The organism is Pseudomonas umsongensis (assembly GCF_002236105.1).
GTDB lineage: Bacteria > Pseudomonadota > Gammaproteobacteria > Pseudomonadales > Pseudomonadaceae > Aquipseudomonas > Aquipseudomonas umsongensis.
Window position 1 is genome coordinate 230,686 of sequence record NZ_NIWU01000004.1, and the last position, 230,686, is coordinate 461,371.

Sequence of the window (230,686 nt, forward strand, 5' to 3'; positions counted from 1 at the left end):
ACTGGGACAGCGAGATCAAGCGCGCCCAGGTTGAAGGCCTGGAAGGCTATCCGGTCTACACCCGCAAGGTGTACACCGACGTGTCCTACATCGCTTGCGCACGCAAACTGCTGTCGGTGCCGGAAGTCATCTACCCGCAGTTCGCCACGCACAACGCCCACACCCTGTCGGCCATTTATCACATTGCCGGTCAGAACTATTACCCGGGCCAGTACGAGTTCCAGTGCCTGCATGGCATGGGCGAACCGCTGTACGAACAAGTTGTAGGAAAGGTTTCCGAAGGCAAGCTGAACCGTCCGTGCCGTGTGTACGCACCGGTCGGCACCCACGAAACCCTCCTGGCTTACCTGGTACGTCGCCTGCTGGAAAACGGCGCCAACACCTCGTTCGTCAACCGTATTGCCGACCAGTCGATTTCCATCCAGGAATTGGTGGCCGACCCGGTAGCAAGCATCGAGCAGATGGCGACCGTGGAAGGTGGCTTCGGCCTGCCGCATCCTCGCATTCCGCTGCCGCGCGATTTGTACGGCTCCGAGCGCGCCAACTCCAGCGGCATCGACATGGCCAACGAACATCGCCTGGCGTCCTTGTCCTGCGCTCTGCTGGCTACTGCGCACAACAACTGGAAGGCCGCGCCGATGCTCGGTTGCGCTTCCAGCAGCGAAACCCCTGCACCCGTCTTGAACCCGTCCGATCTGCGTGACGTGGTTGGCCACGTACAGGAAGCGACTGTCGAAGACGTCGACAATGCGATCCAGTGCGCACTGAACGCCGCGCCGATCTGGCAGGCTACCCCGCCGGCCGAACGCGCCGCGATCCTCGAACGCGCCGCAGACCTGATGGAAGCCGAGATCCAGCCGCTGATGGGCCTGCTGGCTCGCGAAGCCGGCAAGACTTTTGCCAACGCCATCGCCGAAGTGCGCGAGGCCGTGGACTTCCTGCGTTATTACGCGGTGCAGGCTCGCAACGATTTCACCAATGATGCCCACCGCCCGCTGGGTCCGGTGGTGTGCATCAGCCCGTGGAACTTCCCGCTGGCAATCTTCAGTGGCCAAGTGGCTGCGGCGCTGGCTGCCGGTAACCCGGTATTGGCCAAGCCTGCGGAACAGACGCCGCTGGTCGCCGCTCAAGCCGTGCGCCTGCTGCTCGAGGCCGGGATTCCACAAGGTGTCCTGCAACTGTTGCCGGGCCGTGGCGAAACCGTCGGCGCCGGACTGGTGGGCGACGATCGCGTCAAAGGCGTGATGTTCACCGGCTCCACCGAAGTTGCGCGCCTGCTGCAACGCAACATTGCCGGTCGCCTGGACAGCCAGGGTCGTCCGATTCCGCTGATCGCCGAAACCGGTGGCCAGAACGCGATGATCGTCGACTCTTCGGCACTGACCGAACAGGTGGTGATCGACGTGGTTTCGTCGGCCTTCGATAGCGCCGGCCAGCGTTGCTCGGCCCTGCGCGTGCTGTGCCTGCAGGAAGATTCTGCCGACCGCGTGATCGAAATGCTCAAGGGTGCCATGGCTGAAAGCCGCCTCGGCAACCCTGAGCGCCTGTCCGTGGACATCGGCCCGGTGATCGACGCCGAAGCCAAGGCTGGCATCGAGAAGCACATCCAGGCCATGCGCGACAAAGGTCGCAACGTGTACCAGGTGGCCATCGCCGACGCCGAAGAAGTTAAACGCGGCACCTTCGTGATGCCGACGCTGATCGAACTGGAAAGCTTCGACGAACTGCAACGGGAGATCTTCGGCCCGGTGCTGCACGTGGTGCGCTACAAGCGCAAGGACATCGATCAACTGATTGCCCAAATCAACGCTTCCGGCTACGGCCTGACGCTGGGCGTGCACACCCGTATCGACGAGACCATCGCCAAGGTGATCGACAACGTCAATGCCGGTAACGTCTACGTCAACCGCAACATCGTGGGTGCCGTGGTCGGCGTGCAGCCATTCGGCGGCGAAGGCCTGTCGGGTACTGGCCCGAAAGCCGGTGGTCCGCTGTACCTGTACCGCCTGCTGTCGACCCGCCCTGCCGATGCGATCGAACAATCCTTCGCTCGCGGCGACGCTGCCGTAGCACCGGACGTTCGCCTTCGCGATGCCATGAGCAAACCGCTGACCGCCTTGAAAGCCTGGGCCGACAGCAACAAGTTCGCCGACCTGAGCACCCTGTGCGCGCAGTTCGCCGCACAATCGCAAAGCGGTATCACCCGCGTCCTGGCCGGCCCGACCGGCGAACGTAACAGCTATGCGATCCTGCCGCGCGAGCACGTGCTGTGCCTGGCGGAAGTCGAAGGCGACCTGCTGACGCAACTGGCTGCGGTATTGGCTGTCGGCGGTTCGGCGGTATGGCCGGAAGCTGAACTGACCAAGGCCTTGCTCGCCCGTCTGCCGAAAGACATCCAGGCACGCATCAAGCTGGTTTCCGACTGGAACAAGGACGACGTGGTGATTGATGCGGTTCTGCATCACGGCCATTCCGACCAGTTGCGCGCGGTTTGCCAGCAAGTGGCAAAGCGTGCCGGTGCCATTGTCGGCGTCCAGGGTCTGTCGCAGGGTGAAACCAACATTGCGTTGGAGCGCCTGGTGATCGAGCGTGCGTTGAGCGTTAACACCGCTGCTGCGGGTGGTAATGCCAGCCTGATGACCATCGGCTAAAACCGGTAAACCGGGCTGCCGCAATAGCCGCCCGGCACGCAATACCCTGTGGGAGCGGGCTTGCCTGCGATAGCGATGTATCAGTCACTGATGATGTTGACTGGTCTGACGCCATCGCGGGCAAGCCCGCTCCCACAGTTACTTATGGCGTCTGCTAAGTCACCATCACGCAGATCAATCATCCTGTTCAGCCTCTATTCCCCCGCCTAGACTCGCCCTACTCCAACAAAAGGTAGGCCGCCATGTCCGAGACGTTGCTCAGTTCCCGCAATCTGGCTTTCGAGCTGTATGAAGTCCTCGATGCCGAGGGCCTGACCCAGCGTGAGCGTTTCGCCGAACATAATCGCGAAACCTTCGATGCCGCCTTGGGCACCGCCCGCAACATCGCCGAGAAGTTCTTCGCCCCGCACAATCGCAAGGGTGACGAGAACGAGCCGCGCTATGAGGACGGTCAGGCAATCCTGATTCCGGAAGTGAAACCGGCAGTCGACGCGTTCCTCGAAGCCGGCTTCCTCAATGCAGCGCGCAGTTTCGACGCTGGTGGCATGCAACTTCCTACCCTGTTGTCGCAAGCCTGCTTCGCGCATTTCCAGTCCGCCAACGCGGCGTCGACCTCCTACCCGTTCCTGACCATGGGCGCGGCCAACCTGATCGAAAGTTTCGGCACCGAGGAGCAGAAACGCCGCTTCCTGCAACCAATGATCGACGGCCGCTTCTTCGGCACCATGGCCCTGACCGAACCCCACGCAGGTTCGTCGCTGTCGGATATTCGTACACGAGCCGAGCCTGCGTCCGACGGCACCTATCGACTCAAGGGCAACAAAATCTTCATCTCCGGCGGCGATCATCCGCTGTCGGAAAACATCGTGCACATGGTCCTGGCCAAGCTGCCGGATGCCCCTGCTGGTGTGAAGGGCATTTCGCTGTTCATCGTGCCGAAATTCCTGGTCAACGATGACGGCAGCCTCGGCAAACGCAACGACGTGCTGCTGGCGGGGCTTTTCCACAAGATGGGCTGGCGCGGCACCACCTCAACCGCGCTGAACTTCGGCGATAATGGCGAGTGCGTAGGCTATCTGGTGGGCAAGCCGCATCATGGCTTGAGCTACATGTTCCAGATGATGAACGAGGCGCGAATCGGCGTCGGCATGGGTGCGGTGATGCTCGGCTACGCCGGCTACCTGTATTCGCTGGAATACGCCCGCGAGCGCCCTCAGGGTCGCGTGCCGGACAGCAAGGACCCGAACACCGCTCCGGTGGCGATCATCCAGCACGCCGACGTCAAGCGCATGCTGCTGACGCAAAAAGCCTACGTCGAAGGATCGTTCGACCTGGGGCTGTACGCGGCGCGGCTGTTTGATGACACCACGACACTGGAGACCGAGGCCGAACGCAAACAGGCCCATGAACTGCTGGACTTGCTGACCCCCATCGTCAAATCCTGGCCGTCGGAGTTTTGCCTGAAGGCCAACGAACTGGCGATCCAGATCCTTGGCGGCCACGGCTACACCCGCGAATACCCGGTGGAACAATACTACCGCGACAACCGTCTGAACCCGATTCACGAAGGCACCCACGGCATTCAGTCGCTGGACCTGCTGGGGCGCAAACTGGCACAGAACGGCGGTGCGGGCCTCAAACAACTGGTCCGCCTGATCGCCAACACCGCCGAGCGCGCGCACGCCCATGACTCGCTGACCGCGCTGCGTGAACCACTGGAGAAACTGGTGGCGCGCCTGCAGGCCGTGACCATTGGCTTGCTGACCGACCTGGCCCAGGGCAAGGTCAACAGCAGCTTGGCTAACTCGGCGTTGTACCTGAAAGTTTTTGGTCACACGGTAATTGGCTGGCGCTGGCTGGAACAGGCGATTCGCGCCGAGGAAGGGCTGGCCAAAGGCAATGCGGTCGATGTGAACTTCTATAAAGGCAAGCTCCAGGCGGCGCGGTACTTCCTGACCTGGGAAATCCCGGCTTGCCACCATGAGTTGACGATTCTTGAGGCGCGGGATGATGTTTGCCTGGGCATGCAGGATGAGTGGTTCTGATCCAAGTCTGAGGTGCTGCCGAAATCCATTCGCGAGCAGGCTCGCTCCCACAGTTGAACGCGTGACACTGTGGGAGCGAGCCTGCTCGCGAAGAGGACATCACCGACAACAGATCAGCTCAGACGAAACCCACCCATCTGCCGCGCCAGATCATCCGCCAACCGCTGCAACGTCAGGCAATCCTCCCGACAAGCCTTGACCTCCCCGGCAGTCGCCCGCGCCAGATCGGAAATCCCCTGCACGTTGCGGTTGATCTCTTCCGTTACCGCCGACTGCTCTTCCGTCGCCGTCGCCACCTGGTGGTTCATGTCGCTGATGCGCTCGACCTGCCCGGTAATCGCCGTCAACGAAGCCCCGGTGCGCTGGCTCGACTCGACACCCGTGCCCGTCGCGGCCTGGCCGGAATGCATCGACGACACCGCGTTCTCCGCGCCCTGCTTGAGGCTGCCGATCATCTGCTGAATCTCGTCGGTGGATGTTTGCGTGCGTCGCGCCAGGGTGCGCACTTCATCGGCCACCACCGCGAATCCGCGTCCCATGTCGCCGGCCCGCGCCGCTTCGATAGCGGCGTTCAGCGCCAGCAAATTGGTCTGCTCGGAAATTCCGCGAATCACCGCGAGCACCTGATCAATCGATGCCACCTGGTCTGCCAATTCGCCCACGGCTCTGGCGGCGACGCCGATTTCATCGGACATGCTTTCAATATGGCGGATCGAACCCCCGACCACTTCCCGCGCCTGCATTGCTTCATCACGGGCGTTTTGCGAAGCGACTGCCGCATTGCCGGCGTTTTGCGCAATTTCCTGCACAGTCAGGCCCATTTCGTGGACCGCGGTGGCGACCATGTCGGTCATCTCCTGCTGGCGCCCGGAACGCTCTGCGGTGTTATCCACCACCCGTGCCACCTGCCCGACCGCTGCGCGCAAGCGTTCGCTGGTGGTCAGCACTTCGCCGATCATCCCGCGCTGGCTTTCCAGGAAGCGATTGAACCCGCGCGCCAGGTCGCCCAGTTCATCGGCGCGGCTGGAATCTAACCGATGGGTCAAATCTCCACCACCGCTACCGATGGCCACCAGTGCCGCTGTTACCTGACGAATCGGTCGTACCAGGCCACGGGCCAGCAACACCACCAGCAACAAGCACACCAAGGCCACCGCCAGGCCGATACCACCGCTGATCCACATGGCGCGACGGGCCTCGGCGTAGATTTGCGATTGCGGCACTTCGGCCACCAGGGTCCAGCCCAAATCCCTTAACGGCAGGCTCAGCGCCAGATAATCCTCACCCTCACGGGAAAAACCGCTGCTGGCGGCAACTTTTTGACCCATGACTGCTTGTGCCGCCGAGCTGCCGATTTGTTCGGCCAGAGTACGCTTGCCGCTGAATTGAGCCTCGGGATGCACCTGGATCAAACCGTCGGAGCGCACGAGATAGACCTTGCCACGCTCACCAAAGCTGAAGTTGTGAATCAGCTCCGACAGCTCTTTCATGCTCAGGCCCAGTCCGGCGACGCCCACGACCTTCCCGGCCTTCTCGACTTTAAGGTCGATGAAAAGCGCCAATTCTCCGGTGGCCGCGTCGTTATCGATATTGAGGGTGCGCGGCTGGTCGCTGTCGAGGAACGCATAGAACCAGGCGTCTTTTGGATTGGAACGACTGAGGGTCCGGTCCAGGCCTTTTTCGTTGAAGTAATGGTGGCTAGCCGTGCCGACCATCAACGCGGTAAAGGCTTTGTGTTCGGCGCGCACGCCTTCGAGGTAAGTGGTAAACGTGCCGGTCTGGGCACTGTCTTCACCCGCGGCCAGCCAGTCGCGAACCATGCTGTTGCTGGCGATGTCCTTGGCGGCGGTGAGAGGCTGGACAAGGATGCGTTCGATGTCGTTGCGCATCGCCTCAATACTCGACGGCAAGGCTTGCTCGACCAGATAGCTTTGAGCAAGGCGGTTGACCACCAGGGTATAAATGCCAACCACGATCAGAATGCTGACCAACAGGGCGGTGCCCATGCTCAGGATCAACTGCCACTGAATACTGCGTCGCCAGAACTGCATGGAGCACCCCCAAAGAATAAGAGGCTGAAACACTGCAACAGCCGTGCCGATTGTATACAACTAAACCGACAATTTATTCTTTGGTTGTGCGCAAAGCCGATCAGGCCTGATTGATCGTCTTGGAGATCACTTCAACCGTGGCGCTGACTTGCTCTTGGTAACGGTCGAGTTCCTGCTTGTGGCGCTTTTGCATTTCGATCTGTTGGGAACACAGATTCATAGCGGCCAGCACCAGCAGTCGGTCACCGATCAGGGTCGGGTACTTCTTCTTGGTCTCGGCCAGGGCAGCCTTCAACATCAATGCGGCGTCCAGCAGGGTCTGCTCTTCCCCGGCCGGCGCCTTGATCGAATAGTCTTCCCCCAGGATCGAGACGACTTTCACACCTGGGCCATAACTCATGCGTTGACAGGGCCAGCGCTGACGCGCTCAACCAGGGCCTGGATGCGTGCCACGGTGGCGCCTTGTTTCTCTTCCTGTTCCATCAGGCTCAGTTGCAGGCTTTCGTTTTCATCCTTGGCCTGGGCCAGTTCGGCGCTCAGGGTCTGGTTAGTGCTGACCAAGGCCTGGTTCTGTTGCACCAGATCGCTGACCAGTTGTTCCAATTGGCTTAGGGATGCTTCCAACATTTTGATTTTCCGGGCATTTTCAAAGGGCGCGTACGATAAAGAAAAGTCACGGTGGATGCCAGGGTTAAACAGGCGCAAGGCCTTGATTTTCCTGACCAGTGACCCTTCTCGCGAACTGTAGAGACTGTCATTGTCCAATCTGGTTCCTGCAGTTCGTCGCCATGAAGCGCAAAAGATCGCAGCCTTCGCCAGCCCTGCAAGAGATTCGCGTTTTCCTGTAGGAGCTGCCGCAGGCTGCGATCATTTGATTGGCAAAAGCTTTTTGACAGCATCACATTTCAACAGGTTAGAATCGCTGGCACGCAGACTGCATGGTCAGTTTGTGCCCGCTTTTCAGCCTTCCGGAGTACTGCCTTTGAATGCGACGACCATCAACAGCCTGTTCTTGATCGGCGCGTTGCTGGTAGGTGCGAGCATCCTGGTAAGTTCACTTTCGTCGCGCCTCGGCATCCCGATCCTGGTGATCATCCTGGCCGTGGGCATGGCTGCCGGCGTCGATGGCGGCGGCATAATCTTCGACAACTACCCCACCGCTTATCTGGTCGGCAACCTGGCATTGGCGGTAATCCTGCTGGACGGTGGCTTGCGTACTCGCGTATCGAGTTTTCGCGTGGCCTTGTGGCCGGCGCTGTCGCTGGCCACTGTAGGCGTGCTGATTACCACTGGGCTGACCGGCATGGCCGCGGCCTGGCTGTTCGACCTGAACCTGATGCAGGGCCTGCTGATCGGCGCCATCGTCGGCTCTACTGACGCCGCCGCAGTGTTTTCCCTGCTCGGCGGCAAAGGCCTGAACGAACGGGTGACCGCCAGCCTGGAAATCGAATCCGGCAGCAACGACCCGATGGCGGTGTTCCTCACCGTGACCCTCATCGACATGCTCGCCAGCGGCCAGACCGGCCTGCACTGGAGCCTGTTGACGCACCTGCTGCGCGAGTTCGGCATCGGCGGCATCATCGGCCTGGGGGGCGGTTGGCTGATGCTGCAACTGGTCAACCGTATCCACCTGGCCACCGGCCTCTATCCAATCCTGGTCATTGCCGGCGGCCTGGTGGTGTTCGCCTTGACCAACGCCCTGCACGGCAGTGGGTTCCTGGCCGTGTACCTGTGCGGCCTGGTTATCGGCAACCGCCCGGTGCGTAGCCGTCACGGCATTTTGCACATGCTCGATGGCATGGCCTGGCTAGCGCAGATCGGCATGTTCCTGGTGCTGGGGCTGCTGGTCACGCCCCACGATCTGTTGCCGATTGCCCTGCCGGCACTTGCGCTGGCGCTATGGATGATCCTGTTTGCCAGGCCGTTGTCGGTGATGGTCGGCCTGCTACCGTTCAAGGCGTTTCACGGGCGCGAAAAGGCGTTCATTTCCTGGGTTGGACTGCGCGGTGCGGTTCCGATCATTCTGGCGGTGTTCCCGCTGATGGCGGGCCTGCCCAACGCCCAGCTGTACTTCAACCTCGCCTTCTTTATCGTGCTGGTATCGCTGCTGGTGCAAGGCACAAGCTTGCCGTGGATCGCCAAACTGCTGAAGGTGACGGTGCCACCCGAGCCTGCGCCAATCTCCCGCTCGGCCCTGGAAGTGCACGTCACCAGCGAGTGGGAACTGTTCGTTTATCGCCTCGGCGCCGAGAAATGGTGCATCGGTTCGCATCTTCGCGAGCTGAAAATGCCCGAAGGCACCCGTATCGCAGCCCTGTTTCGTGGCGAACAACTGCTCCATCCGTCGGGTAGTACGGTACTGGAAGTCGATGATTTGCTGTGTGTTATCGGCCATGAACACAACCTGCCGGCCCTCGGAAAACTGTTCAGCCAGGCGCCGCAGCGGGGCCTCGATTTGCGTTTCTTCGGCGACTTCGTCCTTGAAGGAGACGCCCAGCTGGCCGCTGTTGCCGCCCTGTACGGGTTGAAGGTCGAAGGCATCGATCCGGACATGTCCCTGGGGCACTTCATTGCCCAGAAAGTTGGGGGTGCGCCCGTGGTCGGTGACCAGGTTGAATGGAACAACACCATCTGGACCGTTGCGGTCATGGAAGGGAACAAGATCGGCAAAGTGGGCGTCAGATTCCCCGAAGGAAGTCGCCCCGGCCCGGGACTCTTCCTCTAAACTCCATTCTTCGTCTCGTTTTCGATCGGTCACTATGTCAAGCCTGCGCACGTTTTTCGTCATGGTCCTGTTGGGCCTGAGCCTCTCTGTCGGTACCGTACAAGCCGCCGAACCGCCCACCCGTGAATCCGTGCAGGCAAGCCTGGACAAGATCGCCGACCGCAAACTGCCGGAAGCCGATCAAAAGGCCCTGCAATCCGTCCTGCAGAGCACGCTGACACAGCTCAACAATCAGCGTGATTACGAGCAGAAGCTGGTCGAGCTCAAGCAACAACTGGCCAGCGCGCCCAAACTGACCATTGAGAACCAACGCGAACTGGCCCGCCTGAAGGCCAGCAGCGTGGTACCGGTGGCGCAACGTTTTGCCAAAGAGTCGATTCAGCAACTTGAGCAACTGCTCACCGAACGTTCGACCCAGCAAAGCGATCTGCAAAAAGCCCTGGGCGACGCCAACAGCCTGATCATTACCGCCCAGACTCGCCCCGAACGCGCCCAAGGGGAAATTTCCGCCAGCCAGACGCGCATCCAGCAGATCAACAACATCCTCAAGGCCGGCAAAGACGCCGGCAAAACCCTGAGTGCCGAGCAGCGCGACCAGCTCAATGCCGAGCTCATGGCACTGAACGCCCTGATCCCGCTGCGCCGCCAGGAACTGGCGAGCAACACTCAGCTGCAAGACTTGGGCAACAGCCAGCATGACCTGTTGACGGAAAAATCCGATCGCCTGGATCAGGAAATCCAAGAGCTGCAAAACCTGATCAACCAGAAGCGCCTTGCACAATCCCAGGAAACGGTCACCCAGCAATCGATCGAAGCGCAGAAGGCCGGCGGCAGCAGCCTGCTGGCCGTCGAAAGCACGGCGAACCTGAAACTCTCGGACTATCTGCTCAAAAGCACCGACCGCCTCAACGAAGTCACGCAGAAAAACCTGCAAACCAAGCAACAACTGGACAGCCTGACCCAGAGCGATTCAGCCCTGGACGAGCAGATCAACGTGCTCAAGGGCAGCCTGCTGCTGTCCAAGATTCTCTACAAGCAGAAACAGGCCTTGCCACGCCTGCGGGTCGACCGTGACCTGGCGGATCAGATCGCCGACATTCGCCTGTATCAATTCGAAGTCAGCCAGCAACGGGAGCTGCTGAGCAACCCGGCGAGCTACGTCGACAACCTGCTGTCGACCCAACCGCCCGAGCAGGTCACCCCGCAATTGCGCAAGAGCCTGCTGGAGCTGGCCACCACCCGTGCCGACCTGCTGGAGCGGCTGAACCGCGAACTGAGCGCGGTACTCAACGAATCCATCACCCTGCAACTGAATCAGAAACAACTGCTGAGTACCGCGCAAAGCTTGCGGGCGACACTCGACGAGCAGATGTTCTGGATTCCCAGTAACAAACCGCTGGATGTGGAGTGGTTCAGTACTGTGCCGGAGCGCCTGAGTCGTCAGGTCGATACCCTGCCCTGGGCTTCGAGCCTGAGTGAACTGGTCGACGGCCTGACCCAGCGTCCACTGCTGTTCCTGCCGCTGGCATTGCTGATTGGTGCACTGCTATGGCGACGCAAGCAGCTGTATGCCCGCCTGAACAAGGTTCACCAGGACATCGGGCATTTCAAGCGTGATAGCCAGTGGCACACACCCCAAGCCATTTTGATCAACATCCTGCTGGCGATGCCAGTGTCACTGGCCCTCGCCTTGTGCGGCCTGGCCCTGCAAATCGACGCCCGCGGGCAGAACGCGAGCATGGGCGCGGCCTTGCTGCAAATGGCCGGGGCGTGGCTGGTGTTCTACACCGCCTACCGAATCCTCGCGCCGGGTGGGGTGGCAGAACTGCATTTCCGCTGGGAAAAACCCCAGGTCGAATTCCTCCGGGGCTGGGTCCGCCGCCTTGGCATGGTGGTGATGGCACTGGTCACCGTGGTGGCGGTGGCGGAATTGCAACCGGCGGCGCTGGCCGATGACGTGCTCGGCATGCCGGTGGTGCTGATCTGCTACGCCTTGATGACCTGGCTGCTCAGTCGATTGCTGATCAGCAGCCCGACCCACGAAAACGCCTCGTTGTTCCGCAAGGTCCTGGGCATTCTGTTTACCGCGCTGCCCATCGCGCTGTTCGTGGCCGTGTGCTTCGGCTACTACTACACCGCACTCAAACTCAGCGACCGACTGATCAACACCCTTTACTTGCTGATGTTCTGGCTGGTGATCGAAGCGACCTTCGTGCGCGGCCTGAGCGTGGCGGCACGGCGCCTGGCTTACCAGCGCGCCCTGGCCAAACGCCAGGCGGCAAAAGAGGCCGGCGACGGCGAAGCGATCATCGAAGAACCGACGCTGGACATCGAGAAGGTCAACGAACAATCCCTGCGCCTGATTCGCCTGGCCCTGCTGGGTGGCTTCATCGCTGCGCTGTATTGGGTCTGGGCCGACTTGATCACGGTGTTCTCGTACCTGGACAACGTCACCCTTTACGAATACACCAGCGGCACCGGTGCCAACATGAGCATGGTGCCGATCAGCATCGGCGACATGCTCGGTGCACTGATCATCATCGGTATTACCTTTGCCCTGGCGCGTAACTTGCCCGGCCTGCTGGAAGTGTTCGTGCTCTCGAAGCTGAACCTGGCCCAAGGCAGCGCCTATGCCACCACCACGCTGCTGTCCTACCTGATCGCCGGTATCGGTTTCGTCTCTACCCTGTCGACCCTCGGCGTGAGCTGGGACAAATTGCAATGGCTGGTCGCGGCGCTCTCGGTCGGCCTCGGCTTCGGTATGCAGGAAATCTTTGCCAACTTCATCTCCGGCATCATGATCCTGTTCGAACGCCCGGTGCGCATCGGTGACACCATCACCATCGGGAACCTGTCGGGTACTGTGAGCAAGATTCGCATCCGTGCCACCACCATCACCGACTTCGACCGCAAGGACATCATTGTCCCGAACAAGACGTTCATTACCGGGCAGCTGATCAACTGGTCGCTGACCGATACCATCACCCGGGTCACGCTCAAGCTCGGGGTTGATTACGGCTCGGACCTGGACCTGGTCAAGGAATTGCTCCTGAAGGCTGCACGGGAAAACCCGCGGGTGCTCAAGGAACCCGAGCCGAACGTGTACTTCCTCAACTTCGGCGAAAGCACTCTTGACCACGAGCTGCGCATGCACGTGCGCGACCTCGGCGACCGCAACCCGGTGCTCGATGAGGTCAACCGCTTCATCAACCGCGAGTTCAAGAAGCAGCACATCAACATCTCGTTCCGCCAGCTAGAGGTCTACCTCAAGAATCTCCACGGGCAGGAATACAAGATGGTGCCGATCGAGCCGGAAGCGAAAACCATCGTGCCACTGGTCGATGGCAAGCCGGTGCAAGAGCCACCTTCCGCCAAACTCGACTAACCGAGCATTCCCCAGCAGAATGCTCGGACATTCTGCTGGAGCCGGCCCTTGAAAGCCCTCGACGAACTGACCTTCGACAATCGCTTCGACCGCCTGGGCGATGCGTTTTCTGCCCACGTGCTGCCCGAGCCAATCGATAACCCACGTCTCGTGGTCGCAAGCCCCGCCGCCATGGCGCTGCTCGACCTGGACCCCGCCGTGGCCGAAACCCAAGAGTTCGCTGAGCTGTTCAGTGGCCACAAACTCTGGGCTGACGCGACTCCCAGGGCGATGGTCTATTCCGGTCACCAGTTCGGTTCCTACAACCCGCAACTGGGCGATGGCCGCGGCCTGTTGCTGGGCGAGGTGTACAACGAGGCCGGCGAGCACTGGGACCTTCACCTCAAGGGCGCCGGTCAGACGCCGTTTTCGCGCATGGGCGATGGGCGCGCAGTGCTGCGTTCCTCGATCCGCGAGTTTCTCGCCTCCGAAGCCCTGCAGGCCCTGAACATCCCGACCACTCGGGCGCTGTGCGTGATTGGCTCCGACACCCCGGTCTGGCGCGAAAAACAAGAGCGCGCGGCCATGGTCCTGCGCCTGGCACCGAGCCATGTACGCTTTGGGCATTTCGAATACTTCTACTACACCAAACGTCCCGAGCAGCAGAAAATCCTGGGCGACCATGTGCTGGCCATGCACTTCCCGCAGTGCCTGGAACAACCGGAACCGTACCTGGCGATGTTCCGCGAAGTGGTCGAGCGCAATGCCGAACTGATCGCCAAGTGGCAAGCCTACGGTTTCTGCCATGGCGTAATGAACACTGACAACATGTCGATCCTTGGCATTACCTTCGACTTCGGCCCATTCGCCTTCCTCGATGATTTCGACGCCAACTTCATCTGCAACCACTCCGATGACCAGGGCCGCTATTCATTCAGCAACCAGGTGCCCATTGGCCAGTGGAACCTCAGCGCCCTGGCCCAGGCGCTGACACCGTTCATCAGCGTCGAGGCCCTGCGCGAAACCCTCGGCCTGTACTTGCCGCTGTTCCAGGCTCATTACCTGGACCTGATGCGCCGCCGTCTCGGCCTGACCACCGCCGAAGAGGACGACCAGAAGCTGCTGGAGCAATTGCTTCAACTGATGCAGAACAGCGGCGTCGATTACAGCCTGTTCTTCCGGCGCCTGGGCGAAAAAGCCCCCGAAGCGGCCGTTGGCCATTTGCGCGATGACTTCGTCGACCTCAAGGGTTTTGATGCCTGGGGCGAGCGCTACGTCGCCCGAGTGGCCCGGGAAGGCGAGGTGGATCAGGAGCAGCGGCGCGCCCGGATGCATGCGGTCAACCCGCTGTACATCCTGCGCAACTACCTGGCGCAAAAGGCCATCGATGCGGCAGAGAGCGGCGACTACTCGGAAGTCCGCCGGCTGCACGCGGTGCTAAGCAAGCCGTTCGACGAACAACCCGGTATGGAGAGCTACGCCGAGAGGCCGCCGGAATGGGGCAAGCATCTGGAGATCAGTTGTTCGTCGTGAAGTGCCGCGCGATTGAAAATACAAGCGAGTGGCTCCAGATACAGACTACTCGCTCCTCACTGGACATCCGTCATGACCGACCCACTCCTCATCCCCTGCCCCCACTGCAACGGCCTCAACCGCATTCCCGCCGAGCGCCTGGGCGACCATCCAAAATGCGGACGTTGCAAGGCCGAGGTCCTGCTGAACAAGCCCTTCGAACTCAAGCAAGGTGATTACGCCAGTCAGATCAAAGGCGATCTGCCGCTTTTGGTGGATGTGTGGGCAGACTGGTGCGGACCGTGCAAATCGTTTGCGCCGGTGTTCGAGCAGGCGGCAGGGCAATTGGTCGGCAAGTGTCGGCTGGCCAAGCTGGACAGCGAGGCGAACCAGCAATTGTCGGCGCAGCTGGGGATTCGCTCGATACCGAGCCTGATTTTGTTCAAGAACGGTCGGGAAGTCGCCCGCCAGAGCGGGGCGTTCCCGTTAGCGCAACTGATGAGCTGGTTGCGTAGCCAGGGGATCTAAAGGCCACCCGAAAACCAAATGTGGGAGCGAGCCTGCTCGCGAAGGGGGATTCACATCCAACGTCTCTGTTGACTGAACTCCCGCCTTCGCGAGCAGGCTCGCTCCCACAGTGTTTTCGTTTTGCCCTTGGGAATCAGGTGTTTTCCAGCAAGTTATGCAACTCAACGAACTGCTGTGTCAGCTTGTGCCGCGGGTCCAGATGGATCAGCGGCATGTTGGCCTGATGGGATTCGCGCATGCGCACCGAACTGCCCAGGTACACGGGTAGCACCGGCAGACCTTCGGCGATCAACTCGTCGAGGATTTGCTGGGGCAGGCTCGCACGGGCCTGGAACTGGTTAACCACGATGCCTTCGACTTCCAAGCCTTCGTTGTGGTCGTCCTTCAGTTCTTCTATTTCTGCCAGCAAACCGTAAAGTGCTTGGCGGGAGAAGCTGTCGCAATCAAAGGGAATCAACACACGATCGGCGGCAATTAACGCAGAAACCGCATAAAAGTTCAGGGCCGGCGGTGTATCCAGGTAGATCCGGTCGTAATCACCATCAAGCTCTTCGAGCAACTTTCGCAGCTTGTTGATCTTGTGCTTGGCCTCAAGCTTGGGCTGCAAGTCGGCCAGCTCGGCGGTGGCGGTGATGACGTGGAGGTTGTCGAACGGCGTTTCGTAGATATCGACCTGGTTCTTCTTGGCAAAAGGCCCGGAGGACAAGGTTTGCTTGAAGAAATCGGCGATACCCATCGGGATATCGTCACCGGTGAGTCCCGTCAGGTACTGAGTGGCGTTGGCTTGGGCATCGAGATCGACCAACAGGGTGCGATAGCCCTCGCTGGCGCTGACCGCCGCCAGATTGCAGGCAATACTGGATTTGCCCACGCCACCTTTCTGATTGAACACCACGCGCCGCATTGCAAAACCTCCGTGTACCAAAGAATGACCGAGTGTAGTGGTGCAGGGCATGGCTTCGCTAGCTCGCATGCGCATGGACTACATGGTCATCAGTGTTTTCTTACGGAAAAAGCCGCTGGGGGCACTATACGCCGAGACCTGAACCGACAGACGGCCCGATGAAAATGTGAATAATTGCCAAACGTTCAGTTTTTGTGAACTGACCGGTACATCTCATCGAGCAAAACGTAACCAGTGTTTGCTACACGTTCGTCGCACCGGGATAATGCGCACCACTCGGCGCCAAGCGCCACGTAGGGTGTGCCGTGCCGTTGCGCCACTCACCGCGTCAGGAAGCCTGCAAGGGCGGGATTGAATGTCTGTGATTAATTTCAACATCGCCCAGTGGCGCGCTTGGGCCCCGGGGCTCGAAAGCGTGGATGACTGGCAGGCCTGGTGCCGGCAACCATTGATGTTACCGGCCAGCGATGCCGCACCCGATGTCTCGTTCCTGCCGGCCATGCAACGCCGGCGGCTCAGCCGTCTGGCGCGAATGGCATTCAGTGTCGGCTGGCCATTGGCCGAAGGTCGCCAGGACCTGCCACTGGTCTTTGTTTCCCGTCACGGCGAAACCCCGCGCACCTTCGACATTCTGAGCGACCTGGCCGTCGAGCAACCGTTGTCGCCGACCCAGTTCAGCCTATCGGTGCATAACGCGATCATCGGCCTGTGGTCGATCATGCGCGGTGAAACCAGCGAAATGACTGCCTTGGCCGCCGCCGGCGACGGCCTTGAAAACGGCATGCTGGAGGCGGCGGCCCTGCTGGCTGAAGGCTCGCCCGCGGTTTTACTGGTGGTTACCGAAGAGCAACCGCCGCAGGCCTATTCGGCCTGGATCGACGACGTGCCCTTCCCTTATGCCGTCGGCCTGCTGATTACCCCGGGCAATGACTGGCAGCTGTCCCTGAACAGTGCCACGGATGCGTTGTCAAACGCTCGATGGCCGCACGCGTTGAATCTGTTGTGCACGCTGCTGGGTCCGCAAACCACCTGCCAACATGCCTGGAAAAATCGTGTATGGACTTGGCAACGCAAGCTGTGACTGAAAAAAACCGCGATGCCTATTACTGGCGCCTGCTGGCCACCGCCGCGAGCTTTGCCCTGTTCGGGTTGGGCGGGTTGTGCCTGCGCCTGGTGATTTTCCCGCTGCTGGCCTGCCTGCCAGGTGATGCCCATACCCACCGGTTGCGGGCGCGTCAGACTGTCAGCCGCTGTTTCTGGCTGTTCGTGCGCTTCATGGCCCGCGCCGGCGTGCTGACCTACGAAATCGAGGGTGCGGAAAAACTCGGTCGGCCCGGCCAGATGATCGTTGCCAATCACCCATCGCTGATCGACGTGGTATTTCTGATCGGTTTGGTCCCACACGCCAACTGCGTGGTCAAGCAAAGCCTCTGGGATAACCCGTTCACCCGCACGCCCCTGCGTCGCACCGAATACATCAGCAACGATGGCAGCATGGACATGCTCGATGCCGCCGCCGATGCGCTGAAACAAGGCCAGACCCTGATCATTTTTCCCGAAGGTACACGCACCCAGCCAGGCCAGGCGCCCGCCTTTCATCGGGGCGGCGCGGCAATTGCCGTGCGTGGTGCGAAAATCCTCAGCCCCGTGGTGATCCGGGTCAGCCCGACCACACTGACCAAGGCCGAACCCTGGTATCGGATCCCCAAGCGCCGCGTACACTTCAGTTTCCGTGTGGGGGACGATATAGACCCCCAGGCCTTCGCCGCGCTCGGCCCGCCCCCCCTGGCCTCGCGCAAGCTCAACGATTACTTGCATTCTTACTTTATCAAGGAGCTCGCCGAAGATGAGCAATCTTAACCGTGAAATAAAAGATCTGATCATTGAAGCCCTCGGCCTCGAAGACATCAGCGCCGACGACATCGACGATCAGCAGACCCTGTTCGGCGAAGGTTTGGGCCTGGACTCGGTGGACGCCCTGGAACTCGGCCTGGCCATCCAGAAAAAATACGGCATCAAGATCGATGCCGACGCCAAGGACACGCGCAATCACTTCAGTAACGTGGCGAGCCTCGCGGCCTTCGTCACTGCAAAACAGGCAGCTTGAGACCGGACCATGCAAACTCGTGACGACATTTTCAACACCCTGCGCGATGCCTTGGTCGAACTGTTCGAACTGGACCCGGACCGGGTGAGCCTCGAATCCAACCTGTACCAGGATCTGGAAATCGACAGCATCGATGCGGTCGACCTGATCGATCACATCAAGCGCCAGACCGGCAAGAAAATCGCGGCCGAAGAATTCAAGTCGGTGCGTACCGTCAGCGACGTGGTCGAGGCGGTCTACCGTCTGGTTCAACCGGCCGCATGAGTCGATTGATCGGCCTCGGCTTACTGCTGGCTGGCCTGCTATACCCTTTTGCGGTGTATTTCGGCATGGAGCATTTCGCCCCGTGGCAGTTCGGGTTGCTGCTGGGCAGCCTGTGGCTGGCACGCGCGCTGACCGGCAAGCGACGGCCAGGCAGTTCGTGGATGGCGGGCGTGGCCATCCTGTTCTGCCTGTTGCTGGCGTTGTTCGACAGCCCGGCACTGCTGCGCTGGTATCCGGTATTGATCAGCGCCTTCATGCTGGGGCTGTTCGGACTGAGCCTGAAGTACGGCCCACCGATGGTCGAACGCCTGGCCCGCCTGCGCGAAGCACATTTGCCCGCCAAGGCCATTCGCTATACCCGCCAGGTGACTATCGCCTGGTGTGTATTTTTCCTGTGCAACGGGATCTGCGCCGCAGCCCTGACACTGTGGGCGCCGCTGAGCTGGTGGATGCTGTACACCGGCCTGATCTCCTATGGATTGATAGGCCTGATGTTTGCCATTGAATGGCTAATACGCCAACGGGTAAGAGGCCGCGCATGAACTGGATAAAACTTGAGCATCTGTTGCTCAAGGCCGAGCCGGGGCGAGCCGTGACGGCCGACCCGCAGCTTGATCACGCACAATTGCGCGAGCAGGCCCTGCGCCTGGCCGCCGGCTTGCAAACCCGCGGTGTGCGGCGCATTGCCGTGCACCTCGAAGACGCCGCGGACCTGGCGATTGCCTTGTTGGGCGCCTGGCGCGCGGGGGTCAGCGTGTTGCTGCCGGCCGACTTGCAACCGCAAACCCGCCAGCGCTGGTCGGGTGAAGTCGATTTATGGCTCACCGATCAGCCCGACGACACACACCCGGGCGATTATCAGGATGCGCCCCTTGGCGCCGCTGCCCTCGATCTTGACGGCTGCTCGCTGAGCCTGTGCACCTCCGGCTCCAGCGGCGAACCCAAGCGAATCGAAAAAACCCTGCGCCAGCTGGTCAATGAAGTCCAGGCCCTGGAACAGCTGTGGGGCGCCGACCTGGGCCCAGCCTGCATCATTGGCAGCGTCGCCACCCAGCACATCTATGGCTTGCTGTTCCGGGTACTGTGGCCACTGTGCGCGGGACGCCCGTTCGTTCGCAGACAACTGGCCTTCCCCGAAGACCTGCAGCGTGCCAGTCTCGAACACCCGGCCTTCGCCTGGGTGGCCAGCCCGGCGCTGCTCAAGCGCATGGGCGACAACCTCGACTGGCCGGCGCTGAGCGCAGTACGTCGGGTGTTTTCCTCCGGTGGCGCATTGCCCGTCGAGGCCGCGCAGCGTCTGCATGAACGCCTGCACCAATGGCCGACGGAAATATTCGGCAGTTCGGAAACCGGCGGCATCGCCTGGCGGCAGGGTCAGTCACTGTGGCAACCCTTTGCTGGCGTCCAGTTGACCCAGGACAACGAGGGGGCTTTGCTCATCGCCTCGCCCTACTTGCCTGACGGCCATATCGAGCACACCGCCGATGCAGCGCGAATCGCGGCTGACGGCCGCTTCGAGTTGCTTGGACGACTGGACCGGATCGTCAAGCTGGAAGAGAAACGGATCTCGCTGCCGATGCTGGAGCAGGCACTGATGGCCCACGACTGGGTGGCAGAAGCGCGCCTGGGTGTCGTCCAGGAAAACCGCGCCTCGCTGGGCGCCTTGTTGGTCCTGACTGACGCAGGCTTGCATGTGCTGCGCAATCAGGGCAGACGCACACTCACCGAACAACTGCGCCAACACCTGAGCCTGCATTGTGAAACCCTGGCCTTGCCAAGGCGTTGGCGCCTGCTGCAACAAATGCCGCTGAATGCCCAGGGCAAACTACCCCAGGCCGACGTCGAAGCCGTGCTTCTGGCACCGCGCCCCAAGGCGCCTGTGGTGCTGGAACAGGTCGAAGCCAATGGCGAGTGGAGCCTGCAACTGGCCGTGCCGCCGGATCTTGCCTATTTCAGCGGGCACTTTCCCACAGCTCCCGTATTGCCCGGCGTGGTGCAGGTGGAGTGGGCGCTGCTTTTGGGCCAGCAACTGATGAACCTGCCACAGAAATTCGCCGGCATGGAGGTGCTGAAATTCCAGCAATTGGTGCGTCCCGGCGACGAAGTCCAACTGCACCTGCGCTTCGACCCAGCCCGCGGCAAGCTGTATTTCGCCTATCGCAACGAAACCGCCACCTGTTCCAGTGGACGGATTTTGCTGGAGCCGGCACATGCATAACCCCTGCGCCGTCGTCCCGGTCTACAACCACGAGACCGCCATCACCACCGTGGTCGATGCGCTGCTGGCCAACCACCTGCCGTGCATTCTGGTGGACGACGCCAGCAGCCCGCCCTGTGCCAGGGTGCTCGATCAACTGGCGCTGCGCGACAACGTGTATCTGATCCGCCTCGCCACCAACCAGGGCAAGGGCGGTGCGGTGATGACCGGTCTGCGGGAAGCCTCGCGCCTGGGCTTCAGCCACGCCTTGCAGGTGGACGCCGACGGCCAGCACGACCTGCAGGATGTGCGACGTTTTGTCGAACGCTCCCGCGCCCATCCCGACGCCGTGATCTGCGGCTATCCGCTGTATGACGACAGCGTGCCGAAGGGGCGTTTGTACGCCCGCTACCTGACCCACGTGATGGTGTGGATCAACACGCTGTCGCTGCAGATTCGCGACTCCATGTGCGGCTATCGCCTCTATCCCTTGGCCCCGGTCCTGGCGTTGATCGAATCGGCGAAAATCGGCAAGCGCATGGACTTCGACTCGGACATCCTGGTCCGCCTCGCTTGGCGCGGGCAGCCGATGCAATGGCTGCAAACCAGAGTCCATTACCCGCTGGACGGTGTTTCGCATTTCCGCATGTTCCACGACAACGTACTGATTACCAGCATGCACACCCGGTTGTTCTTCGGCATGCTGCTGCGCTCGCCGCTGATCCTCTGGCGTCGGTGGCGCACATGAACGTCGACAAGCAACACTGGGCCGACCGCGAGGAGCGCGGCAGCTTCTGGCTGATGAAATTTACCGCGGTCGCCGCCAAGGTGCTTGGGCGTCGACTGCTGAGCCCGCTGCTGTACGGCATCGTGTTGTACTTTTTCCTGTTCGGCCGCAGTGCCCGTCAAAGCGCCTGGGAGTATCAGCAACGACTCGCCGACTGGAGCGGTCGCGACGAACTGCGCCCGAGTCATTGGCGTGTATTCAGCCAGTTCATGGCCTTCGCCGACTCCCTGCTCGACAAGCTCGACGTGTGGAACGGCAAGCTGGGCATCGAGCACATCGAAATCATCGACCCGGCATTGCTGCGCAACCAGTTACGCGGCACGCGCGGGCAAATGCTGGTGGGCGCCCACCTGGGCAACCTCGAAGTCTGCCGCGCACTGGCGGAAATCGGCGAGAAGGTCACCATGAACGTGCTGGTGCACACCAAGCACGCCGAGCGATTCAACCGCTTGCTGGGCGAAGCCGGGGCGACCAATCTGCGACTGATCCAGGTCAGTGAACTGGACCCAGTGATCATGCTGCAACTGCACGAACGCCTGGAACGCGGCGAATGGCTGGCGATTGCCGGCGATCGCGTGCCGCTGCACGGCGGGCGCAGCGTGACCGTGGACTTCCTCGGCCATCCGGCAAAGTTCCCGCAAGGACCGTGGCTGCTGGCGGGGCTGCTGAAATGCCCGGTCCACCTGCTGCTGTGCCTGAAAAAGGCCGATGGCCATTATCGACTCACCCTCGAACCCTTCGCTGACGCGATCACCTGGAAACGCAGCGACCGCGAACAGGTCATACATCAGTGGGCCACCCGCTATGCCGAGCGCCTGAGTCACTATTGCCTCCAGGCACCTCGACAATGGTTCAACTTTTACCCTTTCTGGAAGACCGATGACGACGCCAACGCTTGAGCCTGTAATCTTCGGCGAACGCCCTTTGCGCATCGACGATGTGCTGGCCCTGGCCAACCGCCAGGCGCCCACGCAGTTGCAGGGCGACCCGCAGTTCCGCCAGCGCATCGCCAAAGGCGCGCAGTTCCTCGACTCCCTGCTCGACAAGGAAGGCGTGATCTACGGCGTGACCACCGGCTACGGCGATTCCTGCGTGGTCGCCGTGCCGTTGCATCACGTCGAGGCGTTGCCGCGTCATCTGTACACCTTCCACGGCTGCGGCCTGGGCAAATTGCTGGACGCGCAAGCCACTCGCGCGGTACTGGCGGCACGCTTGCAGTCGCTCTGCCAGGGTGTCTCCGGGGTGCGCGTGGAGCTGCTGGAACGCCTGCAGGCATTCCTTGAACACGACATCCTGCCACTGATACCAGAAGAAGGATCGGTCGGCGCCAGCGGTGATCTGACGCCGCTGTCGTACGTTGCCGCCACGCTGTCCGGCGAGCGTGAAGTGATCTATCGCGGCGAGCGCCGGCAAGCCGCCGATGTTCACCGCGAACTCGGCTGGCAGCCACTGGTGCTGCGTCCCAAGGAAGCCCTGGCACTGATGAACGGTACCGCCGTGATGACCGGGCTCGCCTGCCTGGCCTACGCCCGCGCCGATTATCTGCTGCAACTGGCCACGCGCATCACCGCGCTGAACGTGGTAGCGCTGCAAGGCAACCCGGAACATTTCGACGAGCGCCTCTTCGCCGCCAAGCCACACCCTGGGCAGATGCAGGTCGCCGCCTGGTTGCGCAAGGACCTGGCCATCGACGCGCCGACCGCACCGCTGCATCGCCTGCAGGACCGCTATTCGCTGCGTTGCGCACCGCATGTCCTCGGTGTGCTGGCCGACAGCCTGAACTGGCTGCGCTCGTTCATTGAAATCGAACTCAACAGCGCCAACGACAACCCGATCATCGATGCCGAGGCCGAACGCGTGCTGCACGGTGGGCACTTCTACGGCGGGCACATCGCGTTCGCCATGGACAGCCTGAAAAACCTCGTGGCCAACGTCGCCGACCTGCTGGATCGACAACTCGCCCTGTTGGTGGATGAGCGCTACAACCACGGTTTGCCCAGCAACCTGTCCGGGGCCACGGCCGACCGCGCCATGCTCAACCACGGCTTCAAGGCCGTGCAGATCGGTGCCAGCGCCTGGACCGCCGAAGCGCTGAAAAACACCATGCCCGCCAGCGTGTTCTCGCGTTCTACGGAGTGCCACAACCAGGACAAGGTGAGCATGGGCACCATCGCCGCCCGTGATGCGATCCGCGTGTTGGAGCTGACCGAACAGGTCGCCGCCGCCACTTTGCTGGCTGCCAACCAAGGCGTCTGGTTGCGCGCCCAGGCCGAGGATGCGCGCCCACTGCCACCGGCTCTGGCGGCCATGCATGAAGCATTGGCCAAGGATTTCCCACCGGTCATCGAAGACCGTGCGCTGGAGGGCGAACTGCGCCTGTGCCTGCTACGTATCGCCGCACAACACTGGAGGCTGCATGCGTAGCAAGGGAGTGCTCTACACCGATACGCAAATCCTCGTGCCGTTCTTCGACGTCGACAGGATGAACGTCGTCTGGCACGGCCATTACGTCAAATACTTGGAAATCGCCCGCTGCGCCTTGCTGGACAAGATCGGCCACAACTACACGGCAATGTCCGAATCGGGCTATGCGTGGCCGGTGATCGACCTGCAATTGCGCTACATACGCGGTGCCCAGTTCGGCCAGACGCTCAACGTGCGCGCCAATCTGGTGGAATGGGAGAACCGGTTGAAGATCAATTACCTGATCAGCGACCTGGAAACCGGCGAACGCCTGACCCGTGGTGTTTCCGTACAGGTCGCCGTCGACATGAGCAATCGCGAAATGCAATTGGCCTCGCCGAAGGTATTTACCGACGCCGTGGCGAGGGCCTTACCATGATTTCCGGCCCTGTAGGAGCGAGCCTGCTCGCGATGGTCGCTAACGATGACGCTGGGCGCCTGTCACCCCGCGGTGCCCTCAGGTTTTTCGCGAGCATGCTCGCTCCTACAGTGTTCTGGCTGTTACTGGGCATTCCTGGGCTGGCCAACGCCTTCGATCTACAGCAGCTCAGCGAGCAACTGGCCAGGCCCGATGTCATCCATGGCAACTTCATTCAGGAAAAACGCCTGCGCGCCCTGCCCCAGCCACTGACCAGCAAGGGCACTTTCGTCCTGGCGAAGAATCACGGGTTGTTGTGGCTGCTGAAAACGCCGTTGCAACAGGACTACCGCATCACCCCCACAGGCATTGCCCGGCGTGATGCCAGCGGCTGGCAGATGTTGCCGGGCAAGAGCGCCGGCGCTGAGCAGAACCGCTTGTTCCTGGCCGTCCTGCAAGGCGACAGCAGCGGACTGCAACGGGATTTCGAGCTGGCGCTCAGTGGCGATGCACAAAACTGGACACTGAAGTTGACGCCACGCTCGATGCTGCTCAAGCAGGTGTTCAACCAGATCAACATCACCGGCGGCGAACTGGTCCACAGCATCGAGCTGCTGGAAACCCAAGGTGACAGCACGCTGTTGCGCATGCAAGACAGCACCAGCGCGCAACCGTTAAGCGACACGGAGCAGCATGACTTTGCCGAGTGAACGCAGGCTACCCTGGCTGTTCCTGATCCTGCTGCTGGCAGTGCTGGCGCTTGCCGGCTGGCAATGGCGCGACGGCGCCCCGCTGTCGGCCAACCTGATGGAGCTGGTGCCCGGCACCGCGCCGGATGCGCTGGAACTGCGTGCCGAACAACGCATGCAGGAACCGCTGAATCGCGAAATGCTGGTGCTGGTTGGCCACACCGATCGCCAGCAAGCCATTGCCATGGCGCAAACACTGGGCGATCAGTGGCAAGCCAGCGGCCTGTTCGACAAGGTCCAATGGAACCTGCAAGCCGACTTGCCGGCCTTGCGCACGCAACTGCTGCAAGGCCGATTGGCCATGCTCGCGGCAGAAGATCGCGAGCAGTTGATCGAACACCCCGATGCTTTTATCCAGCAACGGGTGCAGGCGCTGTTTGACCCCTTCACCGGTTTCAGCCTGGTGCCGAGCCAGGATGACTGGCTGGGCCTGACCGGGCGCATCCAGAACAGCCAGCCACAGCACGGTGCCGTGCAACTGGACATTGGCAGTGGCGCCTTGATTGCCGAGCAAGATGGCAAGCACTGGGTGCTGCTGCGGGCGCGCGCCACCGGCAATGCTTTCGACATGAACCTGCCGCTGCAAGTGGCCGACCTGCTCCAGCACAGCCGTGAAGAGGCCGCCCGGGCCGATGTGCAACTGCTCGCCGCAAGTGGTTTGCTGTACGCGGCCAACGGCCAGCGCCAGGCTTCCCGTGAGATGACCTGGGTGGGGGGCGGTGCCACCGTCGGGATCCTGTTGTTGCTGTTGCTGGCTTTCCGCCGTTGGCGTGTCGTGCTGGCGTTTGTCCCGGTGCTGGTGGGCATGCTGTTCGGCGCGGTGGCCTGCGTGGCATTGTTCGGCCACATGCATGTGATGACGCTGGTGTTGGGTTCGAGCCTGATCGGTGTCGCCGTCGATTACCCGCTGCATTACCTGTCCAAGAGCTGGAGCCTGAAGCCCTGGCACAGTTGGCCGGCGCTACGCCTGACCTTGCCGGGCCTGACCCTGAGCCTGGTCACCAGCGCCATCGGCTACCTGGCCCTGGCCTGGACGCCCTTCCCGGCGCTGACCCAGATTGCCGTGTTCTCGGCGGCGGGACTGCTCGGTGCCTATTTGTCCGCGGTGTGCCTGCTGCCGGCGCTGCTCAAGGGTGCCGAGCTGCGCCCGGCGCAATGGCCGCTGCGCCTTAGCGAATTTTTACTGGGACGCCGCGAAGCGTTGCTCAGGCATTTGAGCACGCCGGTATTGCTGGCACTGCTGATCGCTTTTTGTGCCGGCGGCCTGGTGCAGCTCGAGACCCGCAACGACATCCGCCAATGGGTGGGCGCCCCGCAGCAGTTGACTGACGAAGCGCAGACCATTGCGCGAATCACGGGCTATCAACCCACCAGCCAGTTTTTCCTGGTGCAGGCGGCCGATCAACAGCAACTGCTCGAACGCCAGGGCGCCCTGAGTGAACGCCTGGATCAGTTGGTTGGCCTGCAGAAACTCCAGGGTTACCTGTCGCTCAACCAACTGGTCAGCCCGCCCAGCGAACAGCGCAAGGTGCGTGAGGCGTTGAGCAAATTGCCGGCGTTTTGGCAGCCGTTACTCGATATCGGCGTACCGGCACAGGCGCTGCAAGCAGAGTTGAGCCAATTGCAGGCCCTGCCCATCGAAGACATCGACAGCGCACTGGCCGGCCCCTTAGCCGAGCCTTATCGCCTGTTGTGGCTGGGGCCGACCGCTGACGGCGTGGCGGCGATGGTCAGCCTGCAGGGCCTGAACAATCCTGCCCTGTTGCGGGTACAGGCCGAAGATTTGCCGGGCGTGAAGCTGGTGGATCGACTGGGCGAATTGAACAACGTGTTCGCCGCCACCCAGGTCAGTGCCGCAGAACTGAAACTCGCCTCCTGCGCGCTGATCGTCCTGGTGCTTGCCCTGCCGTTCGGTCTTGGCGGCGCGTTGCGCATTGTGTCCCTGCCATTGCTGGCGGCGTTGTGCAGCCTGGCCAGTCTCGGCTGGCTGGGACAGCCATTGACCCTCTTCAGCCTGTTCGGCCTGCTGCTGGTGACGGCGATCAGCGTCGACTACGCCATCCTCATGCGCGAACAGGTCGGCGGCGCCGCCGTGAGCCTGTTGGGCACTTTGCTGGCGGCACTGACCACCTGGCTGTCCTTCGGCCTGCTGGCAGTGTCGAGCACGCCAGCGGTGAGTAACTTCGGCCTGTCGGTAAGCCTGGGCCTGATCTTCAGCTTCCTGCTCGCGCCCTGGGCCGGTCGCCAGGTGCATGCCGCCAGTATCACGGAACCGACAACATGATGATCGCGCTGTTTTGGGCGATGGCCCTGGTACTGTTCGCCGTAGCGACCCGGGTCGGTCGCCATTTTGGCCTGATTCCAATCGTCAGCCAGTTGCTGCTGGCGACCCTCGGCTTGCCATTGCTGATGTACTTCTGGATCGAACCGCAATGGCAACTGAGCGGCGCGGCGCTGGTGTCACCGTCCTGGCTGAAGAACCTCTACAGCCTGAGTTTCGCGCTGCTGCTGGGCTATATCCTCAGCGATGTGATCGATCTGCAACTGGACCGCCAGAGCCTGAAAATCGCCCTGCCAAGTTTCTGCATTCCGTTTGCCTGCGGCCTCGCGACGGCCATCTGGCTGCTGCCACCGCAACCCTGGATCAGTTCGCTGGCGGTCGGCCTGCTGTTCGCCATTACCGCGATCCCGGTGTTGTACCTGTACCTGCGGCACATCGCTTACCCGCACGCCGCCACCCGGCGACTGGTGCAGACTGCGATCATCATCGACCTGACTTGCTGGACCCTGTTCGCTTTCGCCCAGGGCAGCCTGCACCTGAGCAGCCTGTTGCTACCCTTGGCCGGGGCCTGCCTGCCCGTGCTCCTGCGGCTGCTGGGCCTGCGTCAAACCTGGCTGTACAGCCTGGGCTTTTTCGCGTTACTGGTGGTCGCCGAGCACTACAAGCTCAATGCCCTCATTTTCGGCATCGTTTATGTACTGATCATGGCAGCACTCAAGGCACCGCTTGTCCTGCCGTTGCCGGCAATCTGGATGAGTCGCTTGCAGACGTACATCGCCATTCCACTGATACTCACCTTCGGTATCGTCCAGATCAACGTGCACAGCGCAATGGACAGCCTCGGCTGGGTGCAGCTGGCGGCCCTGCTGCTGTTGCCGATTGCCAGCAAGCTGCTGGGCAACTGGCTTGGCCTTGGCTGGGCCGGTGCCTCGTTCCAGGGCGCCAGCCGCTGGCGTGAAAGCATATTGCTGAATATTCGCGGCTTGAGCGAGATCGTCTTTCTCAACCTGCTGCTGCAACAACAGCTCATCAGCCCGGCGCTGTACTTTGCGTTGATGCTGATGGGCCTGGTCGCGACCCTGCTGCCGGCACTGGCCGGCATGCACCGTATCCCATTGATAGCTGCCGCCCCGGCAAGGAGCCCCCATGCCAATCGTTGAAATGCAACGTCGCCAGATCGTGGTCATCGGTGCAGGTCCGTCCGGCGCCATCGTCGCCGCGCTGCTCAAGCGCAAGGGACATGATGTACTGGTGATCGAGCGCCAGCATTTCCCGCGCTTTTCCATCGGCGAAAGCCTGCTGTCCCACTGCCTGGATTTCGTTGAAGAAGCAGGCATGCTCGACGCCGTCAATGCTGCGGGCTTCCAATTGAAAACCGGGGCCGCGTTTGCCTGGGGCGAGCGTTACAGCACGTTCGATTTCGGCGACACTTTCACTCAGGGCAAGCCGACGACTTTTCAGGTGCAGCGCGCGGATTTCGACAAACTGCTGGCCGATCAGGCCGCACTGCAAGGCGTTGAAATCCGCTATGGCGAAACCATCGTCAGCGTCGATATCGACCAGGCCAAACCGCTGCTTGGCGTACGTCGCGAAGACGGCAGCGAGTACCACATCGACGCTGACTTCATGCTCGACGCCAGCGGATACGGTCGCGTCCTCCCGCGCTTGCTCGACCTTGAAGCACCGTCGAATTTCCCGGTGCGCCAGGCGGTGTTCACCCATGTCGAAGACCGCATCGTCCACCCGAACTTCGATCGCACCAAGATCCTCATCACCACCCATCCTGTCCAGCGTGACATCTGGTTCTGGACCATTCCGTTCAGCGGCGGCCGCTGCTCGGTCGGCGTGGTGGCCGCCGCGGAACATTTCGAAGGTCGCAGCGATAACCTCGACGATTGCCTGCGCGGCTTCATTGCCGAGACGCCCAGCCTGGCCGGGGTACTGGACAACGCCGTATGGGACACGCCAGCACGCACCATCGGCGGTTACTCCGCCAACGTGAAAACCCTGCACGGGCCTGGTTTTGCGTTGCTGGGTAATGCGGCGGAATTCCTCGACCCGGTGTTTTCCTCTGGCGTGACCATCGCCATGCGCTCGGCGAGCATGGCCGCGGGGGTGCTGCACCGTCAGCTGCAAGGCGAGTCCGTGGACTGGCAGCGTGAATTCGCCGAACCGCTCAAGCGCGGGGTCGATACGTTCCGCTGCTACGTCGAGAGCTGGTACGCCGGGACTTTCCAGGACGTGATTTACTACCCGGATGGCAATGCGGAAATCCGCCGCATGATCAGCTCGATCCTCGCCGGCTATGCCTGGGACGAGCGCAATCCATTCGTCGCCGAACCGAAACGTCGCCTGCGGATGTTGTCAGAACTCTGTGCAAGGGATGCGACATGAGCGACTTGAGCAACGTGCTGCGCAAGCCCGTTGAAGGGTGTGCCTGATGATTCGAGTTCTGCTGCTCGGCTGCATCCTGCTGCTGAGCGCCTGCGCGAGCCAGGCGCCACTGCCCGCGCAGACCCCAAGCATGGCGTTGCCGCTGCAATTGCACATCCAGCGCCTGCAGGCCGAACAACGCCAGGACTGGGTACTGGTCATCCAGCGTGAAGGCCCTGCCATACGCTGGTCGATGATGGACTTGCTGGGTATTCCGCAGGCCCGCCAGAAACTGGTCGATAGCCATTGGCAAGCCGATGGCCTGTTGCCGCCTAACCCGGAAGCCCGTGAGCTGTTCGCCGCGTTGCTGTTTGCACTGACCCCCAGGGATGAACTGCCTGGCAACTATCCAAAGGCGTGGCAATACGGGGCGCAACGCTCGCTGCCAGCGCGCTGGGACGTCCGTTATTCACAACCATTGAGCTTCGAATTGAATTTGCCCAAAGGCCCGAAATATCTAATCACCCCCCTGAGCGGTGACGCACCATGACGGCTTACCTCAATGCCCTCGGGGTCGTCTGCGCCCTGGGCCGTGACAAACAAGAAGTCGCCCGCCACCTGTTCGCCGGCGATTGCTCAGGCATGCGCAGCGAAGCCGGCTGGGTGCCAGAGCGTTCATTACCGGTAGGCGCGGTGCGTGGCGATCTCGTGCCGATTCCCGCAGAACTGGCCTGCCAACGCAGTCGCAACAATCAATTGCTGATGGAGGCCACGCTGCAAATTCGCGGTGACATCGATCAGGCCATCCAGACCTACGGCCGCGATCGCATCGGCATCGTGCTGGGCACCAGTACGTCGGGCATCGACGAAGCCAGCCAGGGCCTGGCTCGCTACGTGCGCGAACAGCAATTTCCGGCGCAATACGACTATCAGCAACAGGAACTCGGCGCACCGGCAAACTTTCTCGCCGACTGGCTGCAAGTAAGCGGCCCGGCCTATGTGATTTCCACTGCCTGCACCTCCAGCGCACGCGCATTGATGAGTGCCCAGCGCCTGCTCGATCTGGGCATGTGCGATGTGGTGCTGTGCGGTGGAGTCGACACACTGTGCAAGCTGACGCTCAACGGCTTCTCGGCACTCGAAGCCGTGTCCGGGCAGCGCTGCAATCCGTTTTCAGTGAACCGCAACGGCATCAATATCGGCGAAGCAGCCGTGCTGTTCCTGATGAGCAAGCAGCCTGGCGACCAGCCGATTGCCCTGCTTGGCAGTGGCGCCAGTTCCGATGCGCACCACATTTCCGCGCCAGAACCCACCGGCCGCGGCGCCCAACAGGCAATGCGCAAGGCCTTGAGCCGGGCCAGACTGCGGCCTGAGCAAATCGCCTACCTGAACCTGCATGGCACCGCCACCCAACACAACGACGCCATGGAAAGCCACGCAGTGGCGGCGGTGTTCCCGGCCGGCGTGCCCTGTTCTTCGACCAAGCCCATGACCGGCCATACCCTTGGCGCGGCCGGCGCGCTGGAAGCCGCCTTCTGCTGGTTGAGCCTGAGTGACGACAACCGCGAGCACCTCCTGGCCCCGCATGTCTGGGACGGCCGAGCCGATCCCGAGCTGCCCACCCTCAAATGGGTGACTCCCGCCGATCGCCTGGCGTCCACTGGACCTCGCTACCTGATGAGCAACTCCTTCGCCTTCGGTGGCAACAACGTCAGCCTGATTATCGGAGACGCCCCATGATTGATTGGCCGCTCGCCGAACTGCTGCCCCATGCTGGCGACATGATTCTCATCGAGCAGATCCTGGCATTCGATGAAGAGCAGATTCATACACGCCTCAGGGTCAAGCCCGACGGTCTGTTCAATTTGCCCGACGGCAGCCTGCCGGCCTGGGTCGGGATTGAACTCATGGCCCAGAGCGTCGCGGCCTTCGCCGGTTGCCATGCGCGCCAGCGCGGCGATGCAACGCAGCTGGGCTTTTTGCTCGGCTCTCGCAAGTTCGAATGCAACGTCGACCGTTTTCCCGCCGGCACCGAACTGACCCTGCATGGCATCCGCTCCCTGGAAGATGACAACGGCATGGGCGTGTTCGAGTGCCACATCAACGCACCCGGCATTCACGCCAGCGCCCGCCTGAACGTGTATCGCCCGCCTCAGGCGGCTCAATATCTTGATGAATCCGAAGGAGTCCAGTCATGACTGAATTCGTACTGGTCACCGGTTCCAGCCGTGGCATCGGCCGCGCCATCGCCCTGCGCCTGGCCCAGGCCGGGCATGACATCGTGCTGCATTGCCGCAGTGGCCTGGCGGATGCCCAAGCCGTACAAGTCGAAATCGAGACCCTGGGTCGCACTGCGCGCATCCTGCAATTCGATGTGTCCGACCGCGCCGGCTGCAAAGCCATCCTTGAGGCCGACGTCGAAACCCATGGCGCCTACTACGGCGTGGTGCTCAACGCCGGGCTGACACGTGACGGTGCTTTTCCGGCGCTGAGCGAGGATGATTGGGATGTGGTGATGCGCACCAACCTCGACGGTTTCTACAACGTGCTGCACCCGGTGATGATGCCGATGATCCGTCGTCGCGCTGCCGGGCGAATCGTTTGCATCACGTCGGTGTCCGGCTTGATCGGCAATCGCGGCCAGGTCAACTACAGCGCCTCGAAGGCCGGGTTGATCGGCGCGGCGAAGGCGTTGGCGATCGAGTTGGGCAAGCGCAAGATCACCGTCAACTGTGTCGCACCCGGCCTGATCGACACAGCCATGCTCGATGAAAACGTGCCGGTGGAAGAACTGATGAAAATGATCCCCGCACAACGCATGGGCACCCCGGAAGAGGTGGCCGGCGCGGTGAATTTCCTGATGTCGGCGGAAGCCTCGTACATCACCCGGCAGGTGCTGGCCGTCAACGGAGGCCTGTGCTGATGAAACGTGTCGTCGTCACCGGCATGGCCGGCATCACCTCGCTGGGCAGCGATTGGGCAACCATCGCCGACCACTTCGCAGCCAACCGCAGCGGCATTCGCCGCATGGACGAATGGGACCGCTTCACTGAACTCAATACGCGCCTGGCCGGGCCCATCGATGACTTCATCGTGCCGAGCCACTGGACGCGCAAACAACTGCGCAGCATGGGCCGCGTTTCGCGACTGGCCGTCGGCGCAGCGGAGCGGGCGTTGGCCGATGCCGGATTGCTCGGTGACGAATCGATCAAGGACGGGCGCATGGGCGTTGCCTGCGGGTCCTCCACGGGCAGCACCGACGAGATCAAGGCCTTCGGCAACATGTTGCTGAACTCGGTGGCCGAAGGCCTGAACGCCAACTCCTACGTGCGCATGATGCCGCACACCACCGCGGCCAACATCAGCATCTTCTTCGGCCTCACCGGCCGCCTGATCCCCACCTCCAGCGCCTGCACCAGCGGCAGCCAGGGCATCGGCTACGCCTACGAAGCCATCAAGTTCGGCCGCCTGCCGTTGATGCTCGCTGGCGGTGCCGAGGAACTGTGCCCGACCGAAGCCATGGTGTTCGACGCACTCTACGCCACCAGCCTGAAAAACAACGCCCCGCACACTACCCCGCGTCCCTATGACAAAGGGCGCGACGGCCTGGTGATCGGTGAAGGCGGCGGCATGCTGGTGCTCGAAGAACTGGAACACGCGCTGGCGCGAGGTGCCCGTATTCATGCCGAACTCGTTGGTTTCGGCAGCAATGCCGACGGCCAGCACACCACCCGCCCGGAGCAAGTCACCATGCGCCGGGCCATGGAGTTGGCCCTGGAAGATGCGGGCTTGAGCCCTGCCGACATCGGCTACGTCAACGGTCACGGCACGGCCACCGAACAGGGCGACATCGCCGAAACCCTGGCCACCAGCAGCCTGTTTGGCGAACACATGCCGATCAGCTCACAAAAGAGCTTCCTCGGCCACACGCTCGGCGCCTGCGGTGCGCTGGAGTCCTGGTTCAGCATCGAAATGATGAACAGCGACCTGTACGCCCACACCTTGAACCTTGACGAAGTCGACCCGCATTGCGGCAAGCTCGACTACCTGCGCGGCGAGTTCCGGCAGATGAGCAATCAGTACGTGATGAACAATAATTTTGCGTTTGGCGGGGTGAATACGTCGTTGATTTTCAAACGCTGGGCGTAGGCGGCGAGCGCACTTCAATCCCTGTAGGAGCGAGCATGCTCGCGATGGACTAAAGAACGCCGCGTGTCACCAGGAAACAAGCGTCATCGTTGACGACCATCGCGAGCATGCTCGCTCCTACAGGGACGGTGCAGCCTTCATGACTTTAACGGCTCAACCTTCCTCGTCAACAACTCCACGAACGCCCGCGCCATCGGCGACTTCTGGTCCTTGCGCTGCACCAGCCACACCGCCGACACCGCCGCCGGGTCGAGCAACGGCCGATAGACCACCCCGTCGATGCGCATTCGCTGATAAGACGCCGGCAGCACCGACACACCCAATCCTGCGGCTACCAGGCCAATGATAGTCATCGCTTCGCCGGCCTCTTGGGCAAAGTGCGGGCTGAAGCCGGCATCACGGGCCAGGCTGAGTAATTGTGCGTACAGGCCACTGCCATAGCTACGGGGGAAAAATACGAAAGGCTCCAGTGCCAGGGCGGACAGGAACAGGCCTTCTTCACTGCCCTGCGCCAAAGGGTGCTTGGAACTGAGCACGGCCACTAACGGCTCACGCATCAACTCGACGACGCTCAAGCAATCCGGCAGCCCCAGCGGCCGCATGATCCCGACTTCGATCGACTCATCCACCAGCGCATCGGCCACCTGGGTGCTGCTCATTTCCCGCAAATTCAAATGCACTGCCGGAAAACGCTGGCGAAACGAAAAAATCGCCTGGGGAATCGTTGAGTTGAACGGTGCCGACGATGTGAAGCCGATTTTCAGTTCGCCCAACTCGCCCAACTGCGCCCGCCGCGCAACATCCGCCGCCTTGTCGACCTGCGCCAGCACCAGCCGTGCCTCTTCCAGGAACAGTCGACCGGCCTCGCTCAGCTCGACCCGACGATTGGTACGCTCGAACAATCGCGCACCCACTTCCTGCTCCAGGGCCTGGATCTGCTGGCTCAGCGGTGGCTGCGAGATACCAAGCGCCTGCGCAGCGCGGCCGAAGTGCAGTTCTTCGGCGACAGCGATGAAGTAACGCAGATGACGCAATTCCATGAAAACCCCATTAGGTCGTTAAAGCTATCAAACAGGTCGAACAATATATTGGATTGAATCATTAGCCAGCTATATGCTTTTTTCATTGCCTGACGGGCTGCGCTCCTCCGAGGTCCACCGTGAAAACTGCTGTCGCTCCACTTACCCATGAAGTTCCTCCCGCCACACCAGACGATGTGGCTGCCGAGCTGGAAGAGATCTACATCGAAAAAGGCACGCCAGCCTTCATGCGCACGGTGCTGGCGCTGTTCTGCGGCGGCTTCGCGACGTTCGCCCTGCTCTACTGCGTGCAACCGATGATGCCGCTGCTGTCCAACGAATACTCGATCAACGCGGCGCAGAGCAGCCTGATTCTCTCGGTAGCCACGGGCATGCTTGCCATTGGCCTGCTGATCACCGGCCCGATCTCCGATCGCGTCGGGCGCAAAACGGTGATGGTGGCGGCGCTGTTTGCCGCCGCACTGTGCACCATGGCCAGCGCGATGATGCCGAGCTGGCACGGTGTCCTGGCGATGCGCGCGCTGATTGGACTGTCGTTGAGCGGCCTGGCGGCGGTGGCGATGACCTATTTGAGCGAAGAGATTCACCCGCAGCACATCGGCCTCGCCATGGGTTTGTACATCGGCGGTAACGCCATCGGCGGGATGAGCGGGCGTCTTATCACCGGCGTCTTGATCGACTTCGTCAGCTGGCACACGGCAATGCTGGTGATCGGCGGCCTGGCACTGATTGCGGCAGCGGTATTCTGGAAAATCCTCCCCGAATCGCGCAACTTCCGTGCCCGCTCGTTGCACCCGCGCAGCCTGGTCGACGGTTTCACCATGCACTTTCGCGACGCCGGGCTGCCACTGCTGTTCCTCGAAGCCTTTGTGTTGATGGGGGCGTTCGTCACCCTGTTCAACTACATCGGCTACCGCCTGCTGGCCGAGCCTTACCACATGGAACAGGCCTTTGTCGGATTACTCTCGGTGGTGTATCTCTCGGGTATCTACAGTTCGGCGAAAATCGGCTCGCTGGCCGACAAAATCGGCCGCCGCAAAGTGCTCTGGAGCACTATCGCGCTGATGATCGGCGGTCTCGCCCTGACGATGTTTACGCCATTGCCGCTGGTCATCATCGGCATGCTGGTCTTCACCTTCGGTTTCTTCGGCGCCCACTCCGTCGCCAGTAGCTGGATCGGCCGTCGTGCCACCACGGCCAAGGGCCAGGCATCGTCCTTGTACCTGTTCAGCTACTACGCAGGAGGAAGCATTGCTGGCACGGCGGGCGGCGTGTTCTGGCACTTGGCTGGCTGGAATGGAATCGGCTTGTTCATCGGTGGACTGCTGGCCGTGGCATTAATGGTCGCCTTGAAGCTTTCAAAGTTGCCGCCACTGCCAGGCACCGGTGCGACTATCTGAGCACTATCTGCGCCTCCAGTACCGCGTTGCGCTTTTCCAGGGTCAAGGATTGCAGCGCGGTGCCGTCACGTTCGATGCGGTCCAACCATGCCAGTAATGCCTTGGCGTCACCGCTGAGGTTCAGGCGCAACTGATCACCGTCGGTGTTGACCTGATGCAGTTCGAGTCCGGCCTCGGTAGCACTTTCGCTGACGTGCAGTGACAGCGGCTGAGTGACAGGCTCGCGCATGCTGCGCGGACGCGCCAGCTGCAGTTGCGCCGTCAGTGCCAGCTGCTGCTGATACTGACGCTCGGCCGCTGCAAGACGCTGTTGCGTCGGTTGCCAGACCAGGCTGAATGCCGCTACACCAAAGACAAACGCGACCAACACCAGCAACAATCGTTGTTCGCGCAGCGACAGGCGCTGCCAGCGCTGCAGCAGCACCGGCCATGTGACCAACCCGCTCAGCTTCATGCGCCTTGCTCCTGGGTCAGGGTCGCCTGCACCCGATCGCCTTCCTTGCTCGCGCTGTCGAGTCGCACAGGCAAACCTTGCTGGCGGCCACGCTCACGCAGTAATTCCAGTTCGGTAAAACTATTGGCGGTCAGCCGGACTTTCCAACCATCGCTTTCGCGAAATTCAATGCGCTGGACATCGACATTGCTGGCGCCGATGACTTGTTCGACGAGTTTGACCAGCCCGGCGATATGGCCGTCCTGAGGGGCCGCATTTTGGCTTTGCATTACATTGAGTTGTAACGCCAGGTCAACGATGCGGGTCTGCTCCGGGTAAAGCCCTTTGAATTGCTCCACGTTGCGACTGTAGAGCTGGCGGGTCTGGTTTTCGAGAAAGCCGATACGTGCCGCGCTGGCACCCCAGTCGAGCAGCAGCAGCGACAACACGACCAGCCCGCCGAAACGCCAGGGCAGGCGCTTTCGAGGCGCCGCGAAATCGCCGTGCAACAGATTGATTGCCGGTCCATGCACCGGGATCAGCCACTGATCGATATCAGTGGCATCCTTACGCTCGTCACGCCACTGAACGTCCCTGGGCAAGCCTGGCTCGAGCGCCACCAGATCTTCATCCGACAACGTCAGGCGTGCAGGCAAGCCTCCACCGAGCAACCAGCGGCCAAACCACCAGATGCCGAGTGCCTGGTCACGAGGCAACACATCGGCATCGACGAACACAGATCGCACCTTAATACTCACTTCGGCCAGCAGCGCGAGGACAACGGCAAATCGTTCGCGGTCGATCACCATCACCGGATAGCGACCTTGTGGATCGCGCGCACCGGTACTCAGGTGCAGCTTTTCCAGGGCTTGGCTCAACTGCTCTTCGACAGCGTAAGCGATGGCCTGGGCATCAGGTTGGCGCCTGGATGGCCATGGATCGCTGAGCAACCAACTGCACAGTTCCATGGGCAACAGCACATCGACCGCCTGCCCAGCCAGTGACTGTGCCGCTTGATCCAAGGGCAAGCGCTGCCGTTCGCCGGTCGAAGTCCATAGACAACAAGGCCAGGCGAGCGTGGGCAGGCCCAAGCCTTCGGCTGTTAGATAAAGCCAGGTTTTCATTGCTGGATCTCGCTTGCATTCGAGGGGAGAACACGCCGTTGCAGGATCTTCAACTGACGCGTCTTGGGGTCGCGTTCGACATCGGTTGCCAGCCGCAGATGCCCCTGCCCCTGGGTTACTTGAACGGTGATCCGGTACCAGCGGCTATCAACGCCCAGGCCATGGCCGCTCAAGCCCAAACCGGATATCAGCGGGTCCTGGGTAAAGGCCTGAACGCTTGGCCAGCCTGCCGGGGAACGCTGGCGTACCAAGGTTTCGGCCGTGGTGCGCTCGATACCGTCGAGCGTACGCAATACCAGCGCTGGCGCTGTGTTGATGTTCATCGTGGCCTTTGCCGGCAACAGCGCGACCCAGGGCGCCAAACGACGCAACAGCTCAGCATCGACACCAGGAAGCAGTCGCAGCTGGCTGAGCTCGAGCAGCGGCCCTACTTGCTGCAGTTGCAACGACGGCAGTTCGAGCAGCGTCAGCAAACGCATCCAGCGCTTGAGCGTGACTTGATCGATCTGCCCCTGAATCAACAGGGTATTGAGATTGAAACGACCGGCCAGATCCTCGATCTCGACGCGTATCTGCGCATCTTCAATGGCAAAAGCGCTGGAAGGTTCGGCCATCGGCTCGCTGTCTTTTTGCTGAGCCTTGAGCAACACCAGGCCCCAGGTTTCCCCGGCTACACCGAGTTGCCGCAGGTGCATCTGCTGTAACTGCTGCCCGGTGCTTTGCAGCAATGCGCGATGGCTGCGCAGCATGCCGCCGATGATCAATAACGCCAGGCTCATGACCAGCAACACACTGATCAGAGCAACGCCGCGTTGACCGGCCCTCATGGCAGTGCTCCCGGCAATAACAGCACCCGACGGATCGCCTCGAAGCGCCCTGCCGACATTTGCATTTCCACCGCCAAGGGCGCCTTCGGGCTCTGCCCGGACGGCCAATCGCCGCGCCAACCAACCTGGCTGTCGTACAGACGCCAACGCACCTCTCGAACATCGTCGAGCAGTTTTTGCCGCTGCACGCTCTGCGCCCCTTCCGCCCGGCTGTCACGCCAAAGCGCGCCGTTGTCGAGTCGATAAGTCAGCAACTGCCGCTCACTGCGCGGTAAGTCCAGCGGATTACGCCAATTGCCGCGCAGCAGTTGCAACTGCGACGGGTCTTGCACGACAGGCGGCTGCGCGATGTGCATAAGGTCACGTTCGATTACTGCCACGGCGCGTTGCAGGTTCCTGAGTTCACGTTCGTGGCTCAGGGTGCCCCGCTGCACGCGCACCACACTGTCGAACAGCGTCCAGCTGGCCAGCCCCAGCAAGGCAAAAATCGAAATGGCAATAACCAGTTCGAGCAGGGTGAATCCGCCTTGCTCATTCATGACGATTGGCTATCCAACCGGTGGCGCGGAACAGGGTCTGGTCACGTCCGGCAAGGCCGACCTCGACTTCGACCAACAACCCGGGAGGATCGCGCGTCGGGTCGACGTTTTGACGTACAACCCAGTCGCGTTGACCCAGGCTCACCATCCGTTGTGGCTGCGCAAGCACGGGGGACGATTGCAGTCGCAGCTCGCTCAGCTGATTGTCTGCCACCCAGGCCGCGAGAAGACGCTCTTCGGCAGCGCCTGCCTGCCTGACCACGTATTGGCTTGCGGACAGCACCGCCGTCGCCAGGGTCGCGAAAATCGCCAGGGCCACCATGACTTCAAGCAAGGTGAATCCACTCATGCGAACAATGGCCGGTGGCTCACTCATCGATCATGATCTCGCCCATGCCATCACCGGACAGGGTCGCCCAAATCTTGTCTTTGCCAGCGAACGTCAGTGTGAAGTTGCTGGTTTCATCGCTGCTGTACAGCAGAATCTGCGGAGGGCCGACGTCAGCGCCCAGCCTCAGGGCATACCCCTCCTGCTCAAGGCTCAGTTGCAAGCTCTCGGGCCATCGGTTGAAGGCGGCCAGCGGTTCCCAGCCACGCCCATCCAGACGCATCGACCGGTACCCCAGGACGCTCAGCCGCAGACCGTATTCGCGCCCCTCCAGCACTGCCTGTTGCCGCAGCTGGCGGATGACGCCACCCAGGGCGCTCGCTTCCTGCCTCGCTTGCTGTGCCGGGTGGATGCCCGTGGCCAGACTCACCATGCCCAACAGCACGCCGATCAGGACGGTCACGATCATCATTTCCAGCAAGGTAAATCCCCGACTACGGCGCGGCATGGTTCAACTACCCCAATTGCCGATTTCCGCTGCGTGCCCTTCGCCACCCGCTACGCCATCGGACCCGAGGGAATACAAGTCATAGCCGCCATCCGCCGATTTAACACCGGGATTGAGGTACTGATAGGGCGTGCCCCACGGATCAACGGGCAAGGATTTCAGGTAACCCTGAGGGTTCCAGCTCCTCGCCGCCGGCATTCCGGAAGGTCGCTTGCTCAAGGCCTCCAGCCCTTGTTGCGTGGAGGGGTAGTGGAAGTTGTCGAGACGATACATTTCCAGGGCGGTGCCGATGGCCTGGAGATCGACTTTGGCCGCGGTGACTTTGGCCTGATCGGGGCGGCTCATGAACTGCGGCACCACGATTGCCCCCAAAATGCCGATGATGACTACCACCACCATGATCTCGATCAGGGTAAAGCCGTGCTGGGAAGTTCTGTGACGTAAAGCGTGCATGGTCAATTCACCAATTGGTTGAGGCTGAGAATCGGAAGCAGAATGGCCAGGACGATCAGCAACACGACGCCGCCCATCAGCACGAGCATCGCGGGCTCGAACAGACTCACCACCAGGGCAATTCGCGCCGCCAGGCTGCTTTCCTGTTGTTCGGCGGCGCGGGCCAGCATGCGATCGAGTTCGCCCGCCCGCTCGCCACTGGCGATCATGTGCAGCATCATCGGCGGGATATCGCCGCTCAATTCCAGGCCATGGGTCAGGGTTGCGCCTTCGCGGACCGAGCGGGCGACATCGGTCATTCGCGCACGGATGGTCAGGTTGCCGATCACGGCAGCGGCAATTTCCAATGCGTCGACCAAAGGCACGGCGCTTTTGCCGAGGATGGCCAGGGTGCTGGCAAATCGTGCGGCCTCCATTGCGCGCAGCACGTCGCCAAAAACCGGGACGTTCAACGCCAGGCGATGCCAGCGCAGGCGCCAGGCTCTTTGACTCAAGCTCCAGCGCCAGAGGGCGACCAGCAGCGCCAGCGCAGCTATCAACAACAAGCCATGGCTACGCAACCCGTCACTGGTACGTATCAATGCCCGCGTCAGCCACGGCAGCGGTTGGCCGCTGTCGACGAAAATCTTCACTACGTCGGGCACCACGTAACCGAGCAGAAAGCCGACGATGACCACGCTGGCCGACATCAGGATCAACGGATACACCAACGCCATCTGGATCTTTTGCCGTGAGGCCTGGCGAGCCTGGGTATACGCGGCCAATTGCTCCAGCACATGGCCCAGATGGCCGGAACGTTCGCCAGCGGCCACGGTGGCACGGAACAGGTCGGGAAACGCCTTGGGAAACTGCGCCAGCGCATCGGCGAGGGCATGCCCTTCCATGACCCGACTCCTGACCATCGACAGCAAACTGGCAACCCGACGCTTGGCACTCTGTTTCGCCACGGCCTCAAGAGATTCCTCCAAGGGCAATCCGGCCTGAACCAGCGTGGACAATTGCAGTGTCAGCAGTGCCAGGTCGGCGGCACTCAAACGCCCTGCGCTGCCTGGCTTGTTTGTGCCACCAACGACCCGGATTTCCTTCAAGTCCCGCGGCCACAACCCGCGCTCACGCAACAGTTGCCGAGCATGACGGGGGTTGTCTGCCTCCAGCCGTCCCTTGCAACGGCGACCCTGACCGTCATCGGCCCGGTAATCGAATGTCGGCATGACCTAGTCCTCCCGCGTCACGCGCAACAACTCGTCGAGACTGGTCAGCCCGTCCAGCACCCGTTGGCGGCCGTCCTGGAACAGACTGCGCGACATCTGGCGGGCCTCGTTGGCCAAGGCTTGTTCACTGGCCCCCTGGTGAATCAGCGATGCCAGTGACGGTGTCACGCAGATCAACTCATAGATGCCGACGCGCCCGCGATAGCCGTGCTGACACTGCTCACACCCCACGGCCCGGAACAGCTGCAGCGATGCGGTGCCGAGCCCCAGGCGCTGGCAAGCTGTTGCATCGGCGCTGTAGGGCACCTTGCAATGAAGGCACAAGGTGCGCAGCAGTCGCTGGGCTAGAACACCCACCAGCGACGATGCCAACAGGTAGGCATCGACACCCATGTCCGCCAGGCGAGTCACCGCACCGACCGCACTGTTGGTGTGCAGCGTCGAGAGCACCAGGTGACCGGTCAGCGAAGCCTGGACGGCAATTTCAGCAGTCTCGCGGTCACGGATTTCGCCGACCATCACCACATCCGGATCCTGACGCAGGATCGCTCGCAACCCCCGGGCAAAAGTCATGTCCACTTTGGGGTTGACCGGCATCTGCCCCACGCCCGGCAGGTGGTATTCGATGGGATCTTCGACCGTAAGGATATTGCGGGTCTGGTCATTCAGACTGTTGAGCGCGGCGTAGAGGCTGGTGGTCTTGCCTGAGCCGGTGGGCCCGGTCACCAGCAAAATGCCGTGCGGTTTGCCCAGCAGGTGGCGCAGGTTCCGGAGGATGTCCTCCGGCATGCCCAGACGCGACAACTCAAGGCGCCCGGCCTGCTTGTCGAGCAAGCGCAGTACCACCCGTTCGCCGTGTGCCGAGGGTAGGGTCGAGACCCGCACATCGACTTCATGCCCGGCCAGGCGCAAGGCCATTCGACCATCCTGGGGCACACGCTTTTCAGCGATATCCAGGCGCGCCATGACCTTGATGCGCGATACCAGCAGCGTTGCCAATTCACGTCGGGGCCGGAGCATTTCGCGCAACTGCCCGTCGACCCGCATGCGCACCGACAGGTACTGCTCGAACGTTTCCAGATGCACGTCCGAGGCGTGTTCGCGCATGGCCTCGCTGAGTAATGCATTGATCAAACGGATGATCGGCGCATCGCCCTGCTGCTCCAGCAAATCGGCGGTTTGCGGTACCTTGTCCACCAGGCTGAGCAAGTCCAGTTCTTCGTCCAGCCCTTGGGCGACCTGCTCGGCGGCGCTCTGGCCTTCGCGGTAGGCGGCGGCCAGGCGGGTCGCAAAAATATCAGGGGTGAGCACCTGCAGCGACAGCTCGCGAGCGCATGTCCGGCGAGCTTCCGCCAGGGCGGTGAGCGGCGTATCGGCCCGCACCGCAAGGCTCGCCTTGTCGCCTTCGCTCTCCAGCAGCACGCCGAAACGACGGGCAAAACCGAAGGGCAGTGGTGGGCAACCATCGCTCGAATGGGTCATGGCGTCTGCGGTGCCGGCTTGCGCAGGTCGAACACGGGCGCCTTGGAAACCGGTTCGAACAGCTGACGCGAATCTGACGGCAGCAGCAACGAGTTGTTATCCCGCGCCCCCGCCTGGCTCAAGTCGCGCAGTGCGTTGTAACGCTGCTGGCTGATACCGTTCAGGTCTTCCTTGCTGCGTACAATCGTGGGCCGCAAGAACACCATGAGATTGCTTTTACTCTGGGTGTCCCGGTTCCAGCGAAACAGAGCGCCCAGGTAAGGAATATCCCGCAGTAACGGCACCCCGCTTTTTTGTGTTCTTACGCTGTCTCTGATCAGCCCGCCAATGACGATGATTTCGCCATCGTCGGCCAGGATGGTGCTCTTGAGTGCACGCTTGTTGGTGATCAAGTCCGAAGAATCGATGCCCGATACCGACGGCGCGATGTCCGACACTTCCTGCTCAACCTCCAGCCGCAGCGTCGAGCCTTCGTTGATGTAGGGCTTTATCTTCAGGCTGATTCCCACGTCCTCGCGGGTGACTGTGGTAAACGGATTATCCGCCCCATTACTGTTTGTGGCGTAGGAGCCGGTCTTGAACGGGACGGTCTGGCCGACGATGATGTGCGCTTCCTGATTATCCAGCGTCAACAGGCTGGGCGTAGAAAGCAGGTTGCTGTGGGTATTGCTGGCCAGGGCCGAAATCAATGCGCCAAAGCGATCACTGCCCAGGCGTAACAGCGCGCCTTCGGGTGCGGATTTCTTCTCGTCGAAATCCAGGCCGCCGACAATCGGGATATCGGTGCCGGGGAAGTTGATGAAGCCTTTCGCGTCGCCGGTACTGAAGCCCCATTGCACGCCAACCGCTTCAGCGATGTCCCCGGAAATCTCGACGATGGCGGCATGGATCAGCACCTGCGCGCGCGGCTGGTCCAACTGACGCACGATGCTTTCAATGGTCCTGACCTGCTCCGACTCGGCGATCAGCACCAGCGCATTCTGGCTTTCGTCAGCCTTGATCATGAAGGCAGTCCCGGTTGGTGCGTCCTTATTGCTGCCAAGGGTTGGGGCCGTTTTTCGGCCCTGCCCCATGCTTTCCAGAATCTCGGCCAATTGCTTGGCGTCGCTGTGACGCAGGCGGATCACCCGAGCGTTGTCCGGAGCCGCCGTGGCAGGAACATCGAGACCGCGCGCCAGTTCGGCCAAGCGTTGGCGAACGGCTGACGGGCCAATCAGGATCAGCCGATTGGTTCTGCTGTCGGCCAATACCTGGACCGCGTTCTCGGCAGTGCGCTTGCCCAGGGAGGCTTCCATGACGGAGGCCACGTCACTGGCCTGGGCGTGACGTAACTGCACTACGGCGTGCATATTGTTTTGTCCAGAGTCCAGCTGGCGGATGACTTGGACGATGCGTTGCGCATTGGCTGCCGTTTCCGTGACCACCACTGCATTGGCCGACACGGACGGCCCGACATAGCCGTTGACCGAGACCAAAGGCCGGACCAGCCCGGCGATATCGGCGGCACTGCCATTGTTCAGCTCGATCACTCGAGTGACAAATTGCGAGGGCGTAGCGTTCTTTGCAGCGCTGCTGCCAGCGCGAGTCCTGGCTTCTGTCACTGGCGTGATCAGGATGCGGTCACCTTGGTCGATCACCGTGAAGTTGTGGGCGTCGAGCACCCCGTAGAACAAGCGGCGCACGCCTTCGCGATCAAGGGCTTGCCGAGACACAACGGTGATGCGTCCGGAGACCCTGGGATCGAGCACCACGGTGGTCCCCAGAATGCCGGAGATTTCTTCAACGATGTCGCGCAACTCAGCGTTGTTCATCGCCAGCTGCCACTTTTCCTCAGCTGCCTGCAACGCGCCCGGCAAAGCCAGACTCGCCAACACGACAAGGAAACGCATCGAGCGCAAGGCCTGCGCGCCAATGAAACTGTTCATTATGTTGATTACTCTGACGGCCCGGAAACCGGGCGTAGAAAACGCGTGGAAACAGCGGGAGCCTGTGTGTCGCCGGGTGACTCGAGCTTTCGCAGGAACCGCGCAACGGACGGTCGCAGCGTTAGTCGCTCTTCGCGCCCCTTGTTCCACAGCACCACTTGATTGGCCTCGACGCGACGCAGCACGCTGCCACCGGGCAAACGTTCGCCCACCTGATACACACGTGAACCTTGATCATCGGCGAGCAACGCTCTGGACACGCCGCCGCTCAAGACAAAACTGGCCTGCAAGGTCAGCGGTTCGGCACTGGCGAGCAATGAGGCTCCTTGGGTCAGGCCGAGCACCGACGCCACCGCACCAGCATCCAGCGGTACATGGGCGGGACCAGGGATTGGCGCCGCCATGGGTAGCGGCGGCGCGGCAAGGCGCTCCCGAAAGTGCCACTCCTGCCAGATCAGCAGCGCTGCATAACCCAACGGCATGACTACCAGGCCGAAACGGCTCAGCACCCGCCACGAATTCTTCATGAGTAGTTCACTCGAGCCGTTCGATAACCTGAATCCGTCATTTGCAACTCGAAAAAAAGAGAACCTCCAGGCGACCTTCACAGATCACCTGGAGTACTGCGCGATAGACTTAGAGTTTGTCCCAGGCCATGTGCCAATGCGCACCGATGCCAGGTTCAAAACCATTGGCAGTCGGGCTGTATTGCTTGCAATAACCGGACTCAGGGAATGGCTTGCACTCAAAGACTTCGTTGGTCTTCGGCTGCAGTACCTTGGTACCGGCGGTGTACTCGCCAAGGCCTTGCGGGAACACAAAGTCGTAATCGGCGCCCGCGCCTTCGCCGGTCAACTGGGTTACCTGGGTGTCCTGGCGGGTGGTCCGGCCATCCAGGGTGGTGCCGACCAGGGTCAGGGTGTGCTTGCCAGGATTGCTGCGAACATCCATCGCCAACCAGGTCGGGCCGCTGCCCACTTGTGTGGAAGTGGAGCCGACCGGCTTGTTGCTCTCATCGAACAGCGTCGCTTCGACGTTCATCTTGCGATTGGACAGGATGCTGAACTCGATCTTGGCCAAGCCTTTGTCCAATACGTACTCAGCTTGCTGGGAAGCTACCGACAGACGAGCCGCGGCATCTTCCTGCATGTTCAGTTGCACTTCGTAGCGTGTCACGCCGCTGTCTTTTTGCGCGTACACGCTGTTGTTGCCCTTGACCGGCTCGATCTTGCCGTTTTCATCTCGAACGCCCGCACGCACAAGTGTGTGCGCTTCATTGATGGCTTCTGCCAACTTGAACGACCAGTTGTTTGGCGAGCCTTCCTCGGCACTATTGATGGGGATCTCTATGCTGTATTCCGGGCTCTCGCCATTGGCGGAGAATGCACGGGCCCTGACCTTGTCACCGACCAGCAACGAAGTCGATGGGGCGATGCTGCCTACGGAAGACCAACCACCCGGAAGCTCCGGCTCTGCAAGGATGTTTACATCCCCCACGTTATAAAACGCTGCATCGGTATCACCGACCGTCCAGATCGCCAGGATGACATGCTGCCCGGATTTGTCCGCGGGGATGTTGCAGTTGTGTTTGGCTCCCGACTCCGGTTTCTGGTTGCCGCCGTCAATGGTGCAGAACGGCGCACTTTCAAAGGTGGCACGCTTGAGTGCTTCGTTCGGGTTCCAGCCGTTTCGGGTGATGAAATACTCATGTTTTGTGGCTGGATGCACAGCGGTGTAGCGCCACTGGAAATCGATGTTGCGTTCCTTGATTTCCGTCATATGCCAACGGGTGGCTGATTGCGCGTCCAGCGCGGAAAACAGCGAGTGACCGCCACTCGGGATCTTGCCATCCACCGGCCCTTGCAGAGGCGCGCCGCCCACTCCCGCTGGAAAACCCTTGAAGGTTTCACCAACGCTTTGCGGTTCGTATTGGGCGCCACCGCACTGGGTGTTCAAGCCTTTCTGGCAGGCTAATGCGCGCGAGGGTGGCACTTCCAGATAGCCATGCGCGGAAACACTTTGAGAGGCGAACATTGCCGATAACAGGATCATTGAAGAAGTGCAGGCGGCCAGCGCACTTCCCTTGTAGTAAGCATTTTTCATCCAATAAATTCCAGACTGCTTATCGAAATAAGGCGTGCATTGCAGACGCCTTTAATTGCAATTCTGCTCACCACGGGGGAGCACGAACCGTTCAATCTACTTGGATGAAAGAACTTTATATGTAGGGAAAATCTCTACTTCCTGCAGGATTAATCCGCTTAGACGTTATCTGATACAGAATGAGAAAAAACCTTACAGAGAAAATATTTAAACTAGTTACGAAACTAAAAGTATAAAAAAACCCGTCCTGCGCTAGGCCGGACGGGTTTTAAACAACTTAAACGCAGTTATTCGTGATACTGCGCCGACAACTCATGCACGGCGCGCAAGAACGCACCCGCATGTTCCGGATCGACTTCCGGAGTAATGCCATGGCCGAGGTTGAACACGTGGCCGCTGCCTTTGCCGTAGCTGGCCAGGATACGCCCGACCTCAGCGCGAATGGCTTCAGGCTTGGCGTAGAGCACGGTCGGGTCCATGTTGCCTTGCAGGGCAACTTTGCTGCCGACACGCTCACGGGCGCTGCCGAGGTCGCACGTCCAGTCCAGGCCCAGCGCGTCGGCGCCAGCGTCGGCAATGCTTTCCAGCCACAGGCCGCCGTTCTTGGTGAACAGGATGACCGGAACCTTGCGGCCTTCGTGCTCGCGGATCAGGCCGCTGACGATTTTGCGCATATAAGCCAGGGAGAATTCCTGGTACGCCGCCGCCGAGAGGCTGCCGCCCCAGCTGTCGAAGATCTGTACCGCTTGCGCGCCGGCCAGGATCTGGCCGTTGAGGTAGCTGGTGACCGTCTGCGCGAGCTTGTCCAGAAGCAGGTGCAAGGCTTGCGGGTTGTCGTAGAGCATGGTTTTGGTCTTGCGGTAGTCTTTCGACGACCCGCCTTCGACCATGTAGGTAGCCAGTGTCCATGGGCTGCCGGCGAAGCCGATCAGCGGCACGCGGCCGTTCAGTTCACGGCGAATGGTGCTGACCGCGTCCATCACATAACCCAGGTCTTTCTGCGGATCAGGAATCGGCAGGGCTTCGATGTCGGCCAGGGTGCTGACGACTTTCCTGAAGCGCGGGCCTTCGCCCGTTTCGAAATACAGGCCCTGGCCCATGGCATCAGGAATGGTCAGGATGTCGGAGAAGAGGATCGCCGCGTCCAGTTGCGGATAGCGGTCGAGCGGCTGCAGTGTGACTTCGCAAGCGAACGCCGGGTTCATGCACAGGCTCATGAAATCGCCGGCCTTGGCACGGCTGGCGCGGTATTCAGGCAGGTAGCGACCGGCCTGACGCATCATCCACACGGGAGTGACGTCTACGGGTTGCTTGAGCAGGGCGCGCAGGAAACGGTCGTTCTTCAGGGCAGTCATGTCGGCATCCGGAAAAAAAGTGCGGGCATTTTCTCAGAGCCGGACGCAAAAGGCACGAATGCAGGTCAGCCTTTTGTCTATCGGGTCAATTTGTCGCGCTGAAACGCGACATTCGTATCACCACCAAACGACTGTGGGAGCGAGCCTGCTCGCGAAGGGGCCTGTAACATCCAACATTGATGTTGACTGACAGACCGCTTTCGCGAGCAGGCTCGCTCCCACAGGGGTATTGCTTTTGGCTCTAGAGCGGGCTTAGACGCCCAGGTAATCCAGGATCCCTTCGGCTGCATTACGGCCTTCGAAGATCGCCGTCACCACCAGGTCAGAGCCGCGAACCATATCGCCACCGGCGAAGATTTTCGGGTTGCTGGTCTGGTGCTTGTACTGACCCTGTTCCGGAGCTACTACACGGCCCTGGCTATCGGTCTGGATGCTGAACTGCTCGAACCACGGCGCAGGGCTCGGACGGAAACCGAAGGCGATGACCACGGCGTCGGCCGGGATGATCTCCTCGGAGCCCGGGATCGGCTCGGGGCTGCGACGGCCACGGGCGTCCGGCTCGCCGAGACGGGTCTCGACCACCTTCACGCCTTCGACCCTGTCTTCACCGACAATCGCGATCGGCTGGCGGTTGTAGAGGAATTTCACGCCTTCTTCCTTGGCGTTCTTCACCTCTTTGCGCGAGCCCGGCATGTTCGCTTCGTCACGACGATAGGCACAGGTCACCGACTTGGCGCCCTGGCGGATCGAAGTACGGTTGCAGTCCATCGCGGTGTCGCCACCGCCCAGTACCACGACCTTCTTGCCTTTCATGTCGACGAAATCTTCCGGCGACTTTTCGAAGCCCAGGTTGCGGTTGACGTTGGCAATCAGGAAGTCCAGGGCGTCGTACACGCCCGGCAGGTCTTCACCGGCAAAGCCGCCCTTCATGTAGGTGTAGGTGCCCATGCCCATGAATACGGCATCGTATTCTTCGAGCAGTTGCTCCATGGTCACGTCCTTGCCCACCTCGGTGTTGAGGCGGAACTGGATGCCCATGCCGGTGAAGACTTCGCGGCGATTGCTCAGCACGGTCTTTTCCAGCTTGAACTCGGGGATGCCGAAGGTCAGCAGGCCGCCGATTTCCGGGTTCTTGTCGAACACCACCGGCGTCACGCCACCGCGTACCAGCACGTCGGCACAGCCCAGGCCCGCCGGGCCCGCGCCGATGATCGCGACACGCTTGCCAGTCGGCTTGACCTTGGACATATCCGGGCGCCAGCCCATGGCGAACGCGGTGTCGGTGATGTACTTCTCCACCGAACCGATGGTGACCGCGCCGAAACCGTCGTTCAGGGTGCAGGCACCCTCGCACAGACGGTCTTGCGGGCACACGCGGCCGCAGACTTCCGGCAGGGTGTTGGTCTGGTGGGACAGCTCGGCGGCCTGGAGGATGTTGCCCTCGGCCACCAGTTTCAGCCAGTTGGGAATGAAGTTGTGCACCGGGCACTTCCATTCACAATACGGGTTACCGCAACCCAGGCAGCGGTGGGCCTGGTCGGCCGACTGCTGGGGTTTGAACGGTTCGTAGATTTCCACGAACTCTTTCTTGCGTTGACGCAACAGTTTCTTCTTCGGATCCTTGCGCCCGACCTCGATGAACTGGAAGTCATTATTCAGACGTTCAGCCATTTTAAAACCTCATCAAACTCTTCAGGCGCATATCACTGCGGGTTGGCACGGGTGCTGGAAAGCAACGATTTCAGGGAGGCAGCCTTGGGCTTGACCAACCAGAAACGACGCACGTAATCATCGAGGTTCTCGGCGAGTTCACGACCCCACTCGCTGTCGGTTTCCTCAACGTACTCGTTCAGCACGCGTTGCAAATGGCTACGGTAGGCTTCCATCGCCTCGCCGCTGATCCGCTGGATTTCCACCAGTTCGTGGTTGACCCGGTCAACGAAGGTGTTGTCCTGGTCGAGCACGTAGGCGAAACCGCCGGTCATGCCAGAGCCGAAGTTATAACCGGTCTTGCCCAGGACGCAGACGAAACCACCGGTCATGTACTCGCAGCAGTGATCGCCAGTGCCTTCCACGACGGTGTGGGCACCGGAGTTACGCACGGCGAAACGCTCGCCCGCGGTACCGGCGGCGAACAACTTGCCGCCCGTGGCGCCGTACAGGCAGGTGTTGCCGATGATGGCACTGTCCTGGGTCTTGTAGATGCTGCCCTTTGGCGGAACGATCACCAGCTTGCCGCCGGTCATGCCCTTGCCGACGTAGTCGTTGGCGTCACCTTCCAGGTACATGTTCAGGCCGCCGGCGTTCCATACACCGAAGCTCTGGCCGGCCGTGCCCTTGAAGCGGAAGGTGATAGGCGCATTGGCCATGCCCTGGTTGCCGTGCTTACGGGCGATGTCGCCGGAGATCCGCGCGCCGATGGAACGGTCGCAGTTGCAGATATCCAGTTCGAACTCCGCGCCGCTCTTGTCGTTGATCGCCGAGGTGGCCATTTCGACCATTTTCTCGGCCAGCAGGCCTTTGTCGAACGGCGGGTTACGCTCCACACCGCAGAACTGTGGCTTGTCCGCCGGCACGTGGTCGCTGCCCAGCAACGGGGTCAGGTCGAGGTGATGCTGCTTGGCGGTCTGGCCTTCGAGGACTTCCAGCAGATCGGTACGACCGATCAGCTCTTCGAGGGAGCGCACGCCCAGCTTGGCCAGCCACTCACGGGTTTCTTCGGCGACGTAGGTGAAGAAATTCACCACCATGTCGACGGTACCGATGTAGTGATCCTTGCGCAGCTTCTCGTTCTGGGTCGCGACGCCGGTGGCGCAGTTGTTCAGGTGGCAGATGCGCAGGTATTTGCAGCCCAGGGCGATCATTGGTGCGGTGCCGAAGCCGAAACTTTCAGCGCCGAGGATGGCTGCCTTGATCACGTCGAGGCCGGTCTTCAGGCCGCCGTCGGTCTGCACCCGGACTTTGCCGCGCAGGTCGTTGCCGCGCAGGGTCTGGTGAGTTTCGGCCAGGCCGAGTTCCCACGGAGCGCCCGCGTATTTGATCGAGGTCAGTGGCGATGCGCCGGTGCCGCCGTCGTAGCCGGAGATGGTGATCAAGTCCGCGTAGGCCTTGGCCACACCGGCAGCGATGGTGCCGACGCCCGCTTCCGCTACCAGCTTCACCGAGACAAGCGCCTTCGGGTTGACCTGCTTGAGGTCGAAAATCAGCTGCGACAAGTCTTCGATCGAATAGATGTCGTGGTGCGGCGGTGGCGAAATCAGGGTCACGCCCGGCACTGCATAACGCAGCTTGGCGATCAGGCCGTTGACCTTGCCGCCTGGCAGCTGACCACCTTCGCCAGGCTTGGCGCCTTGGGCAACCTTGATCTGCAGCACTTCAGCGTTGACCAGGTACTCCGGGGTCACACCGAAACGGCCGGTCGCAACCTGCTTGATTTTCGAGCTCTTGATGGTGCCGTAGCGCGCCGGGTCTTCACCACCTTCACCGGAGTTGGAACGCGCACCGAGGCGGTTCATGGCTTCGGCCAGGGCTTCGTGAGCCTCAGGCGACAGGGCGCCCAGCGAGATACCGGCGGAGTCGAAGCGCTTGAGCACCGATTCCAGCGGTTCGATTTCGCTCATGTCCAGCGGGGTATCGAGGGTCTTGACCTTGAGCAGGTCACGGATCATCGACACCGGGCGGTTATCCACCAGCGAGGTGTATTCCTTGAACTTGCTGTAGTCGCCCTGCTGCACGGCGGCTTGCAGGGTGTTGACCACGTCCGGGTTGTACGCGTGATATTCGCCACCGTGGACGAACTTCAGCAGGCCGCCTTGCTGGATCGGCTTGCGCGGGCTCCAGGCTTCGGTGGCCAAGGCTTTCTGCTCGGCTTCGATGTCGACGAAACGCGCGCCCTTGATGCGGCTCGGCACGCCCTTGAAGCTCAGGTTGCAGACTTCCTCGGACAGGCCGATGGCTTCGAACAACTGTGCGCCACGGTACGAAGTGATGGTCGAGATGCCCATCTTCGAGAGGATCTTGAGCAGGCCCTTGGTGATGCCTTTACGGTAATTCTTGAACACCTCGTAGAGGTCGCCCAGCACTTCACCGGTACGGATCAGGTCGCCCAGCACTTCGTAGGCCAGGAACGGATAAACGGCAGAGGCACCGAAACCGATCAACACGGCGAAGTGATGCGGATCGCGAGCAGTCGCGGTTTCCACCAGGATGTTGGAGTCGCAACGCAGGCCCTTCTCGGTCAGGCGGTGGTGTACCGCGCCGGTGGCCAGGGAGGCGTGGATCGGCAACTTGCCCGGGGCAATGTGACGGTCACTCAGGACGATCTGCGTACGACCGGCGCGCACGGCTTCTTCAGCCTGATCGGCGACGTTGCGGATGGCTGCTTCGAGGCCGACGCTTTCGTCGTAGTTGAGGTCGATGATCTGGCGTTCGAAGCCTGGACGATCGAGGTTCATCAGCGAGCGCCACTTGGCCGGGGAAATGACCGGCGAGCTGAGGATCACGCGCGACGCGTGTTCCGGCGACTCCTGGAAGATGTTGCGCTCGGCACCGAGGCAGATCTCCAGCGACATGACGATGGCTTCACGCAGCGGGTCGATCGGCGGGTTGGTCACCTGCGCGAACTGCTGGCGGAAATAGTCGTAAGGCGTACGCACGCGCTGGGACAGCACGGCCATCGGCGTATCGTCGCCCATCGAGCCCACGGCTTCGTAGCCTTGCTCGCCAAGCGGGCGCAGCACCTGGTCGCGCTCTTCGAACGTGACCTGGTACATCTTCATGTATTGCTTGAGCTGATCGACGTCGTAGAACGCCGAACCGTGGTCGTTGTCTTCCATGGTCGCCTGGATGCGCAGGGCATTCTTGCGCAGCCATTGCTTGTACGGATGACGTGACTTGAGACGGTTGTCGATGGCATCGGTGTCGAGGATCTGACCGGTCTCGGTGTCCACGGCAAAGATCTGGCCAGGCCCCACGCGGCCCTTGGCGATCACGTCTTCAGGCTGGTAGTTCCAGACACCGATTTCCGAAGCCAGGGTGATGAAACCGTTCTTGGTGGTGACCCAACGCGCCGGACGCAGGCCGTTACGGTCGAGCAGGCACACCGCGTAGCGACCGTCGGTCATAACCACACCGGCCGGGCCATCCCACGGTTCCATGTGCATCGAGTTGTACTCGTAGAACGCACGCAGGTCCGGGTCCATGGTCTCGACGTTCTGCCACGCAGGCGGAATGATCATCCGCACGCCGCGGAACAGATCGATACCACCGGTGACCATCAGCTCGAGCATGTTGTCCATGCTCGATGAGTCGGAACCGACACGGTTGACCAGCGGGCCGAGTTCTTCCAGATCCATCAGATCGTTGGCGAACTTGGTGCGACGGGCCACGGCCCAGTTGCGGTTGCCGGTGATGGTGTTGATCTCGCCGTTGTGCGCCAGGAAGCGGAACGGTTGGGCCAGCGGCCATTTCGGCAGGGTGTTGGTGGAGAAGCGCTGGTGGAACACGCAAATCGAGGTTTGCAGGCGCTCATCGCTCAGGTCTGGATAGAAGGCGGTCAGGTCCGCCGGCATCATCAGGCCTTTATAGATAATGGTCTTGTGCGAAAAGCTGCAGACGTAGTGGTCGGTATCGGCGGCGTTGGCCACCGATGAACGACGACGGGAGGTGAACAGCTTGACGGCCATGTCCTGGTCGCTCAGGCCTTCGCCACCGATGAACACCTGCTCGATCTGTGGCAGGCGCTCAAGGGCCAGGCGGCCGAGGACGCTGGTATCGATCGGCACTTTGCGCCAGCCGACCAACTGCAGGCCGGCAGCCAGGATCTCGCGGTTCATGTTCTCGCGAGCGGCTTCAGCCTTGACCGGGTCCTGGTTGAAGAAAACCATGCCCACAGCGTATTGCTTGGGCAGTTCGACGCCGAAGGTTTCCTGGGCGATCGCTCGCAGGAACACGTCCGGCTTTTGAATCAGCAGACCGCAACCGTCACCGGTCTTGCCGTCAGCATTAATCCCACCGCGGTGGGTCATGCAGGTCAGGGCCTCGATGGCCGTTTGCAAAAGGGTATGACTGGGCTCGCCCTGCATATGGGCAATCAGGCCGAAACCGCAGTTATCCTTGAATTCATCTGGTTGGTACAGACCTGCTTTCATAGACACTTTCTCACCAGGCTGCCCCTTATCGAGGCAAATTTCTTTTCAATTCAACCACTTACCATCCGCACCGAACGTACGCCAGCTTTGCGGGGGCAAAAGGGAGGTCATTGTACACACCGACACTTGGCCTCACAAATTTGGCGACGAAATGTCGCAAATCTATGTCGCATTTGTGAAAGGTTTAAAGCGATCTGCTGTGCTAGTCAAAACTTTTTTTAATTTTGACCGCTACGACTCAAAGACTACTGTGACGCAGACACCACAAGGCACGCAGCCCGAAAGGTTGCGCGCACTTGTAGAAATTTTGAGGTGCTTGGAGAGGCGGCCTGGGTAAGGCCGCCGAATCTTCAGCGAGTTGTTGCCAGTTCCTGTTGGACGCTGGCGACAGTGCGAGGCCAAGGTTTACCAGCCTGGACCTTCGCTGGCAAGGCCTTGATGGCGGAAACGGCTGCATCACGATTGGCGAAGTTGCCGTAGGTGATCACGTAGAGCGGTTTGCCGTTGAGGACTTTCTTGAAATAACGGTACTCGCCGCCTTGCTCCTTGACGAAGTTTTGTGCGGCGGTTTCCGAGCTGGTGCCGAGGATCTGCACCACGTAATTACCCGGTGCCTGACCGGCGTACCAGGTGCCACCGGCAGCCTTGGCGACGGTCGCTGGCTTCTCGGCCGGCTTGGCAGCAGCGGCGGCTGGCTTGGCTGGCGCCGGAGCTGGAGCCGGCTTGGCAACCGGAGCAGGCGCTGGCTTGGCGGTAGCGACCTGGGTCGGTGCAGGCGTCGGCTTGGCGGTTGGCGTTGGCGTTGGCGCAGGACCAGCCGGAACGCCCGCTGGCGGTGCGATCGTAGTCACGGTCGGTGGCGTTGCGCTGGAACCCTCGACCGGCACGCCGTCATCGCCCTCGGTAATGCCACCCGCTGCTTCGGCCAATGGAGCACGCATGACAGGTTGCGAATTGCCGACCAACGGCAATGGCGTAGGCTGCGTGTTGCCGGCGAATTCGACGGCCGGAGCACCGCCCGACGAGCCCTGGCCAAGCGGCAGTTGCGCCTGTTCGTTGGCAGGCGCACCGGTGGTCGGTGTCTTGCTGCGACCAGGCATCAACCAGGCGGCGGCTACCGCGACCACAACGACGGCGGAAATCGCCAATACGTGTTTCTTCGGCATATTGAACCCCATACTTGGACGCTTCACCGCTGAGCGGCTGGCAATCATGGCTTCGATCATCGCATCGTGGGCAGCCTGGTTGATGTTGCCAGGCCAACCCTCGGAGCTTTCGTGAATATCAGAGATCTGATTTACAGTGAAAAGTTCGATACCCCGGCCGGCGCCTTCAAGCCGCTGCTCCAGGTATTCACGCGTTTCCTCTTCGGTGTAAGGCTGCAGCTCGATGACGTGGAAGCGTTCTTCCTCGAGTTGCAAAGCCTCAAGCTGAGCGATCATCGAGGACTCGCCGAACAGGAACACATGCGGACGGCCTTCCGGCGCACCCGCGCCCAAGGCCATCAAGGCTTCAAGCGCGGACTCGTCGAGCTGCTCGGCATCATCGACCAGCAGATAGACTTCCTGCCCAGTCAGAGCAAGCTGCACCACCTGTTTCAGAATTGCCCCGATCTCAGCCTGGGCAACGTCCAGTGCCTGGGCAACCTGGCGCAACACGCCAGCCGAATCACCCGCACCACGGGCGGAAACCACCACGCTTTGCACGGTCTGCTTGTTGGTACTGGCCACCAGGGCCTGGCGCAGCAGGGTCTTGCCACTGCCATGCGGACCTGTGACCACCAACAGCAGCTGGCTGTAACGCGCCAGATGGTGCAACTGCCCCAGCACCGGCTTGCGCTGGGCAGGGAAAAACTTGAAGCCAGGGACCCGTGGAGCAAACGGGTCATGACTCAACTGGTAGTGGCCGAGGAAAGCCTCGTCGGCATGCAAACTAGTCATCGCGTTCTTATTAACCTTTAAGCTGAGCCAGGGCGCGATAATCCGCTCCCAGCGTGGCCTGTAGAACCTCTTTCGGATAATCGTCGGTCACTACCGCTTCGCCCATGTGGCGCAGCAGCACCAGGCGCAAACGACCGTCGATCACTTTCTTGTCAATTGCCATGTGTTCGAGAAAATCGGCTGCCGTCATTTCTTCAGGCGGAATAACCGGCAGGCCGGCGCGCTGGAACAGGCGAATGCCGCGATCGCGATCCTGTTCGCTGATCCAGCCCAGGCGCGCGGACATCTCCAAAGCCATGACAGTGCCAGCAGCCACCGCTTCACCATGTAGCCAGACACCATAGCCCATGTGGGTCTCGATGGCGTGACCGAAGGTGTGCCCCAGGTTGAGCGTTGCCCGTACACCAGTTTCTTTCTCGTCGGCGCCGACCACGGCCGCCTTGGCCGCACAGGAGCGCTCGATGGCATAGGTGAGGGCTTGCTGATCCAGGTTGCGCAGGCGGTCGACGTTGTCTTCGAGCCAGGTCAGGAACGGCTCATCGCAGATCAACCCATACTTGATGACTTCGGCCAGGCCGGCGGACAGCTCGCGGGCCGGCAGCGTATTGAGGGAGGCGGTGTCGATAAGCACGACGTTCGGCTGATAGAAGGCGCCGACCATGTTCTTGCCCAGCGGATGATTGATACCGGTCTTGCCACCCACCGAAGAGTCAACCTGCGACAGCAGCGTGGTCGGAACCTGGATAAAATCGACACCGCGCTGGTAGCAGGCTGCCGCAAAGCCGGCCATGTCGCCAATCACGCCGCCACCCAGGGCGATCACCGTGGTGCGCCGATCGTGCCGCGCGGTCAGCAGACCGTCGAAAATCAGTTGCAGGGTTTCCCAGGTCTTGAAGGCCTCGCCGTCGGGCAACACCACGGAAATCACCGAGAACTGCGCAAGGCTGCGGGTCAGGCGTTCGAGATAGAGAGGCGCAACGGTTTCATTGGAAATGATCGCCACTTGCCGTCCGCGAATGTGCGGGGCCAGCAGCTCAGGCTGGTCCAACAAACCTTCGCCAATATGAATCGGGTAGCTGCGCTCGCCTAGATCGACCTTGAGTGTCTGCATGTGTCCCCACAGTGAAGATGGAATCAGGCAACCTGCCTTGGGTTAACGAATGTCTACGGCCACCGCGGGTGTGACGTCGCTCGATGGCCATTCGCCACAACCTCGAGCGGTCATGGCAGGAGGCCGAGGATAGCGCATTTCGTGCGACGCTTTAACGGGGCGGCAATTGCTGCAAACGCTCCAGGATATCGAGCACGACCATTCGCGGCGGTCGTTCATCCGTTTCCACCACCAGATCGGCGATTTCCCGATAAAGAGGGTCGCGAATGGCCAAAAGGTCCCTGAGGGTCTTGGCCGGATCGGCTGTACGCAACAATGGCCGATTGCGGTCGCGTGAAGTGCGGCCGACCTGCTGCTCGACGGAGGCATGCAGATAGACCACACGTCCGCCAGCGCGCAGCGCCCGACGATTGGCCTCGCGCATGACCGCGCCACCGCCTGTCGCCAGCACCACGCCGTCGTAATCGCACAGCTCGGCAATCATTGCCTGCTCGCGCTCACGAAAGCCCGGTTCGCCTTCCTTGTCGAAGATCCATGGGATATTGGCGCCCGTGCGTAATTCAATTTCCTTATCGGAATCTTTGAATGGCAAGCGCAGCTCTTTGGCCAGCAATCGGCCGATGGTGCTTTTTCCAGCCCCCATCGGTCCTACAAGTATCAAATTTCGCACAGAATCAACGACTCACAGCAATCGCCTGGTTATTCATGATACGCGGTGTGAGAAACACCAACAGCTCGGATTTTTTCTCCGAAACCACGTCACGCCGGAAAAGGCGGCCAAGATACGGCACATCGCCAAGAAATGGCACCTTATCTACAACCTTGCTTTGAGTATTTGAGAAAACACCACCAATGACGATGGTCTCGCCATCGTTGACCAGGACCTTGGCATTGACTTCGTTTTTCTTGATCGGCGGCACATCCTGGACCTTGTTCAGGTAATCCGGCTCATCCTTGGTGACCTTGACCTCCATGATGATCCGGTTGTCCGGCGTGATCTGCGGCGTCACCTCCAGCGATAGCGAAGCCTCTTTGAACGAGACCGAAGTAGCGCCGCTGGAGCTGGCTTCCTGGTAGGGAATCTCGGTGCCCTTGAGGATCTTTGCGGTTTCCTTGTCGGAAGTGACGACCTTGGGTTGCGAGACGATTTCGCCATTGCCGGTCTTTTCCATGGCCGTCAATTCAAGGTCCAGCAAGACGTTGTCGGTGATGAAGGCGATGCCGATGCCCGATGTGTTGTTGGCGACCCCCAGGTCGACGAACGGCGAGCTGGTGCTACCGCCGTCGCTGGTGCCGTTACCGACTCCCGAGGCATTCCAGTTGCCTTTGTTCTGTATTGAGCCTCCCCAACGCACGCCAAGGCTCTTGTCGTAGTCAACGTTGGCTTCAACGATACGCGCCTCGATCATCACCTGACGTACCGGAATATCCAGCTGCGCAACGATGCGCCGCAGTTCGTCGAGCCGGTCCTGGGTCTGGTAGGCAATGATGTTGTTGGTGCGTTCATCGACCGTGATCGATCCCCGTTCGTCGGCTTTCGCCTCGGCGTTGGTCACCGACTGGAACAGTTTGGCGATATCGGCCGCCTTGGCGTAATTGACCTGCAACAGCTCCCGACGCAGTGGTGCCAGGTCGGCAATCTGCTTTTGCGACTCCAGCTCCTGGCGTTCACGGGCGGCAATTTCGTCGGCCGGAGCGACGAGCAACACATTACCCAGCTTGCGCTTGTCCAGGCCCTTGGTTTTCAGTACCAGGTCCAGCGCCTGGTCCCAGGGTACGTTTTGCAGGCGCAGGGTAATTCCCCCCTGGACCGTGTCACTGGCGACGAGATTGAGGTTGGTGAAATCGGCGATCAGTTGCAGTACCGAGCGCACGTCGATGTCCTGGAAATTCAGCGAAAGCTTTTCACCGCTGTAGGCATTGCGATCGGCGTTGCGCTTTTGCAGGTCGTCGACCGTCATCGGACGAATGCTGACGGTCAGCTTGTTGTCGGTCTGGTAGGTCGAATAGTCAAAGGCACCGCTGGGTTCTATGGTGATGGTCGCCTTGTCCCCCGTGGCACTGGCATTGACGAATTGTACCGGTGTGGCGAAATCCTTCACATCCAGGCGCACACGCAACGGCTCGGGCAATCGGGTCTTGTTGAAGCCGAGAACGATCTTGCCTTCGCGCTCCTGGATATCGGGTGCAATGGACGGATCCGACAAGTCGATCACGACATTGCCTTCGCCCTCGGTACCCCGCTGGAAATCCACCGCACGAATCGCTTTGCCTGTCGGTGCAACCGCGCGCGCCGGAACCGGGACCGGTACAGCAGCGGCCGCTCTTGGCGCAGGGCTTTTACCTCCCTGCCCGACGACCACAAACAGGTTATTGCCTTCGACCCGCATGTCGTAGGGGCTCAACTGGGTCAGGTTGATGATCAGCCGCGCACGATCCTTGGCCTCCACCACGGTCGCGCTGCGGGCATTGCCACTGCCCAGGTCGCGAGTTTTGCTCGCCAGCTGACTGACGACACCGGGCAGATCCAGGGCAATCCGGGCAGGAGAGTCCGTCGTATAGCCACGGGGCGTCGGAGGCGGTTGGTCGAACACCAGCTTCAACTCGACGCGGTCTCCCGGCAACGCGGCGACATCCAGCGCCTTGAGGTTGGCCGCTTGTACCATCGGTGACAGCAACGCTATCCATAGCGATACCCCGAGGGTGGAGAAAATCCTGTTCATTGTACGAGTTCCACTATGAGTGCTCTTTCAAAGGAAGGATCCGCGGCCGCTCCAGCCAGGCACCTTCGCCGTCAGGAACGATTTCTACCACTTCGACTTGCGAGCCACTGATGGCGACAATCCGGCCGTCGTTACGCCCCAGGTAATCACCGACTTTCAGCCGATGCACCCCACCAGCGCCGCGCAGCAGTGCAAAGGAGCCTGCCGCATTGGAAATCGTGCCGACCATTTCAAACTGCTCGATATTGAAACCCTCGAGGTACTGCTTGACCCGGCTGGGGTCAGGCTTGACGTTGCGCGCACCTTGTTGGTGTGCCAGATCGACCTTGACCTGCCGTGAAAACGGGCTACGCAAGTTGGCGGCGTTGTAGGTGAACGTCGGGTAAGACCGAAATGTCGGCGTTGGTTCAATTTTGCCCGGCGCCCGAAGGCGCATTTCGTTCATGTAGGCGTCCAGGTCGCTGAAATCATCGCCGCCGTCACAGCCAGCCAATAAGGCGACCAAAACCACTATCGAACAACCACGTAGCGGGCTCATCAATTCAGTCCCTTGTCGTTGTAGCGGTAAGTCCTGGCCAGGATGCTCATGCGCAATTTCGGTCCGTCGTCTGGATTGACCGGCGCGAGGTCGAAATCATGCAGGGTGACGATACGCGGCAACCCGGCCACGCCACTGACAAAAGTGGCCAGGTCGTGATAGGCACCGGTGACCGTGATCTTGATCGGCAGTTCGATGTAGAACGGCTGGGTGACCTCCGGCAACAGCTTGATCTCTTCGAACTCCAGGCCGCTGCCCAGCCCTGTTCGAGTGATATCTTCCAGCAGGCCTGGGACTTCAGTGTCGCTGGGGAGTTGCCGTAGCAGAACACCGAAGGCATTCTCCATCTCCTTCATCTGCTGGGAGTAAAGTTCCAGATTCGCCGCCATTTGGGATTTGCTGGCAAATTGCTCCTTGAGGGTCGACTCCTCCTCTCGCTTGAGCTCAAGCTGGTTTTCAAGCTCGCTCGTGGAAAAGTTGTAGCCGATCGACAGCACCAGGACCGCGACCACAATGCCCATCAGGACTTTAATCGCGGGTGGCCAGGCCCCCATGTTGTGAGTATCCAGATCGTTGATATCGATCCTGCGCAACCCGTCGAGCCATTCGGACGGACTCATTCGCCATCCTCCACGGCCGCGGTCCGGGTTTGACGAACGGTCAACTGAAAAACATTGGCCTGGTCCAGTTGGCCCGAGGTCGTCGCCTTGACTTCAGTCAGGCTGGGCGCATCGAACCAGTCGGACGCCTCCAGGTTTCGCATCAGGTCTGAAACACGGTTGTTCGATTGCGCCGCCCCAGTGATGGACAAGGTCTTGCCCGTCATTTTGACTTCGGTGAAATACACCCCATCGGGCAAGGTCCGCGCCAGTTGATCAAATATTCGCCCGCTGATCGGGCGATTACCTTGCAAGTCCTGGATGATGCTCATGCGCTCGACCAATTGTTGGCGACGAGCCTTGAGATCGCTGATCTGCTTGATCCGCTCGTCGACCATGGCGATCTGTCTGCCGATGTAGTCGTTACGTGCAATCTGCCGCTCGATAGCTCCGCCGATGACCTGGTTGAGCACGAGCAAGGCGCCTGCCGAACCCAGCACTACAGCTGCCAGCACCACGAGGAAGCGCTTGCGCCGCTCTTCCCGTCGCTCTTCGCGCCAGGGTAATAGATTGATCCGCGCCATCAGTCGAAACTCCTGAGGGCCAACCCGCAGGCAATCATCAGCGCCGGCGCATCGCTGGCCAGGGCCACGGCATTGACCTTGCTGCCCAACGTCATGTCGCAAAACGGGTTGGCCACCAGCGTTGGCGTTCCCAATTGCTGCTCGATCAACCGCTCCAGACCGGGGATTGACGCAGTACCGCCGGCCAGCAGAATCTGGTCGACCGCGCTGTACTGGCCCGAAGCGAAGAAGAACTGCAATGAGCGCGATACTTGCTGTACCAGCGCTTCGCGAAACGGCTGCAGCACTTCGCCGACATAATCATCCGGCAAGCCGCCTTGTCTCTTCGCCAAGCCGGCCTGCTCAACGGTCAGGCCATATCGGCGCTGAATTGCCTCGGTGAGCTGACGGCCGCCGAACAATTGCTCTCGGGTATAGATAATCCGCCCCTCAAGCAGCACGCTCAGGGTGGTCATGGTTGCTCCGACATCGACTACTGCCACCAAGCGCCCTTGAGCGCCTCCCTGCTGGATCTTGAGCAAACCGAACGAACGCTCCAGGGCATAGGCCTCCACGTCGACCACGCGCGCAGTCAAGCCCGCCAGGGCCAGTGCGGCCTCACGGACCTCGACATTTTCCTTGCGACAGGCGGCAAGTAACACGTTGACCCGCTCAGGATTGCGCGTGGAAGCGCCCTGGACTTCGAAATCGATGGCGACATCGTCCAGCGGATAAGGGATGTACTGGTCGGCCTCGATCTTCAACTGGTCTTCCATCTCGTCATCGGTAAGGCCGGCATCCATTTCAATGGTCTTGGTGATCACTGCAGAACCGGCCACGGCCACCGCTACGTACTTGAGGTCGGTCCTGGCCTTGACCAGCACGCGCGCCAGCGCCTGGCCCACCCCATCGAGCTCGGCGATATTTTTCTCGATGACCGCCTTGGCGGGCAACGGCTCGACTGCGTAGGCTTCGACCCGATAGCCATTGCCCTGGCGGCTCAGTTCCAGCAACTTCACCGAAGTGGAGCTGATATCGATTCCCAGGAGCGACCTGGCTTTTTTATTGAAGAGTCTTAGCACTACCAATTCCCTATGACTTTCCGTGAGTTACGGACTCCATAACGGGTGTTGCGTTCAATCCACCCGTCTTGACAGCTAGCGCAAATAACGCCTTGGACGGAAAAATGCTTATAATGCCCAGCGTTTTTTTCCGGTTTTTCTCAAGCGCGGGTCGTTCTCCTTTAGCCTGAACCCTGATGCCAAATTCATTTTTTGCCCTGGATGTCCAAAAGCCTTGATTCGTCTGCTGAAATTTTTCGGTTGGTCCATCGTCGCCGTATTCTGCGGACTGCTTCTGGGTCTGAGTGGGGCGTTTCTTTACCTTAGTCCTGGATTGCCCTCCGTTGAGGCACTGAGAAGCATCCAGTTGCAGATTCCCCTGCGGGTCTACAGCAGCGACAACAAGTTGATCGCAGAATTTGGCGAAATGCGCCGTACACCGATCCGTTTCGCCGACATTCCCCCCAACTTCATTAATGCGTTACTAAGTGCTGAAGACGATAACTTCGCCAATCACTACGGCGTCGATCCCAGCAGCCTGATGCGCGCTGCCACTCAACTGGTCAAAAGTGGCCATATCCAGTCCGGCGGCAGCACCATCACCATGCAGGTGGCAAAAAACTTCTTCCTGACCAGCGAACGCAGCTTCTCGCGTAAAACCACCGAAATCCTCTTGGCCCTGCAGATCGAACGGCAGCTGACCAAGGATGAAATCCTTGAGCTGTACGTCAACAAGATCTATCTGGGCAACCGCGCCTACGGCATCGAGGCAGCGGCGCAGGTGTATTACGGCAAGTCGATTCGCGACATCAGCCTGGCGCAGATGGCGATGATCGCCGGCTTGCCCAAAGCGCCTTCGCGATTCAACCCGCTGGCCAACCCGGCCCGTAGCAAGGAGCGTCGCGACTGGATCCTGGGGCGCATGTACAAGCTGGGCAAAATCAGCGAAGCCGACTACACCACTGCCGTCAACGAGCCGCTGAACGCCAGCTATCACGTACCGACTCCAGAAGTGAACGCGCCCTACATCGCCGAGATGGCCCGCGCCGAAATGGTTGGCCGCTATGGCAGCGATGCGTACACCGAAGGTTTCCGCGTCACCACCACGGTGCCGAGCAACCTTCAGGAAATGGCCAACACCGCCCTCCACGAAGGCTTGATGACCTATGACCAGCGTCACGGCTATCGGGGCCCCGAGTCTCGTCTGCCGGGCAAGACGCGCGAGGCGTGGGCGACCGAACTGACCAAGCAACGCACCATCAGCAGCCTTGAACCAGCCATCGTCACCCAGGTCGACAAGAGCGGCCTGCAGGTGCTGACCCGCACCGGCAGCGAACACGTTAGCTGGGACACAATGAAATGGGCTCGCCCATTCCTGAACACCAACAGCATGGGTCCAAACCCCAAGCAGCCTTCGGATGTGGCCCAGGTCGGCGATCTGATTCGCGTGCAACGCCAGGCGGACAATTCGCTGAAATTCAGCCAGATCCCGCAGGCTCAGGGCGCATTGGTCTCCCTTGATCCGCAAAACGGCGCCATCCGCGCGCTGGTCGGCGGTTTCGCCTTTGAGCAAAGTAACTACAACCGCGCCCTTCAAGCCAAGCGCCAGCCGGGTTCGAGCTTCAAGCCTTTCGTCTACAGTGCCGCACTGGATAACGGCTACACCGCGTCCAGCCTGGTGAACGACGCACCGATCGTGTTTGTCGACGAATACCTGGACAAAGTCTGGCGCCCGAAAAACGACACCAATACCTTCCTCGGCCCGATCCGCCTGCGTGAAGCGCTCTACAAGTCACGTAACCTGGTTTCGATTCGCCTGTTGCAAGCGATGGGCGTTGGCAAGACCATCGACTACATCTCCCGCTTTGGCTTTAACAAGCAGGATCTGCCACCCAACCTTTCCCTGGCCCTGGGTACCGCAACCCTGACACCAATGGAAATTGCCACGGGCTGGAGTACCTTTGCCAACGGTGGCTACAAGATCACCCCGTACATCATCGAAAAGATCGAAAGCCGCAATGGCGATACACTGTTCGTTGCGAACCCACCCAGCGTGCCAAAAGGCGCTGTCGCGACCGACGGTATCGCCGCACCCGCCGCCGAAGCCTTTACGGTCAATGCAACACCTGGCCAGGCACCGGGCGAGCAACCAGCACCACAAACACCTGCCGTGGCTGAACGCATTGTCGATGGACGAACCACCTACATCCTCAACAGCATGCTGGAGGACGTGATCAAGCTCGGTACCGGTCGTCGCGCGCTGGCCCTGGGCCGCAGCGACATTGCCGGCAAGACCGGCACCACCAACGAGTCCAAGGACGCCTGGTTCTCCGGCTACAACGCCGATTACGTCACCACCGTCTGGACAGGCTTCGACCAGCCCGAAAGCCTGGGTCGCAAGGAGTTTGGTGGCACCGTCGCCCTACCCATCTGGATGAACTTCATGGGTGCCGCGCTCAAAGACCTGCCGCCTCACACCCAGCCAGAGCCGGAAGGCATCCTGAGCCTGCGGGTAGATCCAATCAGCGGCCGTGCAGCCACTCCAGGCACGCCTGGGGCCTACTTCGAGCTGTTCAAGGTCGAAGATACGCCGCCGACGGGCAATGAGCTGGGCAACGGCAACGCTCCAGGCAGCCCGCTACCGGCGGATGAGGGCGCGCCGATCGATTTGTTCTGATCGCAAGCCACATCAAAGAGCCCTGCCCTCGTGAGAAGTGCAGGGCTTTTTATTGCCTGCCAGATTTGCATTTATTTAACTGCCGCCTTCGCGGGCAAGCCCGCTCCCACAGGAATCGCATAAACCCTGCGGGAGCGGGCTTGCCCGCGAAAAGGCCTGCACAATCGACGCAAAACTCACGGATGTAAAAAAGCCCCGGCTCAAAACGAGCCGGGGCTTTCGGTTGAAGCGCTACAACGGCTTAGCCGTTGAACACGTCATCCACGCTTTTGAGCGGGTAGTTCTTCGGATACGGCAGGGTCGCCACGCCGGTCTCGATCGCAGCCTTGGCCACAGCGTCAGAGATCAGGGTGATCAAGCGAGCATCCATTGGTTTCGGAATGATGTACTCACGACCGAATTCCAGCTTGATGCCACCGTAGGCATCGCACACTTCCTGAGGCACTGGCAGCTTGGCCAGTTCACGCAAGGCGTTGGCCGCAGCCACTTTCATTTCTTCGTTGATGCGCTTGGCGCGAACGTCAAGGGCACCACGGAAGATGAACGGGAAGCCCAGCACGTTGTTGACCTGGTTCGGGTAGTCCGAACGGCCGGTGGCCATGATCACGTCGCTACGGGTAGCGTGTGCCAGCTCCGGGGAGATTTCCGGATCAGGGTTGGAGCACGCGAACACGATCGGGTTAGGCGCCATGGACAGCAGGCCTTCAGCGCTCAGCAGGTTCGGGCCGGACAGGCCGACGAACACGTCTGCACCTTGCAGGGCGTCTGCCAGGGTGCGTTTGTCAGTCGCGTGAGCGAAGACGGCCTTGTACTGGTTCAGGTCGTCACGGCCGGAGTGGATCACACCGGTACGGTCAACCATGTAGATGTTTTCGATGTTGGCACCCATGCTCACCAGCAATTTCATGCAGGAGATGGCGGCAGCACCGGCACCCAGGCACACGATCTTGGCTTGCGGCAGGGTTTTGCCAGCGATTTCCAGGGCGTTGATCATGCCGGCTGCGGTCACGATCGCGGTACCGTGCTGGTCGTCGTGGAATACCGGGATGTCACACTGCTCGATCAGGGCGCGTTCAATTTCAAAGCACTCAGGCGCCTTGATGTCTTCCAGGTTGATGCCACCGAAAGTGATGGAGATCCGCTTGACGGTGTCGATGAAGGCCTGCGGGCTTTCAGAATCGACTTCGATGTCGAAAACGTCGATGCCGGCGAAGCGCTTGAACAGCACGCCTTTACCTTCCATCACTGGTTTGGAGGCCAATGGGCCGAGGTTACCCAGGCCCAGAATCGCGGTGCCATCGGAAATGACTGCAACCAGGTTGCCTTTGCCGGTGTATTTGTAGGCCAGCTCAGGATCGCGGGCGATCTCGCGTACTGGTTCAGCTACGCCGGGGCTGTACGCCAGCGACAGGTCGCGGGCGGTAGCAGTGGCCTTGGTGAGCTCGACACTCAGCTTCCCTGGACGAGGATTGGCGTGATATTCGAGAGCGGCAGTTTTCAGATCAGACATTTTGGCATTCCGCTTTTACTGTTGGACAGACTGGTCAGCGAGGATACGCGCCTGGCAAAATCCCCACAAGACTGACCGGTCACCCCTGTCAAGCGCCCGGCCCTACGACTTTGGGCCAAGAGCCGCGGAACACAAGGGATAGACTGTTCACAATCCAAGTAAAAAATGTCTACAATTATTTGAAAATGGCCATTGCAGCCAAATCACAGACACAAAAAAGGCGTCCCGAGGGACGCCTTTTTCATCAGCATGGGAAAACTGCAGCGTTTTCCCATGATGATCGGCCTTAGGCCTTTTTCGCACCGAAAGCACCGAAACGGTCTGCGAAGCGCTGAACGCGGCCGCCAGTGTCCAGAGTCTTCTGCTTACCGGTGTAGAACGGGTGGCATTCGTTGCAAACGTCGATCGCCAGGGCTTTGCCGAAGGTCGAACGAGTTTCGAACTTGTTGCCGCAGCTGCAGGTAACAGCAACTGCTGGGTATTCTGGATGGATATCAGCTTTCATGGTGTCTTCCTCGGGCTAGCGTGCCGCCACCCAACACTATTGTTGAATACCGCACGTAATTAGGCCGCGGATTCTACCAGACAATGCCAATCACGCAAGCTGTCCCTCAAACCGGTCGTCTGCTAGGCTCCCGGCCCTGAGTCATCCTTTGTACCGTCTATCGAGATCCCCCCGCGTGCCCGACGCCATTTTGCGCCTCGCCCTGCCTTCGCCCCTGCGCCGCCTGTTTGACTACCGGGCGCCGGCTGGCGTTCTGCGTGCGCAGTTGCACCCCGGTATGCGCTTGCGGGTGCCGTTCGGCCGGCGGGAGATGATCGGGATTCTGGTGGAGGTCGCCGACACCAGCGAAGTGCCGGCGGAAAAACTCAAACCCGCCCTCGCACTGCTTGACGCAACTTCGCCCTTGCCGCCCGCGCTGTTCAAGCTTTGCCTGTGGACCTCGCAGTATTACCAGCATAGCCTCGGCGACACCTTGAGCTGGGCACTGCCGGTATTGCTGCGCCAGGGCGAACTGGCTGAGGCGCGCCAGGAGCGCTTCTGGTCCGCTGCGCCGGGCGCCAGCCTCGATGACCCGCGCATCGCCCGCGCCCCGCGCCAGCGCGAAGCCCTGGCAACGCTGGCCCAGCACCCCCACGGCGTTGCCCATCAGCTATTGAGCAAGCTGATGCTGAGCAAGGACAGCCTCGACCTGTTGCTGGCCAAGGAACTGGTCCAGGTCGACATTCGCAGGCACGCCCCCGGAGCCCGGCATGATCACTGGCTGGCCCAACCGGAGCTGCCGCTCAACCCGGAGCAACGCGCCGCCTATGAAGCGATTCGCTCAGGGTTCGACAGTTATCATGCGTTTCTGTTGGCCGGTGTCACCGGCAGCGGCAAGACCGAAGTCTATCTGCAGCTGATTCGCGAAACCCTGGAGGCCGGCAAGCAAGCACTGGTACTGATCCCGGAAATCAACCTCGGCCCGCAGACCCTGGCGCGCTTCGAGCAACGTTTCAACGCGCGTATCGCGCTGATTCACTCGGCGGTCAATGATCGCGAACGTCTCGAGGCCTGGCTCGCCGCCCGCGATGGTGAAGCCGACATCATTATCGGCACCCGCTCGGCGCTGTTCACGCCGATGAAAAACCCGGGGCTGATCATCATCGACGAAGAACACGATGGTTCCTATAAACAGCAGGAAGGCTTGCGCTATCACGCCCGCGACCTGGCGCTGGTCAGGGCACGCCAGGAAAACATTCCGATTGTCCTGGGCTCTGCCACGCCCTCACTGGAAAGCCTGCACAACGCCTACACCGGCCGGTATGGCCTGCTGCGGCTGAACGAGCGTGCCGGCGGCGCCAAACAACCGCGCTTCCTACGCCTGGACGTGAAAAGCCGTCCACTGGACAGCGGCATTTCCGGGCCCATGCAACAAGCCATCGGCCAGACCCTCGCTGCCGGCCAGCAGGTGCTGGTGTTCCTCAACCGCCGCGGCTTTGCCCCAACCCTGCTGTGTCATGACTGCGGCTGGATGTCCGAGTGCCAACGCTGCGATGCGCGCATGACGGTGCACCAGCGCTACGGCGAACTGCGTTGCCATCATTGCGGCTACGTCGAACGCGTACCGCGCCAGTGCCCCAAGTGCAACAAGGTCGACCTGCGCCCCGTGGGGGCCGGCACCGAACGGGCCGAGGAACGCCTGGGAATCCTGTTCCCGGACTATCCGGTCTTGCGGGTCGACCGCGACAGCACGTCGCGCAAGGACGCGATGAACCAGTTGTTCGCCACCATCCACAAAGGGCAGCCGTGCATCCTGGTCGGCACGCAGATGCTTGCCAAGGGCCACCACTTCCCACGGGTCACCCTGGTGTCGATCCTGGATGCGGATGGCGGGCTGTTCTCCGGCGACTTCCGCGCCAGTGAGCGCATGGCGCAACTGATTGTCCAGGTCGCCGGTCGAGCAGGCCGGGCGGAAGAGCCGGGCAAGGTGATCATCCAGACACACCTGGCCGACCACCCGCTGCTGGTGCAGTTGACCGAACAGGGTTACTTCGCCTTTGCCGAGCAGGCCTTGAGTGAACGTCGCGCAGCCGGCTTGCCGCCGTTTGCGCATTTGGCATTGCTGCGCGCCGAGGCCCACAAGCCCGGACAGGCCGAAGGGTTCCTCGATGAGGCCTGCAGCGAGGCCGAGCGCTTGCTCGCCGAACAGAATCTGAGCGCAATCGAACTGCTCGGGCCGGTACCTGCACCGATGGAGCGACGCGCCGGGCGTTATCGTGCCCAGTTGTTGTTACAGGCTACGGCCCGGGCACCGCTGCACCGGTTGCTTGCCAGCTGGCTGTTGGTGCTGGAGCAGATGCCAAGCGGGCGGGCGGTGCGCTGGTCGCTGGATGTCGATCCCGTCGATTTGTATTGATCGCAAGTCGCCTTCGCGAGCAGGCTCGCTCCCACAGGGGTTAAGGTGAATGCAGAGTTTATGCACACCCTTGATCTACTGTGGGAGCGAGCCTGCTCGCGAAGGGGCCCGATTTGTCACCGCATATCCATAACCTGCCAGCTATGGTTGGCAAGGTCGCCTCGGCAACGGATAATGCCCAGTTTTTCCACCAGCGCATTGATGCGCCGCCGCGCCTGCGGTCGAAAGAGAAGACCATGAAAGACACCATTCGCCAGCTGATCCAACAAGCCATCACCCAACTCGTCAACGAAGGTGTGTTGCCTGAAGGCCTGTCGCCGGCGATCCAGGTTGAAAACTCTCGCGACAAGAAAAACGGCGACTTCGCCAGTAACATCGCCATGATGCTGGCCAAGCCTGCGGGCATGAAACCGCGCGACCTGGCGGAAAAAATCATCGCGGCCCTGCCGGCTGACGAGAACGTCTCGAAGGCCGAAATCGCCGGCCCTGGCTTCCTGAACTTCTTCCAGAACACCCAGGCCCTGGCCACTCGCCTGGACGCCGCCCTGGCCGATGAACACATCGGCGTACGCAAGGCTGGCCCGGTACAGCGCACCGTGGTCGACCTGTCGGCACCGAACCTGGCCAAAGAGATGCACGTCGGCCACTTGCGCTCGACCATCATTGGCGACGGCGTAGCCCGCGTATTGGAATTCCTCGGTGACGAAGTGATCCGGCAGAACCATGTCGGCGACTGGGGCACCCAGTTCGGCATGCTGATGGCTTACCTGCAGGAAAACCCGATCACCAGCGACGAACTGTCGGACTTGGAAAACTTCTATCGCGCCGCCAAAGGGCGCTTTGACGAATCCGAAGAGTTCGCCGACCGCGCCCGTGGCCTGGTGGTCAAGCTGCAGGCTGGCGATCCTGATTGCCTGGCACTGTGGACCAAGTTCAAGGACATCTCGCTGTCCCACTGCCAGAAAATCTACGAGCTGCTGAACGTCAAGCTGACCATGGCCGACGTGATGGGCGAAAGCGCCTACAACGACGACCTGATCAATGTGGTCAACGACCTGAAGGCCGCCGGCATGCTGGTCGAGAGCAACGGCGCCCAGTGCGTGTTCCTCGACGAGTTCAAGAACGCCGACGGCGACCCGCTGCCCGTGATCATCGTCAAGGCCGACGGAGGCTACCTGTACGCCACCACCGACCTGGCCGCCGTGCGCTACCGCAGCGGCACGCTCAAGGCCGATCGCGCCCTGTACTTCGTCGACCAGCGTCAAGCCCTGCACTTCCAGCAAGTGTTCGCAGTCGCCCGTAAAGCGGGCTTCGTGACGCACCCGATGGAAATGGAACATATGGGCTTCGGTACCATGAACGGCGCTGACGGTCGCCCGTTCAAGACCCGTGACGGCGGCACCGTGAAGCTGATCGACCTGCTGACAGAAGCCCAGGAGCGCGCCTACACACTGGTGAAGGACAAGAACCCGGAGCTGGCCGAAGCCGAGCTGCGCAACATCGCCAAGGTGGTGGGTATCGGTGCGGTGAAATATGCCGACCTGTCCAAGCACCGCACCAGCGACTACAGCTTCAACTTCGACCTGATGCTGAACTTCGAGGGCAACACCGCCCCGTACCTGCTGTACGCCTACACCCGCGTGGCTGGCGTGTTCCGCAAACTCGGCAAGGACTTCAGCGAAGTCGAAGGCCAGATCGTTCTCGAAGCCCCGCACGAACTTGAACTGGCGGCAAAACTCGCGCAGTTTGGCGAGGTGCTGAACAACGTTTCCGAGAAAGGCACCCCGCACATCCTCTGCACCTACCTGTATGACGTCGCCGGCCTGTTCTCCAGCTTCTACGAGAACTGCCCGATCCTCGCCGCCGATACCCCGGAACAAATGCAGAGCCGTCTGCGCCTCGCCGCGCTGACCGGACGCACTCTCAAACAAGGCCTGGAACTCTTGGGCCTGGAAACTCTGGAGCGTATGTAAGTTGGCTGCCAAGAAAAAACCTGCACCCAAGCGTGGCGCCAGCCGTTACCAAGCTCCAGCGAAGCAACCGATCCCGGGATGGCTGTGGATGGCCATCGGCCTGACGGTCGGTGCTTTCATCGTATTCCTGATGAAGCTGGAGCCTGGCAAGGGCAGCGACACGGTCAAGCGCGAGAAAGTCGAGCAGCAACAGAAAGCCACCAAGATCGCCGAGGCCAACAAGACCCCGCCGAGTCCGACGCAACCGGTGAAGCCGAAATACGACTTCTACACCCTGTTGCCGGAATCGGAAGTGATCGTGCCACCGGATGCCGTGCCGGAAAAAACCCTGCCGACGCCGCAGGTACCGGCCATTCCGACAACGCCGGTTACACCGGCGGAAGCGGCGAAGATCGATACCGCCCGTGCCCAGGCAGCGCTGGCGGGCATTACGCCGCCGCCAGCGCCACCGGTGGCCAAGGCCGCACCGGTGACCAAGTTCTTCCTGCAGGCCGGATCGTTCCGCAAGGAGGCTGACGCGGACAAGGTGCGGGCGCAAATCATCCTGCTTGGCCAGGCGGTGGCGGTTGAATCGGGTACGGTGAAGGACGAGACCTGGTATCGGGTATTAGTGGGTCCGTTCAGTAACCGTGAGCAACTGACCACGGCACAGAAACAACTGGCCGGCGCCGGCTTCAGCAATTTGTTGTTACAACAACGCCAGAATCGCTGATTCCACCAAGGCCGCTGATCGTTCCCATGCTCCGCGTGGGAATGCAGCCCGTGACGCTCCGCGTCACTGGACGCGGAGCGTCCCTTGAGGCGTTCCCACGCGGAGCGTGGGAACGATCACCGCTGCGCAACACCACTCGTCTCCTGCCAACACCCACAGTTGAAATCCACTCCACCACCCCCATATGAATGGGCATACGGCATTTTCGCCCCGCAGCGTGGAGACTCTTCCCTTGACCACCATCGTTTCAGTTCGCCGCCACGGCAAAGTCGTCATGGGCGGCGACGGCCAGGTTTCCCTTGGCAATACCGTGATGAAAGGCAACGCGAAAAAAGTTCGTCGCCTGTACCACGGCCAGGTCATTGCCGGTTTTGCCGGTGCCACCGCTGACGCCTTTACCCTCTTCGAACGCTTCGAAGGCCAACTTGAAAAGCATCAGGGTCACCTGGTACGCGCCGCTGTCGAGCTCGCAAAGGAATGGCGTACCGATCGTTCCCTGAGCCGCCTCGAAGCCATGCTCGCGGTTGCCAACAAAGACGCCTCCCTGATCATCACCGGTAACGGCGACGTGGTCGAACCCGAAGAAGGCCTGATCGCCATGGGTTCCGGCGGCGGTTACGCCCAGGCCGCCGCTAGCGCACTGCTGAAGAAAACCGACCTGTCGGCCCGGGAGATCGTCGAGACCGCTCTCGGCATTGCCGGCGACATCTGTGTATTCACCAACCACACCCAGACCATTGAGGAGCAGGACTGCGCCGAGTAAGCCTGATTTGGCCCCGCGCCACGGCTCATTCTTGCTTGAGGTCCATTAAATATTATGTCCATGACTCCCCGTGAAATCGTCCACGAACTCAATCGCCATATCATCGGCCAGGACGATGCCAAGCGCGCCGTCGCCATTGCCCTGCGCAATCGCTGGCGCCGCATGCAGTTGCCTGAAGAACTGCGAGTTGAAGTCACACCCAAGAATATCCTGATGATCGGCCCGACCGGTGTCGGCAAGACCGAGATCGCACGTCGCCTGGCGAAACTGGCCAACGCGCCTTTCATCAAGGTCGAAGCCACCAAGTTCACCGAAGTCGGCTACGTCGGCCGTGATGTCGAATCGATCATTCGTGACCTGGCCGATGCCGCGATCAAGCTGCTGCGCGAACAGGAAATCGTCAAAGTGCGCCACCGCGCCGAAGACGCTGCCGAAGAGCGCATCCTTGACGCCCTGCTGCCTCCTGCACGCATGGGCTTCAGCAGCGACGACGCCCCGACCCAGGACTCCAATACCCGCCAACTGTTCCGCAAGCGCCTGCGCGAAGGCCAGCTGGACGACAAGGAGATCGAAATCGAAGTCGCCGAAATGGCCGGCGTCGACATCTCCGCGCCACCGGGCATGGAAGAAATGACCAACCAGCTGCAGAGCCTGTTCGCCAACATGGGCAAGGGCAAGAAGAAAGCCCGCAAGCTCAAGGTCAAAGAAGCGCTGAAGATGGTGCGCGACGAAGAAGCCAGCCGCCTGGTCAACGATGACGAGTTGAAAGCCAAGGCCCTGGAAGCAGTCGAACAGCACGGCATCGTGTTCATCGACGAAATCGACAAGGTCGCCAAGCGCGGCAACTCCGGCGGTGTCGATGTATCCCGCGAAGGCGTGCAGCGCGACTTGCTGCCGCTGATCGAAGGCTGCACCGTCAACACCAAGCTGGGCATGGTCAAGACCGACCACATCCTGTTCATCGCCTCCGGCGCCTTCCACCTGAGCAAGCCAAGCGACCTGGTGCCGGAGCTGCAAGGTCGACTGCCGATCCGTGTCGAACTCAAGGCCCTGAGCCCGGAAGATTTCGAACGCATCCTCAGCGAGCCCCACGCCTCGCTCACCGAGCAATATTGCGCGCTACTGAAAACCGAAGGCCTGGGTATCGAATTCCTGCCGAGCGGGATCAAGCGCATTGCCGAGATCGCCTGGCAGGTCAACGAAAAAACCGAAAACATCGGTGCGCGTCGCCTGCACACCTTGCTTGAACGCCTGCTGGAAGAAGTGTCTTTCAGTGCCGGCGACCTGGCCAGCGTCCATGATGACAAGGTAATCCAGATCGACGCCGACTACGTCAACAGCCACCTGGGCGAATTGGCGCAGAACGAAGACCTGTCCCGTTATATCCTGTAGGTCATGTGATTCCTTGTAGGAGCCGGCTTGCTGGCGATGGCGTACCTGAGATCGCCATCGCCAGCAAGCCGGCTCCTACAAGGGTCAGGCCACACATACAAACGGACATCCGGTCATGACCCAACTCCCCACCGACATCAAGCTGCACAAAGCCTCGAAAACCCTGACGCTCAAATACGCGTCCGGCGAGGAATACACCCTGCCCGCCGAGTTCCTGCGCGTGCACTCTCCTTCCGCCGAGGTCCAGGGCCACGGCAAACCCATCCTGCAATTTGGCAAGATCAACGTAGGACTGAGCAAGATAGAACCCGCCGGTCAGTACGCACTGAAACTGACCTTTGACGATGGCCACGACAGCGGCCTGTTCACCTGGGAATACCTCTACGAACTGGGGCGACGTCATGACGCGCTTTGGGACGATTATCTTGCCGAGCTAAAAGCCGCAGGAAAAACCCGCGACCCGAACGAATCTGTCGTCAAGCTGATGCTCTAGCCTGCGCCTCTTGCTCTTTAGAGGGCATTTTCTAATTCCATCTGTTTGAATGCTCGGCTTCAGGGTCGACGCCTGGCCCGCTTGCGAAAAAAATTAAACTCGGGTAACCAATGGACTGGCAAGGTCCCTGCAGTGCTCTCTGAATTAAAAAAGCAGTGATGCAGAATCAAAGGTCACCCGAGCAGTAGTACCTGGCAATTGCTGTGTGACTACACAGCAGGACCAAGGTGCTCGTCTCAGGGCAATGGAGCGTCGTAGATGAGTAACAAGAGTAACGATGAGTTGAAGTATCAAGCCTCTGAAAACACCTTGGGGCTTAATCCTGTCGTTGGGCTGCGTGGAAAGGATCTACTGGCTTCTGCTCGAATGGTGCTTAGGCAGGCCATCAAGCAACCGGTGCACAGCGTCAAACATGTCGCGCACTTTGGTCTTGAACTCAAGAACGTACTGCTGGGTAAATCCGGGCTGCAACCGACCAGCGATGACCGTCGCTTCGCCGATCCGGCCTGGAGCCAGAACCCGCTCTATAAACGTTATTTGCAAACCTACCTGGCGTGGCGCAAGGAACTCCACGACTGGATCGATGAAAGTAACCTCGCCCCCAAGGATGTGGCGCGTGGGCACTTCGTGATCAACCTCATGACCGAAGCCATGGCGCCGACCAACACCGCGGCCAACCCGGCGGCAGTCAAACGCTTTTTCGAAACCGGTGGCAAAAGCCTGCTCGACGGCCTCTCGCACCTGGCCAAGGATCTGGTACACAACGGCGGCATGCCGAGCCAGGTCAACATGGGTGCATTCGAGGTCGGCAAGAGCCTGGGCGTGACCGAAGGCGCGGTGGTGTTTCGCAACGATGTGCTGGAACTGATCCAGTACAAGCCGACCACCGAGCAGGTATACGAACGCCCGCTGCTGGTGGTGCCGCCGCAGATCAACAAGTTCTACGTTTTCGACCTGAGCCCGGACAAGAGCCTGGCGCGGTTCTGCCTGCGCAACAACGTGCAAACGTTCATCGTCAGCTGGCGAAATCCCACCAAGGAACAGCGAGAGTGGGGCCTGTCGACCTACATCGAAGCCCTCAAGGAAGCGGTTGACGTCGTTACCGCGATCACCGGCAGCAAAGACGTGAACATGCTCGGGGCCTGCTCCGGCGGCATCACTTGCACCGCGCTGCTGGGCCATTACGCGGCGATTGGCGAAAACAAGGTCAACGCCCTGACCTTGCTGGTGAGCGTGCTTGATACCACCCTCGACAGCGATGTTGCCCTGTTCGTCAATGAACAGACCCTTGAAGCCGCCAAGCGCCACTCGTACCAGGCCGGCGTACTGGAAGGCCGCGACATGGCGAAGGTCTTCGCCTGGATGCGCCCCAACGATCTGATCTGGAACTACTGGGTCAACAATTACCTGCTAGGCAACGAACCGCCGGTGTTCGACATCCTGTTCTGGAACAACGACACCACACGGTTGCCCGCGGCGTTCCACGGCGACCTGATCGAACTGTTCAAAAATAACCCACTGATTCGCCCGAATGCACTGGAAGTGTGCGGCACCCCCATCGACCTCAAGCAGGTGACGGCCGACATCTTTTCCCTGGCCGGCACCAACGACCACATCACCCCGTGGAAGTCCTGCTACAAGTCGGCGCAACTGTTTGGCGGCAACGTTGAATTCGTGCTGTCGAGCAGCGGGCATATCCAGAGCATCCTGAACCCGCCGGGCAATCCGAAATCGCGCTACATGACCAGCACCGAAGTGGCGGAAAATGCCGATGAATGGCAAGCGAATGCCACCAAGCATACCGATTCCTGGTGGCTGCACTGGCAGGCCTGGCAGGCCCAACGCTCGGGCGAGCTGAAAAAGTCCCCGACAAAACTGGGCAGCAAGGCGTATCCGGCAGGTGAAGCGGCGCCAGGCACGTACGTGCACGAACGGTAACTGACACACCCCGCCTTCACCTGTAGGAGCGAGCCTGCTCGCGAAAAACGTGAGGACAACGCGTTAACTCAGACAGCACGCGTTATCGTTAACGTCCTTCGCGAGCAGGCTCGCTCCTACAGGGGTTCGGGGATGAATTCATAAACAGGGCTAGAAGCATGCCGCAACCGTTCATATTCCGCACCGTCGACCTGGATGGCCAGACCCTCCGCACGGCGGTGCGCCCCGGCAAGCCTCACTTGACGCCCTTGCTGATTTTCAACGGCATCGGCGCCAACCTGGAGCTGGTGTTTCCGTTCGTCGCAGCGCTGGACCCGGACCTCGAAGTCATCGCCTTCGACGTACCCGGTGTTGGCGGTTCATCGACGCCCAATCGTCCATATCGTTTCCCAGGCCTGGCAAAGCTCACGGCACGCATGCTCGACTACCTCGATTACGGGCGAGTCAACGTGATCGGCGTGTCATGGGGTGGCGCCCTTGCGCAACAGTTCGCCTATGACTATCCAGAGCGGTGCAAGAAGCTGGTCCTGGCAGCGACAGCCGCGGGTACGGTGATGGTGCCGGGCAAGCCGAAAGTCTTGTGGATGATGGCCAGCCCACGACGGTACATCCAGCCATCCCACGTGATCCGCATTGCGCCGATGATCTACGGCGGCTCGTTCCGTCGCGACCCGACGCTGGCTGCAAGCCATGCGGCAAAGGTCCGTTCGGCGGGCAAGCTCGGTTACTACTGGCAACTGTTCGCCGGCTTCGGCTGGACCAGCATCCACTGGCTGCACAAGATCAATCAGCCGACCCTGGTCCTGGCCGGCGACGACGACCCCTTGATTCCGTTGGTCAACATGCGCTTGCTGGCCTGGCGGATCCCCAATGCCCAACTGCACATCATCGACGACGGCCATCTGTTCTTGATCACCCGGGCCGAAGCGGTGGCACCGATCATCATGAAGTTCCTTGAAGAGGAGCGCCAGCGTGCGGTGATGCACCCGCATCCGGCGCCACTGGGTGGCTGAGCGGCTCATTTCTTGTATGGCAAAGAGGAGGTGGCAGGACATCGCACCGCGCAACAACCTGCTACAGCGTCTATGGTGTTCTGGTTCGGTGTTTTGTATTTAGCCTGAAGACGAAGGAGTGTTGAGACATGCGCGATAAACCTGCGAGGGAGTCACTACCCACCCCCGCCAAGTTCATCAACGCACAAAGTGCGATTACCGGCCTGCGTGGCCGGGATCTGGTTTCGACTTTGCGCAGTGTCGCCGCCCATGGCCTGCGCCACCCCGTGCACACCGCGCGACACGCCTTGAAACTGGGTGGTCAACTGGGACGCGTGTTGCTGGGCGACACCCTGCATCCCACCAACCCGCAAGACCGTCGCTTCGACGATCCGGCGTGGAGTCTCAATCCCTTTTATCGTCGCAGCCTGCAGGCGTACCTGAGCTGGCAGAAGCAGGTCAAGAGCTGGATCGACGAAAGCAACATGAGCCCGGATGACCGCGCCCGTGCGCACTTCGCGTTCGCCCTGCTCAACGATGCCGTGTCGCCGTCCAACAGCCTGCTCAATCCGCTGGCGATCAAGGAAATCTTCAACTCCGGCGGCAACAGCCTGGTGCGCGGGATCGGCCATCTGGTCGATGACCTCTTGCACAACGATGGCTTGCCCCGGCAAGTCACCAGGCATGCATTCGAGGTTGGCAAGACCGTCGCCACCACCACCGGCGCCGTGGTGTTTCGCAACGAGCTGCTGGAGCTGATCCAATACAAGCCGATGAGCGAAAAGCAGTATTCCAAACCGCTGCTGGTGGTGCCGCCACAGATCAACAAGTACTACATTTTTGACCTCAGCCCCCATAACAGCTTCGTCCAGTTCGCGCTCAAGAACGGCCTGCAAACCTTCGTCATCAGCTGGCGCAATCCGGATGTACGTCACCGCGAATGGGGCCTGTCGACCTACGTCGAAGCGGTGGAAGAAGCCATGAATGTCTGCCGGGCAATCACCGGCGCGCGCGAGGTCAACCTGATGGGCGCCTGCGCTGGCGGGCTGACCATTGCTGCCCTGCAGGGCCACTTGCAAGCCAAGCGACAGCTGCGCCGCATCTCCAGCGCGACGTACCTGGTGAGCCTGCTCGACAGCCAACTGGACAGCCCGGCCACACTCTTCGCCGACGAACAGACCCTGGAGGCGGCCAAGCGCCGCTCCTACCAGAAAGGTGTGCTGGAAGGCCGCGACATGGCCAAGGTTTTCGCCTGGATGCGCCCCAACGATTTGATCTGGAGCTACTTCGTCAACAATTACCTGATGGGCAAGGAGCCGCCGGCGTTCGACATTCTCTACTGGAACAATGACAACACACGCCTGCCGGCCGCCCTGCATGGTGACTTGCTGGACTTCTTCAAGCACAACCCGCTGAGCCATCCGGGTGGCCTGGAAGTGTGCGGCACCCCGATCGACTTGCAAAAGGTCACCGTCGACAGTTTCAGCGTGGCCGGCATCAACGATCACATCACGCCGTGGGACGCGGTGTATCGCTCAACCCTGTTGCTCGGTGGCGAGCGTCGCTTTGTCCTGGCCAACAGCGGTCATGTGCAGAGCATTCTCAACCCGCCGAACAATCCGAAAGCCAACTACCTCGAAGGTGCAAAACTAAGCAGCGACCCCAGGGCCTGGTACTACGACGCCAAGCCCGTCGACGGTAGCTGGTGGACGCAATGGCTGGGCTGGATTCAGGAGCGCTCGGGCGCGCAAAAAGAAACCCACATGGCCCTCGGCAATCAGAATTATCCACCGATGGAGGCGGCGCCCGGGACTTACGTGCGCGTGCGCTGATGTTCAACGACCGCGGCCTTTAACGGCCGTGGCATGACCCGATCATAAGAAGACTGGATGAAAACCCGCGAACGGATACTCGAATGTGCCCTGCAGTTGTTCAATGAGAAGGGCGAACCGAATGTTTCCACCATGGAAGTCGCCAACGAAATGGGCATCAGCCCGGGCAATCTGTATTACCACTTCCACGGCAAGGAGCCGCTGATTCTCGGCCTGTTCGAACGTTTCCAGGCCGAACTGTCCCCGTTGCTCGATCCTCCGGCCGACGTCGAACTGGCTCCTGAGGATTACTGGCTGTTCCTGCACCTGATCGTCGAGCGCCTGTCACACTATCGCTTCCTGTTCCAGGACCTGTCGAATCTGGCCGGGCGCCTGCCGAAACTGGCCAAGGGTATTCGCAACTTGCTCAATGCGCTCAAGCGCACACTGGCGTCGCTGCTGGCTCGACTGAAGGCCTTGGGGCAATTGGTCAGCGACACCCAGGCGCTGGGGCAATTGGTGGAGCAGATCACCCTGACGCTGCTGTTCTCACTGGACTATCAGCGGATTCTGGGCCGTGAAGGCGAAGTTCGGTTGGTGGTCTACCAGATCATGATGCTGGTGGCGCCGCATCTGTTGCCCTCGATCAAGGCGGCGACTGAGCAGATGGCGATGCAGTACCTGGAGGAGCATTAAGATCAAAAGATCGCAGCCTGCGGCAGCTCCTACATTGGATCGCATTGACCTGTAGGAGCTGCCGCAGGCTGCGATCTATTCAAGCCTCAAACAAAAACGCCCGACCTTGGCAGGCCGGGCGTTTTTTTGAGCCCTGAACTATCAGGACTGACTGGTTGGCGTCGATGGAGCTGACGCGGCAGTCTGGGTTACAGCAGGGGTCGGCGCGGAAGCGGAGTTCGAAGTGCTTGCCACAGCTGCCGAAGTCACCGGAGTTGCCGGTTTGGCGGTAGCCTCTGCTGGTTTGGCTGCGGCAGCTTTCGGAGCCGCCGGTTTTTTCACTGCTGGTTTCTTCGCTGCAGCAGGTTTTGCCGCTGGCTTGGCTGCCGGTTTAGCGGCAGCGGTTTTCGCTGCAGGCTTGGCGGCGGTTTTAGCAGCTGCCGGTTTGGCCGCTGATTTTGCAGCTGGCTTGGCGGCGGCTGGCTTGGCGGCAGCAGTTTTTGCAGCCGGTTTGGCCGCCGCTTTGGCCAATGGCTTGGCTGCGGTTTTGGCAGCCGGTTTAGCGGCTGGTTTGGCTGCCGCGGTTTTCGCCGCAACAGGCGCAACCTTGGCACCGGTAAGTTTTTCGATTTGCTTGGTCAGGGTATCGACCTTGCTGTGCAGAGCCTTGACTTCATTGCGGCTCGGCACGCCCAGGCGCGAAATGGCGCTGTTCAGGCGCTTGTCGAAAGCCCCTTCCAGCTCATCCCACTTGCCCAGTGCACGATCTTTTACGCCGCTGATGCGCGACTTGGCCGACGATGCGGAGTCCTTGGCGGCGTCGACAGTCTTGCCAACAGCGCTCTTGGTCAGCTTCTCGGCTTTCTCGCCGTCCTTTACCAGCGAGTCGAAGAGTTTGCTGCCGTCAGTGTCGATCTTCGAGTACACGCCTAAACCAGCCAGCCAGATTTTGCGGGAGTAGTCTTCGACTTTTCCGATCCACGAGCTGCTTTCTTTTTCGGTGTTCTTTTTACCAGCCATCCCGTTCTCCTTAAGATTTACGCGCGACGCGTTCGAGCAGTGCCGTCAGCTCATCGAGCTTGGCAGAGAGTGTCTCAACGTCATGTTTAGACGGAATGCCGATGCGATTCAAGGTACTTGCGACACGCGTGTCGAACGCTCTCTCGACTTTGTCGAGCTGAACTTCGACCTTGCCTTTGAAAGTGCTCACTTCACTCTTGGCTTCGTCGATCTCGGCATTGGCTGCTTCAAGCTTCTGGGCAACTGCTTTTTTGCCTTTGGTTTCAACTGCTTGCCCAGCCTTGATCAGCTCTTGAAAGTACTCGCTACCCTCTTGGCCGACCTTGGTGTAGGCACCCAGGCCTGCCAGCCAGATCCTGCGGGCATACGATTTGACGTCATGCAGAGCGGTCGTCGATGCGTCGATTTTTTTCTTCAAAATAACTTTGGCCATGGTCCACCTCACGCGCAGAAGGTTTGAGGAATTGCCCGCGAAAGTGTCGGGCTCCGGCACAAAGTAGGGAGAAAAATTAGAAACGGCACCCTAACAACTGACATACATGCTTGGACGCACCGCAAATCAAACTGTGGGAGCGAGCCTGCTCGCGAAGGCGTCAGGCCAGTCAATATACATATCGAATGACACATGGCTTTCGCGAGCAGGCTCGCTCCCACAGGGGATCTCATTCCAACCAGAAATCAGACCAACGCTTTATCGAGCGCCTTTTCGATTTCCGCTTTGATCATGCCGCTCATGGCCGACATCATCAGGCCCAACTCCACATCGACCTTGATCGAGTCTTCAGTGACATGCACCGCACCTTTCACACCGGAGCGCTTGAGGTTCAAGGTGTCGCCAGACCACTGCGGTTCCAGGCCATACTGATCGGAAAGTTTCTGCGCCAGCTTGTCGGCCTTCTCGCGGGCCGCTTCCTTACCCAGGCCATGGGCACGTTCAACACTAATATGGGCCATCAAATGACTCCTGCTTTATGGGGGCGATCCTGAGGCATCTTGACCTCTGCTGCGTCAAAACGTCCCGATGGTTGCCCATCTTACCTTCAGCCTTGCCAAGACAAAGCATGCCTTGGGGATTAGAATGTCGCGCATTCTCTTTTGGTGACAGCGATATGACTGATCAGCGCAAAGGCAACGATGCCGAACCCACCACTCACTTCGGCTTCAAAAACGTTCCGGAAAGCCAGAAAGCGGAAAAAGTCGCTGAGGTTTTTCACTCCGTAGCCGCCAAGTACGACCTGATGAACGACCTCCTGTCGGGCGGCATGCACCGTCTGTGGAAGCGTTTCGCAATCGAACTGTCGGGCGTGCGCACAGGTAACCGGGTGCTGGACATCGCCGGCGGCACGGGTGACCTGACCCGCAAGTTCTCGCACCTCGTTGGCCCGACTGGCCAGGTGGTGCTGGCCGACATCAACGAATCCATGCTCAAGGTCGGTCGTGACCGCCTGCTGGACCTGGGTGTGGCCGGCAATGTCGAATTCGTCCAGGCCGATGCGGAAAAACTGCCGTTCCCGGACAACCATTTCGACTGCGTGACCATCGCCTTCGGCCTGCGCAACGTCACGCACAAGGAAGACGCCCTGCGTTCGATGCTGCGCGTGCTCAAGCCTGGCGGTCGCCTGCTGGTGCTGGAGTTCTCCAAGCCGACCAACGCGCTGATGTCCAAGGCCTACGACGCCTACTCTTTCGCCTTCATGCCACTGATGGGCAAGCTGATCACCAACGACTCGGAAAGCTATCGCTACCTGGCCGAATCGATCCGCATGCACCCGAACCAGGAAACCCTGAAATCGATGATGGTCGAGGCCGGCTTCGACCGCGTGACCTATCACAACATGACCGCAGGCATCGTCGCCCTGCACCGTGGCATCAAGCCCTGATGCTGCTCGCCGGCCTGCTCGCCAGCGTTGAGCTCGGCCTGAACCGAGTGCTGCGTCTCGACAGCACGGCACTGCCGCGGCTGGCGCATTTGGCCGGCAAAGTGATTGCCGTGGACTGCCGCAGCCCGGCGCTGCAAGTGTTCATCCTGCCCAGCGATGAAGGCCTGATGCTCGCGTCCCAATGGGAAACCGGCGCCGACTGCACCCTGCGCGCACCGGCCTCGAGCCTGCTGAAACTGGCGATGAGCAAAGACAAGACTTCGGTACTGCATGCACCCGAAGTCGAGCTCGACGGCGACAGCGGTGTATTGCTGGAACTGGCGGCGATCCTCCAGGACCTCGAGCTGGATTGGGAGTACGAACTCTCGCGCTGGCTTGGCCCTGTCGCCACGCAATTGGTCGGCGGTCATCTGCGCAGCCGTGCCCGCTGGTATCAGCAAGGATTCGCCAGCCTCGGCCAGAACCTGGGCGAATACCTGGCTGAAGAATCACGTACCCTCGTCGGTCAGCGCGAAGCCGAAGCCCGATTCAGTGAACTGGACCAGATCAAACTCGATCTGGAACGTCTCGAGGCGCGTTTCGAGCGCCTTTCCCGATCCCTCGACCCAAGCGATAACGCATGAAGCTGCTTGCCGTCCGCCGTTTGTTGCGCATCCAGCGCGTCGTGATCCGCTACCGCCTCGATGACCTGCTGTTCGCCCTGCCGCTGCCCTGGTTTCTCCTGGTGCTGCGTTACGCCTTGCCGTGGCGCTGGTTCCCGCGCAAGACGCTGGACCTGAGTCGTGGCGCACGATTGCGCTTGGCGCTGCAGGACCTGGGGCCGATTTTCATCAAGTTCGGGCAGATCCTGTCCACCCGCCGCGACCTGCTGCCCGAAGACATCGCCGATGAGCTGATGATGCTGCAGGACCGCGTGCCGCCGTTCGACTCGCAAGTGTCGGTCAATCTGATCGAAGAGCAGCTGGGCAAGAAAATCAGCGAAGTGTTCAGCCGCTTCGACGTCGAACCACTGGCCTCGGCATCGGTGGCCCAAGTGCACGCTGCACAGCTGAAAACCGGCGAGGAAGTCGTGGTCAAGGTGATCCGGCCTGGCCTCAAACCAGTGATCGCGCAAGACCTGGCGTGGCTGTTCATCCTCGCCCGCGCCGCCGAAAAACTCTCGGCCGATGCGCGCCTGCTGCACCCGGTGGACGTGGTCCAGGACTACGAAAAAACCATCTACGACGAACTCGACCTGCTGCGCGAAGCGGCCAACGCCAGCCAGCTCAAGCGCAACTTCGAGGGTTCGCCACTGCTGTACGTACCACAAGTCTATTGGGACTGGTGCCGGCCGAAAGTGCTGGTGATGGAGCGTATCTACGGCATCCAGGTGACCGACCTCGCGACCCTGGCGGACCAACGCACCGACATGAAAATGCTCGCCGAACGCGGCGTGGAGATCTTCTTCACCCAAGTGTTTCGCGACAGCTTCTTCCATGCCGACATGCACCCCGGCAACATCTTCGTCAGCACGGTGCAGCCGTGGAGCCCGCAATACATCGCGATCGACTGCGGTATCGTCGGCAGCCTTACCCCCCAGGACCAGGATTACCTGGCGCGCAACCTGTTCGCGTTCTTCAAGCGCGATTACCGGCGAGTGGCACAGCTGCACATCGATTCGGGCTGGGTGCCGGCAGAAACCAAACTCAACGAATTCGAAGCGGCGATCCGGACGGTCTGCGAACCGATCTTCGAAAAACCGTTAAAAGATATTTCCTTCGGCCAAGTGCTGATGCGCCTGTTCCAGACAGCTCGTCGCTTCAACATGGAAGTGCAGCCGCAACTTGTCCTGTTGCAAAAAACCCTGTTGAACATCGAAGGCCTGGGCCGCCAGCTGTACCCGGACCTCGACCTGTGGAACACCGCGCAACCCTTCCTCGAGCGCTGGATGCGTGACCGCGTCAGTCCCAAAGCCTTGTTTGGCAACGTGCAATCCCAGATCGAACAGATCCCGCACTTGGCCAATATGACCCGTGACCTGCTCGAACGCCTGTCCCAGCCCCATGCCAACGATCCGCCGCCACCCTGGCATCGACGCCGCGACGACTGGTTCCTGCGCCTGCTCGGTACGGCCCATCTGGCCGGTGGCGCGATCCTCGCCGCGGGCGGGCCATTGAACGATCTGGCCTATTGGCCAGCGGGCATCATGATGGCGGTCGGCTTGTATCTGGTCGTTCGCCGATAGCCAGTTGTGCTGCGCACTGGCACACTGTTTCAACGTTGAGCCCGACTAATGATGTGTCGGGCTTGCTGTCGGAGTCGAAGATGAAAAACTGGCTGGACGAGATCAAATGGGACGCCGACGGCCTGGTGCCGGCGATTGCCCAGGACCACAAGACCGGGCGCGTCCTGATGATGGCCTGGATGAACCGCGAAGCACTGGAACTGACGGCTGCCGAGAACCGCGCCATCTACTGGTCGCGCTCGCGCGGCAAGCTGTGGCGCAAGGGCGAAGAGTCCGGTCATGTGCAGACCCTGCATGAGATGCGCCTGGACTGCGACGCCGACGTGATCATCCTGATGGTCGAGCAGATTGGCGACATTGCCTGTCATACCGGGCGCCAGAGCTGCTTCTACCGTGTTTTCGAGAACGGCGACTGGACGACTGTCGACCCGGTCCTGAAAGATCCGCACGCCATCTATTGCGCAGGACACAAACATGAGTGACACGTTGATCCGTCTGGCCCAGGTGCTGGAAGAGCGCAAAGGCGCCGCCGCCGACAGCTCGTACGTCGCCAGCCTGTACCACAAGGGCTTGAACAAGATTCTGGAAAAAGTTGGCGAAGAGTCAGTAGAGACCATCATTGCCGCCAAGGACGCCGCCATCAGCGGCGACTGCAGCGATGTGATCTACGAAACCGCCGATTTATGGTTCCACAGCATGGTCATGCTCGCCCAATTGGGGCAGCATCCCCAGGCTGTACTCGATGAACTGGACCGTCGCTTCGGTCTGTCCGGACACGCCGAGAAAGCCTCGCGCCCGTCCGCCTGAATAACTATTAGAGAGGAGCAGCAGCATGGGCATTTTTGACTGGAAACACTGGGTCGTCATTCTGGTTGTCGTGGTACTGGTATTCGGCACCAAGAAACTGAAAAACCTCGGCACCGACGTCGGCGAGTCCATCAAGGGCTTTCGCAAGGCCATGAACGACGACGAAAAACCGGCCGACCCGACCGCGACTCCGGCCCAACCGGTTCCGCCGGTTCAGCCACAGGCCACTGTTAACCAGCCGCACACCATCGACGTGCAGGCGCAAAAAGTCGAAGAGCCGATCCGCAAAGACTCGTGAGCACTGACTAATGTTTGGTATCAGCTTCTCTGAACTGCTGCTCGTTGGCCTCGTCGCCCTGCTGGTGCTGGGCCCCGAGCGCCTGCCGGGCGCTGCGCGTACCGCCGGCCTGTGGGTTGGCCGCCTCAAGCGCAGCTTCAACGCAATCAAACAGGAAGTTGAACGTGAAATCGGTGCCGACGAGATTCGTCGGCAACTGCACAACGAGCACATCCTGTCGCTTGAGCAGGAGGCCCGCAAGATCTTCTCGCCGACCCAGCAGCAACCGACACCTGTCGAGCCTGCAGCGTCGCCGACGATTCATGCGCCTGTCGTTGAATCTGCGCCAGTCGAAGTTGTACCTGTCGCAACGACCCCGGTCGAACACGTTGCACCTGCGGCGGCGCCCGTTGCGCCGGCCCCTCAAGACCCAACATTGCCGCCGCGAGCCCCATGAGCGATCTTCCTGAAAACGACCAGCACATGCCGCTGGTTTCGCACCTCACTGAGTTGCGTACCCGCCTGCTGCGCTGCGTAGCGGCGATCTTCATCATCTTTGCCGGGCTGTTCGCCTTTACCCAGCAAATCTACACCTTCGTCTCGACACCGCTGCGGGCCTACCTGCCAGCCGGTGCGACGATGATTGCCACGGATGTGTCGTCGCCGTTCCTGACGCCACTGAAGCTGACCATGATGGTGTCGTTGTTCCTGGCGATTCCGGTGATCCTGCACCAGATCTGGGGCTTCATCGCACCGGGCCTGTACAAGCATGAGAAACGCATCGCCGTGCCCTTGCTGTGTTCGAGCATCGTGCTGTTCTACGCCGGCATGGCGTTCGCCTATTTCCTGGTGTTCCCGCTGATCTTCAAATTCTTCGCCGCCGCCACCCCGGCCGGCGTGGAAATGATGACCGACATCACCAGCTACCTCGATTTCGTCATGACGCTCTTCTTCGCCTTCGGCGTGGCGTTCGAAATCCCGGTGGCCGTGGTGCTGCTGGTGTGGATCGGCGTGGTCGACGTGAAGTACCTGAAGAAAATCCGTCCGTACGTGATCATCGGCTGCTTCGTCGTCGGCATGATCCTGACCCCGCCGGACATTTTCTCGCAGACCCTGCTGGCCGTACCGATGTGGCTGTTGTTCGAGATCGGCATCCTGTTCGGCAGCCTGATCAGCAAGCGTGGCGAGCATCCGGACGACCAGCCTGCCGACGATAACAACGACCAGCCGCCAGCGACCCAACCGTGAACCTGCTGCTCCTTGAAGAGGCCGACTTTATTGCGGCCGACCGGGTGGTTCTGCGCGATCGGCGGTTGACCCACATGCAGGAAGTCCACCGCTGCGAAGTGGGTGACAGCATGCGTGTCGGCCGCATCGACGGGCTGATGGGCTCGGCGGAGGTTCTGCGCCTGGACGCCAACGAGGCGGAACTGCGCGTCACCCTCGACCAGCCCCCACCCGCCAAGTTGCCGTTGACCCTGGTCCTGGCCCTGCCGCGGCCCAAGATGCTGCGCAGGGTGTTCCAGACCGTCGCGGCCATGGGTGTGCCACGGGTCGTGCTGGTGAACAGCTATCGCGTCGAGAAGAGCTTCTGGCAGACACCGTTCCTGGAGCCCGAGGCCATTCGCGAGCAATTGATCCTGGGCCTCGAACAAGCCAGGGACAGCGTGTTGCCGCAAGTCGTGATCGAGAAACGCTTCAAGCCGTTCGTCGAAGATCGCCTGCCTGCCATTACCGAGGGCACTCTCGGCCTGGTTGGTCATCCAGGCCAATACCCGCCCTGCCCCCGCGCCCTCACCGAGCCCGTGACCCTGGCCATCGGCCCGGAAGGTGGCTGGATCCCCTACGAGATCGACTTGCTGGGCAAGTCCGGCCTGCAACCGGTGCAGCTGGGCGAGCGCATCCTGCGCGTGGAAACTGCCGTTACCGCGCTGCTCGCCCGGCTCTTCTAACCAAACACCGCCCCCCTGTAGGAGCGAGCATGCTCGCGATGGCCAACAGAGCGCCGCAGGGTTTCAGGCAGCCAGCGTCATCGTTAACGACCTTCGCGAGCATGCTCGCTCCTACAGGATTTCCCCCGCCTGCCGATATACCTCCCATGAAACCAATGTTTGCTCCGGGAGAGTTGCAGCATGTACCAATCGCTAGCCGATAAACTGGGGAACGTAAGCGTAAACCGCAAGCTGGGCGTCGGCTTCGGTCTTGTGCTGCTGCTGACGATGCTGATCACCTTCACGGGCTGGACCGGCCTGAGCGACGTCACCCGTCGCGGTGATACGCTGGGGTTCATTTCCGATATCAACGGGATGACCAAAGACCTGCGCATCGCCCGCCTGGATTACGAAATGCGCCGCGGCGAACAAGGCCCTGGCGCCGTCAACGATTTGCTGGGCAAGCTCGACACCAGCCTGCAAGCGGCTCGCCGGATGATCGAGCAACCCGCCGACGTGACCATGGTCGACCAGCAATTGGCCGCCGTCAGCCAGTACAAGCAAGCTTTCGCGTCCATGACCCAGATCAGCGCCAGTCGCGAAGATGCTCGCAGCAAATTGGGCGCCACCGCCGACAATGCCGTGGCCAAAGTCGCCGAAGTCGAACAATCCCTGCTGCAAGGCGACAGCGTGGCGCAGTTCAACAGCGTGATCGACTTGAGCAAATTGATCCAGCAAGCGCGCTTTCAGGTGCGTGGCTACACCTATAGCGGCAAGGCCGAGGCAGAACAGCCAGCGCTGGACGCCATCGACAACGCCCTGAAATATCTGCAAAGCCTGCCGTCGAAGCTGCCAGAACAACACATCGCTAACTTGCAGCAAGCAACAGACTCGCTCAGGGCTTACCGCGCCGCGGTCATCCAATACCACGATTCCCAGACCGCCAGCGCCGATGCATTCAAACATATGGCTGCCCAAGGCGAGATTCTGCTCGACGTCAGCAAGAAGCTCACCGTCTCGCAAACCCTGGTGCGCGATACCGACGTAGCGCACGCCAAGAACATGCTGTTGCTGGCCACCCTCCTGGCCTTGGTCATAGGCCTGTTTGCCGCCTGGGCCATCACCCGGCAGATCGTGATTCCGCTGAACCAGACCCTCAAGGCGGCCGAACGCATCGCCGCCGGCGACCTGACCCACAACCTGGTGTCCCGTCGCCAGGATGAACTTGGCCAACTGCAGCGCGCCATTCAGAGCATGACCCAAGGCCTGCGCGAATTGATCGGCGGCATCAGCGACGGCGTCACGCAGATCGCCAGCGCCGCCGAGGAACTGTCGGCCGTCACCGAACAGACCAGCGCCGGGGTCAACAGCCAGAAGGTCGAGACCGATCAGGTGGCGACCGCCATGAACGAGATGACCGCAACGGTGCAGGAAGTCGCACGCAACGCTGAGGAAGCCTCGGAGGCCGCTGTAGCAGCCGACCAGCAGGCCCGCGAAGGTGACAAGGTAGTCGGCGAAGCCATCGCGCAGATCGAGCGCCTGGCCAAGGAAGTGGGTCACTCCACCGAGGCCATGGGCGAGCTCAAGCGCGAAAGCGACAAGATCGGCAGCGTGCTCGACGTGATCAAGTCGGTGGCCCAACAAACCAACCTGCTGGCGCTCAACGCGGCTATTGAAGCCGCCCGTGCCGGTGAGGCGGGGCGCGGTTTTGCCGTGGTCGCTGATGAAGTGCGCAGCCTGGCCCAGCGTACCCAGAAGTCCACGGAAGAAATCGAAGAGCTGATCGTCGGCCTGCAAAGCGGCACCCAGCACGTGGCCAACATCATGGACAACAGTCGCGCCCTGACCGACAGCAGCGTGGAACTGACCCGTCGCGCCGGCGGCTCACTTGAAAACATCACACGCACGGTGTCGGCGATCCAGGCGATGAACCAACAGATTGCCGCCGCGGCTGAACAACAGAGCGCCGTGGCCGAAGAGATCAACCGAAGCGTGCTGAACGTGCGTGATGTGTCGGACCAGACGTCGGCTGCGAGTGAAGAGACGGCGGCGTCCAGCATCGAGCTGGCGCGATTGGGGACGCATTTGCAGATGCTGGTGGGCAAGTTCAGGGTTTGAGGTGATGCGAGAGCCTCGGTTCGCCTGGGACCGAGGTGATGCCTTCGCGAGCAGGCTCGCCCCACAGGGTTCTGTCGTACACAGATCCACTGTGGGGCGAGCCTGCTCGCGAAGGGATTGAGCAGCCGGTGAAGTTACAGAACTTGACGAAGAAACGCCTGCGCCCGCGGATCCTTCGGCGCATCAAAGAACTCTGCCGGCGAAGCGTCTTCAAGCAGCTTGCCATGGTCAAAGAACAACACCCGGTCCGCCACTTCACGGGCAAAGCCCATTTCATGGGTGACGCAGACCATGGTCATGCCTTCCACGGCCAGTGTCTTCATCACATCCAGCACTTCGCCAACCATTTCCGGGTCGAGCGCCGAGGTCGGCTCATCGAACAGCATCACCTTCGGTTCCATCGCCAGCGCACGGGCAATCGCTACCCGCTGTTGCTGACCGCCGGACAGCCGCGACGGAAATTCGTTGGCTTTCTGCGCAATACCGACCTTTTCGAGCAGCACCATGGCCTTGGCCTCGCGCTCTTTCTTGCCGCGCTTGCGCACGACTTTCTGCGCCAGGCACAGGTTTTCCAGCACTGTCATGTGCGGGAACAGGTTGAAATGCTGGAATACCATGCCAACTTCACGGCGGTAGGCGTTCACGTCGGTTTTCGGATCGGCCAGTTGCAGGCCGTCGATGCTCACCGAGCCAGAGTCAAACTCCTCCAGGCCGTTAAGGCAACGCAAGAAGGTCGACTTGCCGGAACCGGACGGACCGATCACAACCAGCACTTCGCCTTTGGCGACCGTTGTACTGACGTTATCCACGGCGCGTACCACTTGGCCACGGGTATCGAAGACTTTTACCAGATCGCGGACTTCAATCACTTTGCGCGAGCCTCCGCTCAAGCCGGCTGGCGATTTTCGACAGCGGCAGGTTAATCAACAGGTACAGGCCGGCGACGCAGAATAGGATTTCGAACGGCGAGAACGAGGTGGTGATGACTTCGCGACCGCTCTTGAGCAGTTCGGTAATCGCGATCACCGACACCAGCGACGTGTCTTTCACCAGACTGATGAATTGCCCGGCCAGCGGCGGCAGTACGCGCTTGAACGCTTGCGGCAGCACCACGTGGCGCATCGACTGACCCGCGCTCAAGCCGAGGGAGCGGGCCGCTTCGTTCTGGCCACGGGCGATCGACTGCACGCCGGAGCGGATGATCTCTGCGACGTAGGCGCCGGTGAACAGCGACAGCGCGGCGATCCCGGCGAATTCCCGGGACAGGTTCATTACGGTGCCGATGAAGAAGTAGAAAATGAAGATTTGCACCAGCAGCGGAGTACCGCGCACCAGTTCGACGTAGATGGTCGAGAGGTCGCGCAGGGTCGGGTTATTCGACAGCCGACACAGGCCCGTCGCCAAGCCAATCAACAGGCCGAGCACGCCGGACACCACGGACAGCCACAATGTGGTCCAGAGACCCCACAACAGCGGCCCGGCGGCCCAGTGGCGGGTTACGCCAATCACATCGCCTTCGGCCACATCATCGCCCTGGGCGACTTGCAGGCTGTTTTCGTCGACGATCAGGTGTTGTTCGTCGCCTGCGTCATTGCGCAGCGTGACCTCAGCTTTATCGCCCTTGCGCACTAACTCGCTGACGGTGGAGATGTCGGCGGCGCGCTGGGATTCTTCGGCGTGGTAGGCAAAGTACTGCGGTACGCGGTTCCAGCGCCATTCGTAGGACATCAGCGAGGTGGCGTAATACAACGCGCCAGCCAGGCCGATCAGCACCAGCACGGTCAGGACGTGCCAGGGCCATTGGGCTTTTTTCTGTTTCATGAACGCTTCTCTGATTCGCTCGTTCCCACGCTCTGCGTGGGAATGCATCCTTTGACGCTCTGCGTCACGCTTGCGAAGGGACGCGGAGCGTCCCGGGCGGCATTCCCACGCAGAGCGTGGGAACGATCAAGTAGAGGTGTTACTCCATATCCTTCTGCCATGCGGTGTCTTTGAACCATTTGTCATGGATGCGATCGTAGGTGCCGTCTTCTTGGATCTGGTGCAGGAAGTTGTTGATGAAGTTGATGCTGTCGTAGTCACCCTTCTTCAGGCCGAAGGCCAGCGGCTCGTAGGTGAACGGCTTGTCGAGGAACACCAGCTTGCCGTTGCCGACCTTGTTCACGGCGACAACGTTGTAAGGGGCGTCGTAGATGAAGGCGTCGGCCTTGCCATTGACCACGTCGAGCACAGCTTCCTGCTCGTTGTCGTAGCCGTGGTACTTGGCTTTGGCAATGAGCTTTTTGGCGACCATCTCGCCGGTGGTGCCGAGTTTTGAGGTGATGCGGTAGTCAGCGGTGTTCAAGTCTTTGTAGGACTTGATGGTGCCTTCCAGCTCCTTGCGGATCAGCAGGGTCTGGCCGACCACGATGAACGGTTCGCTGAAGTTCAGGCGCAGGTTGCGCTCCTGGGTCAGGGTCATGCCGCTGCCGATCATGTCGAACTTGTCGGTCAGCAGGGCCGGGATGATGCCGTCGTAGCCGGTGGACACCAGCTCCAGCTTGACGCCCATGGCCTTGGACATGGCTTTGAGGATGTCGACTTCGAAACCGATGATTTCGCCGCGCTTGTTGGTCATTTCGAACGGCATGTAGGTCGGGTCCATGCCGACTTTCAACGTGCCGCGCTTGACCGCGTCATCAATGGCACCGGCCTGCGCCGCGCTGACTGCAACCAATGCCGTGACGCCGAGCAGCAGCATCGACAGATACTTCTTCATCTTCAAGTCCCCAAAACCATTGCGTTTGCGGCACGAAATCGACAGTTTTCCTGAGAAAACCGATAGATACGGACGCAAAACGGTCCGGGCGCACCAATTCGGGGACGGATGCTAACGCACCTGTCCAATTGCACAAGTTTTTTGGGCAATTGATCGTTCCCACGCTCTGCGTGGGAATGCAGCCAGGGACGCTCCGCGTCCAAACGATCAATAAAAAACCCGCTTTCGCGGTTTTTTTTCGTTACGCCAACTGAGGCTGTGCGCTCAGCGGCTGAAGCGGCAACAGCGGTGCATGGGGGTCGGCCTGGACCGACTTGCGCCAAGCACCCAGCCACTCAGGGTGACCCTCGCTCCAGACCTGATCATGCAAACGGGCCAATGCAACCGGGTCGCTCAGCAACTGTACCCGCTCATTGTTGGTCAAGCCTTCAGGCCCGACTTTCATCGCGTGCCGGACCCGCTCCACCCGCAGCCATTCGATCGGCTCGGCCTCACGGTGCCGCGAGGTCGCCAGCGCACACGCCAGGGCGTTCTGCTGTGGATCGACCACCGCGCGGATGAAGCCTTCCTTGAGCGCGTGATAACGGTTTTCATGAGTGTACTGGTCAGTCGCCAGCAACGCCTGCGGTGGATTGTATTCCTCTGGAATCAGGAACAGGCTCTCGTCACGGGACTTGAGGCCCAGGCCGACGCGGCTGGAAATCACCGACACCGGGACCGACAACATCAGCGAACCGACGATCGGTACCAACCACCACAGGAAGCTTGGGTTCAGCCAGATCACCAGCAGTGCCCAGAAGAAACCGAGCAAGGTCTGCGGACCGTGGCGCTTGACCGCTTCGCTCCAGGGTGTGGAGTCGTCGTCACGCTGCGGCGAGTTCCAGGTCGCAGCCCAGCCGAGGAATGCGGCGAGCACGAAACGGGTGTGGAAAATCATCCGCACCGGCGCCAGCAGCATGGAGAACAGCATCTCCAGCAGCATCGACAGCGTGACCTTGAACTTGCCACCGAACTCTTTCGCGCCCTTGGCCCAGATCAGGATGATGCTCAACAGCTTCGGCAGGAACAGCAGCACGATGGTGGTCGAAAATAGCGCAATCGCCTTGTCCGGATGCCATTGTGGCCACAGCGGATAAAGCTGGCGCGGTTCAAGGAAGTATTGCGGCTCCATCAACGTATTGACCGCCAGCAGCGCCGTCGACAATACCAGGAAGAAAAACCACAGTGGCGCCGACAGGTAAGACATCACGCCAGTCAGGAACACGGCGCGGTGCACCGGGTGCATGCCCTTGACCAGGAACAGGCGGAAGTTCATCAGGTTACCGTGGCACCAGCGACGGTCACGCTTGAGTTCGTCCAGCAGGTTTGGCGGCAATTCTTCGTAGCTGCCTGGCAAGTCGTAGGCAATCCACACGCCCCAACCGGCACGGCGCATCAGCGCGGCTTCGACGAAGTCGTGGGACAGGATCGCACCGGCAAACGCGCCTTTACCCGGCAACGGCGCCAGGGCGCAGTGCTCGATGAACGGCTTCATGCGGATGATCGCGTTGTGGCCCCAATAGTGGGATTCGCCCAACTGCCAGAAGTGCAGGCCAGCGGTGAACAGCGGACCGTACACACGGGTGGCGAATTGCTGCATACGCGCATAAAGGGTGTCCATGCCCGACGCACGTGGCGCGGTCTGGATGATCCCGGCGTCCGGCGTGGCTTCCATCAGGCGCACCAGGCTGGTCAGGCACTCGCCGCTCATCACGGAGTCAGCATCGAGCACCACCATGTACTTGTAGTCACCCCCCCAGCGACGGCAGAAGTCGTCGAGGTTGCCGCTTTTACGTTTCACACGACGACGGCGGCGACGATAGAAGATCTTGCCGAAGCCACCGGCTTCGCGGCAGACGTCCAGCCAGGCTTGCTGTTCGGCGACGCAGATGTCGGCGTCGTTACTGTCACTGAGCACGAAGAAGTCAAAGCGATCCAGGTCACCTGTGGCGGCGACCGACTCGAACGTTGCACGCAAGCCGGCGAATACACGAGGCACGTCTTCGTTACAGATCGGCATCACCAGTGCGGTGCGCGCATCCTTCGGAATCGGCTCGTTGCCAGCGCTTTTGCCGGAGATACGATATTTATCGTGACCAGTGAGCAACTCGAGAAAGCCCATCAGTGCGGTCCAGAAACCGGCCGAGACCCAGCAGAACAAAATTCCGAACAGGATCAGGATGCTGGTCTGCAACGCGTACGGCAGCACTTGCGTGGCGGTCTGCAACAGCGGTTGGTGCAGGACTTCATCAAGGTCGACGAACGACCAGCCCTGGTACGGCATGATGCCTTTCATGTACCAGCCGGCGACGATGGTTTGGCCGAGCATCAGCACCAACAGAATGTAGCGACGGATCGAACCGACCGTGCGCCAGCGCGCCGCCGGCAGCACGTTCTCGTCTTTCGGTGGTTTCGGCGGGTTGGTGCGACCGGTTAGACGTCGCCAGCCGCGCACCAGGATATTGGTACGCCATGGCTCCGGCACGACCTTGGTCCGACGAATCGGTGGGGTCGCCTTCAGGCAGACGCGACCGCTGGCGTCGAGCGCCAGCATTTCAGCGTCCTGCAACTCTTCAGCGGTGCTCAGGGTCAGGCGCTTGCCAACCGATGCCTGGGCGGCCTCGGTCGGGGCGTCAAATGTCGAAGACGACAAACGCTCGTGCAATTCGCTGAAGGACTTGCAGCCCGCGAGTTCCGCGCGCTGCTGGTCGGTCATCGGCAGATGTGCCAGGTACTCGGACAGAGTCTCTGGCTGTACTTGAGAATTACTCATCGGCAGGCAACTGGTAGCTCCAGGTCTCGGTCAGGACTTCTTCAGTCGATGCCGATTCCGGTGTGGCTGGGACCGCGTCGGCAGCAGCAGGCTGCTTGGCGTCATTGTTGTTCGCCTTGTCCTTGGCATCTGCGACTGGCTTGGCTTCGGCCTGCTTGGCCTCGGCGGCCTTCGCTTCCTTGTCCGCTTTCTCCGCTTGCTTGGCGGCAACTTTGTCGGCCTTGGCAACGGAAGAAGTGGATGCTGGAATCGAAGTCTTGGCCAGATCGGCAGGCACGATGTTCTGCACCAGTGCAGCACGCATCTCGGTGGACTTGCCCGGGTCCTTGATCTTCATCCGCAGAGTCAGGCGCCAGCCCTTGGTTTCAGGGTTGTAGCGCACGCTGTTCTCGACCAGTTCGGCGTTTTCGCCGACGCTGACCTGGCTGCGAACATCCGTATCCGGGGCCAAAGCTGCCAGGGACGGACCTTCGAAGTCCACCAGATAGGCAACGCTGCCGTCCGGCTGACGAATCAGGTTGGACTGCTTGACGTCACCGGTGGATTTGAGGGTCTGACTGACCCAGGCACTGTCCGGTGCGTGCAGCGCCGCTTCGTCCATGGTCCAGTGCATGCGATAAGCGAAGTCCAGCGGCTGGCCTGGCTCCGGCATCTTTTCCGGGCTCCAGAACGCCACGATATTGTCGTTGGTTTCGTCGGCGGTCGGAATCTCGACCAGATCGACGGTGCCCTTGCCCCAATCGCCCTTCGGTTCGATCCAGGCGCTTGGGCGCTTGTCGTAGCGATCGTCGAGGTCTTCGTAGTGGCTGAAATCACGACCGCGTTGCAGCAAGCCGAAGCCACGCGGGTTCTCGACGGAGAAGTTGCTCACCGCCAGGTGTTTCGGGTTGTTCAGCGGACGCCAGATCCACTCGCCGTTGCCGGCATGGATCGCCAGACCGCTGGAATCGTGCAGCTCACGACGGTAGTTCAGCACTTTCGACGGCTGGTTGGCGCCGAACAGGAACATGCTGGTCAGTGGCGCGATGCCCAGTTTGCCAACCTTGTCGCGCAGGAACATCTGCGCCTTGACGTCGACAATGGTGTCGCTGCCCGGACGCAGGGTCAGGCGGTAGGCGCCGGTCGCCCGTGGCGAATCCAGCAGGGCGAAGATCACCAGGTGCTTGTCGCCCGGTTTCGGCTGTTGAATCCAGAACTCGCGAAAACGCGGGAACTCTTCGCCGGACGGCAGTGCGGTATCGATCGCCATGCCGCGAGCGGACAAGCCGTAGACGTGACCCTTGCCGACCACGCGGAAGTAACTCGCGCCCAGCATGGTCATGATTTCGTCTTGCTTGTCAGCCTTGTTGACCGGGTACAGGACGCGGAAACCGGCGTAACCCAGTTGCTCGGTGGCCTTGGGATCGAACTTGACGTCGCCGAAATCGAAACGACTCGGGTCGTACTTGATCTCTTCGACGGTGTTCGCCGTGATTTCGTTGATTTTCACCGGCGTATCGAAATGCATGCCCTGGTGATAGAACGACAGCTTGAATGGGGTCTTCTGATCGGCCCATTCGGCTTTTTCAGTCAGGAAGCGAATTTTCTGATAATCGGCGAATTTCATCTCGCGGAATTCGTTCGGCAGGTTACTGCGCGGAGCTTCGTACTTTTGCCCGGCCAGCTCTTTTGCCTTGACCGATACATCATCCAGACTGAATGCCCAAAGCTGGCCGGCGCTGAGCAGGCACAGCAGTGCCGAGCCCGCTACCAATGCGCTACGAAACCGTTTGGCAGTCAATTTTGGTGCGTTACAGGGACTAACAATCACGAGCAACCCTCGCCGAAAACAGATCAAAAAACCAACGGCCAGTTAAAGGGCCAGCAGGTATCCGGCGCGAAAAAGCCGACCCTGCAGACCACTCTTGCCAAGTTGGCGAGCATTGTTCCGACTCCGCTGGGGCAAAATGATTCCCCAATCGGATCCGGACAAGTCTCTACCTAAGTCAAAATGGACCAACGAACGCTGATCCCCGTAGCGCGCGATTATCTAGTAGGCCGCGTTACAACGCATCAGGGGTAACAAAGTATTTATCGGGATAAACGCCTGTTTTCGACCGAAAAGCGCTTAAAAAGATGTTTCAAGCGCTTTCAGGTCTGTAACAGAAAGGTAACCGGGCCATCATTGACCAGGTGCACCTGCATATCCGCGCCGAATCTACCTGATGCCACAGTGCCATGCACCTGTTTCGCTTTGCTTAATAGATAGCCGAAAAGCTCCTCGCCCAAGGCCGGGGGGGCCGCGGTCGAGAAACTCGGTCGCAGCCCGCTCTTGGTGTCGGCGGCCAGGGTGAACTGCGAGACCAGCAACAACCCGCCACCCACATCCGCCAGGGACAGGTTCATCTTGCCCTCAGCGTCGCTGAACACACGATAGTTAAGCAGCTTATTGAGAAGTTTGTCGGCGCTGGCCCGCGTGTCGTCGGGCTCGACGGCTACCAGCACCAGCAAACCCTGGTCGATTGCGCCGACCACCTGCCCCGCTACCTCGACCCGCGCGCCGCGCACGCGTTGCAGCAAGCCCTTCATGCTTCTTCAGGCGACAGGTCGAGCAAGCGCCGGGCCATTCGGTCGGCAGCGCGTACCAATGCATCGGTAATCCCCGGCTCAGCGGCGGCATGGCCCGCGTCCCGGATTATTTGCAATTCGCTATTGGGCCAGGCCTGGTGCAGCTCCCAGGCGTTATCCAATGGACAGATGACGTCATAGCGACCATGGACGATCACGCCAGGCAAATGGGCGATCTTGCCCATGTCGCGAATCAGCTGATTCGGTTCGAGGAAGGCGTTATTGGTGAAGTAGTGGCACTCGATGCGGGCGATCGACAACGCACGCTGCGGCTCGGAGAAACGATCGACCACCAGCGGGTTCGGACGCAGCGTCGCGGTCCGGCCTTCCCACGTGGACCAGGCTTTGGCCGCGTGCATCTGGGCGATCTGGTCGTTGCCGGTGAGTCGTTTATGGAAAGCATTGAGCAAATCGCCGCGCTCGTCCATCGGGATCGGCGCAACGTAGTCCTGCCAGTAATCGGGGAACAGACGGCTGGCACCCGACTGATAAAACCATTCGATTTCCTGCGGGCGGCAGAGAAAAATCCCGCGCAGAATCAGCCCGTGCACACGTTCCGGATGGGTTTGTGCGTAGGCCAGCGCCAAAGTCGAACCCCAGGAGCCGCCGAACAGCACCCACTTGTCGATGCCCAAGTGCTCGCGGATTCGCTCAAGGTCGGCGACCAGGTCCCAGGTGGTGTTGTTTTCGAGGCTGGCGTGGGGGGTGGAACGACCGCAACCGCGTTGGTCGAAGGTGACGATGCGGTACAGGTTTGGATCGAAGTAGCATCGGCTCGCAGCATCACACCCGGCACCGGGACCGCCGTGAATGAACACCACCGGCAAACCTTGCGGTGAACCGCTTTCGTCGACATACAGCGTGTGGGTTTCATCGACGGCCAGATCGTGCCGGGCGTGGGGTTTGATCTGCGGGTACAAAGTCTGCATTGCGCACTCCGTAAGGGGTCGAGGTCATCCCTGGGGGGACTTCTATTATTCTGCCGTTGGGCATCATAAACCCGATTTACGTCAATGAGCATGCACTTGCTGGATTGTAAATTTGCCGCCGGAAAACCTGTGGGAGCGAGCCTGCTCGCGAAGAGGGCGTGTCAGGCGCTATCCATGTTGACTGACCCACCGCATTCGCGAGCAGGCTCGCTCCCACAAGGTTACGCGTTGTAATGCTTTTCGCCCCAGGCCAGCAGGCCTTGCAGCAATTCTTTCAACACCACCTGCGTCGGCCCGGCCAGGTCCGGCCGATAACGGAACGGTTCGAACTCTTCCATATAGGTGCACTGGCCCAGCTCCAGTTGCACGGCATGAATGCTTTCCGCCGGATTGCCGTAGTGACGGGTGATGTGCCCGCCCTTGAAGCGCCCGTTCAGCACATGGCTGTAGTCAGGGTGGCGGGCGCAGATCGCTTCCAGTTGAGTTGCAAGCTGCGGATCGCAACTGGCGCCGTTGAAGGTGCCGAGGTTGAAATCCGGCAGTTTGCCGTCGAACAGGTGCGGGATGATCGAGCGAATCGAGTGGGCATCAAACAACAGTGCATAGCCGAACTCGGCTTTCAGTCGCGCCAGCTCGTTGTGCAAGGTGCTGTGGTATGGCGTCCAGATCTGCTCCAGATAGGTCGCGCGCTCTTCTTTCGAAGGCTCCATTCCCTCATGGAACAACGCAATACCATCGAACAGCGTTGCCGGGTACAGACCGGTGGTGGCGCCGACATACAAAGGCTTGTCGTCGGATGGCCGGTTCAGGTCGATGACAAACCGCGAGTATTCGGCGGCCAGGGTACTGGCACCCAGTTCGGCGGCGAAATCGTACAGCTGCGGGATGTGCCAATCGGTGTCCGGCAGGCTTTTCGCGGCGGGGATCAACCCAGCTTCGACCGCAGGGGTCAGGCGCACACCGGCGTGGGGCATGCTGATCAGCAGCGGCACGCGGCCTTGTTTGAAGTTCAGAACCTTATCCACAACTGTTCTCCTAAACGCTCGTCTCGACGCCGTGACGCACGACGCGTTTTTCCAGGTCGCCGCCCAGCCAGTAGCACAGGTCGGCCGGACGATCGATTTGCCATGCAACAAAATCGGCTACCTTGCCCGCCTCCAGCGAACCGTGGGTAGCGGCCATGCCCAATGCCGTCGCGGCATGAATCGTCGCGCCAGCCAGGGCCTCTTCCGGGGTCATACGGAAACAGGTGCAGGCCATGTTCAACATCAGGCGCAACGACAGCGCCGGCGAGGTGCCGGGGTTGAGGTCGCTGGCGATGGCGATTTTCACGCCGTGTTTGCGCAAGGCCTCCATCGGTGGCAATTGGGTCTCGCGCAGGAAGTAGAAAGCGCCGGGCAGTAACACGGCCACTGTGCCGGACTTGGCCATGGCGATGGCGTCGTCTTCGGTCATGAATTCCAGGTGGTCGGCCGACAGTGCGTGGTAACGCGCCGCGAGGCTCGATCCGTGCAGGGAAGAAAGCTGCTCGGCGTGCAGCTTCACCGGCAAGCCCAGTTCCCGGGCAGTGACGAATACGCGCTCAACCTGGGCAGGGGAAAACGCCAGGTATTCGCAAAAGGCATCCACCGCGTCCACCAGCCCTTCGGCGGCCAGGGCCGGGAGCATTTCGCTGCAGATGTGATCGATGTAATCGTCGGCGCGATCGGTGTACTCCGGCGGCAAGGCGTGAGCCGCCAGGCAGGTGCTGCGTACGCTGACCGGCAGCTCGGCACCGAGGCGACGGGCGACCCGCAGCATCTTGCGTTCGTTGGCCAGGTCGAGGCCGTACCCGGATTTGATTTCGATGCTGGTGACACCGTCGCGCATCAGGCTTTTCAGGCGCTTGGCGGCGCTGGCGAACAGTTCATCTTCACTGGCTGCGCGAGTGGCACGCACGGTGCTGGCGATACCCCCGCCGCTGGCGGCGATTTGCGCGTAGCTAACGCCTTGCAGACGCTGCTCGAATTCACCGCTGCGGTTACCGCCGAACACCGTGTGGGTATGGCAGTCGATCAGGCCCGGCGTGACCCAGGCCCCGTTCAAGTCATTGACCACCGAGTACTCGCCGGACGGCAGCTCACGGCGCGGGCCGATCCACTCTATATGTGCATCGGACGTCACGATGGCCGCATCCTCGATGATCGAGTAGACGCCCTGGGCCATGGTTGCGACGTGGCAGTGTTGCCAGAGGGTTTTCATTCGGATCCTCCGATGGTTGATCGTTCCCACGCTCTGCGTGGGAACGATCGGTTGGGGGCGGGTTAGAGGCTAGGCAGCAACTTCGCCGAAACCAGCTCGTTCAAGCAACGCGAAGCCAACAACTCGGTCGCCGCATTGATGTCCGGTGCAAAGAAGCGGTCCTTCTCGTAGAACGGCACTTCCTTACGCAGGATGGCCCGAGCCTTTTCCAGCTTCGGCGACGTCTTCAGGCCATTGCGCAGGTCCAGGCCCTGAGCGGCGGCCAGCCATTCCACAGCCAGGATGCCACGGGTGTTCTCGGCCATTTCCCACAGACGCTTGCCTGCGGCCGGAGCCATGGACACGTGATCTTCCTGGTTGGCGGAAGTCGGCAGGCTGTCCACCGAATGCGGATGGGACAGCGCCTTGTTCTCGCTGGCCAGCGCCGCTGCGGTCACTTGGGCGATCATGAAGCCGGAATTGACGCCGCCATTGGCCACCAGGAACGGCGGCAGTTGCGACATGTGCTTGTCCATCATCAACGAAATGCGACGCTCGCTCAGGGAACCGATTTCAGCAATGGCCAAGGCCATGTTGTCAGCGGCCATGGCCACCGGTTCTGCGTGGAAGTTGCCGCCGGAAATCACGTCACCTTCTGCGGCAAATACCAGCGGGTTGTCGGATACTGCGTTGGCTTCGATCGCCAGCACTTCGGCAGCCTGGCGGAACTGGGTCAGGCAGGCGCCCATGACTTGCGGCTGGCAGCGCAGGGAGTACGGGTCCTGGACCTTTTCGCAGTTCTGGTGAGAATCAGAAACTTCACTGCGCTCGCCCAGCAGGTCGCGGTAGGCGGCAGCGGCATCGATCTGGCCTTTCTGGCCACGGGCGGCGTGAATGCGTGCGTCGAATGGCGAGCGCGAACCCAGGACCGCTTCAACGGTCAGGCCACCCAGAGCCAGGGCTCCAGCGAACAGGTCCTCACCTTCGAACAGACCGCGCAAGGCGAAAGCCGTGGATACTTGCGTGCCATTGAGCAATGCCAGGCCTTCTTTCGCAGCCAGGGTCAGCGGAGTCAGGCCAGCGACTTTCAGCGCTTCGCTCGCTTCCATCCACTCGCCTTTGTAGCGCGCCTTGCCTTCACCCAGCAGTACCAGCGACATGTGCGCCAACGGGGCCAGGTCGCCGGACGCTCCGACCGAACCTTTCAGCGGAATGTGCGGATACACCTCGGCGTTGATCAGGGCGATCAGCGCGTCGATGACTACACGACGAATACCGGAGAAACCACGGCTCAGGCTGTTGACCTTGAGCACCATGACCAGGCGCACCAGCGCGTCGCTAATCGGCTCGCCGACACCAGCAGCGTGGGACAGCACCAGCGAGCGCTGCAGGTTTTCCAGGTCTTCGCTGGCAATGCGGGTCGAGGCCAGCAGGCCGAAACCGGTGTTGATACCGTAGGCGGTGCGGTTTTCGGCGAGGATCTGCTCCACGCAGGCGACGCTGGCTTCGATCTGGGCCGCGGCGCTGTGGTCGAGGGTGATTTTGACCGGTTGCTGATAAACATCACGCAATTGGGCAAGGCTCAGTTGGCCAGGAATCAAGTTAAGCGCAGTCATTTCATGCTCCTTTTGAGAGTTTGTTATTAACTACCAGACGCTCCGGATTAATCCGTTGTCCGTCGCTTCCCTCTTTTTGAAAGGGCTGGCGCCTTGGCACGCTGGTTTGGTATGGAAATCAGTTCAGATTCGGTAAAGCCTTTTGCAACAAAGCCGGGTCTTTCAATACGCCGGCAGCGGCGGCGATGTCCGGCGCCAGCCAGCGGTCCTGATCGTAGGCCGGAACGCGTTCGCGCAGCAGGCGCCACGCGGCATCGGTGCCGGCCCCGAAACGCTGTTCTTTCAGGAACTCGAAAGCCTGGGCCGCCAGCAAGTACTCGATGGCGAGAATCTGCGTGCAGTTTTCCAACGCGCGGTGCAGCTTCAATGCGGCGTTGGTGCCCATGCTCAGGTGGTCTTCCTGCAAGCCCGAGGTGACGTAGTTGTCGAGCACCGCCGGTTGCGCCAGTTGGCGATTTTCCGCACACAGCGACGCAGCGACGTACTGCACGATCATCATCCCGGAGTTCACCCCCGGGTTGGCCACCAGGAACGCCGGTAGGCCGCTGACGTGCGGGTTGATCAAACGGTCCAGGCGACGCTCGGCGATGGAGCCGATTTCGGCCATGGCAATCGCCAGCAGGTCTGCCGCCATTGCCACGGACTGGCCGTGGGGATTGGCTTGGGACATGACGCGGAAGTTGTCCGGCGTACCCAGCAACAACGGGTTATCCGTGCAGCCATTGAGTTCGGTTTCGATTTGCTTGATCGCGTGCTCAAGCTGATCGCGAGCGGCGCCGTGCACTTGCGGAATCGAGCGGATACTCAATGCATCCTGCGTACGAATGCCTTTGCTTTGGGCAATCACTTCACTGCCATCGAGCAGCGCCCGCAAGTTGATCCCGACCTGTTGCATGCCCGGATGCGGCTTGAGGGCGATGATCTCGGCATCGAACGCTGCAATCTGGCCACGCTGGGCCTCGAAGCTCATGGCGCTGATCACATCGGCCCATTGCAGCAGGCGCGTGGCGTCGGCAATGGCCAGGCAACTGAGGCCGCTCATGCACGGCGTACCGTTGACCAGGCACAGGCCGTCCTTGGCGCCGAGTTGAACCGGTTGCAGGCCCTCTTCGGCCAACGCTTGTTGCGCCGACACGACTTGCCCGCGATAGCTGACGTTGCCGACACCCAGCAGGGCGATGCTGATGTGGGCCATGTGGGTCAGGTAGCCCACCGAACCCTGAGACGGCACTTGCGGAGTGATGCCGCGATTGAGCAACGCCAGCAAGGCTTCGACCACTCGGCGATGAATGCCGGATTTGCCGTGGGAATAGTTGCGGATCGCCGCGCACATGATCGCGCGAGTCTGCTCGTCGGCCAGTGGGGCACCCACGCCACAGGCGTGACTGAGCAAGGTATTGCGCGACAGTTGGCTGAGTTGTTCGTCTTTGAGCGAGACGTTGCACAAAGCGCCCAGCCCGGTATTCACGCCATAGGCGCGTTCGCCGCTGGTGACGATGCGCTGGACGATCGCCTGGGCATTTTCGATGCGTGCCCAGGCCTGCTCCGACAGCTCAAGCTGTGCGCCATGGCGGGCTACGGCAACCACATCCTGCCAACGCAACGGGGCATCGGCGATAACGATTTTTTCAGCCTGGGACATCTTCAACCTCTTGATCCTGATCGTTCCCACGCTCTGCGTGGGAATTCCGCCTGGGACGCTCCGCGTCCCGAAATCAACGTAAGGCTCGAGCCCTGCGCATGGGTGACGCAGAGCGTCACGGGATGCGTTCCCACGCAGAGCGTGGGAACGATCATCTTTAAACCACCGCCGCCCGTCGCTGCACGAACCGGTCGACATACTCATCCGCTGGCGAATGCAGGATCTCTCGCGGCGTGCCGACCTGGATCAGGCGGCCGTCCTTGAGGATCGCGATGCGGTTGCCGATGCGCACAGCCTCGTCGAGGTCATGGGTGATGAAGACGATGGTCTTGTGCAGGGTCTTCTGCAGTTCCAGCAACTGGTCCTGCATCTCGGCGCGAATCAGCGGGTCGAGGGCACTGAAGGCTTCGTCCATCAGGATGATGTCGGTGTCCGCCGCCAAAGCACGGGCCAAACCCACACGTTGACGCATGCCGCCGGAGAGCTGGTGCGGGTATTTGTTCTCGTAGCCCTTGAGGCCCACGGTGTTGATCCAGTGCAGCGCGCGCTCGGCGCACATCTGCTTGCTTTCGCCACGGATTTTCAAGCCGTAGGCGACGTTGTCCAGCACGCTCTTGTGCGGCAGCAGGCCGAAGCTCTGGAACACCATGCTGATCTTGCGCCGGCGAAATTCGCGCAGGGCTTCCATGTCGTATTGCAGGATGTCCACACCGTCCACCAGGATCGCGCCGCTGGTCGGGTCGATCAGGCGGTTGAAGTGACGTACCAGGGTGGATTTTCCGGAACCCGACAGGCCCATGATCACGAAAATCTCGCCGCTGCCGATGCTCAGGGACAAATCGTTTACCCCGACCACGCAGCCGGTTTCGGCCAGCACCTGATCCTTGGTCTTACCCTGGCCAACCATCGCCAGGGCATCCTTGGCGCGGTTGCCGAAAATCTTGAAGACGTTCTTGACTTCAATCTTGCTCACGGTTGCGTTGTTCATTTGCTCACCTCATGCCGTGCGCGACCGTACGCTTGTGTAATGCGGTCGATCACCACTGCCAGAATCACGATCGCCAGACCGGCTTCCAGGCCGCGTCCAACGTTGAGGGTCTGAATCCCCACCAACACGTCTTCGCCCAAGCCACGGGCACCAATCATCGAGGCGATCACCACCATCGACAGGGCCATCATGGTGGTCTGGTTGATCCCGGCCATGATGCTAGGCAGGGCCAGCGGCAGTTGCACGCCGAACAGTTGCTGCCAACGGTTGGCACCGAAGGCGTTGATCGCTTCCATCACCTCGCCGTCAACCTGGCGAATACCCAGGTCGGTCAAACGGATCAGCGGTGGCGCGGCGTAGATCACGGTCGCGAAAATCGCCGGAACCTTGCCCAGGCCGAACAGCATCAGCACCGGGATCAGGTACACGAAGCTCGGCATGGTCTGCATGATGTCCAGCAACGGCATCAGTACCGAACGCAGGCGATTGCTACGCGCCGAGAGGATGCCCAACGGGATGCCGATCAGCACCGAAATGACCGTGGCCACCATCATTAGCGCCAGGGTCTGCATGAGCTTGTCCCAGAGGCCAACCGCGCCCACCAGGAACAGCAAGCCGACGATCACGGCGGTGGTCACGACTTTGCGGGTGGCATGCCAGGCAACGCCCGCCACGATTGCCAGCATCAGCCACCAGGGCGCCGCACGCAGCAGCCCTTCAAGATTGACGATGGCCCACAACAGAGTGTCGGAGATGCTGCGGAACACATCGCCGTAGTTGGTGACCAGCGAATCGACCCAACCGTTGACCCAGTCGGCGATGGAAAAGGTAAAGCTTTCGGGAAACATAAGAGACTCTCAATCAAGGGGTTGCGATCAAGCATCCGACAGCCGTTACCGACCGCCGGAGAAGCCCAACCTACAAGGCCGCGTCGATTTTCTTGGCTGCGTCTTCACTTACCCAGGCGTGCCAGACTTCAGGATGTTCCTTCAAGAAGATCTTGGCCAGTTTTGGCGACTCGATCCGCTCTTTGGTCATGCGACCCAGATTCTGGTTCAGCAGGTCGATCGGAATGTTGACCTTGTCCAGCACGGCCACCAGTTCCGGTGCTTCGTCGTGGAAAGTCTTGGACAGGCCGACCTTGATGGTCACGGTCTTGTTCACACCGGGTTTCTCTTCGAGCTTCACTACGTCGACCTGGCCCATCAACGGCGTTGGCGACCAGTAGTAGAAAAGGATCGGCTCGCCGCGCTTGTAGCTAGACAGTACGGCGGCATCCAGCGCCGGGCCGGTGCCAGGGCGGAAGTTGGTGTAGGTGCTTTCCAGGCCGTAGCTCTTGAGCATTTCGCTGTTGTCCAGCTCACAGGTCCAGCCGGCCGGGCAGTTGTAGAAACGCCCTTTGGATGGCTCTTCAGCGTCCTTGAACACGGCGGAGTATTTGCCCAGGTCAGCGATGTTTTTCAGGTCCGGGGCCTTGGCTTCCAGCTTGCGCTTGGCATCGCCTTCGATCACGTAGCGCGGCACGTACCAGCCTTCGATCGCGCCGACGACGGGAGCGCCGACACCGACGACCTTGCCGGCCTTCTCTGCCTTGTTCCAGACCTCGCTGCGGCCGACCCACTCTTCGGCGAACACCTGGATATCGTTGCTGCTCAGGGCGTTTTCCATGGTGATGGAGTTGCCCGGCAGGCTGTCGGTCTTGCAGTCGTAGCCTTTTTCCAACACGACTTGCATCACGTCGGTCAGCAACATGGCGCTTTCCCAGTTCAGGCCGGCGAATTTCACCGGTTTGCCCGACTCGCACCAACCCGCCGCCTGAGTGGCGCCGGCACTGGCGAGCAGGCCCATGGAAAGCAATGTGGTCAGCAGGGTCTTGTTCGATTTCATTGTAATGACGCTCCTAATCATGAATTGGCTTACGGCAGTCAAGAGGCATCCAGCCCTGTCCACGTCCAATCAGGCCTGCGCCGCAGCACGACCGGCCCTGCTTGTTATAGGTTTTACAACGCTGTCCTGCTCGACCGGCAGGATCAGGTGATCGGGCACTGAGCCGTGCCATTTTTTCGCACACACGTAGTACAGGGCTGCAGGGATCACCAGACCGATGATCCAGGAGATATCCACCCCTCCGAGGGCATTCACCAGCGGACCGGTATAGAACTTGGTGGCGATGAACGGCAGCTGCACCAGCACACCGAAAACATAGACGCTGATACCAAGGGCGTTCCAACGACCGTAGCGACCGTTCGGATCGGCCAGCGCAGGCACGTCATAACGCTCGCGGGTGATGCAGTAGTAGTCCACCAGGTTGATCGCGCTCCATGGCGTGAAGAACGCCAGCAGGAACAGGATGAAGGACTTGAACGCACCAAGGAACGAGTGCTGGCCGAGCAATGCCATCAGGGTCGCAGCACCGACGATGCCCAGCACGAACACCAGACGCTGCAAGCGCGTTACTTTCAGCTCACCACGGAAACCGCTGATGATGGTCGCGATGCACATGAAGCTGCCGTATGAGTTCAGTGTGGAAATGGTGACCTTGCCGAACGCGATGCTGAAGTACAGCAGCGCAGCAGTGGCACCGGTACCGCCCAGGCCGACGATGTAGGCCACTTCGTGACCGGCGAATTGCCCGTTGGCCGAAGCGGCAGCGAACACGCCGAGGATCATCGCCACCTGTGCACCAATCACCGAACCTGCGCCAGCGGCAAAAAAGGTTTTCACCGAGGAAGTCTTGCTCGGCAGGTAACGTGAATAGTCGGCCACGTAAGGGCCGAAAGCGATTTGCCAGGACGCCGCAAGCGACACCGCGAGCAAGAAACTGCTCCAGCTGAAGTGGCGGATCTGCAACAGTGCGCCAACGTCAACCTGGCTCATCAGACGGCTGAACAGGTAAACAAAGGCAATCACACCAATGACACTGGCAACACGGCCGATCCAATGGATCACCCGATAACCGAGCACCGTGACCAGCACGATGACACTGGCGAAGATGAGGATCCCGACGCTGTCGCTGACGCCAAACAACTGGCCCAGCGCCTGGCCGGAAAGCACGGTCCCTGTTGCGGTGAAACCGAGGTACATCAGGCACACCAGCACGATCGGGATCGCCGCACCATACACGCCGAACTGCACGCGGCTGGAGATCATTTGCGGCAGGCCAAGCTTGGGGCCTTGCGCGGCATGCAACGCCATTACGCCGCCGCCGAGCACTTGCCCGATCAGCAAACCGATCAACGACCAGAACACGTCACCACCCAGCACCACGGCCAGGGCCCCGGTGACAATCGCGGTGATTTGCAGGTTGGCACCCATCCACAGGGTGAACTGGCTAAACAGACGACCGTGTCTTTCCGCTTCCGGGATGTAGTCGATCGAACGTTTCTCGATCAACGGTTTGTTGCCTGCACGCTCGCTGCTGACAGCCATGATTCAACCTCTGTGGATTGTTTGTCGATGTCGTTTTTGTTCTATGTAGGAGCTGCCGCAGGCTGCGATCTTTTGATCTTCGGCGTCACTGATGACGCCAAAAGATCGCAGTCTGCGGCAGCTCCTACAGGTTATGCGTCGGGCCACCCATTACAGGCGGCCCGCATTTTTATTTACCGGTGATCATCGGCAGGTTCAGCCCCTGCTCCTTCGCGCAGTCGATCGCGATCTGGTAACCGGCATCGGCGTGGCGCATGACGCCCGTCGCCGGGTCGTTGTGCAGGACGCGGGCGATACGCTCGGCCGCTTCATCGGTGCCGTCGCAGACAATCACCATGCCCGAGTGCTGGGAGAAGCCCATGCCGACGCCGCCGCCGTGGTGCAGGGAAACCCAGGTCGCGCCGCTTGCGGTGTTGAGCAGGGCGTTGAGCAGTGGCCAGTCGGACACGGCATCGGAACCGTCCTGCATCGATTCGGTTTCGCGGTTCGGGCTGGCAACAGAACCGGAATCCAGGTGGTCGCGACCGATCACGATGGGCGCCGACAGCTCACCGCTACGCACCATTTCGTTGAACGCCAGGCCCAGCTTGGCGCGCAGGCCCAGGCCAACCCAGCAGATACGTGCCGGCAGGCCCTGGAAGCTGATGCGCTCGCGCGCCATGTCCAGCCAGTTGTGCAGGTGGGCGTCGTCCGGAATCAGCTCTTTTACCTTGGCGTCGGTCTTATAGATGTCTTCAGCGTTGCCCGACAGCGCAGCCCAACGGAACGGGCCGATGCCACGGCAGAACAGCGGACGGATGTAGGCCGGTACGAAACCCGGGAAGTCGAATGCGTTTTCCACGCCTTCTTCCTGGGCCATCTGACGGATGTTGTTGCCGTAGTCGAAGGTCGGGATGCCTTGTTTTTGGAAGGCGAGCATCGCCTTGACGTGCACGGCCATCGATTGCTTGGCGGCCTTGATCACCGCAGCCGGTTCGGTCTTGGCGCGGGCGCGATACTCGTCCCAGGTCCAGCCAGCTGGCAGGTAACCGTTGAGCGGGTCGTGGGCGCTGGTCTGGTCGGTGACCATGTCCGGGCGCACGCCGCGCTTGACCAGTTCCGGCAGGATTTCAGCGGCGTTACCCAACAGGGCGATGGAGATCGCCTTGCCTTCCTTGGTGTATTTGGCGATGCGCGCCAGAGCGTCGTCGAGGTCTTTGGCTTGCTCGTCGACGTAACGGCTTTTCAGGCGAAAATCGATGCTGACCTGCTGGCATTCGATGTTCAGCGAGCATGCACCGGCCAAGGTGGCAGCCAGAGGCTGCGCACCACCCATGCCGCCCAGTCCGGCGGTCAGTACCCACTTGCCTTTAAGATCATCGTTGTAGTGTTGGCGACCGGCTTCGACGAAGGTTTCGTAGGTGCCCTGGACGATGCCCTGGCTGCCGATGTAGATCCAGCTGCCGGCGGTCATCTGGCCATACATGGCCAGGCCTTTGGCGTCGAGTTCGTTGAAGTGCTCCCAGCTCGCCCAGTGCGGTACCAGGTTGGAGTTGGCGATCAGGACGCGCGGGGCGTTGGCGTGGGTCTTGAACACGCCGACCGGCTTGCCGGATTGCACCAGCAGGGTCTCGTCGTCATTCAGGTTGGTCAGGCTCTCGACGATCTTGTCGTAGCACTCCCAGTTACGTGCCGCACGACCGATACCACCGTACACCACCAGTTCCTTGGGGTTCTCGGCGACTTCCGGATCGAGGTTGTTCATCAGCATGCGCAGCGGCGCTTCGGTCAGCCAGCTCTTGGCGGTCAGCTTGTTACCGCGGGCAGCGCGGATTTCAACGTCACGAAACTTGGTAGTTTTATTGTCAGTCACGAAAAAGACTCCTCAGCGATCAATCCAAACCAACCCTGGCGGTGGGTAAGCCAGCCTGTGCGCGTCAACGCGCCACAAGCGAATCAGTGGACGTTGCGGGGAGTCTCGACCGACTCATACGCATACGTCTTTACTTGTACATACAAGCATATGCAATCAAGCGGCCAACTTGTTGGATGAGCATTCAAGAAAAATTCTGAAATGGCTGGAGAGCGCCTGGATCAAGGGCTGCGGCGTAGATGAAAATTTTCGAGGGGATTTTTTGAAGAGGGGTGGCGTTGTTACTTGAACGTGGTTTTGCGCCACGCTGGGGCGTTCGGTAACAAAGTGGTGCGCGTTCGGGAACGCTGGAAAGCAAAAGATCGCAGCCTTCGGCAGCTCCTACAGGGTTTACACCATTCAATGTAGGAGCTGCCGAAGGCTGCGATCTTTTAAGGATTTTGAATCAGCGTGCGGTGAGCTCGATCACGCAGCAGGCACCATTACTGGAGACTTCCAGCAGGCCGGTGTTACCGATGAGTTGCAGGCAATCATGACGACCGAGTTGCGAAGCAGCGTTACCGACCTTCACCTCAAGCGCATCGCTGACGCTGAACACCAGCACAATCCCCGCCTCACTGAAAAACCGTTGCTCACCGCTCAGCCATTGCAGCCGTGCGCTGTAACGTTGCGGCGCGTATATCAGGTTGAAATCGCGGATCGGCCCACCCAGCAAGGTGCACGACACCTGGCTCTCGCCGCTGAAGGCAAATGGATCGATCGGTAACAATGGCCGCGTGACCTGACCGTCGACCGACAGGGTCATGCCATCGCCCTGCAACACGGTGATGATTCGCTCATAGCCGGCGAAGGTGGAAAACCCGCCCGACTCGCCAATGTCGGCAATCGACAGGCGCCAGCCGAAACCGTCCAGGCCAGTCCCGGCATCACGGGTGATCTCTTCGGTGCTGCCGCCGCCGTTTTTCCACGGCATGCGCGGGTAATCTTTGGCGCGTAAAACTTTCAAACTGCTCATTTATGAAAGCGTCCTTCCAGACGATGACGGGAACCGGGGTGGATCAAGCGGGCGGCGGTCACCGGCTGACGGCCGGACCAGGTGCGGCGACGGATCAGCAGGCACGGCTCGCCTTTTTCAATCTGCAGCAACTTGCATTCGGACGGCTCGGCCAGAATCGCCTCGACCACGTGTTCGCCTTCGGTCAGCGGCGCGACCTGGTTCAGATAGGCGTACGGCGTTTGCAAGGTGAAGTCCTGCTTGAGGTAGTCAGGCGCCACCAGTGCGTTGACGAAACGGTCTTCGATTTGCACCGGGATATCGTTTTCGAAATGCACGATCAACGAGTGGAACACTTTCTGCCCTTCACGCATGTCCAGCGCCAGGGCACGTTCGGAGCCTGCAGCCTCTTCTTCAAGAGTGATCACCTTGCAGGTGTGGCGATGGCCACGGGAGGCGATTTCGTCGGCAATGTTGTGCACTTCAAACAGCGCGGACTGGCTTTTTGGCTCGGCGACGAACGTGCCGACACCCTGCATGCGCACCAACAGACCGTCGGCGGTCATTTCGCGCAACGCGCGGTTGATGGTCATGCGGCTGAAACCCAGCTGGCTGACCAACTCGCTTTCCGACGGAACGCGGTAATGCGGCGGCCAGTTACCGCTGTCGATTTGCTGGGTGATCATCTGTTTGACGCGGGCGTACAAGGGCGCCGGACTGTCGCCCATGTTCGCGGCCAACGGAGAGACTGGAGGCGGAGTCGGCACGGTTAATCCTTGGTCGTTTGATTGATATCGCTAGCTTGCCGGAGTTTACCGGGCAGGCAAACGTCTGTATATGTATATACAAATAACACACGATGGGGTGCTGAACCATGTCCGCCTTCTTTGCCGAACGCGCGCTGCTGCCTAACGGATGGGCCAACAATGTACGTCTTGAGGTCAGCGCCGATGGCGTCCTGACCCATATCCAGGCCGATTCCCATGCAGATGACGCCGAACGGTTGAGCGGTCCGCTGCTGCCAGGCATGCCGAACCTGCACTCCCACGCCTTCCAGCGGGCCATGGCCGGGCTGGCGGAAGTGGCAGGCAACCCGAATGACAGTTTCTGGACCTGGCGCGACCTGATGTATCGCCTCGTCGGAAAAATCAGCCCGGAACAACTCGGCGTCATTGCCCGCCAGCTGTACATCGAAATGCTCAAGACCGGCTACACCTCGGTGGCCGAATTTCATTACGTGCACCACGACACCCACGGCCAGCCTTACGCGGATCCCGCCGAACTGGCGCTGCGCATCAGCCAGGCCGCCAGCGCCGCCGGTATCGGCCTGACCCTGCTGCCAGTGCTCTACAGCCACTCAGGTTTCGGTGGCCAGACGCCAAACGACGGTCAGCGTCGCTTTATCAACAGCACCGAGAACTACCTCAAGCTGCAATCGCGACTGCAGCCGATACTGGCGCAACAACCCGCACAGTCCCTGGGTTTGTGTTTCCACTCATTGCGTGCGGTCACACCGCAGCAGATAAGCGAAGTGCTGGCGGCCAGCGACAAGCAATGCCCGGTGCACATTCACATTGCCGAACAGCAAAAGGAAGTGGACGACTGCTTGAGCTGGAGCGGTCGTCGTCCACTGCAATGGCTGTATGAAAATACCGAAGTCGATCAACGCTGGTGCCTGGTCCACGCCACCCACGCCAACCCGGAAGAAGTCACGCTGATGGCCAAGAGCCGGGCCATTGCCGGCTTGTGCCTGACCACCGAAGCCAACTTGGGCGACGGGATATTCCCGGCGGTGGATTTTCTTGCCCAGGGCGGGCGCATGGGCATTGGTTCCGATAGCCATGTGTCGTTGAGCGTTGTGGAAGAACTGCGTTGGCTGGAATACGGGCAACGCCTGCGTGATCAACGGCGCAATCGCTTGTATGGCGCGGATCAGCCGATGGTCGGCCGCACGCTATTTGATGCTGCACTGGACGGCGGTGCGCAGGCGTTGGGGCAACCGATAGGTGCATTGGAGGTTGGCAAGCGTGCGGACTGGCTGGTACTGGACGGCAGTGATCCATACCTGGCCACTGCGAGCGGCGATGGAATCCTGAATCGCTGGTTGTTTGCCGGTGGAGATCGTCAGGTGCGTGATGTGCTGGTCAATGGCCAGTGGGTCGTGCGTGACGGGCGTCATGCCGGGGAAGAGGAAAGCAGCCGCGCCTTCACTCAAGTCCTGCGCGAACTCCTGGGCTGACCCCAAAACAACTGTGGGAGCGAGCCTGCTCGCGAAAGCGGCGTCTCAGTCAACAGCTCTGTCAACTGACACGCCCTCTTCGCGAGCAGGCTCGCTCCCACAATGATTATGCGCTAACCGTCAGTTGGAGGTCTTGGCCATCTGCGTATCCGACGCTCGCCAGATCAGCCGCGTGGTGTCGTAACCCTGCTGACGCGCCTTGCTCAGCAACTCTTCACGCACCACACCGTTGACGGTCGGGGTGCGCGCTAACAACCACAGGTAACGGCGGCTAGGATCGCCAACGATGGCAGTCTTGTAGTCATCGCTGACGTACAACACCCAGTATTCGCCCTTCGCCACACCCGGTATCAACCTTGAAAACCAGGTATCGAATTCAACCCACAATTTGTCGGTCTTGCCTGGCACCTGTGGATAAGCCGTGCCCCTGACCTCTTCCCATTCCCACTGCGGGGTCAAGCAGCGATTCAACACCGCGACGTTACCGTCAGGCTTGAGTGTGTAGTGGGCTTCGGACTGCGCACAGTCGCGCTGGAAATACATCGGCAGTCGCGCCAACTCGTACCAGGTACCTTGATAGCGCTTGAGATTGACACTGTTGGCGGTTTTGGGCGCCAACGGGTCCTGGCCAGAACTGGCACAGCCGGCCAACACCAGGCCGGCAAAAAGCATGATCAATAACCGCTTCATTGTTTTTCTCCCGCGGGCACGTGACCCCGGTTTACTTCAGGCCTTGGCCGGAAAACATCAACACTTTGTCACCGGCGAACTGCACGCTGATAAAGCTCTTCTGGTCGCCCCATGTGCAACTGGACATTCCAAGCGCGCCTGAGCAATCGGTAGGTTTGCCCAAGAGGGTCTCGACCTCGGCCTTGGCCATTCCTGACGACAGCTTTGAGTAGTTTTCCTGATTGACCTTGCTGCACGCAGCCAACAACACGCAAAACGATAGCAGGGCGATGGATCGCAGCGACATGTGAAACTCCACGGACGAGGGTATTGGCATGACTGCCAAGCTGAACCTTAGAAGAGAAAAGCCCTATCTGGTTCCCTGCCCGACGGGCTATTTATCAGGCCGCTCGTCTGTCTTTTCACAAAAATTAGGAACTTCGTCCCGCCGTCCGGGTATTTCATCGGTTTTTGCATAAAGCGTCTAATCTTTGGCGCCGTTCTGTCGACATACAAGCAACGCTAAGCCACGCCCGTGGCATTTGCTTCCCCTTTTGTAGACCCGATCTCCTGCGGTAGCTCATCCAATGACCAGAAACATGAAATTCAGCCACAAGATCTTGTTGGCTGCCGCCCTCGTGGTGGCCGTCGCATTCGCTTGTTTCATCCTGTTCAACGACTATCGCCAGCGCCAGACCTTGCGCAGCAGCACCGAAGCCTCGATGCAGGAACTTGGCAGCCTGACCACCAGCAATATCCAGACCTGGCTGGAAAGCCGCATGCAATTGCTGCAATCAATGGCCCAGCAGGTCAGTGCCGACGGTAACGCCCCCGCCAGCCTGAAACGAATCATCGACCTGCCCGCCTACACCGGCAACTTTCAGTTGAGTTACTTCGGTGGCGCCGATGGCGTGATGTTCTCGGTCCCGGCGGGCAATCGCGCGCCGGATTACGACCCGCGCACCCGCGGCTGGTACAAGGCTGCGAACAGCGCGCAACAGACCATCGTCACCGAACCGTACATCGCCGCCTCTTCCGGCAAGCTGGTGATCACGGTGGCAACCCCGGTTCAGCGCCAGGGCCAGATGATTGGCGTTGCCGGCGCCGACATCGACCTGTCGAGCGTCAGTGCGATCATCAACTCGCTGAACTTCGGCGGCCACGGCCATGCCTTCATCGTGGGTGCCGACGGCAAGATCCTGATTCACCCGGACAGCAAATGGGTACTCAAGAACCTCACCGACGCTTACCCTAACGGTGCGCCGACGGTCAGCCCGGGCATGAAAGAAGTCGAGATCGACGGCAAAAGCCAGTTCATCTCCTTCACCCATGTCAACGGGGTGCCGTCTGCAGACTGGTACGTGGCACTGGTGCTGGACCAGGACACCGCGTTCTCGATGCTGAGCGAATTCCGCACCTCGGCGATCATTGCCATGGTGATTGCAGTGGTGATCATCATCACGTTGCTGGGCATGTTGATCAGTTTCCTGATGCAGCCCTTGCTGACCATGGGCCGTGCCATGCACGACATCGCCGAGGGCGAAGGTGACCTGACCAAACGCCTGACCATCCACGGCCATGACGAGTTCGGTGCACTGGGGCTGTCATTCAACCGTTTCGTTGAACGCATCCACACCTCGATCAGCGAAGTGTCCTCGGCCACGGGCCAAGTCAACGAAGTGGCGCTGCGCGTTGTCGCCGCGTCCAATTCGTCGATGTTCAACTCCGACCAGCAAGCCTCCCGCACCAGCAGTGTCGCCGCCGCGATCAATCAGCTCGGCGCCGCCGCCCAGGAAATCGCCCAGAACGCCGCCCTCGCCTCACAGCACTCGAGCGATGCCCGCGCGCTGGCCGAAGAGGGCCAGCAGGTGGTGGATAAGACCATCTCGGCGATGCACCAGCTGTCGGCAAAGATCAGCGACTCGTGCGGCAACATCGAGACGCTAAACAGCAACACCGTCAACATCGGGCAGATTCTGGAGGTGATCACCAGCATCTCCCAGCAGACCAACCTGCTGGCGCTCAACGCGGCGATTGAAGCCGCTCGCGCCGGTGAAGCCGGACGTGGTTTTGCGGTGGTCGCCGACGAAGTGCGCAACCTCGCCCACCGCACACAGGACTCGGCGCAGCAAGTGCAGAAGATGATCGAGGAACTGCAAGTCGGCGCCCGGGAAGCGGTCACCATCATGACCGACAGCCAGCGTCAGAGCGAAAGCAGCGTCGGTATCGCCAACCAGGCCGGCGAGCGCCTGGGCAGCGTGACCCAGCGCATCGGCGAAATCGATGGAATGAACCAATCCGTTGCGACCGCAACGGAAGAACAGACAGCCGTGGTGGAATCGATCAACGTCGACATCACCGAGATCAACACGCTGAACCAGGAAGGCGTGGAGAACCTGCAGTCGACCTTGCGTGCATGTGCTGATCTTGAACAGCAGGCGGCGCGGTTGAAGCAGTTGGTGGGTAGTTTCAGAATCTAAGGCGATCTCACCGGCCTCATCGCGGGCAAGCCCGCTCCCACAGGTATCCTGGTGTCCACACTATTTGTGTTACACCACAAAACACTGTGGGAGCTGGCTTGCCAGCGAAGGCGATATCAGCAACAGCGAAAAACTAGAACCTTGAACCGGGTTTCGACAGAAACTCCAATTCCTCAGCCGTAGACTCGCGCCCCAACACCGAATTGCGATGCGGAAACCGTCCAAACTGCGCAATCACCTTCTGATGCCGCTCGGCAAAATCCAGATAATCGGCAAACAATGCCCGATCACTCTCCGGCTGTTGCGCAACCAGTTCGATATGACGCGAAACGCCTTCGTTCTGCACCGCAAGGTTCTCGCTGTGCTCGAATACCAGCAGGATGAACACTCGCTGAATCGGTGATAACTGCCGGTCAAAATCCGCAGCAATGCCTTGGGCGACCAGTTTCTGGGCCCGTAGATCACCGGAAAAGGCTTTGGGGGTGTCGCGAAAGATCATGCGGGGGAGTTGATCAAGCAACAGCACCAGTGCCAGCCAACCTTCGGGACATTGCATCCACTTGGTCAATCCGCCGGCCAGTGCCTGCTCGACCTGGTCCCCGAAACGCTCTCGCGCCTCGAGGTCCTGGCTGTCACGCTTGCCGAACCACAACTTGCCCTTGTCAGCCGCGATTGCCCTGGCTTCTTCGGCTGTACCGAACCACCAATCGAGCAACGGCTGCCAGGGCGCGTTCATGGTTTATTCCTTGTGGTACGCCGTAACGCGTGCAACTTCTTCTTTCGAACCGAGGAACACCGCTACGCGCTGGTGCAGACCTTCAGGCTGGATGTCGAGAATACGTTGGTGACCATCGGTGGACGCGCCGCCCGCCTGCTCCACCAGGAACGACATCGGGTTGGCTTCGTACATCAGGCGCAATTTGCCTGGCTTGGACGGCTCGCGGTTGTCGCGCGGGTACATGAACAAGCCACCACGGGTCAGGATGCGATGCACGTCGGCGACCATGGCCGCGACCCAACGCATGTTGTAGTTCTTTTTCAACGGGCCTTCATCGCCTGCCAGCAACTCGCCAACGTAGCGCTGTACCGGTGCTTCCCAGTGACGCTGGTTGGACGCGTTGATGGCAAATTCCTGGGTCGCTTCAGGAATGGTGATGTTTTCGTGGGTCAGTACGAAGCTGCCCATTTCACGATCCAGGGTGAAACCTTTCACGCCGTCGCCCAGGGTCAGGATCAACATGGTCTGAGGACCATAGATCGCGTAACCGGCGGCCACTTGCTGGGTGCCTGGCTGCAGGAAAGCCTTTTCATTCAAGGGCTCGTTCTGGCTCAGGTATTCGTTCGGACAACGCAGTACCGAGAAGATAGTGCCGACCGGGGCATTGATGTCGATGTTCGACGAACCGTCCAGCGGGTCGAACACCAACAGGTAGGCGCCTTTCGGGTATTTGCCCGGGATCTGGTAGGCGTTGTCCATTTCTTCGGACGCCATGCCAGCCAGGTGACCGCCCCATTCGTTGGCTTCCAGCAGGATCTCGTTGGAGATCACGTCGAGCTTCTTCTGCACTTCGCCCTGGACGTTTTCAGTGCCCATGCTGCCCAGAACGCCACCCAGGGCGCCCTTGGACACGGCGTGGTTGATCTCCTTGCAGGCACGCGCCACCACTTCGATCAGGAAGCGCAGATCGGCAGGAGTGTTGTTGCTGCGGGTCTGCTCAATCAAATAGCGACTCAAGGTAACGCGGGACATGGAAGGCTCCGGAGGAATGGGGGGACTAAAAACCCGCGCAGTTTAACGCGAGTCGGGGCGCATTTCCTCCTATCAGACGTGATCGGCTGAAGAGAGTTCATGCGCGGGGTTCAGCGTAGTAGGAAATGGTCTGGATGTGAGCAGGAAAGTAGCGGTCAAATCAGCATTTTTATTGACTGATCGACCGCCTTCGCGAGCAGGCTCGCTCCCACATGAAACGCATAACTTGTGGGAGCGAGGCTGCTCGCGAATGGTGCGTAGCGCCAGCCATTCTCAGGGGTTGGCGGGCGGCTTGCGCAGCAGGCTGAATGCCATCGCCGCCAGAAACAAAACCCCAAGCAGCAACACCGCCCACAGGCCAAACTTCTTCCAGTCGGTGCCCACCGCCGCCGGCAGTGTCGAAACAGCCGGCGTCGTCACCACCCCACCATCAACCGACGCCTGACCCAACGTCGCCAGCTTAGCCGGGCTGTAATCCGGAATCAGCGTCGACAATGGCAAGTTCGCCGCCTTAACCGTCGCATTGCCCAGTACCAGCGTATAGGGCTCTGACCCGCGCGCCAGAAACACCAGTTGCGTGGCCCGCACGGCAAACTTCACGGTTGGCGCCTGTGCGCCCAGGCCACCACCGCGCTCGTCCACGGTCAGTTTCAACTGTTGTATGGCTTGCCCCGGCAACTGCAACTCGTTCTGCACCACGTCCTCGCCATTCTGGGTCAGGCGATAGAGCAAGCCACTGCTCAACGGTTGCCACGGCAAGCTGCTGTCGCGCCGTCCAGACAGGATGACCGGCGCCAGGCTGTTAGGTTGACTCAATTCAACCTGCACTCGCTCGACGTTCAGCCCCCTCGGTAATTGCCAGGTGTATTCACCTGCCTTCACGCTATTGCCGTCCAACGCGTGGGACCAGGTCAACGGCAGCGGTAAGCTACGCACGCTTTGCAACTGCGCCGATGTCAGTATCGGCGCCGATTGCGGCGAGTCCCACAGCAAGCGCAGATAGCGTGCAGACTGCCCCGGCAGGCTGACCTCATGCTGCTCGACCCGCTCATCGGCAAACGTCAGCCGCGCCAGTTGCCCCTCGCCCCAAGACTGCCAATGCTGCAAATCGTCGCTGGCCTCGATGCTGAACCGCTGGAAGCCATCACGCTCACTGGTCCAGTCGAGGATCAACTGCTGCAGCGGCGCCTTGATCGCGCTGGCATCCAGTAGCCAGCCACGTAACGCTTCCTCCCCCACCTCCAACTCAGTGGAAGGCTGCACCTGGACCAGGGTGCCATTGGCGCTCGCTTGCACGCGAACGCTCGGGGCATGCCCGGTGGCATCCGCCGAGTCATAAAGCGGGAACCATTTGACGTCAGTCAACGTAGGGTTGTCGTCAGCTTGTGCGTTTGCCCGTGACAGGGCATAGGCTTGCGGTTCGCCAGCGGCGTTGAATACGCGCACATCACTGAGGTCGGTCTGGCGTGCGCTCAGTTGCACAGCCAGGGGCAGCTCAACGCGATACCACGGACCTTCACCGCTCACGGACAACGGCACATGCGTGGCAAAGTCCGCCGGTGATTCCTGGGCCCACGTTTCCTGGAAAGAGACAGAGAGTGCCATGCCCATTGCAAAGATACCCAACCAGGCCCGGTTCAGCTTTTGACTCAAGACGACACTCCTTCGGTTTGCGGCGCCGGCTTTTCGGGGGCCCCGGCAGTTTCGACGCGCCTGGGTGGCAACGGGGCGAAATAGCCCACTACCAGCAGCAGCACGCCCACGCCGATAAACGACACGATCCGCGCCAACCCGCCACGGTTGCTCAATTCGACGAAGAACAGTTTCGCTACCACCACGCCAATCAGGGCCGCACCGATCAACCAGACTTCACGCCGATGACGCAAATGGCCACCAATCATCAAACCCAGCGCCATCAAGGTCCAGACGATGGACAGGCCGGCCTGGACCCGCATCGACTCGAGCAAGGCGGGCAGCTCGAACGGTACGCCGCCCCAATGGTGAGCCGTGCGCATCACCAGGGCAGTGAAGAACGTGAACAGCGAAGCGCCGACGATCGCTTGCACAGCGGCCGCCACAGCAGCGCTGTAGCTCCCGGGAATCACCTGTTGCGCTGCCTCACTGCGGGACCACGCGTAGACACCGAACAACGCAAACAGCAGGCCCAATTCCAGCGGGTTGACCAGCGGTAAATAGGGCAAGGGATCAGCCTTGCCATCACTGACCGTATTGGCCAGCCAGAACCAGCCCAGCATCAACAATGCCAAAGGCGCGGCGGCATACACACGGTATTCGCGAGCGTAGACCGACACCGGCCAGGGCCAGGCACGCGGTGCCGCCATCAGCACCAGGTACAAGCTCGGCAGCAGCGCCCAGCCCAGCCAGCGCCAGGCGTTGTAGTGCTCGGACAACAGCAGCAAGCCATAACGCAGCTCCAGGGCCAGCACACCGATCAGCAACCAACAACCGAGTACGTGAGCGCTGCTCAGGGCAGCGCTCGGCAGGATCGGCGCCAAGCGTCGCAAGGACAGGAAATGCACGATGAACACCACGGCCCACAGCAGCCAGCCGGCGTTGGCGGCCGGATGAAAGCGCGGATGCCAAGCGGCGAGCAACACCAGGCCGGCAGCCGGGATCAGCAAGGTGCAGAGCACGCCCAGCGCGGGCCACGCCAGGCGCAGCGCCAACATGGCCCACAGCGCCACACTGGTTGCCGCGGCTGCCAGCAGCAATGTCGCCTGCAGGGGCAACGGTGCAAACAGCAGCACTTCACTGACCCAGGCCAGCGCCCACCACCCTGCTCCCCACGCCAGCAACACCCGCGACAAACGCTGCAGGTTCACACCATCGATCACCGTGACAGCAAAGCCGACTTGCAAACGCCACGCCCCGATCAATGCGACCAGGCCCAGCAACAGCGGTGACCAGAAGCCAGCATGAGCCAACGGCCGCACGCCTTCGCTGACCAGAGGTTCAGCCACCAGGAACAGCACGGCGCCCAGCAGCTGAACGACAAACGCGCTCAGCAGGAATGTAGCCGAGCGCAGGTGCAGACCGACGAACAAAGTCAGCAGCCCGGCCATTGCCCAACTGATTGACGTGCCATGGGCGAAAAAGAACATCGGCGCCAGCAAGTAGACAAATGCCAGGCCGAGAGCGGCCAGAACCGGCAAGACATGACGCTCCCAGGACGACACCTGCCCAGGCAAGGCCTTGTGCAACTGATGGAAACTGAACAGCAGTGCGCCGCCGAGCAACAACGCTCCCAGCGGCGTGCCATCAAGCAGGCTATTCTCACCGCTGCGCAATTCACTGAGAAACACCAGCGCCGCGCCCGCTTGCAACAACAAGGCAAATGCACGAGCGAGCGAGCGCTGCTGACGCAGGCCCAGCCAGAAAATCCCCGCGCCTTCCACCGCCCAGGCGCCACTCGTCCACCGCGCATCCAGCCCCAAGGGAATCGCCAGGCTGGCGAAAATAACGCCCAGCGCCAGGCAGGTTTCCCCCAACAGCAATGCTCGTCCCATCAGCATCCGAGCCAAGCCCACGTAGATCATGCCGAGCGCCAGGGCGCTGAACGCGGCAGCGAACTCCAGATGCTGAACCACGGCGAACTGCAATCCAAAGCCAACCAGAGGCGGACCGAACAGCAGTGTGCCGTCGACGTAATCACCCTTGCGCGCAGACCAGCGCAACAGCGCCTCACGGTTGTCATCCTCAGGCGAGTCCCCCAAATGCAGCAATTTACGTCGGGCGAACAACAAGCCAATGGCCAGGTACATCACGAAGAAAAGAATCAGGAACGGCTCGGTGCTCCACAGCAACTCTGGCGTATAGGAGCGCAAACCCCAGGCGAACCCGATACCGAAGGTGCCGGTGAAGCCGATCACGTTGAGCAAGCGCCAGGCCTTGAACCAGGCGATAACGAGGATGCCGGCGTTGAGCAAGGCGAAGTAACTGAACAACGCGACGTGACTGCCAGCCCCCGTGGAAGCCAGCAGAGGCGCGGCAAATCCGCCCAGCGCGGCGGCGGCGGCCAGGCCCAGTGCGTCCTGCGTAATGGCCAGGATCGCCGAAAACACCGTCACCGCCACCAACAGGCCAAATGCCGCTGTGGGATCGAGCAACGGATGCAGGCGCATCGCGGCAAACACCGTCAGGTACAGTACGGCAATGGCGGCGCCTTGCAGCATCAAGGCGTAAGCACTGTTACGCGTTCGCAGCCACCAGCCCAGGCCCAGCAGGCCCATTGCTACCGCCGCGACACCGGCATAGCGCAATTCGATCGGCACCACCATGCCCTCGGTGGCGTAGCGCAGCAGGAAAGCCAGACCGAGGAACAACAGCATCACACCGACCCGCAGCACGGTGTTGCCACCCAATAACCACCCACGCGCCGCGTTGATGGCGCGCTCGACGAGGCTTGGTTCGGGGGGATTGGCGCGTTCGCGGTCGGCTGGCGCGGGTTTCCATGCATCGAAGGGCTGTGTATGGCTGGACTGGGTAGCCGCAGCGGTGGCCGTCTCCAGATCGGGCGGCAGTTCCCAGATCAGCTCAGGGGTTTCGACGGGGGCCTGAGTGACCGCGATGTCAGCAACTGGAGCGGCAGCGCTGGCTTCAGGCACCTTGATCCCGGGCCCCTCAAGCAAAGCCAAGCGTTGCTCGACCGCGCGCAGTGCAAGTTGCGCCTGTTCGAGCAGGCGACGCTGCTCAATGGCCTGCGATCCCAGCCTGCCAATGTGAACGGCCTGCCCGATACCCAACCCGAGTAACGCGCCCAGCAACGCATCGCTGAACGACTCGTCGAGTATCCAGCCCAGCACCAGGCCCACAAGCATGAACATCCATTGCATGGTCGATATCCCTAAGCGCAATCCAGGAAGATTAGCGCAGCCAGCTCCAAAAAGATCGCAGCCTCCGGCAGCCCTTACAAGGACATACAAATCCCTGCAGGAGCTGCCGGAGGCTGCGATCTTTTACGGCTGCCAGTATATCGACCCGCTGGAAAAGTTACTCCAACGCCTTCCAGATATCCGTGGCGTACTCGCGAATCGTCCGGTCAGAAGAAAACCAGCCCATGCGCGAGGTGTTCAACACCGCCGATCGCCACCATTCCTGGGAATCGTGCCAAAGGGCTTCGACGCGCATCTGCGCATTCCAGTAGGAGTCGAAATCGGCGCAGACAAGGAAGCGGTCGTAATCCACCAACGAATCGATCAAGCCGGTGTAACGGGACGGATCATCCGGCGAGAACACCCCGCCGCGAATGGCTTGCAATACATCATTGAGTCGATGGGACGCGGCAATGTCCGGCACTGCGCTGAACTCGTGGTTCTGCTTGCGCGCTTCGACCTGCTGGGCACTGAGACCAAAGATGAACATGTTCTCCGCGCCGATGCGCTCGGACATCTCCACGTTGGCACCGTCCAGCGTGCCGATGGTCAATGCACCGTTGAGGCCGAATTTCATGTTGCTGGTCCCCGAGGCTTCAAAGCCGGCAGTGGAGATCTGCTCGGACAGATCCGCCGCCGGAATAATGCTCTCCGCCAGGCTGACGTTGTAGTTGGGCAGGAACACGACCTTGAGCAATCCGCGTACAGTCGGGTCGTTGTTCACCACCCGGGCGATGTCGTTGGTCAGCTTGATGATCAACTTGGCCTGGTGATAACTGGCCGCCGCTTTACCGGCGAAGATCTTCACCCGTGGCACCCAGTCGATTTCAGGTTCCGCACGAATCGCCTGGTACAACGCCACGGTGTGCATCAGGTTGAGCAGTTGGCGCTTGTATTCGTGGATCCGCTTGACCTGCACGTCGAACATCGCCGCCGGGTTGACCGCCACCCCCAAACGTTCGTGAATCAGGTAGGCCAGGGCCTTTTTGCTGTGCAGACGCTGTTCGGCGAAGGCCTTGCGGAACGCAGGCTTGTCGGCGAATGGCTGCAGGTCGAGCAGTCGCTCCTCGGGCTTGTCCAGCAAGTCCGGGCCCAGGGCATCGACCAGCATCGAGGTCAGCTCCGGGTTGGCCTGGTACAGCCAGCGGCGGAACGTGATGCCATTGGTCTTGTTGTTGATCCGTTGCGGATAGAGCTTGTGCAGCTCGGAGAACACCGTCTTGCGCATCAGTTGCGTGTGCAAGCCGGATACGCCATTGACACTGTGGGAGCCGAGGAACGCCAGGTTGCCCATGCGCACACGTCGACCGTTGTCTTCCTCAATCAAGGACACCGCGCGCAACACATCGAAATCATGGATGCCCTTGGCCCGCAGCGAGTCGATGTGCTGGGCATTGATCAGGTAAATGATCTGCATGTGCCGTGGCAACATGCGCTCCATCAGGCCTACCGGCCAGGTTTCCAGCGCCTCGGGCAGCAACGTGTGGTTGGTGTAGGAAAGCGTGTCGACCGTCACCTGCCAGGCCGCGTCCCACGCCACGTCATAGACATCCACCAATTGGCGCATTAACTCGGCCACGGCAATCGAGGGGTGGGTGTCGTTGAGCTGGATCGCTGCGTGATCGCCCAGGGTCAGGACGGAGGTGTGCATGTTGCGATGACGGCGCAGCAAGTCCTGTAGGGAGGCGGCAACGAAGAAGTATTCCTGGCGCAACCGCAGTTCTTGGCCGGCCTCGGTGCTGTCTGCCGGGTACAGTACTCGAGAGATACTTTCAGCCCGGGCCACTTCCGCCACCGCTCCCAGGTGATCGCCGGCATTGAAGCGTTCCAGGTGCAAATCTTCCATAGCCCGCGCGCGCCACAGCCGCAACGTGTTCACGCTTGCCCCGCGCCAACCGACCACGGGTGTGTCATAGGCAATGGCCCGTACGGTTTCCGCCGGGTGCCAGACTTGCTTGGATTTGCCTTCGCTGTCGGTCACGGTCTCGACGCCGCCACCGAAGCCGATCGGGTAAACCACTTCTGGGCGCTCGAACTCCCACGGATTGCCGAAGTCCAGCCAGTGCTCGGTCTGTTCCTGTTGCCAACCGTCGACGATGGCCTGACGAAACAGGCCGTGCTCGTAACGAATGCCGTAGCCATGACCCGCGATGCCCAGGGTCGACATGCTTTCCATGAAACACGCCGCCAGTCGTCCAAGACCACCGTTGCCCAACGCCGCATCAGGCTCCAGCAGGCGGATGCGTTCAAGATCGACGCCGAGTTCGGTCAGGGCTTCGCGTGCCACGTCGAGCAGGCCGAGATTGCTCAGGCTGTCGTAAAGCAGTCGGCCGATCAGAAATTCCAGGGAGAGGTAATAAACCCGTTTCTGTCCTTTGCGGTAAATCTGCCGAGTGTGGTCCATCCAGTGCTCGACCATGTGATCACGCGCTGCCAGGGCAATGGCTTCGAACCAGTCATGATCGAAGGCGTGATCCGGGTCTTTGCCCACCGCGTAGGTGAGTTTGGTCAAGACGGCGTCGCGGAATGCGGCCACCTCTGCTTCGCGAACAAGTGGTTCTTGAGTCATCGATAGGACCTCGAGCGAGCTTGGAGTTGTCTGAGACTAGACGGTCTGACAAACGGTATAGACTCTGGTTCGGCAGTTTTTCCTGTTAATGCGCATCAAGCCGGCAATACATTGTCATGTACCTGATTCAATGCAGGGGCCGTGCCGGATTAGTGGTGCTGCGTGGATGCCCATGAAAAAAAACTGGCGAAAGGTTGTTCAAAAATCCACCAGTCCCGGTATGATCGCGCGCCCTGATGCACACGCTGGTAACAACCGATGATGAAGCCCAACCTGATCGCCGCCGCGGAGATCGACCGACTCGACACCTGGGCCAAGTACTCTGCCCCAATGTGCGGCTCCTGCCTATCGAGCTGCTGCACCCTGCCGGTCGAGGTCAAGATCAAGGACCTGATCCGCATCGGCATCGTCGACGAGTTCGAACGCGGCGACCCGCCAAAGAACATCGCCAAGCGCCTGCAGAAGGAAGGGATCGTCGAGCGCTATAACCAGAAGTCCGAGATCTTCACCCTCCAGCGCATGAGCAACAACGATTGCCTTTATCTGGATCGTAAGAGCCGTCTGTGCACTATTTATGAAAAGCGCCCGGATACGTGCCGCAACCACCCGAAAATCGGCCCGCGGCCGGGGTATTGCGCGTACAAGCCCAAGGAAGTGGTGCGTGAAACCAATTCCCGGAGTATCGAGCGGTTCTGATCTGATCGTTCCCACGCTCCGCGTGGGAATGCAGCCAGGGACGCTCCGCGCCCCAAAAGCGTGACGCAGAGCGTCACAAGAGGCGTTCCCACGCAGAGCGTGGGAACGATCAACCTGGCACCGCACAAATCGCAGACAAACAAAAACGCCCCCGATCTCTCGACCGGGGGCGTTTTCGTTCAGCCGGGGCTAAATCTTATGCCTTGGCTTTCTTGGCAGCGCGGGTACGCTCGCTTTCGTCCAGGATCTTCTTGCGAAGACGGATGGACTTAGGAGTCACTTCACACAGCTCGTCGTCCTGGATGAATTCCAGGGCCTGTTCCAGGGTGAAGCGAACAGGTGGAACCAGGGCGATGGTTTCGTCTTTACCCGAAGCACGCATGTTGTCGAGCTTCTTGCCCTTGGTAGGGTTGACGCCCAGGTCGTTGTCACGGCTGTTCAGACCAACGATCTGACCGTTGTAGATTTCCTGACCGTGTTCAACGAACAGCTTGCCACGCGCCTGCAGGGTTTCCAGGGAGTAGGTCAGTGCCTTGCCGGTTTCAACCGAAACCAGAACGCCGTTCTGACGGCCGGACATGTCGCCGGACTTCATCACGTCGTAACGGTCGAAGATCGAGGTCAGGATGCCAGCACCGTTGGTCAGGGTCAGGAACTGGTTACGGAAACCGATCAGACCACGAGCAGGGATGTTGTATTCCAGACGCACACGGCCCTTGCCATCCGGCACCATGTTGGTCAGGTCACCCTTACGCAGGCCCATCTCTTCCATCACCTTGCCTTGGGATTCTTCCGGCAGGTCGATGGTGACGTTTTCGTACGGTTCGTGCTTCACGCCGTCAACCAGACGGATGATCACTTCCGGACGGCCTACAGCCATTTCGAAACCTTCGCGACGCATGGTTTCGATCAGAACCGAGAGGTGCAGTTCGCCACGGCCCGATACCTTGAACTTGTCAGCCGAGTCGCCTTCTTCAACGCGCAGTGCAACGTTGTACAGCAGCTCTTTGTCCAGACGTTCCTTGATGTTACGGGAAGTCACGAACTTGCCTTCTTTACCGCAGAATGGCGAGTCGTTTACCTGGAAGGTCATGGAAACGGTTGGCTCGTCGACGGTCAACGGCTTCATCGCTTCGACGTTGTCCGGGGTGCACAGGGTGTCGGAGATGAACAGCGATTCCATACCGCTGATGCACACGATGTCGCCTGCAGCAGCTTCTTCAACGTCTACACGGTGCAGACCGTGGTGACCCATCAGCTTCAGGATACGACCGTTACGCTTCTTGCCGTCGGCGCCGATAGCCACAACCGGGGTGTTCGGCTTGACGCGACCACGAGCGATACGGCCAACACCGATAACACCCAGGAAGCTGTTGTAGTCCAGTGCGGAGATCTGCATCTGGAACGGACCGTCACGGTCAACAGCCGGCGCTGGTACGTTGTCGACGATCGACTGGTACAGCGGGGTCATGTCTTCAGCCATTTCGTTGTGGTCCAGACCGGCAATACCGTTCAGGGCCGAGGCGTAGACGACTTTGAAGTCCAGCTGTTCTTCGGTGGCACCCAGGTTGTCGAACAGGTCGAAGATCTGGTCCAGAACCCAATCCGGACGCGCGCCTGGACGGTCAACCTTGTTGATGCACACGATCGGACGCAGGCCGGCTTCGAAAGCCTTCTTGGTCACGAAACGGGTTTGCGGCATAGGGCCGTCTTGAGCGTCAACCAGCAGCAGAACGGAGTCGACCATCGACATTACGCGTTCTACTTCGCCGCCGAAGTCGGCGTGGCCCGGGGTGTCCACGATGTTGATGTGGTAGCCGTTCCAGTTGATGGCGGTGTTTTTCGCCAGAATGGTAATACCGCGCTCTTTCTCCTGGTCGTTGGAGTCCATCACGCGCTCGTCGTTGAGCTCGTTGCGCTCCAGGGTGCCGGATTGACGCAGGAGTTTGTCTACCAGGGTGGTTTTACCATGGTCAACGTGAGCAATGATGGCGATGTTACGTAGATTTTCGATCACTTGTGTATCTCGATCAGAGGATTCGGTGCGCTGACAAGTCTTGGCAGCGATTTACAGTAGAGTCAGGCCTTGCCGTTACAGCTTGACGGCGGCGTCGGGGGGCCGGTGACGCAAGCCACAGGCAAACAGCCCCGGGCACTTAGCTCGGTCGATAAACGCGCACATTGGCATGTCCCTCACTGAGCAAATGGTGGGCATGCAGGCGACTCATCACGCCTTTGTCGCAATAAAGCAGGTACTGGCGAGTAGGGTCCAGTTCCTTGAAACGAGCGTTCAGTGCATAAAACGGCATCGTTTGTACCTCGATGCCAGCAAGGTCCAGCGGGTCGTCTTCAGCGGCATCCGGGTGACGGATGTCGATCACGATCTGACCGGCCAGCGCTTCGCTGACTTCTTCAATTTGCAGGTCCTGGCCCAATTCGTCGATCACGCGATCGATCGGTACCAGTTTGGCGTTCTCGAGCGCACGCTCAAGGACTGCCATGTCGAATTCTTTCTCTTCGTGCTCCACCCGATGGCGCTTGGCAGCAGTCTTGGGGTTCACCGAGATGACCCCGCAGTACTCCGGCATGTGCCTGGCGAAGTCGGCGGTGCCGATTTCGTTGGCCAGGTCGATGATGTCCTGCTTGTGGCTGGCGATCAGCGGACGCAAGACCAGCTTGTCGGTCACGCAATCGATCACGGACAGGTTCGGCAGGGTCTGGCTCGATACCTGGGAGATCGCCTCTCCGGTGACCAACGCGTCGATGTGCAGTCGATCGGCAATTTGGGAGGAAGCGCGCAACATCATACGCTTCAATACTACGCCCATATGACTGTTATCGACTTTGCCGAGAATTTCTCCCAGCACTTCTTCGAACGGCACACTGACAAATAACACGCGTTGCGAGCTGCCGTACTTCTTCCAGATGAAATGCGCGACTTCCATGACGCCCAATTCGTGTGCACGCCCACCCAGGTTGAAGAAGCAGAAATGCGCCATCAGGCCGCGGCGCATGATCTGGTAGGCGGCGACGGTGGAATCGAAGCCGCCGGACATCAGCACCAGCGTCTGCTCCAGCGCACCCAGCGGATATCCGCCAATACCGTTGTGTTGGCTATGGATCACGAACAACCGTTGGTCGCGAACTTCGATGCGCACTTCGATTTCAGGCTTTTTCAGGTCAATCCCGGCGGCACCGCACTGTCGGCGCAACTGGCTGCCGACATATTTCTCGATGTCAATCGAGCTGAACGGGTGCTTGCCGGCACGCTTGCAACGCACCGAAAAAATCTTCCCGGCCAGCGCATCACCGTAGTGCTGCTTGCACTTCTCGACGATGTCATCGAAGTCACCCAGCGGGTACTCGTCGATTTGCAGGAAATGCGCAATGCCCGGCATGCAGCTCAGGCGCTCACCCATCTCCTTCAGGGCCTTGGGCTCGCTGACACGGGTCTCCAGCTCGAGATTGTCCCACACGCCGTTCACCACCACAGCCGGGTCCAGATCGCGGAGCACGGCACGGATGTTCTTGGCCAACTGGCGGATAAAACGCATCCGTACCGGGCGGCTCTTGATGGTGATCTCTGGAAAGACTTTTACGATTAATTTCATGGAAACAGCGCGCGCGAGGCCTGCCGAAAAAGGGGGGCGCGGATTATAGCGGAAATTGCTCAAGGTTTAACCAGTTAATATGCAGAAGGTTTTGCACGCACCAAAACGGGTCATTTATTGAAACGAGCGCCACATTGTAGGGCGGTATTTTCCGCATTAAGGTGCTTTACCGCCTTAAAAGCGTGAATTCGGGGCAAAAATCCCATGGTGGGGCACTGGCATGCAATTTGCTCCCTTGTGAGGCAGGTTGCCTTGGCAGAGTATTCGCGCCGGCATCACAAACATCTAAGGGCATCCACTACCAGCCCTAATCCACCCGGAGGACACTATGTCGAAGTCGGTTCAACTCATCAAAGATCATGACGTCAAGTGGATTGATCTGCGCTTCACAGACACCAAGGGCACTCAGCACCACGTGACCATGCCGGCTCGCGACGGGCTGGATGAAGACTTCTTCGAAGTCGGCAAGATGTTCGACGGCTCCTCCATCGCTGGCTGGAAAGGCATTGAAGCTTCCGACATGATCCTCATGCCGGACGACAGCACTGCCGTACTGGACCCGTTCACCGAAGAGCCGACCCTGATCCTGACCTGCGACATCGTCGATCCTTCGAGCATGCAAGGCTACGATCGCGACCCACGTGCGATCGCCAAGCGCGCTGAAGAACACCTGAAAGCCTCCGGCATTGGCGACACCGTATTCTGCGGTCCGGAGCCAGAGTTCTTCATCTTCGACCAGGTGAAGTTCAAGTCCGACATTTCCGGTTCCATGTTCAAGATCTACTCCGAACAAGGTTCGTGGATGTCTGACCAGGACATCGAAGGCGGTAACAAAGGTCACCGTCCAGGCGTCAAAGGCGGCTACTTCCCGGTTCCACCGTTCGACCACGACCACGAAATCCGTACCTCCATGTGCAACGCACTGGAAGAAATGGGCCTGACCGTCGAAGTTCACCACCACGAAGTGGCAACTGCCGGCCAGAACGAAATCGGCGTCAAGTTCAACACCCTGGTGAAGAAAGCCGACGAAACCCAAACCCTGAAGTACGTCGTGCACAACGTAGCCGATGCCTACGGCCGCACCGCTACCTTCATGCCTAAGCCCCTGTACGGCGACAACGGTTCGGGTATGCACGTTCACATGTCCATCTGGAAAGATGGCAAGAACACCTTCGCAGGCGAAGGTTATGCCGGCCTGTCCGATACCGCCCTGTACTTCATCGGCGGCATCATCAAGCACGGTAAGGCCCTGAACGGCTTCACCAACCCGGCGACCAACTCCTACAAGCGCCTGGTTCCAGGCTTCGAAGCTCCGGTCATGCTGGCCTACTCGGCCCGTAACCGTTCCGCCTCGATCCGTATTCCTTACGTCTCGAGCCCGAAAGCCCGCCGTATCGAAGCGCGTTTCCCGGATCCGGCTGCCAACCCGTACCTGTGCTTCGCCGCACTGATGATGGCTGGCCTGGACGGCATCCAGAACAAGATCCACCCTGGCGACGCAGCTGACAAAAACCTGTACGACCTGCCGCCTGAAGAGGCGAAAGAGATCCCACAAGTTTGCGGCAGCCTGAAAGAAGCCCTGGAAGAGCTGGACAAAGGTCGTGCGTTCCTGACCAAAGGCGGCGTTTTCAGCGACGACTTCATCGACGCCTACATCGCCCTGAAAAGCGAAGAAGAAATCAAGGTTCGTACCTTCGTACACCCACTGGAATACGAGCTGTACTACAGCTGCTGATCCGGTAGCGCCTGCGCAAGCGGTGTGACAAAGAGGCCTCCTTCGGGAGGCCTTTTTTTTTGTAGGCAACTTCTCACGCAGGGGGTCCATGTTTCCCCGGGCATTCACGGCAACGTCCGGCATAAAAAAATATCGGCTAACCGTAGCCTGTACCGTCTTGAACTCAAAGGACGGCAACATGAAACCCTCCATGCTCACCCCCCTATTTACCGCACTCATCGCCCTTGCCCTCCAGGGCTGTAGCAACTCAGCGTCCACGGCAGCGATCGAACGCAAAGTCCTGTTGCAAAGCAGCGCCTCCTGGGACAGCACGCCTTACACCCATTACCCTTACGCCGAACCACAACTCTCGGTGCTTAAACTGAAAATTCCGGCCAACACGCAACTTCCATGGCATCGCCACGCCATGCCAAATGCGGCGTATGTCCTCAGCGGGGAGCTGACGATAGAAAGCAAGGAAAGCGGCCAGGTTCGACGCGTCAAGCAAGGCGAAGCGGTGGCCGAAATGGTCAATATCACCCACCGCGGAGTCACCGGCGAGGAACCGGTAGAACTTATCGTGTTCTATGCTGGCAGCGAGGGTATTCCTTTGTCGGAGTAATTTTTTGCTGCTCACAGGGAGCCTGAATGCGACCATTCTTATTATTTCTTGGGCTTTTATCAGGCTTCCCTGCAACGGCCCAGATCTACAAATACACCGATGCTGCCGGCAACACGGCCTACAGCAATCAACCACCCGATGGAGTAAGCGCTCAGACGGTTGATTTACCCCCGCTTAACAGCGTCGATCGTCAACCGCCCAACGAACCTCCTGCGCCCACCCCCATCCGCAACCGCGAGCAGATAAACAGCACCTACGAGACTCTTGAGCTGACTGGCGTGCCCAACGACGGGGCCTTGCGCGCCAACAACGGCACCTTCACGGTCAACGTGCTGATCAAACCACGCCTGCAAGGCTCGCATCTGTTCAGGTTGTTACTGGACGAGCAACCCTATGGCCAGCCAGGCAACGTTCCGAGCCTTCAACTGGTAAACATCGATCGCGGCCTGCACAGGCTCGCCGTTCAAGTGATCGACGGCGACACGGTCATACAACAAAGTCCCACCGTGACCTTTACCTTGCAGCGGGTGCACAAGCGTTGAAAGCCTGGCCGCGTTTTCGCTTCTTTTAACCTTGCACAGGTTTACGCACTATATTGGTGCGATTAGTTGCACGGCGCTCCAATCACAGCCCATTTTGGTTCGAAACTACCCGCGAAAGCTGGCAGAACGCCACGCAATCGAGCGTCAAACGCCTGTTTCAGGGGTTTAGCGCTTCTTTTCGGAGCCTTGGTTTGGTTTTTGCATTTTCCTCGCATCAGCTCTTTATTCATGCGCCAAAAGAGGTCCTGAATGACCATCAGCGACGCACTACACCGCTTGCTGCTCGACAACCTGACCACCGCCACCATCCTGCTCAACGCCGAGTTGCGCCTTGAGTACATGAACCCCGCGGCGGAGATGCTCCTGGCCATCAGCGGCCAGCGCAGCCATGGGCAGTTCATCAGCGAGCTGTTTACCGAATCCACCGAAGCGCTCAACTCTTTGCGCCAGGCGGTCCAGCAGGCGCACCCGTTCACAAAACGCGAAGCAATGCTCACTGCCCTCACCGGCCAGACCTTGACGGTCGATTACGCGGTAACACCGATCCTGAGCAATGGCGACACGCTGCTTCTGCTCGAAGTCCATCCCCGCGACCGCTTGCTGCGCATCACCAAGGAAGAGGCCCAGCTGTCGAAGCAGGAAACCAGCAAGATGCTGGTGCGGGGCCTGGCCCATGAAATCAAGAATCCGCTGGGCGGTATTCGCGGCGCGGCACAGCTGCTGGCCCGCGAACTGCCGGAAGAAAGCCTGCGTGACTACACCAACGTCATCATTGAAGAGGCCGACCGCCTGCGCAACCTGGTCGATCGCATGCTCGGCTCGAACAAGTTGCCATCACTGGCCATGTGCAACATTCACGAAGTGCTGGAACGCGTCTGCCATCTGGTCGAGGCCGAGAGCCAGGGCTGCATCACGTTGGTGCGCGACTACGATCCGAGCATTCCAGACGTCCTGATCGATCGTGAACAAATGATCCAGGCCGTGCTGAATATCGTGCGCAATGCGATGCAGGCCATCAGCAGCCAGAATGAGCTGCGCCTGGGCCGCATCAGCCTGCGCACCCGCGCCATGCGCCAGTTCACCATTGGCCACGTGCGCCACCGCCTGGTGACCAAGATCGAAATCATCGACAACGGCCCGGGCATTCCTGCGGACCTTCAGGAAACCATCTTTTTCCCCATGGTCAGCGGCCGTCCGGACGGTACCGGGCTGGGCCTGGCCATTACCCAGAACATCATCAGCCAGCACCAGGGCTTGATCGAATGTGACAGCCACCCCGGCCACACCACATTCTCGATCTTTCTGCCACTGGAACAAGGAGCCACATCGACATGAGCCGTAGTGAAACCGTGTGGATCGTCGATGACGACCGTTCTATCCGTTGGGTCCTGGAAAAAGCCTTGCAGCAGGAAGGCATGACCACGCAAAGCTTCGACAGCGCCGATGGCGTGATGAGCCGCCTGGCGCGCCAGCAGCCGGACGTGATCATCTCCGACATCCGCATGCCTGGCGCCAGCGGCCTGGATCTTCTGGCGCGGATTCGCGAGCAACACCCACGGCTGCCAGTGATCATCATGACAGCGCACTCCGATCTGGACAGCGCTGTCGCGTCCTATCAAGGCGGAGCGTTTGAATACCTGCCCAAGCCGTTCGATGTCGACGAAGCGGTTTCCCTGGTCAAGCGTGCCAACCAGCACGCTCAGGAACAACAAGGCCTGGAAGTGCCGGTCACACTGACCCGCACCCCGGAAATCATCGGCGAAGCACCCGCGATGCAGGAAGTGTTTCGCGCCATCGGGCGCTTGAGCCACTCCAACATCACCGTGCTGATCAACGGCGAATCCGGCACCGGTAAAGAACTGGTGGCGCACGCCCTGCACCGCCACAGCCCGCGCGCCGCTTCGCCATTCATTGCACTGAACATGGCAGCGATCCCCAAGGACCTGATGGAATCCGAGTTGTTCGGCCATGAAAAAGGCGCGTTCACCGGTGCCGCCAACCTGCGCCGCGGTCGATTCGAACAGGCGGATGGGGGCACGCTGTTCCTCGATGAAATCGGCGACATGCCGGCCGACACCCAGACTCGCTTGCTGCGGGTCCTGGCCGATGGCGAGTTTTACCGCGTCGGTGGTCATGTCCCCGTCAAAGTCGATGTGCGGATCATTGCCGCCACGCACCAGAACCTGGAAACCCTGGTGAATGCCGGGAAATTCCGTGAAGACTTGTTCCACCGCCTCAACGTGATCCGCATCCACATACCGCGCCTGTCGGACCGTCGCGAAGACATCCCGACCCTGGCCAAGCACTTCCTCAGCCGTGCAGCGCAGGAACTGGCGGTCGAGCCGAAGCTGCTGAAAAACGAAACCGAGGAGTATCTGAAAAACCTGCCATGGCCGGGCAACGTGCGCCAACTGGAGAACACTTGCCGCTGGATCACCGTGATGGCCTCGGGTCGCGAAGTGCATATCGGCGATTTGCCACCGGAGTTGCTGAGCCTTCCGCAGGATTCGGCCCCGGTGACCAACTGGGAACAGGCGCTACGCCAGTGGGCCGACCAGGCACTGGCTCGCGGTCAATCCAGCCTGCTGGATAGCGCCGTACCGACTTTCGAGCGGATCATGATCGAAACTGCCCTCAAGCACACCGCCGGCCGCCGCCGCGATGCCGCCGTGTTGCTGGGCTGGGGGCGAAACACCCTGACTCGCAAGATCAAGGAACTGGGGATGAAGGTTGATGGTGGGGATGATGATGAGGGGGATGAGGGTTAATCAGCCTTAGTTCTTCACTGACCGTCACACCCAATTCGCGAGCAGGCTCGCTCCCACAGTGGATTTGTAGTGTTCTCACTATCGAGTGAACGCTACCGAACCTTGTGGGAGCGAGCCTGCTCGCGAAGCTTTTTGGGCTCACGTGCACCGCCGGAAGGCACCGTGAACCGCAATCGCGCACGGCAACTGCTCCTAAATCCCGCCTCCGTTCGCAATCGAACCCCTATCGAAGAAACACGAAAACCCCGGATTACGGGGCTTTCAGCTTTACTACGCGACTTTCTGTTTCAACTTGTTAAAACCTGGCACGCCCCCTGCAATAGTCTCATCAGTGATGCAGATCACCACCCAGTTTCGGGGACCTTGGTACAGGCAGGCCGGGGATTCCCCTCTTTACACCGGGCTCATACCGCACAAGCGACGAGCCTCCCAGTTTTGGGGTCCTTGGTACAGGCAGGCCGGGGATTCCCTCTTTACACCGGGTTCAAGCGCAATGCGCGAGCCCTCCCGTTTTGGGGACCTTGGTACAGGCAGGCCGGGGATTCCCTCTTTTATTGCTCCCGGAGATGGATCTCCAGCCGCCAGCGGTCATCGACCTCGCTACCGGCCCACTCACCCTGAAGGGGACGGGCCGCCACCAGCGTCAACAACAATCCCCCGTCACTCAAGCGCACCCGCCAGTTCACATCCTTGCCATTGAGCTTGAGCTGGCCTTTTTGCGCCTTGCCTTGAGCTTCGAACAACAACGCAACACTGCCTTCCACGATCTCGCCGTGGGTCTTGGGCTCATTGTTGAACCACACCACCAAGCCGTCGCTGGTCACTTCGATCTGTTGCAATTCGCTGGGGTCTGGGGTGGTCAGACGACCGATCATCAACCCCACCATGACCCCCACAATTGCCAGCGAAGCCATCACACGCGGGAATAGTTTCGAACGAGGGTCGGCTTGCGGCGTAGAATGCCGCTCATCTCTACCTTCGGAGCCGTGCATGTTTCACGTCATCCTTTTCCAACCAGAAATTCCGCCGAACACCGGCAACGTTATCAGGCTGTGCGCCAACAGTGGCTGCCACCTGCATTTGATCGAACCGCTGGGCTTTGAGATGGACGACAAGCGCCTGCGCCGGGCGGGCCTCGACTACCACGAGTATGCCACCTTGCAACGTCACGCGGACCTGGCCAGCTGCCTGGAAAGCCTCGGTCATCCACGTTTGTTCGCCTTCACCACAAAGGGCTCGCGGCCGTTTCACGACGCCAGCTTCACCCCTGGTGACGCCTTCCTGTTCGGTCCGGAAAGCCGCGGCCTGCCAGCCGAGGTGCTCGACGCTTTGCCCGCTGAACAACGCCTGCGCCTGCCGATGCGCGAAGGCTGCCGTAGCCTGAACCTGTCCAATACCGTGGCCGTCGCCGTGTACGAAGCCTGGCGGCAGAACGACTTCAAGTAACACCACGCCCCCCTGTAGGAGCTGCCGAAGGCTGCGATCTTTTGATTTTTAAGATCAAAAGATCGCAGCCTTCGGCAGCTCCTACTCGAAGGTTTCGTTTGCTCCATGAAAAAAGCGCCTCTAGATAGGCGCTTTTTTCATGGAGCAAACGAAGCTTTTATTGGACGGTCGGAGTCTCGCCCGCCGCTTGCATGCGTTGCAGCTCTTGCGCGTACAAGGCATCGAAGTTCACCGGAGCCAGCATCAGGGCCGGGAACGAGCCGCGGGTCACCAGGCTGTCCAGCGCTTCGCGAGCGTACGGGAACAGGATGTTCGGGCAGAACGCGCCCAGCGTGTGACTCATCGAAGCGTCGTCCAGGTTCTTGATCAGGAAGATACCGGCCTGTTGCACTTCGGCGATGAATGCCACTTCTTCACCGTTCTTCACGGTGACCGACAGGGTCAGCACAACTTCATGGAAGTCGCCTTCCAGCGCCTTTTGACGGGTATTGAGATCCAGACCGACACTCGGCTCCCACTGCTGGCGGAAGATCGCCGGGCTTTTCGGGGCTTCGAAGGACAAGTCACGTACGTAGATGCGCTGCAAGGAGAATTGCGGTGCGGTTTCTTCTTCGCTAGCTGCAGTGTTCTGTTGGTCAGTCATCTCAGATCCTTTCTGATCTTGGGCTTTTATAGGGTATGGAATTCAGGCCTTGAGCAGCGCGTCGAGCTTGCCGGCGCGCTCCAGGGCAAACAAATCATCACAACCGCCAACGTGGGTGCTGCCGATCCAGATCTGCGGCACGGACGTACGCCCGGCCTTCTGAGCCATTGCGGCACGCACCTGCGGCTTGCCATCGACCTTGATCTCTTCGAAGGCCACGCCTTTGTTCTCGAGCAGGTATTTGGCTCGGGAGCAATAAGGGCAGTAATCGCTGGAATAGACGACGACGTTGCTCATATCACTTCACCAGCGGCAGATTGTCGGCTTTCCAGCTGGAAACACCACCGGACAGTTTGGCGGCGGTGAAGCCAGCCTTTACCAGTTCGCGAGCGTGAGTCCCGGCCGTCTGGCCCATGGCGTCGACCAGGATGATGGTCTTGGCCTTGTGCTTTTCCAGCTCGACAACACGGGCAGCCAGTTTGTCGTGAGGAATATTCAACGCACCAACAATGTGACCGGCAGCGAAATCCTTGGCAGGACGAATGTCGATTACCACGCCCGCGTCTTTGTTGACCAGGCCAGTCAATTCGCCAGTGCTCAGGCTACGGCCGCCGCCCTGCATCTGATAGGCAATCAGCAACGCCAGCAGTACGACGAAGATACCGACGAGGATGTAGTGGTTAGTGGCAAATTCAATCAGGTGAGCAACCATCGAAGGAGGTTCCAGGGCGTTAAAATGTCGGCCAGTATACACAGCCACTATGGTGGGCCAAACCCCGTCCGGCGGTGACGTGGCCGGAACTTCGCTTTAAACTGCCACTCCCTTTTCCATCGCCCTCTTTTATCTCAGCCACGAGTGGACTCCATGACTACCACGCCTAAACCTTTGGTCCTGATTATTCTCGACGGCTTCGGTCACAGTGAGAGCCCTGAATCCAACGCGATCTTTGCCGCCAAGAAGCCTGTATTGGACCGCCTGTGGGCCACCGTGCCCAACGGCCTGATTTCGGGCAGCGGCATGGACGTCGGCTTGCCGGACGGCCAGATGGGCAACTCCGAAGTCGGCCACATGAACCTCGGTGCCGGTCGCGTGGTGTATCAGGACTTCACCCGTGTGACCAAATCGATCCGCGACGGCGAGTTCTTCGAGAACCCGACCATCTGTGCCGCGGTGGACAAAGCTGTCGCTGCCGGGAAGGCCGTGCACTTCATGGGCTTGCTGTCCGATGGCGGTGTGCACAGCCACCAGGATCACCTGGTCGCCATGGCCGAACTGGCCGCCAAGCGCGGCGCCGAAAAAATCTACCTGCACGCCTTCCTCGACGGCCGCGATACCCCGCCGAAAAGCGCGCAATCGTCGATCGAACTGCTGGACGCTACCTTCAAGGCCCTGGGTAAAGGCCGGATCGCCAGCCTCATCGGTCGTTATTTCGCCATGGATCGCGACAACCGCTGGGACCGTGTCTCCCAGGCCTACAACCTGATCGTCGAAGGCCAGGGCGAATTCAACGCCGCCACCGCTCAGGAAGGTCTGCAAGCGGCTTACGAGCGCGGCGAAAGCGATGAATTCGTCAAGGCCACTTCCATTGGCGAGCCGGTGAAAGTCGAAGACGGCGACGCCGTGGTGTTCATGAACTTCCGCGCCGACCGCGCGCGCGAGCTGACCCGCGTTTTCGTCGAGGACGACTTCAAGGAATTTGAACGTACCCGTCAGCCAAAACTGGCCGGTTTCGTCATGCTGACCCAATACGCCGCCAGCATTCCCGCACCTTCGGCATTTGCCGCCGGCAGCCTGGAAAACGTGCTGGGCGACTACCTGGCGAAAAACGGCAAGACCCAGCTGCGTATCGCCGAAACCGAGAAATACGCCCACGTGACCTTCTTCTTCTCTGGCGGTCGTGAAGAACCGTTCCCGGGCGAAGAACGCATCCTGATCCCGTCGCCTCAAGTCGCTACCTATGACTTGCAGCCGGAAATGAGCGCGCCTGAAGTCACCGACCGCATCGTCGACGCCATCGAAAACCAGCGTTACGACGTAATCGTGGTCAACTACGCCAACGGCGACATGGTCGGCCACAGCGGTGTGTTCGAGGCAGCGGTCAAGGCTGTTGAGTGCCTTGACCAGTGCGTCGGTCGCATCGTCGATGCCCTGGAAAAAGTCGGCGGCGAAGCGCTGATCACCGCGGACCACGGCAACGTCGAGCAGATGTCCGACGAAACCACCGGCCAGGCCCACACCGCGCACACCACCGAACCGGTGCCGTTCATCTATGTGGGCAAGCGTGACCTGAAGGTTCGCGAAGGCGGCGTGCTGGCAGATGTGGCGCCGACCATGCTGAAGCTGCTAGGCCTTGAAAAACCGGCGGAAATGACCGGGACTTCGATTCTGGTGTAACCCGCACGCTCAAACGCCACAAACCACTGTGGGAGCTGGCCTGCCAGCTCCCACAGTGGTTTGTGGTGGTTTTACAGACTAAATCCCCCCCACCTCCCCTTCCAGTCATCACACAGTCAGAAATGGGCATTTTTTTTGCTGCTCATGGCGGGCATACTAGGACGTCCCTTTCTTTGGTGTCGCCCGCCTCTATGCTCCGCGTCCTGATAGCCCTCGCCCTGACTTGCCTGCTCCAGCCGGCCTTCGCCGATGAGCGCGCGCAAACCCAGCAACAATTGGACGCCACGCGCCAGGACATTGCCGAGTTGAAAAAACTGCTGGGCAAGCTGCAGGAAGAAAAGTCCGGCGTGCAGAAAGACCTCAAGGGCACTGAAACCGAGATGGGCAAGCTCGAGAAGCAGGTCGACGCCCTGCAAAAAGAGCTGAAGAAAAGCGAAACCGAGTTGCAACGACTCGATGCAGAGAAAAAAAAACTCCAGAGCGCGCGCACTGAACAACAGCGACTGATTGCCATCCAGGCCCGCGCGGCTTATCAGAACGGCCGGCAGGAATACTTGAAACTGCTGCTCAACCAGCAGAACCCAGAGAAGTTCGCCCGCACGCTCACCTATTACGACTACCTGAGCCAGGCTCGCCTGGAGCAGCTGAAGAATTTCAACGAAACCCTGCGCCAGCTCGCCAATGTCGAAAAAGACATCGGCCTGCAGCAGGCGCAATTGCTGGTACAGCAAAGCAGCCTGGAAACCCAGCGTAGCGAACTCGAGAAGGTACGTCAGGAGCGCCAGCAAGTCCTGGCCAAGCTCAACGACGACGTGAAGGCTCGCGACCAGAAACTGGCAGCCCGTGAGCAGGACCAGGCAGACCTGTCTAAAGTCCTTAAAACTATTGAAGAAACCTTGGCCCGCCAGGCTCGTGAGGCAGAAGAGGCGCGACAAAAAGCGCTGATCGCCCAGCAGGAAGCCGAAAAAAAGCGTTTACGTGAGGCCCAGGCGCTGGCAGATGCCAACGACGATGCCCCACGCAAACCGGTTAAATCGACACCCGGCCCACTGGTTTCCAGTTCCGGTGAAACCTTTGGCGGCGCATTTGCTTCAACTCGCGGCAAACTTCCATGGCCTGTCGATGGTCGACTGTTGGCGCGCTTCGGTGAAAGCCGTGGCGACGACGCCCGGACCAAGTGGGACGGCGTAATGATCGGCGCTTCTGCAGGCAGTGCGGTGCATGCGGTGCATGGCGGTCGAGTGGTGTTCGCCGACTGGTTGCGCGGCGCCGGGCTGCTGGTGATTCTCGACCACGGCAACGGTTTCCTGAGTCTTTATGGTCACAACCAGACACTGCTCAAGTCTGCGGGTGACGTGGTAAAAGCCGGTGAATCCATCTCCACTGTCGGTAACAGTGGCGGGCAGGACACACCAGCGCTGTACTTTGCTATTCGTCAGCAGGGTCACCCGAGTGATCCGGCGCAATGGTGCCGCGCGCAAGGATAGGCGCTGAGTCACCTACATTAGGAGTTCGTTCGACATGCTGCATTTGTCCCGCCTTACCTCGCTGGCCCTGGCGATCGCCCTGGTGATCGGCGCGCCTCTGGCGTTCGCCGCTCAACCGGCCCCGGCAGTCGCGCCTGCGGGCACTGCCGCGACCACCAAGGCGCCACTGCCGCTGGAAGAGTTGCGCACCTTTGCCGAGGTCATGGATCGGATCAAGGCCGCGTATGTCGAACCGGTAGACGACAAGACCCTGCTGGAAAACGCGATCAAGGGCATGCTCAGCAACCTTGACCCGCACTCCGCCTACCTGGGACCAGAAGACTTCGCTGAACTGCAGGAAAGCACCAGTGGCGAATTCGGCGGCCTGGGCATCGAAGTCGGCGCCGAGGACGGCTTTATCAAAGTGGTGTCGCCAATCGATGACACACCGGCCTCCAAGGCTGGCATCCAGGCAGGCGACTTCATCGTCAAGATCAACGGCCAACCCACCCGCGGACAGAGCATGACCGAAGCGGTGGACAAGATGCGCGGCAAGATCGGCCAGAAAATCACCCTGACCCTGGTACGTGACGGCGGTACGCCATTCGATGTGACCCTGGCCCGCGCCATCATTCAGGTGAAGAGCGTGAAGAGCCAGCTGCTCGAATCCGGCTATGGCTACATCCGCATCACCCAATTCCAGGTCAAGACCGGCGAAGAAGTGTCCAAGGCCCTGGCGAAGCTGCGCAAAGACAACGGCAAGAAACTCAACGGCATCATCCTCGACCTGCGCAACAACCCGGGCGGCGTACTGCAATCGGCGGTGGAAGTGGTCGACCATTTCATCACCAAGGGCCTGATCGTCTACACCAAGGGTCGCATCGCCAACTCCGAACTGCGTTTCTCTGCCACCGGCAAGGACGAAAGCGAAGCCGTGCCAATGGTCGCGCTGATCAATGGCGGCAGCGCCTCGGCCTCGGAAATCGTCGCCGGCGCCCTGCAAGACCAGAAACGCGCGGTGATCATGGGTACGCCGAGTTTCGGCAAAGGCTCGGTGCAAACCGTGCTGCCACTGAACAACGACCGAGCACTGAAGATCACCACCGCGTTGTACTACACGCCCAACGGCCGCTCGATCCAGGCCCAGGGTATCGTCCCGGACATCGAAGTGCGCAAGGCCAAGATCACCAACGAGCAAGACGGCGACTACTTCAAGGAAGCCGACCTGCAAGGTCACCTGGGCAACGGCAACGGTGGCGCCGACAAACCAAGCAGCTCCGGCGGCAAGTCCAAGCCGATGCCGCAAGACGACGATTATCAACTGGCCCAGGCCCTGAGCCTGCTCAAAGGGCTGAGCATCACGTCCGGCCGCTGAGATGCTTGCGCGGGTAGTCCTGGGGCTGTTGTGTTGCCTGGCGGGTGTTGTTCACGCTGCACCCGCCCCTCAAAAGGCTTATATCAGCCTGATCATCGATGACCTGGGGCAAAACCTGCCCCGGGATCGCCAGGTGCTGGCCCTTCCGGGGCCGGTGACGGCGGCGATCATGCCCGACACCCCTCACGCCACCGAATTCGCCCGCGAAGCCCATCGTGCCGGCAAGATCGTCATCCTGCACATGCCCATGGACCCGGCCACCGGTCCGTTCGCCTGGCATCCCGACTTGCCTGTCGAAGAGCTCGAGAAACGCCTGAACGCAGCGCTCAAGGTCGTACCCTACACCGCTGGCATCAACAACCACATGGGCAGCCGCATGACCGCCCAGCGACCGGCCATGGCCTGGTTGATGGCTGACCTGCAGCGTCGGCACAAGCTCTTCTTGGACAGTCGCACCAGTGCGCAGACCGTGGCGGCGGCCGAAGCGCAAAAGATTGGATTGGCGAGTATTTCGCGTGATGTGTTTCTGGATGATGAGCGCACTGAAGCGGCAATTTTCACCCAGTTGCAGACAGCAATCAGCCTTGCGCGTAAGCAGGGTTCGGCGGTGATGATCGGGCATCCGTATCCACAGACGCTGGCGGTGTTGGAGCGTGAACTGCCCAAGCTCAAGGCTCAGGGCATCGAGTGGATTGATATCAAGCAGATGGTCAGTGTGCGCGGCAATCGCGCCATGGTTGCCCATGGCAAAGACGGAATTTACCGGTAACAACTCGCCACGCACCTATACATAGCTACCGCCCGACACCTCTTCCAATTCCAGATATTGAGACCTGCAACAGGTCGCGGCCCTGAGTCGCCTTTTACATATCAGGAATAACCATGAACACCGAGAACAGCGCTACAAAACCAATAGGCTCGATAAAAGTCGATAACTTGCTAATCAACTTTACGACAGAGTTTCAGCGACTCTGGGACAGCGGGCGATCACAAGCGAAGCCCGCAACCTTTTGGCGCGCTGCGCCAGCCCCTGATTTGCTGCCGGGCTATTTCTCTCTGGGCGATTTAGTCATTCCTGGACATGACAGTATTAATAGTAAAAAAGTGGCCGTGGTCGTCTGCGAAGGACCAAAAAGTGGAGAAAGCACCAAAGTTAATGCACTCAGCCCACCTATCGACTTCGAACAAGTCTGGAGAAGTGCAGGCTCAACAACCGTTGCGGACTGCACGATTTGGCGCCCGATCCCTCCCGATGGCTACGTTGCAATGGGGATGGTGTGTTCCGACCGTGAAAAACCTTCGCTCAACGTGGTTCGATGCATCAGGGAGGACCTGGTAGTAGCCTCAACTGTCGGCAACTTGATCTGGAGCGATAAAAGCAGTGGTGCGCGACAGGATCTCAGCGCTTGGAGCATCTGCCCACCCATCGCGCAAAACGGTGAAATCTACATTTCACCCGGTACCTTTGCCGGTGTTAGAGGCTATTCCAAACCGACGACACTCACTACTTATTCATTGCGAATGAGCATCCCGCTTCAAATCAACCCCCAGCTGCAGGCACCAGTACTGTCCGGGATCGGGCAGCCTACACAACTCGAAAAAGCCGAAACCACTTACATCGCCAAACTTCCCTGGTTTACCGTAATAGACCCGGTTCTGAGCCCGATTGAGCAACTACGCACAACGCCTTCATACCTCTTGGAGAGGACAGACCAGTATGTGCTCGTGGGAAGCGGCCATAATGAAGACGCCGCGAGTAAAACCTTCAAGTGGATAGTACACAGAGTTCAGACACGTCAAAGCCTGACGGCATTCGCCCTCGTCACGTCTATCGAATTCGATAGTGAATGGCCAATCAACGTGCAGGCGCCTCTCATCAACTTTTCGGGGAGATTGGACAAGAAATTTGCTCATTCTGATGAGTCAGGCGGATGGTCCGCCCATGCTGCCACAGAAGTCTTTATCGTCGTCTCGAAAAACAGAACTGTGGCGGTATATCAAATGCAGAGTAACTACAGACTGCTGCGCGAAGACAGAACTCAAGTCACTACAGAGCTTAATTACACCGACATGAGCAATTTACACCTGACTGAATTCTCATCTTAAAAGACGGATGAAGTCACACCCACCCTTTAACCAGTAGAAATTCCAGCAGCAACTATAGATACCGCCCCATGATCTCGTCGACCACGCCGTCCTTGCGCATTTGATCCAGTGCAGCCTGTAACTTGGCGACGGTTGCCTGCGGTACGTCCTTGTTCAGCGCCAGGTACAGCACGGCGCTGTTGAAACGCAACACGGTCTTCAGCCCGTTTACCCCGTCCTGGCGCGCCAGATAGCGCCCGGCCGGGTCGCCGGTGGCCCACAGGTCGATCTGTCCGCTGACCAGCTTCTTCGCATTATCCTGATCACGTAGCACCACGATGGGCTTCAGGCCCTGCTTGGCGAGCGTCTCGGCAATCGCATCGCCCTTGTACGCGCCAATCCTGTACTTGCGCGCGTCCTCCAGGGTCTCGAGGGAGATTTTGCTGTCAGCCTTGGCCAGCATGATCCAGTCATCCGGACCGATCGGCCCGACCCATTTGAAAAGCCGCTCGCGGTCCGGCAAACGGGCCATCACGAATGCTCCGTAACCGGGGTTTTCCAGCGCGAGTTTGTAGACACGCTCCCAGGGGAAACGCAGGGTCAGGCTATAAGTGACGTTGGCGCGCTTGAACATCTCGCGGACGATGTCCACGGCGATCCCATTGATGTTCTCGTCCTGAGCGAAGTTCTTGCCGTTCTTGGCCATGTTGTACGGCGGGAAGTTTTCCGTCAGCAACACCAGTTCCTTGGTGGAGCTGTCGGCGGCGCGTGCGCTACTGATGAGCAACAAGGAAGCGCTGGCGAGGACAAGAAGAATGCGTTTAAACATGTCTGGCTACCGAAATCCATGGCGTACTCAAGAGTGCCCTGAGCCCGCCATGATGTCCACTGGCCTGTACCGGTTTGTTCAGCGCATCACAATACCGCGGTGGGCCATATAGGCCTTGGCTTCTTGAACGGTGTATTCACCGAAGTGGAAAATACTCGCTGCCAACACTGCACTGGCGTGGCCCTCGAGAATGCCGTCGGCCAGGTGCTGCAGGTTGCCGACACCGCCGGAAGCGATCACCGGAATGCCCAATGCATCGCTGATGGCGCGGGTGACACCCAGGTCGAAGCCATTTTTCATGCCGTCCTGGTCCATGCTGGTCAGGAGGATCTCACCGGCACCCAGGCCTTCCATCTTCTTCGCCCATTCGACCGCGTCGAGCCCGGTGGGCTTGCGCCCGCCGTGGGTGAAGATTTCCCAGCGCGGGGTTTCGCCAGGTCCCGAGACCTTCTTCGCATCAATGGCAACCACGATGCATTGCGAACCGAAGTGCTGCGCCGCTTCACCGACGAATTCCGGGTTGAACACAGCAGCGGTGTTGATCGAGACCTTGTCCGCACCGGCATTGAGCAGGTTACGAATGTCCTGCACGGTGCGTACGCCACCGCCCACGGTCAGCGGGATAAACACCTGGCTGGCCATGCGCTCGACGGTATGCAGCGTGGTGTCGCGACCGTCGACGCTGGCAGTGATGTCGAGGAAAGTAATCTCGTCGGCACCCTGCTCGTCATAACGACGGGCGATCTCCACCGGGTCGCCCGCGTCACGGATGTTCTCGAACTTCACACCTTTGACGACCCGGCCGTTATCCACGTCCAGGCAAGGGATGATGCGTTTGGCCAGCGCCATGGTCAGTCCTCAGCCTTTGTACGAATCGCAGAAAGCTTGCGCTTCAGCGACGTCGAGGGTGCCTTCATAAATCGCACGACCGGTGATCGCACCGATGATGCCTGGCGCCTTGGCGTCGAGCAGGGTCTTGATGTCACCCAGGTTGTGGATGCCACCGGAAGCGATCACCGGGATCTTCGTGGCAGCCGCCAGCGCAGCGGTGAACGGCACGTTGCAACCCTGCATCATGCCGTCTTTGGCGATGTCGGTATAAACGATGGCGGACACGCCGTCGGCTTCAAATTGCTTGGCCAGGTCGATCACCTGGATGGTGCTGATTTCAGCCCAGCCATCGGTAGCGACGAAACCGTCCTTGGCGTCCAGGCCGACAATTACCTTGCCCGGGAACGCGCGGCAGGCTTCGGCAACGAAGGCCGGATCTTTCACGGCCTTGGTGCCGATGATCACGTAGCTCACGCCCGCTTTCACGTAGTGTTCGATGGTTTCCAGGGAACGGATGCCACCGCCGATCTGGATCGGCAGGTTCGGGTAGCGCCTGGCAATCGCGGTGACCACTTCGCCGTTGACCGGCTGGCCTTCGAACGCACCGTTCAGGTCGACCAGATGCAGACGACGGCAACCGCCCTCCACCCACTTGGCAGCCATGCTCACCGGGTCATCGGAGAACACTGTGGAATCTTCCATGCGGCCCTGGCGCAGACGAACACAGGCACCGTCTTTAAGATCGATAGCGGGAATAATCAGCATCTGGCAAACCTTCAAATTTGAATGTTCAGCTTGGCTCGGAAATCAGTTTTTCTCGAGCGCCCACAGGTCGCTTTCGATGCTTTCGAACCTCTCCTTGAGGTGCGCCTGCACATCGAATATCGCCCTGTTGTAATAGTGAGGAGCAATTTCGCGGGTGAACAGCTCAAGGATTTCGGCCGCTTCGAACGAACCCAGGTCCAGTTCGAAGCGATCCTCCATGAAGCGCTTGATCTTGTGATTGGCCTCACTCTCCTGTTCAGGAGTGAGGGTCAGGATCGGCGGCTTCTTCTTGACCGCCATTACCAGCGACCGTCCCACGCGGCGAAGTTCTGCAGCAACTGCAGGCCATGGGTATGGCTTTTCTCCGGGTGGAACTGCACGGCGAAACGCGAGCCTTCGGCCAGCGCTGCGGCAAAGTCGACCCCGTAATGACCGCCACCGACCACCTGCCGCGCATTACCGGCGGCGATGTAGTAGCTGTGCACGAAGTAAAACCGCGCCATGTCTGGAATGTCGTGCCACAGCGGGTGACTCACCTTCTGCTTTACTTCGTTCCAGCCCATGTGCGGGACTTTCAGGTGTTCGCCGTCCTCGACAAGATCCTTGCCGAAGAACTTCACCTGGCCCGGGAACAGGCCGATGCAGTCGACGCCGTCGTTCTCTTCGCTGTGTTCGAGCAAGGCCTGCATGCCAACGCAGATGCCGAGGAACGGACGATCCTGGCTGACCTCACGTACCAGTGAATCGAAACCCAGTCGACGGATCTCCGCCATGCAGTCGCGGATCGCGCCAACACCGGGGAAAACCACCCGGTCGGCTTCGCGAATCACGTTCGCATCGCTGGTGATCAGGACCTTGCCAGCCCCCACGTGCTCGAGGGCCTTGGCCACCGAGTGCAGGTTGCCCATGCCGTAATCGATAACCGCGACTGTCTGCATTACAGGACGCCCTTGGTCGAAGGCATTTGCCCGGCCATGCGGTCATCGAGTTCCACGGCCATGCGCAGGGCGCGGCCGAAAGCCTTGAACACAGTTTCGATCTGGTGGTGGGTGTTGTGCCCACGCAGGTTGTCGATGTGCAGGGTGACGTTGGCGTGGTTGACGAAGCCCTGGAAGAATTCCTGGAACAGGTCAACATCGAAACCGCCGACGGTGGCGCGGGTATACGGCACATGCATCTGCAGGCCAGGGCGGCCGGAGAAGTCGATTACCACGCGCGACAGCGCTTCATCGAGCGGCACGTAGGCGTGGCCGTAGCGACGGATGCCTTTCTTGTCGCCGATGGCTTTGGTGAATGCCTGACCCAGGGTGATACCGACATCTTCCACCGTGTGGTGGTCATCGATATGCAGGTCGCCTTTGCTGACGATATCCAGGTCGATCAGCCCGTGACGGGCGATCTGGTCCAGCATGTGCTCAAGAAAAGGTACACCGATATCAAATCGGGCCTTTCCGGTGCCATCCAGGTTGATCGAGGCTTTGATCTGGGTTTCCAGAGTGTCGCGCTCGACTGACGCCATACGTTCGGCCATCACCAGCTCCGCAAAATCATTGGGCGAAAAAGGCAACCATTATAGGGGCGCGGGCGCGAAACAGAAACACGGGAGGTGATATCGCTGACGGATAGAATCCCCGGTCGTCGGGGATAGACATGTCCATACAAGCCATTTTCAGGCACCACCAGACAAATGTGGGAGCGGGCTTGCTCGCGAAAGGGGCTGCACATTCAACATCTCTGTCGACTGTCAGACCGCAATCGCGAGCAAGCCCGCTCCCACAGGGGTTGGTGTTGGCCTGAAGATGTCAGGCCAGACCCTCAGCTTCTTAGTGGAACAGTACCGCTGTTTTTTGCAGCGTCACCCACACACCCCATGCCAACGGAATACCCACCACCAGCCAGGCAGCTACCGCCAACGGCTTGGTGCCGGCATCGGCTTTCCACTCCAGCACGGTGCTGCTGTCAGCCCCTTTGTCGTGACCCAGAGCCTGTTCGGCAGCCAGCTCGGCGTCGGTCATGAAGTACTTGTCGGCCACCGGACGCACCAGCAGGTTGCAGATAAAGCCCAGTACCAGCAGGCCCGCCAGGATGTACAAGGTGATGTCGTACGCCGCTGCACGCTCGACGCCGATGCTCAGCTGATATTCACGCAGGTAGTTCACCAGCACCGGACCCAACACACCTGCCGCCGCCCATGCCGTCAGCAGGCGACCGTGGATCGCACCGACCATTTGCGTGCCGAACAGGTCCGCCAGATAAGCGGGGACCGTGGCAAAACCACCGCCGTACATCGACAGGATGATGCAGAAGGCTGCCACGAACAGCGCGACACTGCCCAGATGCCCAAGGTTCGGAATCAGTCCGTATAAAGCAAAGCCCAGGGCGAAGAACACGAAGTAGGTGTTTTTACGGCCCAGGTAATCCGAGAACGAGGCCCAGAAGAAACGCCCGCCGATGTTGAACAGGCTCAGCAAACCGGTGAAGCCCGCAGCGATGGCGGCAATCGAAGCCAGTTGCGAGGCGTCCAGTTGGCCAAATGTCAGGTCATTGCCCAGCAACTTGCCGGCAAAAACCTCCTGCAACAGTGGCGAAGCCATGCCGAGGATGCCGATACCGGCGGATACGTTCAGGCACAACACCAGCCATACCAGGCGAAATTGTGGCGTCTTCCACGCCACGTTAACGTGCACGTGACGGTGGGTGATCATCGCGTTCGAGGCTTTTTTCGCAGGTGCCGTCCAGCCTTCAGGCTTCCAGCCGGTCGGCGGCACTCGATAGGACAGCGCGCCGCCGATCATGAACACGAAATAGATCGCAGCCATGACCAGGAAGCTTTGCCACACGCCGACACTGGTGGGCGAGGCAAAATGACTCATCAACGCCGCCGCCAAGGGCGCACCGACCATTGCACCCCCGCCGAAACCCATGATCGCCATGCCGGTCGCCATGCCGCGCTTGTCCGGGAACCACTTGATCAAGGTCGACACCGGCGAGATGTAGCCCAGGCCCAGGCCGATACCGCCAATGACCCCGGAGCCGATCCACATCAGCCAGATCTGGTGGGTATAGACCCCCAGCGCGGAAATCAGCAGACCGCCGCACCAGCACAGCGCCGAGACGACACCCGCCTTGCGCGGCCCGGCATGCTCCAGCCAGCCACCCCAGATGGCGGCCGAGCAACCCAGGAAGATGAAGAACAGGGTGTAGATCCAGCCGAGCATCGAAATCGGCCAGTCGCATTGCGAAGAAAACACTTGAGCGATGAAGCTCATGTCGGGCGCACAAGCCACTGGTGCGGTGATGCCGAGCGCTTTGGACAGCGGCAACCAGAATACCGAGAAGCCATACGCCATGCCGATACACAGATGGATAGCCAGCGCGGCCGGTGGCACCAGCCATCGGTTGAAACCGGGCCTGGCGATAATGCGCTCCTTGGAAAGGAACGCGGGCTGGCCGGCTTGAAGGCCGTCTGCCGTGATGCTCGTGGTCATTGTTTATCCCCCAATTGTCAGTAGTGTTCGCCTGCCACTTTCACCCTCAGCCTTAATGCACGCAGACATGACCGTTTTTTAGGGAAAAGCTCGTTTTTCCTGCGACATCACGTCGCAGAGGGGCGGACGAACCGGTGCAGGGTAGCATTTGCCAATGATCGAAAAACCAAACTGACATCACGTTTTCGAAGTTGTCCGTTTTCGTACCACTGAAGGAACCTCCCTTGCGATCATTGTCGAACTGATTAACCACTTCTTCTCCGGTACAGATCCTGTCTACACGCAGGCAAAATCACTTTTTGCCTGGATGCTCGACGCTCTGTCCTTGTGATCTGCCCGGTCGGGCGCTGCGGAGCGCTATACTCCCCGGCTAAATTTCGAATTCGACTAACTACAAGGACTCGCCCATGAAAGCGTTCGGCAAAATCCTGGGCCTGGTACTTCTCGGGCTGTTGCTGATCGTAGTGGCGCTGGGCTTTGCCCTGACCCACCTCTTCGATCCCAACGACTACAAAGACGAGATACGCCAGATTGCCCGCGACAAGGCCCACATCGAGCTGACGCTCAATGGCGATATCGGCTGGAGCCTGTTCCCTTGGCTGGGCCTGGAACTGCACGATGCAGCGGTCGCTACCCTGGCCAAGCCCGCCGAGCCCTTCGCCGACCTGCAGATGCTCGGCCTGTCGGTCCGCGTGCTGCCATTGCTGCGCCGCGAGGTGCAGATGAGCGATGTGCGCGTCGAAGGCCTGAACCTGCGCCTGAACCGCGACAAAGATGGCCACGGCAACTGGGAAGACATCGGCAAGGTGCCCAAGCCTGCAACCACGGCCACGCCTGCCGATGCCACCAGCGAACCTGAGCAGCCAACCACCGCCCAGGCGGAAAAACCGGCACAGCCCATTCGCCTGGACATCGACAGCCTGACCGTCAACAACGCCCGCGTGGAATACAGCGACGAAAAAACCGGCAAGCAATTCAGCGCCGAAAGCATCCAGCTCAGTACCGGGCCGGTGCACGACTCCACCAACATCCCGGTCAAGCTCACCGCGTTCCTGGGCACCAACCAGCCGGTTCTGCGGGTGCGCACCGAGCTCAACGGCGAATTGCGTTTCGAACGCGCGCTGCAGCGCTACAAGCTCGAAGACATGAAGCTGTCCGGTGAAGTCGCCGGCGATCCGCTGCAAGGCAAGACCGTGACCTTCGCTGCGCAAGGCCAGCTGTTGCTGGACAAGGCTGCCAACGTCGCCGAGTGGACCGGGATCAAGGTCTCCGCCAACCAACTGCGAGCGCTGGGCGAGCTGAAGGTCAATGACCTCGATAAAACCCCGCAGGTTAACGGCGGCTTGTCGATTGCCCAGTTCGACCTGGCGAAATTCGTCGACAGCATCGGCCAGAAACTCCCGGCGATGGCCGAAGGCAGCCTGAGCAAGGTCGAACTGGCCACGCGCCTGACCGGCACGCCCTCCAGCCTCACGCTCGATGACATCAACCTGAAAGTCGACGACAGCACCTTTACCGGTCGCATCGCTGTCGAGGATTTCGCCAAGCAATCCCTGCGCGCAACCCTCAAGGCGGACACCTTCAACGTCGACCGTTACCTGGCGCCGAAGTCGGCCGAGGCTAACAGCGCCAAGCAAGTGCGTCAGGCCGAAGTCGCCAGCACCGAAGCTGATGCCATGGCCGGGGCCGGCAGCACACCCCTGCCGCAATCCCCAACCAAAGAAGCCTGGAGCAACGAACGCCTGCTGCCGGTGGAACGCCTGAGCAAGCTGGATGTAGACGCCGACCTGACCTTCGGCCAGTTAACCCTGGAAAAACTGCCGATCCACAACGCGGTGCTCAAGGCCAACGGCCAGGGTGGATTGTTGACGCTGAGCAGCCTGCGCGGCGACCTGTACGAGGGCAACTTCGAAGCCAAAGGCACCCTTGATGTGCGCCAGCAGGCGCCGGTGCTGAACATGCAGACGCAAATCAGCCGGGTGCCAGCGGAAAAAATCCTCGAAAGCCAGGGCAAGGAGCCACCGGTCAAAGGCCTGGTAACACTCAACAGCACCCTCACCGGTAGCGGCAACAGCCAGAAAGCGCTGATCGAAACCCTTAATGGCAACGCCAGTTTCGTCATCAACAATGGCGTGCTGCTCAATGCCAACCTCGAACAACAGTTGTGCAAAGGCATCGCCACGCTCAACCGCAAGTCCCTCAGCGGCGAGCCAAGGGGCAAGGACACACCGTTCCAGGAGCTCAAGGGTAACCTGACCTTTCGAAACGGCGTCGCGAGCAACCCGGACCTGAAAGTGCGCATCCCGGGCATGACCGTCAACGGCGACGGCGACATCGACCTGCGGGTCTTGGGCATGGATTATCGCGTGGGCATCATTGTCGAAGGCGACAAGAGCGACATGCCGGACCCGGCCTGCCAGGTGAGCGAGAAATTTGTCGGCATCCAGTGGCCGTTGCGTTGCCGCGGCCCACTGGAGCTCGGCGCCAAGGCCTGCCGCCTGGATAACGAACGCATGGGCCAGGTCGCGAGCAAACTGGCGGGCGAGCGCATCAGCGAAAAAATCGACGAGAAACTGGGCGACAAGGTCAGCCCGGAACTCAAGGACGCACTCAAGGGGCTGTTCAAGCGATGAGAGCCGAGCAGTTTTCATTGGCGGTGCTGGAATGGTTCGACCGCCACGGCCGCCACGATTTGCCCTGGCAACAGGGCATCACCCCTTATCGGGTGTGGGTCTCGGAAATCATGCTGCAACAAACCCAGGTCAGCACCGTGCTGAATTACTTCGACCGGTTCATGGCCTCGCTGCCGACGGTCGAAGCCCTGGCGGCGGCGCCCGAGGACGAAGTGCTGCACCTGTGGACGGGCCTTGGTTACTACACCCGCGCGCGGAATCTGCAGAAGACTGCCAAAATCGTCGTCGAGCAGTACGGCGGTGAATTCCCCCGGGACGTGGAAAAACTCACCGACCTGCCCGGCATCGGCCTGTCCACGGCGGGTGCGATCGCCAGTATCAGCATGGGCCTGCGCGCGCCGATCCTCGACGGCAACGTCAAACGCGTTCTGGCACGCTTTACCGCGCAAGAGGGTTACCCGGGCGAGCCGAAGGTCGCCAAACAGCTATGGGCGAACGCTGAGCGCTTTACACCGCACGATCGGGTGAACGCCTACACCCAGGCGATGATGGACCTGGGCGCCACGCTCTGCACCCGAAGCAAGCCGAGCTGCCTGCTCTGCCCGCTGGAAAAAGGCTGTGAAGCGCACATGCTCGGCCTGGAAACCCGCTACCCGATTCCCAAGCCACGCAAAGCCATCCCGCAGAAACGCACGCTGATGCCGATGCTTGCCAATGCTGAAGGTGCGATCCTGCTTTACCGTCGACCTTCCACGGGCCTGTGGGGCGGCTTGTGGAGCTTGCCGGAACTCGATGACCTCGACGACCTGCAACATCTCGCCTCGCAGCACTCGCTGGAGTTGGGCAACCCGCAGGCACTGCCGAACCTGGTGCACACCTTCAGCCATTTCCAGTTATCCATCGAACCCTGGCTGGTTCAGGTCCAGAAGGCCGGCCAGCACGTGGCCGAGGCCGACTGGCTCTGGTATAACCTCGCCACCCCGCCGCGCCTGGGCCTTGCCGCCCCGGTCAAGACCTTGCTCGAACGCGCGGCTGCCGTATTGAACGCAGGAGAGTCGTCATGACCCGCACCATCATGTGCCGCAAGTACAAAGAAGAATTGCCCGCCCTGGAGCGCGCTCCATTCCCGGGTGCCAAAGGCCAGGACATTCTTGACCACGTCTCGGCCAAGGCCTGGGCCGATTGGCAAAAACACCAAACGCTGCTGATCAACGAAAAGCGCCTGAACATGATGAACGCCGAAGACCGCAAATATCTTCAGGGCGAGATGGACAAGTACTTCTCCGGCGAGGATTACGCCAAGGCCGAAGGCTACGTTCCGCCTGCCGAGTAAGCCCGTGAAATCGGGGGGTCGGATCGTAAGCGACGGTAATAATTAAATTTTTTTGATAACTTGCTTGACGACCCTCTGAAAAACCCGTTTAATGCGCCCCGTTGCCCAGATAGCTCAGTCGGTAGAGCAGGGGATTGAAAATCCCCGTGTCGGCGGTTCGATTCCGTCTCTGGGCACCACCTTCCGTTTTCAGGTGATGCCAAGCACACCTGGAAGCACACAAAAAACCCGCCTAGTGCGGGTTTTTTGCTTTTCAGGCTTTGTACCCTTGCATGCCCCCCCGTGAAAGCTTGGCAAGCGATCACAAGGGGCGGCTGGAGTAGCCCGGCCTCAGCAGTCGTTCACTCCGCCATCTGCAACTCCGGCAGCTTCATCCGGAACCCACGCGTAACGCCCATCAAACAAAGTAACCCTAACCCCATCCAGCCAAGACCAATCATGAACGACATGCTGGACAGGCTGGTCCAAAGCCAAATGGTGCTGAGGAAGCCCAGGGCCGGCACCAGACCGTAGATCAGGCAATTGCGCAGGCCGCGCATCTTCTGGTCGACGAGGTAATGCTTGATCACCGCCAGGTTCACCGCCGAGAACGCGAAGAGCGCGCCGAAGCTGATCATGTTGGCCACGGTATCCAGGGTGATGAACAGGGCAATCAGCGAGAACAGACTGACCAGCATGATCGCCGTGGCCGGCACCCGCTTCTTCGAGACCAGCCTGCCGAACACCCGCGGCAGCGCACCGTCCCGACCCATGGCGAACAGCACCCGGGAGACGCTGGCCTGGGAGACCATCGCCGAGGCAAAACACCCGGCCACGTAGGTGGCGGTAAAGGCGGTCACCAGCAGTTCACCCCCCACGCGGCGCATGACGTCCAGCGACGCCGAGTCCGGGTCGGCAAAGGTGTTCCATTGTGGATAGACCATTTGCGCGAAATACGAAACAAGGACAAACAGCAGGCCTCCGAGCAGGCTCACCACCATGATGGCGAGGGGGATGAGACGCCGCGGGTTGGGCGTCTCCTCGGCCATGGTCGACACGGCGTCGAAGCCGAGGAAGGACAGACACAGGACCGCTGCGCCGGTCATGATCAGCGGAACGCTGAAGCCCTCGTGATGGAAGGGTGCGAGCAACGAAACCGGCTCCGACTGATCCCCCAGGTTATGGATCGACAACGCCACGAACACGACGATGAAGACCAACTGGACAACCACGAGCAGCAAGTTGACCCGGGTGATGGATTCGATACCGATCAGGTTGAGGAAGGTCACCAGGGCAATGGAGCCGACCACCCACACCGCAGCGGGAACCGCGGGGAAGTATTCGGACATGTAGATGCCGATCAGCAGATAACTGAGCAGCGGCAGGAAGATATAGTCCAGCAACAAGGTCCAGCCGGCCATGAAGCCAAAGTAGCTACCGAAGGCCTTACGCGTATAGGAGTACACCGATCCCGAATACGGATGTGCCTGCACCATGCGTCCGTAGCTGTAGGCAGTCAGCAGCATGGCGGCAAGGGTCAGCAGGTAGGCGGTCGGCAAGTGGCCCTTGGTCATCTGGGTCACCAGGCCATAGGTGGTGAACACCGCCAGCGGGACCATGTACGCCAGGCCGAAGAGGACCAGCGCGGTAAGACCCAGGGATTGTCGAAACCTGCCTGGCGAAACCGATTCCGATGGGGAGTGATGGGAAGGAGTGTCGGCCACGCTTGTTATTGTATTCATTGCTGACTCCTGAAAATTTGAATGCAGGACGCTGCGGTATCCGAAGAACGGTTACCGTTAGTGAATGATCTGCTGAAGGGTGGGCTGCCCGATTTCCGACAGCCACTTGTTCAATCGATAGGCATACAGGGCGATGCAACGCTGTTGATCACCGCCCCGAGCATGCCTGGCCCACAGATGAGCTCAGAGCTTTCCCGCGATCCGTGCAGTGCGGTCTACCGCGATACGGGTCTTTTCAACCAGCTCGTCCAGCTCCGCGCGCGTTGCCACAAGTGCCGGCGCCATGATCATGCGGCCCAAGGTCGAACGAATGATCACGCCCTCTTCAAAACCAAAGGTGCGGCACTGCCACGCCAGATCGTTTTCGTTGGTGAAGCGTTTGCGCGTAGCCTTGTCCTCAGCGAACTGCAAGGCCGCGACGAGGCCCGCGCCCTGGATCTCGCCGATCATCGGGTGGTTGCCGAACACTTCGCGCAGGATCCGCTGCAAGTACGGTCCGGTATCCTCCTTCACCTGGCGCACGATGCCTTCGTCACGCAACGCCTTGAGGTTGGCGAGCGCTACCGCGGCCGCGACCGGGTGTCCGGAATAGGTCAGGCCGTGGGCGAAGACGCCGCCCTGCTCCACCAGCGCATCGGCAATGCGCTTGCCCAGCACCAGGCCACCCATCGGCACGTAACCGGAAGTCAGGCCCTTGGCGATCGACAGGGTGTCCGGCTCGAAACCGAAATACTGGTGTGCGAACCACTCGCCCGTGCGACCAAAACCACCGATCACTTCATCGGCACACAGCAGCACATCGTATTGGCGGCAGATGCGCTGGATTTCCGGCCAATAGCTCTCGGGCGGGAAAATCATGCCGCCTGCGCCCTGGAAAGGCTCGGCGATAAAGCCCGCGACATTTTCGGCGCCCAGCTCAAGAATCTTCTCTTCCAGTTGCAGGGCACAGCGACGACCGAACTCGGCCGGGGTCAGCTCGCCGCCCTGGGCGTACCAGTAAGGCTCATCGATGTGCGCGACGTCTGGAATCGGGCCGCCCATCTCGTGCATGAACTTCATCCCGCCCAGCGCAGTGGCTGCCAGGGTCGAACCGTGATAACCGTTCCAGCGGCCGATCATGATTTTCTTCTGTGGCTTGCCGACGACCTGCCAGTAACGGCGAACGGTACGGATCAGCACCTCGTTCGCTTCGGAGCCGGAGTTGGTATAGATGACGTGGCTGTAGTGGCCCGGCAGCAGGCTGAACAGCAGCTCGGACAGTTCGATCACCGCTGGATGTGTGGTGTGGAAGAACATGTTGTAGTACGGCAATTGATCCATCTGCGCAGCCGCCGCGGCGGTCAGGTCCTTGCGACCGTAGCCAAGCTGGGTGCACCACAGGCCCGACATGCCGTCCAGGTAGCGCTTGTCATCGTTGTCCCAGAGATACAGTCTCTCGCCGCGTACCATCACTCGAGGGCCTTCGGCATTGAGCGCCTTCTGATCCACAAACGCATGGATATGGTGGGCGGCATCGGACTTCTGATAATCCTGAGTCTGCCGTTTCGGTTCGAAGGGTGCATTCATGGCTTTTTTCTCTTTTGTTGGTAGTCACGCGAGGGGGAGCAAGTCCGTTCAGCGGCTCTTGCTCATGTAGCTTTCAAGCGGGTCTTTGCTGAGCACGCCCTGGGCTTCGGCCAACGAATCGATGAACAGTGAGAACAATTCCGATTGCGTGCCGATGTCGAGCTTGCAGTAGACGTTTTTACGGTGAGACTTGATGGTGTCCTCCGACACCCCCAGGCGCTCGGCCAGGGAGCGGGTCGAATGGCCACGCAGGATCAGTTGCGCGATTCGACATTCGCGCTCGGTCAGGATCGACGAGCCGAAGTTATCCAGTGCCGAGTGGATGCGCTGCTCCAACAGGTTTTCGAAACGAGCGCCGCGCGTGTCCAGGCCGACAAAATGCTTTTTCAGCAAGGTCAGGACCCAGGGCGCAATGCGCTTGAACTGCTGCGTCGTGGCGGCGTCCAGTTTTTCCGTGAACGCCAGCGAGACAGCCAGGCTCAGCCCGGGAGACAACTGCAGGATGTAGTTCAACTCATCCTGAAGGTGCGAGTGCCGATAGAACGACTGGTAATACTCGCTGAGCTCGAAGTGGTCGGGAGCGACATCAGCAAGGTCGTAGCAACCGGAGCTAAAGCCCTCTACACAGGCACCGTAGAACGGGTCGAGCAGATAGAACCCGGACAGATACTGGCGCACATTGCCTTGCGGCAGCCAGGGGCCGTCAAGTTCGAACAGCGCGCTGGGCATGCCGCCATGCGGATACTGGTACAGCGTCGTCGCCTGAATGGGCCAGATACAGCCCAGGGTTTCGAACAGCGTCGCGGTGAATCCCGGTTGACCGATACTCTCGGTCACCTTGGCCATCTGTTCGAACCATTGCGCAGAAACAAACCGATCGTTTTCCACTTCAAAGACTCGCCAAAAGAACGGTTGGGAACGACACGAGGTGACTGGTGCCGGGGTTGAAATGATGTTCCCACGCTCGGAAAACTGCCGATATCACCCGATAGGGTGAGTCGACCAAAGGGTGCCAAACGGCCGCCCCATATGCCCCACAAGCAGGAAAAGCACGCCACTCCAAGGAGTGCGTGCAGTCGGGTTTTCCCCTGCCACGCCTTGCGACGTGGCCTATGGAAGCGGTGTTAACGAAGCTGGAACCAGGTGGTTTTAAGTTGCGTGTACTTGTCGAATGAATGGAGGGAAAGATCGCGCCCGAAGCCGGACTGCTTGCCGCCGCCGAAAGGAATGGCGACATCCAGTGCATCCATGGTGTTGACCGAGACAGTCCCGGCCTTCAATGCCCGAGCCACACGATGAGCGCGGTTCAGGTCATCGCTCCAGACTGACGCGGCGAGACCATAGATGCTGTCGTTGGCCAACTCAATCGCCTCTTCTTCGGAGTCGAAGGCACTGATGGCCAGCACTGGACCGAAAATCTCCTCACGCGCCAGGCGCATGTTTCTATCCACGCCAGCGAAAATCGTCGGCTGGATGAAGTTCGAAGAGCCATTGATCGTCAGGCGCTCGCCGCCTGCCAGGAGTTTCGCGCCGTCACCACGTGCTTGTTCGATCGCCTGCATGATACGAGCGGCTTGCTCGCTATCCACGATCGCACCGGCTTTGCTTTCAGGGTCCAGCGGATCACCGGGCAGCCAGGCCCGAGCCTTGGTGATCAAGCGCTCGACGAATTCATCATGGATAGAACGTTGCACGTAGAGCCGGGAGTTGGCCGAGCAGACCTCGCCCTGATTGAAGAAAATGCCGAACGCGGCTTTTTCCGCAGCCAGGTCCAGGTCCTGGCAGTCTTCGAAGACCAGGTTCGGGCTCTTGCCGCCGCACTCCAGCCAGACCTGCTTGAGGTTGGACTGCGCCGAGTACTGCATGAAATATTTACCGACCTGGGTCGAGCCGGTAAACACCAGGCAGTCCACATCAGGATGCAGGCCCAGGGCCTTGCCAGCGCTTTCACCCAGGCCGGGGACAACGTTCAACACCCCTTTCGGGATGCCGGCTTCGAGCGCCAGTTGACCCAGGCGCAAGGCTGAAAACGGCGATTGCTCGGCGGGCTTGAGGACCACGCTATTACCGGCGGCCAATGCCGGAGCGAGCTTCCAGGCCGCCATGTCCAGCGGGAAGTTCCATGGCACCACGGCGGCGACCACTCCCAGTGCCTCGCGAGTAATGGTGGCGAGGGCATTGCGCGCGGTGGGCGCGACCTGATCGTAGAGCTTGTCCAGGGCTTCACCGTACCAGGCGAACACACTGGCCGCGCCAGGCACATCGATGTTGTAGGCATCCATGACCGGCTTGCCCATGCTCAGCGAGTCAAGCAATGCCAGCTCCTCGCGGTTGGCCAGGAGCAGTTCGGAGAGCCTGATCAGGATCTTCTTGCGCTCCACCGGAGCCATGTGAGCCCACGTTCCCTCTTCGAACGCCTGGCGAGCCGAACGTACCGCAAGGTTCACTTCGTCCTCGCCGCATGCGGCGACACAGGCCAGCCGCTGATTGGTCGCCGGATTGATCACCTCGAAAGTCGCCCCCGAGGCGCACGCGACCTGCTGCCCTGCGATCAGGGCATTTTCAATGAATGTTTGGTGGGCAGCCCGCTGCTGCCAGTAGTTGAGATCGAGCACACGCTACTCCCATGCCGACCGCTGATACGGTCAGTTTTTATTGGTTTCGCAGGATGGTGCTCTACTCTCGCGGCGAGGAAAAATAGTAAAAATGTGCTCGGTTCCCAAGAAAAAACTGGGTAGCGACGAGGTTCTGGAGCAGCAGGCAAGATTTCTTTTTTATGCTCGGGATTTAACAAATCTACCGCCTTTGAAATTCCTACGTCTACCTGGCACTCCCTCCTACCAGTTGTAAAAGGTAATAAGGGCAATATCCGCAGCATCCGCTAACACATCCCCCCAAGGTGTTTGTTCAGCAAACCATCCATCGCGCGTTTGCACACCGCAAACTCTAGCGCGAGATACTCCGCAAACAGCTGTGAAGCCAGCTGTTTGCGGATGTGAGAGTTGAGGAATTCGCCGCGCGCCTTTCGGCACGGCTAACTGTCACTCCAGTGAAATACCAGGTTGCGCGCAGCCCCCGAGCCAACATCCGCGGTATCACGTCGCTCCTGACCAGCACGCGATGCAACGACCGTGTACTTGCCAGGCGGAAGCTGAACGTAAACCAGCGGACCGGCCTCAGTCAGGGTCAACACGCTTTTCCCCTGCGCATTTTGAATGGCGACATTTACATCCGGAATGTATTCGTTACCGACGCCGACGGAGAATGTCATATGCAGGTTGTAGCCCTTGGTTTGCTGGATGGCTTTCGCCTCATCTTCACCGATACCACCGGACAGGTAGGCAATTCCGTTTTGTTCCTGGCGTTGGACCTGCACACCCGAAGTGTCGACCGGTTCGAGGCTGGCGGCCTGTCCGATGACCGGAAACATCGACATGCCGATAGCGACAACAAAGGGCAGGAACAGTGTCTGAACATACTTCATGATGACGCCTCCCGGGCTCCGCGGAACCCTTTCGTTACCTAATTTTGATTTCCGGCGCGGTCGTCATGTTTTAGAACGATTTGTACTTGAATGCGCTACGAAACGTACTACAAGGATCGCTCCGATGACCTCACCTACCATCAGCCCGATCGTGCCGACGTAGCTGGCATTTCCTTCGCGCTTCTCAGTTGCGTCCTGCATCACTGACAGCCCACTCTTGCCATCCTCTTCTGCCTGTTAAACCTGCCGCGGAAGACTTCATGAGCGCCCTCGAACCCCATCACACACAAGATCCACAAATCACCTCACTGGTTGGCCATCTTGGTGAGTTAATCCGGCAGGCGCGACATAAGCTACTGCGAGCAGTCGATACCGCCCAGGTGCAAACCTACTGGAACATCGGACGACATATAGTGGAGTTTGAACAAGAGGGCTCCCGGCGCGCGGTATACGGCAAGCAGTTGCTGGCAACGCTTGCGAAGGTGCTGACAGTGGAGTTCGGGAAGGGTTTTGACGAAACCAACTTGCGAAAGATGCGCCTGTTCTATCAGGCGTTTCCAATTCGAGACGCACTGCGTCTCGAATTGAGCTGGACGCACTACCGCAGGCTTCTACGCGTGGACAATGAGAAGGCGCGCAAGTGGTACATGGACGAAGCAGCTGGCCAAAACTGGTCGAGCCGCAGTCTTGAGCGCCAGATCAATACGCTCTACTACGAACGTCTCCTGATGAGTCGTGACAAGTTTGCAGTCATGGCAGAGGCCGCCACCAACATTGATCCAATGAGCAACGATCCCCGGAATTTCATCCGGGATCCCGTGATGCTGGAGTTTCTTGGCCTACCCAATACCGGAATCGTCTTGGAAACCAGACTTGAGCAGGCCCTGATCGAGCAACTCCAGGGTTTTCTGCTTGAGCTGGGTAAGGGGTTTGCTTTCATTGACCGCCAACAACGCATCAGCACCGAAGGTCGAGACTTCTACATCGATCTGGTGTTTTACAATTACCTGCTCAAATGCTTTGTTATTTTCGATCTCAAGCGCGGAGAATTGACACATCAGGATGTGGGCCAGATGGACATGTATGTGCGCATGTATGACGATATCAAACGAAGCGAGGAAGACGGCCCAACTGTCGGCATTATTCTCTGCGCGCAAAAAAACGAGTCTGTAGTGCGCTATTCGGTCCTCCAGGGCAATGAGCAACTCTTCGCCAGCAAATACAAGTTGGTACTACCGAGCGAGGATGAGCTGCGAGCGGAACTGGATCGGGAACGAGCAAGGCTCGAAGAGCGCCTTTTCGACCAGATGCCTGAGTAAAGCGGCTCGATTGTTCAGGCGCGACATGAGGACTATCTTAGGCAGCTACCCGCAAAGGTCCGACGCCAATGAATTTGCAGGACGCCCCCTCACTCGCCCCGACTCAAATCGAGCTGCCACTGACGCCTGGCACTTCGGGCGAACCGTTCAAGCAAGCTGCCGCCGACGGTTTCATCCTTGGCGGCTTCATCTGGCGGCATGCGCGACAGGACACTTCCCGGGCAGTGGTCATCATCAACGCCGCCACCTCAGTCCGCTGCCGACACTACTCGCGTTTCGCCGATTACCTGTTTGCCAACGGCTTCGATGTCATCACCTACGACTACCGCGGCATTGGCGAATCACGGCCAGCGTCTATGAAAGGACTGAAAGCGACCTGGTCCGACTGGGGCGCCCTGGACTTCGAGGCGATGCTCAAGCGCGTACAGCGTGACTTTCCCGGCCAGTCGATCGACGTGGTCGGTCACAGCTTTGGAGGCTGCGCAGCGGGCTTGGGTGCATCCGGCCAGCTCATTCGCCACCTGGTAACGGTCGGCGCGCAATTCGCTTACTGGCGCGACTATGCACCCGCTCACCGCTGGCGGATGTTTGCCAAGTGGCACGTGGTAATGCCGGTGGTGACGAGGCTGTGCGGATATTTTCCCGGCAAACGCCTCGGCTGGCTGGAAGACACCCCGGCCGGTGTAGTCCAAGACTGGAGCACGCCCACCGCTCGTTACGAAAAGCGCCCCAGCGGCCAGGACAGCCATGTCAGGAACTTCGCTGCGGTCACCGCGAAAACCCTGGCGATCAGCATCAGCGACGATCCCTACGGCACAATCCCCGCCATCGAACGCCTGCTCCGCTACTTCACTGGCAGCACAAACACCCACCTGCGCATAACCCCCGAAGACATCGGCGAACAAGAAGTTGGACATTTCGCCTTTTTTCGCAGCGCATACCAAGCCACACTATGGCCCATCGCACTGTCCTGGCTGCAAAACGGCGAGCTGGCCCCCGGTACACCCGGGCAAACAGTGCCACGCAACTGAGCCACCAGCCCTTTTCAACGAAATACGGAACGACGCCCATGGCCTCCGCCAACAAGCAGCACAAACGCGCCTCCCGCGCCAAGGCCAAGGCCAAGCAGAACCGCACCCAGCGGGCTGCCGCGCCGGTCGAGCTCGACCCGAACGACGACCGCATCGATTTCGAATCGGTGGACCTGACCGAATTGTTCAAGAAAATGATCGACGCCGAGAAGATCAGCCAGCAAGCCATGTGCGCGGCCTTCCTCGAAGACCCGTTGCTGGAACTGGTGTACGAGCAGGAAGGCGAAGAAGGCGCGATGGACTTTATCCTCGCCGCACTGATTGAATATCGCCAATGGTCGGCCGAAACCGACGAAGCGGGCGCCCTGGCGTGGATCGAATCACCAGCCTTCCAGGCTGACTACGTGGCGGCGTCCGACGCCATCGCGGCACAAACCCAACAGAAACCGAACTGAGTTCCCATGGCCTCCCTGAACAAGCAACAGAAACGCGCCAAACGCGCAAAAGCCAAAGCCAAGCAAATCAATATCCACGGCAGAAAACCCGCCGCGCTGGACGATGACCTTGGCGAAATCGGCGAGCCGATCCCGGAATACACCCTGGCAATGTTCAGCAAAATGCGCGACGCCGAAGCCATCAGCCGCAAGGAAATGCTTGCCGTGCTGCTGACGAATCTCGCCTTCATCATCATCGACCATCCAGAACTGCTGGACATGGAAAACGCCGATGACGAAGGCATGGCCGCCACTCACCTGGCCGCCGATATGCTGATCGACTACCGCATGTGGGCCGACGGCATGGACCGCGACGCTGCCCAGGCATGGCTGAGCGAGCCACAGTTCATCGCCGATTTCAGCGCAGCACTGGATGTCTACCGCGAGTCGCTGGAAACGCCGGAAGAAAAAGCCGAGTAACGGTTACGCCTCAAACAAAAACGGCCGCTTGTCATCACTGACAGCGGCCGTTTTGCGTTACGCGGTATGAATCAGTTCAACACCACCGCGCCACCTTTTTCCAGCTTGCGACGGCGAGCCACCAGCAAACCAGCAGCCACCACCAGCACGCTGAGCAGGCCAGTCGCGAGGATTTCCACACGATGAGCTTCCTGGAACAGCATGATGGTCAAGGCACCGACGATGAAAATGATCACCGCGTAGGTCAGGCCCGGGAACAACCACATGCTGAAGACGATTTTCTCGCCGCGAGCCATACGCTGCTTGCGCATGCGCAGTTGCGAGATCGCAATTACCAGGTACACCAGCAGCGCAATGGCGCCGGAGCTGGCCAACAGGAACTCGAACACCGCAGCCGGGGCCACGTAGTTGGCGAAGGTTGCCAGGAACGCAGCACCAGTGGACAGCATCACCGCCCAGTAAGGGGTGCCGCTTTTGTTGGTGCGAGTAGACATGGCCGGCGCATCGCCGCGCTTGCCCAGGGAGAAGAGCATGCGCGACGAGGTGTACAGCGCTGAGTTCAGGCAGCTGGTCACGGCGACCAGTACGACGATGTCGACGATCATCTTGGCGTTAGGAATACCCATGCGCTCAAGCACGGTCTGGTAGGAGCCCAGGCTCGCCAGCACCGGATCGTTCCAAGGCACCAGGGCCACGACGATGAAAATGGATACGAGGTAGAACAAGCCGATCCGCCAGATCACAGAGTTGGTGGCCTTGGAGATTTGCTTGCCAGGGTTCTTCGATTCCGCGGCCGCAATGGTCACGATCTCGGTGCCCATGAAGGAGAACATGGTGGTCAGGATGGCGCCCAACACCGCGCCCATGCCGTTTGGCAGGAAGCCCTGGGTGTCGAACAGATGGGAAACGCCGCTGACCTGGCTGCCCGGGAGGAAGCCGAAAATGGCCATGACGCCCAGAACGATGAAGCCGATGATGGCCAACACTTTGATCAGGGCAAACCAGAACTCGAACTCACCGTAGTTCTTCACGCTGAACAGGTTGGTCACGGTCAACAGCATCGTGATGACCAAGGCAAAGGCCCAGATATCCACACCTGGGAACCAGGCGTGCAGGATGGTTGCGGCGGCGTTGGCTTCCAACGGAATCACCAGGACCCAGAACCACCAGTACAGCCAGCCGATGGTGAAACCGGCCCAGTGACCAATCGCGCGATCGGCGTATGTCGAGAAGGAGCCCGTGTCCGGCGAGGCAACAGCCATTTCACCGAGCATGCGCATCACCAGCACTACCAGCATGCCGGCGGCGGCGTAAGCCAGAAGCACGGCCGGGCCTGCTGCAGCGATGGCGTGGCCCGAGCCAACGAACAGGCCGGCGCCGATAACCCCGGCGATCGAAAGCATGGTGACATGCCGCGGTTTGAGCCCCTGTTCGAGGCCGTTAGAGCTTTGGATACTGCTCATTGAAACTACCTTTGTAAGGAAAAGCGAATGCATGCATCCCGCTTGTGTTCCTTCTTGTAAAAAGAAACAAACGGGGCGTTCCGGAATCTGCACGCAATAATTGCGCCAAAATGTTTCAAAGCCGTCTAGCTCGGGAATTTCATCCTGACCGGACAGTCATCGCAAGCCATTGATATTAATGGCACTTTGCCAAAGCGTTACCCTGCGACTCACTTTAGGAGCAATCCAGCGCACCGGAAACACACGTAGAAATTCCTCGATGCACGATAAAAGGGCAGATCCGGCACCATTGGCCCTTTAGCGCTTCCAACCCCCCGCCAAAGCTGGCAACATCGCGCCCTTTTTTACGCGACAGCCACCGCGCTTTTGTCTGAAAGCAGGGTTCAAACGGCTGTTCGGTTGTTGATGGGGCGACAGTCTGCTGTACCGATGCGACAACCTGCCACATACCACCCGTTTACTGCCCGTAGCGCTGTTGGCTGCCCTTGAAACGCTATGCTAGCTTGGCCGCCTCGCCAGGAAGGCCACCAACAGCAGGAGCGAATACACAATGAGGAACGCACATGGCTGAGGCCACGCCCGCGCTTGAAATCCGCAACTTGCACAAACGCTACGGCTCGCTGGAGGTACTCAAGGGTATCTCGCTGACCGCCCGCGACGGCGACGTGATCTCGATCCTCGGCTCCTCCGGTTCCGGCAAGTCCACGTTCCTGCGTTGCATCAACCTGCTGGAAAACCCACACCAGGGTCAGATCCTGGTGGCCGGCGAGGAACTCAAGCTCAAGGCCGCGAAGAACGGCGAACTGGTCGCTGCCGACGGCAAGCAGATCAACCGACTGCGCAGCGAAATAGGTTTTGTATTTCAAAACTTTAACCTGTGGCCGCACATGAGCGTGCTCGACAACATCATCGAGGCCCCGCGCCGCGTACTTGGCCAGAGCAAGGCCGAAGCCATCGAAGTCGCCGAAGCCCTGCTGGCCAAGGTCGGCATCGCCGACAAGCGCCACGCCTACCCGGCGCAATTGTCCGGCGGCCAGCAACAACGTGCGGCCATCGCCCGCACCCTGGCCATGCAGCCCAAGGTCATCCTGTTCGACGAGCCCACTTCCGCGCTTGACCCGGAAATGGTCCAGGAAGTACTTAATGTCATCCGCGCACTGGCCGAAGAAGGCCGCACCATGCTGCTGGTCACCCATGAGATGGGCTTTGCCCGTCAGGTCTCCAGCGAAGTGGTGTTCCTCCACCAGGGCCTGGTAGAAGAGCAAGGATCGCCACAGCAGGTGTTTGAAAACCCGCTTTCGGCGCGCTGCAAACAATTCATGTCCAGCAACCGCTAACGGAGCTAACCGCATGCGCAATTACAAGAAGGTCTTCCTGGCCGCCGCCGTTACCCTGGCGTTCAGCGCCGGTGCCATGGCCGAAACCCTGAAGATGGGCATCGAAGCGGCCTACCCGCCGTTCAACAATAAAGATGCCAGTGGCAATGTCGTCGGCTTCGACAAGGAAATCGGCGACGCCCTGTGCGCCAAGATGAAAGTCGAGTGCACCGTCGTGACCTCCGACTGGGACGGCATCATCCCCGCCCTGAACGCCAAGAAGTTCGACTTCCTGATCTCCTCAATGTCGATCACCGACGAGCGCAAGCAAGCGGTGGACTTCACCGACCCGTACTACTCCAACAAGCTGCAGTTCATCGCCAAGAAAGACGTCGATTTCAAGACCGACAAGGCTTCCCTGCAGGGCAAAGTGATCGGCGCGCAGCGCGCGACGCTGGCGGGTACCTGGCTGGAAGACAACATGGAAGGCGTTGAAGTCAAACTCTACGACACCCAGGAAAACGCTTACCTGGACCTGACTTCCGGTCGCCTTGACGGCATCCTGGCCGACAAGTACGTCAACTATGAGTGGCTCAAGAGCGACGCAGGCAAATCCTACGAGTTCAAAGGCGACCCAGTGGAAGAAAGCGACAAGATCGGTATCGCCGTTCGCAAGAACGACCCTATCCGCGAGAAGCTGAACACTGCGCTCAAGGAAATCGTTGCCGACGGCACCTACAAGAAGATCAACGACAAGTACTTCCCGTTCAGCATCTATTGATCCTGACCTGCCTGACCGGCGCCTGATGGCGCCGGTCACGGTATTGCCTGCCGCGATTTGAAAAGAAATCCATGATTATCGACCTCTACGGATTCGGCCCGGCGCTCGCCGCTGGCGCGCTGATGACTGTGAAACTGGCACTCTCGGCCCTGTGCCTGGGGCTGGTGCTCGGTCTGCTCGGCGCCTTGGCCAAGACTTCCCCGTACAAGCCGTTGCAATGGCTTGGCGGCACATACTCGACACTGGTTCGCGGCATCCCGGAGCTGCTCTGGGTGCTGTTGATCTACTTCGGCACCGTTAACCTGATGCGCGCCCTGGGCGAGTTTTTCGGTAACCCCGACCTTGAGCTCAATGCCTTCGCTGCGGGCGTGATTGCCCTGGGCCTGTGCTTTGGCGCCTACGCCACGGAAGTGTTTCGCGGCGCGATCCTCGCCATACCCAAAGGCCATCGTGAAGCCGGCGTGGCCCTGGGCCTGTCGAAATTTCGCATCTTCACCAAGTTGATCATGCCGCAGATGTGGCGCATCGCCCTGCCGGGCCTGGGCAACCTGTTCATGATCCTGATGAAGGACACCGCGCTGGTGTCGGTGATCGGCCTGGAAGAAATCATGCGTCACGCGCAAATCGGCGTGACCGTCTCCAAGCAACCGTTCACCTTTTATATGGTCGCGGCGTTCATGTATCTGAGTCTGACGATTCTAGCCATGACCGGCATGCACTTCCTGGAAAAACGCGCCGCTCGCGGCTTCGCGAGGAGCGCCCAATGAACTGGGAAGTCATCATCAAGTGGCTGCCGAAACTGGCCCAGGGCGCAACCCTGACCCTGGAACTGGTCGCCATTGCCGTCATCGCCGGCCTCCTGCTGGCGATCCCGCTGGGCATCGCGCGTTCGTCGCGCCTGTGGTGGGTGCGAGCGTTTCCCTACGCCTACATCTTCTTTTTCCGCGGTACGCCGTTGCTGGTCCAACTGTTCCTCGTCTATTACGGGCTGGCGCAGTTCGACGCGATCCGTAATAGCTCGATGTGGCCCTACCTGCGCGATCCGTTCTGGTGTGCGACAGCCACCATGACCCTGCACACTGCCGCCTACATCGCTGAAATCCTGCGCGGCGCGATCCAGGCGATACCGCCGGGTGAGATCGAAGCGGCTCGGGCGCTGGGCATGTCCAAAGCCAAGGCGCTGATCTACATCATGCTGCCCCGCGCGGCGCGCATCGGCCTGCCGGCCTACAGCAACGAAGTGATCCTGATGCTCAAGGCCAGCGCCCTGGCCAGCACCGTGACGTTGCTGGAACTGACCGGCATGGCCCGTACCATCATCGCCCGGACCTACCTGCCGGTGGAGATCTTCTTCGCCGCTGGCATGTTCTATCTGCTGATGGCCTACGTGCTGGTACGCGGCTTCAAGCTGCTGGAGCGCTGGTTGCGCGTCGATGCCTGCCAAGGGCGTTGATCCTCAGGTGCTGACGGGCGAGGAACTGCTCGCCCGTTTTACCGCGCTGGACACTTTTCTTACAGCGCACCAGGCCCTGTGGAAACCTCGCCCCTTCACACATCTGCAACTGCCCTGGGAAACCACCTACCCCGAACTCGCCACTTGGCTTCGCGGGCGATCGCTGGAAGAGGCGGAAAGCGCTCACAACCACCCTGCCCTTGTAGATGCGCCGCAGCCTTTTGCTGCATTGGCGGACATGTCCCTGGCACTGAGTGCGCTGGATGAATTGCCTGCTCATACGCTCGAAGCGCCGGCTCATCGATTGAATGTGGATGTTCCAGGGCGCAAGTGGCAGCAAATTGAAGCCTTTGCCGGTCGACTGCAGTTTGCTGATCCCGCCAGGCATTGGCTGGACTGGTGTTCGGGCAAGGGACACCTGGGCCGCCGCCTGCTACAACCCGGACAGCAACTCACCTGCCTGGAATACGATCCAGCGCTGGTTGCCAGCGGCCAGGCACTCAGCCAGCACCATCGACTGCACGCGCTGCATGTCGAACAGGATGTACTGGCGGCCAATGCGGCAGCGCTATTGGAAGCTCGACATACACCCGTCGCACTGCATGCCTGCGGCGATTTGCACGTGAGACTGATCCGGCTCGCCAGCGCAGCCGGCTGCAAGCAACTGGCCATCGCCCCTTGCTGCTACAACCGGACCCACCTGACACGGTATTCGCCGATGTCCTCGGCCGCGCAATACTCTGACCTGCAGCTGTCCCTCGATGATCTGGGGCTGCCAATGAGTGAAACCGTCACCGCCGGCGCCCGCGTACGACGCCAACGCGACACCTCGATGGCCCGACGCCTGGGCTTTGACTTGTTGCAAAGGCAACTGCGCGGCGTCGACGAGTACCTGCCAACCCCATCCCTGCCCAACGCCTGGCTGGAAAAATCCTTTGCCGAATACTGCCAGCACTTGGCCGAACTCAAAGAGTTATCCACAGTCGGCGCCCAAAATTGGCCCGAGCTCGAGGCCGCCGGATGGCAGCGCCTTGCCCAGGTACGCAATCTAGAGCTCCTGCGCGGACTTTTCCGACGCCCATTGGAACTTTGGCTGGTGCTCGATCGGGCCCTTTTCCTGCAAGAACAGGGTTACACCGTTCGCCTCGGCACCTTCTGCGAATCCTCGATCACACCGCGTAACATCCTGCTGCTGGCGGAACACCCTTAACGCCTCACAGCCTGTGGATAACTCTGTTGATGAAATATTCATGGATCCAATCTTTACAGCTGCTTCAGCCCTGAAACAACGCTGATCAAATTTCGCACACTGAATAAAAAACCCAAAAAACAGGCATTTGCGAACTAATGAGAACGGATCCACAAAATCACTGTAAACCGGGTGAATCGAAAATCCCGTTGTGCATAAGCATTCGATCAAAAGACATAATCAACGACGGATCGGCCCGGCAGCACGCAAGAAAATGCAGCGCCGAGACCTCGTTTTGCACCGCGCGATGACAACCAGTGTGGGTCGAAAGACCTCAACAGAAGCCCGCGCAAAAATAGTCTGAATTCAGGGGTTTACAGAACCTTCCCAATCGCTATAATCGTCGCCCTGACATGCCGGTATAGCTCAGATGGTAGAGCAACTGACTTGTAATCAGTAGGTCCCGGGTTCGATTCCTGGTGCCGGCACCATACAAAACAAAGGCTCGCAGCGATGCGGGCCTTTTGTTTATCTGCGATAAAGCAAAGCGCACCTCATCTATCGTGCAGATGCTTCTTCAAGAACGACCGGGTTCGTTCGTGGACCGGATTCTGCAAGATCTCTGCTGGCGCCCCTTCCTCTACGACAACCCCACCGTCCATAAAGACAATCCGGTCTGCAACTTCGCCTGCAAAACGCATTTCATGGGTGACGATCAACATTGTCATATGCTCGGCCGCGAGCTGCTTCATGACTTGATTGACCTCTTCGACGAGCTCTGGGTCCAGCGCCGATGTGGCCTCATCGAACAGCATGACTTTCGGTTGCATAGCCAGTGCCCTGGCGATGGCAACGCGCTGCTTCTGCCCCCCTGACAGTCGAGAAGGATACTCATCGAATTTGTTGGCCAGCCCAACTTTTGACAAATATTCCATTGCCAACTCACGAGCTTCTTTCTTCGAAAGCCCTTTAAGCTTGATCGGGCCAAGGGCTATATTTTCATACACGGTCAAGTGCGGAAATAAATTGAAGTGCTGGAATACCATGCCCATCTGCTGGCGCACAGCGTTTATATGCTGTTCAAACGCACGACCTTTCAACGCCCGATTGACTTGCTCACCCTCTAGCCAGATCTCGCCATCGTTCAAAACTTCCAGGTGGTTGATTGACCGCAGGAGCGTACTTTTGCCAGAGCCACTGGGACCAATGATAGCGATGATTTGCCCTCGAGTTACGCAAAGATCGATTCCCTTGAGTACTTCAAGTGCTCCGTAGGCCTTACGAGCGCCCCTCACCTCAACCATGAATTCATTTCTGGTCATCGTGACATCTCTACCTTACTTTCGAGAAGATGCAAGCCCGCCTCGAGAACAAGATTGGCTGCATAATAAATAACCGCGACCGTCAGATAAAACTCAAACGGGCTATAAGTCTCGCTTACTGCAAGTTGCGCGCTATATACCAATTCGGCAATTCCGATAATAGAAACCAGTGAAGTGTCCTTGAGCAGGACAATCATGTTATTTCCAAGCGGCGCAATCGTCCTGCGTAGCGCTTGCGGCACGATGATGTAGCGCTGAGTCTGTCCACGACTGAAGCCTATGGACCGGGCACCTTCAATTTGACCAGGGTCTACTGACATCACACCAGCACGAATGACGTCGGCATTGTAGACGGCGAAGTGCAGGCTAAGGCCTATGATGCCAGCCACCAGTGCAGGAATATCGATCCCCACTTGCACAAGACCGTAATAAATCAAATACAACTGAAGCAGGAGTGGGGTCCCCATGAGCAGCCAGGTCATAAAGCGCACGGGTAGCGCCAGGATTTTAGGCGCATACAGAACGATCAGTGCAAAGGCTACCCCGGCGATCAAGCTCAATACGCTTGAGCTTAGAAACATCACGACCGTCCACCAAAGGCCCGTCGCCAGCAATTCGGAATAGGGAGTAACGATACTAAGATCCAGGTTTTGCATCTGAATGCTCTCACCTTGCCGCGAAGCGATTATCGAGGTAGTCAACAAGAAATCTAACCGAATAGACCATCACGATATAAAGCAATGCAGACACCATAAAAATCTCAAAAGGCTTGTACGTTGAACTGATAAAACGTTGCGCGGTATAGGACAGTTCAACAACGGAGATCGTCGACACCAACGCAGACCCTTTTATAAGCGCGACAGCATTTACGCCCAGCGGCCTTATCATCAGTTTTGCAGCTTGTGGCAGCTTGATAAGCCATAAAGTTTGCCCGCGCCCAAAACCAATTGAACGTGCGGCTTCTTCCTGGCCAGGATCAACGTTGATGATTGCGCCACGGATCGATTCCGCCATGTAGGCCGCGATGTTCAGGCCCAAGCCGATTACGCCAGCGGCAAACGGCTCCAATTCAAGGCCGACCTGCGGCCCACCAAAGTAAATGATGAATAGCTGAACCAGACAGGGAGTGCCGCGAAAAACACTGATGTAGATTCTTGCGAGGCTCCTAAATATGAGAAAAGTGGACAACCGCGCAGCAACCAGCACGATAGCGACCAGGAAACCCAGCAGGAGTGCAAGTACCGAGATTTGCACCGTAATCCAGGACGCTTCCAGGAAAAACGGGAATGTGCGCTGTATGAGTGTCAGATCCATGGAAACGCTCGGAAAAGGCCGATTGACTGGCCCGACGAAAAGTCGGGCCACGCTAAAGATGAATTAGCGGATATCGTTGCCAATCCACTTCATGGAGATCTTTTCGTAGGTGCCGTCGGCGAGCATTTCTTCAAGCGCCTTCTGCATCGTCGCCTTGAGCTCAGGATTATTTTTGCGCAGGGCAATACCCATGCCTTCAATGCCACCATCGCTCTCGGGCGGAGTAATGATGCGGACCTTCTGCCCGGTCTCCTTGACTGCGACCAACACCGGAACACTGTCCATCACCAGCGCGTCGATACGACCGGCATCCAGGTCAACCAGCATTTCCTGAAGCCCCTTATACGACCTCACCTTCAAGTTGCCGCGAGCCCTGGCCCATTTATCGTGGGCATCTCCGAGCGTAACGCCAACAGTGACATCTTTAAGATCATCAAAGCTTTTGATCGAAGAGTTGTCCTTCACCACGATCGTACGACCAGCATGGTAATAGGGCCCAACGAAATCCACGGCCCTCTGGCGTTCCGGGGTGATGGTCATGGACGCGATAATGGCGTCGTATTTTTTCGCAAGAAGACCCGCAATGATTCCGTCGAACGGGGTCGTGATGATCGTCACTTTTACCCCCATCCGCTCTGCCAGTGCCTCGCTGATGGAGGCGTCGAATCCGACAACCTTGTTGTTCTCGTTAACAAAGCTGAAAGGAACGTATTGGCCACTCATCGCGATACGAATCTCTTGGGCATCCTGAATCGACTTCAAATCATCAGCGTGAACAGCGGAGGTGAAAACCAGTGCCCCAGCCAACACGGTGGAAGCAACAATCAAGTCCTTGAGCTTTTTAATTAGCATTGGATTGCACCTCGGAAGAATTATTATTTATTTTTTTTGGGGCTCTTCACCCAGCCTTCAGGAAAAGCTTTGCACAGGCAATTCTGGAAAGCACCCGGCAAGGTGCCAGCCTGCCTGACACATTGCCGGAGTTGACCGACACTATGCCGGGAAGACAGCGTGCGACGAGACTGAGCAAGTGCCCCTGGTCGCAAGCCACCGACCTAAACGGCTTACTGCAGTGCGGCCTTGAAGCTTTCGTCCAGGACTTCAAGTAGAAAGTCCGCATTCTTCTGACTGAAAATCATCGACGGACGCATTTTCAGGACATTGTCATAAGGGCCTTCAGTACCGATCAAAACACCTCGTTCCCTGGCACCGTCGGCTACTTTTTTGGCCAGCGCAGTGGCTGGAGTTTTCGTCTTGCGATCGGTGACAAGTTCTATCCCCAGAAAAAGACCCAGCCCGCGCACATCGCCAATTGCATCGTATCGCTGCTGCAATTTTCGGAAGCCGTCGAGCAGATAGTTACCCATGGTTAGTGCGTTGAGTTTCAAGTTATCGCGCTCAATTACATCGAGCACAGAAAGCCCTACCGCACAGGAAACCGGACTGCCGGCAAAAGTATTGAAATACTCCATGCCATTGTTGAAGCTGTCGGCAATCTCACGCGTGGTCACGACTGCGGACATGGGATGTCCGTTACCAATGGGTTTGCCCATGGAAACTGCATCGGGAACGACGCCTTGGGTTTCAAATGCCCACCAGTGGCTACCGACTCGACCAAAGCCGACCTGGACTTCGTCAGCCAGGCAAAGACCGCCCTCTGCCCGAACCATTGCGTAAACTTCTTTCAAGTAGTTTTGCGGGAAGAACAATTGCCCGGCGACACTTGGAATGGACTCCGCCAAAAAGAAAGCTGGGGATCTGCCTTGCTTGCGCATGATCTCGATCTGATCCGCCACACTTTCAGCGAATCGCTTGCCAAGTTCCTCGAACGGCCAGTCTTGCGCAGCTCGGTAAGCATCCGGGACAGCCGCCTCGAACACATGGTCTGCACGCCCTTTACCGGCCTTGCGCTTATATTTGTAAGGGCTGAGGTCGATCAGCTCCTGTGTCGTGCCGTGGTACGCCCAATCCAGCACAATGGCGTCGTTACGCCCCGTGTGATTGCGCGCCATACGAAGCATCAGGCTGTTTGCTTCACTGCCTGAACAGCCGAAGGAAGCGACCGCCAAACCTTCAGGTAACGTAGCGGTGAGCCGCTCTGCGTACTCCACGATATTATCGTGCAGGTATCGCGTGTTGGTGTTCAGGCGCGCAGCCTGCCGTGAAAGCGCTTGCACCACATCTGGATGGGAGTGGCCGAGATGGCACACGTTATTGAAGCAATCCAGATACGCTCTTCCAAAGTTATCGATCAACCAAACCCCGTCACCGCGAACGAACTTGATCGGATCTGAATAGGAAATCGACAAGTTTGGAAGCAACAGTTCCTTACGCTTGGCAACGATCTCTGCCTTGGTGCGGCCGTCCTGGCTGTAGGTTTCCGGAGGAATTCCCGCGAGAGTCGATGCATCGGGAAAAAGGTCGGCCCATACATCTAGATAAGCCCGCTCACCTACGCCAATGAACTCGCTGGCTTTCAATCCGGTGTCGGTGGACATCTGAAAATGCACATGGGGAATCCACCCACCGTTTTCCGCATCTGCGCCCATGTATCCGACAAGCGCGCCAGCCTCAAGGTGGTCGCCGGGTTTGAGGCGCGCCAGCGCTTCATGAGCCATGTGCCCCCAAAGTGTCAGGAAGGGTGGGCAGCCTTCTGGTGAGTGCTTGAGCATGATCAAGCCCCCATAGCCAAGCGGCTCGCGCTCGACCTCGACGCTCTGCACCACACCTGCAACAGGTGTATAGAGAGGCGTGCCGGCGGGCATGATCAAATCGACACCGACGTGAATGATCCGACGCTGCCCTTCAATGAACCGCGATTCGAATGCCGCGTCGGTGTAGATGGTTCTTTCCTCGCCCCATGGTCCAATGCCAAGCGGCACCTTGTGCGCGGTGGAAAACTCATTCCACCACTGGGTTGCCTGCGCTGGTCGCTGCTCGGCTGAGGCAATCGTCATCACGTGCGAAGCATCGCCGAACGGAGCAATCGCTTTGTTCATGGTCGCAGCCGATGGACGCACGATATCCGCGAAAGACTTACTGTTTTCCACTACCCAGCAGCGAACCGCGCCAGCGCCTTCGATCGCGTCATAACCACAGGCTTTGCGCAAGATTGCCGTCGCCAGTCGAGGGTTCATGCGATCCATCCTCTCCAGCAGGCGCCAGGCCGGCGCTTCGCTGATGGCAAGGTAGGGATTGTCTTGCGCCTGGCCGTATCGCGATGCCGACAAGGTGACGCTCGTGACCAGACGCATCGCTATGAGATTGAAGAGGACGTCGACCTCCTCCGGATGCAGAGGGTATTTCTCATGGAAACCGGCCGTGAGGGCGGCGGCCGCGCCAATTGGATCTTCCATGTCGAGAATGGAATAAGCACAGGTGATGGCAACTTCGGCAATCAGGATCGTATGGACCGCATCGCCGAAATCGATGATGCCTGAGACTTTCTGATGGTTCCCGGAGTCGACGAGGATGTTCCAGTCATTGCCATCATTGTGAATGACTTGAGTGCGCAAACGCGCGAGCTTGGGTTGAACCGTTTTTTCGAACGTATCAATGAACCGTTGCAGAATTGCTCTTTTGCCAGTGTCTTTCACGAAATGCAGACGTGAGCGCGAACGTGCGGCGTGACGCAAATCCCAGTCGAGATCACGTACCGCGCCCGCATGCATGAAACCCTGGAGTGCACGATCCACATCACCGAAAGACTGACCGAGGCTACGCATCAATTCGAACGTACGCTCGACCTCGGCAAGCGGCGTTCCTTGCAACCAGCTGACCAGGCGAACCGCATGGGTTTCGCCAGAAGCTGACACCGCCGAGGCGAGAAAATCACCCTCGCGGCTTTTCTTGAGAAAGGGCACGGCAAGCTCGGGGCTGTTACTGGCAAGGTGACTGAGAATGGCCGTCTGAAACTCGCTTTCAATTCGCGGTTCCGTCGAGTTGACGACTTTCAGGATCCACCCCGCATCGGTTCCTGTCTTCAACCGATAGTTGCGGTCTCGTTCGCCGTCCAGTGGCGTGGCCGTACCGATAACGTTGAAAAGCTGTTCACCGAGCTTTTCGGCATCCCCCGTCGAGAACTGGGGGGCGGGATGAGAAAGATTAGTCATGGTAATTGTTTTCCAAGCCATTTTTTTCAGATAGCTTGGCACGCGAAGCCTTGGACGGCAGTAGGTATGCGGTCGACTTTGGCCTGCATATTGTCGGAATCGACCGGCACAAATCCGGTAGCAAATTTAGGGAGTTCTGATGCGCGACCTGGACACGAAAGATCGCGAAATACTCGAAATCCTGTCCAGAGAGGCTCGCATTGCCCTGAAGGCCCTTGCCGCGAGAATCGGACTTTCAAGAAGCGCCACCAGCGAGCGCGTCATCAACCTTGAGCGCAATGGTGTGATCCGAGGCTATCGGGCTGATATCGGCGAAATCGATGCCAATGTGATTCGCGCGATCCTTCTCGTTAGCCTCAAGCGCACGCCCGCAATCAGCCTGCTGGACCTGCTTGCCCAGAACTCGCAGGTACGACGCGTCTCTTCGGTCAGTGGCCAGCTTGATCTGGTCATCGAGATCGAATCGCGAACGATCGATGATCTGAATCGGGTCAGAGATGCAGTAGCCAGCCACGAAACCGTTGAAGACATCACCACTGCTGTCGTGCTTCGACGCGATATTGATCGGCAGACTTCCTGATTCGTACTGGTTCGAAGTCGTGAAAGAAACTGCATCCTGATATTGGCCGAAAAACAAAGCCCTCGTAGCAATACGAGGGCTTTGTTGTTTCTGCTGTCTGGAAAACCCAGACCTTAGTGACCCGCGCTCTGCCCGCCATCAACGTGGAGGATTTCGCCAGTGACGAACTTGGCGCCGTCCAGGTACACGACCGCGTTGGCGATGTCATCGATCTCGCCCATGTGCCCGACCGGGTGCAGAGCGCCCAGTGCGGCGTGGGTTTCTTCGCCGTGCATTGGGGTCTTGATGATGCCAGGCGATACAGCATTCACCCGAATGCCGCGCTTGGCGTATTCGATGGCCAGGGATTTGGTTGCCGCGTTCAGGCCACCTTTGGTCAGCGAGGCCAGTACCGATGGCACGCCGTCGATGGCGTGGTCCACCAGGCTGGTGGTGATGTTGACCACGTGGCCGCTGCCTTGTTTTTCCATCTCGGCAATAGCCAGCTGAGTGATGTAGAAGAAGCCGTTGACGTTCACCGACAACACGTTGGCGTAGTCTTCAGCGGTGTACTGGGTGAACGGCTTGGCGATGAAGATCCCGGCGTTGTTGATCAGGGTGTCGACACGACCGAAGCGTGCGATCGCTTCACGGATTACGCGCTGTGCAGTCTCTGGCTCGCCGATGTCGCCGGCCACGGTGAGGATGTCTGGATCGGTGGATGGCTTGATCGAGCGCGAGGTCGCGACGATCTGGTAGCCGAGCTCGCGGAAGGCCTTGACCATGCCGTCGCCGAGACCTTGGGATGCGCCAGTGATGACAACGACTTTTTTCGAATTGCTCATGATGAACCTCTACTCATAAATGATGGTTTGAAAACAACTTGGTAATCAGGCTTGCGCCATTTGTCTCAACATCTGTTCGTAGTACTCGACCGACTGCGAACCGGACACCAGGTGACGGCCGTTGAGTACCAGGGCCGGGACCGAGTTGATGCCGTGCTGGTGATAGAACGCTTCAAGCTCACGCACCTCGTTGGCAAAGGCGCCCGACGCCAACACCTCGCGTGCACGGTCCTCGTCCAATCCGGCTTGACCCGCCAGCCGTACCAGCGTCTGCTGATCGCTCGGGTTCTGGCCTTCGCTGAAGTAAGCGCGAAGCAGGATCTTCTTCAGTGCCACCTGGCGTCCTTCTTCCAGCGCCCAGAGCAACAACCGGTGGGCGTCGAAGGTGTTGTAGAAGTGGGTGCGCTTCTCCAGGTCGAACTTGAAGCCGATGGCATTGCCGCGTTCGATCTGCATTGCTTTGCCATTGGCGACGTCCTGGGCGGTACGGCCGTATTTGCGCATCAAATGCTCTACGGCTTTTTCACCTTCGGCCGGCATGTTCGGGTTCAGCTCGAAAGGCTTGTAGGTCAGCTCGACCGCAACCTCACCCGCCACGTTCTCGATCGCCTGCTCCAGCGCCGTCGCCCCCAGTGCGCACCATGGGCACACCACATCGGAGACGAAATCGATGGTGACTGAAGGCGTCATGACTGCCCCTCGTCCGCCAGTTGCTTGCGGTACTGGGTGGTGGTGATCCCGGCGTAGCCCCAGTTATCGGTGTCGACTTCCTCGATCACGATGTGGGTCAGGTCAGGGCGTTTGTTGAGGACGCGTTCCAGTGTTTCAGTGATCTCGGCGATCACCTGAGCTTTCTGCTCAGTGGTAACGCCATCGCGGGTGATGCGTACGCTTACGAAAGGCATGAGGGAAACTCCAGTGACCTTCCCGTCGGGATGATGGGAGAGGCGTTGGAGCTCAATGTAGGGAGTTCGCTGGAGGGGATAAAGGTGGGGGCTGGAACATCATTAGTTACGTGGCGTAATAAGTTCCTCCGTCAACGAAGGCTCCGCCGGGAATATTCTCCGTTCGTTCTGAAGAAAAAGCCCCGAATCATTCGGGGCTTTTCATTTTCGCGAGTTAGTCGGCGTAACGTTTAAATTCATTACTGTCGCGGCTTAGCAACTGCATCAGTTTCGGATGGATAAACAGCTTTTCCTTGCCCACTTGAATCTCCTCTAACACACCAATGGTCACCAGATCTTTCAGGTGACGTGAAGCAGCCTGTCGTTGAGCAACTTTCTTGTCGACCACGTTGCTGATGCGGCAGTAGGGCTGTTCGAAGATGACGTCCAACAACTCCCGTGAGTAGGTTTTGGGTACTTGGTCACGCACAAATTGAGTGGTGTGTTCGGACAATGCGCGGATTGCGGCAATTTTGGCTGTCGTCCAACGCGCGGTTTCCTCTACTGCACTGAGCATGAACAACAGCCATGGCTCCCACGCCTGCTGGGTCGTCACCTCCAGCAAGAGTCGATAGTAATCGGCACGCTGGGCAATGATGTAGCGGCTGAGATACAGAATCGGCAGGTTCAGCAAGCCTTCCTGAATCAGAAACAGAGTATTGATGACGCGCCCGGTACGACCATTGCCGTCGACAAAAGGATGGATGGCCTCAAATTGATAATGCCCGACCGCCATGCGAACCAGTGGATCGAGATCGGTTTCGTTGTGCAGAAAGCGCTCCCAGTTGGCGAGAAGGTTGCGCAGGTGTTCTTCTCCTTCGGGCGGGGTATAGATGACCTCACCGGTCCGGTCATTGGCGAGCTGCGTGCCAGGTGTACGGCGAATATCCAGTTTCGCGCCCTTCAACGTACGGCAGATTTCCACGGCGGTGTTGGTGGATAGCGGACGTTCAGCCAAGGACTGGAAACCTTGGCTCAGCGCCGTTCGATAGCGCAGCGCCTCCTTGGTGGCCGGGTCTGCGTGGTTTTCCGTGTCTTGCGCATGCTGGAACAGCAAATCCGTGGTGGTGACGATGCTTTCTATTTCCGAGCTAGCCTTGGCTTCGAGCAACGGAATGGTATTGATCAGAACCGTCTGGTTAGGAATCAACTCTGCTGCCTGCTTCAACTCGGCCAAGGCCGTGCGTGCCTCAATACATTTTTTGAGGACTGCACGTGTTTCCAGCTCGACTCCCGGCGGCAGCAGTGGAAGCTGGTTGTATGGCCTGTCTGCCTGCCATGGCAGCAACGGTTCGGTCATGGATGCGTTCCTGATCATTTTGTATGTGTTTTGAGCAGAGATTGACCTCTCTCATGTCGCCAGTGTAGACATGAGGGCATAACGTGTCGCACTTTTCCACTTTTTGCGACACGTCCTCGGAACATGTCGCCGCGGGCGACACGTTCACAACACATGTACCCGAAATCGACTTTTGACGACATGACCCATTTAGCACACGAAAAAAAGCCCCGAACCAGTCGGGGCTTCTTCTTTTCGGCCTTGAATCAGGCCTCGATAACACAACCCATCATCAGAAAACGTTGATCGGGTAATCCACGAAAACCCGCACTTCGTTACCGCTGACGTTGTATTCGCTCGACTTCTGCGACACGCGCAGGATGGAGCTGCGCAGCTTGATGCTCAGGTCTTTGGCCGGGCCGCTTTGCACGACGTACTTGAACTGGTTGAAGATCTCGCGCTCGGTACCGCCTTCGCTGGTGGAGGTGGTGATGTTGTCACCGCGTACGTAAGCGAAGTTGTAGCTCAGGCCCGGTACACCGAAGGTGCTGAAATCCAGGCCGTAGCCCAGTTGCCAGCTGCGTTCGTCTTCGGCGTTGAAGTCCGACCAGTAGGAGTTGGCCAGGTAGATGGTGTTGCCACCGTCACCGACGCGACCTTGATCCTTCTGGTAGCCGCCGTAGGCGTAGCCCAGGTTGCTGTCGCCGGTGCTGCGCTGGTGCGCGAGGGTGAACGAGTGTGGGCCGGTGGCGAAGGTGGCTGCCAGGCTCCAGATCTTGTTGTCGTCGCCGGTGATGTTGTTGTCGCGAACGTAGGAATCTTCCAGCTTGGTGCGATAGCCGTTGAAGTCCAGGGTCAGGGACTGATCCTTGTCGAACGGGAACACGTAGTTGGCGTTCACGTATTGCTTCTTCAGCACGTCTTCGACGTCGGAGGCGTACAACGCGGCCTTGAATTGTTCGGTGAACTGGTAGCTACCACCCAACACGTTGATCGACTTCAGGCCACCGCTGTCATGACCTTCGGCGCTTTTGCGCGATTCGGCGGTGAAGCGACCGGCGTTCAGTTCCAGGCCCTTGATCTCCTTGGAGGTGATCAGGGTGCCGGTGTAGCTTTCCGGCAGCAGGCGACCGTTGTCGTAGCTCAGTACCGGCAGGACCGGCATTTGGTCGCCGTAAGTCAGCGTTGTGCTGGACAGGCGGAATTTGACCGCTGCGCCAGCTTTGGCCAGGTCGTCAGCCGGTTCGCCGCTGGCACCCTTTTTGAAAAAATCGATGCCTTGGGCGCCGCTACGGTCTTCATTGCGCTCCAGGTTGAGCGCGTACAGACCAAAGGCATCCACACCCACACCGATGGTGCCTTGGGTGAAGCCGGACGAGAACGTACCGATGGCCGCTTGGCCCCACTCGGACTTGTCCGGGTTGCCGTCTTTGTAGTCACGGTTCATATAGGCGTTGCGCAGCAGCACTTTTAGGCTGCTTTCTTCAACAAAGCCCTTGGATTCGGCCTGGTCGTTAGCCATGGCCTGCGTAGCGCTCAAAATCCCCAGAGCGATCAGGCTGATTCGCTTGTTCAACATGTTGTTTTCCTTATTACGGGTTGAAACGCGCTGTGTTGATCGGCTGAAACGGCGCTATCGCACTCTTATTTCATTCCGCAAAGAAAAAGGCCCGCCCACGATCAGTCGCGGCGGGCCTTTTTATTATTTTTCGGTCATGGCGGTCTGCCACAGGCGTTGGGCCGGATCGTAGCTGCGGGGTTAACTATATGTCAATTTCATGAATCGTCTGTAAATAGGCGTAATTCGTCTAAGAAGTGAGGTTCCTTGGCAGAAAAACTCAAACGGTTGTCCGGCGTGAAGCAACCTGCGCCCACAAAAAAAGCGCTGCCATCCTGGCAGCGCTTTTCTTTTATCAATCCATTGTTTTTCTTCTTATCCTTCCATCACATCCCATAACGCATCCAGTTCTGCCTCGCTGAATAAACCAGCGGGGTAGCGTTCGATCATCGTCCGGCGCGGATCACTTTTTGTGGTCTGACGCGTTCCTTTGGACTTGAACCAATTCGCCAGAGTCTGGAGCGATTCAGCATTTACCGCCAGGGGATGCAACGCCCGGTCGCTCACCACATTCACATCGGCGTTCATTTCAGCGCTCTCTCCTGGTTTGCGAGCGGCCTAACTTATCCAAGGTTTATGACAGAACAACTAAGTTCTCCCCCTCCCTGTTTTGCGCCATGAGCGATACAAGAGCTATGCCAAGGTGCCTGGAATGTCGACGAGCGGATACAAAAAAGCCCGCCGACCAGAAGGACTGCGGGCTCTATACCAGGCGGTGCGCGAAAACGTTTGCCTGATTTTTTTGCAATTATCTCAAGCTGTTACGAGGGCACTCATTCCTTGTGTGGTGCTGGCTGCTGTTGGGTAAGGCAGTGAATGTTACCGCCCCCCAGTAACAGTTCACGACCTGGAACCATGACCACTTCGTGCTGCGGGAACAACGTCTGCAAAATCTCTTTTGCCGGACCATCCAGCGGGTCATCGAAACTCGGGGCAATGATGCCGCCGTTGACGATCAGGAAGTTGACGTAAGAGCCGGCCAGACGCACGCTCGGGTTGCGCTCCTGAGTCCCGTCGACCGGATCGACACCGTCACATTCTTCCTCAGTCGCATACAGCGGCCCCGGAATCGGCATCTTGTGCACCGTGAACGGGCGGCCCTTGGCGTCGGTGCTATTTTGCAGCACCTTCATGGCCGCCTGGCAGCGTGGGTAGTTCGGGTCCTGTGGATCGTCTGTCCAGGCCAACAGCACTTCACCCGGACGCACATAGCAGCAGAAGTTATCCACATGGCCATCGGTTTCGTCGTTGAACAGACCGTCCGGCAGCCAGATGATCTTATCCACAGCCAGATTATCTTTCAGTACCGCTTCGATTTCTGCACGGTTCAGGTGCGGATTGCGATTTCGGTTGAGCAGGCATTCTTCAGTGGTGATCAGTGTGCCTTCGCCATCGACATGGATCGAACCGCCTTCGAGCACGAAGCCCTCGGTTCGATAACGTGGGCTGCGCTCGATTTCGAGGATCTTGCCGCCCACTTGCGAGTCGCGGTTCCACGGCGAATACAGGCCGCCGTCGAAACCACCCCACGCGTTGAAATCCCAGTTCACGCCCCGGACTTCGCCGCTGTTGTTGATGACGAAGGTCGGGCCGGTGTCCCGAACCCAGGCGTCGTCGCTGGACATCTCGACAACGCGGATATTCGGAACGTCGAGGCGTGCACGGGCGTTTTCGTATTGGCCGGCGGACACCGCTACGGTGACAGGTTCAAAACGGGCGATAGCCTTGGCCACCGCGACGTGCGCGGCTTGTGCAGGCTTGCCGCCCAGGCGCCAATTGTCCGGGCGCTCAGGCCAGATCATCCAGGTCTGGGTCTGGGGTGCCCACTCGGCCGGCATGTAGAAGCCGTCTGCGCGAGGGGTGCTTTTCAAAGTGGTCATGTCGATCAGGACTCCAGGGTACCGTCGAGGGTTTTCAGCGCGCCGTACAAGTTCGGACGACGGTCACGGAACGAGCCCCACGCGCTACGGATGTGTTCCAGTTGGTCGAGGTCGAAGGTGTGAACCAGGATGCCTTCTTCGGTTTCGTTGAGTTCCTGCACCTTCTCGCCGAACTGGTTGGCGATGAACGACGAACCATAGAAGGTAATGTCGTAGCCGTCTTGTTCTTCGTTGCCGATGCGATTACTGGCGATCAGCGGCATCAGGTTAGCGCCGGCGTGGCCCTGTTGCACGCGTTGCCAGTGATCACGGGACGAAATGGTCTTGTCGTGGGGCTCGCTGCCGATGGCAGTCGGGTAGAACAGGATTTCCGCGCCTTGCAGCGCCATGCTGCGCGCAGCCTCGGGGAACCACTGGTCCCAGCAGATGCCCACGCCGATTTTCGCGTAGCGGGTGTTCCACACCTTGAAGCCGGTATCGCCCGGGTTGAAGTAATACTTCTCGTGATAGCCAGGGCCATCCGGAATGTGGCTTTTACGATAAATCCCGAGGTTGCTGCCGTCGGCATCGATGATCGCGATGCTGTTGAACCGCGCACGGCCCGCCAGTTCGTAGAAGCTGATCGGCAACACGACTTGCAGCTCCTTGGCGACTTTCTGGAAGTGCTTGATGGCGACGTTATCTTCCACCGTTGTCGCCAGTTGCAGGTAATCCGGATTCGGCTTCTGGCAGAAGTACGGCGCTTCGAACAATTCCTGGATCAGGATGATTTGCGCGCCTTTGGCGGCGGCTTCACGGACCAGTCTTTCAGCGACCTCAATGTTGCCTTCAAGGTCCCAGGAACAGGCCATTTGCGTGGCAGCGACAGTAACGTTACGGCTCATGAAGCATCTCCGGGCAAGTGCGTGACGGTCGGGCATGGTTCATCCACACCCTGGCATTGGCGACTTTATATCCGATAAAAATCGGCTTTTGAAGCGTTTAGTTCGCATTTCGTCTTAAATACATCACTTAAACCCGATAACCATCGACTTTCACATACCCCATGTAGGAGCTGCCGCAGGCTGCGATCTTTTGATCTTCAAAGCCGTTACTGGCGCCAAAAAGTCAAAAGATCGCAGCCTGCGGCAGCTCCTACAGGGGATCAACGGTGATACTTACAGTCCTTCGCTTAGCACCTTCGAGAGCATGTCCACGAAGAAATCCACGCTCTGGCGCGAAGTGACCATCGGCGGCTTGATCTTCAGCACGTTGAGGTAATCGCCCGTCGGTTGCATGAAAATCCCCAGCTCTCGCAAGCGATCGCACAGCGCGGTGGTTTCTTCGGTGGCCGGTTCCAGGGTTTCACGGTTGCGGATCAATTCCACCCCCAGATAGAACCCGGAGCCGTGCACGGCGCCAACCAACGGATGAATATCGATCAGCGCTTCAAGCCGCTCCTTGAAGTACCCGCCAACAACCTGGGCGTTTTCCCAGAGTTTTTCCTCTTCCATCACATCCAGCACCGCCATGCCGATCTGGCAACTGACCGGGCTGCCACCGGCGGACGAAAAGAAATACCCCTCGGCCTCCAGCGCTTCGGCGATTTCCCGGCGGGTGATCACCGCGCCCAGTGGCTGGCCGTTGCCCATGCCCTTGGCCATGGTAATGATGTCCGGGACCACGCCCTGCTCTTCAAAGCCCCAGAAGAAATGCCCCATGCGCCCATAACCCACTTGCACTTCGTCGGCGATGCACACGCCGCCCTGGGCACGAACCATTGTGTAAACCTGCTGCAAATAACCCGGTGGCAGGGAGATGCCACCGGCATTGCCGTATACCGGTTCGCAAATGAACCCGGCCAGTTGACGATTTTGCCCGGCGATTTTCGCCAGGTTGTGTTCGACGCTGCGCACGTAGTCCGGCGCGCTGTCAGGGCCGCGGAATTCACCGCGATAGGTGTTCGGCGCGGTCACCGGGTGCACCCAGTCCGGGCGGCTGCTCAAGGCCTTGGGGTTGTCGGCGATCGAAGTCGATACCGCATCCGCGCCTACGGTCCAGCCGTGATAGGCCTCCAGCACGCTGAGCATGTCGCGCCCGCCGCTATAGGCCCATGCCAGGCGAATGGCCAGGTCGTTGGCCTCGCTGCCGCTGTTGACCAGGAACACCCGGTCCATGCCCTCGGGCGCCAATTTCAGCAGGCGCTCGGAGAACTCGGCCACGGCGGCATAGTTGAACCGCGAGTTGGTGTTGAGCAACGACCACTGGCGGCTGGCGACTGCCGCCATGCGCGGATGGCCGTGGCCGAGTACCGCGACGTTGTTGAGCATGTCGAGGTAAGAACGGCCCTGCATGTCGATCAGGTGGTTGCGCCAGCCGCGTTCGATGCGCGGCGGGTCGACATAATAGTGTTTTTGCGTGCGGGCGAAACTGGCGCCGCGGCGTGCCAGCAAGGTCTGTGAATCGAGTTCCTCCTGCGCATCGCAAGCCAACCCCAGAAGCATCGCGGGCGATGGGCACAGCGCTTGCCATGCGGCGGCTCGTGAAGGTGTGCAAAACAACGGCGCGCTGAACGAAGCCCCTCGGCACAGCTGCACGATCAACGGCCCGCTGACCGAGCCCAGCACCTGGCCCTTGACCAGCGCCGCGCCGCTATGCAGCGATGGCGTGACACCCCACAGCCGCACGCTCAGTTGCGGACCGTCCAGTTGCAGCACCCCGGGCATCGGCTGGTGCACCACCCCGGCGAACGGCGCTTCGACGGTCGTGCCATGGGGTACGCGCAATTCGACGTGCAGAGGGCAGGTGTCCGGCTCGCCGGCCGTGTCCGGGCGCGTGCGTGACAAACGGTATTGCCCATAACGACTGGCCGCCAGGCCGTGGACAGCGGCGGCCTCATCCAACAGGCGTTGATCGATGCCTGCCTGCTCCCAGTTACCGGCCTCGAAATGCGGGCTGAGCACGCCCAGGTCGATCAACGCAAACTCACGCCTCACCAGGCTCGGCAGCAGCGGGGCGAAGCCTTCGCTGCCAATGCCCGGCAGGCTCTGCCCGACAGCCGACAGGATGGCCGCTTCCATCAGCGCCAATGGCACCGACGTGGCCACACGGAAGATCTCCCATTCGTGGACCAGGTTGTCGCGGCTATAGGTATTGCCCGGATCGATGCTCACCTGTTGTTCACCACTGAGCACCAACACCGCCGCGCGGGCGACGATCAGCGGCCACAGCGCCAGCAGCTCTTCATGCTGCAACGGATTGACCGCGTGATACGCCTGCACCGCTGGCAAGATGCAGAACGGATCACCTTCACCATGGTGCAGCAATGCTGCACAGGTCACCGACAGGTCGGTTATGCGCCAGGTACGGATCAAGTCGCCGAAATCGATCACACCTTGCAGTTGCCAATGGCGTTGCGCATCGCGCTGCCACACCACGTTATCGTCGGTGATGTCCATGTGAATGGCTTGCACCGGCAACTTGTCTTGCAGCGGCAACAAATGGCGCTCGGCCTGCTCGGACGCTTCAACGATCAGTCGGCGCTGGGCTTCATCCTTGATCACCGGCAACAAATGCGCGATCAATGCGTGGGCGTGACGCGCGTCCCATTGCAGGGTTCGCACCAGCCCCGGATGTTCAAAATCCGCCAGTGCCAGGTCCATTTCACCGCACAGCCGCCCGAAACCGGCGACCACCGTTCGATTGAAATGCTCGAGGTGCGTCAGGGACTGTCCCTCGATGTAGTCCAGCAAACGCACATGCACCGCTTGGCCAGCGACCTCCAGGGACAACAGGTCCGCCCCGTTTTTCGCCGCGATCACACGCGGTACGTGCACATCCGGATGCTCAGCCAGGTGCTTGAGCCCGGCATGCTGGGCTTGCAACTCCAGCGCCGAATAGTCTCCCCGGCATATTTTCAGGACAAAACGCCCTTGAGCACTGTCGACGCGAAAGTTCAGATCCTGCTGGCTGCCAAGGGCCTGCAACGTTCCGTCGAACCCGTAATGCGCCTGCAAAAGCTCAAGCGCTTGCTCGGCAGAGACTTGCGGACTGGGCAAACTGGCGCGATGAATCAACGTGGCGAGCGGCATACAACGACCCCTGAAATTTTATTAGGCGCCTATATCGCCACTGCTCGGGGCGATACGCAACCCCCCTTCAGCCGGCTGGCAAGCGGCTGGATCGGTCAACTTCGAAGAAAAAAGCACACGACACTCGCCCTTACAGGCACTCTGGGCAAGAATGGCGACCATCAATGCCCATCGTTGGAGAAACCCATGAATGTTGTGACCACCGACCTGCCCGGTGTTTTGATCATCGAGCCCAAGGTTTTCGGTGACGATCGTGGTTTTTTCTACGAAAGTTTCAATGCGAAGGTTTTCAAGGAAGCCACTGGCCTGAGCACTCAATTCATTCAGGACAACCATTCGCGCTCGCAAAAAGGCGTGCTGCGCGGGCTGCATTACCAACTTGAGAATACCCAGGACAAACTGGTTCGGGTCTGTGCCGGGGAAATCCTTGATGTGGCTGTTGATGTGCGGCGCAGCTCGCCACATTTCGGCCAGTGGGTAGCCGTGCGTCTTTCTGCGCAGAACAATCGCCAACTGTGGATTCCCAAGGGTTTCGCCCACGGTTTCCTGGTGTTGAGTGAGTTCGCCGAGGTTTTGTACAAAACCACTGAGTACTACAACCCATCGGCCGAACGCAGCATTCGCTGGGACGACCCCGACCTGGCCATCGACTGGCCGCTCGATACTGCGCCGCAACTGTCGGCCAGGGACCAGGCCGCGGCATTTTTCAAGGACGCCGACGTCTTCGACTGACACACCGCTCGCACCGGCCGCAAGGTGCGCAGACTGTGTCGGCAAGCCTAGGCATAATGCACCTGTACCCACAGGCGCTCGATGCTCATGACTCCAACCCTTCCCCGCAGACCCCGCTGGCGCAGCCTGGCCCTGCTCGCACTGTGCCTAGCACCCTTACTGTGGCCGCTGGAGCACCTGGCCGAGCGCTATTACCGCAGCGAATTGGCTGGGCAGAATCGCCAGACCCTCGATCTCTACGTCGCCAACCTGCTGGGCACCCTGCATCGTTATGAAGTACTGCCGCAGATCCTCGGCGACCTGCCGGCCTTGCGCGCCGTGCTTGGCGCGCCAGACGATGGTGTCACCCAGGGCAACGCCAATCGCCTGTTGAAGAACATCAGCACCCAGACCGGCGCCGAAGTCATGTACCTGATGGACACGACGGGCAAGACCCTGGCCGCCTCCAACTGGGACAAGCACGACAGTTTCGTCGGCCGCAACTTTGCCTTCCGGCCGTACTTCAGCGAAGCCATGGCCGGGCGGCTCGGACGATTTTTCGGGCTGGGCACCACGTCCGCCAAACGGGGCTACTTCTTCGCCGCTGCCGTGCGAGAGGGCGAAAAAATCATCGGCGTGCTGGTAGTCAAGGTCGACCTCGACCACACCGAAAGCCTATGGGGCAAAACCCCGGAGCAACTGCTGCTGACCGATCACAACGGCGTGGTCATCCTCACTTCGCGGCCGGAATGGCGTTTTCGTTCGACCCGTGAGTTGAGCGAAGAAGAGCGCAAGGCCATCACCGCGATCCAGCCCTACCCCACCCGCGAACCCAAGCCGCTCAAGCTCAATCCCAACGCCTGGTTGACCCAGACTCAGCCGATCGCGGAAACCGGCTGGAACGTCAGCATCCTCGCCCCGCGCACCCTGATCGATCGTCCGGTGCGCACGGTAGTCGCCATCGGTGGCGCGACGCTGCTGGTGTTGATGCTGTTGCTCGGCCTGATGATGCAACGCCGCCGTCATTACCTGGAACGCATCGCCTTCGAAGCCAAGGCCCGGCGCGAACTGGAAGGCCGGGTGGCTGAACGTACCAGCGACCTTGAGGGCCTCAACCGCCGACTCAAACAGGAAGTGCTGGAGCGCGAGCAGGCCCAGCAAGAACTGGTTCGCGCCCAGGATGACCTGGTGCAGGCCGGCAAGCTCTCGGCGCTGGGAACGATGTCGGCGAGCATCAGCCACGAGCTCAACCAACCGCTGGCAGCCATCCGCAGCTACGCGGAAAACGCCGAAGTGTTGCTCGACCACGAGCGCACCGACGATGCCCGTGGCAACCTAAAGCTGATCAGCGAACTGACCGGACGCATGGCGTCGATCATCGCTCACCTGCGCGCCTTTGCCCGGCGCGACCGCCACGCTCCGGAAAGCGTCGCCCTGCAGCCGGCGCTGGACGATGCCCTGGCCTTGTTGGCCAAGCGTCGACGCAGTATGGAAGTCGAACTGATCCGCGACTTGCCCGCCGCCACGTTGTGGGTCGAGGCCGGAGAAACCCGGCTGCGCCAAGTGCTGGGCAACCTGCTGGCCAACGCCCTCGATGCCCTGACGGAAAAAGGTCCGCCGCGTAAACTCTGGCTGAGTGCCCAATCCACGGGCGAAGGCGTCAACCTGTACATTCGCGACAACGGCCCCGGTTTCTGCCTGGAGGCCCTGGGCCGCGCCAGCGAGCCCTTCTACACCACCAAGACCCGTACCCAAGGGCTTGGATTGGGGCTGGCGATATGCGAGACCCTGATGCGCGCCTTCGGCGGCGAACTGTCGTTCGCCAACCACAAGGAGGGCGGCGCCCTGATTACCCTGAAGCTACGCGCAGGCGCACCGGGTGTGAGCCTGCAACCGTCCGAGGACCGAAGTGCATGACCATCGACAACCGCATCCAGGTCGTGTTGATCGACGACGATCCCCACCTGCGCCAGGCCTTGAGCCAGACCCTGGACCTCGCCGGCCTGAAGATTCTGCCGCTGGCCGAAGCCAAGGGCCTGGCCGCACAACTGGAGCGCGACTGGCCAGGCGTGGTCGTCAGCGATATCCGCATGCCGGGCATGGACGGCATCGAACTGCTGACCGAGCTCCACGCCCAGGATCCGGAACTGCCGGTGCTGCTGATCACCGGCCACGGCGATGTGCCGCTGGCGGTGCAAGCCATGCGCGCCGGTGCCTATGATTTTCTGGAAAAACCCTTCGCCAGCGATGCGCTGCTCGACAGCGTGCGCCGTGCCCTGGCCTTGCGCCGACTGGTGCTGGACAACCGCAGCCTGCGCCTGGCCCTGAGCGATCGCAATGAATTGAGCACGCGCCTGGTCGGGCAGTCGCCCTCGATGCTGCGTCTGCGCGAGCAAATCGGCGCCTTGGCGGCAACTCGGGCAGACGTGCTGATCCTCGGCGAGACCGGGGCCGGTAAAGAAGTGGTTGCACGAGCCTTGCATGACCTGTCGAGTCGGCGCAGTGGTCCGTTCGTGGCGATCAACGCCGGAGCGCTGGCCGAGTCGGTGGTCGAAAGCGAGTTGTTCGGGCATGAGCCCGGTGCTTTCACGGGCGCGCAGAAACGCCGCATCGGCAAGTTCGAATTTGCCAACGGTGGCACGTTGTTTCTCGATGAGATCGAAAGCATGAGCCTGGACGTCCAGGTGAAATTGCTGCGCTTGCTGCAGGAGCGGGTGGTTGAACGCCTGGGCGGCAATCAACTGATCCCGCTGGACATCCGCATCATCGCCGCCACCAAGGAAGACCTGCGCCAGGCCGCCGATCAAGGCCGATTCCGCGCCGACTTGTACTATCGCCTGAACGTCGCGCCGTTGCGCATTCCACCGCTGCGCGAACGCGGTGAAGACGCGCTGGTGCTGTTCCAGCATTTCGCCGATGAAGCCAGCGCCCGCCATGGCTTGCCGCCCCATGAACTGCAACCCGGACAACGCGCCCTGCTGTTGCGTCACGCCTGGCCCGGCAACGTGCGCGAACTGCAGAATGCTGCCGAACGCTTCGCCCTGGGCCTGGAACTGGCGCTGGACAACAATGAGGTGCAAGGCACGGTTGGCACGACGGTAGAAATGGTCAGCGGCGGGTTGAGCGAGCAAGTGGAAAACTTCGAAAAAACCCTGATTGCCGCCGAACTGGCGCGCTCGCACAGTTCAGTGCGCAGCGTCGCCGAAGCGCTCGGCATTCCACGCAAGACCTTGCATGACAAATTGCGCAAGCACGGCCTGAGCTTCGCCGATAGTGGCACCGCCACCCATAGCGACGACCTCGATTGAGCCGCCGCCCACTTATCCACTGCAAACAAGAGGCCCCTGAATGAGCCGCGACAGTCGTCAACTGGAATCCGTCCTCCATCACGACATTCCCCTCACCCGGGACATGGGCCTGAAGGTGCTCGACTGGCACGATCAACAACTGCGCCTGTACTTGCCGCTGGACGCTAACGTCAATCACAAGAGCACCATGTTCGGTGGCAGCCTGTATTGTGGCGCGGTACTGGCCGGTTGGGGCTGGCTGCATTTGCGCCTCAAAGAAGAAGGGATAACCGACGGACACATCGTTATTCAGGAAGGGCAGATCCACTACCCGCTGCCGGTGACAGGGGATGCACATGCCATTTGCCAGGCGCCGGGTGCGCAGGTGTGGAAGAAATTCCTGGCGATGTATCAGCGATACGGACGGGCGCGGCTGGTCCTGCACACGCGGGTGGTGAACGCGGGTAGCGATGAGGATGCGGTGAAGTTTGTCGGGCAATACGTGTTGCACCGGTAAATCAAAAGATCGCAGCCTGCGGCAGCTCCTACAGGGGTTATGTGTATACCCGTAGGAGCTGCCGCAGGCTGCGATCTTTTGATTTTAATCTCGAGCCAGCGCCAACAGTTTCTCCCGCCATGCAGCCTTGGCCGGCAGTGCGAGGAAAAATTCGTTCAGCAGCGATTCCCGCGCCGGATAGCAGAACGGTGCGCCATTGAGATCCAGCACCTCGCCACCCGCCCCTTCCAGCACGCCTTGCGCCGCCGCCGTGTCCCACTGCGAAGTCGGCGCCAGCCGCGGATAACAATCCGCCGCCCCCTCGGCCAACAGGCAGAATTTCAGGGAGCTGCCGATACTGGCCAGTTCCAGTTCACCCAGGCTGGCGCTCAATCCGGCCAGCAAGCGTTCCTGCTGTGGACTGGAATGGCGACGGCTGGCCACCACGGTGAACGATTGGCCGGGGCCCGGTACATCACGCACCGAAATCGCCACGGGCGTACCCCCCTGATCGCAACGCCACGCGCCGAAACCGGCACCACCGACATAGACACGCCCGTTAGTCGGCATCGACACCACGCCGAATACCACGCGCCCCTGCTCGATCAACGCGATGTTGACGGTGAACTCTTCGCTGCCGCTGATGAATTCCTTGGTCCCGTCCAACGGATCGACCAACCACCAGCGCTGCCAACTGGCGCGAACACTCTGCGGGATGTTGGCGTCTTCTTCGGACAACACCGGAATACTCGGATCAAGCGCCGTCAGCCCGGCCAGAATCAGATGATGAGCAGCCATGTCTGCGGCAGTCACGGGTGAATCGTCAGTCTTGGCAGTCACGGCCGTGCCGACGCGCCAGAACGGCAAGATCGCCTCGCCGGCCTTCAATGCCAGCTCGACCACCGGCGCCATCAACGGATGGGGAAAATTCATGGCTGGAACACCCCGCGCTGGGTCAGCAGGTCACGGGCCAGGTACAACGCCGCCAAGGCACGGCCTTCGGTGAACTTCGGGTTCTGCGCCAGGGCCGACAATTCGCGCAGGTTGATCTTGTCCACGCCCATCGGCTCCGGCTCGTCACCTTCCAGGCGCTCTTCGTACAGGTCAGTGGCCAACACCACCTGGATTTTCTGGCTCATGTAACCAGGTGACAACGACAGCTCGGTCAGATGTTCCAACTGTCGCGCCCCATAACCTGCCTCTTCCTTGAGCTCGCGCTCGGCTGCCGCCAAAACGTCCTCGCCTGGCTCGATCAAGCCTTTAGGCAGGGATAATTCGTATGCATCGGTACCGCCGCAGTACTCTTCGACCAATACGGCATGGTCGGCATCGAGCATCGCCACGATCATCACGGCACCATAGCCTGCGCCCTTGCCGACCAATCGCTCATAGGTGCGCTCCACGCCATTGGAAAAACGCAGCTTCAGCTCCTCGACGCAGAACAAACGGCTGGTGGCGACAATCTCGCGGGCGAGGATGGTGGGTTTCTGGCGCATGAGCGGCTCCTGGGCGATAGCGGGTTACTATACCCGGCCTATCCTGATTGTTGTCCCCGGATACCTTTTTTTACCGTTGGAGAAGTTTTTATGTCCCTGCTGCCCTGGCACGACATCGATACCGTTCTGCTGGACATGGACGGCACGCTGCTGGACCTGCACTTCGACAACCATTTCTGGCTGGAGCACTTGCCCCAGCGTTATGCCGAACTGCACGGGGTGAGCCGGGCAATGGCCGAACTGGAACTGCAGCCGTTATTTGAACGCAATGCCGGTCAGCTGCAGTGGTACTGCCTGGATTTCTGGAGTACCGAACTGAAACTACCCGTGCGCGAGCTGAAACTGGAAACGGCTCATCTGATCGCCTTGCGCCCGGATGCGGACATCTTCCTGGCGGCGATCAAGCGTGCAGGCAAGCGTGTGGTGCTGATCACCAATGCGCATCGCGATTCGCTGTCATTGAAGCTGGAAAGAATCGAGCTGGCGCCGTATTTCGAGCGTTTGATCAGCTCCCACGATTACGGTTTCCCCAAGGAAAACTCGCAGTTCTGGGATGCCTTGCAGGCCGACATCGACTTCGACCCGGCGCGCAGCCTGTTTATCGACGACACACTGCCGATCCTGCGCAGTGCCCGGGAGTTCGGCGTGGCGCATTTGTTGGCGGTGAAAGAGCCGGATAGCCGCAAAGGGCCCAAGGACACGGCGGAGTTTGCGGCGGTCGAGGACTATCGGGATTTGATAACCGGCCTTTGATTTCCTGTAGGAGCTGCCGCAGGCTGCGATCTTTTGATCTTGTTTTTAAAGATCAAAGTCAAAAGATCGCAGCCTTCGGCAGCTCCTACAGGGCCTCACATTATTCAGGAATACGCAACGATTGCCCCGGATAGATCTTGTTCACATCCTTGAGCATCGGTTTGTTGGCTTCGAAGATTTTGTTGTACAGGTTGGCATTGCCGTACACGCGCAGGGAAATGGCGCTCAAGGTGTCGCCCTTCTCGACCACGACAAACTTCGCGGCCACGACCACTGGACCGGTCACGGTGATCTGGTCTTCAACACCGCTGACACCCGCCACGTTGCCCAGCGTCAGGAGAATTTTTTCCTTTTCTTCCTGCGTCTTCGCTTCGCCGCTGGCGATGACCTTATCGCCCTCGACCTTCACCTGAATCTTGGAAGTATCGATCCCCGTCAACGCACTCTGCACATGCTTGGTCAATGCCTCGCTATTGGCTTCAGCCTTGTCCGGCGTCAACGCGTCGAGGATTTTTTCACCGGCTTCTTTGAGAAAACTGAACAGGCTCATCGTTTCGCTCTCCTTGGGTTTCGGGTTCCAGACGTAAAAGCCTAGACCACGGCAGCCGTTTGCCAATCCAAACCGACCAATGACGCCGCTTGCGCTAGAATCGACCCCTTCCCGCACTCTGGAGCGAAGATGGACATCAAGCAGCTGAAATTCCTCATCGCTCTGGATGAAACCCGCCATTTCGGCCAAGCCGCCGCACGCTGCCATATTACCCAGCCGACCCTGTCCATGCGTCTGCGCAGCCTCGAGGAGGAACTCGATCTGCCGCTGGTCAATCGCGGCCAGCGCTTTGAAGGCTTTACTGCACCTGGCGAGAGGGTGCTGGCTTGGGCGCGCACCGTCTTGGCCGCCTATGACGGCTTGTACGCCGAGGCGGCGGCCTGTCGCGGCAATCTGGTCGGCACCTTGCGCCTGGGCGTGGTGCCGCTGTCGAGCTTCGATCCGTTGCCGCTGCTGCAGCGCCTGCACGCAGAACACCCGAACCTGCGCTTTGAACTCTCGGCACTGAGCTCCGAACAGATCCTCGAACAACTGGCGAACAATCGCCTGGACCTCGGCGTGTCCTACCTCGAACGCCTGGATGCCGAACGCTTTGACTCCTTCGCCTTCAGTGAAACCCGCATGGGCCTGCTCTACGATCAGCGCTTCTTTACCTTTGGCGAAGCACCGCTGAGCTGGGAATCGTTGATCGAATTGCCGCTGGGCATGCTCACCAGCGGCATGCACTTTCGCCAATCCATCGACCACAACTTCCATAGCCGCGGCCTCAACCCACAGCCTTTGTTGCAGACCGATGCCGTGCATCAACTGTTACAAGCTGTGCATGGGGGCTTGTGCTGCGCGGTGATGCCGTTGGACGGTGGACTGGAAGGGCTGACCGAGCATTTGCGCCTGCAACCGATCGAAAACGCCCAAACCCTCGGCCGGCTGGGCCTGATCATGCGCCGCAGCGCGCCACGTTCGGCCTTGGCTGAAGCGTGTTTCGCGGTTTATCAACAATCATTGATCGGCGCTTGATCGACGACATCTATCGGCAGATCAGTAATAGCGATTAGACGTGGCAAGTTGCCGCGCCTAGTCTTAAAGCTGATCAATCCCTCGGTGATGCCATGAACGCCAAGCGCCCAGCCTGCGCGGCGCCTGCCCTTGAAACGCCTGCGCCCGCCGCCAGCCACACCTACAGCTACAGCAACCTTGAGCACACGGAGTCAGCCAGCACCGCGCTGGCCGAGGAAGTCGCGCTGGCGATTGCCTTTAACGGTATCAGCCAGGCGGTGATGCTGGTGACGCCCACCGACCTTGAAGATTTCATCGTCGGCTTCAGCCTGGGCAGCGGCATTATCCAGGACGCCTCGGATATCTATGACCTGCAACTCAGCGGCTCGGGCTCAGCGCAGTACGCGCAGGTGACCATCGCCAATCGCGCGTTCTGGAACCTCAAGCAACAGCGTCGGCAGCTGGCCGGTACCAGCGGTTGCGGCCTTTGCGGTGTTGAAGCGGTGGAGCAGGCATTGCCCGAGCTCGAAGTATTGCCCGGCGCGCCCCTGCCACCGGCTGAATGGCTGGAGGGCCTGCGCCAGCGCATCGGCGCGTTCCAGCCGCTTGGCCAACACTGCGGGGCGGTGCACGCGGCCGTGTTCATGAACGACCAAGGCCAACTGTTGCTGGGTCGCGAAGATATCGGCCGGCACAACGCGCTGGATAAATTGATCGGCGGCTTGGTCCGCCAAAACATTTCGACGGCTGGCGGACTGGCGATTGTCACCAGTCGATGCAGCCTCGAATTGATCCAGAAAGTCTTGCGCGCCGGCATCCAGACGCTGGTCAGCCTATCGTCGCCCACCGGGCTCGCCGTGCAATGGGCCCGTCGCCACAACCTCAATCTCATTCATCTGCCACAAAAGAATGCGCCGCGGGTCTACAGCCCAGCGTTGGAGAACCAAGCGTGAGTCAACACCGTCAAGCCGACCAGACACCCGTTCCTCGATACAAGCCATACAAAGGCGCCGCCGGAGGCTGGGGCGCACTGATCAGTGTCGCCCAGGCCTGGTTGACCAGCGACAACGCGCTGAAAAACCTGCGCATGATGCTCAAGACCAACAAGAACGGCGGCTTCGACTGCCCCGGTTGCGCCTGGGGCGATTCCAATGAAGGCGGCATGGTGATGTTCTGCGAGAACGGCGCCAAGGCGGTGAACTGGGAAGCGACCAAGCGCCGCGTCGATGCCAAGTTTTTCGCCAGGCACAGCGTCACGTCGTTGCTCGAACAAAGCGACTACTGGCTTGAGTATCAGGGTCGGCTGACCGAGCCGATGAGCTATGACGCAGAGACCGACCGCTACAAGCCGATCAGTTGGGACGCCGCCTTTGCGCTGATCGCCAAACATCTGAACGGCTTGTCGAGCCCGAATCAGGCCGAGTTCTACACCTCGGGCCGGGCCAGTAACGAAGCAGCCTTTTTGTACCAGCTGTTCGTGCGCGCCTACGGCACCAACAACTTCCCTGATTGTTCGAACATGTGCCACGAGGCTAGCGGCGTGGCATTGGCGCAAAGTGTCGGCGTCGGCAAAGGCACCGTCACCTTCGACGATTTCGAACACGCCGATGCCATTTTCGTCTGGGGCCAGAACCCCGGCACCAACCATCCACGGATGCTCGAACCGTTGCGAGAGGCAGTGAAACGCGGCGCCCAGGTGGTGTGCATCAACCCGCTTAAAGAGCGCGGCCTGGAACGCTTCCAGCACCCGCAACACGCGATTGAAATGCTTACCAACGGCGACAAACCGACCAATACCGCGTTCTTCCGACCGGCATTGGGCGGCGACATGGCGATCATGCGTGGCATGGCCAAATTCCTGCTGCAATGGGAGCGCGACGCACAGAAAGCGGGCGAGCCTGCGGTGTTCGATCACGCCTTCCTCAATGAACACAGTGTCAATGTCCTGGACTACCTGGCCACCATCGACGACACCCCATGGCAACAGATCGTCGAGCAATCCGGCCTGCCTCTGGTGGAAATCGAGCAAGCGGCGCGCATGTACGCCAAGGGCAAGAACGTCATCATGTGCTGGGCCATGGGGATCACCCAGCATCGCCATTCGGTAGCGACCATCCAGGAAATCGCCAACCTGATGTTGCTGCGCGGCAACATCGGTCGGCCGGGCGCCGGCCTGTGCCCGGTGCGTGGCCACAGCAACGTGCAGGGCGACCGGACCATGGGCATCAACGAACGGCCACCCACGGCGTTCCTCGATGCCCTTGAACGACGCTTCCAGTTCAAGGTGCCGCGCGAAAACGGCCACAACGTGGTCGAGGCGATTCATGCCATGGCCGAAGGTCGGGCCAAGGTTTTCATCGGCCTGGGCGGCAACTTCGCCCAAGCCACTCCGGACAGCCCGCGCACCTTCCAGGCCCTGCGTAACTGCGACCTGACCGTGCAGATCAGCACCAAGCTCAACCGCAGCCACCTGACTCACGGTAAAGACGCCCTGATCCTGCCGTGCCTGGGCCGGACCGATATCGACCGGCAAACCCAAGGTCCTCAAGCGGTGACCGTCGAAGACTCGTTCAGCATGGTCCACGCCTCCAATGGCCAGCTGGAGCCGCTCTCGCAGCAGATGCGTTCGGAGCCAGCGATCCTGGCAGGCATCGCGGCAGCCACGCTGGGCAACCAGCCAGTGGACTGGAACTGGCTGGTGGCAGACTACAGCCGCATCCGCGACTTGATTGCCGATACCATTCCCGGCTTCAAGGACTTCAACGAGAGAGTCAAGAACCCGGGCGGGTTCTACCTGGGCAACAGCGCCGGTGCGCGCAAGTGGAACACTGCATCAGGCCGGGCCAATTTCCGCCCAAATGCGTTGCCCAAGGACCTGGTGCATGAGCGCACCCGTGCTACCGGTGTGTTGCCGGACCTGATCATGCAATCGATGCGCTCCCACGATCAGTACAACACCACGATCTATGGCCTCAATGACCGTTATCGCGGAGTGAAGGGGCAGCGTGACGTGCTGTTTGTCAACGAAGCCGACATCATTCGCCTGGGCTTCAAGCCGGGGCAGAAGGCCGATATCGTTTCAATCTGGGATGACGGACTTGAGCGCCGGGTGAAAGGCTTCACGCTGCTGGCATTTGATATTCCAGCGGGGCAAGCAGCGGCGTACTATCCGGAAGTGAACCCGCTGGTGCCGTTGGAAAGCACCGGGGATGGCAGCCATACACCGACATCCAAGTTCGTGGCGATCCGGCTGGAAGCGGCGAGTGAGACCGGATTGATCATGGCAAAGTCTGCTTAAAGCAAAATCAAAAGATCGCAGCCTTCGGTAGCTCCTACGCCGATCTCTGCAGGAGCTGCCGCAGGCTGCGATCTTTTAGCCGTGTCGCTGGCAAAACAATTTCCAAACGCCCACAAAAAAGGCCGTTTCCTCATGAAAACGGCCTATCCGAAGTAATAAAAGACCGGCGAAAAACCATTAAGTTCCGCCCAAAAAACAGTAACTTATAGAAATGTGCTGAAGTCGTGTTACTCGTCGGATTTCGATTGTCACACCCCTTACACAGCCTCAGGATCGCGTCGTCATCCCCTTGAGGTTCCTCCATGAAGTTCTCCTCGATTCTCTTGTTGTCCCTTGGCCTGGTCAGTGGCATGGCCTCCGCTGGCGGCACCACCGAAGCAGGTGTGGGCGGCGCATTGGGCGGGGTTTTGGGCTCAGTCGTCGGCCAATCGCTTGGCGGCAGTACAGGTTCCACTATCGGCGCGGCCCTGGGTGGCGCGGGTGGTAGCGCAGTTGGCGCAGACAAACGCAGCCGTGGCGAAGCGGCCATTGGCGGTGCGTTGGGCGCAGCAGGCGGTAACGTGGTCGGTCGCAGCATGGGCGGCACCACGGGCAGCCTGATCGGCTCCGCAGCAGGCGGCGGCGCCGGTGGCGCGCTGGGCAACTACATGGGCAACAAGGCCGATGATGATGACGACGATGATCGTCGCTACCGTGGTCATGATGATCGTCGTTACTACCGTGACGGCCACCCAGGTCGCGGTCATGCCTATGGCCATCGCAAGCATCACAAGTACTACCGCCATCGTCACTGATCCCGAAAGGGTTCACTGACAGATAAAAATCGCAGCCCGAGGGCTGCGATTTTTTTTGCCTGGTTTAAACCACCAGACACTCCAATGCGTTGCGCAACCCGGCCGGAATCGCCACCGGCTGATTCGATGCCCGGTCGACAAACACATGCACGAAGCGCCCGGCTGCGCAGGCCTCGTCTTCCCCTTGCTTGAACACTGCCAACTCGTACTGCACCGAGCTGTTGCCCAACTTGCCGACCCGCAAGCCGACCTCGATCCGGTCCGGGAAGGCGATGGAAGCAAAGTAGTCGCAGGCTGAACTCACCACGAAACCCACTACCTCGCCATCGTGTATATCCAGGCCACCGACTTCGATCAGGTAGGTGTTCACCGCCGTGTCGAAAAAACTGTAGTAGGTGACGTTGTTGACGTGACCATAGGCATCGTTGTCGTGCCAGCGTGTGGTGATGGGTTGGAAGTGTGGATAGTCGCAGCGTTGGGGCATTGGTGTGGATTCCTGAGTGTGTTCGCCAGTCTAAGGTGAAACCGCGTTATCGTTCTTCGCGAGCAGGCTCGCTCCCACAGGGATCTTAGTCGTACATAAAATTTGGGTTCACTGAAGATCAACTGTGGGAGCGAGCCTGCTCGCGATGGCGCCCTCGCAGGCACCCCATCAATCACTTGTCCGCAAACCCTCTACCTGCCGCCGCCAACTCACCAATCAACCGCGCCGGGCGCCAGTGATCACCCTGGCGGGTCTCAAGCGCCAGCAGGCGTTGATGAATGTCCGCCAACCCTTGCTGATCCGCCCAGGCCATTGGACCACCCTTGTCCGCCGGGAATCCGTATCCGTTGAGGTACACCAGATCAATGTCGTGAGCCGATCCGGCGATGCCCTCCTGAAGGATCTTCGCACCCTCGTTGACCAATGCCAGCAAGCAGCGCTCCAGGATTTCCTCCGGGCTGATTTCACGGCGATGGAAACCCAGCCCTTCGCTGACTTCCAACACCAATGCATCGACTAGCGGGTCGTGCTCAGCCTGGCGACTGCCCGGCTCGTAGTGGTAGTAGCCGTCGCCGCTCTTCTGACCGAAACGGCCCTGCTCGCACAGACGGTTATCCACCTGTACCTCTGGTGCATCCTGCCCCACACCGGACAGTTGCCGGGCGCGCCATTGCAGGTCGACGCCAACCACATCGAACATACGGAATGGTCCCATGGCGAAGCCAAAGCCTTGCAGCGCCGCATCGACCTGATAGGGATAAGCGCCCTCAAGCAGCATTTTGCGGGCTTCCAGCACGTAGGTGTTAAGCATGCGATTGCCAATAAAGCCGTCGCAATTGCCCGACACCACGCTGACCTTGCCCATGCGCTTGCCCAGCGCCAGCGCAGCATCGATGACCGCCGGTGCAGTCTGGGCACCACGGACGATTTCCAGCAGCTTCATGATGTGCGCCGGGCTGAAGAAGTGCAGGCCCAGGACCTGCTGTGGTCGGCCAGTCACCGCGGCAATGGCGTCGATGTCCAGTGCAGAGGTGTTACTCGCCAGAATGGCTTGAGGTTTTAGCAGGCCGTCCAGTTCGCGGAAGATTGACTGCTTAAGCTCGAGGTTTTCGTAGACGGCTTCGATGACCAAGTCGACGTCACGGATAGCCGCATAATCAGCGGCCGCCGTGACCCGAGCGATGCGGGCATCGGCCTCGACCTGGTCGATGCGTTCCTGTCGAACACTATGGGCATAGGTGTCCGACACAGTGACCAGTGCCTGTTCAAGCATCTGCGGATTGTTATCGACCCATTGTACCGCTACCCCGGCGTTGGCCAGGCACATGACAATGCCGCGGCCCATGGTGCCCGCGCCGATGACGGCTGCGCGCTGAATATTGAACGGTGTCTGGCTCATGATTATTCTCTTGTTGGCGATCCGAAGACAGCCCTCACCATAGTCAGCCGCCGCGCCTTTTTGAAATTTATTCCTGTGATGAGCGACATTCAGCGGATGGATGCCGCTCCGCCAGACACCGATTTAGAGGTGTGCCTGCGCCCACTCACGAACCTCGGCATACGGATAATCCTCCAACGCCGCACATCCCGAAATCGTCCGCACCTTGAGCTTGGTAAACAGCGGCACGCTGATCCCGCACAAGAACCGTGTCACGCGCTCAGCCGACGGCGCCTTCCCAGTGTGTTGTTCATGCCTGTGGATAAAATCAGCACACAGTGCCTCGAAGTTTTTATCCACAAGCGCCGGTAACGCCGGCGGTGCAGGCAGCCGCGCCACCTGCCCGTGGCAAACCGAACAGTGCCCGCACTGGCGGGGCACATTTTCGTCGCCGAAATACTCGGCCAGGCGATAGCCCAGACAGCGATCGGTAGCGAACAGGTCCAGCATGGCGTGAATCCGCGCGATCTCGGTCTGTTCATGCCGTCTGAAACCGGCGTGCAGCTCTTCACTCAACACGGCACTGTCGAAATCGGTTTGCAACAGGCTGTAGACCTCGGTCATCTGCTTGCTTTCAAGCTCGACCCAGCCCTTTTCCTGGAAATAATCCAGGGCCTTCACCACCCGACTGCGCTCGGCCCGGTGCTGTTCATACAACGCATCGAAATTTACCGTAGCCCAGGTACGTGCACGGGTGGACGTCTGGATGATCGCCGCGACGAAATCCCTGCGCTCGCCCTCGAAGCGAGCCAGCAATGCCTCAGGCTCCTGCAGATATTTGAAGCGGTATTCGGCGTAGTAGGCATAACGCGGGGCGATCAAACCACGAAGCTCCAGTTGAACCAGCAAGGTCTTGAGCGGTAGCTGGCGAATGTTGCTTTGGTCCCCCAGAGGCCCCAGGAGAAACTCCCACTGCCCCTCGGGTGCGGCGACCTGCATCTCGTCGAGCACGTAGCGGATACCGTCCTGTTCGGGCGTGTCGCCATAGACGAAGTTTTCCAGCACGTTGAGGCTGTCGCGATTGGCCAGTACCAGGCAGTCAGATGGCTGCCCGTCACGCCCCGCACGGCCGATTTCCTGGCTGTAGTTTTCGATGGACTTGGGCAGGTCGAAATGCACCACGTTACGGATGTCGCTCTTGTCGATGCCCATGCCGAAGGCGATGGTGGCGACGATGCAATTGGACTGCCCGCCCATGAAGCGCTTCTGGATGCCTTCGCGCTGCTCATGAGGCAAACCGGCGTGATAGGCCTCAGCTTGAATGCCATTGCGCAGCAGGTGTTCAGCAATGTGCTCGGCGGTTTTCTGTTGGGTGACGTAGACAATGCTCGGTTGGCCGGGTCGCTGGCTCATCCATTCCACAAGGCGCATGCGCTTATCCTGGCTGCGAACCGGCTCCACCCACAGATTGAGGTTCGACCGATAAAAGCCAGTGGTCACTACATCCGCAGGTTCGATGGCGAATTTCGCCTGCATGTCGGCGATCACTTTCGGGGTCGCCGTGGCGGTCAGCAACAACACCTGGGGGATGTTGAACTGGCGCTGATAGTCCGGAAGCTTGAGGTAGTCCGGGCGAAAGTTGTGCCCCCATTCCGAGATGCAATGCGCCTCGTCCACTACCAGCAGCGAGATCGGCACCTGCTGCAGGAAATTACGAAAACGCTCGTTCTTCAAGCGCTCCACGGAGACCATAAGGATTTTCAGTTCGCCGGACTTGGCACGGGCCATGACATCGCTGGCGTCGTCGCGACTCTGGGCCGAATCGATACTGCCCGCGGCAATGCCGTGGCGTTGCAGGAACGCCAACTGATCCTGCATCAACGCCAGCAATGGCGAGACCACCAGCGTCAGGTGCGGCAACAGAACCGCCGACAACTGATAGCAAAGGGACTTGCCGGAACCGGTGGGGAAAATCGCCGCCGCCGAGCGCCCCGCCAACACCGCGCTGACCACTGCCTCCTGGCCGGGCCGAAACTGTGGATAACCGAAAACCTGTTCCAGGGTGTTGTGCATAAGCTGTCACTCCGTTGACTGCTGCGATGAGCAAAGCCTAGCCGGCGATCGCAGCGAGTCGAGAAAAGGTCGGGGGCAAAAACGATACGGGATGATACAGCGTGTTGATGTCGAAAAATCCTACAGCTTCTGTTGCCCTCCCTACCGAGACTCACCCAACAACGCCGGACACTCCTGTAGGCATTTTTACCTCTAATCGTTTCGCGCACGAAAACCAGCGCCAACGTAGTCCCATCCTCAAAAAACGGTAAATACCCTACAAAACCTGTCCATCAACGCCGTCTTGTCGCATGGCCACGCACCCTCCTATAGTTTTCGGCGCGGCTGAAAAAGTGTCTCGGCCTGCCGGGCACACTTGCCGATTTCGCACAGGACCCACTTTGATGAACACCACAGATCCACTGGCTGACCGCTATCACCTGCTCAAGTCCAGTAACAGTGAAACCTCAGTGCTGATGATCGACACCGAGGCCGACCCCCTGGAAATCCTCGACGCCGCCCGCCAACGCATCCGTGCCGCCAGCGACCTGCTGGAAACCCTGTATTGCCTGTGCTTCAAACAAGCCGACGCCAGCGACATTCCGAACATCGTCAATGCGCTGTATCTGCTGACCCAGGATGGCAACGACCTGCTCGACATCGCCCGGCAACGCCTGCTCAAAACCACCGTTTCCTGAAGTGAACGGGTTCTGCGGGATGAGCGTCGGTTTCAATCCTTCCACTCCAGTCCAACGACCCATAAGATCTGTTCAAGCCCACCCGGACACCCAGCAATGAACCTCGCCCCCAACCTCCCCGACGACCCTACCCTTCACCTACTCATCCAGCTACTGCACGAAGAACTCGGCCTCCCCGAACGCAAAACGATCAGCCTCACCACCTCGATTAACTTCGACCTCGGCTGCAACGGTGCCGATGCACAACACTTGATCGAAACCCTTGAAGAGCACTTCGCCATCGATTTCGTCGACTACGACAGCTATCGCTACTTTCACCCCGAGGGCTACGATGTCTTTCTCAAGCGTAAGGCCAAGGGTCGCGGCAAGAAGGAACCATTGACCATCGGCATGCTCTACCGAGCGATCAAGGATCAACGCTGGGACACCCGGGAGCTCGAAGGCCTGTAGCGTCCGCGGCGCATAACAATAAGGAAATTGCGTGGACGTATTGATGGGCTTGCTAGCCGCCTTGCTGTGGGGCGGTACGGATTTTCTGGTGGGCTTGAACGCCCGAGCGGTTGGCGTCAAACGTGCCGTGTATTTCGGTCAGGCGCTGGGATTTACGATCATGAGCCTGCTGCTGATCGTCTTCCCCGTATTCATTCTCCGGTCCATGGCCGCACCGCTTGATGTCTGGCTGATCGGCGTCGCTGCCGCTGTGCTGACCGTGTCTGGTGCGTTGGCCTTGTCCAAGGCCTTCGCCCTGGGTAAAGCTTCCATCGTCGCCCCGCTGGTGACCTCCTACGGCGTAGTGACCACGTTGCTGTCCTGGGCTGGCGGTGAGCAGATCAGCCTGCTGCAATTGCTGTGCATCGCCCTCTGCGTCATTGGCGTGGTCCTCTCCAGCATGCATTCCGACCCGAAGGTGCCACACAGCACACAGGCGAGCAGTTCCATTGCCTATGCGCTGCTGGCGGCGGTGTTCTACGGCACCAGTTTCTGGCTGCAGGGACGTTTTGTCCTGCCAGTACTCGGACCGGTGACGATGCTCTGGCTCGCGTATCTTGTCGGGCTGATCGTGCTGGTAGGCATCGTGCTCAGAATCGACGACGGCCTGAAATTCCCACCGCTTAAAAATTGCCTGACACTGACCGGTGCCAGCCTGATGAACCTCGGCGGGTTTTCATCATTTGCCTGGGGTGCTGTGGCAGGCTCGGTTTCAGTGGTGACGGTGATCAGTACATTGTCTGGCGGGATTGCGGCGATCCTGGGGTATGTTTTTTTCAAGGAGCGCCTCGGTAAGTTGCAGGTGTCAGGGGTTGTGCTGGTGTTGGTGGGGGCGTTTGTCCTGCATCTGAAAACCTGAAACGCCGCGCAAAAAAAAGCCGCCCCGAAGGGCGGCTTTTTCATGGCTTCAATCCAGCGCTTACAACTTAGGACCGGCAGCCTTGATCGCGTCGCTCACTTCAAACTTCTTGAAGTTCTCGATGAACAGGCCGGCCAGTGCTTTGGCGGCTTCGTCGTAGGCGGCTTTATCGGCCCAGGTGTTACGTGGGTTCAGCAGGCCAGTCTCAACGCCCGGTACGGCCACTGGCACGTCGAGGTTGATGGTGTCCAGGTGCTCGGTCTCGGCACCGATCAGCGCGCCGCTCTGGATCGCTGCGATCACCGCGCGAGTGGTCGGGATGTTGAAGCGTTTGCCGACGCCGTAGCCACCGCCGGTCCAGCCGGTGTTGACCAGGTAGACCTTGGAGCCGAAGCCGCGGATGCGCTTGATCAGCAGCTCTGCGTATTCGCCAGCCGGACGCGGGAAGAACGGTGCGCCGAAGCAGGTGGAGAAGGTCGACTTGATGCCGCTGCCCGAACCCATTTCAGTCGAGCCCACCAGCGCGGTGTAGCCGGACAGGAAGTGGTAGGCCGCTTGTTCTTCGTTGAGGATCGACACTGGCGGCAGAACGCCGGTCAGGTCGCAGGTCAGGAAGATCACTGCGTTTGGCTCGCCACCGAGGTTCTTCTCGGAACGCTTGGCAACGTGCTCCAGCGGGTAGGCGGCGCGGCTGTTCTGGGTCAGGCTGACATCGGCGTAGTCGGCGTGCTTGGCGTCGTCGATCACGACGTTTTCCAGGACTGCACCGTGCTTGATGGCTTTCCAGATAACCGGCTCGTTCTTCTCGGACAGGTCGATGCACTTGGCATAGCAACCGCCTTCGATGTTGAACACCACGCCCTCGCCCCAGCCGTGCTCGTCGTCACCGATCAGGTAACGGCTTTCGTCAGCGGACAGGGTGGTCTTGCCGGTACCCGACAGACCGAAGAACAGGGTCACGTCGCCTTCTTCGCCGATGTTGGCGGCGCAGTGCATTGGCAGTACGTCGGCAGCCGGCAGCAGGAAGTTCTGCACCGAGAACATGGCTTTCTTCATTTCACCGGCATAACGCATGCCAGCGATCAGCACTTTCTTCTGCGCGAAGTTGATGATCACGCAACCGTCGGAATTGGTGCCGTCACGCTCTGGAACGCATTCGAAGTTGGCAACGTTGAGCACTTGCCATTCTTCACGGCCAGCCGGGTTGTACTGTGCCGGGTTGATGAACAGGCAACGGCCGAACAGGTTCTGCCAAGCGGTCTGGGTGGTCATCTTCACGGCCAGGTAGTGCTCGGAAGCGGCACCTACATGCACGTGGGAAACAAAGTGCTCTTGCGCGTTGTTGAACGCCTCGACGCGGTTCCACAAGGCATCGAACTTGTCAGCCGGGAACTTGCGGTTGATCGGGCCCCAGGCGATGGCGCCCGTGGTGGTTGGCTCATCAACGATGAAACGATCGACTGGCGAACGGCCGGTACGGTGACCGGTACGTACAACCAGTGCGCCGGTATCGGCAAGCTCGCCTTCACCGCGGTTGAGGGCTTCTTTGACCAGATCATCAACACTCAGATCGGTGTACACGGCGTTATTGGCTTGCGTCATGAGGTTCCCCGTCGGCCAGTGGCCGAGTGCTCCAAACGTTTTGTAGTAGAAAGTCGTGCACTACTACCGCGAAAAAAGTGGGCCGGATTATGCCAGAAAAGCCCAAAAAAAGTAGGGCCCTCCCGTCGTAACGGCGCTATTGCGGTACTTTCCAGTGAATTTACCTGCGCTGAACCGTTTTAGTGCCGGGTATCTGACGGCGTCTCAACACCCGCACCAGCGAACAATTGAGTGACATCGGCGGCATCGAACAGGTACTGCTGGTTGCAGAACTGGCAATCGATCTCGATATTACCGCCGTGCTCGAGCACCAGGTTTTGCGCATCTTCCATACCCAGACTGACCAGCGCATTGGCTGAACGTTCGCGCGAGCAGCTGCAACGGAAGCGCAGTTTCTGCACATCGAACAGACGAACCTGCTCTTCGTGATAGAGACGATGGAGCACGGTTTCGTTGTCCAGGCCCAGCAATTCATCGGCTGTCAGCGTGGTGGCCAGCGCGGTGAGGTGCTGCCAGCTGGCAGCACGTTCTTCCTCGTCTTTCAGGCGATCGGCGGGCAACTGCTGCAGCAACAGGCCACGGGCGCGGCGGCCATCGGCACAGAGCTTGATGCGAGTGCCAATCTGCTGAGACATGACGAAGTAGTTGGTGAAGCAGTCGGACAAGGTTTCGCCGTCCAGATCGACGACGCCCTGATAGCGCTGGCCCTGCTGCGGGTCGATGGTCAATGTCAGCGAGCCATCCGGCATCAGGTCGGCCAGGGTGGCATCGGGGGCAATCCGGTCAGCCTCGTAACGGGCCAGGCCACGGATGTCGCGCTCGCTGGAGCACTCGATCATCAGCAATGGAATCGGGCCTTCGGAGCGGGCCTGAAGGATCAGCAGGCCATCGAACTTCAAGGTGCCGACCAGCAACGCCGCAGCCGCCATCAGTTCGCCGAGCAGTTGCGCAACCGGCTCCGGATAGGCGTGTTTGGCCAGGACTTCAGCGTAGCTGAGTTCCAGCGAAACCATCTCGCCACGGGTGTCGCTGTCATCGAAGATGAAGCGTTGGGTGAAGTCGTTATCCGGTAAGTCGGTCATAAGTCTGGTATCTGAATGGGTGACAAAAATGGTTACAGAACGAGGTTACGCCTTGGCTATAGCGTATGGCTGCCGGGTTGTGGCCTGAAGGTAGGTGACTGTGCGCGCTTTACGACGAATGGCACATGCTCGGCAGACTAATTACCTCATATGGCTACGCACAGGCGCAATTACAAGTCCTGGCCCGACTGGCGCGATCGGTGGCCGGGGCAATCATTCGTTGCTGCTGCCACGAAACTTGAACAGATCCCGCCGCTGTTTCTTGCTCGGTTTGCCATCGGTGCTCACGCCCAGGACGCCTGCCTTGCGCTCGGCCGCGGCATTCTCGCGCTTGGCGATGCTGGCTTCGGTTTCGGCGTACAACGTCTGTGCTTCAGGTGCACCACGGCGCACGATCGAGAGCGCCTGGACCACCACCGTGCGCTCCTCGAAACCGGTGCGAATCACAAATTCATCGCCAATGCGCGGCTCTTTACCCGGTTTGCAGCGCTCACCCCGGCAGTGCACTTTGCCGCTTTCAATCGCCGCCTTGGCCAAGGCACGGGTTTTGTAAAAACGCGCCGCCCATAACCATTTATCCAGCCGGACTTTGTCATCCTCGTCGTTTTTTTGTGCCATGGGATTTCCTCGTCCTGAAATATTGATGAACTGTACTACCGTTTCTCTCGTACCAAGAATTACGCCGTCTCGGATTACAATGCAGACATTCCAGAACCTCCCCATGAGGCTGGAAATCCGGGCCGTAGATATCTGTCGCCTTTTAACCATTATTCTGCGTGAATACCGCGAATTCGGCCGCTTGCGGCCTGAGCGGTTTCTACCGGTTGAGCAACTTTGAAGACATTTGACCATTTGACCGTTGTCGGTCTGCGCGAGTGGGTGGCGCTCCCGGATTTGGGAGTCGCGGGCCTTCGGGCAAAAATCGACACCGGTGCCAGCACCTCCAGCCTGCATGCCACCGACATCGAGACTTTCGACCGTGACGGCGAGCAGTGGGTGCGCTTCACCGCGCACCTGGGCACGGTGGTGCAGCTGCGTCACCGCCGCTGCGAAGCACCGCTGGTGACGAGAAAAACCATTAAAAGCTCCAACGGTCATGCGCAGGTGCGATACGTGATCAGCACCACCCTGGCCCTCGGCGATCGGGTCTGGCGGGTAGAGTTCACGCTCGCCTGCCGCAAATCCATGCGCTATCGCCTGCTGCTCGGTTCCAAAGCCCTGATTGATGGCCAGTTGGTAGTCAATCCCGGCATCAAATATGTACAAGACAAGCCGGTGTTCCCGGTATCTACCTCCTCCACAGGTGTTGCATGAAGATCGCTGTGCTGTCGCGGAACCCGCGTCTGTATTCCACCCGCCGCCTGGTCGAAGCCGGTACCGAACGCGGCCATGAAATGGTGGTGGTCGATACCCTGCGCGCCTACATGAACATTGCCAGTCACAAGCCGCAGATCCACTACCGCGGCAAGCCACTGGAAGGCTTCGACGCGGTGATCCCGCGAATCGGTGCTTCGGTCACGTTTTACGGCTGCGCGGTGTTGCGCCAGTTCGAAATGATGGGGGTTTTTCCACTCAACGAATCGGTGGCCATTGCTCGCTCGCGGGACAAGCTGCGCTCGCTGCAATTGCTGTCACGTCGGGGCATCGGATTGCCGGTCACCGGTTTTGCCCACTCGCCAGACGATATTCCCGACCTGATCGAAATGGTCAACGGTGCACCCTTGGTGATCAAGGTGCTGGAAGGCACCCAGGGTATCGGTGTGGTGCTTTGCGAAACCGCCACGGCGGCGGAGTCGGTGATCGAGGCATTCATGGGCCTCAAGCAGAACATCATGGTTCAGGAGTACATCAAGGAAGCTGGCGGCGCCGACATTCGCTGCTTCGTGGTGGGTGACAAAGTCATTGCAGCCATGAAACGCCAGGCCAAACCCGGGGAATTTCGTTCCAACCTGCATCGCGGTGGCAGCGCCAGCCTGATCAAGATCACCCCGGAAGAACGCATGACGGCATTACGCGCGGCGAAAGTGATGGGCCTGGCCGTGGCCGGGGTGGATATCCTGCGCTCCAATCACGGGCCACTGGTGATGGAGGTGAACTCGTCGCCAGGCCTGGAGGGGATCGAAACCACCACCAGCAAGAACGTGGCGGGTATCATCATCGAGCATCTGGAGAAGAATGGCGGGCCGAACATGACCCGAACCAAAGGCAAGGGTTAACACACCGATCGTTCCCACGCTCTGCGTGGGAACGATCGGGTTAGACGGCATCCCGCGGTAGCATCAGCCCCAACGGCAAGCGCACCCGCGCTTCCAGGCCGCCGCCGGAACGGTTGCGCAATTCAACATTGCCGCCATGCATCGAAGCAATTCGTTTCACAATTGCCAGGCCCAGGCCCGTGCCCTTGCCGCCCCGGGCGCGGTCGCCCCGGGTGAACGGGTTGAAAATCGCTTCCAGCTCCGATGGATCTATCCCGGCGCCACGGTCCATGACGCTCAGGACGACATAAGGCGCACTGGTATCCCCCGACACATACGCCGCCACCTCAACCCCACTGCCCGCGTGATTCAGCGCGTTGCCAATCAGATTGTTCAACAGCCGCTTCATCGACACCCGACGCAACGGGAATGGTGGAATCGGCTCAAGACGCAAACGCACCTTTTCTTCGTTCTGGTTGTACGGCGCGGCGACTTCACGGACAAGATCGCTCAGGTCCACCTCCTCCACCGATTCATCACGCCCATCGCGAATGAACGCCAGGAACTGATCGAGAATGGCGTCCATGTCCTCGATATCGCGCACCATGGCGTCTGTCAGGTCGTTATGGTCACCCATCAGTTCCAGCGACAGGCGTAACCGGGTCAGCGGTGTGCGCAGGTCATGGGAAACCCCGGCCAGCATCAGTTCGCGCTCGCGACCGGCCTGCTCGACGTCTTCGGCCATCTGGTTGAAAGCGCGATAGACCTCGGTCATTTCACTGGGTGTATCACTGATCGGCAGGCGCACGCTGCGCCCCTGGCCGAGTTGCCGCGCGGCATACACAAGGCGCTTGAGGGGTTGGTTGAGCTGGCTGACGAAGATCCACGCCGAGGCCGTGGACAGCAGGCCGATGGCGAGAAACCAGCCGAGCACGTTCCAGATTTTCTGGCCACGCAACGGGTGTGGATACAGTGGCACTTTCAGCCAGCCATCGCCCAGGCTGGGCGCACGCACCCATAGCGCCGGAGGCGAGTGCATGCGCAAGCGCACCTCGGTGTCGGCCCCCAGTTCGTCTTGCATCTGCCGCTGGTAGATCCCGCTGTAAGGCCAGTGTTGTTCACCCTCCGGCACACCGGCGCCTACCACCCGGATCAGGGTTGCAGCCTCGGCAATCTTTTCGCGGTTGTTTTCATCGGCGGCCCAGTAGGCGCGCAGCGTCAGGGCGACGCCATGGCTGTACTGGCGGTCCACCAGCACGTCTTCGTTCATCAGCAGATAAACCAAGGTCAGCGCCTTGGAAAACAGGACGACGATCAGCACCAGCCAAAGGGTGCGGGAGAAGAAACTCTGGGGAAACCAAACCGGGGTTTTCATGGGCAACCGTTAAACACGTGCAGGAGCGAGCGATGCTCGCACATTGCCGGTCGAGAGTCTGCGGGCAAGGCCATCAGGCCCTCTGCCCGCACAAACTCGCGCCTACAAATCGACGATCACTTCGCCAGTTACTTCGTGGCGGCGCCATCCGGAACGAATACGTAACCCACACCCCAGACGGTCTGGATGTAACGCGGCTTGGACGGATCGGGTTCGATCATCCGGCGCAGACGGGAAATTTGCACGTCAATGGAGCGCTCCAGGGCATCCCACTCACGACCACGGGCCAGGTTCATCAGCTTGTCCCGGGTCAATGGCTGGCGGGCGTTCATCACCAGCGCCTTGAGCACAGCGAACTCACCGGTAGTGAGCATGTGCACTTCTTCACCACGCTTGAGTTCGCGGGTGGCCAGGGACAGCTCGTAGTCACCGAAGGTCACGCTTTCGTCTTCGCTGCCTGGTGCGCCAGGCACCGGAGCCGACTGACGACGCAGGACAGCTTTTACGCGGGCCATCAGCTCGTCCGGGTTGAAAGGCTTGGCCAGGTAATCGTCGGCGCCCAGTTCCAGGCCCTTGATCCGGCTCAGCTCGTCGCCCTTGGCGGTCAGCATGATGATCGGGATCTGATTGTTCGCTCCACGCAAGCGGCGGCAAGCGGTCAGGCCGTCCTCCCCAGGCAGCATCAAGTCGAGGACGACCAGGTTGAACACTTCACGCGCCAGCAGGCGGTCCATTTGTTCGGTGTTCGGTACGGCGCGGGCACGGTAGCCCTTGCTGACGAAAAAACGCTCCAGCAGGCTGCTGAGGCCCGGATCGTCGTCAACAATAAGAATTTTTTCGCCTTCAGCAATGTTTGCAGTGCTGCTCATTGGATGCTCCTTTGATCTCGGCGCGCATTATGGCGTAGCTGCCGTTATACGCACCGTGTGCATTGTTAGCAGATTTTTCCTTTATCGCCAGAAATCCGGTGATTATGCCTACAACCTGCGATGCCCCCGAATGGCAGAACGCTGGTTATAATGCGCGGCCTTTTGTGTCAGGCAACGTCTGATCGTTACCCCGGTTGACCGCTTTTTATTTTCATGGCGCCGGCAGTAATTGTTCGATTTCACGGGTCAACGGGATACCTTTGATCCAGGTAGCGGCGCAGGCCAGGCCGCTCAACCAGACTCGCCAAGGCCTCATCGTTGCGCCTGCGAGCCTGCTTTCACAATTTGTCAGGTGGTTTTATGGACAGCATCAACAGCCGCATCGCCGAGGAACTCGGTGTACGCCCACAACAGGTCGAAGCGGCCGTCGCGCTACTCGATGAAGGTTCTACCGTTCCCTTCATCGCCCGTTACCGGAAAGAAGTGACCGGCAGCCTCGATGACACCCAATTGCGTCATCTGGAAGAGCGTCTGCGCTACCTGCGAGAACTCGACGAACGGCGCATCAGCATCCTTGCCAGCATTACAGAGCAAGGCAAGCTGACCCCGCAGCTGGAACGCGACATCAAGCTCGCAGACACCAAGACCCGCCTCGAAGACTTGTACCTGCCGTACAAGCAAAAGCGCCGCACCAAGGGCCAGATCGCCCTGGAAGCCGGCCTCGGCGAACTGGCCGACGGCCTGTTCAACGACCCGACCCTGAGCCCGGAAACCGAAGCCGCCCGCTTCATCGACGCCGAAAAAGGCGTGGCCGATGTGAAGTCCGCCCTCGAAGGTGCCAAGTACATTCTCATGGAGCGCTTCGCCGAAGACGCAGGCCTCCTGGACAAGCTGCGCAGCTACCTGAAGCAGGAAGCCACTCTCAGTGCCCGCGTAATTGCTGGAAAGGAAGAGGAAGGCGCCAAGTTCCGCGACTACTTCGAACACGACGAACCGCTGAAGAGCATGCCGTCGCACCGCGCGCTGGCGATTTTCCGTGGCCGCAACGAAGGCATTCTCAGCTCCGCCCTGAAAGTTGGCGATGAACTGCCGGGCACCATGCACCCGTGCGAGGGCATGATCGGCCAGCACGTCGGCATCCAGAACCAGAACCGCGCCGCCGATAAATGGCTGGGTGAAGTGGTGCGCTGGACCTGGAAGGTCAAGCTCTACACCCACCTGGAAACCGACCTGCTAGGTGAGTTGCGCGACGGCGCTGAAACCGAGGCGATCAACGTGTTCGCCCACAACCTGCACGACCTGCTGCTGTCGGCTCCGGCCGGCCCGCGCGCGACCCTGGGCCTCGACCCGGGCTTGCGCACCGGGTGCAAGGTTGCGGTGGTCGATTCCACCGGCAAGCTGCTCGATCACGCCACGGTTTACCCGCACGTGCCGCACAACAAGTGGGACCAGACCCTCGCCGTGCTCGCCGCCCTGTGCGCCAAGCATTCGGTGGACCTGATCGCCATCGGCAACGGCACCGCCAGTCGTGAAACCGACAAGCTGGCCGCCGAACTGATCAAAAAATACCCAGCCATGAAGATGACCAAGGTCATGGTCTCCGAAGCCGGCGCATCGGTTTACTCCGCATCGGAACTGGCTTCCAAGGAATTCCCGGACCTGGATGTGTCGATCCGTGGCGCGGTGTCGATTGCCCGCCGCCTGCAGGATCCGCTGGCCGAGCTGGTGAAGATCGATCCGAAATCCATCGGAGTCGGCCAATACCAGCATGACGTGTCGCAGTTGAAACTGGCGCGGGGCCTGGATGCCGTGGTCGAAGACTGCGTGAACGCCGTGGGCGTCGACGTCAACACCGCCTCCGTGGCATTGCTGGCGCGGATCTCCGGCCTCAACGCGACCCTGGCGCAGAATATCGTCAGCCATCGCGACGAACACGGTGCGTTCAAGACTCGCGCTGCACTGAAGAAAGTCGCGCGCCTTGGCGAAAAAACCTTCGAGCAGGCAGCAGGTTTCCTGCGCGTCATGAACGGCGAGAACCCACTGGATTCGTCGGCAGTGCACCCGGAAGCCTATCCGCTGGTACAGCGAATTGCCGCCGAGACCGACCGCGATATCCGTTCGCTGATTGGCGATGCCGCGTTCCTCAAGCGCCTCGACCCGAAGAAGTTCACCGACGAAACTTTCGGTCTGCCAACGGTCACCGACATCCTGCAAGAGCTTGAAAAACCCGGCCGCGACCCGCGCCCCGAATTCAAGACCGCAGAGTTCCAGGAAGGTGTCGAAGACCTCAAGGACTTGGAATTGGGCATGATCCTAGAAGGCGTCGTGACCAACGTGACCAACTTCGGAGCATTCGTCGATATCGGCGTGCATCAGGATGGTTTGGTGCACATCTCCGCACTTTCGGAGAAATTCATCAAGGATCCACGGGAAGCGGTGAAGGCCGGTGACGTGGTGAAAGTGAAGGTCATGGAAGTCGACATCCCGCGTAAGCGCGTGGGCCTGTCGATGCGCATGAGCGACACCCCGGGCGAGAAAGTCGACGGCGCTCGTGGTGCGCGTCCGGGTTCGGCGCCACGCCAATCCCAGAACACCGCACCGCGCAAGGAAACCACCGCTGCAGCGCCGAGCAACAACGCCATGGCGTCACTGTTTGCCAACGCCAAACAGCTGAAGAAGCGCTGATGGACATCCCTGCCGGGTACACCGAAAGCGCATTTTTCAAGCTGTTGGGTTGCCGTTTGCACAGCCTGGAAACCGGGGTGGCGCAAGTCGCCCTGGCGCTTGAGCCACAACTGCGCAATCGCGCCAACAAGCTGCACGGCGGGGCCTTGTTCAGCCTGGTGGACATTGCCATGGGGCTGGCCTGCTCCAGCACCCACGGTTTTGACCAGCAAAGCGCGACCATCGAGTGCAAGATCAACTACATCCGCGCCGTCGCCGACGGCGAGGTGATGTGCACGGCGCGGGTTATCCACCCGGGCCGCCGCACGCTGGTGGTCGAAGCCGACGTGATGCAAGGCGACAAACTGGTCGCAAAAGCACAAGGCACGTTCGCTGTCCTGTAGCTAGATGTCATCGATTTGAGTTAATTTCGACGCTGTGACCGCAGCGCCGGAGTTTCCTGTGGGAGCGAGCCTGCTCGCGAAGGTGGTGTATCAGGCGACTTCAATGTCGATTGACACTCCCTCTTCGCGAGCAGGCTCGCTCCCACAGGGGATTGCGACGATCAGAACGTGCACGGCGACAAAAACCAGGCGAAAACGCCAGTTTTAACTTCACCCTTGTAGACCGTCTTGCCCACCCCCATATTGGGGCGACTGACGCGTGAAGGAATCCAACTTGAGCGAACTTCTCAACCGCCGCCTGGCCCTGCTCGGCGAGCGCGCTAACCTCTCTCTGCTCGAACAGTGCCTTCACGGCATCGAACGTGAATGCCTGCGCGTGACCGATGAAGGTCGCCTTGCGCAAACGCCGCACCCGGAAGAATTGGGTTCCGCGCTGACCAACGAACAGATCACCACCGACTATTCCGAGTCGCTGCTGGAGTTCATCACCCCAGCCCTGCCCGACCCGGCGGATACGCTGGCGAGCCTGGACAGCATTCACCGTTTTGCCTACAGCAAGCTCGGCAACGAGTACCTGTGGAGCCCCTCGATGCCGTGTCCGTTGCCGGCCGAGGAAGACATCCCGATTGCCTACTACGGCACGTCCAATATCGGGCAGCTCAAGTACGTCTACCGCAAAGGCCTCGCCCTGCGCTACGGCAAGACCATGCAATGCATTGCCGGCATTCACTACAACTTTTCCCTGCCGGAAAAACTCTGGCCGCTGCTCAAGCAGGCCGAAGGCTTTGTCGGCACCGACCGCGATTTCCAGTCGTCGTCCTATATCGCACTGATCCGCAACTTCCGGCGCTACAGCTGGCTGCTGATGTACCTGTTCGGTGCTTCACCAGCATTGGACGCTGGCTTCTTGCGTGGTCGTTCGCACCAGCTGGAACAGCTGGACCCGGACACCCTCTATTTGCCGTACGCCACCAGCCTGCGCATGAGTGACCTGGGTTACCAGAGCAACGCCCAAGCGGGCCTGACACCGTGCTACAACGATCTGAACAGCTATACCGATAGCCTGCGCAAAGCGGTGGCGACACCCTATGCGCCGTATGTCGAAGTCGGTACCCACCAGGACGGTGAGTGGGTCCAGCTCAATACCAACATCCTGCAGATCGAAAACGAGTACTACTCCAACATCCGCCCCAAACGCGTAACCTATACCGGCGAGCGGCCGATCCAGGCGCTGATGGCCCGCGGCATCCAGTACGTCGAAGTGCGCTGCCTGGACATCAACCCGTTCCTGCCAATGGGCATCGATCTCACCGAATCGCGCTTCCTCGACGCCTTCCTGCTGTACTGCGCGCTGAACGACAGCCCGTTGTTGACCAACACCAGTTGCTCGAATGCGACCTCCAACTTCCTCAGTGTGGTCAAGGAAGGTCGTCGCCCAGGCCTGCAATTGCAGCGCAACGGGCAACCGGTCGACCTGAAAGAGTGGGCGGGCCAATTGCTGGAGCAGATTGCCCCACTGGCCGCACTGCTTGACCAGAGCCATGGCGGCGACGCCCATAGCAAAGCACTGGACGCGCAGATGGCCAAGGTCCAGAACCCTTCCCTGACGCCATCGGCCCAGGTGCTGGCGGCAATGGCCGAGCACAAGGAAAGCTTTGCTCAATTTTCCCTGCGTCAGAGCCGGGCACACGCCGAGTTTTTCCGCAGCGAGCCGTTGCCGGCAGAGCAACAGGCCAGGTTTGAAGAGCTGGCGCGTTCATCGCTGGCCCAACAAGCCGAGCTTGAGCAGAACGAAGTGGGTGATTTCGATGTGTTCGTTGGTGCGTACCAGGCGAGTATTCTGGCGATCAGCAACTAGCGCACTGATCGTTCCCACGCTCTGCGTCACTAGTGTCCGGTAAACATGTTTCATAGCTGAAGGCTGCCTTGGGCAGCCTTCAGCTTTTCTCGCTCCTGCCTTCGTCGATCCCTCAGTTCTGGAGTAGCGGGCCGTTCGTGCAGGACGTGAGATATGCGAACCGTCAGCTCGAACAACGAACCGGTAAATCCTGAGCGACGATGGAAAAGGTGCAGTAACAAGTAGCTGATCAAGGCACTGTAAATCTGCAGGCGCACGGCGTTTTCAGAGAAGGCATAGAAGCGTTTGAGTTTCAGATGTTGCTTGATCCACTTGAAAAACAGCTCGATCTTCCAGCGATCTTTGTACAAGCCCGCGATTTCTTCAGCTGTTCTTGCGAAGTCGTTGGTCACCAGGATTAACGGCGTGGCATGTCCCTCGCGCTCAACCACCACGCGTCTTACCGGCGTTTCTCGGTAGTCATTCAGACGCTTACCGCCCAGATGCTTTTTGCCGAATAGAATGACTTCATCGGTCATGACCGGGCTTTGCTCGGCTACGGTCGAGTGCTTGTGCAGCACTTTGATATTGGCGTTTTTCTTCAGGCGGGTGACGAAAAAAGCGCCTTTGGTCTGCAACTGGTGCCACCAGTTGTAATCGCAATAGCCCTTGTCAAAGACATACGTCATGCCGGCCTGAATCGGCATTTCCAGTGCATCGCTCAGGTCGTTGACGTTGGCAGGAGTGATGTTGACGTACACCGGGGCCAACTGCGCCAAATCTAGCCCGACATGTACTTTCAAGCCCTGCGTAATGCGGGTTTTCGTGGCGGCTGTCCAGCCATCGAAGTGAGGTCCGCGCAAAGTGATCGACGTGGAATCAAGCAGGCTAACCATGGCACCGACTTCTTTGCGCTGCTGGCGGCTGATGCCGCGCAACAGCAACTCGCAAAGGTCCTGGAATGGCCGGTAGTCACGCTTGTTCAAGGCATCCGACAGGGTCGAGCGGGCGACCGGACCCGCTTTAAGATGGTAGCTATGCGGGCTTAGAGTTTCGGAGAAAGTCGCCAAGGACCGCAGGCTTAAGGCTTGGGTTACATGACCGCTAACCAGTGTCACCAGCAATTGCCAGGACGTGCAGCGTTTGACGTAGCGATCAGCCTGGTGCCTTTCGGTGGATTGCCGAAAGAACTGGCGCGGGATCGCACTGAGCAGGTGGGCTAAACGGGTGCTGGTAAACATGAGCCAAAATCGAGTCTGAAAAATCCGATTATGACTGACGGCCGCCAACAGCAAGGGGGAGCAAGCTCCCCCTTCGGTTTTTACCGGACACTAGTGACGCTCTGCGTGGGAATGCAGCCCGGGACGCTCTGCGTCCCAAAGCCGAACGCGCAGCGTCCATGGAGGCGATCTTTCGCTGCGCGTGGGAACGATCAGCTACGCTCCGGCTTAGAATTTTCCGCTCATAAGCTCATTCGAAAAAGTTATTTATTTTCGAATTCTTATATCATTTAGTCTCCTTTCACGCCGACTCTCAGTCGCCTGACAAGGAGCTTCCCGATGAAACTGAATTTCCCCCTTCGCCTCCTGGCGGCCGCCTCTCTGGCGGCGGCGAGCTTTTTGGCCCAGGCAGCCGACGTGACTGTCGCTTACCAGACCACCGTCGACCCGGCAAAAGTCGCACAGGCCGACGGCGCGTATGAAAAAGCCACCAAGGCCGACATCAACTGGCGCAAATTCGATAACGGTGCCGACATCATCGCCGCGATCGCCTCGGGTGACGTGCAGATCGGTTACCTCGGTTCCAGCCCGCTGACAGCAGCGATCACCCGCAAAGTGCCGGTGGAAACCTTCCTCATCGCGACCCAGATCGGCGCCGCCGAAGCGCTGGTGGCCCGCGAAGGTTCCGGGATCAAGACTCCCCAAGACCTGATCGGAAAGAAAATCGCCGTACCCTTCGTTTCCACCGGCCACTACAGCCTGCTGGCTGCGCTGAAGCACTGGAACATCGACCCATCGAAAGTCACGGTGCTGAACCTGGCGCCGCCAGCGATCATTGCCGCCTGGAAACGCGGTGACATAGACGCCACCTACGTGTGGGACCCGGCCTTGGGTGTGGCCAAGGAAAACGGCAAAGTCCTGATCACCTCCGGTGAACTGGCCAAGTTCGGTGCGCCTACCTTCGATGCCTGGATCGTGCGCAAGGACTTCGCCGAGAAGCACCCGGAAATCGTCACCGCGTTTGCCAAAGTGACCCTGGATGCCTACGCCGATTACCGCAAAGACCCGCAAGCCTGGCTCGCCAATCAAGGCAACGTCGACAAGCTGGTAAAACTGTCCGGCGCCAAGGCCAGCGACATTCCGCTGCTGCTGCAAGGCAACGTTTACCCGCTGGCGGCTGATCAAGTGGTCACCCTCGGCGCGCCGACCACCAAGGCGATCACCGACACCGCCGTGTTCCTCAAGGAACAAGGCAAGGTTGATGCTGTATTGCCGGACTACGCGCCGTACGTCAGCGCCAAGTTCATCACGGATTGATCAGGAGTTAATGGCGATGGCTTTGCTACAGCTGGAGCGCATCAGCGCACAGTACCCCGGCAGCCCGGAACCTGTGCTGGCGGATATTTCCCTGACCCTCGGGCCCCAGCAGTTGCTGGTTGCCCTCGGCCCGTCCGGCAGTGGCAAGACCTCGCTGTTGAACCTGATTGCCGGTTTCGTCGAGCCCAGTGCCGGGCGTATTACCCTCGATGGCGTACCGGTCAAAGGCCCGAGTGCCGAGCGCGGCGTGGTGTTCCAGGATGACGCCCTGCTGCCCTGGCAGGACGTGCTGGCCAACGTAGGCTTCGGCCTGGAACTGGCCGGCATTGCTCGGGGCAAACGCGAAATCCGCGCAAGGGAAATGCTGGCGCTGGTGGACCTCGCCGGTTTTGAAAACCGCAGGATCTGGCAACTCTCCGGCGGCCAGAAACAGCGTGTCGGCCTGGCCCGCGCGCTCGCTGCCGATCCGCGTGTATTGCTGATGGACGAACCCTTCGGGGCCCTGGATGCCTTCACCCGCGAACAGATGCAAGAGCTGCTGCTGCAAGTCTGGCGGCGCACCGCCAAACCTGTCTTCCTGATTACCCACGACATCGAAGAAGCGGTGTTTCTCGCCACGGATCTGATTCTACTGGCACCCAATCCCGGGCAGATCGTCGAGCGCCTGCATCTGGATTTCGGTCAACGTTACGCCGCGGGTGAATCGGCACGGTCGATCAAGTCCGATCCGCGCTTTATCGAAACCCGCGAGCACGTGCTTGCCAAAGTGTTCTCCCAACGCAGCGCCGCCCAGCGGCAGGAGCGCGCATGAGCAGCTACGAAATTCCCGCCTCAGCGGTTAAACCAGGTACTACAGCCATTGCGCTGCGCCGTAGCTTGAGTACTCGCTGGATCAGTGTGCTGACATTGATCGCGCTGATATTCATTTGGTGGGCTGTCACCGCCACAGGAATGATCGAGCCACTGTTTCTGCCGCCACCGTCCGCCGTGCTGCAAAAAGGCTGGCTGCTGGTCACCAGTGGCTACATGGATTCGACGTTATGGCAGCACTTGGGCGCGAGCCTCAGCCGCATCGGCCTGGGCCTTGGCTTTGCGGTGCTGACGGCCGTGCCAGTCGGTATCGCTATCGGACATAACCGCATTGCACGCGGCATTCTCGATCCAGTGATCGAGTTCTACCGCCCTATTCCACCGCTGGCTTACCTGCCGCTGATCGTGATCTGGTGCGGTATTGGCGAATTGTCGAAAGTGCTGCTGATCTACCTGGCCATTTTCGCCCCGATTGCCATCGCTACCGCCACTGGCGTGCGCACCGTCGACCCGGCCAAATTGCGCGCCGCGCAGTCACTGGGCGCGACCCGTGCACAATTGATCCGCCATGTGATCCTGCCGAGCGCCTTGCCGGACATATTGACCGGGGTGCGCATTGGCTTGGGCGTGGGGTGGTCGACGCTGGTGGCCGCCGAACTGATTGCCGCCACCAGCGGCCTGGGTTTCATGGTGCAGTCCGCTGCGCAGTTCCTGGTCACCGATGTGGTGGTGCTGGGGATTCTGGTGATCGCGCTGATTGCCTTCGCGATGGAGATGGGCCTGCGTGCCCTGCAACGCAAGCTGGTGCCATGGCACGGCCAGGCTCACTAATGCCTCCTGTTTTTGTTCGATACCCGGATTGAAGAGAACCACCATGAGCAACCTGACCATCGTCCCTCTAAGCTCGGCCCTCGGCGCACAGATCAGCGGCGTCGACGTCAGCCAGCCGCTGAACCTGGAACAACGCGACGCCATCGAGCAGGCGCTGCTCAAGCACCAGGTGCTGTTCTTCCGTGACCAACCGATCACCCCGCAGCAGCAGGCACGATTCGCCGCCAATTTCGGCGACCTGCACATCCATCCGATCTACCCGAACGTGCCGGAGCAACCGGAGGTGCTGGTCCTCGACACCGCCGTCACCGACGTGCGTGACAACGCGATCTGGCACACCGACGTGACCTTCCTCCCGACCCCGGCCATGGGCGCGGTCCTCAGCGCCAAGCTGCTGCCGGAGTTTGGCGGCGATACCCTGTGGGCCAGCGGCATTGCGGCGTATGCAGCCTTATCGGCGCCCATGAAAAACCTGCTCGAAGGGCTGACCGCCACCCACGATTTCACCCGTTCGTTTCCACTGGAGCGCTATGGCAACACACCTGAAGCACTGGCCCAATGGGAAGAGACTCGGCGCAAGAATCCGCCGCTGTCTCACCCGGTGATCCGCACGCATCCGGTGAGCGGGCGCCGTTCATTGTTCGTCAACGAGGGCTTCACCTCGAAAATCAACGAATTATCGGAAACCGAGAGCGAGGCGATCTTGAAGTTCCTGTTCGCTCATACCACCCGCCCGGAATTCACCATTCGCTGGCGCTGGCAGAAAGACGACATCGCGTTCTGGGACAACCGCGTGACTCAGCATTACGCCGTGGATGATTACCGCCCAGCGCGCCGGGTGATGCAGCGGGCGACGGTGCTGGGGGATGTGCCGTTCTTTCGCTGAACCGATCGTTCCCACGCTCTGCGTGGGAACGATCGGTGCTCGCTTACTCCGCGGTCGACGGCTTCTCCCAAAGATTGATCCCACCCTCCTGGGCAAATCGATCAATCTGCGCCAACTCTTCAACACTGAAGCTCAAATTCTTCAACGCCCCGACGTTCTCGATGATCTGCTCCGGTCGGCTCGCGCCAATCAACGCCGAAGTCACCCGCGGATCGCGCAGGGTCCAGGCTAGCGCCAGCTGCGCCAGGCTTTGACCGCGACGCTTGGCGATCTCATTGAGCGCACGCACATGGGCAATGTTGGCCTCGGACAAGTGCGAAGCCTGCAACGAATCACCGCCCGGACGGTTGACTCGCGCATCCGCCGGCACGCCGTTGAGGTATTTGTCCGTCAGCAGCCCCTGAGCCAGCGGCGTGAACGCAATCACCCCCGTACCGAGCTCATCGGTGGTGTCCAGCAAGTCCTTTTCGACCCAGCGATTGAGCAAGTTGTAGGCCGGTTGGTGAATCAACAGCGGGACTTTCCATTCTTTGAGCAGCGCCGCCATTTCGCGGGTTTTCACCCCGGAATAAGACGAGATACCGATGTACAACGCTTTACCTTGTTGTACGGCAGTAGCCAAGGCGCTGGCGGTTTCTTCCAGCGGGGTATCCGGATCGAAACGGTGGGAATAGAAAATGTCCACATAGTCGAGGCCCAGGCGTTGCAGGCTCTGGTCAAGGCTGGCGAGCACGTACTTGCGCGAACCGCCGCCCTGACCGTAAGGACCGGGCCACATGTCCCAACCGGCCTTGCTCGAAATGATCAACTCGTCACGGTACTGCTTGAAGTCTTCACGCAGCAAACGCCCGAAGTTGATCTCGGCACTGCCGTACGGCGGACCGTAGTTATTGGCCAGGTCGAAATGGTTGATGCCCAGGTCGAACGCCGTGCGCAACAACGCACGCTGGGTGTCGATCGGCGTGCTGTCGCCAAAGTTGTGCCACAGGCCCAGGGACAGCGCCGGCAGTACCAGCCCGCTACGGCCCACGCGGCGGTAAGGGATGGCGTCGTAGCGGTTTTCGGCAGCGGTGTAAGTCATCGAATCCTCTCTTGTCTGTCTTGAATCTGGTTGCCCAGCATACGCCCGGACAAACGTCAGAAAACCCTGGATTCGAAAAAAGCTGAAACGTTTCATGGCCGATAGTTCCCACGCTCTGCGTGGGAACGATCTTCAACCGGCATCCGCAAACACCTCCCCCAACCAATCCACAAACACCCGAACTCGTGGCGACATGTGCCGGTTGTGTGGATAAAGCACTGAAACCGGCATCGGTGGCGGCGGTGTTTCAATGAGGACTTCCTTTATCAGCCCTTGGGCGATCTGCGTTTCCATCCGGTAATGCGGGCACTGGATCAGGCCCAATCCGGCGATCGCCGAGGCCGCGTAGATCTCCGCGCCGAATACCGAAACGGCACCGTCGATGGGCACTTCCTTGAGCTCGCCATCGACCATGAATTCGAACGGGAACAACTTGGCCGTCGTGCGTGAGACGTAATTCACCGCGCGGTGATTTTTCAGGTCGTCGAGGCTTTTCGGTTCGCCGTATTTGCGCAGATAAGCGGGACTGGCGCAGGTGATCTGGCGCAGGCTGGCAACACGTTTGCCGATCAGAGCGGAGTCGCTCAACGTGCCGGCGCGCAGCACGCAGTCGACCCCTTCGGCGATCAAGTCAACCAGGCGGTCGGCCTCGCTGATGGAAAGTTCGATGTCCGGGTAGCGCACCATGAATTGCGGCAAGGCCGGGATCACGAAATGTTTGGCCAGGGTTCCGTGCAAGTCGACCCGCAGCCGTCCTTTTGGCGCCACGCCGCGAAACGCCAATTCGGCCTCTTCCAGCTCTGCCAGCAGTTGCACACAACGCAGGTAGTACGCCTCGCCGTCCAGCGTGGGGCGCACCTTGCGCGTGCTGCGCTCGAGCAAGCGTGTGCCCAGCCAGGCTTCGAATTGATTCAGCGTGTGGGTCAGGGTTGCGCGCGGCAAATTCAGGTCATTCGCAGCCAACGTAAAGCTGCTGCGCTCATAGATCCGCACGAACACCTTCATCGCTTTGACCTGATCCACGGCGATCCCCTTGATTGTTGGCAATTATTGAACAGTCAAGGCAACTCTGCTGCATTTATCGGCTTGGGTAAACATGTGAAATTGGCTCCACACCCCATCAACAGGAGCATCGCATGATTACTCAAACTTCCAGGGTGGCCCTCGTGACTGGCGCCTCCCGCGGCATCGGTGCGGTCATTGCCAGGCAACTGGCCAGCGAAGGATTCGCGGTCGCCATCAACTACGCCAGCAGCGCCAGCGAAGCTTCAAGACTGGTTGTAGAGTTGCGTCAGGCCGGACATCAAGCCATAGCGATCAAGGCCGACGTGGCCAGTGCGGATGACGTGCGCCGGATGTTCGACGAGACCGAAGCCCAGTTGGGCAAGGTCGACGTATTGGTGAATAACGCCGGTATCCTCAAGGTCATGCCCCTGGCGCAGCACAGCGACGAATTGTTCGAACAGAACTTCAACATCCATGCGCGCGGCACCTTCAACACCCTGCGCGAAGCGGCCACACGCTTGAATAGCGGCGGGAAGATCATCAATTTTTCCAGCAGTACCGTCGGCCTGAATCTGCCGGGCTACGCCGTGTACATCGCCAGCAAGGCCGCGGTGGAATCTTTGACCCAGGTATTTGCCAAGGAGATGCGCGGGCGCAATATCACGGTCAATGCCGTGGCACCGGGGCCGGTGGCGACCGATTTGTTCCTGCATGGAAAGAGCGAAGAGCAGATCCAGAATTTCGCCAAAATGGCGCCGCTGGAGCGCCTAGGGCAACCAGAGGATATTGCCCGTGTCGTGACGTTCCTGGTCGGGCCGGAGGCGGCGTGGGTCAATGGGCAGATTCTGCGGGTGAATGGCGGGCTGGTTTAACTATGCTCACACTAAAACCGCAGCGACACCATTCGCGAGCAGGCTCGCTCCCACAGGGATCGCGGTGAATCTTGTGGCAGCACACACCTGAAGGGGGGCAAACACCATGCACACCACCATCATCATCACGTTCGGGCTGATCCTGCTTGCCTTGATGTTGTACATCGGCGAAAAAATCGGCTTCCCCCGCCAAGTGCTCGCCTACAGCTTTATCGTGCTGTGGCTGGCCCTGACGCTGATCAATGGCGCGGTGGGCATCGTGCATGCCCGCCAGCCATTAGGCACGGAGGTGATGGTTGGCAGCGCCGTGTTCGGTATCCCGGTGGCGGCGCTGGTGTTGTTCATGGTGTTGACCACCGAGACCTGAAGAGCCGCTCAACGCACCAGGTGCAAGAACTGCATGTGCCGCTCGTACTGATCGAGGATGTCGTTGATGATCTGCTCCTTGGTGTAGCCCACCAGATCGTAATTCTGGCTACCCTCGCTCAGATGCACTTCAGCCCGGTAATAGCGACGATTGTTGAGCTGCTTGGAGCCCATGCCGCCCCGGGCAAACGACGGCGTAAAGTAGCCGCGCATTTGTACCTGGTAGATGAACGGGTGTTCGTCGCCGTGACCGATTTCCAGGCTGACGCTGTCGTTGACCGGTTCGGGATGAGTCACGACGCTCAGGCCCTTTTCGATAAACACCGCCGACACCTCTTCGATGGCCGGGCGCACCGTCGAATCGAGGAAGCGATAGACCTCATCCCGCGACGGGAAATGCACCGCCTGGCTCAAGCGCTGCCGCCAGCCACCACGCCGCGAGCCGGACACCGGCGCCAGGGAATGCATTTGTGCAATCTGCTTCTGCGACTCCAGGTAAAACGCTTTATGCAGCCCCCACATCATCAACAGCAAAATCAGCGAGAACGGCAATGAAGTCAGGACCACGGCTGACTTCAATGCATCAATGCTGCCGGAGAACAGCAACGCGCTGGTCACCAGCGCGGTCATCGCGCCCCAGAACACCCGCAGCCATTTCGGTCCGTCTTCATCGGGGTTGCCGCCCTTGGCGGACAGCGTCGACAACACCACGGTGCCGGAATCGGCGGAGGTGACGAAGAACACGAAGCTGATGAACACCGTGACCGCAATCACGGTTTTGCTCCACGGGTAGGTTTCCAGCAGCAGGTAGAGGGTCATCGACGGGTTGTCGATGGCCGACATGCCCAACGCCGACATGCCGTGGTTGAGCACTTGGTCGATGGCACTGTTGCCGAAGATCGACATCCACGCCAGGGTGAAACCCAGCGGAATCAGCAATACACCGAAGACAAACTCACGGATGGTCCGGCCACGGGAGATCCGCGCAATGAACAGGCCCACGAACGGCGACCACGCGATCCACCAAGCCCAGTAGAACACCGTCCAG

Annotated in this window: 203 protein-coding genes, 2 tRNA genes and 3 pseudogenes (2 of these 208 running past the window's edge); 101 read left to right on the forward strand and 107 right to left on the reverse strand. The window is 59.9% G+C overall.

The genetic code is table 11. The features are described from left to right. Both putA and PSUM_RS20810 read left to right on the forward strand, forming a co-directional pair. Positions 1 to 2,651 carry the 3' portion of a trifunctional transcriptional regulator/proline dehydrogenase/L-glutamate gamma-semialdehyde dehydrogenase gene (gene putA, locus PSUM_RS20805; protein WP_083350039.1) on the forward strand. The gene continues 1,300 nt to the left of window position 1, outside the view, so only the last 2,651 of its 3,951 coding nucleotides appear in the window; its start codon lies beyond the left edge, outside the window; it ends in the stop codon at positions 2,649 to 2,651. A 242-nt stretch (positions 2,652 to 2,893) separates the two neighbouring features. Next, positions 2,894 to 4,696 carry an acyl-CoA dehydrogenase gene (locus PSUM_RS20810; RefSeq protein WP_083350038.1) on the forward strand — a complete coding sequence of 601 codons (1,803 nt, stop codon included), beginning with the start codon at positions 2,894 to 2,896 and terminating at the stop codon, positions 4,694 to 4,696. A 113-nt stretch (positions 4,697 to 4,809) separates the two neighbouring features. Here PSUM_RS20810 and PSUM_RS32660 read toward each other — a convergent pair whose 3' ends face one another. The 4 genes and pseudogenes from PSUM_RS32660 to PSUM_RS20825 all read right to left on the reverse strand — a co-directional run bounded on the left by PSUM_RS32660 (position 4,810) and on the right by PSUM_RS20825 (position 7,374). Beyond that, positions 4,810 to 5,655, reverse strand: coding sequence for a methyl-accepting chemotaxis protein (locus PSUM_RS32660; RefSeq protein WP_428839166.1), 846 nt, complete (start codon positions 5,653 to 5,655; stop codon positions 4,810 to 4,812). 21 nt (positions 5,656 to 5,676) lie between these two features. Beyond that, positions 5,677 to 6,747 (reverse strand): annotated as a pseudogene (locus PSUM_RS32665) (HAMP domain-containing protein); the annotation flags it as partial. A 100-nt stretch (positions 6,748 to 6,847) separates the two neighbouring features. Beyond that, positions 6,848 to 7,147: a cell division protein ZapA gene (locus PSUM_RS20820; protein ID WP_020796199.1), complete on the reverse strand. Its 300-nt coding sequence runs from the start codon at positions 7,145 to 7,147 to the stop codon at positions 6,848 to 6,850. Next, complete coding sequence (locus PSUM_RS20825) at positions 7,144 to 7,374, reverse strand: hypothetical protein (RefSeq protein ID WP_033045282.1); 231 nt, start codon at positions 7,372 to 7,374, stop codon at positions 7,144 to 7,146. The genes PSUM_RS20820 and PSUM_RS20825 overlap by 4 nt, the downstream gene beginning before the upstream one ends. A gap of 355 nt (positions 7,375 to 7,729) precedes the next feature. Here PSUM_RS20825 and PSUM_RS20830 point away from each other — a divergent pair, with 355 nt between their 5' ends. The 4 genes from PSUM_RS20830 (at position 7,730) to trxC (ending at position 14,876) form a co-directional block, all read left to right on the forward strand. Continuing rightward, the gene (locus PSUM_RS20830; RefSeq protein ID WP_083350036.1) at positions 7,730 to 9,472 is read left to right on the forward strand and encodes a potassium/proton antiporter; all 1,743 of its coding nucleotides are present in this window, start codon (positions 7,730 to 7,732) and stop codon (positions 9,470 to 9,472) included. A gap of 34 nt (positions 9,473 to 9,506) precedes the next feature. After that, the gene (gene mscK, locus PSUM_RS20835; RefSeq protein WP_083350035.1) at positions 9,507 to 12,857 is read left to right on the forward strand and encodes a mechanosensitive channel MscK; all 3,351 of its coding nucleotides are present in this window, start codon (positions 9,507 to 9,509) and stop codon (positions 12,855 to 12,857) included. Positions 12,858 to 12,905: 48 nt separating this feature from the next. Next, the gene (gene selO, locus PSUM_RS20840) at positions 12,906 to 14,369 is read left to right on the forward strand and encodes a protein adenylyltransferase SelO (RefSeq protein ID WP_083350034.1); all 1,464 of its coding nucleotides are present in this window, start codon (positions 12,906 to 12,908) and stop codon (positions 14,367 to 14,369) included. A 72-nt stretch (positions 14,370 to 14,441) separates the two neighbouring features. Beyond that, positions 14,442 to 14,876: a thioredoxin TrxC gene (gene trxC / locus PSUM_RS20845; RefSeq protein ID WP_083350033.1), complete on the forward strand. Its 435-nt coding sequence runs from the start codon at positions 14,442 to 14,444 to the stop codon at positions 14,874 to 14,876. Positions 14,877 to 15,009: 133 nt separating this feature from the next. Here trxC and PSUM_RS20850 read toward each other — a convergent pair whose 3' ends face one another. Next, positions 15,010 to 15,780 (reverse strand): ParA family protein, encoded by a 771-nt coding sequence (locus tag PSUM_RS20850; protein WP_083350032.1) that lies wholly within the window; start codon positions 15,778 to 15,780, stop codon positions 15,010 to 15,012. A gap of 355 nt (positions 15,781 to 16,135) precedes the next feature. On the opposite strand from PSUM_RS20850, the gene PSUM_RS20855 reads away from it, so the two are divergent. Genes PSUM_RS20855 through PSUM_RS20945 form a run of 19 tightly spaced genes read left to right on the forward strand, consistent with a single transcriptional unit; the run spans position 16,136 to position 33,508 of the window. Continuing rightward, on the forward strand, positions 16,136 to 16,861 hold the full coding sequence (locus PSUM_RS20855; RefSeq protein ID WP_083350031.1) for a beta-ketoacyl synthase chain length factor: 726 nt from the start codon (positions 16,136 to 16,138) through the stop codon (positions 16,859 to 16,861). Continuing rightward, on the forward strand, positions 16,837 to 17,640 hold the full coding sequence (locus PSUM_RS20860) for a lysophospholipid acyltransferase family protein (protein ID WP_020796191.1): 804 nt from the start codon (positions 16,837 to 16,839) through the stop codon (positions 17,638 to 17,640). Before PSUM_RS20855 ends, PSUM_RS20860 begins: the two co-directional genes overlap by 25 nt. Then, complete coding sequence (locus tag PSUM_RS20865; RefSeq protein WP_020796190.1) at positions 17,627 to 17,887, forward strand: phosphopantetheine-binding protein; 261 nt, start codon at positions 17,627 to 17,629, stop codon at positions 17,885 to 17,887. The genes PSUM_RS20860 and PSUM_RS20865 overlap by 14 nt, the downstream gene beginning before the upstream one ends. A 9-nt stretch (positions 17,888 to 17,896) precedes the next feature. Then, positions 17,897 to 18,151 carry an acyl carrier protein gene (locus tag PSUM_RS20870; protein ID WP_020796189.1) on the forward strand — a complete coding sequence of 85 codons (255 nt, stop codon included), beginning with the start codon at positions 17,897 to 17,899 and terminating at the stop codon, positions 18,149 to 18,151. Next, the gene (locus tag PSUM_RS20875) at positions 18,148 to 18,693 is read left to right on the forward strand and encodes a COG4648 family protein (RefSeq protein ID WP_020796188.1); all 546 of its coding nucleotides are present in this window, start codon (positions 18,148 to 18,150) and stop codon (positions 18,691 to 18,693) included. Before PSUM_RS20870 ends, PSUM_RS20875 begins: the two co-directional genes overlap by 4 nt. Continuing rightward, positions 18,690 to 20,369, forward strand: coding sequence for an acyl-CoA synthetase family protein (locus tag PSUM_RS20880; RefSeq protein WP_083350030.1), 1,680 nt, complete (start codon positions 18,690 to 18,692; stop codon positions 20,367 to 20,369). The genes PSUM_RS20875 and PSUM_RS20880 overlap by 4 nt, the downstream gene beginning before the upstream one ends. Then, the gene (locus tag PSUM_RS20885) at positions 20,362 to 21,096 is read left to right on the forward strand and encodes a glycosyltransferase family 2 protein (protein WP_020796186.1); all 735 of its coding nucleotides are present in this window, start codon (positions 20,362 to 20,364) and stop codon (positions 21,094 to 21,096) included. The genes PSUM_RS20880 and PSUM_RS20885 overlap by 8 nt, the downstream gene beginning before the upstream one ends. Next, positions 21,093 to 22,034: a lysophospholipid acyltransferase family protein gene (locus PSUM_RS20890; protein WP_083350029.1), complete on the forward strand. Its 942-nt coding sequence runs from the start codon at positions 21,093 to 21,095 to the stop codon at positions 22,032 to 22,034. The genes PSUM_RS20885 and PSUM_RS20890 overlap by 4 nt, the downstream gene beginning before the upstream one ends. Further along, the gene (locus PSUM_RS20895) at positions 22,015 to 23,559 is read left to right on the forward strand and encodes an HAL/PAL/TAL family ammonia-lyase (protein WP_083350028.1); all 1,545 of its coding nucleotides are present in this window, start codon (positions 22,015 to 22,017) and stop codon (positions 23,557 to 23,559) included. Before PSUM_RS20890 ends, PSUM_RS20895 begins: the two co-directional genes overlap by 20 nt. Then, positions 23,552 to 23,977 (forward strand): acyl-CoA thioesterase, encoded by a 426-nt coding sequence (locus PSUM_RS20900; protein ID WP_020796183.1) that lies wholly within the window; start codon positions 23,552 to 23,554, stop codon positions 23,975 to 23,977. The genes PSUM_RS20895 and PSUM_RS20900 overlap by 8 nt, the downstream gene beginning before the upstream one ends. Continuing rightward, entirely contained in the window at positions 23,974 to 24,666 is a 693-nt protein-coding gene (locus PSUM_RS20905; RefSeq protein WP_020796182.1) for an outer membrane lipoprotein carrier protein LolA, read from the forward strand. Before PSUM_RS20900 ends, PSUM_RS20905 begins: the two co-directional genes overlap by 4 nt. After that, the gene (locus PSUM_RS20910; protein ID WP_033044225.1) at positions 24,650 to 26,989 is read left to right on the forward strand and encodes an MMPL family transporter; all 2,340 of its coding nucleotides are present in this window, start codon (positions 24,650 to 24,652) and stop codon (positions 26,987 to 26,989) included. The genes PSUM_RS20905 and PSUM_RS20910 overlap by 17 nt, the downstream gene beginning before the upstream one ends. Further along, on the forward strand, positions 26,986 to 28,146 hold the full coding sequence (locus PSUM_RS20915; protein ID WP_020796180.1) for a cation:proton antiporter: 1,161 nt from the start codon (positions 26,986 to 26,988) through the stop codon (positions 28,144 to 28,146). The genes PSUM_RS20910 and PSUM_RS20915 overlap by 4 nt, the downstream gene beginning before the upstream one ends. Continuing rightward, a complete protein-coding gene (locus PSUM_RS20920) occupies positions 28,133 to 29,380 on the forward strand; it encodes an NAD(P)/FAD-dependent oxidoreductase (protein ID WP_020796179.1) in 1,248 nt (415 codons plus the stop codon). The genes PSUM_RS20915 and PSUM_RS20920 overlap by 14 nt, the downstream gene beginning before the upstream one ends. Before the next feature lie 46 nt (positions 29,381 to 29,426). Further along, positions 29,427 to 29,909 carry a hypothetical protein gene (locus tag PSUM_RS20925; RefSeq protein WP_020796178.1) on the forward strand — a complete coding sequence of 161 codons (483 nt, stop codon included), beginning with the start codon at positions 29,427 to 29,429 and terminating at the stop codon, positions 29,907 to 29,909. Continuing rightward, positions 29,906 to 31,099 carry a beta-ketoacyl-[acyl-carrier-protein] synthase family protein gene (locus PSUM_RS20930; protein ID WP_083350027.1) on the forward strand — a complete coding sequence of 398 codons (1,194 nt, stop codon included), beginning with the start codon at positions 29,906 to 29,908 and terminating at the stop codon, positions 31,097 to 31,099. The genes PSUM_RS20925 and PSUM_RS20930 overlap by 4 nt, the downstream gene beginning before the upstream one ends. After that, positions 31,096 to 31,557, forward strand: a complete 462-nt coding sequence (locus PSUM_RS20935; RefSeq protein WP_020796176.1) for a hotdog family protein — start codon at positions 31,096 to 31,098, stop codon at positions 31,555 to 31,557. The genes PSUM_RS20930 and PSUM_RS20935 overlap by 4 nt, the downstream gene beginning before the upstream one ends. Continuing rightward, positions 31,554 to 32,282: a 3-oxoacyl-ACP reductase FabG gene (gene fabG, locus PSUM_RS20940; protein ID WP_020796175.1), complete on the forward strand. Its 729-nt coding sequence runs from the start codon at positions 31,554 to 31,556 to the stop codon at positions 32,280 to 32,282. The genes PSUM_RS20935 and fabG overlap by 4 nt, the downstream gene beginning before the upstream one ends. Continuing rightward, positions 32,282 to 33,508, forward strand: a complete 1,227-nt coding sequence (locus tag PSUM_RS20945; RefSeq protein WP_033044227.1) for a beta-ketoacyl-ACP synthase — start codon at positions 32,282 to 32,284, stop codon at positions 33,506 to 33,508. Before fabG ends, PSUM_RS20945 begins: the two co-directional genes overlap by 1 nt. A 137-nt stretch (positions 33,509 to 33,645) precedes the next feature. On the opposite strand, the gene PSUM_RS20950 is transcribed toward PSUM_RS20945, so the two are convergent. Next, positions 33,646 to 34,548 (reverse strand): LysR family transcriptional regulator, encoded by a 903-nt coding sequence (locus tag PSUM_RS20950; protein ID WP_020796172.1) that lies wholly within the window; start codon positions 34,546 to 34,548, stop codon positions 33,646 to 33,648. A gap of 119 nt (positions 34,549 to 34,667) precedes the next feature. On the opposite strand from PSUM_RS20950, the gene PSUM_RS20955 reads away from it, so the two are divergent. Next, positions 34,668 to 35,948, forward strand: coding sequence for an MFS transporter (locus tag PSUM_RS20955; protein ID WP_083350026.1), 1,281 nt, complete (start codon positions 34,668 to 34,670; stop codon positions 35,946 to 35,948). On the opposite strand, the gene gspM is transcribed toward PSUM_RS20955, so the two are convergent. From gspM to PSUM_RS21075, 23 genes are all read right to left on the reverse strand, one after another. Continuing rightward, positions 35,941 to 36,402, reverse strand: coding sequence for a type II secretion system protein M (gene gspM, locus PSUM_RS20960; protein ID WP_020796170.1), 462 nt, complete (start codon positions 36,400 to 36,402; stop codon positions 35,941 to 35,943). The two genes, PSUM_RS20955 and gspM, sit on opposite strands and share 8 nt — an antisense overlap. Further along, positions 36,399 to 37,505: a type II secretion system protein GspL gene (gene gspL, locus PSUM_RS20965; protein WP_083350025.1), complete on the reverse strand. Its 1,107-nt coding sequence runs from the start codon at positions 37,503 to 37,505 to the stop codon at positions 36,399 to 36,401. Before gspL ends, gspM begins: the two co-directional genes overlap by 4 nt. Continuing rightward, a complete protein-coding gene (locus PSUM_RS20970; RefSeq protein WP_033044050.1) occupies positions 37,502 to 38,332 on the reverse strand; it encodes a type II secretion system protein GspK in 831 nt (276 codons plus the stop codon). The genes gspL and PSUM_RS20970 overlap by 4 nt, the downstream gene beginning before the upstream one ends. After that, positions 38,329 to 38,871, reverse strand: a complete 543-nt coding sequence (gene gspJ, locus PSUM_RS20975; RefSeq protein ID WP_020796167.1) for a type II secretion system minor pseudopilin GspJ — start codon at positions 38,869 to 38,871, stop codon at positions 38,329 to 38,331. Before gspJ ends, PSUM_RS20970 begins: the two co-directional genes overlap by 4 nt. After that, on the reverse strand, positions 38,864 to 39,247 hold the full coding sequence (gene gspI, locus PSUM_RS20980) for a type II secretion system minor pseudopilin GspI (RefSeq protein ID WP_033044049.1): 384 nt from the start codon (positions 39,245 to 39,247) through the stop codon (positions 38,864 to 38,866). The genes gspJ and gspI overlap by 8 nt, the downstream gene beginning before the upstream one ends. After that, complete coding sequence (gspH, locus tag PSUM_RS20985) at positions 39,240 to 39,707, reverse strand: type II secretion system minor pseudopilin GspH (protein ID WP_033044047.1); 468 nt, start codon at positions 39,705 to 39,707, stop codon at positions 39,240 to 39,242. The genes gspI and gspH overlap by 8 nt, the downstream gene beginning before the upstream one ends. Before the next feature lie 3 nt (positions 39,708 to 39,710). After that, on the reverse strand, positions 39,711 to 40,160 hold the full coding sequence (gene gspG, locus PSUM_RS20990) for a type II secretion system major pseudopilin GspG (RefSeq protein WP_020796164.1): 450 nt from the start codon (positions 40,158 to 40,160) through the stop codon (positions 39,711 to 39,713). 2 nt (positions 40,161 to 40,162) lie between these two features. Then, complete coding sequence (gspF, locus tag PSUM_RS20995; RefSeq protein ID WP_020796163.1) at positions 40,163 to 41,371, reverse strand: type II secretion system inner membrane protein GspF; 1,209 nt, start codon at positions 41,369 to 41,371, stop codon at positions 40,163 to 40,165. Positions 41,372 to 41,374: 3 nt separating this feature from the next. Next, entirely contained in the window at positions 41,375 to 42,853 is a 1,479-nt protein-coding gene (gspE, locus tag PSUM_RS21000) for a type II secretion system ATPase GspE (RefSeq protein ID WP_083350024.1), read from the reverse strand. Next, positions 42,850 to 44,778 (reverse strand): type II secretion system secretin GspD, encoded by a 1,929-nt coding sequence (gspD, locus tag PSUM_RS21005; RefSeq protein WP_020796161.1) that lies wholly within the window; start codon positions 44,776 to 44,778, stop codon positions 42,850 to 42,852. Before gspD ends, gspE begins: the two co-directional genes overlap by 4 nt. A gap of 8 nt (positions 44,779 to 44,786) precedes the next feature. After that, a complete protein-coding gene (locus PSUM_RS21010) occupies positions 44,787 to 45,305 on the reverse strand; it encodes a type II secretion system protein N (protein ID WP_020796160.1) in 519 nt (172 codons plus the stop codon). 109 nt (positions 45,306 to 45,414) lie between these two features. Next, on the reverse strand, positions 45,415 to 46,881 hold the full coding sequence (gene gbpA / locus PSUM_RS21015; protein WP_033044044.1) for an N-acetylglucosamine-binding protein GbpA: 1,467 nt from the start codon (positions 46,879 to 46,881) through the stop codon (positions 45,415 to 45,417). Between the two features lie 287 nt (positions 46,882 to 47,168). Beyond that, complete coding sequence (hemE, locus tag PSUM_RS21020) at positions 47,169 to 48,236, reverse strand: uroporphyrinogen decarboxylase (RefSeq protein WP_020796158.1); 1,068 nt, start codon at positions 48,234 to 48,236, stop codon at positions 47,169 to 47,171. Between the two features lie 252 nt (positions 48,237 to 48,488). Continuing rightward, positions 48,489 to 49,907, reverse strand: a complete 1,419-nt coding sequence (locus PSUM_RS21025; protein ID WP_020796157.1) for an FAD-dependent oxidoreductase — start codon at positions 49,905 to 49,907, stop codon at positions 48,489 to 48,491. Positions 49,908 to 49,939: 32 nt separating this feature from the next. Further along, the gene (gltB, locus tag PSUM_RS21030; RefSeq protein WP_020796156.1) at positions 49,940 to 54,385 is read right to left on the reverse strand and encodes a glutamate synthase large subunit; all 4,446 of its coding nucleotides are present in this window, start codon (positions 54,383 to 54,385) and stop codon (positions 49,940 to 49,942) included. Between the two features lie 350 nt (positions 54,386 to 54,735). Next, a complete protein-coding gene (locus PSUM_RS21040) occupies positions 54,736 to 56,325 on the reverse strand; it encodes an AAA family ATPase (protein ID WP_083350023.1) in 1,590 nt (529 codons plus the stop codon). Between the two features lie 10 nt (positions 56,326 to 56,335). Continuing rightward, positions 56,336 to 57,436, reverse strand: a complete 1,101-nt coding sequence (gene aroB, locus PSUM_RS21045) for a 3-dehydroquinate synthase (RefSeq protein ID WP_083350022.1) — start codon at positions 57,434 to 57,436, stop codon at positions 56,336 to 56,338. Positions 57,437 to 57,587: 151 nt separating this feature from the next. Further along, the gene (gene aroK / locus PSUM_RS21050) at positions 57,588 to 58,106 is read right to left on the reverse strand and encodes a shikimate kinase AroK (RefSeq protein WP_032831512.1); all 519 of its coding nucleotides are present in this window, start codon (positions 58,104 to 58,106) and stop codon (positions 57,588 to 57,590) included. Positions 58,107 to 58,110: 4 nt separating this feature from the next. Continuing rightward, a complete protein-coding gene (locus PSUM_RS21055; protein WP_020796153.1) occupies positions 58,111 to 60,159 on the reverse strand; it encodes a type IV pilus secretin PilQ in 2,049 nt (682 codons plus the stop codon). 13 nt (positions 60,160 to 60,172) lie between these two features. Then, positions 60,173 to 60,697: a pilus assembly protein PilP gene (locus PSUM_RS21060; protein WP_033042554.1), complete on the reverse strand. Its 525-nt coding sequence runs from the start codon at positions 60,695 to 60,697 to the stop codon at positions 60,173 to 60,175. Then, positions 60,697 to 61,317: a type IV pilus inner membrane component PilO gene (locus tag PSUM_RS21065; RefSeq protein ID WP_033042556.1), complete on the reverse strand. Its 621-nt coding sequence runs from the start codon at positions 61,315 to 61,317 to the stop codon at positions 60,697 to 60,699. Before PSUM_RS21065 ends, PSUM_RS21060 begins: the two co-directional genes overlap by 1 nt. Continuing rightward, on the reverse strand, positions 61,314 to 61,880 hold the full coding sequence (locus PSUM_RS21070; RefSeq protein ID WP_020796150.1) for a PilN domain-containing protein: 567 nt from the start codon (positions 61,878 to 61,880) through the stop codon (positions 61,314 to 61,316). Before PSUM_RS21070 ends, PSUM_RS21065 begins: the two co-directional genes overlap by 4 nt. Continuing rightward, positions 61,880 to 62,941 (reverse strand): pilus assembly protein PilM, encoded by a 1,062-nt coding sequence (locus PSUM_RS21075; RefSeq protein WP_020796149.1) that lies wholly within the window; start codon positions 62,939 to 62,941, stop codon positions 61,880 to 61,882. The genes PSUM_RS21070 and PSUM_RS21075 overlap by 1 nt, the downstream gene beginning before the upstream one ends. 214 nt (positions 62,942 to 63,155) lie before the next feature. Between PSUM_RS21075 and PSUM_RS21080 the strand changes: the two genes are divergently transcribed. Further along, complete coding sequence (locus tag PSUM_RS21080) at positions 63,156 to 65,597, forward strand: penicillin-binding protein 1A (protein WP_033042561.1); 2,442 nt, start codon at positions 63,156 to 63,158, stop codon at positions 65,595 to 65,597. 241 nt (positions 65,598 to 65,838) lie between these two features. On the opposite strand, the gene PSUM_RS21085 is transcribed toward PSUM_RS21080, so the two are convergent. Further along, positions 65,839 to 67,107 (reverse strand): malic enzyme-like NAD(P)-binding protein, encoded by a 1,269-nt coding sequence (locus PSUM_RS21085; RefSeq protein ID WP_020796147.1) that lies wholly within the window; start codon positions 67,105 to 67,107, stop codon positions 65,839 to 65,841. Between the two features lie 286 nt (positions 67,108 to 67,393). After that, entirely contained in the window at positions 67,394 to 67,612 is a 219-nt protein-coding gene (gene rpmE, locus PSUM_RS21090; protein ID WP_008047849.1) for a 50S ribosomal protein L31, read from the reverse strand. A gap of 175 nt (positions 67,613 to 67,787) precedes the next feature. Between rpmE and PSUM_RS21095 the strand changes: the two genes are divergently transcribed. From PSUM_RS21095 to PSUM_RS21140, 10 genes are all read left to right on the forward strand, one after another. After that, entirely contained in the window at positions 67,788 to 70,007 is a 2,220-nt protein-coding gene (locus tag PSUM_RS21095; RefSeq protein WP_020801245.1) for a primosomal protein N', read from the forward strand. A gap of 236 nt (positions 70,008 to 70,243) precedes the next feature. Then, the gene (gene argS / locus PSUM_RS21100) at positions 70,244 to 71,980 is read left to right on the forward strand and encodes an arginine--tRNA ligase (protein ID WP_033044373.1); all 1,737 of its coding nucleotides are present in this window, start codon (positions 70,244 to 70,246) and stop codon (positions 71,978 to 71,980) included. 1 nt (position 71,981) lies between these two features. Next, positions 71,982 to 72,692, forward strand: coding sequence for an SPOR domain-containing protein (locus tag PSUM_RS21105; protein WP_008058118.1), 711 nt, complete (start codon positions 71,982 to 71,984; stop codon positions 72,690 to 72,692). Between the two features lie 232 nt (positions 72,693 to 72,924). Further along, complete coding sequence (gene hslV, locus PSUM_RS21110) at positions 72,925 to 73,455, forward strand: ATP-dependent protease subunit HslV (protein WP_020801247.1); 531 nt, start codon at positions 72,925 to 72,927, stop codon at positions 73,453 to 73,455. Positions 73,456 to 73,509: 54 nt separating this feature from the next. Then, on the forward strand, positions 73,510 to 74,847 hold the full coding sequence (hslU, locus tag PSUM_RS21115; RefSeq protein WP_020801248.1) for an ATP-dependent protease ATPase subunit HslU: 1,338 nt from the start codon (positions 73,510 to 73,512) through the stop codon (positions 74,845 to 74,847). A gap of 115 nt (positions 74,848 to 74,962) precedes the next feature. Next, entirely contained in the window at positions 74,963 to 75,340 is a 378-nt protein-coding gene (locus PSUM_RS21120) for a gamma-butyrobetaine hydroxylase family protein (protein WP_008058116.1), read from the forward strand. 258 nt (positions 75,341 to 75,598) lie between these two features. Beyond that, positions 75,599 to 77,278, forward strand: a complete 1,680-nt coding sequence (gene phaC / locus PSUM_RS21125; RefSeq protein ID WP_020801024.1) for a class II poly(R)-hydroxyalkanoic acid synthase — start codon at positions 75,599 to 75,601, stop codon at positions 77,276 to 77,278. Positions 77,279 to 77,436: 158 nt separating this feature from the next. After that, a complete protein-coding gene (gene phaZ / locus PSUM_RS21130) occupies positions 77,437 to 78,291 on the forward strand; it encodes a poly(3-hydroxyalkanoate) depolymerase (protein ID WP_020801023.1) in 855 nt (284 codons plus the stop codon). A gap of 128 nt (positions 78,292 to 78,419) precedes the next feature. Next, positions 78,420 to 80,102, forward strand: coding sequence for a class II poly(R)-hydroxyalkanoic acid synthase (gene phaC / locus PSUM_RS21135; RefSeq protein ID WP_083350021.1), 1,683 nt, complete (start codon positions 78,420 to 78,422; stop codon positions 80,100 to 80,102). Positions 80,103 to 80,159: 57 nt separating this feature from the next. After that, on the forward strand, positions 80,160 to 80,777 hold the full coding sequence (locus tag PSUM_RS21140; RefSeq protein ID WP_020801021.1) for a TetR/AcrR family transcriptional regulator: 618 nt from the start codon (positions 80,160 to 80,162) through the stop codon (positions 80,775 to 80,777). Positions 80,778 to 80,918: 141 nt separating this feature from the next. Here PSUM_RS21140 and PSUM_RS21145 read toward each other — a convergent pair whose 3' ends face one another. From PSUM_RS21145 to PSUM_RS21155, 3 genes are all read right to left on the reverse strand, one after another. After that, complete coding sequence (locus PSUM_RS21145; protein WP_020801020.1) at positions 80,919 to 81,776, reverse strand: phasin family protein; 858 nt, start codon at positions 81,774 to 81,776, stop codon at positions 80,919 to 80,921. 10 nt (positions 81,777 to 81,786) lie between these two features. After that, positions 81,787 to 82,209, reverse strand: a complete 423-nt coding sequence (locus tag PSUM_RS21150; protein ID WP_020801019.1) for a phasin family protein — start codon at positions 82,207 to 82,209, stop codon at positions 81,787 to 81,789. Between the two features lie 245 nt (positions 82,210 to 82,454). Further along, the gene (locus tag PSUM_RS21155) at positions 82,455 to 82,730 is read right to left on the reverse strand and encodes a polyhydroxyalkanoic acid system family protein (protein ID WP_033045330.1); all 276 of its coding nucleotides are present in this window, start codon (positions 82,728 to 82,730) and stop codon (positions 82,455 to 82,457) included. Positions 82,731 to 82,885: 155 nt separating this feature from the next. Here PSUM_RS21155 and ubiE point away from each other — a divergent pair, with 155 nt between their 5' ends. The 11 genes and pseudogenes from ubiE (at position 82,886) to PSUM_RS32675 (ending at position 91,013) form a co-directional block, all read left to right on the forward strand. Next, positions 82,886 to 83,656, forward strand: a complete 771-nt coding sequence (gene ubiE / locus PSUM_RS21160) for a bifunctional demethylmenaquinone methyltransferase/2-methoxy-6-polyprenyl-1,4-benzoquinol methylase UbiE (protein ID WP_033045331.1) — start codon at positions 82,886 to 82,888, stop codon at positions 83,654 to 83,656. Further along, complete coding sequence (locus PSUM_RS21165; RefSeq protein ID WP_020801016.1) at positions 83,656 to 84,279, forward strand: ubiquinone biosynthesis accessory factor UbiJ; 624 nt, start codon at positions 83,656 to 83,658, stop codon at positions 84,277 to 84,279. Before ubiE ends, PSUM_RS21165 begins: the two co-directional genes overlap by 1 nt. After that, positions 84,276 to 85,880: a ubiquinone biosynthesis regulatory protein kinase UbiB gene (gene ubiB / locus PSUM_RS21170; RefSeq protein ID WP_020801015.1), complete on the forward strand. Its 1,605-nt coding sequence runs from the start codon at positions 84,276 to 84,278 to the stop codon at positions 85,878 to 85,880. Before PSUM_RS21165 ends, ubiB begins: the two co-directional genes overlap by 4 nt. A gap of 80 nt (positions 85,881 to 85,960) precedes the next feature. After that, positions 85,961 to 86,362, forward strand: coding sequence for a phosphoribosyl-AMP cyclohydrolase (gene hisI, locus PSUM_RS21175; protein ID WP_033045332.1), 402 nt, complete (start codon positions 85,961 to 85,963; stop codon positions 86,360 to 86,362). Then, positions 86,355 to 86,687 (forward strand): phosphoribosyl-ATP diphosphatase, encoded by a 333-nt coding sequence (locus tag PSUM_RS21180; protein ID WP_020801013.1) that lies wholly within the window; start codon positions 86,355 to 86,357, stop codon positions 86,685 to 86,687. Before hisI ends, PSUM_RS21180 begins: the two co-directional genes overlap by 8 nt. A gap of 25 nt (positions 86,688 to 86,712) precedes the next feature. Continuing rightward, positions 86,713 to 86,985: a twin-arginine translocase TatA/TatE family subunit gene (locus PSUM_RS21185; RefSeq protein ID WP_020801012.1), complete on the forward strand. Its 273-nt coding sequence runs from the start codon at positions 86,713 to 86,715 to the stop codon at positions 86,983 to 86,985. A gap of 10 nt (positions 86,986 to 86,995) precedes the next feature. Next, a complete protein-coding gene (gene tatB, locus PSUM_RS21190) occupies positions 86,996 to 87,421 on the forward strand; it encodes a Sec-independent protein translocase protein TatB (RefSeq protein WP_033045334.1) in 426 nt (141 codons plus the stop codon). Further along, positions 87,418 to 88,212: a twin-arginine translocase subunit TatC gene (tatC, locus tag PSUM_RS21195; RefSeq protein ID WP_008058092.1), complete on the forward strand. Its 795-nt coding sequence runs from the start codon at positions 87,418 to 87,420 to the stop codon at positions 88,210 to 88,212. The genes tatB and tatC overlap by 4 nt, the downstream gene beginning before the upstream one ends. Beyond that, on the forward strand, positions 88,209 to 88,916 hold the full coding sequence (locus PSUM_RS21200; RefSeq protein WP_033045335.1) for a 16S rRNA (uracil(1498)-N(3))-methyltransferase: 708 nt from the start codon (positions 88,209 to 88,211) through the stop codon (positions 88,914 to 88,916). The genes tatC and PSUM_RS21200 overlap by 4 nt, the downstream gene beginning before the upstream one ends. Positions 88,917 to 89,183: 267 nt before the next feature. After that, a pseudogene (locus PSUM_RS32670) lies at positions 89,184 to 90,158 on the forward strand (methyl-accepting chemotaxis protein); the annotation flags it as partial. 141 nt (positions 90,159 to 90,299) lie between these two features. Then, the gene (locus PSUM_RS32675; RefSeq protein ID WP_370628331.1) at positions 90,300 to 91,013 is read left to right on the forward strand and encodes a methyl-accepting chemotaxis protein; all 714 of its coding nucleotides are present in this window, start codon (positions 90,300 to 90,302) and stop codon (positions 91,011 to 91,013) included. Between the two features lie 134 nt (positions 91,014 to 91,147). On the opposite strand, the gene PSUM_RS21210 is transcribed toward PSUM_RS32675, so the two are convergent. The 18 genes from PSUM_RS21210 to hutC form a co-directional block, all read right to left on the reverse strand. Continuing rightward, on the reverse strand, positions 91,148 to 91,882 hold the full coding sequence (locus tag PSUM_RS21210) for an amino acid ABC transporter ATP-binding protein (RefSeq protein ID WP_020798521.1): 735 nt from the start codon (positions 91,880 to 91,882) through the stop codon (positions 91,148 to 91,150). Further along, positions 91,875 to 92,834: an amino acid ABC transporter permease gene (locus PSUM_RS21215; protein ID WP_033045447.1), complete on the reverse strand. Its 960-nt coding sequence runs from the start codon at positions 92,832 to 92,834 to the stop codon at positions 91,875 to 91,877. Before PSUM_RS21215 ends, PSUM_RS21210 begins: the two co-directional genes overlap by 8 nt. Positions 92,835 to 92,973: 139 nt before the next feature. After that, positions 92,974 to 93,771: a transporter substrate-binding domain-containing protein gene (locus PSUM_RS21220; RefSeq protein ID WP_020798519.1), complete on the reverse strand. Its 798-nt coding sequence runs from the start codon at positions 93,769 to 93,771 to the stop codon at positions 92,974 to 92,976. A 241-nt stretch (positions 93,772 to 94,012) separates the two neighbouring features. Then, positions 94,013 to 96,583: a glucans biosynthesis glucosyltransferase MdoH gene (gene mdoH, locus PSUM_RS21225; protein WP_083350020.1), complete on the reverse strand. Its 2,571-nt coding sequence runs from the start codon at positions 96,581 to 96,583 to the stop codon at positions 94,013 to 94,015. Next, positions 96,576 to 98,393 (reverse strand): glucan biosynthesis protein G, encoded by a 1,818-nt coding sequence (locus tag PSUM_RS21230; protein ID WP_033042742.1) that lies wholly within the window; start codon positions 98,391 to 98,393, stop codon positions 96,576 to 96,578. Before PSUM_RS21230 ends, mdoH begins: the two co-directional genes overlap by 8 nt. Before the next feature lie 320 nt (positions 98,394 to 98,713). After that, positions 98,714 to 99,151: a D-aminoacyl-tRNA deacylase gene (gene dtd, locus PSUM_RS21235; RefSeq protein WP_020798516.1), complete on the reverse strand. Its 438-nt coding sequence runs from the start codon at positions 99,149 to 99,151 to the stop codon at positions 98,714 to 98,716. After that, complete coding sequence (gene pip, locus PSUM_RS21240) at positions 99,148 to 100,119, reverse strand: prolyl aminopeptidase (RefSeq protein WP_020798515.1); 972 nt, start codon at positions 100,117 to 100,119, stop codon at positions 99,148 to 99,150. The genes dtd and pip overlap by 4 nt, the downstream gene beginning before the upstream one ends. Positions 100,120 to 100,340: 221 nt before the next feature. Then, on the reverse strand, positions 100,341 to 101,144 hold the full coding sequence (gene hutG, locus PSUM_RS21245) for an N-formylglutamate deformylase (RefSeq protein WP_083350019.1): 804 nt from the start codon (positions 101,142 to 101,144) through the stop codon (positions 100,341 to 100,343). A 10-nt stretch (positions 101,145 to 101,154) separates the two neighbouring features. Then, positions 101,155 to 102,360: an imidazolonepropionase gene (gene hutI / locus PSUM_RS21250; protein ID WP_020798512.1), complete on the reverse strand. Its 1,206-nt coding sequence runs from the start codon at positions 102,358 to 102,360 to the stop codon at positions 101,155 to 101,157. 62 nt (positions 102,361 to 102,422) lie between these two features. After that, positions 102,423 to 103,955 carry a histidine ammonia-lyase gene (gene hutH / locus PSUM_RS21255; RefSeq protein WP_020798511.1) on the reverse strand — a complete coding sequence of 511 codons (1,533 nt, stop codon included), beginning with the start codon at positions 103,953 to 103,955 and terminating at the stop codon, positions 102,423 to 102,425. Positions 103,956 to 104,073: 118 nt separating this feature from the next. Beyond that, on the reverse strand, positions 104,074 to 105,597 hold the full coding sequence (gene hutH, locus PSUM_RS21260; protein ID WP_033042749.1) for a histidine ammonia-lyase: 1,524 nt from the start codon (positions 105,595 to 105,597) through the stop codon (positions 104,074 to 104,076). Positions 105,598 to 105,754: 157 nt separating this feature from the next. Further along, positions 105,755 to 106,585: a quaternary amine ABC transporter ATP-binding protein gene (locus PSUM_RS21265; RefSeq protein WP_020798509.1), complete on the reverse strand. Its 831-nt coding sequence runs from the start codon at positions 106,583 to 106,585 to the stop codon at positions 105,755 to 105,757. Beyond that, on the reverse strand, positions 106,582 to 107,433 hold the full coding sequence (locus PSUM_RS21270; RefSeq protein ID WP_008058061.1) for an ABC transporter permease: 852 nt from the start codon (positions 107,431 to 107,433) through the stop codon (positions 106,582 to 106,584). The genes PSUM_RS21265 and PSUM_RS21270 overlap by 4 nt, the downstream gene beginning before the upstream one ends. Before the next feature lie 70 nt (positions 107,434 to 107,503). Beyond that, positions 107,504 to 108,472 (reverse strand): ABC transporter substrate-binding protein, encoded by a 969-nt coding sequence (locus tag PSUM_RS21275; RefSeq protein WP_020798508.1) that lies wholly within the window; start codon positions 108,470 to 108,472, stop codon positions 107,504 to 107,506. 69 nt (positions 108,473 to 108,541) lie between these two features. Beyond that, a complete protein-coding gene (locus PSUM_RS21280) occupies positions 108,542 to 110,014 on the reverse strand; it encodes a purine-cytosine permease family protein (RefSeq protein WP_020798507.1) in 1,473 nt (490 codons plus the stop codon). Positions 110,015 to 110,183: 169 nt separating this feature from the next. Continuing rightward, complete coding sequence (gene hutU, locus PSUM_RS21285) at positions 110,184 to 111,866, reverse strand: urocanate hydratase (protein ID WP_083350018.1); 1,683 nt, start codon at positions 111,864 to 111,866, stop codon at positions 110,184 to 110,186. Between the two features lie 445 nt (positions 111,867 to 112,311). Then, entirely contained in the window at positions 112,312 to 112,881 is a 570-nt protein-coding gene (locus tag PSUM_RS21290; RefSeq protein WP_020797441.1) for a HutD/Ves family protein, read from the reverse strand. Further along, positions 112,878 to 113,588 carry a histidine utilization transcriptional repressor HutC gene (gene hutC / locus PSUM_RS21295; protein WP_162135916.1) on the reverse strand — a complete coding sequence of 237 codons (711 nt, stop codon included), beginning with the start codon at positions 113,586 to 113,588 and terminating at the stop codon, positions 112,878 to 112,880. Before hutC ends, PSUM_RS21290 begins: the two co-directional genes overlap by 4 nt. Before the next feature lie 146 nt (positions 113,589 to 113,734). On the opposite strand from hutC, the gene PSUM_RS21300 reads away from it, so the two are divergent. Next, positions 113,735 to 115,099, forward strand: coding sequence for a formimidoylglutamate deiminase (locus PSUM_RS21300; protein ID WP_083350017.1), 1,365 nt, complete (start codon positions 113,735 to 113,737; stop codon positions 115,097 to 115,099). A gap of 120 nt (positions 115,100 to 115,219) precedes the next feature. Here the strand turns inward: PSUM_RS21300 and PSUM_RS21305 are convergent, their stop codons facing one another. Both PSUM_RS21305 and PSUM_RS21310 read right to left on the reverse strand, forming a co-directional pair. Further along, entirely contained in the window at positions 115,220 to 115,789 is a 570-nt protein-coding gene (locus PSUM_RS21305) for a lipocalin family protein (RefSeq protein WP_020797439.1), read from the reverse strand. A gap of 31 nt (positions 115,790 to 115,820) precedes the next feature. After that, positions 115,821 to 116,075 carry a hypothetical protein gene (locus PSUM_RS21310; RefSeq protein ID WP_020797438.1) on the reverse strand — a complete coding sequence of 85 codons (255 nt, stop codon included), beginning with the start codon at positions 116,073 to 116,075 and terminating at the stop codon, positions 115,821 to 115,823. 292 nt (positions 116,076 to 116,367) lie between these two features. Here PSUM_RS21310 and PSUM_RS32680 point away from each other — a divergent pair. Together PSUM_RS32680 and PSUM_RS32685 are read left to right on the forward strand one after the other, a co-directional pair. After that, positions 116,368 to 117,390: pseudogene (locus tag PSUM_RS32680) on the forward strand (HAMP domain-containing protein); the annotation flags it as partial. Between the two features lie 93 nt (positions 117,391 to 117,483). Beyond that, positions 117,484 to 118,248 carry a methyl-accepting chemotaxis protein gene (locus PSUM_RS32685; RefSeq protein ID WP_370628229.1) on the forward strand — a complete coding sequence of 255 codons (765 nt, stop codon included), beginning with the start codon at positions 117,484 to 117,486 and terminating at the stop codon, positions 118,246 to 118,248. Between the two features lie 133 nt (positions 118,249 to 118,381). On the opposite strand, the gene PSUM_RS21320 is transcribed toward PSUM_RS32685, so the two are convergent. The 5 genes from PSUM_RS21320 to PSUM_RS21340 all read right to left on the reverse strand — a co-directional run bounded on the left by PSUM_RS21320 (position 118,382) and on the right by PSUM_RS21340 (position 127,459). Next, positions 118,382 to 118,984: a DUF924 family protein gene (locus tag PSUM_RS21320; RefSeq protein ID WP_083350016.1), complete on the reverse strand. Its 603-nt coding sequence runs from the start codon at positions 118,982 to 118,984 to the stop codon at positions 118,382 to 118,384. A gap of 3 nt (positions 118,985 to 118,987) precedes the next feature. Next, a complete protein-coding gene (locus tag PSUM_RS21325; protein ID WP_020797435.1) occupies positions 118,988 to 119,998 on the reverse strand; it encodes a class 1 fructose-bisphosphatase in 1,011 nt (336 codons plus the stop codon). A 273-nt stretch (positions 119,999 to 120,271) separates the two neighbouring features. Continuing rightward, positions 120,272 to 121,651: a DUF3999 domain-containing protein gene (locus PSUM_RS21330; RefSeq protein ID WP_083350015.1), complete on the reverse strand. Its 1,380-nt coding sequence runs from the start codon at positions 121,649 to 121,651 to the stop codon at positions 120,272 to 120,274. After that, positions 121,648 to 124,851: a DUF2339 domain-containing protein gene (locus PSUM_RS21335; RefSeq protein ID WP_083350014.1), complete on the reverse strand. Its 3,204-nt coding sequence runs from the start codon at positions 124,849 to 124,851 to the stop codon at positions 121,648 to 121,650. The genes PSUM_RS21330 and PSUM_RS21335 overlap by 4 nt, the downstream gene beginning before the upstream one ends. A 157-nt stretch (positions 124,852 to 125,008) precedes the next feature. Continuing rightward, positions 125,009 to 127,459: a glycogen/starch/alpha-glucan phosphorylase gene (locus tag PSUM_RS21340; RefSeq protein ID WP_033042247.1), complete on the reverse strand. Its 2,451-nt coding sequence runs from the start codon at positions 127,457 to 127,459 to the stop codon at positions 125,009 to 125,011. Between the two features lie 258 nt (positions 127,460 to 127,717). Here PSUM_RS21340 and PSUM_RS21345 point away from each other — a divergent pair, with 258 nt between their 5' ends. Beyond that, on the forward strand, positions 127,718 to 128,155 hold the full coding sequence (locus tag PSUM_RS21345; protein ID WP_008058557.1) for a YkgJ family cysteine cluster protein: 438 nt from the start codon (positions 127,718 to 127,720) through the stop codon (positions 128,153 to 128,155). Positions 128,156 to 128,351: 196 nt separating this feature from the next. On the opposite strand, the gene typA is transcribed toward PSUM_RS21345, so the two are convergent. Both typA and thiI read right to left on the reverse strand, forming a co-directional pair. Continuing rightward, positions 128,352 to 130,172: a translational GTPase TypA gene (gene typA, locus PSUM_RS21350; RefSeq protein WP_008058555.1), complete on the reverse strand. Its 1,821-nt coding sequence runs from the start codon at positions 130,170 to 130,172 to the stop codon at positions 128,352 to 128,354. A 139-nt stretch (positions 130,173 to 130,311) separates the two neighbouring features. Beyond that, entirely contained in the window at positions 130,312 to 131,766 is a 1,455-nt protein-coding gene (gene thiI / locus PSUM_RS21355) for a tRNA uracil 4-sulfurtransferase ThiI (RefSeq protein WP_020797429.1), read from the reverse strand. A 328-nt stretch (positions 131,767 to 132,094) separates the two neighbouring features. On the opposite strand from thiI, the gene glnA reads away from it, so the two are divergent. The 5 genes from glnA (at position 132,095) to ntrC (ending at position 137,412) form a co-directional block, all read left to right on the forward strand. Continuing rightward, complete coding sequence (gene glnA / locus PSUM_RS21365; protein ID WP_020797428.1) at positions 132,095 to 133,501, forward strand: type I glutamate--ammonia ligase; 1,407 nt, start codon at positions 132,095 to 132,097, stop codon at positions 133,499 to 133,501. 178 nt (positions 133,502 to 133,679) lie between these two features. Further along, positions 133,680 to 134,102: a cupin domain-containing protein gene (locus PSUM_RS21370; RefSeq protein WP_083350013.1), complete on the forward strand. Its 423-nt coding sequence runs from the start codon at positions 133,680 to 133,682 to the stop codon at positions 134,100 to 134,102. A 26-nt stretch (positions 134,103 to 134,128) separates the two neighbouring features. Further along, positions 134,129 to 134,644, forward strand: coding sequence for a DUF4124 domain-containing protein (locus PSUM_RS21375; protein WP_020797425.1), 516 nt, complete (start codon positions 134,129 to 134,131; stop codon positions 134,642 to 134,644). A 249-nt stretch (positions 134,645 to 134,893) separates the two neighbouring features. Then, positions 134,894 to 135,979 carry a nitrogen regulation protein NR(II) gene (glnL, locus tag PSUM_RS21380; protein ID WP_020797424.1) on the forward strand — a complete coding sequence of 362 codons (1,086 nt, stop codon included), beginning with the start codon at positions 134,894 to 134,896 and terminating at the stop codon, positions 135,977 to 135,979. Continuing rightward, entirely contained in the window at positions 135,976 to 137,412 is a 1,437-nt protein-coding gene (gene ntrC / locus PSUM_RS21385) for a nitrogen regulation protein NR(I) (protein WP_020797423.1), read from the forward strand. Before glnL ends, ntrC begins: the two co-directional genes overlap by 4 nt. A 551-nt stretch (positions 137,413 to 137,963) precedes the next feature. Here the strand turns inward: ntrC and PSUM_RS21390 are convergent. Further along, positions 137,964 to 138,404, reverse strand: a complete 441-nt coding sequence (locus PSUM_RS21390; RefSeq protein ID WP_033044422.1) for a hypothetical protein — start codon at positions 138,402 to 138,404, stop codon at positions 137,964 to 137,966. Between PSUM_RS21390 and trmL the strand changes: the two genes are divergently transcribed. Next, positions 138,403 to 138,858 (forward strand): tRNA (uridine(34)/cytosine(34)/5-carboxymethylaminomethyluridine(34)-2'-O)-methyltransferase TrmL, encoded by a 456-nt coding sequence (gene trmL, locus PSUM_RS21395; protein WP_020797421.1) that lies wholly within the window; start codon positions 138,403 to 138,405, stop codon positions 138,856 to 138,858. The genes PSUM_RS21390 and trmL overlap by 2 nt on opposite strands. 157 nt (positions 138,859 to 139,015) lie before the next feature. On the opposite strand, the gene secB is transcribed toward trmL, so the two are convergent. Genes secB through PSUM_RS21410 form a run of 3 tightly spaced genes read right to left on the reverse strand, consistent with a single transcriptional unit; the run spans position 139,016 to position 140,213 of the window. Beyond that, a complete protein-coding gene (secB, locus tag PSUM_RS21400) occupies positions 139,016 to 139,501 on the reverse strand; it encodes a protein-export chaperone SecB (RefSeq protein WP_008058540.1) in 486 nt (161 codons plus the stop codon). A 42-nt stretch (positions 139,502 to 139,543) separates the two neighbouring features. Beyond that, complete coding sequence (grxC, locus tag PSUM_RS21405) at positions 139,544 to 139,798, reverse strand: glutaredoxin 3 (RefSeq protein ID WP_008058538.1); 255 nt, start codon at positions 139,796 to 139,798, stop codon at positions 139,544 to 139,546. 1 nt (position 139,799) lies between these two features. Then, positions 139,800 to 140,213: a rhodanese-like domain-containing protein gene (locus PSUM_RS21410; protein ID WP_033043806.1), complete on the reverse strand. Its 414-nt coding sequence runs from the start codon at positions 140,211 to 140,213 to the stop codon at positions 139,800 to 139,802. 153 nt (positions 140,214 to 140,366) lie between these two features. On the opposite strand from PSUM_RS21410, the gene gpmI reads away from it, so the two are divergent. The 5 genes from gpmI to PSUM_RS21435 all read left to right on the forward strand — a co-directional run bounded on the left by gpmI (position 140,367) and on the right by PSUM_RS21435 (position 146,843). Next, positions 140,367 to 141,896 (forward strand): 2,3-bisphosphoglycerate-independent phosphoglycerate mutase, encoded by a 1,530-nt coding sequence (gene gpmI / locus PSUM_RS21415; RefSeq protein WP_020795730.1) that lies wholly within the window; start codon positions 140,367 to 140,369, stop codon positions 141,894 to 141,896. Positions 141,897 to 142,087: 191 nt separating this feature from the next. Beyond that, complete coding sequence (locus PSUM_RS21420; protein WP_033043805.1) at positions 142,088 to 143,383, forward strand: murein hydrolase activator EnvC family protein; 1,296 nt, start codon at positions 142,088 to 142,090, stop codon at positions 143,381 to 143,383. A 34-nt stretch (positions 143,384 to 143,417) separates the two neighbouring features. Continuing rightward, positions 143,418 to 144,737, forward strand: a complete 1,320-nt coding sequence (locus PSUM_RS21425) for a S41 family peptidase (RefSeq protein WP_083350012.1) — start codon at positions 143,418 to 143,420, stop codon at positions 144,735 to 144,737. 1 nt (position 144,738) lies between these two features. Then, on the forward strand, positions 144,739 to 145,506 hold the full coding sequence (locus PSUM_RS21430) for a divergent polysaccharide deacetylase family protein (protein ID WP_083350011.1): 768 nt from the start codon (positions 144,739 to 144,741) through the stop codon (positions 145,504 to 145,506). Positions 145,507 to 145,619: 113 nt separating this feature from the next. Further along, positions 145,620 to 146,843 (forward strand): Vps62-related protein, encoded by a 1,224-nt coding sequence (locus tag PSUM_RS21435; RefSeq protein WP_033043802.1) that lies wholly within the window; start codon positions 145,620 to 145,622, stop codon positions 146,841 to 146,843. Between the two features lie 52 nt (positions 146,844 to 146,895). Here PSUM_RS21435 and PSUM_RS21440 read toward each other — a convergent pair whose 3' ends face one another. The 7 genes from PSUM_RS21440 to PSUM_RS21470 all read right to left on the reverse strand — a co-directional run bounded on the left by PSUM_RS21440 (position 146,896) and on the right by PSUM_RS21470 (position 152,735). Continuing rightward, positions 146,896 to 147,651: a substrate-binding periplasmic protein gene (locus PSUM_RS21440; protein WP_083350010.1), complete on the reverse strand. Its 756-nt coding sequence runs from the start codon at positions 147,649 to 147,651 to the stop codon at positions 146,896 to 146,898. Between the two features lie 78 nt (positions 147,652 to 147,729). Then, positions 147,730 to 148,500, reverse strand: a complete 771-nt coding sequence (gene hisF, locus PSUM_RS21445; RefSeq protein WP_007897430.1) for an imidazole glycerol phosphate synthase subunit HisF — start codon at positions 148,498 to 148,500, stop codon at positions 147,730 to 147,732. 9 nt (positions 148,501 to 148,509) lie between these two features. Further along, entirely contained in the window at positions 148,510 to 149,247 is a 738-nt protein-coding gene (gene hisA / locus PSUM_RS21450; RefSeq protein WP_020795736.1) for a 1-(5-phosphoribosyl)-5-[(5-phosphoribosylamino)methylideneamino]imidazole-4-carboxamide isomerase, read from the reverse strand. Between the two features lie 42 nt (positions 149,248 to 149,289). Next, the gene (locus PSUM_RS21455) at positions 149,290 to 149,547 is read right to left on the reverse strand and encodes a DUF2164 domain-containing protein (RefSeq protein ID WP_020795737.1); all 258 of its coding nucleotides are present in this window, start codon (positions 149,545 to 149,547) and stop codon (positions 149,290 to 149,292) included. Beyond that, positions 149,547 to 150,185: an imidazole glycerol phosphate synthase subunit HisH gene (gene hisH / locus PSUM_RS21460; protein ID WP_020795738.1), complete on the reverse strand. Its 639-nt coding sequence runs from the start codon at positions 150,183 to 150,185 to the stop codon at positions 149,547 to 149,549. Before hisH ends, PSUM_RS21455 begins: the two co-directional genes overlap by 1 nt. Continuing rightward, on the reverse strand, positions 150,185 to 150,778 hold the full coding sequence (gene hisB / locus PSUM_RS21465; protein WP_007939452.1) for an imidazoleglycerol-phosphate dehydratase HisB: 594 nt from the start codon (positions 150,776 to 150,778) through the stop codon (positions 150,185 to 150,187). Before hisB ends, hisH begins: the two co-directional genes overlap by 1 nt. A 292-nt stretch (positions 150,779 to 151,070) precedes the next feature. Then, a complete protein-coding gene (locus PSUM_RS21470) occupies positions 151,071 to 152,735 on the reverse strand; it encodes an OFA family MFS transporter (RefSeq protein WP_020795739.1) in 1,665 nt (554 codons plus the stop codon). Positions 152,736 to 153,142: 407 nt separating this feature from the next. On the opposite strand from PSUM_RS21470, the gene PSUM_RS21475 reads away from it, so the two are divergent. The 4 genes from PSUM_RS21475 (at position 153,143) to PSUM_RS21490 (ending at position 156,880) form a co-directional block, all read left to right on the forward strand. After that, the gene (locus tag PSUM_RS21475) at positions 153,143 to 155,368 is read left to right on the forward strand and encodes an AsmA family protein (protein WP_020795740.1); all 2,226 of its coding nucleotides are present in this window, start codon (positions 153,143 to 153,145) and stop codon (positions 155,366 to 155,368) included. After that, complete coding sequence (gene mutY, locus PSUM_RS21480; protein WP_083350009.1) at positions 155,365 to 156,432, forward strand: A/G-specific adenine glycosylase; 1,068 nt, start codon at positions 155,365 to 155,367, stop codon at positions 156,430 to 156,432. The genes PSUM_RS21475 and mutY overlap by 4 nt, the downstream gene beginning before the upstream one ends. After that, positions 156,429 to 156,701, forward strand: a complete 273-nt coding sequence (locus PSUM_RS21485) for an oxidative damage protection protein (protein WP_033043799.1) — start codon at positions 156,429 to 156,431, stop codon at positions 156,699 to 156,701. The genes mutY and PSUM_RS21485 overlap by 4 nt, the downstream gene beginning before the upstream one ends. A 103-nt stretch (positions 156,702 to 156,804) precedes the next feature. Continuing rightward, positions 156,805 to 156,880 (forward strand) — tRNA-Phe (locus tag PSUM_RS21490). 162 nt (positions 156,881 to 157,042) lie between these two features. Here PSUM_RS21490 and PSUM_RS21495 read toward each other — a convergent pair. The 5 genes from PSUM_RS21495 to PSUM_RS21515 all read right to left on the reverse strand — a co-directional run bounded on the left by PSUM_RS21495 (position 157,043) and on the right by PSUM_RS21515 (position 163,472). Then, positions 157,043 to 158,422: an APC family permease gene (locus PSUM_RS21495; RefSeq protein ID WP_083350008.1), complete on the reverse strand. Its 1,380-nt coding sequence runs from the start codon at positions 158,420 to 158,422 to the stop codon at positions 157,043 to 157,045. A gap of 183 nt (positions 158,423 to 158,605) precedes the next feature. Beyond that, positions 158,606 to 159,988 carry an aspartate aminotransferase family protein gene (locus PSUM_RS21500; RefSeq protein ID WP_020795744.1) on the reverse strand — a complete coding sequence of 461 codons (1,383 nt, stop codon included), beginning with the start codon at positions 159,986 to 159,988 and terminating at the stop codon, positions 158,606 to 158,608. Positions 159,989 to 160,036: 48 nt separating this feature from the next. Further along, positions 160,037 to 160,834 carry a helix-turn-helix transcriptional regulator gene (locus PSUM_RS21505; RefSeq protein ID WP_050511579.1) on the reverse strand — a complete coding sequence of 266 codons (798 nt, stop codon included), beginning with the start codon at positions 160,832 to 160,834 and terminating at the stop codon, positions 160,037 to 160,039. A gap of 278 nt (positions 160,835 to 161,112) precedes the next feature. Then, a complete protein-coding gene (locus tag PSUM_RS21510) occupies positions 161,113 to 162,603 on the reverse strand; it encodes an aldehyde dehydrogenase (protein ID WP_083350007.1) in 1,491 nt (496 codons plus the stop codon). A gap of 419 nt (positions 162,604 to 163,022) precedes the next feature. Further along, positions 163,023 to 163,472, reverse strand: a complete 450-nt coding sequence (locus PSUM_RS21515) for a hypothetical protein (protein ID WP_020795747.1) — start codon at positions 163,470 to 163,472, stop codon at positions 163,023 to 163,025. Positions 163,473 to 163,732: 260 nt separating this feature from the next. On the opposite strand from PSUM_RS21515, the gene PSUM_RS21520 reads away from it, so the two are divergent. The 4 genes from PSUM_RS21520 to PSUM_RS21535 all read left to right on the forward strand — a co-directional run bounded on the left by PSUM_RS21520 (position 163,733) and on the right by PSUM_RS21535 (position 166,736). Beyond that, on the forward strand, positions 163,733 to 164,791 hold the full coding sequence (locus PSUM_RS21520; protein WP_083350006.1) for a PDDEXK nuclease domain-containing protein: 1,059 nt from the start codon (positions 163,733 to 163,735) through the stop codon (positions 164,789 to 164,791). 68 nt (positions 164,792 to 164,859) lie between these two features. After that, positions 164,860 to 165,822, forward strand: coding sequence for an alpha/beta hydrolase family protein (locus PSUM_RS21525; protein ID WP_083350005.1), 963 nt, complete (start codon positions 164,860 to 164,862; stop codon positions 165,820 to 165,822). Between the two features lie 38 nt (positions 165,823 to 165,860). Further along, positions 165,861 to 166,277, forward strand: a complete 417-nt coding sequence (locus PSUM_RS21530) for a hypothetical protein (RefSeq protein WP_033038928.1) — start codon at positions 165,861 to 165,863, stop codon at positions 166,275 to 166,277. Positions 166,278 to 166,283: 6 nt separating this feature from the next. After that, positions 166,284 to 166,736, forward strand: coding sequence for a hypothetical protein (locus tag PSUM_RS21535; protein WP_083350004.1), 453 nt, complete (start codon positions 166,284 to 166,286; stop codon positions 166,734 to 166,736). A gap of 71 nt (positions 166,737 to 166,807) precedes the next feature. On the opposite strand, the gene gabP is transcribed toward PSUM_RS21535, so the two are convergent. Continuing rightward, positions 166,808 to 168,199: a GABA permease gene (gabP, locus tag PSUM_RS21540; RefSeq protein WP_020795752.1), complete on the reverse strand. Its 1,392-nt coding sequence runs from the start codon at positions 168,197 to 168,199 to the stop codon at positions 166,808 to 166,810. A 563-nt stretch (positions 168,200 to 168,762) separates the two neighbouring features. Between gabP and PSUM_RS21545 the strand changes: the two genes are divergently transcribed. The 6 genes from PSUM_RS21545 to PSUM_RS21570 all read left to right on the forward strand — a co-directional run bounded on the left by PSUM_RS21545 (position 168,763) and on the right by PSUM_RS21570 (position 173,429). Further along, entirely contained in the window at positions 168,763 to 169,536 is a 774-nt protein-coding gene (locus PSUM_RS21545; protein WP_007972784.1) for an ABC transporter ATP-binding protein, read from the forward strand. A gap of 13 nt (positions 169,537 to 169,549) precedes the next feature. After that, positions 169,550 to 170,296: an ABC transporter substrate-binding protein gene (locus tag PSUM_RS21550; RefSeq protein ID WP_020795753.1), complete on the forward strand. Its 747-nt coding sequence runs from the start codon at positions 169,550 to 169,552 to the stop codon at positions 170,294 to 170,296. A 71-nt stretch (positions 170,297 to 170,367) separates the two neighbouring features. Then, positions 170,368 to 171,063, forward strand: coding sequence for an ABC transporter permease (locus PSUM_RS21555; RefSeq protein WP_020795754.1), 696 nt, complete (start codon positions 170,368 to 170,370; stop codon positions 171,061 to 171,063). Then, positions 171,060 to 171,749 (forward strand): ABC transporter permease, encoded by a 690-nt coding sequence (locus PSUM_RS21560; protein WP_033038935.1) that lies wholly within the window; start codon positions 171,060 to 171,062, stop codon positions 171,747 to 171,749. Before PSUM_RS21555 ends, PSUM_RS21560 begins: the two co-directional genes overlap by 4 nt. Continuing rightward, on the forward strand, positions 171,730 to 172,959 hold the full coding sequence (locus tag PSUM_RS21565) for a methyltransferase (RefSeq protein WP_083350003.1): 1,230 nt from the start codon (positions 171,730 to 171,732) through the stop codon (positions 172,957 to 172,959). Before PSUM_RS21560 ends, PSUM_RS21565 begins: the two co-directional genes overlap by 20 nt. A gap of 394 nt (positions 172,960 to 173,353) precedes the next feature. Continuing rightward, positions 173,354 to 173,429 (forward strand) — tRNA-Thr (locus tag PSUM_RS21570). Positions 173,430 to 173,492: 63 nt separating this feature from the next. Here PSUM_RS21570 and PSUM_RS21575 read toward each other — a convergent pair. The 5 genes from PSUM_RS21575 to PSUM_RS21595 form a co-directional block, all read right to left on the reverse strand. Continuing rightward, on the reverse strand, positions 173,493 to 174,260 hold the full coding sequence (locus PSUM_RS21575; protein WP_083350002.1) for an amino acid ABC transporter ATP-binding protein: 768 nt from the start codon (positions 174,258 to 174,260) through the stop codon (positions 173,493 to 173,495). Continuing rightward, positions 174,257 to 174,916: an amino acid ABC transporter permease gene (locus tag PSUM_RS21580; protein ID WP_033040002.1), complete on the reverse strand. Its 660-nt coding sequence runs from the start codon at positions 174,914 to 174,916 to the stop codon at positions 174,257 to 174,259. The genes PSUM_RS21575 and PSUM_RS21580 overlap by 4 nt, the downstream gene beginning before the upstream one ends. A 10-nt stretch (positions 174,917 to 174,926) precedes the next feature. Beyond that, on the reverse strand, positions 174,927 to 175,574 hold the full coding sequence (locus PSUM_RS21585) for an amino acid ABC transporter permease (RefSeq protein WP_083350001.1): 648 nt from the start codon (positions 175,572 to 175,574) through the stop codon (positions 174,927 to 174,929). Between the two features lie 63 nt (positions 175,575 to 175,637). After that, positions 175,638 to 176,426, reverse strand: coding sequence for an ABC transporter substrate-binding protein (locus PSUM_RS21590; protein ID WP_083350000.1), 789 nt, complete (start codon positions 176,424 to 176,426; stop codon positions 175,638 to 175,640). 212 nt (positions 176,427 to 176,638) lie between these two features. After that, the gene (locus tag PSUM_RS21595) at positions 176,639 to 179,686 is read right to left on the reverse strand and encodes an aminotransferase class III-fold pyridoxal phosphate-dependent enzyme (RefSeq protein WP_083349999.1); all 3,048 of its coding nucleotides are present in this window, start codon (positions 179,684 to 179,686) and stop codon (positions 176,639 to 176,641) included. Between the two features lie 139 nt (positions 179,687 to 179,825). On the opposite strand from PSUM_RS21595, the gene PSUM_RS21600 reads away from it, so the two are divergent. Next, positions 179,826 to 180,266 carry an Lrp/AsnC family transcriptional regulator gene (locus PSUM_RS21600; RefSeq protein ID WP_033040011.1) on the forward strand — a complete coding sequence of 147 codons (441 nt, stop codon included), beginning with the start codon at positions 179,826 to 179,828 and terminating at the stop codon, positions 180,264 to 180,266. A 113-nt stretch (positions 180,267 to 180,379) separates the two neighbouring features. Here PSUM_RS21600 and PSUM_RS21605 read toward each other — a convergent pair whose 3' ends face one another. The 9 genes from PSUM_RS21605 to PSUM_RS21645 all read right to left on the reverse strand — a co-directional run bounded on the left by PSUM_RS21605 (position 180,380) and on the right by PSUM_RS21645 (position 190,881). Further along, the gene (locus tag PSUM_RS21605; RefSeq protein WP_020795757.1) at positions 180,380 to 181,090 is read right to left on the reverse strand and encodes an SDR family NAD(P)-dependent oxidoreductase; all 711 of its coding nucleotides are present in this window, start codon (positions 181,088 to 181,090) and stop codon (positions 180,380 to 180,382) included. A gap of 45 nt (positions 181,091 to 181,135) precedes the next feature. Beyond that, complete coding sequence (locus tag PSUM_RS21610) at positions 181,136 to 181,780, reverse strand: DsbA family oxidoreductase (protein WP_083349998.1); 645 nt, start codon at positions 181,778 to 181,780, stop codon at positions 181,136 to 181,138. Further along, complete coding sequence (locus tag PSUM_RS21615; RefSeq protein ID WP_020795759.1) at positions 181,777 to 181,995, reverse strand: tautomerase family protein; 219 nt, start codon at positions 181,993 to 181,995, stop codon at positions 181,777 to 181,779. Before PSUM_RS21615 ends, PSUM_RS21610 begins: the two co-directional genes overlap by 4 nt. Before the next feature lie 214 nt (positions 181,996 to 182,209). Then, entirely contained in the window at positions 182,210 to 183,334 is a 1,125-nt protein-coding gene (gene fic / locus PSUM_RS21620; protein WP_083349997.1) for a protein adenylyltransferase Fic, read from the reverse strand. A gap of 271 nt (positions 183,335 to 183,605) precedes the next feature. After that, complete coding sequence (locus PSUM_RS21625) at positions 183,606 to 184,892, reverse strand: OprD family porin (protein ID WP_020795761.1); 1,287 nt, start codon at positions 184,890 to 184,892, stop codon at positions 183,606 to 183,608. A gap of 354 nt (positions 184,893 to 185,246) precedes the next feature. After that, positions 185,247 to 185,459, reverse strand: a complete 213-nt coding sequence (locus tag PSUM_RS21630) for a hypothetical protein (RefSeq protein WP_020795763.1) — start codon at positions 185,457 to 185,459, stop codon at positions 185,247 to 185,249. A 245-nt stretch (positions 185,460 to 185,704) separates the two neighbouring features. After that, complete coding sequence (aguA, locus tag PSUM_RS21635) at positions 185,705 to 186,811, reverse strand: agmatine deiminase (protein ID WP_020795764.1); 1,107 nt, start codon at positions 186,809 to 186,811, stop codon at positions 185,705 to 185,707. A gap of 5 nt (positions 186,812 to 186,816) precedes the next feature. Beyond that, complete coding sequence (aguB, locus tag PSUM_RS21640; protein ID WP_020795765.1) at positions 186,817 to 187,695, reverse strand: N-carbamoylputrescine amidase; 879 nt, start codon at positions 187,693 to 187,695, stop codon at positions 186,817 to 186,819. A gap of 273 nt (positions 187,696 to 187,968) precedes the next feature. After that, positions 187,969 to 190,881 (reverse strand): aminotransferase, encoded by a 2,913-nt coding sequence (locus tag PSUM_RS21645; protein WP_083349996.1) that lies wholly within the window; start codon positions 190,879 to 190,881, stop codon positions 187,969 to 187,971. A gap of 186 nt (positions 190,882 to 191,067) precedes the next feature. On the opposite strand from PSUM_RS21645, the gene rfbC reads away from it, so the two are divergent. From rfbC to PSUM_RS21665, 4 genes are all read left to right on the forward strand, one after another. Further along, positions 191,068 to 191,613, forward strand: a complete 546-nt coding sequence (gene rfbC, locus PSUM_RS21650; protein WP_020795768.1) for a dTDP-4-dehydrorhamnose 3,5-epimerase — start codon at positions 191,068 to 191,070, stop codon at positions 191,611 to 191,613. A gap of 87 nt (positions 191,614 to 191,700) precedes the next feature. Continuing rightward, the gene (locus tag PSUM_RS21655; RefSeq protein ID WP_033040185.1) at positions 191,701 to 193,509 is read left to right on the forward strand and encodes a sensor histidine kinase; all 1,809 of its coding nucleotides are present in this window, start codon (positions 191,701 to 191,703) and stop codon (positions 193,507 to 193,509) included. After that, positions 193,506 to 194,900 (forward strand): sigma-54-dependent transcriptional regulator, encoded by a 1,395-nt coding sequence (locus PSUM_RS21660; protein WP_020795770.1) that lies wholly within the window; start codon positions 193,506 to 193,508, stop codon positions 194,898 to 194,900. The genes PSUM_RS21655 and PSUM_RS21660 overlap by 4 nt, the downstream gene beginning before the upstream one ends. Positions 194,901 to 194,940: 40 nt before the next feature. Beyond that, complete coding sequence (locus PSUM_RS21665; RefSeq protein ID WP_020795771.1) at positions 194,941 to 195,396, forward strand: YiiD C-terminal domain-containing protein; 456 nt, start codon at positions 194,941 to 194,943, stop codon at positions 195,394 to 195,396. A gap of 84 nt (positions 195,397 to 195,480) precedes the next feature. Here the strand turns inward: PSUM_RS21665 and cysQ are convergent, their stop codons facing one another. Further along, positions 195,481 to 196,308, reverse strand: coding sequence for a 3'(2'),5'-bisphosphate nucleotidase CysQ (gene cysQ, locus PSUM_RS21670; RefSeq protein ID WP_020795772.1), 828 nt, complete (start codon positions 196,306 to 196,308; stop codon positions 195,481 to 195,483). Next, a complete protein-coding gene (nudE, locus tag PSUM_RS21675; protein ID WP_020795773.1) occupies positions 196,305 to 196,871 on the reverse strand; it encodes an ADP compounds hydrolase NudE in 567 nt (188 codons plus the stop codon). Before nudE ends, cysQ begins: the two co-directional genes overlap by 4 nt. Positions 196,872 to 196,961: 90 nt before the next feature. On the opposite strand from nudE, the gene yrfG reads away from it, so the two are divergent. Next, positions 196,962 to 197,624 carry a GMP/IMP nucleotidase gene (gene yrfG / locus PSUM_RS21680; protein WP_083349995.1) on the forward strand — a complete coding sequence of 221 codons (663 nt, stop codon included), beginning with the start codon at positions 196,962 to 196,964 and terminating at the stop codon, positions 197,622 to 197,624. 100 nt (positions 197,625 to 197,724) lie between these two features. Here yrfG and lysM read toward each other — a convergent pair whose 3' ends face one another. Then, positions 197,725 to 198,174 carry a peptidoglycan-binding protein LysM gene (gene lysM / locus PSUM_RS21685; RefSeq protein WP_020795775.1) on the reverse strand — a complete coding sequence of 150 codons (450 nt, stop codon included), beginning with the start codon at positions 198,172 to 198,174 and terminating at the stop codon, positions 197,725 to 197,727. Positions 198,175 to 198,303: 129 nt separating this feature from the next. Between lysM and PSUM_RS21690 the strand changes: the two genes are divergently transcribed. The 4 genes from PSUM_RS21690 to PSUM_RS21705 all read left to right on the forward strand — a co-directional run bounded on the left by PSUM_RS21690 (position 198,304) and on the right by PSUM_RS21705 (position 203,262). Further along, positions 198,304 to 199,191, forward strand: a complete 888-nt coding sequence (locus PSUM_RS21690) for a LysR family transcriptional regulator (protein WP_033044281.1) — start codon at positions 198,304 to 198,306, stop codon at positions 199,189 to 199,191. A 92-nt stretch (positions 199,192 to 199,283) separates the two neighbouring features. Further along, on the forward strand, positions 199,284 to 200,123 hold the full coding sequence (fdhD, locus tag PSUM_RS21695) for a formate dehydrogenase accessory sulfurtransferase FdhD (RefSeq protein WP_033044278.1): 840 nt from the start codon (positions 199,284 to 199,286) through the stop codon (positions 200,121 to 200,123). Then, positions 200,120 to 202,468, forward strand: coding sequence for an FdhF/YdeP family oxidoreductase (locus tag PSUM_RS21700; RefSeq protein ID WP_033044276.1), 2,349 nt, complete (start codon positions 200,120 to 200,122; stop codon positions 202,466 to 202,468). The genes fdhD and PSUM_RS21700 overlap by 4 nt, the downstream gene beginning before the upstream one ends. A gap of 302 nt (positions 202,469 to 202,770) precedes the next feature. After that, on the forward strand, positions 202,771 to 203,262 hold the full coding sequence (locus tag PSUM_RS21705) for a glycine zipper domain-containing protein (RefSeq protein ID WP_020795780.1): 492 nt from the start codon (positions 202,771 to 202,773) through the stop codon (positions 203,260 to 203,262). Positions 203,263 to 203,326: 64 nt separating this feature from the next. Here PSUM_RS21705 and PSUM_RS21710 read toward each other — a convergent pair whose 3' ends face one another. The 3 genes from PSUM_RS21710 to PSUM_RS21720 all read right to left on the reverse strand — a co-directional run bounded on the left by PSUM_RS21710 (position 203,327) and on the right by PSUM_RS21720 (position 207,197). Next, the gene (locus PSUM_RS21710; protein ID WP_020795781.1) at positions 203,327 to 203,746 is read right to left on the reverse strand and encodes an acyl-CoA thioesterase; all 420 of its coding nucleotides are present in this window, start codon (positions 203,744 to 203,746) and stop codon (positions 203,327 to 203,329) included. A 172-nt stretch (positions 203,747 to 203,918) separates the two neighbouring features. Beyond that, complete coding sequence (locus PSUM_RS21715; protein ID WP_033038757.1) at positions 203,919 to 205,145, reverse strand: 3-hydroxyacyl-CoA dehydrogenase; 1,227 nt, start codon at positions 205,143 to 205,145, stop codon at positions 203,919 to 203,921. Between the two features lie 123 nt (positions 205,146 to 205,268). Next, positions 205,269 to 207,197, reverse strand: coding sequence for a RecQ family ATP-dependent DNA helicase (locus PSUM_RS21720; RefSeq protein WP_083349994.1), 1,929 nt, complete (start codon positions 207,195 to 207,197; stop codon positions 205,269 to 205,271). Positions 207,198 to 207,580: 383 nt separating this feature from the next. Here PSUM_RS21720 and PSUM_RS21725 point away from each other — a divergent pair, with 383 nt between their 5' ends. The 3 genes from PSUM_RS21725 to PSUM_RS21735 all read left to right on the forward strand — a co-directional run bounded on the left by PSUM_RS21725 (position 207,581) and on the right by PSUM_RS21735 (position 209,222). Then, positions 207,581 to 207,874, forward strand: coding sequence for a hypothetical protein (locus tag PSUM_RS21725; protein WP_083349993.1), 294 nt, complete (start codon positions 207,581 to 207,583; stop codon positions 207,872 to 207,874). 96 nt (positions 207,875 to 207,970) lie between these two features. Further along, on the forward strand, positions 207,971 to 208,324 hold the full coding sequence (locus tag PSUM_RS21730) for a DUF1493 family protein (protein ID WP_020795785.1): 354 nt from the start codon (positions 207,971 to 207,973) through the stop codon (positions 208,322 to 208,324). 43 nt (positions 208,325 to 208,367) lie between these two features. Further along, positions 208,368 to 209,222 (forward strand): DMT family transporter, encoded by an 855-nt coding sequence (locus PSUM_RS21735; protein ID WP_033038759.1) that lies wholly within the window; start codon positions 208,368 to 208,370, stop codon positions 209,220 to 209,222. Positions 209,223 to 209,282: 60 nt separating this feature from the next. Here the strand turns inward: PSUM_RS21735 and PSUM_RS21740 are convergent, their stop codons facing one another. From PSUM_RS21740 to PSUM_RS21750, 3 genes are all read right to left on the reverse strand, one after another. Further along, positions 209,283 to 210,824 carry a phosphoenolpyruvate carboxykinase gene (locus PSUM_RS21740; protein WP_020795787.1) on the reverse strand — a complete coding sequence of 514 codons (1,542 nt, stop codon included), beginning with the start codon at positions 210,822 to 210,824 and terminating at the stop codon, positions 209,283 to 209,285. Between the two features lie 179 nt (positions 210,825 to 211,003). Continuing rightward, on the reverse strand, positions 211,004 to 211,906 hold the full coding sequence (hslO, locus tag PSUM_RS21745; RefSeq protein ID WP_033045428.1) for an Hsp33 family molecular chaperone HslO: 903 nt from the start codon (positions 211,904 to 211,906) through the stop codon (positions 211,004 to 211,006). A gap of 213 nt (positions 211,907 to 212,119) precedes the next feature. Then, positions 212,120 to 212,524: an RNA-binding S4 domain-containing protein gene (locus PSUM_RS21750; protein ID WP_020795790.1), complete on the reverse strand. Its 405-nt coding sequence runs from the start codon at positions 212,522 to 212,524 to the stop codon at positions 212,120 to 212,122. A gap of 216 nt (positions 212,525 to 212,740) precedes the next feature. Between PSUM_RS21750 and rimB the strand changes: the two genes are divergently transcribed. Together rimB and rimK are read left to right on the forward strand one after the other, a co-directional pair. After that, positions 212,741 to 213,220 carry a retropepsin-like aspartic endopeptidase RimB gene (gene rimB / locus PSUM_RS21755; RefSeq protein WP_008057587.1) on the forward strand — a complete coding sequence of 160 codons (480 nt, stop codon included), beginning with the start codon at positions 212,741 to 212,743 and terminating at the stop codon, positions 213,218 to 213,220. Next, the gene (gene rimK, locus PSUM_RS21760) at positions 213,217 to 214,122 is read left to right on the forward strand and encodes a 30S ribosomal protein S6--L-glutamate ligase (RefSeq protein WP_020795792.1); all 906 of its coding nucleotides are present in this window, start codon (positions 213,217 to 213,219) and stop codon (positions 214,120 to 214,122) included. Before rimB ends, rimK begins: the two co-directional genes overlap by 4 nt. 40 nt (positions 214,123 to 214,162) lie before the next feature. Here rimK and PSUM_RS21765 read toward each other — a convergent pair whose 3' ends face one another. Further along, positions 214,163 to 215,476 (reverse strand): ATP-binding protein, encoded by a 1,314-nt coding sequence (locus tag PSUM_RS21765; RefSeq protein WP_020795793.1) that lies wholly within the window; start codon positions 215,474 to 215,476, stop codon positions 214,163 to 214,165. Between the two features lie 128 nt (positions 215,477 to 215,604). Beyond that, positions 215,605 to 216,345, reverse strand: coding sequence for an osmolarity response regulator transcription factor OmpR (gene ompR, locus PSUM_RS21770; protein WP_020795794.1), 741 nt, complete (start codon positions 216,343 to 216,345; stop codon positions 215,605 to 215,607). 360 nt (positions 216,346 to 216,705) lie between these two features. Between ompR and PSUM_RS21775 the strand changes: the two genes are divergently transcribed. The 3 genes from PSUM_RS21775 (at position 216,706) to gshA (ending at position 221,271) form a co-directional block, all read left to right on the forward strand. After that, positions 216,706 to 219,030, forward strand: coding sequence for a Tex family protein (locus tag PSUM_RS21775; protein WP_020795795.1), 2,325 nt, complete (start codon positions 216,706 to 216,708; stop codon positions 219,028 to 219,030). Beyond that, entirely contained in the window at positions 219,030 to 219,413 is a 384-nt protein-coding gene (locus tag PSUM_RS21780; protein WP_020795796.1) for a PaaI family thioesterase, read from the forward strand. Before PSUM_RS21775 ends, PSUM_RS21780 begins: the two co-directional genes overlap by 1 nt. A 274-nt stretch (positions 219,414 to 219,687) precedes the next feature. Then, positions 219,688 to 221,271, forward strand: a complete 1,584-nt coding sequence (gshA, locus tag PSUM_RS21785; RefSeq protein WP_020795797.1) for a glutamate--cysteine ligase — start codon at positions 219,688 to 219,690, stop codon at positions 221,269 to 221,271. 50 nt (positions 221,272 to 221,321) lie between these two features. On the opposite strand, the gene PSUM_RS21790 is transcribed toward gshA, so the two are convergent. Beyond that, positions 221,322 to 222,491, reverse strand: a complete 1,170-nt coding sequence (locus tag PSUM_RS21790; protein ID WP_033042572.1) for an IS4 family transposase — start codon at positions 222,489 to 222,491, stop codon at positions 221,322 to 221,324. A gap of 318 nt (positions 222,492 to 222,809) precedes the next feature. Here PSUM_RS21790 and tauA point away from each other — a divergent pair, with 318 nt between their 5' ends. From tauA to tauD, 4 genes are read left to right on the forward strand one after another with little or no spacing between them, the layout of a single operon-like run. Next, positions 222,810 to 223,787: a taurine ABC transporter substrate-binding protein gene (gene tauA / locus PSUM_RS21795; protein WP_020795798.1), complete on the forward strand. Its 978-nt coding sequence runs from the start codon at positions 222,810 to 222,812 to the stop codon at positions 223,785 to 223,787. 16 nt (positions 223,788 to 223,803) lie between these two features. After that, complete coding sequence (tauB, locus tag PSUM_RS21800; RefSeq protein ID WP_083349992.1) at positions 223,804 to 224,598, forward strand: taurine ABC transporter ATP-binding subunit; 795 nt, start codon at positions 223,804 to 223,806, stop codon at positions 224,596 to 224,598. Continuing rightward, complete coding sequence (tauC, locus tag PSUM_RS21805; RefSeq protein WP_020795800.1) at positions 224,595 to 225,428, forward strand: taurine ABC transporter permease TauC; 834 nt, start codon at positions 224,595 to 224,597, stop codon at positions 225,426 to 225,428. The genes tauB and tauC overlap by 4 nt, the downstream gene beginning before the upstream one ends. A gap of 43 nt (positions 225,429 to 225,471) precedes the next feature. Next, complete coding sequence (gene tauD, locus PSUM_RS21810) at positions 225,472 to 226,314, forward strand: taurine dioxygenase (protein ID WP_083349991.1); 843 nt, start codon at positions 225,472 to 225,474, stop codon at positions 226,312 to 226,314. Between the two features lie 43 nt (positions 226,315 to 226,357). Here the strand turns inward: tauD and mgrA are convergent, their stop codons facing one another. Both mgrA and PSUM_RS21820 read right to left on the reverse strand, forming a co-directional pair. Beyond that, positions 226,358 to 227,395: an L-glyceraldehyde 3-phosphate reductase gene (gene mgrA / locus PSUM_RS21815; protein WP_083349990.1), complete on the reverse strand. Its 1,038-nt coding sequence runs from the start codon at positions 227,393 to 227,395 to the stop codon at positions 226,358 to 226,360. A gap of 132 nt (positions 227,396 to 227,527) precedes the next feature. Next, positions 227,528 to 228,418 (reverse strand): LysR family transcriptional regulator, encoded by an 891-nt coding sequence (locus PSUM_RS21820; RefSeq protein ID WP_020795803.1) that lies wholly within the window; start codon positions 228,416 to 228,418, stop codon positions 227,528 to 227,530. A gap of 113 nt (positions 228,419 to 228,531) precedes the next feature. Between PSUM_RS21820 and PSUM_RS21825 the strand changes: the two genes are divergently transcribed. Together PSUM_RS21825 and PSUM_RS21830 are read left to right on the forward strand one after the other, a co-directional pair. Continuing rightward, positions 228,532 to 229,272 (forward strand): SDR family oxidoreductase, encoded by a 741-nt coding sequence (locus tag PSUM_RS21825; protein ID WP_020795804.1) that lies wholly within the window; start codon positions 228,532 to 228,534, stop codon positions 229,270 to 229,272. A gap of 106 nt (positions 229,273 to 229,378) precedes the next feature. After that, positions 229,379 to 229,639, forward strand: coding sequence for a hypothetical protein (locus PSUM_RS21830; protein WP_020795805.1), 261 nt, complete (start codon positions 229,379 to 229,381; stop codon positions 229,637 to 229,639). A gap of 8 nt (positions 229,640 to 229,647) precedes the next feature. Here the strand turns inward: PSUM_RS21830 and betT are convergent, their stop codons facing one another. Next, positions 229,648 to 230,686: the 3' portion of a choline transporter BetT gene (gene betT / locus PSUM_RS21835; protein ID WP_168759123.1), read on the reverse strand. Its footprint extends 917 nt past the window's final position; 1,039 of the gene's 1,956 nt are visible here — the last part of the coding sequence; its start codon lies off the right edge, out of view — the gene reads right to left on this strand; its stop codon occupies positions 229,648 to 229,650.

Excerpts from the sequence above, each read along its gene's own strand:
- PSUM_RS21625 (WP_020795761.1), bottom strand. The coding sequence starts at position 184,892 with ATGTTGAACAAGCGAATCAGCCTGATCGCTCTGGGGATTTTGAGCGCT.
- PSUM_RS21040 (WP_083350023.1), bottom strand. The coding sequence starts at position 56,325 with ATGACTAGTTTGCATGCCGACGAGGCTTTCCTCGGCCACTACCAGTTG.
- PSUM_RS21645 (WP_083349996.1), bottom strand. The coding sequence starts at position 190,881 with ATGCCGCTCGCCACGTTGATTCATCGCGCCAGTTTGCCCAGTCCGCAA.
- PSUM_RS21735 (WP_033038759.1), top strand. The coding sequence starts at position 208,368 with ATGGGCTTGCTAGCCGCCTTGCTGTGGGGCGGTACGGATTTTCTGGTG.
- PSUM_RS21660 (WP_020795770.1), top strand. The coding sequence starts at position 193,506 with ATGACCATCGACAACCGCATCCAGGTCGTGTTGATCGACGACGATCCC.
- phaC (WP_083350021.1), top strand. The coding sequence starts at position 78,420 with ATGCGCGATAAACCTGCGAGGGAGTCACTACCCACCCCCGCCAAGTTC.
- PSUM_RS21055 (WP_020796153.1), bottom strand. The coding sequence starts at position 60,159 with ATGAACAGGATTTTCTCCACCCTCGGGGTATCGCTATGGATAGCGTTG.
- PSUM_RS21790 (WP_033042572.1), bottom strand. The coding sequence starts at position 222,491 with ATGTTTACCAGCACCCGTTTAGCCCACCTGCTCAGTGCGATCCCGCGC.
- PSUM_RS21180 (WP_020801013.1), top strand. The coding sequence starts at position 86,355 with ATGAGTGACACGTTGATCCGTCTGGCCCAGGTGCTGGAAGAGCGCAAA.
- PSUM_RS21825 (WP_020795804.1), top strand. The coding sequence starts at position 228,532 with ATGATTACTCAAACTTCCAGGGTGGCCCTCGTGACTGGCGCCTCCCGC.
- trmL (WP_020797421.1), top strand. The coding sequence starts at position 138,403 with ATGTTTCACGTCATCCTTTTCCAACCAGAAATTCCGCCGAACACCGGC.
- PSUM_RS20900 (WP_020796183.1), top strand. The coding sequence starts at position 23,552 with ATGCGTAGCAAGGGAGTGCTCTACACCGATACGCAAATCCTCGTGCCG.
- PSUM_RS21145 (WP_020801020.1), bottom strand. The coding sequence starts at position 81,776 with ATGGCTGGTAAAAAGAACACCGAAAAAGAAAGCAGCTCGTGGATCGGA.
- gspJ (WP_020796167.1), bottom strand. The coding sequence starts at position 38,871 with ATGAATGAGCAAGGCGGATTCACCCTGCTCGAACTGGTTATTGCCATT.
- mdoH (WP_083350020.1), bottom strand. The coding sequence starts at position 96,583 with ATGAGTAATTCTCAAGTACAGCCAGAGACTCTGTCCGAGTACCTGGCA.
- PSUM_RS21455 (WP_020795737.1), bottom strand. The coding sequence starts at position 149,547 with ATGGCGGTCAAGAAGAAGCCGCCGATCCTGACCCTCACTCCTGAACAG.
- yrfG (WP_083349995.1), top strand. The coding sequence starts at position 196,962 with ATGTCCCTGCTGCCCTGGCACGACATCGATACCGTTCTGCTGGACATG.
- PSUM_RS21070 (WP_020796150.1), bottom strand. The coding sequence starts at position 61,880 with ATGGCGCGGATCAATCTATTACCCTGGCGCGAAGAGCGACGGGAAGAG.
- PSUM_RS21275 (WP_020798508.1), bottom strand. The coding sequence starts at position 108,472 with ATGAAATCGAACAAGACCCTGCTGACCACATTGCTTTCCATGGGCCTG.
- PSUM_RS21730 (WP_020795785.1), top strand. The coding sequence starts at position 207,971 with ATGAACCTCGCCCCCAACCTCCCCGACGACCCTACCCTTCACCTACTC.
- PSUM_RS21220 (WP_020798519.1), bottom strand. The coding sequence starts at position 93,771 with ATGAAGAAGTATCTGTCGATGCTGCTGCTCGGCGTCACGGCATTGGTT.
- mgrA (WP_083349990.1), bottom strand. The coding sequence starts at position 227,395 with ATGACTTACACCGCTGCCGAAAACCGCTACGACGCCATCCCTTACCGC.
- PSUM_RS20860 (WP_020796191.1), top strand. The coding sequence starts at position 16,837 with ATGGACTTGGCAACGCAAGCTGTGACTGAAAAAAACCGCGATGCCTAT.
- rpmE (WP_008047849.1), bottom strand. The coding sequence starts at position 67,612 with ATGAAAGCTGATATCCATCCAGAATACCCAGCAGTTGCTGTTACCTGC.
- PSUM_RS21290 (WP_020797441.1), bottom strand. The coding sequence starts at position 112,881 with ATGAGCAGTTTGAAAGTTTTACGCGCCAAAGATTACCCGCGCATGCCG.
- PSUM_RS20865 (WP_020796190.1), top strand. The coding sequence starts at position 17,627 with ATGAGCAATCTTAACCGTGAAATAAAAGATCTGATCATTGAAGCCCTC.
- gspH (WP_033044047.1), bottom strand. The coding sequence starts at position 39,707 with ATGCCGCGCCGTAGTCGGGGATTTACCTTGCTGGAAATGATGATCGTG.
- PSUM_RS21335 (WP_083350014.1), bottom strand. The coding sequence starts at position 124,851 with ATGCAATGGATGTTCATGCTTGTGGGCCTGGTGCTGGGCTGGATACTC.
- aguB (WP_020795765.1), bottom strand. The coding sequence starts at position 187,695 with ATGAGCCGTAACGTTACTGTCGCTGCCACGCAAATGGCCTGTTCCTGG.
- PSUM_RS21775 (WP_020795795.1), top strand. The coding sequence starts at position 216,706 with ATGGACAGCATCAACAGCCGCATCGCCGAGGAACTCGGTGTACGCCCA.
- PSUM_RS21830 (WP_020795805.1), top strand. The coding sequence starts at position 229,379 with ATGCACACCACCATCATCATCACGTTCGGGCTGATCCTGCTTGCCTTG.
- pip (WP_020798515.1), bottom strand. The coding sequence starts at position 100,119 with ATGCAGACTTTGTACCCGCAGATCAAACCCCACGCCCGGCACGATCTG.
- rfbC (WP_020795768.1), top strand. The coding sequence starts at position 191,068 with ATGAATGTTGTGACCACCGACCTGCCCGGTGTTTTGATCATCGAGCCC.
- cysQ (WP_020795772.1), bottom strand. The coding sequence starts at position 196,308 with ATGAATTTTCCCCATCCGTTGATGGCGCCGGTGGTCGAGCTGGCATTG.
- PSUM_RS21710 (WP_020795781.1), bottom strand. The coding sequence starts at position 203,746 with ATGCCCCAACGCTGCGACTATCCACACTTCCAACCCATCACCACACGC.
- thiI (WP_020797429.1), bottom strand. The coding sequence starts at position 131,766 with ATGAAATTAATCGTAAAAGTCTTTCCAGAGATCACCATCAAGAGCCGC.
- PSUM_RS21425 (WP_083350012.1), top strand. The coding sequence starts at position 143,418 with ATGCTGCATTTGTCCCGCCTTACCTCGCTGGCCCTGGCGATCGCCCTG.
- PSUM_RS21280 (WP_020798507.1), bottom strand. The coding sequence starts at position 110,014 with ATGGCTGTCAGCAGCGAGCGTGCAGGCAACAAACCGTTGATCGAGAAA.
- glnA (WP_020797428.1), top strand. The coding sequence starts at position 132,095 with ATGTCGAAGTCGGTTCAACTCATCAAAGATCATGACGTCAAGTGGATT.
- PSUM_RS20820 (WP_020796199.1), bottom strand. The coding sequence starts at position 7,147 with ATGAGTTATGGCCCAGGTGTGAAAGTCGTCTCGATCCTGGGGGAAGAC.
- PSUM_RS20810 (WP_083350038.1), top strand. The coding sequence starts at position 2,894 with ATGTCCGAGACGTTGCTCAGTTCCCGCAATCTGGCTTTCGAGCTGTAT.
- fdhD (WP_033044278.1), top strand. The coding sequence starts at position 199,284 with ATGAACGCCAAGCGCCCAGCCTGCGCGGCGCCTGCCCTTGAAACGCCT.
- PSUM_RS21025 (WP_020796157.1), bottom strand. The coding sequence starts at position 49,907 with ATGGCTGAACGTCTGAATAATGACTTCCAGTTCATCGAGGTCGGGCGC.
- nudE (WP_020795773.1), bottom strand. The coding sequence starts at position 196,871 with ATGCGCCAGAAACCCACCATCCTCGCCCGCGAGATTGTCGCCACCAGC.
- PSUM_RS20970 (WP_033044050.1), bottom strand. The coding sequence starts at position 38,332 with ATGAGGGCCGGTCAACGCGGCGTTGCTCTGATCAGTGTGTTGCTGGTC.
- hutH (WP_020798511.1), bottom strand. The coding sequence starts at position 103,955 with ATGACTGCGCTTAACTTGATTCCTGGCCAACTGAGCCTTGCCCAATTG.
- aroB (WP_083350022.1), bottom strand. The coding sequence starts at position 57,436 with ATGCAGACACTCAAGGTCGATCTAGGCGAGCGCAGCTACCCGATTCAT.
- PSUM_RS21430 (WP_083350011.1), top strand. The coding sequence starts at position 144,739 with ATGCTTGCGCGGGTAGTCCTGGGGCTGTTGTGTTGCCTGGCGGGTGTT.
- mscK (WP_083350035.1), top strand. The coding sequence starts at position 9,507 with ATGTCAAGCCTGCGCACGTTTTTCGTCATGGTCCTGTTGGGCCTGAGC.
- gabP (WP_020795752.1), bottom strand. The coding sequence starts at position 168,199 with ATGAGCAGTATCCAAAGCTCTAACGGCCTCGAACAGGGGCTCAAACCG.
- grxC (WP_008058538.1), bottom strand. The coding sequence starts at position 139,798 with ATGAGCAACGTCGTCGTCTATTCCAGCGATTACTGCCCTTATTGCTCC.
- PSUM_RS20885 (WP_020796186.1), top strand. The coding sequence starts at position 20,362 with ATGCATAACCCCTGCGCCGTCGTCCCGGTCTACAACCACGAGACCGCC.
- PSUM_RS21140 (WP_020801021.1), top strand. The coding sequence starts at position 80,160 with ATGAAAACCCGCGAACGGATACTCGAATGTGCCCTGCAGTTGTTCAAT.
- PSUM_RS21340 (WP_033042247.1), bottom strand. The coding sequence starts at position 127,459 with ATGACTCAAGAACCACTTGTTCGCGAAGCAGAGGTGGCCGCATTCCGC.
- PSUM_RS21325 (WP_020797435.1), bottom strand. The coding sequence starts at position 119,998 with ATGTCCCGCGTTACCTTGAGTCGCTATTTGATTGAGCAGACCCGCAGC.
- ompR (WP_020795794.1), bottom strand. The coding sequence starts at position 216,345 with ATGAGCAGCACTGCAAACATTGCTGAAGGCGAAAAAATTCTTATTGTT.
- PSUM_RS21370 (WP_083350013.1), top strand. The coding sequence starts at position 133,680 with ATGAAACCCTCCATGCTCACCCCCCTATTTACCGCACTCATCGCCCTT.
- PSUM_RS21665 (WP_020795771.1), top strand. The coding sequence starts at position 194,941 with ATGAGCCGCGACAGTCGTCAACTGGAATCCGTCCTCCATCACGACATT.
- PSUM_RS21630 (WP_020795763.1), bottom strand. The coding sequence starts at position 185,459 with ATGAACGCCGATGTGAATGTGGTGAGCGACCGGGCGTTGCATCCCCTG.
- fabG (WP_020796175.1), top strand. The coding sequence starts at position 31,554 with ATGACTGAATTCGTACTGGTCACCGGTTCCAGCCGTGGCATCGGCCGC.
- PSUM_RS21310 (WP_020797438.1), bottom strand. The coding sequence starts at position 116,075 with ATGTCGCTGCGATCCATCGCCCTGCTATCGTTTTGCGTGTTGTTGGCT.
- PSUM_RS21525 (WP_083350005.1), top strand. The coding sequence starts at position 164,860 with ATGAATTTGCAGGACGCCCCCTCACTCGCCCCGACTCAAATCGAGCTG.
- PSUM_RS21320 (WP_083350016.1), bottom strand. The coding sequence starts at position 118,984 with ATGAACGCGCCCTGGCAGCCGTTGCTCGATTGGTGGTTCGGTACAGCC.
- PSUM_RS21215 (WP_033045447.1), bottom strand. The coding sequence starts at position 92,834 with ATGAAACAGAAAAAAGCCCAATGGCCCTGGCACGTCCTGACCGTGCTG.
- hisB (WP_007939452.1), bottom strand. The coding sequence starts at position 150,778 with ATGGCCGAACGTATGGCGTCAGTCGAGCGCGACACTCTGGAAACCCAG.
- PSUM_RS20875 (WP_020796188.1), top strand. The coding sequence starts at position 18,148 with ATGAGTCGATTGATCGGCCTCGGCTTACTGCTGGCTGGCCTGCTATAC.
- PSUM_RS21615 (WP_020795759.1), bottom strand. The coding sequence starts at position 181,995 with ATGCCTTTCGTAAGCGTACGCATCACCCGCGATGGCGTTACCACTGAG.
- PSUM_RS21595 (WP_083349999.1), bottom strand. The coding sequence starts at position 179,686 with ATGACTAATCTTTCTCATCCCGCCCCCCAGTTCTCGACGGGGGATGCC.
- tauC (WP_020795800.1), top strand. The coding sequence starts at position 224,595 with ATGAGCAGCTACGAAATTCCCGCCTCAGCGGTTAAACCAGGTACTACA.
- aguA (WP_020795764.1), bottom strand. The coding sequence starts at position 186,811 with ATGACCACTTTGAAAAGCACCCCTCGCGCAGACGGCTTCTACATGCCG.
- tauB (WP_083349992.1), top strand. The coding sequence starts at position 223,804 with ATGGCTTTGCTACAGCTGGAGCGCATCAGCGCACAGTACCCCGGCAGC.
- gspE (WP_083350024.1), bottom strand. The coding sequence starts at position 42,853 with ATGACCCATTCGAGCGATGGTTGCCCACCACTGCCCTTCGGTTTTGCC.
- PSUM_RS21750 (WP_020795790.1), bottom strand. The coding sequence starts at position 212,524 with ATGGCACAAAAAAACGACGAGGATGACAAAGTCCGGCTGGATAAATGG.
- gspG (WP_020796164.1), bottom strand. The coding sequence starts at position 40,160 with ATGCACGCTTTACGTCACAGAACTTCCCAGCACGGCTTTACCCTGATC.
- hemE (WP_020796158.1), bottom strand. The coding sequence starts at position 48,236 with ATGACTGCCCTGAAGAACGACCGTTTCCTGCGCGCCCTGCTCAAGCAA.
- ubiE (WP_033045331.1), top strand. The coding sequence starts at position 82,886 with ATGACTGATCAGCGCAAAGGCAACGATGCCGAACCCACCACTCACTTC.
- PSUM_RS20920 (WP_020796179.1), top strand. The coding sequence starts at position 28,133 with ATGCCAATCGTTGAAATGCAACGTCGCCAGATCGTGGTCATCGGTGCA.
- PSUM_RS21765 (WP_020795793.1), bottom strand. The coding sequence starts at position 215,476 with ATGAAAACCCCGGTTTGGTTTCCCCAGAGTTTCTTCTCCCGCACCCTT.
- PSUM_RS21520 (WP_083350006.1), top strand. The coding sequence starts at position 163,733 with ATGAGCGCCCTCGAACCCCATCACACACAAGATCCACAAATCACCTCA.
- PSUM_RS21165 (WP_020801016.1), top strand. The coding sequence starts at position 83,656 with ATGCTGCTCGCCGGCCTGCTCGCCAGCGTTGAGCTCGGCCTGAACCGA.
- glnL (WP_020797424.1), top strand. The coding sequence starts at position 134,894 with ATGACCATCAGCGACGCACTACACCGCTTGCTGCTCGACAACCTGACC.
- hisF (WP_007897430.1), bottom strand. The coding sequence starts at position 148,500 with ATGGCGCTGGCCAAACGCATCATCCCTTGCCTGGACGTGGATAACGGC.
- gpmI (WP_020795730.1), top strand. The coding sequence starts at position 140,367 with ATGACTACCACGCCTAAACCTTTGGTCCTGATTATTCTCGACGGCTTC.
- PSUM_RS21500 (WP_020795744.1), bottom strand. The coding sequence starts at position 159,988 with ATGAATGCACCCTTCGAACCGAAACGGCAGACTCAGGATTATCAGAAG.
- PSUM_RS21655 (WP_033040185.1), top strand. The coding sequence starts at position 191,701 with ATGACTCCAACCCTTCCCCGCAGACCCCGCTGGCGCAGCCTGGCCCTG.
- PSUM_RS20850 (WP_083350032.1), bottom strand. The coding sequence starts at position 15,780 with ATGCGGCGCGTGGTGTTCAATCAGAAAGGTGGCGTGGGCAAATCCAGT.
- PSUM_RS21265 (WP_020798509.1), bottom strand. The coding sequence starts at position 106,585 with ATGAACAACGCAACCGTGAGCAAGATTGAAGTCAAGAACGTCTTCAAG.
- PSUM_RS20870 (WP_020796189.1), top strand. The coding sequence starts at position 17,897 with ATGCAAACTCGTGACGACATTTTCAACACCCTGCGCGATGCCTTGGTC.
- PSUM_RS21605 (WP_020795757.1), bottom strand. The coding sequence starts at position 181,090 with ATGAGCAATTCGAAAAAAGTCGTTGTCATCACTGGCGCATCCCAAGGT.
- PSUM_RS21345 (WP_008058557.1), top strand. The coding sequence starts at position 127,718 with ATGATGAAGCCCAACCTGATCGCCGCCGCGGAGATCGACCGACTCGAC.
- hisH (WP_020795738.1), bottom strand. The coding sequence starts at position 150,185 with ATGCAGACAGTCGCGGTTATCGATTACGGCATGGGCAACCTGCACTCG.
- PSUM_RS21085 (WP_020796147.1), bottom strand. The coding sequence starts at position 67,107 with ATGTCTGATCTGAAAACTGCCGCTCTCGAATATCACGCCAATCCTCGT.
- phaZ (WP_020801023.1), top strand. The coding sequence starts at position 77,437 with ATGCCGCAACCGTTCATATTCCGCACCGTCGACCTGGATGGCCAGACC.
- secB (WP_008058540.1), bottom strand. The coding sequence starts at position 139,501 with ATGACTGACCAACAGAACACTGCAGCTAGCGAAGAAGAAACCGCACCG.
- PSUM_RS21375 (WP_020797425.1), top strand. The coding sequence starts at position 134,129 with ATGCGACCATTCTTATTATTTCTTGGGCTTTTATCAGGCTTCCCTGCA.
- rimK (WP_020795792.1), top strand. The coding sequence starts at position 213,217 with ATGAAGATCGCTGTGCTGTCGCGGAACCCGCGTCTGTATTCCACCCGC.
- hslO (WP_033045428.1), bottom strand. The coding sequence starts at position 211,906 with ATGACCGACTTACCGGATAACGACTTCACCCAACGCTTCATCTTCGAT.
- PSUM_RS21555 (WP_020795754.1), top strand. The coding sequence starts at position 170,368 with ATGATTATCGACCTCTACGGATTCGGCCCGGCGCTCGCCGCTGGCGCG.
- PSUM_RS20905 (WP_020796182.1), top strand. The coding sequence starts at position 23,974 with ATGATTTCCGGCCCTGTAGGAGCGAGCCTGCTCGCGATGGTCGCTAAC.
- PSUM_RS20925 (WP_020796178.1), top strand. The coding sequence starts at position 29,427 with ATGATTCGAGTTCTGCTGCTCGGCTGCATCCTGCTGCTGAGCGCCTGC.
- gspD (WP_020796161.1), bottom strand. The coding sequence starts at position 44,778 with ATGAACAGTTTCATTGGCGCGCAGGCCTTGCGCTCGATGCGTTTCCTT.
- PSUM_RS21590 (WP_083350000.1), bottom strand. The coding sequence starts at position 176,426 with ATGCTAATTAAAAAGCTCAAGGACTTGATTGTTGCTTCCACCGTGTTG.
- PSUM_RS21390 (WP_033044422.1), bottom strand. The coding sequence starts at position 138,404 with ATGCACGGCTCCGAAGGTAGAGATGAGCGGCATTCTACGCCGCAAGCC.
- PSUM_RS21485 (WP_033043799.1), top strand. The coding sequence starts at position 156,429 with ATGACCCGCACCATCATGTGCCGCAAGTACAAAGAAGAATTGCCCGCC.
- PSUM_RS21780 (WP_020795796.1), top strand. The coding sequence starts at position 219,030 with ATGGACATCCCTGCCGGGTACACCGAAAGCGCATTTTTCAAGCTGTTG.
- PSUM_RS21185 (WP_020801012.1), top strand. The coding sequence starts at position 86,713 with ATGGGCATTTTTGACTGGAAACACTGGGTCGTCATTCTGGTTGTCGTG.
- PSUM_RS21420 (WP_033043805.1), top strand. The coding sequence starts at position 142,088 with ATGCTCCGCGTCCTGATAGCCCTCGCCCTGACTTGCCTGCTCCAGCCG.
- PSUM_RS21725 (WP_083349993.1), top strand. The coding sequence starts at position 207,581 with ATGAACACCACAGATCCACTGGCTGACCGCTATCACCTGCTCAAGTCC.
- lysM (WP_020795775.1), bottom strand. The coding sequence starts at position 198,174 with ATGAGCCTGTTCAGTTTTCTCAAAGAAGCCGGTGAAAAAATCCTCGAC.
- hutC (WP_162135916.1), bottom strand. The coding sequence starts at position 113,588 with ATGGGCGACAGTCCGGCGCCCTTGTACGCCCGCGTCAAACAGATGATC.
- PSUM_RS21305 (WP_020797439.1), bottom strand. The coding sequence starts at position 115,789 with ATGAAGCGGTTATTGATCATGCTTTTTGCCGGCCTGGTGTTGGCCGGC.
- PSUM_RS21065 (WP_033042556.1), bottom strand. The coding sequence starts at position 61,317 with ATGAGTCCGTCCGAATGGCTCGACGGGTTGCGCAGGATCGATATCAAC.
- PSUM_RS21545 (WP_007972784.1), top strand. The coding sequence starts at position 168,763 with ATGGCTGAGGCCACGCCCGCGCTTGAAATCCGCAACTTGCACAAACGC.
- PSUM_RS21150 (WP_020801019.1), bottom strand. The coding sequence starts at position 82,209 with ATGGCCAAAGTTATTTTGAAGAAAAAAATCGACGCATCGACGACCGCT.
- PSUM_RS21575 (WP_083350002.1), bottom strand. The coding sequence starts at position 174,260 with ATGACCAGAAATGAATTCATGGTTGAGGTGAGGGGCGCTCGTAAGGCC.
- argS (WP_033044373.1), top strand. The coding sequence starts at position 70,244 with ATGAAAGACACCATTCGCCAGCTGATCCAACAAGCCATCACCCAACTC.
- PSUM_RS21515 (WP_020795747.1), bottom strand. The coding sequence starts at position 163,472 with ATGAAGTATGTTCAGACACTGTTCCTGCCCTTTGTTGTCGCTATCGGC.
- PSUM_RS20890 (WP_083350029.1), top strand. The coding sequence starts at position 21,093 with ATGAACGTCGACAAGCAACACTGGGCCGACCGCGAGGAGCGCGGCAGC.
- trxC (WP_083350033.1), top strand. The coding sequence starts at position 14,442 with ATGACCGACCCACTCCTCATCCCCTGCCCCCACTGCAACGGCCTCAAC.
- PSUM_RS21475 (WP_020795740.1), top strand. The coding sequence starts at position 153,143 with ATGAAAGCGTTCGGCAAAATCCTGGGCCTGGTACTTCTCGGGCTGTTG.
- tauD (WP_083349991.1), top strand. The coding sequence starts at position 225,472 with ATGAGCAACCTGACCATCGTCCCTCTAAGCTCGGCCCTCGGCGCACAG.
- PSUM_RS21610 (WP_083349998.1), bottom strand. The coding sequence starts at position 181,780 with ATGACGCCTTCAGTCACCATCGATTTCGTCTCCGATGTGGTGTGCCCA.
- PSUM_RS21585 (WP_083350001.1), bottom strand. The coding sequence starts at position 175,574 with ATGGATCTGACACTCATACAGCGCACATTCCCGTTTTTCCTGGAAGCG.
- PSUM_RS20915 (WP_020796180.1), top strand. The coding sequence starts at position 26,986 with ATGATGATCGCGCTGTTTTGGGCGATGGCCCTGGTACTGTTCGCCGTA.
- PSUM_RS20910 (WP_033044225.1), top strand. The coding sequence starts at position 24,650 with ATGACTTTGCCGAGTGAACGCAGGCTACCCTGGCTGTTCCTGATCCTG.
- PSUM_RS21060 (WP_033042554.1), bottom strand. The coding sequence starts at position 60,697 with ATGAGCCCGCTACGTGGTTGTTCGATAGTGGTTTTGGTCGCCTTATTG.
- PSUM_RS21120 (WP_008058116.1), top strand. The coding sequence starts at position 74,963 with ATGACCCAACTCCCCACCGACATCAAGCTGCACAAAGCCTCGAAAACC.
- hslU (WP_020801248.1), top strand. The coding sequence starts at position 73,510 with ATGTCCATGACTCCCCGTGAAATCGTCCACGAACTCAATCGCCATATC.
- PSUM_RS32675 (WP_370628331.1), top strand. The coding sequence starts at position 90,300 with ATGAACGAGATGACCGCAACGGTGCAGGAAGTCGCACGCAACGCTGAG.
- mutY (WP_083350009.1), top strand. The coding sequence starts at position 155,365 with ATGAGAGCCGAGCAGTTTTCATTGGCGGTGCTGGAATGGTTCGACCGC.
- hutH (WP_033042749.1), bottom strand. The coding sequence starts at position 105,597 with ATGTCCCAGGCTGAAAAAATCGTTATCGCCGATGCCCCGTTGCGTTGG.
- ubiB (WP_020801015.1), top strand. The coding sequence starts at position 84,276 with ATGAAGCTGCTTGCCGTCCGCCGTTTGTTGCGCATCCAGCGCGTCGTG.
- fic (WP_083349997.1), bottom strand. The coding sequence starts at position 183,334 with ATGACCGAACCGTTGCTGCCATGGCAGGCAGACAGGCCATACAACCAG.
- PSUM_RS21715 (WP_033038757.1), bottom strand. The coding sequence starts at position 205,145 with ATGAGCCAGACACCGTTCAATATTCAGCGCGCAGCCGTCATCGGCGCG.
- gbpA (WP_033044044.1), bottom strand. The coding sequence starts at position 46,881 with ATGAAAAATGCTTACTACAAGGGAAGTGCGCTGGCCGCCTGCACTTCT.
- PSUM_RS21440 (WP_083350010.1), bottom strand. The coding sequence starts at position 147,651 with ATGTTTAAACGCATTCTTCTTGTCCTCGCCAGCGCTTCCTTGTTGCTC.
- tauA (WP_020795798.1), top strand. The coding sequence starts at position 222,810 with ATGAAACTGAATTTCCCCCTTCGCCTCCTGGCGGCCGCCTCTCTGGCG.
- PSUM_RS21270 (WP_008058061.1), bottom strand. The coding sequence starts at position 107,433 with ATGTTTCCCGAAAGCTTTACCTTTTCCATCGCCGACTGGGTCAACGGT.
- PSUM_RS21740 (WP_020795787.1), bottom strand. The coding sequence starts at position 210,824 with ATGACGCAAGCCAATAACGCCGTGTACACCGATCTGAGTGTTGATGAT.
- PSUM_RS21690 (WP_033044281.1), top strand. The coding sequence starts at position 198,304 with ATGGACATCAAGCAGCTGAAATTCCTCATCGCTCTGGATGAAACCCGC.
- PSUM_RS32660 (WP_428839166.1), bottom strand. The coding sequence starts at position 5,655 with ATGATCGGCGAAGTGCTGACCACCAGCGAACGCTTGCGCGCAGCGGTC.
- gspM (WP_020796170.1), bottom strand. The coding sequence starts at position 36,402 with ATGAAGCTGAGCGGGTTGGTCACATGGCCGGTGCTGCTGCAGCGCTGG.
- gltB (WP_020796156.1), bottom strand. The coding sequence starts at position 54,385 with ATGAAAGCAGGTCTGTACCAACCAGATGAATTCAAGGATAACTGCGGT.
- PSUM_RS20895 (WP_083350028.1), top strand. The coding sequence starts at position 22,015 with ATGACGACGCCAACGCTTGAGCCTGTAATCTTCGGCGAACGCCCTTTG.
- gspI (WP_033044049.1), bottom strand. The coding sequence starts at position 39,247 with ATGAGTGAGCCACCGGCCATTGTTCGCATGAGTGGATTCACCTTGCTT.
- PSUM_RS20930 (WP_083350027.1), top strand. The coding sequence starts at position 29,906 with ATGACGGCTTACCTCAATGCCCTCGGGGTCGTCTGCGCCCTGGGCCGT.
- phaC (WP_020801024.1), top strand. The coding sequence starts at position 75,599 with ATGAGTAACAAGAGTAACGATGAGTTGAAGTATCAAGCCTCTGAAAAC.
- PSUM_RS20945 (WP_033044227.1), top strand. The coding sequence starts at position 32,282 with ATGAAACGTGTCGTCGTCACCGGCATGGCCGGCATCACCTCGCTGGGC.
- PSUM_RS21495 (WP_083350008.1), bottom strand. The coding sequence starts at position 158,422 with ATGAATACAATAACAAGCGTGGCCGACACTCCTTCCCATCACTCCCCA.
- ntrC (WP_020797423.1), top strand. The coding sequence starts at position 135,976 with ATGAGCCGTAGTGAAACCGTGTGGATCGTCGATGACGACCGTTCTATC.
- PSUM_RS21705 (WP_020795780.1), top strand. The coding sequence starts at position 202,771 with ATGAAGTTCTCCTCGATTCTCTTGTTGTCCCTTGGCCTGGTCAGTGGC.
- PSUM_RS21565 (WP_083350003.1), top strand. The coding sequence starts at position 171,730 with ATGCCTGCCAAGGGCGTTGATCCTCAGGTGCTGACGGGCGAGGAACTG.
- PSUM_RS21155 (WP_033045330.1), bottom strand. The coding sequence starts at position 82,730 with ATGGCCCATATTAGTGTTGAACGTGCCCATGGCCTGGGTAAGGAAGCG.
- PSUM_RS21535 (WP_083350004.1), top strand. The coding sequence starts at position 166,284 with ATGGCCTCCCTGAACAAGCAACAGAAACGCGCCAAACGCGCAAAAGCC.
- hisI (WP_033045332.1), top strand. The coding sequence starts at position 85,961 with ATGAAAAACTGGCTGGACGAGATCAAATGGGACGCCGACGGCCTGGTG.
- PSUM_RS21010 (WP_020796160.1), bottom strand. The coding sequence starts at position 45,305 with ATGAAGAATTCGTGGCGGGTGCTGAGCCGTTTCGGCCTGGTAGTCATG.
- gspF (WP_020796163.1), bottom strand. The coding sequence starts at position 41,371 with ATGCCGACATTCGATTACCGGGCCGATGACGGTCAGGGTCGCCGTTGC.
- PSUM_RS21560 (WP_033038935.1), top strand. The coding sequence starts at position 171,060 with ATGAACTGGGAAGTCATCATCAAGTGGCTGCCGAAACTGGCCCAGGGC.
- PSUM_RS20935 (WP_020796176.1), top strand. The coding sequence starts at position 31,096 with ATGATTGATTGGCCGCTCGCCGAACTGCTGCCCCATGCTGGCGACATG.
- PSUM_RS21600 (WP_033040011.1), top strand. The coding sequence starts at position 179,826 with ATGCGCGACCTGGACACGAAAGATCGCGAAATACTCGAAATCCTGTCC.
- PSUM_RS20855 (WP_083350031.1), top strand. The coding sequence starts at position 16,136 with ATGTCTGTGATTAATTTCAACATCGCCCAGTGGCGCGCTTGGGCCCCG.
- hisA (WP_020795736.1), bottom strand. The coding sequence starts at position 149,247 with ATGCTGATTATTCCCGCTATCGATCTTAAAGACGGTGCCTGTGTTCGT.
- PSUM_RS20825 (WP_033045282.1), bottom strand. The coding sequence starts at position 7,374 with ATGTTGGAAGCATCCCTAAGCCAATTGGAACAACTGGTCAGCGATCTG.
- tatC (WP_008058092.1), top strand. The coding sequence starts at position 87,418 with ATGAGCGATCTTCCTGAAAACGACCAGCACATGCCGCTGGTTTCGCAC.
- dtd (WP_020798516.1), bottom strand. The coding sequence starts at position 99,151 with ATGAAGGGCTTGCTGCAACGCGTGCGCGGCGCGCGGGTCGAGGTAGCG.
- PSUM_RS21550 (WP_020795753.1), top strand. The coding sequence starts at position 169,550 with ATGCGCAATTACAAGAAGGTCTTCCTGGCCGCCGCCGTTACCCTGGCG.
- PSUM_RS21300 (WP_083350017.1), top strand. The coding sequence starts at position 113,735 with ATGTCCGCCTTCTTTGCCGAACGCGCGCTGCTGCCTAACGGATGGGCC.
- PSUM_RS21470 (WP_020795739.1), bottom strand. The coding sequence starts at position 152,735 with ATGACCACGAGCATCACGGCAGACGGCCTTCAAGCCGGCCAGCCCGCG.
- PSUM_RS21505 (WP_050511579.1), bottom strand. The coding sequence starts at position 160,834 with ATGGCCAAGGTGACCGAGAGTATCGGTCAACCGGGATTCACCGCGACG.
- hutI (WP_020798512.1), bottom strand. The coding sequence starts at position 102,360 with ATGAAAACCCTCTGGCAACACTGCCACGTCGCAACCATGGCCCAGGGC.
- PSUM_RS21580 (WP_033040002.1), bottom strand. The coding sequence starts at position 174,916 with ATGCAAAACCTGGATCTTAGTATCGTTACTCCCTATTCCGAATTGCTG.
- PSUM_RS21410 (WP_033043806.1), bottom strand. The coding sequence starts at position 140,213 with ATGGTTGCTCACCTGATTGAATTTGCCACTAACCACTACATCCTCGTC.
- PSUM_RS20880 (WP_083350030.1), top strand. The coding sequence starts at position 18,690 with ATGAACTGGATAAAACTTGAGCATCTGTTGCTCAAGGCCGAGCCGGGG.
- PSUM_RS21435 (WP_033043802.1), top strand. The coding sequence starts at position 145,620 with ATGAACACCGAGAACAGCGCTACAAAACCAATAGGCTCGATAAAAGTC.
- tatB (WP_033045334.1), top strand. The coding sequence starts at position 86,996 with ATGTTTGGTATCAGCTTCTCTGAACTGCTGCTCGTTGGCCTCGTCGCC.
- PSUM_RS21720 (WP_083349994.1), bottom strand. The coding sequence starts at position 207,197 with ATGCACAACACCCTGGAACAGGTTTTCGGTTATCCACAGTTTCGGCCC.
- gspL (WP_083350025.1), bottom strand. The coding sequence starts at position 37,505 with ATGAAAACCTGGCTTTATCTAACAGCCGAAGGCTTGGGCCTGCCCACG.
- PSUM_RS21530 (WP_033038928.1), top strand. The coding sequence starts at position 165,861 with ATGGCCTCCGCCAACAAGCAGCACAAACGCGCCTCCCGCGCCAAGGCC.
- PSUM_RS20950 (WP_020796172.1), bottom strand. The coding sequence starts at position 34,548 with ATGGAATTGCGTCATCTGCGTTACTTCATCGCTGTCGCCGAAGAACTG.
- PSUM_RS32685 (WP_370628229.1), top strand. The coding sequence starts at position 117,484 with ATGTTCAACTCCGACCAGCAAGCCTCCCGCACCAGCAGTGTCGCCGCC.